211 protein-coding genes, 3 tRNA genes and 1 other RNA gene (2 of these 215 only partly in view) are annotated in these 230,686 nt (G+C 54.9%); 96 read left to right on the top strand and 119 right to left on the bottom strand.

All coding sequences use genetic code 11. The features are described from left to right. The 3 genes from ABTW00_RS01345 to ABTW00_RS01335 form a co-directional block, all read left to right on the top strand. On the top strand, positions 1 to 447 hold the end of the coding sequence (locus ABTW00_RS01345) for a LysR family transcriptional regulator (RefSeq protein WP_433638354.1). Its footprint begins 453 nt before the window's first position; only the last 447 of its 900 coding nucleotides appear in the window; its start codon lies off the left edge, out of view; it ends in the stop codon at positions 445 to 447. An 87-nt stretch (positions 448 to 534) separates the two neighbouring features. Beyond that, on the top strand, positions 535 to 1,497 hold the full coding sequence (gene yhjD / locus ABTW00_RS01340; RefSeq protein ID WP_223803729.1) for an inner membrane protein YhjD: 963 nt from the start codon (positions 535 to 537) through the stop codon (positions 1,495 to 1,497). 263 nt (positions 1,498 to 1,760) lie between these two features. Further along, positions 1,761 to 3,077, top strand: a complete 1,317-nt coding sequence (locus ABTW00_RS01335) for an MFS transporter (RefSeq protein WP_433638352.1) — start codon at positions 1,761 to 1,763, stop codon at positions 3,075 to 3,077. Positions 3,078 to 3,213: 136 nt separating this feature from the next. Here the strand turns inward: ABTW00_RS01335 and ABTW00_RS01330 are convergent, their stop codons facing one another. Together ABTW00_RS01330 and pdeH are read right to left on the bottom strand one after the other, a co-directional pair. Further along, positions 3,214 to 5,274 carry an AsmA family protein gene (locus ABTW00_RS01330; RefSeq protein WP_433638350.1) on the bottom strand — a complete coding sequence of 687 codons (2,061 nt, stop codon included), beginning with the start codon at positions 5,272 to 5,274 and terminating at the stop codon, positions 3,214 to 3,216. A gap of 76 nt (positions 5,275 to 5,350) precedes the next feature. After that, positions 5,351 to 6,121 (bottom strand): cyclic-guanylate-specific phosphodiesterase, encoded by a 771-nt coding sequence (pdeH, locus tag ABTW00_RS01325; RefSeq protein WP_064541229.1) that lies wholly within the window; start codon positions 6,119 to 6,121, stop codon positions 5,351 to 5,353. A gap of 227 nt (positions 6,122 to 6,348) precedes the next feature. Between pdeH and ABTW00_RS01320 the strand changes: the two genes are divergently transcribed. Next, a complete protein-coding gene (locus ABTW00_RS01320) occupies positions 6,349 to 7,278 on the top strand; it encodes a sugar kinase (RefSeq protein WP_433638347.1) in 930 nt (309 codons plus the stop codon). Between the two features lie 251 nt (positions 7,279 to 7,529). Here the strand turns inward: ABTW00_RS01320 and ABTW00_RS01315 are convergent, their stop codons facing one another. From ABTW00_RS01315 to bcsR, 9 genes are all read right to left on the bottom strand, one after another. Beyond that, a complete protein-coding gene (locus tag ABTW00_RS01315; protein WP_433638345.1) occupies positions 7,530 to 9,017 on the bottom strand; it encodes a M16 family metallopeptidase in 1,488 nt (495 codons plus the stop codon). A gap of 228 nt (positions 9,018 to 9,245) precedes the next feature. Continuing rightward, positions 9,246 to 10,532, bottom strand: coding sequence for a dicarboxylate/amino acid:cation symporter (locus tag ABTW00_RS01310; protein ID WP_064541219.1), 1,287 nt, complete (start codon positions 10,530 to 10,532; stop codon positions 9,246 to 9,248). A 145-nt stretch (positions 10,533 to 10,677) separates the two neighbouring features. Beyond that, positions 10,678 to 12,693, bottom strand: coding sequence for a biofilm formation regulator HmsP (gene hmsP / locus ABTW00_RS01305; RefSeq protein WP_433638343.1), 2,016 nt, complete (start codon positions 12,691 to 12,693; stop codon positions 10,678 to 10,680). Between the two features lie 148 nt (positions 12,694 to 12,841). Beyond that, complete coding sequence (gene bcsC / locus ABTW00_RS01300; protein ID WP_433638341.1) at positions 12,842 to 16,138, bottom strand: cellulose synthase complex outer membrane protein BcsC; 3,297 nt, start codon at positions 16,136 to 16,138, stop codon at positions 12,842 to 12,844. Further along, the gene (gene bcsZ, locus ABTW00_RS01295; RefSeq protein ID WP_433638338.1) at positions 16,120 to 17,217 is read right to left on the bottom strand and encodes a cellulose synthase complex periplasmic endoglucanase BcsZ; all 1,098 of its coding nucleotides are present in this window, start codon (positions 17,215 to 17,217) and stop codon (positions 16,120 to 16,122) included. The genes bcsC and bcsZ overlap by 19 nt, the downstream gene beginning before the upstream one ends. A 6-nt stretch (positions 17,218 to 17,223) precedes the next feature. Beyond that, on the bottom strand, positions 17,224 to 19,527 hold the full coding sequence (gene bcsB / locus ABTW00_RS01290) for a cellulose biosynthesis cyclic di-GMP-binding regulatory protein BcsB (RefSeq protein WP_433638336.1): 2,304 nt from the start codon (positions 19,525 to 19,527) through the stop codon (positions 17,224 to 17,226). A 13-nt stretch (positions 19,528 to 19,540) separates the two neighbouring features. Next, a complete protein-coding gene (bcsA, locus tag ABTW00_RS01285; RefSeq protein ID WP_433638332.1) occupies positions 19,541 to 22,159 on the bottom strand; it encodes a UDP-forming cellulose synthase catalytic subunit in 2,619 nt (872 codons plus the stop codon). Then, complete coding sequence (bcsQ, locus tag ABTW00_RS01280) at positions 22,156 to 22,908, bottom strand: cellulose biosynthesis protein BcsQ (RefSeq protein ID WP_433638329.1); 753 nt, start codon at positions 22,906 to 22,908, stop codon at positions 22,156 to 22,158. The genes bcsA and bcsQ overlap by 4 nt, the downstream gene beginning before the upstream one ends. A 9-nt stretch (positions 22,909 to 22,917) precedes the next feature. Then, positions 22,918 to 23,118 carry a cellulose biosynthesis protein BcsR gene (bcsR, locus tag ABTW00_RS01275; RefSeq protein WP_064541198.1) on the bottom strand — a complete coding sequence of 67 codons (201 nt, stop codon included), beginning with the start codon at positions 23,116 to 23,118 and terminating at the stop codon, positions 22,918 to 22,920. 300 nt (positions 23,119 to 23,418) lie between these two features. Here bcsR and bcsE point away from each other — a divergent pair, with 300 nt between their 5' ends. From bcsE to bcsG, 3 genes are read left to right on the top strand one after another with little or no spacing between them, the layout of a single operon-like run. Beyond that, complete coding sequence (gene bcsE / locus ABTW00_RS01270) at positions 23,419 to 24,978, top strand: cellulose biosynthesis protein BcsE (RefSeq protein WP_433638326.1); 1,560 nt, start codon at positions 23,419 to 23,421, stop codon at positions 24,976 to 24,978. Continuing rightward, positions 24,975 to 25,172 (top strand): cellulose biosynthesis protein BcsF, encoded by a 198-nt coding sequence (bcsF, locus tag ABTW00_RS01265; RefSeq protein WP_064541193.1) that lies wholly within the window; start codon positions 24,975 to 24,977, stop codon positions 25,170 to 25,172. The genes bcsE and bcsF overlap by 4 nt, the downstream gene beginning before the upstream one ends. Further along, positions 25,165 to 26,841 carry a cellulose biosynthesis protein BcsG gene (bcsG, locus tag ABTW00_RS01260; RefSeq protein ID WP_433638322.1) on the top strand — a complete coding sequence of 559 codons (1,677 nt, stop codon included), beginning with the start codon at positions 25,165 to 25,167 and terminating at the stop codon, positions 26,839 to 26,841. Before bcsF ends, bcsG begins: the two co-directional genes overlap by 8 nt. 491 nt (positions 26,842 to 27,332) lie before the next feature. On the opposite strand, the gene dppF is transcribed toward bcsG, so the two are convergent. The 7 genes from dppF to ABTW00_RS01225 form a co-directional block, all read right to left on the bottom strand. Further along, positions 27,333 to 28,343 carry a dipeptide ABC transporter ATP-binding subunit DppF gene (dppF, locus tag ABTW00_RS01255; protein ID WP_433638320.1) on the bottom strand — a complete coding sequence of 337 codons (1,011 nt, stop codon included), beginning with the start codon at positions 28,341 to 28,343 and terminating at the stop codon, positions 27,333 to 27,335. Continuing rightward, positions 28,340 to 29,323, bottom strand: coding sequence for a dipeptide ABC transporter ATP-binding protein (gene dppD / locus ABTW00_RS01250; protein ID WP_271446726.1), 984 nt, complete (start codon positions 29,321 to 29,323; stop codon positions 28,340 to 28,342). The genes dppF and dppD overlap by 4 nt, the downstream gene beginning before the upstream one ends. A 10-nt stretch (positions 29,324 to 29,333) precedes the next feature. After that, complete coding sequence (dppC, locus tag ABTW00_RS01245) at positions 29,334 to 30,227, bottom strand: dipeptide ABC transporter permease DppC (RefSeq protein WP_064541183.1); 894 nt, start codon at positions 30,225 to 30,227, stop codon at positions 29,334 to 29,336. Positions 30,228 to 30,236: 9 nt separating this feature from the next. Continuing rightward, positions 30,237 to 31,256 carry a dipeptide ABC transporter permease DppB gene (dppB, locus tag ABTW00_RS01240; protein ID WP_064541180.1) on the bottom strand — a complete coding sequence of 340 codons (1,020 nt, stop codon included), beginning with the start codon at positions 31,254 to 31,256 and terminating at the stop codon, positions 30,237 to 30,239. 159 nt (positions 31,257 to 31,415) lie between these two features. Then, entirely contained in the window at positions 31,416 to 33,023 is a 1,608-nt protein-coding gene (gene dppA, locus ABTW00_RS01235; RefSeq protein WP_433638317.1) for a dipeptide ABC transporter periplasmic-binding protein DppA, read from the bottom strand. 582 nt (positions 33,024 to 33,605) lie between these two features. Then, the gene (locus ABTW00_RS01230; protein ID WP_065358436.1) at positions 33,606 to 34,931 is read right to left on the bottom strand and encodes a uracil-xanthine permease family protein; all 1,326 of its coding nucleotides are present in this window, start codon (positions 34,929 to 34,931) and stop codon (positions 33,606 to 33,608) included. A 57-nt stretch (positions 34,932 to 34,988) separates the two neighbouring features. Beyond that, positions 34,989 to 36,113 (bottom strand): aryl-sulfate sulfotransferase, encoded by a 1,125-nt coding sequence (locus ABTW00_RS01225; protein WP_433638314.1) that lies wholly within the window; start codon positions 36,111 to 36,113, stop codon positions 34,989 to 34,991. Between the two features lie 162 nt (positions 36,114 to 36,275). On the opposite strand from ABTW00_RS01225, the gene ABTW00_RS01220 reads away from it, so the two are divergent. After that, a complete protein-coding gene (locus ABTW00_RS01220; protein WP_433638312.1) occupies positions 36,276 to 37,283 on the top strand; it encodes a LacI family DNA-binding transcriptional regulator in 1,008 nt (335 codons plus the stop codon). Between the two features lie 65 nt (positions 37,284 to 37,348). On the opposite strand, the gene ABTW00_RS01215 is transcribed toward ABTW00_RS01220, so the two are convergent. From ABTW00_RS01215 to ABTW00_RS01195, 5 genes are all read right to left on the bottom strand, one after another. Further along, a non-coding RNA gene (locus ABTW00_RS01215) (RtT sRNA) lies at positions 37,349 to 37,482 on the bottom strand. A 35-nt stretch (positions 37,483 to 37,517) separates the two neighbouring features. Beyond that, a tRNA-Pro gene (locus ABTW00_RS01210) sits at positions 37,518 to 37,594 on the bottom strand. 80 nt (positions 37,595 to 37,674) lie between these two features. After that, positions 37,675 to 39,366, bottom strand: coding sequence for a kdo(2)-lipid A phosphoethanolamine 7''-transferase (eptB, locus tag ABTW00_RS01205; RefSeq protein ID WP_433638308.1), 1,692 nt, complete (start codon positions 39,364 to 39,366; stop codon positions 37,675 to 37,677). A gap of 214 nt (positions 39,367 to 39,580) precedes the next feature. Next, positions 39,581 to 40,783: an L-lactate MFS transporter gene (locus ABTW00_RS01200; protein WP_064541165.1), complete on the bottom strand. Its 1,203-nt coding sequence runs from the start codon at positions 40,781 to 40,783 to the stop codon at positions 39,581 to 39,583. A 161-nt stretch (positions 40,784 to 40,944) separates the two neighbouring features. Further along, a complete protein-coding gene (locus ABTW00_RS01195) occupies positions 40,945 to 41,652 on the bottom strand; it encodes an autotransporter outer membrane beta-barrel domain-containing protein (RefSeq protein ID WP_433638305.1) in 708 nt (235 codons plus the stop codon). 156 nt (positions 41,653 to 41,808) lie between these two features. On the opposite strand from ABTW00_RS01195, the gene tag reads away from it, so the two are divergent. Beyond that, complete coding sequence (tag, locus tag ABTW00_RS01190) at positions 41,809 to 42,390, top strand: DNA-3-methyladenine glycosylase I (RefSeq protein WP_065358346.1); 582 nt, start codon at positions 41,809 to 41,811, stop codon at positions 42,388 to 42,390. Further along, a complete protein-coding gene (locus ABTW00_RS01185) occupies positions 42,368 to 42,814 on the top strand; it encodes an N-acetyltransferase (protein WP_065358347.1) in 447 nt (148 codons plus the stop codon). The genes tag and ABTW00_RS01185 overlap by 23 nt, the downstream gene beginning before the upstream one ends. Here ABTW00_RS01185 and ABTW00_RS01180 read toward each other — a convergent pair. After that, complete coding sequence (locus ABTW00_RS01180) at positions 42,777 to 45,110, bottom strand: molybdopterin guanine dinucleotide-containing S/N-oxide reductase (protein WP_433638302.1); 2,334 nt, start codon at positions 45,108 to 45,110, stop codon at positions 42,777 to 42,779. The genes ABTW00_RS01185 and ABTW00_RS01180 overlap by 38 nt on opposite strands. Positions 45,111 to 45,267: 157 nt before the next feature. On the opposite strand from ABTW00_RS01180, the gene ABTW00_RS01175 reads away from it, so the two are divergent. From ABTW00_RS01175 to ghrB, 6 genes are all read left to right on the top strand, one after another. Then, complete coding sequence (locus tag ABTW00_RS01175; protein WP_064541153.1) at positions 45,268 to 45,930, top strand: OmpA family lipoprotein; 663 nt, start codon at positions 45,268 to 45,270, stop codon at positions 45,928 to 45,930. 94 nt (positions 45,931 to 46,024) lie between these two features. Next, positions 46,025 to 47,041, top strand: a complete 1,017-nt coding sequence (locus ABTW00_RS01170; protein ID WP_065358349.1) for a LacI family DNA-binding transcriptional regulator — start codon at positions 46,025 to 46,027, stop codon at positions 47,039 to 47,041. Between the two features lie 100 nt (positions 47,042 to 47,141). After that, positions 47,142 to 47,891, top strand: coding sequence for a sugar phosphate isomerase/epimerase family protein (locus ABTW00_RS01165; RefSeq protein WP_433638298.1), 750 nt, complete (start codon positions 47,142 to 47,144; stop codon positions 47,889 to 47,891). A gap of 3 nt (positions 47,892 to 47,894) precedes the next feature. Further along, positions 47,895 to 48,833, top strand: a complete 939-nt coding sequence (locus ABTW00_RS01160) for a sugar kinase (RefSeq protein WP_271446718.1) — start codon at positions 47,895 to 47,897, stop codon at positions 48,831 to 48,833. Between the two features lie 70 nt (positions 48,834 to 48,903). Next, positions 48,904 to 50,184 carry an MFS transporter gene (locus ABTW00_RS01155; RefSeq protein ID WP_433638295.1) on the top strand — a complete coding sequence of 427 codons (1,281 nt, stop codon included), beginning with the start codon at positions 48,904 to 48,906 and terminating at the stop codon, positions 50,182 to 50,184. A gap of 22 nt (positions 50,185 to 50,206) precedes the next feature. Further along, on the top strand, positions 50,207 to 51,181 hold the full coding sequence (ghrB, locus tag ABTW00_RS01150) for a glyoxylate/hydroxypyruvate reductase GhrB (RefSeq protein WP_065358353.1): 975 nt from the start codon (positions 50,207 to 50,209) through the stop codon (positions 51,179 to 51,181). Positions 51,182 to 51,219: 38 nt separating this feature from the next. Here the strand turns inward: ghrB and ABTW00_RS01145 are convergent, their stop codons facing one another. After that, complete coding sequence (locus ABTW00_RS01145) at positions 51,220 to 51,930, bottom strand: DUF3053 domain-containing protein (protein ID WP_064541137.1); 711 nt, start codon at positions 51,928 to 51,930, stop codon at positions 51,220 to 51,222. A 417-nt stretch (positions 51,931 to 52,347) separates the two neighbouring features. Here ABTW00_RS01145 and ABTW00_RS01140 point away from each other — a divergent pair, with 417 nt between their 5' ends. Next, positions 52,348 to 53,721 (top strand): MFS transporter, encoded by a 1,374-nt coding sequence (locus ABTW00_RS01140; RefSeq protein WP_433638293.1) that lies wholly within the window; start codon positions 52,348 to 52,350, stop codon positions 53,719 to 53,721. Positions 53,722 to 54,062: 341 nt separating this feature from the next. After that, positions 54,063 to 54,275: a transcription antiterminator/RNA stability regulator CspE gene (cspE, locus tag ABTW00_RS01135; RefSeq protein ID WP_035893107.1), complete on the top strand. Its 213-nt coding sequence runs from the start codon at positions 54,063 to 54,065 to the stop codon at positions 54,273 to 54,275. A gap of 53 nt (positions 54,276 to 54,328) precedes the next feature. Here the strand turns inward: cspE and ABTW00_RS01130 are convergent, their stop codons facing one another. From ABTW00_RS01130 to ABTW00_RS01110, 5 genes are all read right to left on the bottom strand, one after another. Next, positions 54,329 to 55,948 (bottom strand): ABC-F family ATP-binding cassette domain-containing protein, encoded by a 1,620-nt coding sequence (locus tag ABTW00_RS01130; protein ID WP_433638290.1) that lies wholly within the window; start codon positions 55,946 to 55,948, stop codon positions 54,329 to 54,331. A 302-nt stretch (positions 55,949 to 56,250) separates the two neighbouring features. Beyond that, complete coding sequence (gene hokA / locus ABTW00_RS01125) at positions 56,251 to 56,403, bottom strand: type I toxin-antitoxin system toxin HokA (protein WP_122983161.1); 153 nt, start codon at positions 56,401 to 56,403, stop codon at positions 56,251 to 56,253. A 327-nt stretch (positions 56,404 to 56,730) separates the two neighbouring features. Then, on the bottom strand, positions 56,731 to 58,800 hold the full coding sequence (gene glyS, locus ABTW00_RS01120; RefSeq protein WP_064541128.1) for a glycine--tRNA ligase subunit beta: 2,070 nt from the start codon (positions 58,798 to 58,800) through the stop codon (positions 56,731 to 56,733). Between the two features lie 9 nt (positions 58,801 to 58,809). After that, on the bottom strand, positions 58,810 to 59,721 hold the full coding sequence (gene glyQ, locus ABTW00_RS01115; RefSeq protein WP_004106786.1) for a glycine--tRNA ligase subunit alpha: 912 nt from the start codon (positions 59,719 to 59,721) through the stop codon (positions 58,810 to 58,812). Between the two features lie 138 nt (positions 59,722 to 59,859). Beyond that, positions 59,860 to 60,165, bottom strand: a complete 306-nt coding sequence (locus ABTW00_RS01110; RefSeq protein ID WP_064541125.1) for a YsaB family lipoprotein — start codon at positions 60,163 to 60,165, stop codon at positions 59,860 to 59,862. A 169-nt stretch (positions 60,166 to 60,334) separates the two neighbouring features. On the opposite strand from ABTW00_RS01110, the gene ABTW00_RS01105 reads away from it, so the two are divergent. After that, positions 60,335 to 61,330 carry an acyltransferase gene (locus tag ABTW00_RS01105; RefSeq protein WP_433638285.1) on the top strand — a complete coding sequence of 332 codons (996 nt, stop codon included), beginning with the start codon at positions 60,335 to 60,337 and terminating at the stop codon, positions 61,328 to 61,330. On the opposite strand, the gene ABTW00_RS01100 is transcribed toward ABTW00_RS01105, so the two are convergent. The 3 genes from ABTW00_RS01100 to xylA form a co-directional block, all read right to left on the bottom strand. Then, on the bottom strand, positions 61,323 to 61,658 hold the full coding sequence (locus ABTW00_RS01100) for a YiaA/YiaB family inner membrane protein (protein ID WP_065357198.1): 336 nt from the start codon (positions 61,656 to 61,658) through the stop codon (positions 61,323 to 61,325). The genes ABTW00_RS01105 and ABTW00_RS01100 overlap by 8 nt on opposite strands. Positions 61,659 to 61,810: 152 nt before the next feature. Beyond that, on the bottom strand, positions 61,811 to 63,265 hold the full coding sequence (gene xylB, locus ABTW00_RS01095; RefSeq protein ID WP_433638282.1) for a xylulokinase: 1,455 nt from the start codon (positions 63,263 to 63,265) through the stop codon (positions 61,811 to 61,813). Positions 63,266 to 63,338: 73 nt separating this feature from the next. Beyond that, a complete protein-coding gene (xylA, locus tag ABTW00_RS01090) occupies positions 63,339 to 64,661 on the bottom strand; it encodes a xylose isomerase (RefSeq protein WP_064541113.1) in 1,323 nt (440 codons plus the stop codon). A gap of 359 nt (positions 64,662 to 65,020) precedes the next feature. Between xylA and xylF the strand changes: the two genes are divergently transcribed. The 4 genes from xylF (at position 65,021) to xylR (ending at position 70,052) form a co-directional block, all read left to right on the top strand. Beyond that, positions 65,021 to 66,013, top strand: a complete 993-nt coding sequence (gene xylF, locus ABTW00_RS01085) for a D-xylose ABC transporter substrate-binding protein (RefSeq protein ID WP_065357200.1) — start codon at positions 65,021 to 65,023, stop codon at positions 66,011 to 66,013. 83 nt (positions 66,014 to 66,096) lie between these two features. Further along, on the top strand, positions 66,097 to 67,638 hold the full coding sequence (locus ABTW00_RS01080) for a xylose ABC transporter ATP-binding protein (protein ID WP_065357201.1): 1,542 nt from the start codon (positions 66,097 to 66,099) through the stop codon (positions 67,636 to 67,638). Next, on the top strand, positions 67,616 to 68,797 hold the full coding sequence (gene xylH / locus ABTW00_RS01075) for a xylose ABC transporter permease XylH (RefSeq protein ID WP_433638278.1): 1,182 nt from the start codon (positions 67,616 to 67,618) through the stop codon (positions 68,795 to 68,797). The genes ABTW00_RS01080 and xylH overlap by 23 nt, the downstream gene beginning before the upstream one ends. A gap of 70 nt (positions 68,798 to 68,867) precedes the next feature. After that, positions 68,868 to 70,052, top strand: a complete 1,185-nt coding sequence (gene xylR, locus ABTW00_RS01070) for a D-xylose utilization transcriptional activator XylR (protein WP_271446707.1) — start codon at positions 68,868 to 68,870, stop codon at positions 70,050 to 70,052. A gap of 56 nt (positions 70,053 to 70,108) precedes the next feature. Here xylR and ABTW00_RS01065 read toward each other — a convergent pair whose 3' ends face one another. Continuing rightward, the gene (locus ABTW00_RS01065) at positions 70,109 to 70,930 is read right to left on the bottom strand and encodes a protein bax (protein ID WP_433638276.1); all 822 of its coding nucleotides are present in this window, start codon (positions 70,928 to 70,930) and stop codon (positions 70,109 to 70,111) included. Positions 70,931 to 71,238: 308 nt separating this feature from the next. Here ABTW00_RS01065 and ABTW00_RS01060 point away from each other — a divergent pair, with 308 nt between their 5' ends. The 4 genes from ABTW00_RS01060 to ABTW00_RS01045 all read left to right on the top strand — a co-directional run bounded on the left by ABTW00_RS01060 (position 71,239) and on the right by ABTW00_RS01045 (position 77,948). Further along, on the top strand, positions 71,239 to 73,275 hold the full coding sequence (locus ABTW00_RS01060; RefSeq protein ID WP_433638274.1) for an alpha-amylase: 2,037 nt from the start codon (positions 71,239 to 71,241) through the stop codon (positions 73,273 to 73,275). A 173-nt stretch (positions 73,276 to 73,448) separates the two neighbouring features. After that, positions 73,449 to 74,699: a valine--pyruvate transaminase gene (gene avtA, locus ABTW00_RS01055; protein ID WP_433638272.1), complete on the top strand. Its 1,251-nt coding sequence runs from the start codon at positions 73,449 to 73,451 to the stop codon at positions 74,697 to 74,699. A 364-nt stretch (positions 74,700 to 75,063) separates the two neighbouring features. After that, the gene (locus ABTW00_RS01050) at positions 75,064 to 76,128 is read left to right on the top strand and encodes a collagen-like triple helix repeat-containing protein (RefSeq protein ID WP_064541087.1); all 1,065 of its coding nucleotides are present in this window, start codon (positions 75,064 to 75,066) and stop codon (positions 76,126 to 76,128) included. Between the two features lie 104 nt (positions 76,129 to 76,232). Continuing rightward, positions 76,233 to 77,948 (top strand): ShlB/FhaC/HecB family hemolysin secretion/activation protein, encoded by a 1,716-nt coding sequence (locus ABTW00_RS01045; RefSeq protein WP_433638268.1) that lies wholly within the window; start codon positions 76,233 to 76,235, stop codon positions 77,946 to 77,948. On the opposite strand, the gene ABTW00_RS01040 is transcribed toward ABTW00_RS01045, so the two are convergent. From ABTW00_RS01040 to ABTW00_RS01005, 8 genes are all read right to left on the bottom strand, one after another. After that, the gene (locus ABTW00_RS01040; RefSeq protein WP_433638266.1) at positions 77,940 to 78,401 is read right to left on the bottom strand and encodes a 4Fe-4S binding protein; all 462 of its coding nucleotides are present in this window, start codon (positions 78,399 to 78,401) and stop codon (positions 77,940 to 77,942) included. The genes ABTW00_RS01045 and ABTW00_RS01040 overlap by 9 nt on opposite strands. A 263-nt stretch (positions 78,402 to 78,664) precedes the next feature. Further along, positions 78,665 to 79,816, bottom strand: a complete 1,152-nt coding sequence (gene yiaY, locus ABTW00_RS01035) for an L-threonine dehydrogenase (RefSeq protein ID WP_433638264.1) — start codon at positions 79,814 to 79,816, stop codon at positions 78,665 to 78,667. 184 nt (positions 79,817 to 80,000) lie between these two features. Continuing rightward, positions 80,001 to 81,851 (bottom strand): selenocysteine-specific translation elongation factor, encoded by a 1,851-nt coding sequence (gene selB, locus ABTW00_RS01030; RefSeq protein WP_433638262.1) that lies wholly within the window; start codon positions 81,849 to 81,851, stop codon positions 80,001 to 80,003. Beyond that, positions 81,848 to 83,239 carry an L-seryl-tRNA(Sec) selenium transferase gene (selA, locus tag ABTW00_RS01025; protein WP_433638260.1) on the bottom strand — a complete coding sequence of 464 codons (1,392 nt, stop codon included), beginning with the start codon at positions 83,237 to 83,239 and terminating at the stop codon, positions 81,848 to 81,850. The genes selB and selA overlap by 4 nt, the downstream gene beginning before the upstream one ends. Positions 83,240 to 83,338: 99 nt before the next feature. Continuing rightward, the gene (locus ABTW00_RS01020) at positions 83,339 to 83,947 is read right to left on the bottom strand and encodes a glutathione S-transferase (RefSeq protein WP_065357210.1); all 609 of its coding nucleotides are present in this window, start codon (positions 83,945 to 83,947) and stop codon (positions 83,339 to 83,341) included. Between the two features lie 74 nt (positions 83,948 to 84,021). Continuing rightward, positions 84,022 to 85,158, bottom strand: coding sequence for an HlyD family secretion protein (locus ABTW00_RS01015; RefSeq protein WP_064541068.1), 1,137 nt, complete (start codon positions 85,156 to 85,158; stop codon positions 84,022 to 84,024). A 2-nt stretch (positions 85,159 to 85,160) separates the two neighbouring features. After that, positions 85,161 to 85,529: a DUF3302 domain-containing protein gene (locus ABTW00_RS01010; RefSeq protein WP_065357259.1), complete on the bottom strand. Its 369-nt coding sequence runs from the start codon at positions 85,527 to 85,529 to the stop codon at positions 85,161 to 85,163. Between the two features lie 217 nt (positions 85,530 to 85,746). Then, entirely contained in the window at positions 85,747 to 85,956 is a 210-nt protein-coding gene (locus tag ABTW00_RS01005) for a hypothetical protein (protein ID WP_064541061.1), read from the bottom strand. A 273-nt stretch (positions 85,957 to 86,229) separates the two neighbouring features. Here ABTW00_RS01005 and ABTW00_RS01000 point away from each other — a divergent pair, with 273 nt between their 5' ends. The 5 genes from ABTW00_RS01000 (at position 86,230) to trmL (ending at position 91,072) form a co-directional block, all read left to right on the top strand. Then, a complete protein-coding gene (locus ABTW00_RS01000; protein WP_064541058.1) occupies positions 86,230 to 86,592 on the top strand; it encodes a YibL family ribosome-associated protein in 363 nt (120 codons plus the stop codon). A 279-nt stretch (positions 86,593 to 86,871) separates the two neighbouring features. Continuing rightward, a complete protein-coding gene (lldP, locus tag ABTW00_RS00995; RefSeq protein ID WP_433638256.1) occupies positions 86,872 to 88,527 on the top strand; it encodes an L-lactate permease in 1,656 nt (551 codons plus the stop codon). Next, positions 88,524 to 89,300: a transcriptional regulator LldR gene (lldR, locus tag ABTW00_RS00990; RefSeq protein WP_271446699.1), complete on the top strand. Its 777-nt coding sequence runs from the start codon at positions 88,524 to 88,526 to the stop codon at positions 89,298 to 89,300. Before lldP ends, lldR begins: the two co-directional genes overlap by 4 nt. Beyond that, positions 89,297 to 90,481, top strand: coding sequence for an FMN-dependent L-lactate dehydrogenase LldD (gene lldD, locus ABTW00_RS00985; RefSeq protein WP_433638252.1), 1,185 nt, complete (start codon positions 89,297 to 89,299; stop codon positions 90,479 to 90,481). Before lldR ends, lldD begins: the two co-directional genes overlap by 4 nt. A gap of 117 nt (positions 90,482 to 90,598) precedes the next feature. After that, positions 90,599 to 91,072, top strand: a complete 474-nt coding sequence (gene trmL / locus ABTW00_RS00980; RefSeq protein ID WP_064541047.1) for a tRNA (uridine(34)/cytosine(34)/5-carboxymethylaminomethyluridine(34)-2'-O)-methyltransferase TrmL — start codon at positions 90,599 to 90,601, stop codon at positions 91,070 to 91,072. A 79-nt stretch (positions 91,073 to 91,151) separates the two neighbouring features. Here the strand turns inward: trmL and cysE are convergent, their stop codons facing one another. The 5 genes from cysE to ABTW00_RS00955 all read right to left on the bottom strand — a co-directional run bounded on the left by cysE (position 91,152) and on the right by ABTW00_RS00955 (position 94,339). Then, complete coding sequence (gene cysE, locus ABTW00_RS00975; RefSeq protein WP_433638248.1) at positions 91,152 to 91,973, bottom strand: serine O-acetyltransferase; 822 nt, start codon at positions 91,971 to 91,973, stop codon at positions 91,152 to 91,154. Between the two features lie 77 nt (positions 91,974 to 92,050). Next, on the bottom strand, positions 92,051 to 93,070 hold the full coding sequence (gpsA, locus tag ABTW00_RS00970) for an NAD(P)H-dependent glycerol-3-phosphate dehydrogenase (RefSeq protein WP_064541044.1): 1,020 nt from the start codon (positions 93,068 to 93,070) through the stop codon (positions 92,051 to 92,053). Next, positions 93,070 to 93,537 (bottom strand): protein-export chaperone SecB, encoded by a 468-nt coding sequence (secB, locus tag ABTW00_RS00965; RefSeq protein WP_064541041.1) that lies wholly within the window; start codon positions 93,535 to 93,537, stop codon positions 93,070 to 93,072. Before secB ends, gpsA begins: the two co-directional genes overlap by 1 nt. A 79-nt stretch (positions 93,538 to 93,616) precedes the next feature. Further along, a complete protein-coding gene (gene grxC, locus ABTW00_RS00960; protein ID WP_064541038.1) occupies positions 93,617 to 93,868 on the bottom strand; it encodes a glutaredoxin 3 in 252 nt (83 codons plus the stop codon). Positions 93,869 to 93,907: 39 nt separating this feature from the next. Next, the gene (locus ABTW00_RS00955) at positions 93,908 to 94,339 is read right to left on the bottom strand and encodes a rhodanese-like domain-containing protein (protein WP_064541035.1); all 432 of its coding nucleotides are present in this window, start codon (positions 94,337 to 94,339) and stop codon (positions 93,908 to 93,910) included. 248 nt (positions 94,340 to 94,587) lie between these two features. Here ABTW00_RS00955 and gpmM point away from each other — a divergent pair, with 248 nt between their 5' ends. From gpmM to ABTW00_RS00940, 3 genes are read left to right on the top strand one after another with little or no spacing between them, the layout of a single operon-like run. Continuing rightward, a complete protein-coding gene (gene gpmM, locus ABTW00_RS00950) occupies positions 94,588 to 96,135 on the top strand; it encodes a 2,3-bisphosphoglycerate-independent phosphoglycerate mutase (RefSeq protein WP_064541032.1) in 1,548 nt (515 codons plus the stop codon). 9 nt (positions 96,136 to 96,144) lie between these two features. Then, entirely contained in the window at positions 96,145 to 97,416 is a 1,272-nt protein-coding gene (gene envC, locus ABTW00_RS00945; protein ID WP_065357216.1) for a murein hydrolase activator EnvC, read from the top strand. Between the two features lie 3 nt (positions 97,417 to 97,419). Next, entirely contained in the window at positions 97,420 to 98,352 is a 933-nt protein-coding gene (locus ABTW00_RS00940; RefSeq protein ID WP_433638242.1) for a divergent polysaccharide deacetylase family protein, read from the top strand. On the opposite strand, the gene ABTW00_RS00935 is transcribed toward ABTW00_RS00940, so the two are convergent. From ABTW00_RS00935 to kbl, 3 genes are all read right to left on the bottom strand, one after another. After that, positions 98,349 to 99,386, bottom strand: coding sequence for a glycosyltransferase (locus tag ABTW00_RS00935; RefSeq protein ID WP_064541024.1), 1,038 nt, complete (start codon positions 99,384 to 99,386; stop codon positions 98,349 to 98,351). The genes ABTW00_RS00940 and ABTW00_RS00935 overlap by 4 nt on opposite strands. Positions 99,387 to 99,543: 157 nt before the next feature. Then, a complete protein-coding gene (gene tdh, locus ABTW00_RS00930; protein ID WP_064541020.1) occupies positions 99,544 to 100,569 on the bottom strand; it encodes an L-threonine 3-dehydrogenase in 1,026 nt (341 codons plus the stop codon). A gap of 9 nt (positions 100,570 to 100,578) precedes the next feature. Next, positions 100,579 to 101,775, bottom strand: a complete 1,197-nt coding sequence (gene kbl, locus ABTW00_RS00925; protein WP_433638239.1) for a glycine C-acetyltransferase — start codon at positions 101,773 to 101,775, stop codon at positions 100,579 to 100,581. A 217-nt stretch (positions 101,776 to 101,992) separates the two neighbouring features. Here kbl and rfaD point away from each other — a divergent pair, with 217 nt between their 5' ends. Genes rfaD through rfaL form a run of 4 tightly spaced genes read left to right on the top strand, consistent with a single transcriptional unit; the run spans position 101,993 to position 106,181 of the window. Continuing rightward, on the top strand, positions 101,993 to 102,925 hold the full coding sequence (gene rfaD / locus ABTW00_RS00920; protein ID WP_064541014.1) for an ADP-glyceromanno-heptose 6-epimerase: 933 nt from the start codon (positions 101,993 to 101,995) through the stop codon (positions 102,923 to 102,925). A 9-nt stretch (positions 102,926 to 102,934) separates the two neighbouring features. Next, positions 102,935 to 103,981 carry an ADP-heptose--LPS heptosyltransferase RfaF gene (gene rfaF, locus ABTW00_RS00915; RefSeq protein WP_064541011.1) on the top strand — a complete coding sequence of 349 codons (1,047 nt, stop codon included), beginning with the start codon at positions 102,935 to 102,937 and terminating at the stop codon, positions 103,979 to 103,981. A gap of 3 nt (positions 103,982 to 103,984) precedes the next feature. Next, positions 103,985 to 104,965, top strand: a complete 981-nt coding sequence (gene rfaC / locus ABTW00_RS00910; RefSeq protein ID WP_433638234.1) for a lipopolysaccharide heptosyltransferase RfaC — start codon at positions 103,985 to 103,987, stop codon at positions 104,963 to 104,965. Further along, entirely contained in the window at positions 104,952 to 106,181 is a 1,230-nt protein-coding gene (gene rfaL, locus ABTW00_RS00905) for an O-antigen ligase RfaL (RefSeq protein WP_433638232.1), read from the top strand. The genes rfaC and rfaL overlap by 14 nt, the downstream gene beginning before the upstream one ends. A gap of 64 nt (positions 106,182 to 106,245) precedes the next feature. On the opposite strand, the gene ABTW00_RS00900 is transcribed toward rfaL, so the two are convergent. From ABTW00_RS00900 to rfaQ, 6 genes are all read right to left on the bottom strand, one after another. Next, a complete protein-coding gene (locus tag ABTW00_RS00900; RefSeq protein WP_433638230.1) occupies positions 106,246 to 106,959 on the bottom strand; it encodes a glycosyltransferase family 25 protein in 714 nt (237 codons plus the stop codon). Positions 106,960 to 107,107: 148 nt separating this feature from the next. Then, a complete protein-coding gene (locus tag ABTW00_RS00895) occupies positions 107,108 to 108,301 on the bottom strand; it encodes a hypothetical protein (protein WP_433638228.1) in 1,194 nt (397 codons plus the stop codon). 94 nt (positions 108,302 to 108,395) lie between these two features. After that, a complete protein-coding gene (locus ABTW00_RS00890; protein WP_433638225.1) occupies positions 108,396 to 109,388 on the bottom strand; it encodes a glycosyltransferase family 8 protein in 993 nt (330 codons plus the stop codon). A 31-nt stretch (positions 109,389 to 109,419) separates the two neighbouring features. Beyond that, positions 109,420 to 110,217 (bottom strand): lipopolysaccharide core heptose(I) kinase RfaP, encoded by a 798-nt coding sequence (gene rfaP / locus ABTW00_RS00885; protein ID WP_433638223.1) that lies wholly within the window; start codon positions 110,215 to 110,217, stop codon positions 109,420 to 109,422. Then, on the bottom strand, positions 110,210 to 111,334 hold the full coding sequence (locus ABTW00_RS00880) for a glycosyltransferase family 4 protein (protein ID WP_433641130.1): 1,125 nt from the start codon (positions 111,332 to 111,334) through the stop codon (positions 110,210 to 110,212). Before ABTW00_RS00880 ends, rfaP begins: the two co-directional genes overlap by 8 nt. Next, positions 111,334 to 112,401: a lipopolysaccharide core heptosyltransferase RfaQ gene (rfaQ, locus tag ABTW00_RS00875; protein WP_433638221.1), complete on the bottom strand. Its 1,068-nt coding sequence runs from the start codon at positions 112,399 to 112,401 to the stop codon at positions 111,334 to 111,336. Before rfaQ ends, ABTW00_RS00880 begins: the two co-directional genes overlap by 1 nt. Positions 112,402 to 112,806: 405 nt before the next feature. Here rfaQ and waaA point away from each other — a divergent pair, with 405 nt between their 5' ends. Together waaA and coaD are read left to right on the top strand one after the other, a co-directional pair. Beyond that, entirely contained in the window at positions 112,807 to 114,084 is a 1,278-nt protein-coding gene (gene waaA / locus ABTW00_RS00870) for a lipid IV(A) 3-deoxy-D-manno-octulosonic acid transferase (protein WP_064540971.1), read from the top strand. A gap of 8 nt (positions 114,085 to 114,092) precedes the next feature. Then, positions 114,093 to 114,572, top strand: a complete 480-nt coding sequence (gene coaD / locus ABTW00_RS00865; RefSeq protein WP_064540999.1) for a pantetheine-phosphate adenylyltransferase — start codon at positions 114,093 to 114,095, stop codon at positions 114,570 to 114,572. A 46-nt stretch (positions 114,573 to 114,618) separates the two neighbouring features. On the opposite strand, the gene mutM is transcribed toward coaD, so the two are convergent. From mutM to radC, 4 genes are all read right to left on the bottom strand, one after another. After that, positions 114,619 to 115,428 carry a bifunctional DNA-formamidopyrimidine glycosylase/DNA-(apurinic or apyrimidinic site) lyase gene (gene mutM / locus ABTW00_RS00860; RefSeq protein ID WP_065357226.1) on the bottom strand — a complete coding sequence of 270 codons (810 nt, stop codon included), beginning with the start codon at positions 115,426 to 115,428 and terminating at the stop codon, positions 114,619 to 114,621. A 98-nt stretch (positions 115,429 to 115,526) separates the two neighbouring features. Continuing rightward, positions 115,527 to 115,694 (bottom strand): 50S ribosomal protein L33, encoded by a 168-nt coding sequence (gene rpmG / locus ABTW00_RS00855; RefSeq protein WP_003024094.1) that lies wholly within the window; start codon positions 115,692 to 115,694, stop codon positions 115,527 to 115,529. A 22-nt stretch (positions 115,695 to 115,716) separates the two neighbouring features. Further along, positions 115,717 to 115,953 (bottom strand): 50S ribosomal protein L28, encoded by a 237-nt coding sequence (gene rpmB, locus ABTW00_RS00850; protein WP_002436699.1) that lies wholly within the window; start codon positions 115,951 to 115,953, stop codon positions 115,717 to 115,719. A gap of 219 nt (positions 115,954 to 116,172) precedes the next feature. Continuing rightward, positions 116,173 to 116,838 carry a RadC family protein gene (radC, locus tag ABTW00_RS00845; RefSeq protein ID WP_065357227.1) on the bottom strand — a complete coding sequence of 222 codons (666 nt, stop codon included), beginning with the start codon at positions 116,836 to 116,838 and terminating at the stop codon, positions 116,173 to 116,175. 174 nt (positions 116,839 to 117,012) lie between these two features. Here radC and coaBC point away from each other — a divergent pair, with 174 nt between their 5' ends. From coaBC to slmA, 3 genes are all read left to right on the top strand, one after another. Further along, positions 117,013 to 118,233 (top strand): bifunctional phosphopantothenoylcysteine decarboxylase/phosphopantothenate--cysteine ligase CoaBC, encoded by a 1,221-nt coding sequence (coaBC, locus tag ABTW00_RS00840; RefSeq protein ID WP_065357262.1) that lies wholly within the window; start codon positions 117,013 to 117,015, stop codon positions 118,231 to 118,233. Then, positions 118,211 to 118,669 carry a dUTP diphosphatase gene (gene dut / locus ABTW00_RS00835; protein WP_035895829.1) on the top strand — a complete coding sequence of 153 codons (459 nt, stop codon included), beginning with the start codon at positions 118,211 to 118,213 and terminating at the stop codon, positions 118,667 to 118,669. The genes coaBC and dut overlap by 23 nt, the downstream gene beginning before the upstream one ends. Before the next feature lie 153 nt (positions 118,670 to 118,822). Further along, positions 118,823 to 119,419: a nucleoid occlusion factor SlmA gene (gene slmA / locus ABTW00_RS00830; RefSeq protein ID WP_064540962.1), complete on the top strand. Its 597-nt coding sequence runs from the start codon at positions 118,823 to 118,825 to the stop codon at positions 119,417 to 119,419. Positions 119,420 to 119,493: 74 nt separating this feature from the next. Here the strand turns inward: slmA and pyrE are convergent, their stop codons facing one another. Continuing rightward, positions 119,494 to 120,135: an orotate phosphoribosyltransferase gene (gene pyrE / locus ABTW00_RS00825; protein ID WP_064540959.1), complete on the bottom strand. Its 642-nt coding sequence runs from the start codon at positions 120,133 to 120,135 to the stop codon at positions 119,494 to 119,496. Between the two features lie 64 nt (positions 120,136 to 120,199). After that, positions 120,200 to 120,916 carry a ribonuclease PH gene (gene rph / locus ABTW00_RS00820; RefSeq protein ID WP_064540993.1) on the bottom strand — a complete coding sequence of 239 codons (717 nt, stop codon included), beginning with the start codon at positions 120,914 to 120,916 and terminating at the stop codon, positions 120,200 to 120,202. A gap of 250 nt (positions 120,917 to 121,166) precedes the next feature. On the opposite strand from rph, the gene ABTW00_RS00815 reads away from it, so the two are divergent. From ABTW00_RS00815 to ABTW00_RS00805, 3 genes are all read left to right on the top strand, one after another. Beyond that, entirely contained in the window at positions 121,167 to 122,030 is an 864-nt protein-coding gene (locus ABTW00_RS00815) for a YicC/YloC family endoribonuclease (RefSeq protein ID WP_064540957.1), read from the top strand. A 286-nt stretch (positions 122,031 to 122,316) separates the two neighbouring features. Next, positions 122,317 to 124,050: a phosphoethanolamine transferase CptA gene (locus ABTW00_RS00810; RefSeq protein ID WP_433638216.1), complete on the top strand. Its 1,734-nt coding sequence runs from the start codon at positions 122,317 to 122,319 to the stop codon at positions 124,048 to 124,050. A gap of 235 nt (positions 124,051 to 124,285) precedes the next feature. Continuing rightward, positions 124,286 to 124,903 carry a trimeric intracellular cation channel family protein gene (locus ABTW00_RS00805; protein ID WP_064540952.1) on the top strand — a complete coding sequence of 206 codons (618 nt, stop codon included), beginning with the start codon at positions 124,286 to 124,288 and terminating at the stop codon, positions 124,901 to 124,903. Here the strand turns inward: ABTW00_RS00805 and ligB are convergent. Next, a complete protein-coding gene (ligB, locus tag ABTW00_RS00800) occupies positions 124,900 to 126,576 on the bottom strand; it encodes an NAD-dependent DNA ligase LigB (protein ID WP_433638214.1) in 1,677 nt (558 codons plus the stop codon). The two genes, ABTW00_RS00805 and ligB, sit on opposite strands and share 4 nt — an antisense overlap. Before the next feature lie 257 nt (positions 126,577 to 126,833). On the opposite strand from ligB, the gene gmk reads away from it, so the two are divergent. The 7 genes from gmk to fpr all read left to right on the top strand — a co-directional run bounded on the left by gmk (position 126,834) and on the right by fpr (position 134,746). Continuing rightward, positions 126,834 to 127,457 (top strand): guanylate kinase, encoded by a 624-nt coding sequence (gene gmk / locus ABTW00_RS00795; protein ID WP_064540946.1) that lies wholly within the window; start codon positions 126,834 to 126,836, stop codon positions 127,455 to 127,457. A 53-nt stretch (positions 127,458 to 127,510) separates the two neighbouring features. Beyond that, positions 127,511 to 127,786 carry a DNA-directed RNA polymerase subunit omega gene (gene rpoZ, locus ABTW00_RS00790; protein WP_000135058.1) on the top strand — a complete coding sequence of 92 codons (276 nt, stop codon included), beginning with the start codon at positions 127,511 to 127,513 and terminating at the stop codon, positions 127,784 to 127,786. Positions 127,787 to 127,804: 18 nt separating this feature from the next. Further along, positions 127,805 to 129,919 carry a bifunctional GTP diphosphokinase/guanosine-3',5'-bis pyrophosphate 3'-pyrophosphohydrolase gene (gene spoT, locus ABTW00_RS00785; protein ID WP_064540943.1) on the top strand — a complete coding sequence of 705 codons (2,115 nt, stop codon included), beginning with the start codon at positions 127,805 to 127,807 and terminating at the stop codon, positions 129,917 to 129,919. A 129-nt stretch (positions 129,920 to 130,048) separates the two neighbouring features. Continuing rightward, positions 130,049 to 130,738 (top strand): tRNA (guanosine(18)-2'-O)-methyltransferase TrmH, encoded by a 690-nt coding sequence (gene trmH, locus ABTW00_RS00780; protein ID WP_064540940.1) that lies wholly within the window; start codon positions 130,049 to 130,051, stop codon positions 130,736 to 130,738. 5 nt (positions 130,739 to 130,743) lie between these two features. Beyond that, positions 130,744 to 132,825, top strand: a complete 2,082-nt coding sequence (gene recG / locus ABTW00_RS00775) for an ATP-dependent DNA helicase RecG (protein WP_433638210.1) — start codon at positions 130,744 to 130,746, stop codon at positions 132,823 to 132,825. Between the two features lie 68 nt (positions 132,826 to 132,893). Beyond that, the gene (glpX, locus tag ABTW00_RS00770; protein WP_433638208.1) at positions 132,894 to 133,904 is read left to right on the top strand and encodes a class II fructose-bisphosphatase; all 1,011 of its coding nucleotides are present in this window, start codon (positions 132,894 to 132,896) and stop codon (positions 133,902 to 133,904) included. A 95-nt stretch (positions 133,905 to 133,999) separates the two neighbouring features. Next, positions 134,000 to 134,746 (top strand): ferredoxin--NADP(+) reductase, encoded by a 747-nt coding sequence (gene fpr / locus ABTW00_RS00765; RefSeq protein ID WP_064540931.1) that lies wholly within the window; start codon positions 134,000 to 134,002, stop codon positions 134,744 to 134,746. On the opposite strand, the gene ABTW00_RS00760 is transcribed toward fpr, so the two are convergent. After that, a complete protein-coding gene (locus ABTW00_RS00760) occupies positions 134,737 to 135,168 on the bottom strand; it encodes a DUF805 domain-containing protein (protein WP_064540928.1) in 432 nt (143 codons plus the stop codon). The genes fpr and ABTW00_RS00760 overlap by 10 nt on opposite strands. 111 nt (positions 135,169 to 135,279) lie before the next feature. On the opposite strand from ABTW00_RS00760, the gene ABTW00_RS00755 reads away from it, so the two are divergent. Both ABTW00_RS00755 and tpiA read left to right on the top strand, forming a co-directional pair. Further along, positions 135,280 to 135,876 (top strand): DUF1454 family protein, encoded by a 597-nt coding sequence (locus tag ABTW00_RS00755; RefSeq protein ID WP_433638205.1) that lies wholly within the window; start codon positions 135,280 to 135,282, stop codon positions 135,874 to 135,876. Between the two features lie 108 nt (positions 135,877 to 135,984). Then, positions 135,985 to 136,752: a triose-phosphate isomerase gene (gene tpiA, locus ABTW00_RS00750; RefSeq protein WP_064540923.1), complete on the top strand. Its 768-nt coding sequence runs from the start codon at positions 135,985 to 135,987 to the stop codon at positions 136,750 to 136,752. Between the two features lie 147 nt (positions 136,753 to 136,899). Here tpiA and ABTW00_RS00745 read toward each other — a convergent pair whose 3' ends face one another. The 4 genes from ABTW00_RS00745 to zapB form a co-directional block, all read right to left on the bottom strand. Further along, a complete protein-coding gene (locus ABTW00_RS00745; RefSeq protein ID WP_433638202.1) occupies positions 136,900 to 138,204 on the bottom strand; it encodes an SLC13 family permease in 1,305 nt (434 codons plus the stop codon). A gap of 73 nt (positions 138,205 to 138,277) precedes the next feature. Then, positions 138,278 to 139,033, bottom strand: a complete 756-nt coding sequence (locus tag ABTW00_RS00740) for a CDP-diacylglycerol diphosphatase (RefSeq protein WP_433638200.1) — start codon at positions 139,031 to 139,033, stop codon at positions 138,278 to 138,280. Positions 139,034 to 139,125: 92 nt separating this feature from the next. Continuing rightward, entirely contained in the window at positions 139,126 to 140,133 is a 1,008-nt protein-coding gene (locus tag ABTW00_RS00735) for a sulfate ABC transporter substrate-binding protein (RefSeq protein WP_433638198.1), read from the bottom strand. A gap of 207 nt (positions 140,134 to 140,340) precedes the next feature. Further along, positions 140,341 to 140,586: a septal ring assembly protein ZapB gene (gene zapB, locus ABTW00_RS00730; protein ID WP_100249963.1), complete on the bottom strand. Its 246-nt coding sequence runs from the start codon at positions 140,584 to 140,586 to the stop codon at positions 140,341 to 140,343. Positions 140,587 to 141,006: 420 nt separating this feature from the next. Between zapB and ABTW00_RS00725 the strand changes: the two genes are divergently transcribed. Together ABTW00_RS00725 and glpK are read left to right on the top strand one after the other, a co-directional pair. Next, the gene (locus ABTW00_RS00725) at positions 141,007 to 141,855 is read left to right on the top strand and encodes an MIP/aquaporin family protein (protein WP_064540911.1); all 849 of its coding nucleotides are present in this window, start codon (positions 141,007 to 141,009) and stop codon (positions 141,853 to 141,855) included. A 21-nt stretch (positions 141,856 to 141,876) separates the two neighbouring features. Beyond that, positions 141,877 to 143,385, top strand: coding sequence for a glycerol kinase GlpK (gene glpK / locus ABTW00_RS00720; RefSeq protein ID WP_064540909.1), 1,509 nt, complete (start codon positions 141,877 to 141,879; stop codon positions 143,383 to 143,385). Between the two features lie 133 nt (positions 143,386 to 143,518). Here glpK and gltS read toward each other — a convergent pair whose 3' ends face one another. Continuing rightward, complete coding sequence (gene gltS / locus ABTW00_RS00715) at positions 143,519 to 144,721, bottom strand: sodium/glutamate symporter (RefSeq protein ID WP_064540907.1); 1,203 nt, start codon at positions 144,719 to 144,721, stop codon at positions 143,519 to 143,521. 283 nt (positions 144,722 to 145,004) lie between these two features. Between gltS and ABTW00_RS00710 the strand changes: the two genes are divergently transcribed. From ABTW00_RS00710 to ABTW00_RS00695, 4 genes are all read left to right on the top strand, one after another. Beyond that, the gene (locus ABTW00_RS00710) at positions 145,005 to 146,396 is read left to right on the top strand and encodes a nucleobase:cation symporter-2 family protein (RefSeq protein WP_433638193.1); all 1,392 of its coding nucleotides are present in this window, start codon (positions 145,005 to 145,007) and stop codon (positions 146,394 to 146,396) included. A 123-nt stretch (positions 146,397 to 146,519) separates the two neighbouring features. Next, positions 146,520 to 148,196 carry an AsmA family protein gene (locus ABTW00_RS00705; protein WP_065357237.1) on the top strand — a complete coding sequence of 559 codons (1,677 nt, stop codon included), beginning with the start codon at positions 146,520 to 146,522 and terminating at the stop codon, positions 148,194 to 148,196. Between the two features lie 279 nt (positions 148,197 to 148,475). Beyond that, positions 148,476 to 150,047: a PTS transporter subunit EIIC gene (locus ABTW00_RS00700; protein WP_433638189.1), complete on the top strand. Its 1,572-nt coding sequence runs from the start codon at positions 148,476 to 148,478 to the stop codon at positions 150,045 to 150,047. A gap of 14 nt (positions 150,048 to 150,061) precedes the next feature. Continuing rightward, positions 150,062 to 151,441 carry a glycoside hydrolase gene (locus ABTW00_RS00695; protein ID WP_433638187.1) on the top strand — a complete coding sequence of 460 codons (1,380 nt, stop codon included), beginning with the start codon at positions 150,062 to 150,064 and terminating at the stop codon, positions 151,439 to 151,441. Here the strand turns inward: ABTW00_RS00695 and ABTW00_RS00690 are convergent, their stop codons facing one another. Next, positions 151,442 to 152,188 (bottom strand): MurR/RpiR family transcriptional regulator, encoded by a 747-nt coding sequence (locus tag ABTW00_RS00690; protein WP_433638185.1) that lies wholly within the window; start codon positions 152,186 to 152,188, stop codon positions 151,442 to 151,444. It abuts the gene before it with no gap. 88 nt (positions 152,189 to 152,276) lie between these two features. Here ABTW00_RS00690 and ABTW00_RS00685 point away from each other — a divergent pair, with 88 nt between their 5' ends. Next, a complete protein-coding gene (locus ABTW00_RS00685) occupies positions 152,277 to 153,479 on the top strand; it encodes an MFS transporter (protein ID WP_433638183.1) in 1,203 nt (400 codons plus the stop codon). Here ABTW00_RS00685 and yicI read toward each other — a convergent pair. Both yicI and ABTW00_RS00675 read right to left on the bottom strand, forming a co-directional pair. After that, on the bottom strand, positions 153,476 to 155,794 hold the full coding sequence (yicI, locus tag ABTW00_RS00680) for an alpha-xylosidase (RefSeq protein ID WP_065357242.1): 2,319 nt from the start codon (positions 155,792 to 155,794) through the stop codon (positions 153,476 to 153,478). The two genes, ABTW00_RS00685 and yicI, sit on opposite strands and share 4 nt — an antisense overlap. 11 nt (positions 155,795 to 155,805) lie before the next feature. Then, the gene (locus tag ABTW00_RS00675) at positions 155,806 to 157,200 is read right to left on the bottom strand and encodes a glycoside-pentoside-hexuronide family transporter (RefSeq protein WP_433638179.1); all 1,395 of its coding nucleotides are present in this window, start codon (positions 157,198 to 157,200) and stop codon (positions 155,806 to 155,808) included. Positions 157,201 to 157,490: 290 nt separating this feature from the next. Here ABTW00_RS00675 and ABTW00_RS00670 point away from each other — a divergent pair. The 3 genes from ABTW00_RS00670 (at position 157,491) to ABTW00_RS00660 (ending at position 158,410) form a co-directional block, all read left to right on the top strand. Continuing rightward, positions 157,491 to 157,584, top strand: a tRNA-Sec gene (locus ABTW00_RS00670). A 385-nt stretch (positions 157,585 to 157,969) separates the two neighbouring features. Next, positions 157,970 to 158,064, top strand: a tRNA-Sec gene (locus ABTW00_RS00665). A gap of 118 nt (positions 158,065 to 158,182) precedes the next feature. Continuing rightward, complete coding sequence (locus ABTW00_RS00660) at positions 158,183 to 158,410, top strand: hypothetical protein (protein WP_433638177.1); 228 nt, start codon at positions 158,183 to 158,185, stop codon at positions 158,408 to 158,410. A gap of 23 nt (positions 158,411 to 158,433) precedes the next feature. On the opposite strand, the gene ABTW00_RS00655 is transcribed toward ABTW00_RS00660, so the two are convergent. Continuing rightward, positions 158,434 to 158,625: a toxin-antitoxin system HicB family antitoxin gene (locus tag ABTW00_RS00655; protein ID WP_028028019.1), complete on the bottom strand. Its 192-nt coding sequence runs from the start codon at positions 158,623 to 158,625 to the stop codon at positions 158,434 to 158,436. Positions 158,626 to 158,751: 126 nt separating this feature from the next. Here ABTW00_RS00655 and ABTW00_RS00650 point away from each other — a divergent pair, with 126 nt between their 5' ends. From ABTW00_RS00650 to ABTW00_RS00630, 5 genes are all read left to right on the top strand, one after another. Further along, on the top strand, positions 158,752 to 159,042 hold the full coding sequence (locus ABTW00_RS00650; protein ID WP_433638175.1) for a SymE family type I addiction module toxin: 291 nt from the start codon (positions 158,752 to 158,754) through the stop codon (positions 159,040 to 159,042). 608 nt (positions 159,043 to 159,650) lie between these two features. Beyond that, entirely contained in the window at positions 159,651 to 160,025 is a 375-nt protein-coding gene (locus tag ABTW00_RS00645) for a spore coat protein U domain-containing protein (protein WP_240492991.1), read from the top strand. Positions 160,026 to 160,039: 14 nt separating this feature from the next. Then, positions 160,040 to 160,735, top strand: coding sequence for a fimbrial biogenesis chaperone (locus ABTW00_RS00640; RefSeq protein WP_433638172.1), 696 nt, complete (start codon positions 160,040 to 160,042; stop codon positions 160,733 to 160,735). A 70-nt stretch (positions 160,736 to 160,805) separates the two neighbouring features. Further along, the gene (locus tag ABTW00_RS00635) at positions 160,806 to 163,076 is read left to right on the top strand and encodes a fimbria/pilus outer membrane usher protein (RefSeq protein ID WP_433638170.1); all 2,271 of its coding nucleotides are present in this window, start codon (positions 160,806 to 160,808) and stop codon (positions 163,074 to 163,076) included. 12 nt (positions 163,077 to 163,088) lie between these two features. After that, complete coding sequence (locus ABTW00_RS00630) at positions 163,089 to 164,060, top strand: Csu type fimbrial protein (RefSeq protein WP_433638167.1); 972 nt, start codon at positions 163,089 to 163,091, stop codon at positions 164,058 to 164,060. An 81-nt stretch (positions 164,061 to 164,141) separates the two neighbouring features. Here ABTW00_RS00630 and ABTW00_RS00625 read toward each other — a convergent pair whose 3' ends face one another. The 17 genes from ABTW00_RS00625 to ABTW00_RS00545 form a co-directional block, all read right to left on the bottom strand. After that, positions 164,142 to 165,242 (bottom strand): alkene reductase, encoded by a 1,101-nt coding sequence (locus tag ABTW00_RS00625; RefSeq protein ID WP_433638165.1) that lies wholly within the window; start codon positions 165,240 to 165,242, stop codon positions 164,142 to 164,144. A 15-nt stretch (positions 165,243 to 165,257) separates the two neighbouring features. After that, on the bottom strand, positions 165,258 to 165,470 hold the full coding sequence (locus ABTW00_RS00620) for a DUF1471 domain-containing protein (RefSeq protein WP_433638163.1): 213 nt from the start codon (positions 165,468 to 165,470) through the stop codon (positions 165,258 to 165,260). 134 nt (positions 165,471 to 165,604) lie between these two features. After that, entirely contained in the window at positions 165,605 to 166,120 is a 516-nt protein-coding gene (locus tag ABTW00_RS00615; RefSeq protein WP_433638160.1) for a protein disulfide oxidoreductase, read from the bottom strand. Between the two features lie 46 nt (positions 166,121 to 166,166). Then, the gene (locus tag ABTW00_RS00610) at positions 166,167 to 167,750 is read right to left on the bottom strand and encodes an EAL domain-containing protein (RefSeq protein WP_433638158.1); all 1,584 of its coding nucleotides are present in this window, start codon (positions 167,748 to 167,750) and stop codon (positions 166,167 to 166,169) included. Between the two features lie 30 nt (positions 167,751 to 167,780). Then, entirely contained in the window at positions 167,781 to 168,572 is a 792-nt protein-coding gene (locus ABTW00_RS00605; RefSeq protein WP_433638155.1) for an EAL domain-containing protein, read from the bottom strand. A 70-nt stretch (positions 168,573 to 168,642) separates the two neighbouring features. Beyond that, the gene (locus ABTW00_RS00600; protein ID WP_433638153.1) at positions 168,643 to 169,308 is read right to left on the bottom strand and encodes a hypothetical protein; all 666 of its coding nucleotides are present in this window, start codon (positions 169,306 to 169,308) and stop codon (positions 168,643 to 168,645) included. After that, positions 169,301 to 170,335 carry a plasmid segregation protein ParM domain-containing protein gene (parM, locus tag ABTW00_RS00595; RefSeq protein WP_433641128.1) on the bottom strand — a complete coding sequence of 345 codons (1,035 nt, stop codon included), beginning with the start codon at positions 170,333 to 170,335 and terminating at the stop codon, positions 169,301 to 169,303. The genes ABTW00_RS00600 and parM overlap by 8 nt, the downstream gene beginning before the upstream one ends. Before the next feature lie 55 nt (positions 170,336 to 170,390). Next, positions 170,391 to 171,185: a C40 family peptidase gene (locus tag ABTW00_RS00590; RefSeq protein ID WP_433638151.1), complete on the bottom strand. Its 795-nt coding sequence runs from the start codon at positions 171,183 to 171,185 to the stop codon at positions 170,391 to 170,393. A 13-nt stretch (positions 171,186 to 171,198) separates the two neighbouring features. After that, positions 171,199 to 172,128 (bottom strand): putative lateral flagellar export/assembly protein LafU, encoded by a 930-nt coding sequence (gene lafU / locus ABTW00_RS00585; protein WP_433638149.1) that lies wholly within the window; start codon positions 172,126 to 172,128, stop codon positions 171,199 to 171,201. Further along, entirely contained in the window at positions 172,128 to 172,991 is an 864-nt protein-coding gene (gene motA / locus ABTW00_RS00580; protein ID WP_271458353.1) for a flagellar motor stator protein MotA, read from the bottom strand. The genes lafU and motA overlap by 1 nt, the downstream gene beginning before the upstream one ends. 7 nt (positions 172,992 to 172,998) lie before the next feature. Beyond that, complete coding sequence (locus tag ABTW00_RS00575; RefSeq protein ID WP_191091017.1) at positions 172,999 to 173,700, bottom strand: FliA/WhiG family RNA polymerase sigma factor; 702 nt, start codon at positions 173,698 to 173,700, stop codon at positions 172,999 to 173,001. Positions 173,701 to 173,713: 13 nt separating this feature from the next. After that, entirely contained in the window at positions 173,714 to 174,184 is a 471-nt protein-coding gene (locus tag ABTW00_RS00570) for a flagellar basal body-associated FliL family protein (protein WP_433638145.1), read from the bottom strand. Positions 174,185 to 174,197: 13 nt separating this feature from the next. Further along, on the bottom strand, positions 174,198 to 175,250 hold the full coding sequence (locus ABTW00_RS00565; protein WP_433638142.1) for a flagellar hook-length control protein FliK: 1,053 nt from the start codon (positions 175,248 to 175,250) through the stop codon (positions 174,198 to 174,200). Beyond that, the gene (locus tag ABTW00_RS00560) at positions 175,250 to 175,549 is read right to left on the bottom strand and encodes a hypothetical protein (protein ID WP_433638140.1); all 300 of its coding nucleotides are present in this window, start codon (positions 175,547 to 175,549) and stop codon (positions 175,250 to 175,252) included. The genes ABTW00_RS00565 and ABTW00_RS00560 overlap by 1 nt, the downstream gene beginning before the upstream one ends. A 2-nt stretch (positions 175,550 to 175,551) precedes the next feature. Further along, complete coding sequence (fliS, locus tag ABTW00_RS00555; RefSeq protein WP_167574765.1) at positions 175,552 to 175,944, bottom strand: flagellar export chaperone FliS; 393 nt, start codon at positions 175,942 to 175,944, stop codon at positions 175,552 to 175,554. A 21-nt stretch (positions 175,945 to 175,965) separates the two neighbouring features. Then, a complete protein-coding gene (gene fliD / locus ABTW00_RS00550; RefSeq protein ID WP_433638137.1) occupies positions 175,966 to 177,300 on the bottom strand; it encodes a flagellar filament capping protein FliD in 1,335 nt (444 codons plus the stop codon). Between the two features lie 204 nt (positions 177,301 to 177,504). After that, positions 177,505 to 178,431 (bottom strand): flagellin, encoded by a 927-nt coding sequence (locus ABTW00_RS00545; RefSeq protein ID WP_433638134.1) that lies wholly within the window; start codon positions 178,429 to 178,431, stop codon positions 177,505 to 177,507. Positions 178,432 to 179,298: 867 nt separating this feature from the next. On the opposite strand from ABTW00_RS00545, the gene ABTW00_RS00540 reads away from it, so the two are divergent. Beyond that, a complete protein-coding gene (locus tag ABTW00_RS00540; RefSeq protein WP_433638132.1) occupies positions 179,299 to 180,237 on the top strand; it encodes a winged helix-turn-helix domain-containing protein in 939 nt (312 codons plus the stop codon). Next, on the top strand, positions 180,209 to 180,682 hold the full coding sequence (locus tag ABTW00_RS00535; protein WP_433638130.1) for a hypothetical protein: 474 nt from the start codon (positions 180,209 to 180,211) through the stop codon (positions 180,680 to 180,682). Before ABTW00_RS00540 ends, ABTW00_RS00535 begins: the two co-directional genes overlap by 29 nt. Positions 180,683 to 180,750: 68 nt before the next feature. Here the strand turns inward: ABTW00_RS00535 and ABTW00_RS00530 are convergent, their stop codons facing one another. The 12 genes from ABTW00_RS00530 to flgB are packed head-to-tail and all read right to left on the bottom strand — an operon-like array spanning position 180,751 to position 190,511. Continuing rightward, the gene (locus ABTW00_RS00530) at positions 180,751 to 181,761 is read right to left on the bottom strand and encodes a hypothetical protein (RefSeq protein WP_433638127.1); all 1,011 of its coding nucleotides are present in this window, start codon (positions 181,759 to 181,761) and stop codon (positions 180,751 to 180,753) included. A gap of 6 nt (positions 181,762 to 181,767) precedes the next feature. Next, complete coding sequence (gene flgL / locus ABTW00_RS00525) at positions 181,768 to 182,679, bottom strand: flagellar hook-associated protein FlgL (protein ID WP_433638125.1); 912 nt, start codon at positions 182,677 to 182,679, stop codon at positions 181,768 to 181,770. Between the two features lie 22 nt (positions 182,680 to 182,701). After that, entirely contained in the window at positions 182,702 to 184,069 is a 1,368-nt protein-coding gene (flgK, locus tag ABTW00_RS00520; protein WP_433638122.1) for a flagellar hook-associated protein FlgK, read from the bottom strand. Next, positions 184,056 to 184,463, bottom strand: coding sequence for a rod-binding protein (locus ABTW00_RS00515; protein ID WP_433638120.1), 408 nt, complete (start codon positions 184,461 to 184,463; stop codon positions 184,056 to 184,058). The genes flgK and ABTW00_RS00515 overlap by 14 nt, the downstream gene beginning before the upstream one ends. After that, positions 184,463 to 185,566 carry a flagellar basal body P-ring protein FlgI gene (locus ABTW00_RS00510; protein ID WP_433641126.1) on the bottom strand — a complete coding sequence of 368 codons (1,104 nt, stop codon included), beginning with the start codon at positions 185,564 to 185,566 and terminating at the stop codon, positions 184,463 to 184,465. Before ABTW00_RS00510 ends, ABTW00_RS00515 begins: the two co-directional genes overlap by 1 nt. Then, positions 185,566 to 186,231, bottom strand: coding sequence for a flagellar basal body L-ring protein FlgH (flgH, locus tag ABTW00_RS00505; protein ID WP_167574756.1), 666 nt, complete (start codon positions 186,229 to 186,231; stop codon positions 185,566 to 185,568). The genes ABTW00_RS00510 and flgH overlap by 1 nt, the downstream gene beginning before the upstream one ends. Before the next feature lie 24 nt (positions 186,232 to 186,255). Further along, complete coding sequence (gene flgG / locus ABTW00_RS00500; protein WP_433638116.1) at positions 186,256 to 187,041, bottom strand: flagellar basal-body rod protein FlgG; 786 nt, start codon at positions 187,039 to 187,041, stop codon at positions 186,256 to 186,258. A gap of 21 nt (positions 187,042 to 187,062) precedes the next feature. After that, positions 187,063 to 187,794: a flagellar basal body rod protein FlgF gene (locus tag ABTW00_RS00495; protein WP_433638113.1), complete on the bottom strand. Its 732-nt coding sequence runs from the start codon at positions 187,792 to 187,794 to the stop codon at positions 187,063 to 187,065. Positions 187,795 to 187,797: 3 nt separating this feature from the next. Then, the gene (flgE, locus tag ABTW00_RS00490; RefSeq protein ID WP_433638111.1) at positions 187,798 to 189,000 is read right to left on the bottom strand and encodes a flagellar hook protein FlgE; all 1,203 of its coding nucleotides are present in this window, start codon (positions 188,998 to 189,000) and stop codon (positions 187,798 to 187,800) included. 34 nt (positions 189,001 to 189,034) lie between these two features. Next, positions 189,035 to 189,709, bottom strand: a complete 675-nt coding sequence (flgD, locus tag ABTW00_RS00485; protein ID WP_433638108.1) for a flagellar hook assembly protein FlgD — start codon at positions 189,707 to 189,709, stop codon at positions 189,035 to 189,037. Between the two features lie 2 nt (positions 189,710 to 189,711). Further along, positions 189,712 to 190,137, bottom strand: coding sequence for a flagellar basal body rod protein FlgC (flgC, locus tag ABTW00_RS00480; RefSeq protein WP_433638105.1), 426 nt, complete (start codon positions 190,135 to 190,137; stop codon positions 189,712 to 189,714). A gap of 23 nt (positions 190,138 to 190,160) precedes the next feature. Further along, on the bottom strand, positions 190,161 to 190,511 hold the full coding sequence (gene flgB / locus ABTW00_RS00475; RefSeq protein WP_416870137.1) for a flagellar basal body rod protein FlgB: 351 nt from the start codon (positions 190,509 to 190,511) through the stop codon (positions 190,161 to 190,163). A gap of 78 nt (positions 190,512 to 190,589) precedes the next feature. Here flgB and flgA point away from each other — a divergent pair, with 78 nt between their 5' ends. From flgA to ABTW00_RS00445, 6 genes are all read left to right on the top strand, one after another. Next, a complete protein-coding gene (flgA, locus tag ABTW00_RS00470; protein WP_433638102.1) occupies positions 190,590 to 191,384 on the top strand; it encodes a flagellar basal body P-ring formation chaperone FlgA in 795 nt (264 codons plus the stop codon). A gap of 129 nt (positions 191,385 to 191,513) precedes the next feature. Continuing rightward, positions 191,514 to 191,786, top strand: coding sequence for a flagellar biosynthesis anti-sigma factor FlgM (gene flgM, locus ABTW00_RS00465; protein WP_433638099.1), 273 nt, complete (start codon positions 191,514 to 191,516; stop codon positions 191,784 to 191,786). Positions 191,787 to 191,789: 3 nt separating this feature from the next. Beyond that, on the top strand, positions 191,790 to 192,227 hold the full coding sequence (locus ABTW00_RS00460) for a flagellar protein FlgN (protein WP_433638097.1): 438 nt from the start codon (positions 191,790 to 191,792) through the stop codon (positions 192,225 to 192,227). Between the two features lie 110 nt (positions 192,228 to 192,337). Beyond that, a complete protein-coding gene (locus ABTW00_RS00455; protein WP_433638094.1) occupies positions 192,338 to 193,510 on the top strand; it encodes a hypothetical protein in 1,173 nt (390 codons plus the stop codon). A 69-nt stretch (positions 193,511 to 193,579) separates the two neighbouring features. Next, positions 193,580 to 195,691: a glycosyltransferase family 9 protein gene (locus ABTW00_RS00450; RefSeq protein ID WP_433638092.1), complete on the top strand. Its 2,112-nt coding sequence runs from the start codon at positions 193,580 to 193,582 to the stop codon at positions 195,689 to 195,691. Positions 195,692 to 195,840: 149 nt separating this feature from the next. Continuing rightward, on the top strand, positions 195,841 to 196,905 hold the full coding sequence (locus ABTW00_RS00445; protein ID WP_433638089.1) for a CDP-glycerol glycerophosphotransferase family protein: 1,065 nt from the start codon (positions 195,841 to 195,843) through the stop codon (positions 196,903 to 196,905). A gap of 96 nt (positions 196,906 to 197,001) precedes the next feature. Here the strand turns inward: ABTW00_RS00445 and ABTW00_RS00440 are convergent, their stop codons facing one another. Genes ABTW00_RS00440 through ABTW00_RS00395 form a run of 10 tightly spaced genes read right to left on the bottom strand, consistent with a single transcriptional unit; the run spans position 197,002 to position 206,439 of the window. Next, on the bottom strand, positions 197,002 to 197,394 hold the full coding sequence (locus ABTW00_RS00440; protein WP_433638086.1) for an adenylyltransferase/cytidyltransferase family protein: 393 nt from the start codon (positions 197,392 to 197,394) through the stop codon (positions 197,002 to 197,004). Positions 197,395 to 197,423: 29 nt separating this feature from the next. Beyond that, positions 197,424 to 198,365: a hypothetical protein gene (locus tag ABTW00_RS00435; protein WP_433638083.1), complete on the bottom strand. Its 942-nt coding sequence runs from the start codon at positions 198,363 to 198,365 to the stop codon at positions 197,424 to 197,426. Between the two features lie 25 nt (positions 198,366 to 198,390). Next, positions 198,391 to 199,800, bottom strand: coding sequence for a glycosyltransferase family 2 protein (locus tag ABTW00_RS00430; protein ID WP_433638080.1), 1,410 nt, complete (start codon positions 199,798 to 199,800; stop codon positions 198,391 to 198,393). Between the two features lie 5 nt (positions 199,801 to 199,805). Beyond that, positions 199,806 to 200,252 (bottom strand): flagellar export protein FliJ, encoded by a 447-nt coding sequence (gene fliJ, locus ABTW00_RS00425; RefSeq protein ID WP_433638078.1) that lies wholly within the window; start codon positions 200,250 to 200,252, stop codon positions 199,806 to 199,808. 6 nt (positions 200,253 to 200,258) lie between these two features. Continuing rightward, a complete protein-coding gene (gene fliI / locus ABTW00_RS00420) occupies positions 200,259 to 201,578 on the bottom strand; it encodes a flagellar protein export ATPase FliI (protein WP_433638075.1) in 1,320 nt (439 codons plus the stop codon). Next, positions 201,565 to 202,317 carry a flagellar assembly protein FliH gene (gene fliH, locus ABTW00_RS00415; RefSeq protein ID WP_433638072.1) on the bottom strand — a complete coding sequence of 251 codons (753 nt, stop codon included), beginning with the start codon at positions 202,315 to 202,317 and terminating at the stop codon, positions 201,565 to 201,567. The genes fliI and fliH overlap by 14 nt, the downstream gene beginning before the upstream one ends. A 3-nt stretch (positions 202,318 to 202,320) precedes the next feature. Next, positions 202,321 to 203,346, bottom strand: a complete 1,026-nt coding sequence (locus tag ABTW00_RS00410) for a flagellar motor switch protein FliG (RefSeq protein ID WP_433638069.1) — start codon at positions 203,344 to 203,346, stop codon at positions 202,321 to 202,323. Further along, entirely contained in the window at positions 203,318 to 205,009 is a 1,692-nt protein-coding gene (gene fliF, locus ABTW00_RS00405) for a flagellar basal-body MS-ring/collar protein FliF (RefSeq protein WP_433638066.1), read from the bottom strand. Before fliF ends, ABTW00_RS00410 begins: the two co-directional genes overlap by 29 nt. A gap of 10 nt (positions 205,010 to 205,019) precedes the next feature. After that, entirely contained in the window at positions 205,020 to 205,388 is a 369-nt protein-coding gene (gene fliE / locus ABTW00_RS00400; RefSeq protein WP_433638063.1) for a flagellar hook-basal body complex protein FliE, read from the bottom strand. Positions 205,389 to 205,407: 19 nt separating this feature from the next. Next, positions 205,408 to 206,439, bottom strand: coding sequence for a sigma-54 interaction domain-containing protein (locus ABTW00_RS00395; RefSeq protein WP_433638060.1), 1,032 nt, complete (start codon positions 206,437 to 206,439; stop codon positions 205,408 to 205,410). A 784-nt stretch (positions 206,440 to 207,223) separates the two neighbouring features. On the opposite strand from ABTW00_RS00395, the gene ABTW00_RS00390 reads away from it, so the two are divergent. From ABTW00_RS00390 to ABTW00_RS00360, 7 genes are read left to right on the top strand one after another with little or no spacing between them, the layout of a single operon-like run. Then, positions 207,224 to 207,841, top strand: coding sequence for a FliM/FliN family flagellar motor switch protein (locus tag ABTW00_RS00390; protein WP_433638057.1), 618 nt, complete (start codon positions 207,224 to 207,226; stop codon positions 207,839 to 207,841). Further along, a complete protein-coding gene (gene fliN, locus ABTW00_RS00385) occupies positions 207,834 to 208,232 on the top strand; it encodes a flagellar motor switch protein FliN (RefSeq protein WP_433638055.1) in 399 nt (132 codons plus the stop codon). Before ABTW00_RS00390 ends, fliN begins: the two co-directional genes overlap by 8 nt. After that, positions 208,229 to 208,984 (top strand): flagellar type III secretion system pore protein FliP, encoded by a 756-nt coding sequence (gene fliP, locus ABTW00_RS00380; RefSeq protein WP_433638052.1) that lies wholly within the window; start codon positions 208,229 to 208,231, stop codon positions 208,982 to 208,984. Before fliN ends, fliP begins: the two co-directional genes overlap by 4 nt. 2 nt (positions 208,985 to 208,986) lie before the next feature. Next, positions 208,987 to 209,259, top strand: a complete 273-nt coding sequence (fliQ, locus tag ABTW00_RS00375; RefSeq protein ID WP_061280600.1) for a flagellar biosynthesis protein FliQ — start codon at positions 208,987 to 208,989, stop codon at positions 209,257 to 209,259. A 6-nt stretch (positions 209,260 to 209,265) separates the two neighbouring features. Beyond that, entirely contained in the window at positions 209,266 to 210,039 is a 774-nt protein-coding gene (fliR, locus tag ABTW00_RS00370; RefSeq protein WP_433638049.1) for a flagellar biosynthetic protein FliR, read from the top strand. Continuing rightward, complete coding sequence (flhB, locus tag ABTW00_RS00365; protein ID WP_433638047.1) at positions 210,039 to 211,172, top strand: flagellar biosynthesis protein FlhB; 1,134 nt, start codon at positions 210,039 to 210,041, stop codon at positions 211,170 to 211,172. Before fliR ends, flhB begins: the two co-directional genes overlap by 1 nt. Next, positions 211,159 to 213,255, top strand: coding sequence for a flagellar biosynthesis protein FlhA (locus ABTW00_RS00360; protein WP_167574728.1), 2,097 nt, complete (start codon positions 211,159 to 211,161; stop codon positions 213,253 to 213,255). Before flhB ends, ABTW00_RS00360 begins: the two co-directional genes overlap by 14 nt. A 55-nt stretch (positions 213,256 to 213,310) precedes the next feature. On the opposite strand, the gene ABTW00_RS00355 is transcribed toward ABTW00_RS00360, so the two are convergent. Then, positions 213,311 to 214,300: a lysozyme inhibitor LprI family protein gene (locus tag ABTW00_RS00355; RefSeq protein ID WP_433638042.1), complete on the bottom strand. Its 990-nt coding sequence runs from the start codon at positions 214,298 to 214,300 to the stop codon at positions 213,311 to 213,313. A 167-nt stretch (positions 214,301 to 214,467) separates the two neighbouring features. Between ABTW00_RS00355 and ABTW00_RS00350 the strand changes: the two genes are divergently transcribed. Next, positions 214,468 to 214,725 (top strand): hypothetical protein, encoded by a 258-nt coding sequence (locus tag ABTW00_RS00350; RefSeq protein ID WP_164092425.1) that lies wholly within the window; start codon positions 214,468 to 214,470, stop codon positions 214,723 to 214,725. A gap of 101 nt (positions 214,726 to 214,826) precedes the next feature. On the opposite strand, the gene ABTW00_RS00345 is transcribed toward ABTW00_RS00350, so the two are convergent. The 4 genes from ABTW00_RS00345 to ABTW00_RS00330 form a co-directional block, all read right to left on the bottom strand. Continuing rightward, positions 214,827 to 215,789 (bottom strand): LacI family DNA-binding transcriptional regulator, encoded by a 963-nt coding sequence (locus ABTW00_RS00345; protein WP_064540878.1) that lies wholly within the window; start codon positions 215,787 to 215,789, stop codon positions 214,827 to 214,829. A gap of 96 nt (positions 215,790 to 215,885) precedes the next feature. Beyond that, on the bottom strand, positions 215,886 to 216,191 hold the full coding sequence (gene chbA / locus ABTW00_RS00340) for a PTS N,N'-diacetylchitobiose transporter subunit IIA (protein ID WP_064540875.1): 306 nt from the start codon (positions 216,189 to 216,191) through the stop codon (positions 215,886 to 215,888). Between the two features lie 22 nt (positions 216,192 to 216,213). After that, positions 216,214 to 217,539 (bottom strand): PTS sugar transporter subunit IIC, encoded by a 1,326-nt coding sequence (locus ABTW00_RS00335; protein WP_064540872.1) that lies wholly within the window; start codon positions 217,537 to 217,539, stop codon positions 216,214 to 216,216. Positions 217,540 to 217,549: 10 nt separating this feature from the next. Continuing rightward, positions 217,550 to 217,864 carry a PTS sugar transporter subunit IIB gene (locus ABTW00_RS00330; protein ID WP_065358389.1) on the bottom strand — a complete coding sequence of 105 codons (315 nt, stop codon included), beginning with the start codon at positions 217,862 to 217,864 and terminating at the stop codon, positions 217,550 to 217,552. 176 nt (positions 217,865 to 218,040) lie between these two features. Here ABTW00_RS00330 and ABTW00_RS00325 point away from each other — a divergent pair, with 176 nt between their 5' ends. The 4 genes from ABTW00_RS00325 to ABTW00_RS00310 all read left to right on the top strand — a co-directional run bounded on the left by ABTW00_RS00325 (position 218,041) and on the right by ABTW00_RS00310 (position 224,536). After that, positions 218,041 to 219,300: a PTS sugar transporter subunit IIC gene (locus tag ABTW00_RS00325; RefSeq protein WP_064540863.1), complete on the top strand. Its 1,260-nt coding sequence runs from the start codon at positions 218,041 to 218,043 to the stop codon at positions 219,298 to 219,300. Positions 219,301 to 219,546: 246 nt separating this feature from the next. Further along, a complete protein-coding gene (locus ABTW00_RS00320; protein ID WP_065358388.1) occupies positions 219,547 to 220,881 on the top strand; it encodes a maltoporin in 1,335 nt (444 codons plus the stop codon). Between the two features lie 11 nt (positions 220,882 to 220,892). Continuing rightward, complete coding sequence (locus ABTW00_RS00315) at positions 220,893 to 223,085, top strand: CBM35 domain-containing protein (protein WP_433638036.1); 2,193 nt, start codon at positions 220,893 to 220,895, stop codon at positions 223,083 to 223,085. Positions 223,086 to 223,138: 53 nt separating this feature from the next. Beyond that, entirely contained in the window at positions 223,139 to 224,536 is a 1,398-nt protein-coding gene (locus tag ABTW00_RS00310) for a glycoside hydrolase family 1 protein (protein ID WP_433638033.1), read from the top strand. Positions 224,537 to 224,631: 95 nt separating this feature from the next. On the opposite strand, the gene ABTW00_RS00305 is transcribed toward ABTW00_RS00310, so the two are convergent. Continuing rightward, positions 224,632 to 225,282: a TetR/AcrR family transcriptional regulator gene (locus tag ABTW00_RS00305; protein ID WP_064540852.1), complete on the bottom strand. Its 651-nt coding sequence runs from the start codon at positions 225,280 to 225,282 to the stop codon at positions 224,632 to 224,634. A gap of 91 nt (positions 225,283 to 225,373) precedes the next feature. Here ABTW00_RS00305 and ABTW00_RS00300 point away from each other — a divergent pair, with 91 nt between their 5' ends. Further along, positions 225,374 to 226,873: a DHA2 family efflux MFS transporter permease subunit gene (locus ABTW00_RS00300; protein WP_433638030.1), complete on the top strand. Its 1,500-nt coding sequence runs from the start codon at positions 225,374 to 225,376 to the stop codon at positions 226,871 to 226,873. A 114-nt stretch (positions 226,874 to 226,987) separates the two neighbouring features. On the opposite strand, the gene ABTW00_RS00295 is transcribed toward ABTW00_RS00300, so the two are convergent. Next, on the bottom strand, positions 226,988 to 227,404 hold the full coding sequence (locus ABTW00_RS00295) for a GNAT family N-acetyltransferase (RefSeq protein ID WP_065358383.1): 417 nt from the start codon (positions 227,402 to 227,404) through the stop codon (positions 226,988 to 226,990). Positions 227,405 to 227,594: 190 nt separating this feature from the next. Between ABTW00_RS00295 and ABTW00_RS00290 the strand changes: the two genes are divergently transcribed. From ABTW00_RS00290 to murP, 4 genes are all read left to right on the top strand, one after another. Continuing rightward, positions 227,595 to 228,161 (top strand): TetR/AcrR family transcriptional regulator, encoded by a 567-nt coding sequence (locus ABTW00_RS00290; protein ID WP_065358382.1) that lies wholly within the window; start codon positions 227,595 to 227,597, stop codon positions 228,159 to 228,161. Between the two features lie 142 nt (positions 228,162 to 228,303). Beyond that, a complete protein-coding gene (locus tag ABTW00_RS00285) occupies positions 228,304 to 229,467 on the top strand; it encodes a multidrug effflux MFS transporter (protein WP_065358381.1) in 1,164 nt (387 codons plus the stop codon). 161 nt (positions 229,468 to 229,628) lie between these two features. Continuing rightward, a complete protein-coding gene (gene murQ / locus ABTW00_RS00280; RefSeq protein ID WP_065358380.1) occupies positions 229,629 to 230,528 on the top strand; it encodes an N-acetylmuramic acid 6-phosphate etherase in 900 nt (299 codons plus the stop codon). 25 nt (positions 230,529 to 230,553) lie between these two features. After that, positions 230,554 to 230,686, top strand: partial view of a PTS N-acetylmuramic acid transporter subunit IIBC gene (murP, locus tag ABTW00_RS00275; RefSeq protein WP_433638025.1) — the 5' portion only. 1,322 nt of this gene lie beyond the right edge of the window; 133 of the gene's 1,455 nt are visible here — the first part of the coding sequence; its start codon is at positions 230,554 to 230,556; its stop codon lies off the right edge, out of view.

Raw genomic sequence — 230,686 nt, 5'->3', positions numbered from 1 at the left:
GGGTTGATTGCCCGTCCGCTCGGCAAGCTCACCATTATCAACTGCGCCAGCCCGGCGTATCTCGCCCGCTTCGGCTATCCGGAATCACTGGAAGATCTCAGCAGCCATGCGCTGGTACACTATGCGGTGAACCTCGGTGTGCGTCCGCAAGGGTTTGAAGTGGCAAGGGATAACGGAACGCAGTGGATGAAAACCGGCGGCGTACTGACGGTCAACAGTACCGAAACCTACCACGCCGCCTGCCTGGCGGGGCTGGGGATCATTCAGGCACCGCGCGTCGGCGTTCGCGATGCGCTGCGCGGCGGCACGCTGGTAGAAATTCTGCCGCAGTATCGGGCGGAACCGATGCCGGTATCGCTGATTTACCCTCACCGCCGTAACCTGTCGCGCCGAGTACATGTGTTGATGGAGTGGTTAACCGAGGTGCTGCGCGACTATGTCGATTGAATCTGGCACCCCGGTCGGGGCAAACCGCACCGCCTCCTGATAACCCTCTATACTTAAGTAAAAGCAATAAAAAGGAAATTTCCCCTGATGACGTCGGAAAACAACGACAAACGTCTACAGCAAAAGGCCAGCAAAGCGCTGGATACCGTCACCAGCACGGCGCAGAAGATTCAGCGCCGCCCGGTCATCGCCCACCTGATTCGCGCCGCCGAACGCTTCAATGACCGAATGGGTAACCAGTTCGGTGCGGCGATTACCTACTTCTCATTTTTATCGATGATTCCGATCCTGATGGTGTCGTTTGCCGCCGCCGGTTTTATCCTCGCGTCACATCCGACGCTACTGCAGGATATCTTCAATAAAATCCTCAACAACGTCAGCGACCCCACGCTGGCCGCGACCTTAAAAAGCACCATTAATACCGCCGTCCAGCAGCGTACCACCGTCGGCCTGGTGGGTTTGGGGATTGCCCTTTACTCCGGCGTGAACTGGATGGGCAACCTACGCGAAGCGATTCGCGCACAGTCGCGCGACGTCTGGGAGCGCACGCCGCAGGACCAGGAGGCCATCTGGGTAAAATACCTGCGTGACTTCGTGTCGCTGATTGGCCTGCTGGTTGCGCTGATTGTCACGCTGTCCATCACCTCGGTGGCCGGTTCCGCCCAGCAGATGATTATCTCCGCGCTGTACCTCGACAGCATCGAGTGGCTGAAACCCGCCTGGCGACTGATTGGCCTGGCGATCTCTATCTTCGCCAACTACCTGCTGTTCTTCTGGATTTTCTGGCGCCTGCCTCGCCATCGTCCGCGTAAGAAAGCATTAATTCGCGGCACCTTTATTGCCGCCATCGGTTTTGAAGTGATCAAAATTATCATGACCTGGACGCTGCCAACGCTGGTGAAATCACCTTCCGGCGCGGCGTTTGGTTCGGTGCTTGGCCTGATGGCTTTCTTCTACTTCTTCGCCCGCCTGACCCTGTTCTGCGCCGCATGGATTGCCACCGCAGAGTACAAAGATGACCCGCGCATGCCGGGCAAAACCCACCGTTAAGCCTACCGCTGGGCTGAAAACTTCAGCCCAGCCCATCGTTTCAGCATATAAATCCAGCCTGTAACTTTTATTTAACCAAAAAGCAGTTTTATCCTCTAAGCTTTAAAAAATGTGAAGCATTTCATGGATGCCAATTTCCTGGTATAAAAATTATCCACTTTTTCCCCTTCCTTGCGTCATTTTACAATCCTGTTACAGATTGAAATGTCGCTTTTGCTATGTCTAATATGGCCTTTCGTTCGCTATACATATTAGAAAAGACTATGACCAGCACAACACTCGACAACGACCAGGCAACCGCTCCGGTTAACTCGCGTAACAAAGTCGTCGTGGCTTCGCTTATCGGCACCGCCATTGAGTTTTTCGACTTCTATATTTACGCCACCGCGGCGGTGATCGTCTTCCCGCACATCTTCTTCCCGCAGGGCGATCCGACAGCGGCCACGCTACAGTCGCTGGCAACGTTCGCGATTGCATTTGTTGCGCGCCCTATCGGTTCCGCGCTATTTGGTCACTTCGGCGACCGCGTTGGCCGTAAGGTGACGCTGGTTGCTTCACTGCTCACCATGGGGATTTCAACCGTGGTGATCGGTCTGCTGCCGAGTTACGAATCCATTGGCATTCTGGCACCGATGCTGCTGGCGCTGGCGCGTTTTGGCCAGGGCCTGGGGCTAGGCGGTGAATGGGGCGGCGCGGCGCTGCTGGCGACCGAGAACGCCCCGCCGCGCAAGCGCGCGCTGTACGGCTCGTTCCCGCAGCTGGGCGCACCGATTGGCTTCTTCTTTGCGAACGGCACCTTCCTGCTGCTCTCCTGGCTGCTGACCGACGAGCAGTTCATGACCTGGGGCTGGCGCGTGCCGTTTATATTCTCGGCGGTGCTGGTCATCATCGGCCTGTACGTTCGCGTGTCGCTGCATGAAACGCCGGTATTCGCCAAAGTGGCCGCCGCGAAGAAACAGGTCAAAGTGCCGATGGGCACGCTGCTCAGCAAACACGTGCGCGTGACGGTACTCGGTACCTTTATCATGCTGGCAACCTATACGCTGTTCTACATCATGACCGTCTACTCGATGACCTACAGTACCGCCGCCATGCCACACGGTCTGGGTTTGCCGCGTAACGAAGTGCTGTGGATGCTGATGCTGGCGGTGATTGGCTTTGGCGTAATGGTGCCAATCGCGGGCCTGCTGGCGGACCGTTTTGGTCGCCGCCCAAGCATGATCGTCATTACCAGCCTGATTATTATTTTCGCGCTGTTCTTCTTCCAGCTGCTGCTGGGCTCCGGGAACCCGGCGCTGATTATGCTGTATCTGCTGGTCGGCCTGAGCCTGATGGGGCTAACCTTTGGCCCAATGGGGGCGCTGCTGCCGGAGCTGTTCCCGACGGAAGTCCGCTATACCGGAGCCTCCTTCTCCTACAACGTGTCGTCGATTCTGGGCGCATCGGTCGCGCCGTATATCGCGGCATGGCTGCAGTCGAACTACGGGCTGGCCGCCGTTGGCATCTATCTGGCTTGTATGGCGGCGCTCACGCTGATTGCGCTGCTGTTAACCCATGAGACGCGCCATCAGTCACTGTAGTGTATTTGCCGGATGGCGGCGCTCAAGCGCCTTATCCGGCCTACATCCTGCTGTTAACCCATGAGACACGCCATTAGTCACTGTCATGGATTTGCCGGATAGCGGCGCAACAGCGCCCTATCCGGCCTGCTCCTTCTTACTTCTTCATCTGGGTCAGAATCGTTCGGCACTGGTTTGCCTCGCCTTCGGAGGGGGAAATCAGCGCCAGCAGCGCGGCGGCCGGCGTGACCAGCGTCGCCAGCGCGGCGGCGACGGCGCCGCGGGCGATAAGCGGCCCCGCCTTCACTCCAGCCTGCGGATTCTTGAAAGTACCGCGCACGTACAGCGGCGAGCGCAGGGTAATAATGCGTATGCCTTTGCTTTCCGGGTCGATCGTTAAATCCAGCTGCTCAGAGGCAAAGCTCGCCGTGCCACTAATGCTGATCAGCGCGTTTTCGGTATCAAAGGCGAAAATCTGCGGGCGCGCCACGCCGTTAACGATATCAAGATTAGCCGCCGCACAGTTCACCCGCACTTCATCGTCGCCAAAAATCTGCCCGACAATGTAGTTACCAACGTTCAGCCCCACAATCTCCATCAGGTTACGGCTGATTAAACCGTCGTTCATCAGCAGCTTCAGATTGCCGTTGCTGTTGCCGAGCAACGCCGCCACGGAGTTACCGGTGCCCCGGAGCTCGGCGTCGCCACTCATCTCACCAAGCGTTTTCTGCATCAGTTCAACGTCCGGCATCAGCGCTTTTAGCTTCAGACGGCGGGCCTGAATATCCGCCCGCCCCTGCATCGGCTTTTTGTCCCCTTCCAGATGAATGTTGGCGTTGACGCTACCGCCCGCCAGGCCAAGCTTCAGCGGCTGCAGACGCAGGTCGGCATTTTTCAGCACGATGTGAGTCGAGAGATCGCTAATCGGCAGGCTGCTGCCGTGCTCAATACGCCGTCCCTTAAAGCGGACGTCGGCATCCATCACGTTCCATTTATCGGTTTCAAAGCGGTCATACGGCAGCACTTTGTCGGCTGGCTGAATGCTTTTCTCGCCCTTTTTCTGCTCTGCACGCTTCGACTGTTCTGCTCCTTTGCCAGAATCGACGCCAATCAGCGGGCCTAAATCCGCCAGCCGCAGCTGGCGCGACTCCAGATCGCCCTCCAGCTTCGGACGCGGCTTACCGGTGGTGTAACTAAGCGAACCGTGAATATCGCTGTCGCCAATCCGTCCGTTAAAGCCGCGGTAGTCAAAGACCGATGACTTTTCAGTATCAATTTTCGCCACCAGCCGACCGTCGGTCTCAAACGGCGGCGTATCGGGCAGCAGCACGCCGGTCAGGTCATACAGATCCGCCAGCGAATCGCCGGAGAATTTCAGCTGCAGGTCGACGCCGCCCATCTTCATCGGGTCGTTCACCACCCCGGCAAACGCTACCCGGGTATTCCCGGAGCGGAAATCGGCCTGCACCGGGAACGAGGCATCCGCGCCGCGCAACGCCAGCATGCCGCCAATTTTCCCCGTGCCGCTCAGCGGTTCGCCGTTATAGCGCCCTTTCGCCTTCAGACCAAAAACGTAATCTTCAACGCTGGATTTTTCGTTTTTACCTTTATCGCCCGTCACCTCACTAAACGGCAGCGGCTTGCCCAGCGGATCGACGAGGATCTCAATGTCCGCCTTGCTAACCTTGTCATCAATCGCAATCCGCCCCTGGTCGAAGAGAATATTGTCGAGGCGGAAAGACCAACTGGAGGGCTGTGCGTTGGGGTCTGTCTGTTTGTCCCCGGCGAGATTAAAGGTCCAGTTATTGTTTTTTTCTGACAGGCGAATCAGCCGCGCGTCGGGTTTCACCAGCTTAAGCCACGGTAGCCAGACGGTTTTGGTCAGCAGCGCCAGCGGCGCGAGCGTGGCTTCCACGCGGGGGAGATGGACCATCGTGTCACCGGGGATATCCGGCGGATTGCCAAGCGTAATATCTTCTGCATGGACGTGCGGCCACGGCACCCAGCTTCGCCAGCCGGTTTCCTGCTTCTGGCGCTCCCACACCACGCCTAAATCACCGTGGATAGCGAACGGACGGTTAAGTTCGGTAGAGACTTTCTGGTTGATGGTCGGTTTGAGTCGGTTCCAGTCAAAGGTCGCTATCACCACGATGAGTACGACGATCAACAACAAGAAAGTCCCTGCTACTGTGGCGGTAATTTTGCCTGCTCTGGTCATATTCTGCTTCCTCGCTTCTTCCCTTGCCTGTCCTAAAGATAGACCAGACAGATGGATTTACCGGAAACAGCCTGATTCAGAGGGACAAAAATACCTCTTCAAGATGGGCAAAGGGTATTGGACGAGAAAGAAAATAGCCCTGCGCCGCATGCGCTGGCGACTGCTGCACTTCACGCCACTCTTCCAGCGTCTCAACGCCTTCCACGATCACCCCTTCACAGTAGCGGTTCATCAGCTCCAGAAGCAGGATGAAGAGCTTACGGCCTTCCGGAGTTTTGCGCAGCATTATGAACAGGTCGCGCGCCACCTTGATGTAGTCATAGCGCACTTCGTTCAGCGCCGAGAAGTTGGCCATCCCGGTACCAAAATCATCCAGCCACAGCGGGCCGAATTCACACAGCGAGGCCACCGAAGAGTCCTGCGGCAGCGGCATATGTTCTACCAGTTCGAAGCGCAGCCACGGCAGCGTTTCAATCATCGTTCTCAATATCCGGTCCTGGCGCATTTCCAGCAGCGTAGGCGCATCGACGTTAACCGACGCCAGCACCTTATTCTGTTCAAAAAATTGTTTCTTTTTTGCCAGCATCGCCACCTGTTCTTTGATGACGTGGATCCGCTGGCCGATAGAGACTGCGGCGAAGTAACGATCCGGGGCAATACGTTTTTGCGGTTGAGAGGGATGGGTCACTATCGTTAGCACTTCGATCGCCATCAGGCGGCCTTGCGTGGTGTAGATAGGCTGGTAGGTATAGACGCGCTCACACTCTTGCCAATAACGCAGCTGCTGTAGGCTTTCTAGCTCCGTATCAGGAACTCTCGCCCGCTGGCTCACCTGCTTTAACGTCATTTAAGCTTCCTGTGAATAGAGGGTCTGAGGGTCTGGTGTTAAGGTTATCGGCGTAGCCATTGAGAACTTTATGTCCAACGTGGGCATTTTATTTTTCCGTATTGACGACAAATACGTCGTAACACGCGCTAGCTCAAAAAAAATAATGGAACGTTGTTTTAATATAGTTGACCATCGATTAGCCACAGCGCACACTACGAAAAATTTACCGAATCAGGTTGATGACTATGTCCAAAAAAATTGCCGTGATTGGCGAATGCATGATTGAACTGTCCGAGAAGGGCGCACAAGTTAACCGCGGCTTTGGCGGCGACACCTTAAATACGTCCGTCTATATCGCGCGTCAGGTCTCCCCTGCAGAACTCAGCGTCAACTACGTGACCGCGCTGGGTACCGACACCTTCAGCCAGCAGATGATGGACGCCTGGCAGGCAGAGAACGTCAAAACCGACCTGATTCAACGCATGAGCGACCGTATGCCGGGCCTGTACTACATCGAAACCGATGACACCGGCGAGCGTACCTTCTACTACTGGCGTAACGAAGCCGCCGCTAAATTCTGGCTGGAGAGTGAGCAGTCCGCCGCTATCTGCGAACAGCTGGCGAGCTTTGACTACCTCTATCTGAGCGGTATCAGCCTGGCGATTTTAAGCCCGGCCAGCCGCGAGAAACTGCTGGCGCTGCTGAAGCAGTGTCGCGCGAACGGCGGTAAGGTCATTTTTGACAACAACTATCGTCCGCGCCTGTGGGCCAGCAAAGAAGAGACGCAGCAGGTTTATCAGCAGATGCTGCAATGCACCGATATCGCGTTCCTGACGCTCGACGACGAAGACGCGCTGTGGGGCGAGAAGCCGGTTGAAGAAGTCATTGCCCGCACTCAGGCCGCTGGTGTGAGCGAAGTGGTGGTGAAACGCGGCGCAGACTCCTGCCTGGTGGCTATCTCCGGTGAAGCACTGGTTGACGTGCCGGCGGTTAAACTGCCGAAAGAGAAAGTGGTTGATACCACCGCCGCTGGCGACTCTTTCAGCGCGGGCTACCTGTCCGTGCGCCTGACCGGCGGCGATGCGGCGGCAGCGGCGAAACGCGGCCACCTGACGGCGAGCACCGTGATTCAGCATCGTGGGGCGATTATTCCGCGCGAGGCCATGCCGGCGTAAGGCAGCAGAGACAAAAAAACCTCTTCCGGTTGGGAGAGGTTTTTTTTCGTCTGGAGGCTGGGAGCGGAGTTTTCCCCTCACCCCGGCCCTCTCCCCAAAGGGGCGAGGGGGAAAGCAGACGTCAACATTTGCACGATCGGCCCACTCTCCCCAAAGAGGCGAGGGAGAAAGGCGGGCATCAGCATTTGCACGATCGGTCCCCTCTCCCCATTGGGGAGAGGGTTAGGGTGAGGGGGCTCGCACCGGGCAAATCACTGCGCCGGTGGAATATCCGTCACATCCTGATGACTGTCATCCACTGCCGCTGCTTCTGGCTTCGACGCCAACATGATCTTACTCCATGTATCCTGGAGATCCTTCATATTGAACTCGGGCTCGCCGGTTGGCTGCTGTAAAATCAGCGCCATATCCTGCGACAGCTGCTGGCGCAGATCCTGATTCAGCATCTCCACCGTCAGCGAATCGAGGAAGCTCTGACGTAATTTCTGGTACTGCTCTGGCGCAATATCCACCACCTGATTTTGCAGCGAACGCATACGCTGGCTAATCAGCACGTCGGTATCCATGCGCGCGTAGGTCGCAAACAGCTTTTGCAGCTCCAGCTTTTTCTGCGCGACCAGCGCATCGAACTCATCCTGCGGTAGCCCATTATCACGAACGTTAGCCAACTCTCGCGCCACCAGCCCCAGATTGCTCTCCAGCTTTTCACCCGGCGAATCAAGATTGATGCCGCACTGCGCACGCAGGTACAGCACCCGGCAGTCGAAGCCCAGCCCGATATCTTTGGTGTTGGTTCGGCTCAGCTTCTGTTGAACATGCCAGAACAGCGCCTCGCGGGAGAGATCGGCGCGCCAGTATCGCAGCAGCGCTGCCGACTCACGGATAGGCGTCCACGGCGCGTCCCACATGATGGATAAACGATCCTGACGGACCGCGTTGGTCATAATGCTGACCGCCTCCGGGCGCAGCGGCGACAGCGTCGGCAGCGCTGCCGGCGTCTCACGTTTGCCCTTCAGTTCGCCAAAGGTTTTGCTAATCTGTTCAATCGTTGCACGACTGTCGACGTTGCCTACCACAATCAGCGTCATCGCGTCCGGGGTGTACCATTTCTGATAGAACTCGGCGACCTGTTTGGCGTCTACCGGCATTTTCAGCGGTTCCGCCGGGTCGTGGCCCAGCATCGTCGACCCCTTAAGACGATAGCGCCACCAGCCTTCTTTGGTATCCTGCGGCCAGGTCGCGACCATATCCTGCACGCCTAACGCGTAATTGACGCTTTCCTGGGTGATGTTCGGTTTGCCCAACGAGCTGGCCAGCCAGTTCAGCGCCTCTTTTTGCAGATCGCTACGGTTGTTCGGCAGACTCAGGTTAAAACGGGTGTAATCATACGAGACGACCGCGGGAGGCTGCGGGCGCTTTGGGTCAATACCCTGCTGCCACATCGAGCGCGCCTGCATGGTTGGCAGACTGCCGCTTTGGGTCAGCGCGATACGAGGAATAAGGTGGCTGAAGCCGGTCTGCTGAGCGCTTTCATTCAGCGAACCAATATCAATAGAGAGCCGGATTTCTACACGGTCACTCGGGCGCTGCGGCGTGGCAAGTACCTGCCACTGGAAGCCATTAGACAGCGTACCTTGTTGCCAGGCCGGGTCCGGCTGGAGCGCTTCTGCCTGCACATAGCTGGCCGCTGCCATCATCAGCAAACCACCGGCTAAAAGTCGAATTGTTGTGCCCTGCATGTGAACCCCTGATGAACGTTCCTGGTTACAAAGACAACCGCCATCGGGCGATCGCCTAAAATAATGAAGTAAATACGTCAGTTAGACCACACGATCGCAAAAACGTCACATGGCTCGGAAAAATAAAATACACGACAGCCATAGGCTAGCATAGCCCATTCATGACGCCGCCTAATTATGCGCAGGAGCCCGCACTCCAGCAAGGGAGTACGGGCGTAAGTGGGAGGATTAAGAGGATAATTCGTGCGGTTTTTTCGCAGTCGGACGGTTATTGAGCACGTCGTCCAACTGTTGAGCGTCCAGCTGTTTCACCCGTTTCGCGACCACGATAGTCGCCACGCCGTTACCAATCAGGTTGGTCAGCGCGCGCGCTTCGGACATAAAGCGGTCAATACCCAGAATCAAAGCCAGACCGGCAACCGGTAAATGGCCCACCGCAGAGATAGTCGCCGCCAGCACGATAAATCCACTGCCAGTCACTCCCGCCGCCCCTTTCGAGGAGAGCAGCAGCACCACCAGCAACGTCACCTGATGGAAGATATCCATATGGCTGTTGGTCGCCTGGGCGATAAACACCGCCGCCATCGTCAGGTAAATCGAGGTGCCGTCGAGGTTAAATGAGTAACCGGTAGGAATAACCAGACCCACCACCGATTTACGGCACCCCAGTTTCTCCATTTTATCGAGCATACGCGGCAGCGCGGACTCCGACGAAGAGGTGCCCAGCACAATCAGCAGTTCTTCTTTGATATAGCGGATAAATTTGAAAATGCTGAAGCCGGTCGCGCGGGCGATAGAACCCAGCACCACCACCACGAACAGAATACAGGTGATATAGAAGCAGATGATGAGCTGACCGAGCTGCACCAGCGTGCCTACACCGTATTTACCAATGGTGAAGGCCATGGCGCCGAAAGCACCGATAGGCGCGAGGCGCATAATCATGTTGATGATGCCGAAGATGACCTGCGAGAAGCTTTCAATAACGTTGAAAATCAGCTGGCCCTTGTTACCCAGACGGTGCAGCGCAAAGCCAAACATCACCGCAAACAACAGCACCTGCAGGATGTTGCCGCTGGCAAAGGCACCAATCACGCTCGATGGAATGATATCCATCAGGAAAGGGATAATCCCTTGATCTTTGGCCTGTTCCGCGTACATGGCGACCGCTTTGGCATCCAGCGTCGCCGGGTCAACGTTCATCCCTGCGCCGGGTTGAACCACGTTCACAATGATCAGGCCGATAATCAGGGCGAGAGTACTGACCACTTCAAAGTACAGCAACGCCACTGCGCCAGTGCGGCCAACCGCTTTCATGCTTTCCATGCCAGCGATCCCTGTTACTACGGTACAAAAGATAACCGGCGCGATAATCATTTTAATCAGTTTGACGAAGGCATCGCCGAGCGGTTTCATTTGTGCGCCCAATTCCGGGTAATAGTGACCGAGCAACACGCCGATCACTATCGCCGTTAACACCTGGAAATAGAGGCTTTTGAAGAAAGAGGTTTTCATAGGATGTCCTTAAGCTATAGCCACAGGAAAAGTAGGGTTTATTTTCACCTGTGAGCACAAAATAACATCCAAGAAACATAATCGAAATATTTGTACGTTGATTTGATATTTAATTGTTAAATCTTTGAGCTGACACGCACAATCGCTATGTTCTGTCACTCGGTAGCAGCGATTTCTCCTGGCCGAGATAATCCTGCTCGAACACCTCCGATGGCACCGCACGGGCGAAGAGAAAACCCTGCAACACATCGACGTTCGCCGCGCGTAGCCATTCATATTGTTGTTGATTTTCAACGCCTTCAGCCACGACCTTCAGATTGAGACTGCGCCCAAGCTGAATAATGGCCGATACCATGCTGGCGTCTTCTGGCAAGGTGTCGATAAAGATTTTATCAATCTTCAGGATGTCGACCGGTACGGACTTCATATGTTGCAACTGGCGCAGCCCGGCATAGCCCATGCCGAAGTCATCCAGCGCGATACGCACCCCGGCGTTCCGCAGCGGACGCAGGATCGCCACGGCAGCTTTCGGGTCGTCGATACGGCGGCTTTCGGTCACTTCCAGCACCAGCGTGCCGGGCGCAATGCGGTAGCGGTTAAGCAGTTCCAGCATGTCGGAGACCATATCGTGGTGTAGCAGCTGCAACGCAGAGATATTTACCGACAGCGGCAGCATAATGCCGCGCGACTGCCACACCGCCAGCTGACGGCAGGCTTCTTCCAGCACCCAATGGCCGACGGTGACCATCAGGCCACAGGACTCGATGCTGTCGATCAAATCATTGGGTAACGCCCAGCTACCGTCCGGCTGGCGCTGGCGTAGCAGCACCTCGGCGCTACACACCTTACCGGTGGCGGTATCCACCTGCGGCTGAAGCCAGATGGAAAACTGTTGCGTATCGAGCGCCGTCAGAATATCGCTCTCTTCAGTCAACCGTTTCTGCGCCTTGATCATCTGTTCAGGGTCGAAGAACTCAATCTGGTTTTTGCCCTTACGACGTGCGGTAAAAGCAGCAGAGAGTGAACGCCGGTAAAGTTGCTCCGCCGTCAGGCCTTCGTTGGACATGGCGATGCCGATGCTGGCGCTCGGGCGCAGTTGGATGCCCTGTAACGGCAAACGCTCATTCATGATAGTAAGTACTTGCTGACTTAATGTGATCGCGTGCCACGGTTCTTTGACGCCATACGCCAGAATGGCGAAGTCATAGCCGCTGACCTGCGCCAGTACCATACGCGGGGAGATCACCTGCTTAATCTTCTCGGCTAACGTCAGCAGCAGCATTTCACGCTGCGCCTCTTTCAGTACGCCCGCGGTGTCCTGCAGGGTTTCGCAGGCAATCGCCAACAGCGCCACCGGCGTTTTGCGCGCCAGACTTTGCTCCAGCAACCCCAGCAAGAACGCTTTGTTTGGCAGGTCAGAAACCGGGAAACGCGTTGATTGGCTGCTGAGTTCATCGTACTGGCGTAATAAGGCCTGCTGGTTACGGTTATAGCTGCGGACCAGCGTGCCGATTTCATCATCGTGGTGCAGGCGCGGCAGCGCCAGCTGATGCCCGATGCGGTCTGCGCCCGGTAGGTCGTGAATCTCATAGGCGATGCTGCGCAGCGGCCTGACAATCAGCCGGTTAATACACCACGTGAGGGCAACGGTCAGTATCAGCACCAAAAGAAAGTAAGCGGTCACTATCGTTGCCAGCGCGCTCATCACGAACTTATACATGCGCCAGGAGTCGGCCTGAAGCACCAGATAGGCCAACGGCTGCGGGTTTGCCGGACGTTCAAGCGAATAGAGCGGCAGCGATATCTGCACCGGCAGCTCGAAAATACGGGTGATGTTCACCGGAACGGGGCGTTCCGGGATAAAGCTCATGCGCAGCGCCTGAAACTGATTTGGCAGCACCACATCGGCACGGCTAACAATGCCCGATGGCTGAATACGTCCAAGAATGGACTCCGCTTCCGGGATATCCGCTTTGAGGATGGCGGCAGAAAGGGGTTGACGTACAGAGCGCGCGATACTCTCTAATTGTGCAGCCGTGTTATAGCGATCCTGCTGCACGAAATGGAACAGCAAAATAAAGCAAAAGATGAACAAAAACAACATGGTAACAACAGCAACCATTGCCATTTGTTTTATAGTAAGTGAACGGCTGACGCGCAAAAGAGCTCTCCACAGATACGAACGTATTGCTCAGGCATTGAGAATAACGAGGCTGGCGACAAAGTCAAAACGGACTCTGGCGCGATAATTATAACCCGGCATCAAGCCGGGTTATATAAGACGAATACCTATAACAGGATAGATGAAGTTACCAGTCGGCGTACGGCACCAGCGGCTGCGGCGGCATGTCGAGGTCGCCCTGCCACCCGGCGGCGGAATAACGCACGTACAACAGCGCATGGCTTGGGGTGTAATCTTTCGCCTGCTGAATATCAACGCCAGCACCGATAAACCAGTTGGATGTGACCCGGCGTTCGACGATGGCTCGCGCGGTGTAGCCGAAGCCCTGGCTGCTACCGCCGCCGTTGCTATCCTCGCTCGCGTCCTGTTTCCATTGCGACGGAATCAGGTTCATCAGCGGGTAACGTGGCTCGGTTTTCGTACGCGAATGCGACCAGGAGACAGAGCCCCCCAGCTCCCACGACCAGTTTTCCGTGCGTTGACGCCAGTTCACCGGCACGGCGAAGGAAACGTACTCCTGCGGGCTGTAATAGCCGCCCTGACCTAACGTATAGCCGCTCAAATCCTTCTGGTAATGCCAGATCATGTTATTCAGCCCGACGGTCACCCGGCGGTTGTTCTCGTTGATGACCTTGTAGTAATAGCCGGTCATCCAACGCACACGCCAGTTATCAGCGACGTTTTTGCCGGTCAGCTGATCGCCGCTCAACGAGGCCCATACGCCGTTGGCTTCACCTTTGTCATAACTCAGGCTCAGACCACCGCCGTTGGCGCGCACACCGCCCCAGGTCGTACCGGGATGTGCGCCGCTGCTGTTGTCTTTCTGTCCGCCGAACGCCAGCAGCGAGCTGGAGATAGGCCGACGGTGCGCGTTGAGCGTGTAGCCCAACGGGCCGAGGTCGTTGCTGTAGCTCAGGCTACCGACCACATCAACAACGTTAAAGCCAATCGGCGTGGTACCGATATCGGCGTTCCAGGTATCGTTCTTCCAGCCCACGGCCACGCTAGCACCGCTATCGCTCTGATTCGCAGAGCCATTACAACGGGCTAAATCACAGGTTCCCCACTGCTCTTTATGGTAGCCATTTTTGTCGGTGGAGAAACTCCCGACATCCATATTGACCAGATCGGAACGGAAGAACATCCGCCCATCGGCGAGCGGCGCATCCACCTGCAGCATGGTGGTGTGCGCTTTCAGATCCGAATAGCCACCCGTACCGTTCGAGCCCCAGAAATCATGCTCCAGCGTGACGTTCAAATCTTGCTGACGATAGAGGTCGGCGGCATCACTGCGCACGCCGCGCTTGAGCCAATCATCTTTTTCATCGTTGCGCGTCAGGCGGGTAAAGGTATCGTTATCCTGTGGCCGCGTCGGGGTAACCTGCGCCGCCACCATGGCATCTTTGTAGGTTTCCAGCGCCTGCTGCGGGTTACCGTCCTGCGCCTGATAACGCGCCGCGTCACGCAGCACCATCGCGCTTTCCATTGACGGCGGCTGCGCTTTCGCTTGCGGCACCAGAGCTGTCAACATCTTCTGAGCCGTATCCGTCTCGCCCAGCTGCGCGCTGACCAACGCAATACGGCGCTGGGTACTGAGCGAACGTTCACCCTCTGTCGGCAGTTCAGCCAACTGCTGGCGCGCCGCCAACGCGTTGCCGTCAGCAGCATAGACCTCCGCGAGCCCCAGGTGGGCATCCTCATCATGAGGGTCTTTCGCCAACACCGCGTTGTATTCGGCCAACGCAGCGGCGCTATCGCCCCGCTGCTGCGCCCAATCGGCAAGCGTTGAATGAATACGCGCAGACTCCGGCTGCTGTTTCAGCAACGCAATGGCCTGCGGCTCCTGTCCTGCGTCGCGCAGACGGTTTGCCTGGGCGATCAGCTGGTCGCTACGCAGACGCTGGTCCAGCTCGCGAATGTTGTCCGTCCACTGCGATGACGGCAGCGCGGCCAGATGCGTCAGCGCCGCCTGGTCCTGACCGTTACCGGAGAGATACAGCCCGTAGGCGTACACCTGCTCGGCGTCGGTCGGTTTCTTATGCGCCAGATTGAGCATCAGACGGTCGGCTTCGCCGCGCTGCCCGGCGCTCACCAGGTCGCGGGAGAGGCGATAGGTGATCCACACATCGTCCGGCGACAGCGCCAGACGCTGGCGCTGAAGCGCCGCTGCCTGCGCCCACTCACCGCGGTTTTCCAGGGCTTCCGCCTGCTGTGAAAGCCGATCGTTGGTCAGGCTACGTTCAATATCATCAATACTGCGGCGCTGGCTGGCCGAGAGGCTGTTAATAAAAGCGGTCGCTTTTTCCGGCGACTCGGCGCGATAGATATTGGCCAGCCCGCGCACCGCGCCGCTGTTGCCACGGTCAAGGCGCAGCGCCTGTTGGTAGTAGCGCGCGGCGGCGGCGCTATCTTTACGCGCTATCGCCACGTCGCCCAGACCTTGTACCGCATAGCTGTCGGTGGCATCCAGCTTACGCGCCTGCTGGTAGAAGCTCTCCGCCTGCGCCAGATTATTGGCTTTCAGCGCCGCGTCGCCTTTGCGGATCAGCGGCCAGTACAGTTCCCAGGTCTGCGGTTTATTCGCCTCAGCTTCGGCCTCTTTCGCCTTCGCAAGGAACACCGGATCCGCCAGCTGTTTTTGCTGCTCGGCCAGCAGCGCACGCGCGCTGTCCGCCGATTCACCGCTGGTGAAAATTAACAGATAACGCTGTAGCGCCTGCACGCTGGAGGGACTGGCTGGCTGGTTTTTAATGGCCTTAAACCAGAGGTCGGCTGCCGGTCCGCGACCGCCCGCCGATTTCGCCATCTGCTCGAGTACCGCAAATGCCGCATCGCGCTGGTTGTCGGCCAGGAGCGTATTCGCCAGCGTCATTTGCAGGCCAACGTTGCCGGGGTTTTTCTGGTTCAGCGATTGCAGTTGTTTGAGCGCTTCGTTGTGCCGGGCGGGCAATTTCGCCACCGCCGTCCAGTACTCTACGGCATAGTCGCCATCTGGCGGCGGGCCGTTAAACGCTTTTTCGTATTCCACCAGCGCTTCCGGCACGTGACCGGTGGTGGCGAGCAGGCGCGCCTGCTGTAGCGCCTGACGCCCGGCATCGGTATTCAGGCCAATTTCCGCGCGCGAAGCGTTGTACTCCGCGGAATTCGGCGCGACCTGCGCCAGTTTTTTCAGCTGCTGCTGCGCACCCGCGGTATCCCCCTGACGCAGCATGTAGCGCAGGCGAGCCGCCAGTACCTTCGGGTTATTGGGATTAATCAGCTCCAACCGATACAGCGACTGCTGCACCAGATCCTCACGTTTGCTGGCCTCGCCAAGACGCACCTGGTTGAGCAACTGCTCTTCCGCCGAGGTGTCCGCGAAGACCGGCTGTACCAACGACAGCCCCAGAGAGAGGGTGAGTAAACTTAGTGTGAACTTGCGCATTCCTGGCCCCAGTCAGGTAGTAATTCGCCGCGGGCGCTGAAGCGAAAACGGTGTTGATCCCAGCCCTGACCAAAGAGGGTCAGAACATAACTATAATAAGCATCCGCGCCGGGAAAATGGTCGGTAACACGCTGGCGCTGAACGGCCTGAGCATCACGATCCTGTAAGAACGGCAGCAGTGCAGCCGAAAAGCCAACCGGGCCATCACCGGTCACTTTCCCCGTGGCGATCGCCACTTTCTCCGGGGGAAGGCCCTGCCGGGCGGTCTGCGCCGCCATTGGGTTAAAGCGTTTAAGCAGACGCGCTTTTTGCGGGTCTGCATCGTTCATCATTCCCACCCACAAGTAGACGCGAATCGCATCATAACCGCCGATGACATTCGCCTCTTTTAGCTGCCAGCCCTTCGCTTTTTCGTAGCTCACCCAGTCCGGCGAAAAGCCTTTCGGGGCAGTGTCGAGCAACAGTTTGAGGTTGGTATCGCGCAGCGTGGTCCACGGTGCGCCGAAGCGGCTGAAATACTGCGCCACCTGCGGAGGGAAATAGCTGGGGTTAAAACGCCAGCGCGTCTCTTCGGCAAAACCGACGCGTCCCGGCAGGAGCATCACCCCCAGTCCCGGTACGTTCACCACTTCATCGTCGGCAATCTTCGCCAGCATCGCTTTGCCGGTGGCGGTATAGTCGTCGTTTTTCCACAGTCGACCGGCCTCCAGCAACGCCCAGGCAATCCAGATATCGGAGTCAGAGGCGGAATTGCTGTCCAGTACCGTCCACGCGTCTTCGCTCTTTTTACCCCATAACCAGGCCGGAAGATGCTCGCGCAGCGAGCCCTGCGCCAGATTGTTCTGCGTCCAGTTAAACAGAGTGGCGAACATCTGACGATCGTTGGCCGCGAGGGCAAAGAACAATCCGTAGCTTTGCCCCTCTGAGGTAGTGATTTTGCGAGAGTCACTGGGATCGATCACGCGCCCTTCTGCGCTCACGTAATCCTTTTTAAACTGCTCCCAGGCCGGCCAGTCACAGGCAGCCTGTACCTGGCCGCCAAGGGCGCACAGCAGAACGATCCAGCTCAGTATCTTCATCGCGGCTTACTCGTCTTCCGGATCCAGACGACGACGGCTGAGGATACGCAGCAGACGCCACAGAACCCAGGCCAGCAGCACGATGCTGATCGCCGCAAAGATAGCCAGCAGCACCGGATGGTTGGAGAGCGCAAACCAAACGCGTTCAAACCACGGCAGATGGCCGACGTAGTAGATGTCCCCCACGCGCAGGCTGCTGACGCCAGATTCACGAATTACCGATACCGAACCAAACATCGCCGCGCGCTTACCGCTGTCATTCAGCGCACCGTTCAGCAGGTCATAGCCGCTGGCGCTATCCGCCAACAGGGCGATCACGCTACGCTGTTTGTAATAAGGCGATTCAAAGCCCACCACCGCGGCCATCGGCCCTGAGGAGGTAATGCCCGTTTGCACGCTGGCCTGACGATCATCCTCGTCCATATAAATGCTCGGCAGGTCGTGGTGGCGCACCGGCGTTTTCACCCAGCTTTGGGCCGCATTGACCAGCAGGTCGATATGCTTATCGTCTTTGAGCTGCTGCGGAATAGAACCAATCAGCAGCAGATCGGCATCTTTACTCTTAATCTGGCTACCATCATCGATAATGGTCATGCTGGTGCCCGCCAGACCGGTTTGTCCGCCCACCACGCCCACGGTATTCAGCAGCGTACTAACCTGTGCTTCAGACGGCGTCTTCGGCATCACGATAACCGTATCAGACAGATCCGCCATACGGGTGAACGGGAAGCCCGCGTTAGCAAAGGTACGCAGATCCGGCATCGGCAAGAAGTGATAATAGTCTGAGAAGTCGATCGTCGAGTCATCGCCAATCACCACGTGGTTTTGTACCGGCTGGAAGGTAATACAGTTTTCCAGCGTACCGCCCGGCATCGGGTTCATATACTGGAAGTCAAAGCGCAGCTGGTTCATCGCCCCCAGGCGCAGCGCTGGGATGCTAATGTCATTCTTGCCATCCAGCAGGCCCTGCAGCACCGGCAGGCGCAGCATCAGCTTGTTAACGTCCTGAGTACTCTCCAGATTAAATGACTGCAGGAACTGGTTGTTGAGGCTGATGTCCATGCGCGAGCTGTCTTTCACCGGCGGCATGGTGTAGCGATATTTCAGGTCCATATCGATGCCGGTGCTGCGCATCAGGTACAGATCCGGCGGCAGATTCAGCGACAGGTTGATGGAGGCAGGCTCCAACCCGGTAGACTGTAGCTGCTGTTCGTAGGTTTTCAGCTCACCGAAGGTGACCGGGCGGTCGGTACGTACCCAGTTCGGCGCATCGTACGGCACGCGTGGCCGCAACGGCTTCACTTCATCCACGGTGACGCTATCACCACGGAACAGAATGTTGCCCGAGGCAATGCCCTGCGCCGCTTTCAGCAAATCTTTATCGTCACGGCCAAACACCACCAGCAGCTTCATATACGGGTTGCTCGGGTGGTCGATCATTTCGATCGTCGGCGCGTTGACCGCCGGATGCTCGCGCAGGAAGTCCGGACGACGATCGTTGGTGGCAAAGACGATCGCGTTACGCTCCGGCAGCGTGTTAAACAGCACCGGGAAATTCTGTCCGCGCCAGCCCGCTTTCGCGCCAAACCATGAGGCGATAATTCCCGCCGCCTGCTGCTGTTGCAGATCTGGCGACGCGGCAAAGACCATCGGCAGTTCCAGCGTGCGGTTGTCGCGCGTGTCAAAGAACGGCACCGGGAAGTGCGAAAGATCGTTACGCACCTTCAGCGAACGGTAGGTCAAATCCAGGGAGCTGTTACGCGCCACGTCCAGCCAGACGGTATTGTTGGCCGGGTTTTCGCACACGTCACGGTAGTGGCCGATAAACTCCAGGCGAACGCGGTTAAAATCGGTGATGTACAGCGGATCGACCGCGATCTGCGCCGTCACTTTTTTACCTAGCTGCTCTTTGGTCACCGGCAGGACGTCCATCAGTTCATCATTCAGATAAACCTTCAGCTGCGAGGTGATCGGCAGCAGGGACGGCGACGGGGTGTAGGTCAGATTAAGCTGCGCCTTCGACACCACTTCGTCGCTGCGCATGCCAAACTCCACGCCACCGTCCGGATTCGAACCGCGCAGCACCATGCTGCCCGGCGGGGGCGCAATCTGGGCGAAAGAAAGCTTTACGTCGCGGCTTGGCGCGTCTTCCACGACCACCGGCGCGGCGTCGGGCGTAGGCGCCGTAGCGTCCTGCTGAACGGTGGGCGTCACCGACACCTCTGGCGTCGTTTCTGAATGCGTCGTGAGCGGCAGTAAACTGCCCATGCCCACCGCCACTGCACAAATCCAGGAAAGGTTTCTTTTCATCGCATAATCATCATTATTGTTGAGCCAAAGCCGATAGCGGATGCTCGACCACCGCGTCACGTTCCGGACGGCGCGGTACAAACGAGGCCACCCACGCCACCAACAAGGTGAGCGACCGGAAAATTTCCTTTGCCACCGGCGGCGCAAACTCGGCCAGGTGACGATAACCACGGAACCCTAACTTCAGAATATCGAACAAACTTTCCAGCGGTTTATCTTCCGGGAAGCTGTCCTGCCACAGCGCCCACGTATCCGCGCGCGCAAACGTACACTGTACGAAATCGATATGCTGACGCGTGCTCATCGGCAGCAGCTTGAGACCGACTTCGCTGCCCAGCACGCGCACCACCTGGGTCGGGAAGACATATTCCTGCTGGCCGCGTTTTAGCAGCAGATTCACCTTCTGCTCTTCCAGCACCTGAGCGTCGCCGTTGATACGAATGCCGACGCCGCCGTCGGAGAAGTCATGTACCGTACAGGAGAACAGGTGACCGTCTTCACGGGAAATCGCCCCCGGCATTTTGATTTCTACACGATGCGAGCGGCGCACCTGTTTGCTCTCGACCGACACGGCAACCGCGCCGCCGAGAATAATCAGGTTATAGAACACCCATACCAGACTGATCCACACGGTGAGAATTTCGTTCTCCGGGCCGTACATATAGCGCCAGATACCGAACGCCACGCCAACCAGGTTCAGCAGCACCAGGAAGATATACGGTCTTGAGATCACCCAATCGACGTACTCTTCCTCCACCAGGCCACCCTTGGCGGTCACGTTGAATTTGCCCTTATGCGGGTTAAAAAGCGCCACCATGGTCGGCGGCGCGATATACCATGCCAGCACCGTTTCATAGATTTCACTCCAGAAGGAGTGACGATATTTGCCCTGAATCTTTGAGTTGGTGAGGCTGGCGTGAATCATGTGCGGCAACACGAACAGTGCAATCATCAGCGCCGGGGCGTAGATGATGTAAGCGTGTAGCAACAGGAAGGCCAGCGGCGCGGTCAGGAAGATCAGCCGTGGCACGCCCGATAAGAAGTGGAACATGGCGTTGAGGTAGCAGAGACGCTGCGGCAACTTCAACCCTTTGCCAAACAGAGGGTTATCAAGGCGGAATATCTGCACCATGCCGCGCGCCCAGCGGATACGCTGGCCAATGTGCGCCGATAGGCTTTCCGTCGCCAGCCCCGCCGCCTGCGGCAGACGCATATAGGCGGAGGTGTAACCGCGACGGTGCAAACGCAACGAGGTGTGCGCATCTTCGGTCACCGTTTCCACGGCGATACCGCCAATTTCATCCAGCGGCTTACGCCGGATGACCGCACACGACCCACAGAAGAAGGTCGCATCCCACATATCGTTGCCGTCCTGCACCAGGCCGTAGAACAGCGTACCTTCGTTCGGCGTTTTACGGAAACGCCCCAGGTTACGTTCAAACGGGTCTGGAGAGAAGAAGTGGTGCGGCGTCTGCATCATCGCCAGCTTTTTATCCTTCAGGAACCAGCCCATGGTCATTTGCAGGAACGAGCGTGTCGGCACGTGGTCGCAGTCGAAAATTGACACAAACTCGCCTTTTGCCAGCTTCAGCGCATTGTTGATGTTCCCTGCTTTTGCATGTTCATGCGTGACACGCGCCACGTACTCAACGCCGACGTCTTTTGCAAACTGACGAAACTCTTCACGACCACCGTCATCAAGGATCCACACTTTCACCTTATCTTTCGGCCAATCGATGCCGAGTGAAGCATAAACGGTATTTTTCACCACGTTCAGATCTTCGTTGTAAGTCGGCACAAAGATATCGACCGTCGGCCATTCGTTCATGTCTTTCGGCAGCGGTACCGGATGACGATTCAGCGGCCAGACCACCTGGAAGTAACCCAGGACCAGTACTATCCAGGCATAGGTTTCTGCAAACAGCAGAATCAGCCCGCATACCAGGCTGACGGGGTCGTTCCAGTTCAGCGTTGAGGTATAGCGCCACCAGATGTAGCGACAGGATACCGTCAATGACAGGACGATCAGCATCAGCGCGGAGAAACGACCGGGAATACGGCGCACCAGCAGGGCCACGCCCCACAACAGCATCAGGAAAATAAACTGTGAAATCGGGTTAAACGGCTGCGTGATACACACCAGCGCCAGCAGCAGCGATAACACCACGGCAACGCCAAGCACAAACCGCCGCAGTTTTGGGTTCAGGTGCGCCAGCTCTTTTTTGTGGTCGAGATGACCGGTTTGCGCATTCACGCGGCCAGGCAGCGATTCTGCCCACTGATTATAACGCTCACGAAGCCGATCGACGCCGGCTAAAGGCCGCCAGGCGACGGCACGTCGCGTTTCCGGCGGCTTGCTGATGATAAGCCACAGCGCCTGCAGCAGGTAACGTAGCGGATCTAACGGTCGAGGACGGGCAAAACGAATATGCGGAAACAGCTCATCCTGACGTGCTTGCAGCGCCTGCCAGCGCGGGTTTTCTAGCGGTAAAAACATCCACGCCAGCCCGACCCACAGGCAGGCCAGCGTCGCGGCGAGCCAGGAAGAGCCGGCACGCCGATAGCCGATATAGCGCGCGCGCAGCTGCGCATACACCGACGGGGCGAATATCCAGCTACTGAGGCGAATCATGTTTCGCGCTCCTCCGCCGGGTGGTGACCGGCATAATGCATCAGGCACCAGTTTGCGAGGGTAATCATCTCTTCCGCGGCCAGCGAGTCATGGCGATATTCGCCCAACGGCTGCTTGCTGGCCAGGCTTTCGGCCATCGCCTCATCGCGATGGACCACCACCGGTAACAGATGTCGCTGCGTTTGCAGCCAAATCTGATACAGATCTTCCTGCAGCGGGCTACTCATGCACAGTCCGTTAAGCAGAATATGGGTATTGGCAGGCAGCGGCTGCTGATGCAAACGAATATGGCAGTTGGCGTCAGGCTTCACGATGGTCAACGTGTAGTGGCAAGCCTCAATAAGCGCAGGCGTCCACGGATAGAAACCGTGCGGCACGTCGATGAGTATCCACTGATAGCGCCCCTCACGCTCCAGCGTCTGAACAATGTCGGTGATGATCGACAGCGTGTCGCTGAGTACGGCCACATTCTGTCGATCGCCGGGTTGCAGTTTGCCGAACGGCAGCACGTCGATCTGCGCAGTATAACGGAGCGCGCTATCGCGCCAGTCATTACCGTCCCGCACCGCGCGCGCCCAGCCGCTTTCACGAGCGATATCATCGTTAAATGACAGGCGCAGCATATTGTCGGGGCTGGCATCGATGACCAACACCGACTCCCCGAGCAGTTGCAATGACCACGCGAGGGCCGCCGTGATTGACGTTGTGCCCACGCCACCGCGCACGCCCTGTAATCCCAGAATAGCCATTCGGCTTCCTTATTTTTGTTCGGCTTTTTGTTCTGCAAACTCTGATAGCAGCGGCCAGCGCTTAAACGCCGCAGCTAATTTTTCACGCTGGGAAATATCAGTGTAATCTATATTGGGTAGAGAGAAAGCTCGGCTCAATGCGAGAAAGTCATTCTGGAAAGTGTAGCCGAGTTGCGAATCAACCGATGTCATAGGTTCGTTATCTGGCATTTCTTTACTCCCTCTGAAATCAAAGTACGAATGCGCCACCTCTTTCGAATGGCAACCTTTCCATGAAATTCGTTTATACTCATCATACTTCAGATGGCAATGAGCACATCCACTTCTACTCATTCCAGCCACATAGTTATGCAATTTTCAGGGGATTCACTCACTTATCGCCTGACGATAACTCGAATTATTCAGAGTATACATGCTAAATCTGATGCTATTTAATTTCAATATTAGGTTTATTCTGACGTTGACACTAGTAAACTTATACGCAGGATTTTCGTCGATAAGAGGGACACGATGAACCCCATATTTTCGCTAGGTATTCAGTCGCTGTGGGATGAAGTGAGCCATATGCCCACAGGCGGCGTGTGGTGGATCAATACTGACCGCCACGAGGATGCCGTTAGCCTGCTAAACCAGACGCTTGCCGCGCAGCCAGATTCGGCGAATGTTGCCGTCGTCAGCATGGGTGAAAACCCCAATAACCTCATAGAGTTAAAGGACAACTCAGGTCCAAAAAAAATTGCGCTGTTTGCCATGCAGGATAGCCAGAATGGTCTACACTTTATGCGCCGCGATTTACTCTGCACGCTAGAACCGAAGGATTATTTCGTTATCCTTTTATGTTCGCACAATGCTTGGGGAAATATATCCAGTAAGAAACTTCTCGATTGGGTAAACAAGTCTCAACAATGGGCGAAATACTACCATTGCACTCTTTTAGTTCTTAGCCCTGGCAACAACGCTGATGCCTTAACGTCGCTTCTGCTAGGTGAATATCGTTCGCTTTCCGGCCTCGCGAGTTTACGTTACCAGGGTGATAGTCAACTGCTGGATATATCTTACTGGGCTAATGAAAAAGGCGTTAGCGCACGTCAACAGCTTTTAATTAAACAAAACGACAACGGCTGGCATTTAGCACAGGAAGAAGTTGCCAACGTGCAACCGCGCAGTGATGAAAAAGAGGTGCTGAGTAATATCAATATTCTTGAAGGTGCACCGCCTCTTTCAGAACACTGGACGTTATTCGAAACTAACGACGCCGTATTTAATGCCGCGCGTACCGCCCAGGCCGCAACGGTCATATTCTCACTCAGCCAGAATAGCCAGGTCGAACAGCTGGCCCGCTATATTCATACCCTGCGTCGCCAGCGCGGAAGCGCATTAAAAATCATCGTTCGCGAGACGACGCCAAGCTTGCGCGCCACCGATGAACGCTTGCTGCTCAGCTGCGGCGCCAACCTGGTGATTTCGGCAAATGCGCCGCTGTCTCGCAGCCTGACGTTGATTGAAAGTGTGCAAACGCAGCAGTTCAATCGCCACGTCCCTGAAGATCTCACCACCTTGCTGGCCAATACCGAGCCGTTGAAGCTGAAGGGCTATCAGAAGTGGGATGTATTCTGCGACTCGGTGCAAAAAGTGATTAATAACACCCTGCTCCCCGCAGACAGTAAAGGGGTGATGGTCGCTTTGCGCCCGGCGCCAGGGCTGCGCGTCGAGCAAGCGCTCACGCTATGTCGCCCTCACCGTATGGGCGACATTGTCACTATTGCCGACCAACGTCTGGTGTTGTTCCTGCCGTTCTGCCGGGTCAACGATCTGGACAAAGCGCTGAACCATATTTTTCCGCTACCTACCGGCGATATTTTCTCTAACCGCATGATTTGGTTCGAAGATAAGCAAATTTCCTCCGAACTGTTGATCATGCGTGACGTGAAGCCAGAACTCTGGACCAAACCACTGCAGATGGCGCCAAAACCGACAAACGTGATTAACGCCACTTACGAGGGCAATGGCTGGCGTCGTTATCCCGAACCTCTGCGTTTGTCCGCCGATACCGAAGAGAAATCGTCATGATGTCAATAAGCGATATAATTCAACTTGTTGTACTGTGCGCGTTCATTTTTTTCCCGCTGGGGTATCTGGCGCGCCATCATCAACGCCGGATTGAAAACGCCTTCCGCTTGATGTTTCTTAAACCCCGTTATGTTAAGCCAGTAGGCGTGTTGCGCCGGGATCTGGCCGTCAGGGCAAAATCAAAAAATGACTAATTCGACGCAAAACGCCACCGCGACGCCTTCTTCTTCCTGGCATTACTGGCGAGGCCTATCCGGCTGGAACTTCTATTTCCTGGTCAAATTTGGCCTGCTGTGGGCCGGATATCTGAATTTCCACGCCATGCAGAACCTGGTGTTTATGGCCTTCCTGCTGTTCCCATTGCCTAACAGTCGTCTACACCGCTGGCGGCACTGGATTGCGATACCTATCGGCTTTGCACTGTTCTGGCACGATACCTGGCTGCCGGGACCGGAAAGCATTATGAGCCAGGGCTCGCAAATTGCAGGGTTTAGCGCCGACTACATTTGGGACCTGATCACTCGCTTTATCAACTGGCAGATGGTTGGCGTATTCTTCGTACTGCTGGTCGCCTGGCTGTTCCTGAACCAGTGGATTCGCATTACGGTGTTTGTTGTCATCGCCATGGTATGGATTAACCTGAGCGCGCTGGTTGGCCCCTCCTTTAGCCTGTGGCCAACCGGGCAAAATGCGACGGCGACAACCGCCAACACGGCAGCGCCAACCGCAACAACGGGCACAAGCGCAGCAGCAAGCGGCGATATTCCGGCACAAACTGCCCCGCCGACATCAGATAACCTGAACGCCTGGCTGAACAGCTTCTACGCCTCGGAAAGTAAGCGCGTCACCACTTTCCCAACGGAGCTGCCGGCTGACGCTCAGCCCTTTGATCTACTGGTCATCAACATCTGCTCGCTGGCAAACTCCGATCTCGAAGCCGCCGCGTTGATGCAGCACCCGCTGTGGTCGCATTTTGATATTCGCTTTAGCAACTTCAACTCAGCCACCTCTTACAGCGGCCCGGCGGCGATCCGTCTACTGCGCGCCAGCTGCGGTCAGCCATCCCACACTAGCCTGTATCAGCCTGCGGGTAACCAGTGCTATCTGTTCGACAATCTGTCGAAGCTGGGCTTTAAGCAGAACCTGATGCTCGACCACAACGGTGTTTTCGGCGATTTCCTGAAAGAAGTGCGTGAAAACGGCGGTATGCAGAGTCCGCTGATGGATCAGAGCAAACTGCCGGTCAACCTGCTCTCATTCGACGGTTCGCCGGTCTATGACGACCTCGCCACGCTAAATCGCTGGATGCAGTCTCCGGATATTCCTGCGGGTGGCCGCTCAGCGACCTTCTACAATATTTTGCCTCTGCACGACGGTAACCATTATCCGGGTCAGAGTAAGACTGCGGACTATAAAGCCCGTGGACAGAAGCTGTTTGATCAACTGGACGCCTTCTTTACCGAGCTGGAAAAATCGGGTCGTAAAGTGATGGTAGTTGTTGTGCCTGAGCATGGCGCAGCGCTGCAGGGCGATAAGATGCAAGTTTCCGGTCTGCGCGATATCCCAAGCCCATCAATTACCCACGTTCCGGCAGCCATCAAGTTCTTTGGCATGAAAGCGCCTCACCAGGGGGCGGCGATTGATATCAGCCAGCCGAGCAGCTATCTCGCCATCTCTGAGCTGGTTGCCCGCGCGGTGGACGGCAAGCTGTTCACTGAAGACAGCGTCGATTGGTCCGCACTGACCAGCAACCTCCCGCAGACCGCCGCCGTGTCGGAAAACTCCAACGCGGTGGTCGTGCAATACCAGGGCAAACCGTACGTTCGCCTGAACGGCGGCGCCTGGGTGCCGTATCCGCAATAACGGTTAGTTGAGGCTAACGAAAAAGGCCGCAGAGTTTCCTCTGCGGCCCGGTTCGGGCGCATGTGCCATTGCGGCAGTCACGACGCCCCGTCAGCTTAGAACCTGAAGAAGTGACGTACCAGCGCGACCACCAGTGGGCCGACGATGGAGGTTACAACCGCAAGCACTAATGCCTCGTTGAGCGTCATATAACCGCCTGTGTTGCAATAGCAACGATTCGCGGCTATCCTCTTGTTGTCTAGCAAGTGAATGGCCCTCGTTATGTTGCCGGTTTATACCAAACAACGTGCGGGGGCTTTCTCTTTCCTGCAACTCATGCCGCCGGGGATCAAGCCCCCGCAACATTGCGCCTCACCGGGAAACCCGGCTTGCCATCAATAATACGGCAATCGACCTTTCAACTCGCCGGAAGAGACCCTTTTTCAGAATTGCGCCCGAAAACAAAAAGGCCGCAGAGTTTAACCTCTGCGGCCTTTAAGATAGTGCGTACGTTACACGCTCTTTTCTGGATTCTCATCCTGGTCAACGGCAAAGCATGCCACCAGCTGACCACCATAATCTTTAAGCTGCGGCTGAAGCTGCGTACACGGCCCGAAGCGTCGACGGCAACGCGCGTTGAAAGCGCAACCCGGCGGCGGATTCAGCGGGCTCGGCAGCTCACCGGTCAGCTTAATACGCTCACGGCGATCGTCCGGATTCAGACGTGGTGTCGCGGAGAGCAGCGCCTGGGTATACGGATGACGCGGGTTGTTGAAGATCTGGTCTTTGCTCCCTTTCTCCACGCAACGGCCTAAGTACATCACCATCACTTCGTCGGCGATGTGCTCCACCACCGACAGATCGTGGGAGATAAAGACGTAAGACAGCCCCAACTCCTGCTGCAAATCCATCATCAGGTTCAGCACCTGCGCACGTACGGAAACATCGAGCGCGGAGACCGGTTCATCGGCAATTACCACGTCCGGATCCAGCATCAGACCACGGGCGATAGCAATACGCTGGCGCTGACCACCGGAGAACATGTGCGGATAACGATCGTAGTGCTCGGTCTTTAAGCCTACCTTCGCCATCATCGCCAACGCTTTTTCACGGCGCTGCTCTTTGCTGAGCGAGGTGTTAATCAGCAGCGGCTCTTCCAGAATCTGCCCTACCTTCTTACGCGGGTTCAGTGAACCGTACGGGTTCTGGAACACAATCTGGATTTTCTGCCGACGCAGCTTCTGCGCATGCGGATCGCGCTTGAGCAGATCCTGACCCTGGTAGTACAGCTCGCCGCCGGTTGGCACTTCAATCATCGTCAACAGGCGACCCAGAGTCGATTTGCCGCAGCCGGACTCGCCCACCACGGCAAGCGTTTTGCCGCGCTCGAGAGTAAAGGAAACGCCGTCCAGCGCCTTCACCAGGCGCTCAGGGGCAAACATCCCCTTCTTCACCGGGTAGTGTTTTTTCAGGTCAATTGCCTGCAGCAGCGGCTGCTGCGAGGTGGCCTCGTGCGTACTCATAGTGTGGGCCTCCCGGCATCATCGAGTGGGTAGTGACATTTCGACTGGCGAGCACCGTCAACGGTATTCAGCTCAGGCTCTACGCTGCGGCATTTATCCGTCGCATAGGGGCAACGCGGGTTCAGCAGACAGCCGTTCGGGCGGTCGTATTTACCCGGCACGACTCCCGGCAGCGAAGCCAGACGCGCTTTATCCTGAGCAAATTCGGGTAACGCGCGCAGCAGCGCCTGGGTATAGGGATGGCGCGGCGCGCGGAAAATTTCGCTGGCCGCCCCTGTCTCCACCACCTGACCGGCGTACATCACGATGATTTTGTGCGCGGCTTCAGCGACGAGCGCAAGATCGTGAGTAATCAGGATCAGCGCCATATTCTCTTGCTGCTGTAATTCCAGCAGCAGCTCGATAATCTGCGCCTGAATGGTTACATCCAGCGCGGTGGTCGGTTCATCGGCAATCAGCAGCTTAGGACGGCAGGCGATCGCCATGGCGATCATCACGCGCTGGCTCATCCCACCGGAAAGCTGGTGCGGATAAACGTCCAGACGTGATGCCGGATCTGGAATTCCCACCTGGTTCAGCAGATCGATTGCCCGCTGACGGCGCGTCTGCTTGTTGCCGCCCTGGTGCACTTTAATCGCTTCCATTATCTGGAAGCCAACGGTGTAGCACGGGTTAAGGCTGGTCATCGGATCCTGGAAGATCATCGCCACTTCGGCGCCCACCAGGTTGCGACGCTCCTTCTCGGAGATACGTTTCAGATCCTGACCGTTAAACATCAGGCTTTCAGCCATCACGCGGCCGGGATAATCAATCAGCCCCATAATCGCCAGCGAGCTGACCGATTTTCCTGAACCGGATTCCCCGACAATACCGACAACCTCACCCTGGCTCACGCTATAGCTCACGCGGTCTACAGCTTTAAACGGTGTGCCTTCGTCGCCGAAGTGCACCGATAATTTATCTACATTTAATAACGCCATCTCGAACCTCTTACTGCTTCAGTTTGGGATCGAGCGCGTCACGCAGACCGTCACCCATCAGGTTAAATGCCAGCACCGTCAGCAGGATCGCCAGCCCCGGGAAGGTCACGACCCACCAGGCGCTTTGGGCAAACTGCAGAACGTCAGAGAGCATGGTGCCCCATTCCGGCGTAGGCGGCTGCGCGCCCATCCCCAGGAAGCCGAGGGCAGCCATATCGAGAATGGCGTTAGAGAAACCAAGCGATGCCTGAACAATCAGCGGCGCAAGGCAGTTTGGGAAAATATTGACGAACATCTGGCGCATCGCCCCGGCACCCGCCACGCGAGAAGCGGTCACGTAGTCGCGGTTTACCTCCACCAGTACGGCAGCGCGGGTTAAACGGACGTAGTGCGGCAAGGCGACAAAGGTTAACGCCAGCGCGGCGTTACCAATCGACGGCCCGAAGATAGCCACCAGCACCAGCGCCAACAGTAAGCTCGGCAGCGCCAGCATAATATCAACGACGCGCATGATGATGTTGTCGACGAGGCCACCGAAGTAGCCCGCCACCAGGCCAAGGATGATCCCCAGCACCAGCGACAGCACCACCACCAGACAGCCAACCAGCAAAGACAGACGCGCGCCGTACATCAGGCGCGACAGCACATCGCGGCCAACGTCATCGGTGCCCAGCAGATGCGCCAGACTGCCGCCGTCCTGCCACGCAGGCGGAGCCAGCAGCGAATCACGGAACTGATCCGCCGGGTTATACGGTGCAATCCAGTTGGCGAAGATGGCAATAAACAGCACGATGACCACGTACACCAGGCCAACCACCGCGCCTTTGTTGCGTTTAAAGTAGTGCCAGAATTCCTGTAGCGGGGTCATCGGCACCGGTGCTTTGTTCTCAGTAACTTGTGACATGACGGCCCCTTACTTCTTATGACGAATGCGCGGGTTCACCACGCCATACAGCAGGTCTACCAGCAGGTTGACGAGAATAATCATCGTCGCCACCAGCAGCACGCCGCCCTGCACTACCGGATAGTCTCGGCGTTGCAGCGCATCAATCAGCCAGCGCCCCAGGCCTGGCCAGGAGAAGATGGTTTCCGTCAGAATCGCCCCCGCCAGCAGCGTACCGACCTGCAGGCCGATAACCGTTACCACCGGCAGCATGGCGTTACGCAGCGCGTGCACGATAATCACGCGCATGCGGGTCAGCCCCTTAGCGCGCGCGGTACGAATGTAGTCTTCGCCCAGCACTTCCAGCATGGAGGATCGCGTCATACGCACAATCACCGCCAGCGGAATAGTACCCAGCACGATAGCGGGCAGAATCATATGCGCCAGCGCATCGATAAAGTTTCCTTCTTCGCCCCAGATAGCGGTATCAATCAGCATAAAGCCGGTCAATGGGTTGGAGTCGTCAAGGAACACCATATCGCTGACGCGCCCGGAAACGGGGGTCAGGTTCCAGTGCACAGAGACCAGCATAATCAGCATCATGCCCCACCAGAAAATCGGCATGGAATAGCCGGTCAGGGCCAGACCTACTGCGGTGTGATCGAAGATAGAACCGCGCTTCACCGCGGCCAGCACGCCTACCGGAATCCCCACGGCGACGGCAAAAATCATGGCGCAGATACCGAGTTCCAATGTCGCTTTAAAGCGCGGCACAAACTCGTCCCACACCGGGAGACGACTCTTTAATGAAATCCCTAAGTCACCGTGCAGCACGCCCCAGATATAGTGGAGGTACTGCTGCCACATTGGCTTATCCAGGCCGAGTTCAGCCAGCAGCTGAGCATGGCGCTCAGGGGAAATACCACGCTCACCCGCCATAATCATCACCGGATCGCCGGGGATCATATGCACGAAGGCAAACGTGAGGAGGGTGATACCGATAAACGTCGGGATCACCAGACCCAACCGTTTGAGGATGAACTGCAACATAACCCTGATTCTCTCTAATGACGGCCCGCCTGGTCACAGGTCGTCTGTATTGCTCACAAATCTGCCGCCTTTCATAAACGCGAGAGGCGCAGATACGGCGCGGCTTCCCGCCCCAAAGGGGGCAGGAAGCATGCGCAGCCTGTTAAGGCGTCGTCTTTATTATTCGATCGATACGTTGTCGAAGTGGTGCTTGCCTAATGGGTCAACCACGTAGCCTTTGACTTCTTTACGCACCGGCTCGTATACGGTGGAGTGAGCGATGATCAGCGCCGGAGCCTGATCGTGCATCACCACCTGCGCCTGTTTGTAAAGCTCAACGCGCTTGTCGTGGTTGTCGGTGGCACGCGCCGGTTGAATCAGGTCTTCAAACGGTTTGTAGCACCAGCGAGAGTAGTTAGAACCGTCTTTCGCCGCTGCGCAGCTGAACAGGGTCGCGAAGAAGTTATCCGGATCCCCGTTGTCGCCGGTCCAGCCCATCATCACGGCCTGGTGTTCGCCCGCTTTCGCACGCTTGAGGTACTCGCCCCACTCGTAGGTCACGATCTTGGCCTGTACGCCGATCTTCGCCCAGTCAGCCTGAATCATCTCAGCCATACGGCGAGCGTTCGGGTTGTACGGACGCTGTACCGGCATCGCCCACAGCTCAACGGTGAAGCCTTTATCCTGGCCCGCTTCTTTCAGCAGCGCCTTGGCTTTTTCCGGATCGTAGCTGTAGTCTTTGACGTCGTCGTTATAGCCCCACATCGTTGGCGGGATCAGGTTCTTCGCGGCTACGCCAGCGCCCTGATAAACGGCTTTGATGATCGCTTCTTTGTTAACTGCGTAGGTCAGCGCCTGGCGCACTTTCACGTCATCAAACGGTTTTTTCTCGGTGTTGAAGGAGAGGTAGCCCACGTTCAGGCCAGCCTGTTCCATCAGGTTGATGCTCTTGTCTTCTTTCATGCGCGCGATGTCGGCCGGGTTCGGGTACGGCATCACCTGGCACTCGTTTTTCTGCAGCTTGGCGTAACGCACGGAAGCATCAGGCGTGATGGAGAAGACCAGGCGATCGATCTGTGGCTTGGTGCCCCAGTAGCCCGGAAAGGCTTTGTACAGAATACGGGAGTCTTTCTGGTACTGCACCAGCTGGAATGGGCCGGTACCGATTGGGTTCAGGTCCACTTTCTCCGGCGTACCGGCTTTCAGCATGTTGTCAGCATATTCTTTTGACAGAATAGAGGCGAAGTCCATCGCCAGGTCGGCCAGGAACGGCGCTTCCGGGCGGGTCAGCACGAACTGAACGGTATGATCGTCGACTTTTTTCACTTCGCTAATCAGGTCTTGCAGACCCATGCCTTCAAAGTATTCATAGCTGCCGCCAGAGACTTTGTGGTACGGGTTCTGTGGGTTCTTCTGACGGTCGAAGGAGAAGACGATATCGTCGGCGTTTACGCCACGAGTCGGTTTAAACTCTTTGTTATCCTGCCACTTCACGCCCTGACGCAGATGGAAGGTGTAGGTTTTACCGTCCGGGCTGATGTCCCACTTCTCGGCCAGACCCGGAATCACTTCCGTGGTACCGGTTTTGAATTCAACCAGGCGGTTATAGATAGGTACGGAGCTGGCATCATAGGTGGTACCAGACGTAAAGAGCTGTGGGTTAAAGCCTTCCGGCGAGCCTTCTGAACAATAAACCAGGGTTTTGGCCTGTACGCTGGCAGCAACGGTCATCGCGACCAGGCTGAGGCCCAGCTTCAGCATCCCTGACTTCTTCAAGGAAATACTCATTATTCTGCTCCAATGTGATATGTGTTGTTTTTACCCTTTGCATTGGGTTACACCGCCTGACCTTATTTTTTATTTAACCGGCTGGGTCGATGCATATAGAGGCGAGGGATTCCTTTCACTGGAACATCTGAGTTGCAGTGCGGATTCTCCATGAAATGCCCCTCATGCCGTACAATCTGTCAATAGAATGTGAAAACGTCAATACAGTTAACCGGGATTTGTATTGAAGGTGAGAATGGATGGGCAAAGATTAAAAAAACCCCGAAGCACTATTTTCAGCAGAGAAATTTATGCTATGGGCATCAAGGCAGAGTTATTCACTTAATACTTTGCAACATTCAGTGATTAACAATTAGTCATTATATGAAAAATTTCTTTCGATATGCTGATTATCTGAGCGATTAATGCCGCGAACGTTAAAACGCACAGCTGAAAATGCTGAGGTTACCCATAAGTAGCGCGAAAAAAGATTCGTCTATGCATATAAAAATACAATGGAATATGTCACATAATTGTGAACAAGCAGTGAAAACATAGTTCTTTGCGTGGATAAGAGCAGGCCAGCGGCCCGCTCTCAGAAACCTATGGTTTTACACGAGCCTGACTTCGCTTTTCACTCCAGTTAAACAGCGAGTTGACCAGAATCGCCGTCAACGTCCCCGCCGCCATGCCGTTACCAAACACCATCTGAACGCCTGACGGGAAATTTTGATAAAGCCCCGGCACCAGAATAGGCAGCATGCCCATCGCCAGCCCCATTGCCAGCGCGTAGGTTTTGCCCGGTGTGTGCAATGGTTCACGAGCGATCATATCGATACCAATCACCCCGATAATGCTGAACACAATCACCGCCGTACCGCAAACCACCGGCCCTGGCAGGCAGGTCGCAAGACGAACCAGCGGCGAGAACAGCGCAATAAGAATCAACAGCAGCCCTGCTGCGGCGGTGACATAACGTGATTTGACATTGGTGGTGCGCACCACGCCGATATTTTCGCCGGAGGTAATAATCAGCGATGTTCCGAAGATCCCACCCAGCAGCGACATAACCGCATCGCCGCGAATCGTACGCGGAATCGCTTCACGGACATTTTGCGTAGAATTGACAATCTCCGCCGTAGCAATCGTTTGCCCAGTGGCTTCAGCCATAGAAATTACCGCGTAAATCAGCAACGGCAACGAAGCAGAAAGGTTGAAAATAGGCCAGCCGAAGGGAAACAATTGCGGAACGCTGAACAGCGGGCCGTGGCTGACGCCGCTAAAATCGGAGCTGCCCAGCATCATGCCCAACAGCGTACCGGCAAGCAGACCAAACATCACGGCAAGCTGGCGCAGAATTCCGGTAAAAACCAGCGCGAAAACCAGCGTTATCAGGATTGTTCCCAGCGATAAAATAATGCTGGTCGGGTGAGCGAAATCGGTGCTTCCCGGTTGGCCAATAATCAATCCGCCGTAGAGACGAATCAGGTTTATCGACACCATCAGCAGCATAATGCCGATAATAAAGGGCGGGAAATGGTGCAGACAGCGGCGGAAAATAGGCAACGCCAGAAAGTAGAACAATGACGTTAAGATAACCGCGCCAACGGCCGTCTGGATATTGGTTTGCAGAGCGATTGCGACAAAAATCGCGATCGGCGCGCCGCCGGGCACCATGATAAACGGCAGGCGTGCGCCTACTCCCTTCACGCCCAGGCTTTGCAGAATAGCGCCCAGCCCGCACATCAGAAACGTAGCGCTCAGCACCGAAGCGGTCACCGCATCGGTAAAGTGCAGCGCTTTGGCGATCAGAAAAACGGAAGTGATGGGGGTCGCGGCGACGACCAGTACATGCTGAAGCGCCAGAAGAAAGGTCGTTTGCCAGGGTAATGCGTCGTTGTCCGGCGTGGTAAGGCCAGGTTGCGGCATGATTGCCTCCCGTTAAACATCAAAAAAATGACCGCCAGCACGCGCTGGCGGCAGAGATTATTTCAACCAGGCAATCGCGTCGGCGGCATAGCGATGCGCGCGGAATGCACTGTTCTGTTTTCCGGGAATAATGCCTTTGCTCAGGTGCTCCGGATACTCATTGAAGAACGGAATGATATATTCCCAAACCGTTTCCCCTTCCGGCGTCACTTCAAACAGACGACCAAATGCGGATTCACAGATAAAGGTGTTGCCGTTCGCCAGACGCTGCGCGCTGCCCATATAGGGTGAGAAGAAGGCAGGCGGGAAGATATCGCGATACTGCCAGGTAATGGCATGGGTTTGCGGATTGAACTCCAGCACCGTGGAATGCGGGGAGGTCACACCCGGACGCAGGTTGCCATTGTCAAAAACAAGAATCGACCCATTCTCCATTTCAACCGGGGTATGCTGCTGCGCCACCACTTCCGGCCCCGCGTGCCAGACAACCTTGCCGCTCTCTTTAGAGACGGCAATCACGCCAGATGTCGTACGCAGGCTCATCAGCACCAGGCCATCACGGGTTACCGACAGGCCGTTAATCATCGGCCAGTGGCGACGGTCAAAGATGTCATGAATCGGGAAATCTTCCGGATTCAAATGCTCCCAGGCGCGCCATTCCCAGACCACTTCACCGTCGCGATTGACCTCTTTGACGACGTCGCTCTGAATCACGCCGTCCGGCGCATCACGTCGTGGGTCGCCGCCGGTCACACGGGCAGCGATATCGGCAGGCAGCGGCGACGCGGCGGTATACAGCAGATTACCGTTCGGCAACCACTGCGCATCATGGTGATGGAAGATGTCTTCATAGTGCCAGACGATTTCGTTATCCGGCGTCACTTCGTAGAAATCACCGCCATGCCAGAGATCCCACGCGGGATAGAGATTCGCGGAGGTACGGTGGCTACCGTTATATCCCAGGTTACCGTTAGGCAGCAGCACCGCATCGCGCCCTGCACGTACCGGCAGCTGCCACTGATGCGCCACCTCGCCCTGTTCATCAACCAGATAAACCCGCCCTTCTGCTGTTTGCGGGGCAAAGAGGGTATACCCGCCGAAACTCTTCTCTTTATCGATAAAGGTGAGCCCGGATGGACGGCGTCCAAGCGTAAAAGTCGGATCCTGAGTTAAGTGTGCCACGTAGCCTCCAGATGGATAAATTTGCGTAAAAATACTCCATTAAAACGTTTTAATGAAGAATTTTTTCTGAAAATGCTTATTCATCAGCTGGCAAAGCAACGCAAAAGGTCAGCACAAAAAAGTGTGTTAATCTGTGCAAAAGATTTTGGAGGCTGCAAGCAAATGCCTGCTCAAGAAAAAAAACGCGCAAAGTTGATTGATGTCGCCCGCCATGCCGGCGTGTCGCCAGGGACAGTATCCAATGCGTTGCATAACACGCGCTTTGTCGAACCGGAGACGCGGCGGCGTATTGAAGAGGCGATTGTCGCGCTGAACTACACGCCCAATATCCGCGCCCGACAGCTACGCACCGGCAAAACCAATACCATCGCGCTGCTCTCATCGGTACCGTTAACCATTGCTTCCGGCGCCTCCCGGCTGGGATTTATGATGGAAGTTGCGCTTACTTCCGCCATGATGGCGCTCGAAAAACAGCATGCCTTGATTCTGGTACCACCGGGCGCCAATCCGCTGGATGCGGTCGGCTTCGACGCGGCGATTCTGATTGAGCCGGCGGAAAACGATCCCCAACTACAGGCGCTGGCGCAGGCTGGTATCCCTTGCGTGACCATTGGCCGCACGCCGGGGACCGATACGCCTGTACCATGGGTTGAACTGCATTCGGCGGCTACGGCGCAGATTCTGCTCACACACCTTACGGCTTCCGGCGCCCGTAAATGTGCGCTATTTGTCGGCAACACACGGCGCACATCAACGCTGGAAACTGAAGCGGCTTACCAGCGCTGGTGTGAAGGACGGCAGTCCCCCGTCGTCTACTCACTCAATGAAAGCGACGGTGAAAATGCCGGCTACCGCGCGGCACATCAGCTATTACAGGAACACCCTGACGTTGATGGCGTGCTGGTGCTGATCGATACCTTTGCCAGCGGTGCTGTACGCGCTTTTCAGGAACAGGGCATCGCCATACCGGATCACATGCGCGTGGTTACCCGCTATGACGGCATCCGCGCGCGCGAATCCACGCCGCCACTGACGGCGGTGAATATGCATCTTGATGAGGTGGCGCGCCAGGCCATCACGCTCCTGTTTGCCGTTCTGGCGGGTGAGAAGGTCAGCTACAGTAAGGGCAAAGCGCCGGATCTGGTCGTGCGGGCGTCTACTTCGCGATAAAACACGTAGAAGAGAGCTGAGCTACAGATGCAAAAAAGCCGCTCAGAGAGCGGCTTTTTCTAATTTGGTCGGTGATAGAGGATAACTCGCCACTTCGTGGCTCGCCCTGCGGGCCGTTGCTGAGGCAACGTTCTCTCGCTACGCTCGGGTCGAACCTCTTGCCCCCGGAGGTTCTCATCCTCTTTGCGGACTACAGATGCAAAAAAGCCGCTCATAGAGCGGCTTTTTCTAATTTGGTCGGTGATAGAGGATTCGAACCTCCGACCCCTTCGTCCCGAACGAAGTGCGCTACCAGGCTGCGCCAATCACCGAATGCGGCGCATCTTACTGCTGCGCCCCGCCCTCGTCAATCCCTTATTTAACAAAAGCCCCTTGTTCGGCCAGAAAGCCATCACTGCGCCGATTTTTTCGCCTCGGGGATATGGCACCAGTTGTTGTACTCGTTGATCCCACCGTCCGGAGAAGTGTAACCCAAACAGCCCATAATGGTGTCATAAAGCTCCACGTGGCGTTTCGGCTGCTTCATCGCCGCCTGCTGTTGTAGGTATGCGAACGACTTCGCGTGGTCCGGATTTTCCAGATACTTATCCGACATCCAGACCATCATCGGCACGCGGAACTGCTCCGGCGGCGCCATCTTGCGCGGCGTACCGTGCAGACGTTCGTGATCGTTGATCGACTCGCCATGGTCCGCCGCATAGAAGACGATGGCCTTCTTATCACGTAACTGATCAAAGATGTTGACCAGGAAGTGGTCAACGTAGGTGATCGAGTTATCGTACGAGTTAATCAGCTCCGCTTTGCTGCATTTATCATCCACATTTACGCACTCCGGCGTCCAGCGGGCAAAGCTGCGCGGATAGCGCTGCGTGTAGTTAAAGTGCGAGCCTTTGGTGTGAATGATGATCAGGTGTTTACCGTTAACGCCGGTTCGCGCCAACACGTTTTTCATTTCATCCGCCAGCAGCATATCGTCCACGCTCTTGCCACGGTTACGCGGCTCGGCGCCAATCTGCTCGCGATAGGCAATGTTGTTAGCCATGGTGTTACTGTAGAACCACAGTTCGCTCTGCATCGCCAGCAGGTCACCGGTAAAGCCGAGCTGATGCAGCACCGCAAACACGTTTTGTTCCTTTAGCGTGCGCTGCGGGTTATCGCTCGCCCCGCCCTGCCGGACAAACATGCAGCGTAACGAAAGCTTCGTCGCGGTATCACAGGAATAGCCGCGGAACGCCACCAGATTTTTCTCTTTCTCCAGCTCCGGCGTGGTGTTGCGCGCATAGCCGAACAGTCCCATGTGATCCCAGCGGGTCGTTTCGCCGATGATAAACACCAGGTAGGTGTCATCAATGTCTTTAGGCGCAACGTAGGTAAACTTCTTCGCCGGATCGATCAGATCGCTGGTATCCAGCGATTCATCAACCTGCGTCCAGCCGTACAGGCTTAGCGCAGAGACCCAGTTGCTCGGCAGGTAAGAGTTGGCCAGTACACCGCCATAGCTCGGCAGATCGACCTTTGAAAGGCGTTCGCTCTCTTTCAGGTGGGCTTCCATCAGACGAATGGGCCCCCACACCAGCAGCGCGCAGAGCAGCACAATACCGATACCACGCAGGCGCTGCCCTGACGTCAGCAGTTGATTAAGCAACGTATCCCGCGCCTGGTTAAACCAGATAAAGACCAGCGGGATAATGCTGGTCAGCACCAGCCAGGAAATAAAATGCCAGCCCACCACCTCTTTGGAGAGATCGACATCGGTTGTCATCACCGATGCGATAATCCCGTAGCCAATGACCACATTCAGGTTGGTCATATAATAGCTGGCACCCGCGGAAATCAGCACCACGGCCGTTGCCAGCACCTTCCAAACCGTACGACCTCCCAACGACAGCAGACGCAACAGGAAAAACGTCACCAGCAGCGAACTCACCAGCTCAATGCCGATAAACATCCCTTTCTCGACGCTGAAGTCCGACAAATACCCCTCGAACCGACGAACCAACACGGAATAATTCATAAACCAGCCGATGTATACCGCCAGCAAAAGACTGAGCTTTTGCAGGGACATCGCTTTGATATATCTCATTCGAAAAACCCTGGAAAAAGGGAAAATAAAAAACCAGTTACAAATCACAGCATGAGTAGACTAGTTAATTTATGCGGTATGCCCATGGGGCCGCATTTGCAAGCGCGGTAAGTAGACAACAAGAAAGGGGAAAAGTATTCGCTACGGATGTGATCAGGCCAAATATTTACAAAAATATTTGGCCTGAATCATCTTATTGAGGAGAGTGATAATATTAAGCGTGCGCTTCGTGCAGAATTTCCGTTTTCGGCTGGCGAATGGTGGTAGACAGCGCCAGTGAGATAATCAGCAGGGCGAAGATAACGCAGAAGGTGACGTAGAAGCCGCCAAACAGGGAGGCGATCAGCGAACCGCAGATGCTGCCGATACCAAATCCTAAGTAAATGACGCCGTAGTTTTTCGCCAGGTTGTTCAGGCCGAAGAATTCACTCACCAGCGATGGGAACACGGTGATGGTGCCGCCGAAGTTAAAGGCCACACAGGCAATCGCGGCGAAGAAGGTCATTTCGTTCAGCGGAGCAAACAGCAGCGCAGCCATACCCACCAGCGAGATAATCTGACCAATGGTAATCACGCGGATACGGGCGATTTTGTCAGACAGGATACCCAGCACCAGACGGCCGCTCAGGTTGGCAATCGAGATAACGGTGACGGCGTTTGCCGCAGTCGCCAGATCCAGATGCACCATCCCCTGTGCGATGTCTTTGGCAACACCAATCACATACAGGCCGCTCATGCAGGCGGTCAGGAACATCACGGCCAGCATCCAGTACTGCGGTTTACGCATCGATTCCGCCAGCGTGAAGTCATTTTCCATCACGCCGTTATGTTTCTGGACTTCCTGATTCGGCGCATCTTTCATCAGCATCGCGCCGAAGACGATCATCACCAGCACGATCGCGCCCCAAATCATAAAGGTTTTTTCCAGCCCGACGCTCGCCAGCAGCTGGCTGTCGATAAATTTGAAGCCAAGGCTGCCCAAACCGTAGGAGCCGATGGCAAAGGCGGAAATCAGCCCCTTACGTTCCGGGAACCATTTCACGCAGTTGGAGAGCGTCAACAGATAGCCAGCGCCATCGGCCAGACCGACGATGATACCGGCGCTCAGCCACAACATCATCAGGCTGTTCGCATGCGCGGTCAGGAGGAAACCCAGCCCCAGCATCACGCCGGAAGCGATGGTCACGCGTTTAACGCCAAAGCGTTCCTGCAGTTTACCCGCCACGGAAGAAGAGAGCGCCAGACCCAGGCTGAGTAGACCAAAGGAGAACGCTACCTGGCTGACCGTCGCGTCCAGTTTGCTGGACAGCGCGCTGTTGAACAGGCTCCAGGTGTAAACAGAACCTAAGGCGAACTGGGTAATAATGGTGCCGAACAATGTCAGCCAGCGGGTGTGATTTTTAGTTGCAGCGTTCATGATGAAGATGCCTTCTTGAATTAACTGCTGCCAACGATAACGAAGTTAACATTTTCGTTGGTTCAAAAAGGCATGAAATGCATTGAGGATGGAATGAAATGCATCAGCGGTGGAATGAATGACATTGAAAAAATGATTCCGCCGCTGAATATATTGCATGATTAGAAGCGCGCGCTGACGCCCATGGTATACAGATAGTTTGCGCCAGCCGCCATATTATCCGCCTGCGAGAGCGCGGCGTAAGCCGCCAGATGTGAATTCAGTAACATATCTGCGCCCACGGTCACATCCACCCAGTTGCCGTCCTGCGTCGTGGTCGGCATCCGATTCAGGCCAGATTGCGCTTTCCACTGATTCTCGCCGAACTGCTGGTTATAGCTGACCTGCGCCCACGGGCGAATGCCCAACCACAGATGCGAATCCACGCGCCACCCGAGCGTGCTCACGCTCGCATGCCAGAGCGGGTCGGTTTGCGCACCGGCGCTGGCGGTATCGCCAAATTCATTCCACATAAAGCCCGGAGAGCCATCATAGTGCCACGTCGCTACCGGCCCGGTGGTCATGCTCTCCGTCAGCGGGAAATTCCAGCCAACGCTCATTGTTTTGCTCACATCCAGCGGCGTCGCGTCCGGGACATTCATATTCAATCCCACGCCAATTTGCATGGCGTCGATACGTTCCGCCAGAATGTCATTGTACCGCGGTTGGTGATCGCTATCCCATGTATAGCGCTCGGCAGTATTACTTTGTGAGTCAGTCACGATATATTCCTGTTGCCAGGCATTCGCGTGTGGCGATACTAACATCCACACAAAAACCGACGCTGGCGCAACACATCGCCAAAGGCCATTGCATTTCTTATTATTCATTAAGTGACTCCAGAAAGAGCCAATTTTGGCAGTTATTGTTATGTTTTTAGGGATAAAGATCCCTGTATTAACTATTGTCTCTTTATGACAGGCGTCAAGCGAAGTGCAGGGTTTTATTATTATGCGTGCGTGATCGACAAAAACAGGGAGAAACAAATGCAGCGCTGTGGTTGGGTAAGCCAGGATCCGCTTTACATTGAGTATCACGATACCGAATGGGGCGTCCCCCAAAGAGATAACCAGAAACTGTTCGAGATGATCTGCCTCGAAGGCCAGCAGGCCGGACTGTCCTGGATAACCGTGCTGAAAAAACGTGAAAACTATCGTCGAGCCTTCCACCATTTCGACCCGGTAAAGGTCGCCGCCATGACCGAAGAAGACGTCGAGCGGCTGGTGCTGGACGCCGGGATCATCCGCCACCGGGGTAAAATTCAGGCCATTATTGGCAACGCCCGCGCCTACCTGGCGATGGAGGCCAACGGTGAATCATTCAATGACTTCGTGTGGTCGTTTGTGAATCACACACCGATCGTGACTCAGGCCACGACGCTTGGCGAAATCGCGACGTCAACGCCCGCTTCCGACGCGCTGTCAAAAGCGCTGAAAAAACGGGGTTTTAAATTCGTGGGCACCACCATCTGTTATTCCTTCATGCAAGCCTGCGGGCTGGTCAACGACCACGTAACCACCTGCTTCTGCCATCCTGGAGTTAAGCATGATCAGAAAATGGAACACTAAGCAATTCGACCCTTTACTTGAACTGTGGCTAGAAAGCACCACCTTTGCGCATCCGTTTATTAACGCCCAGTACTGGCAGGAGAGCTTAAGCATTGTGCGCGATACCTACCTTCCCGCCGCCGAAACATGGGTGTGGGAAGACGAGCAGCGGCTGCAAGGATTCGTCAGCGTCATTGAATCGCGCTTTGTCGGCGCGCTATTCGTTGCACCAGAGGCCATCCATCAAGGCATCGGTCGTTCGCTGATCAACGTGGTGAAGCAGCACTTTTCCGACCTCAGCCTCGAGGTGTATCAGAAAAACAGCCGGGCGGTGAATTTCTACCACGCGCAGGGTTTTCGTATTGAAGACAGCGCGTGGCAGGAGGAGACCCGGCATCCCACGTGGATTATGCGTTGGCAGGCGGATCAAACGCCGTTAGCGTAAGCGCCGGTCCATCATATTTCTCGACCCATGCCAGCGCCGTATTACCGGCGCAGCCATTCCCCAGCCGCGAGCTGGGGATATCTTTGGTCAGTACGTTCACCGCACCGTTTTTGCAAATTCCGCCTTTCTCGTGTGCGAAATCAGGCCACGCACCTTCGTGCAGGCACATCACGCCGGGCTTAATACCGTCACTGACTACCGCACCAGCCAGCACCTGCCCCCGGTGGTTCCAGACGCGGACCAGGTCGCCATCGGCAATCTGGCGCATCTTCGCATCCTGCGGATGAAGGGTAATTGGTTCACATCCCGCCACCGCATAACGTTCACGCAGAGAAGTATGGTTAAGCTGACTGTGCAGACGATGCGCCGGATGCGCAGACAGTAGTTGGAGCTGACCAGGCTGCGCGTTGCCATGCCACTCATCCGGCGCCAGCCACATCGGGTGCGGCGGACAGTCGGCATACTGGAAGCTGGCAATACGCTCGGAGTAAATTTCGATTTTGCCGCTCGGCGTTTTCAGCGGATTGGCCTGCGGATCGGCGCGGAAGGCAGCAAAGCGAACAAAATCCGCGTTCTGCTCGCTTTCCGGCATTTCAATCAGCGCGTTATCCTGCCAGAAACGCTCAAACGGCGGCAGCGTCACCTGCTGGCTCGCGCCGCGTTGAGCGGCGATTCGGTAGAAGGTCTCCAGCCACTCCAGCTCGCTTTTCCCTTCGGTAAAGCGCGCCCGACCGCCCTGCTCCCACCGCTCTGACAGGTCGGCAAACACCGTAAAGTCGTCACGGGCTTCATCGCGTGGCGGCACAACCTGCTTCATCGGCACCAGGTGCTGGTTGCTGTAGTCGCCGGTCATGGTCAGATCGTTGCGCTCAAACGAGGTGGTGGCGGGCAGAACGATATCCGCGTGCCGCGCCGCTGCCGTCCAGTTGCATTCAGAAATCACGACCAATTCTGGCTTTTGCCAGGCGCGAATCAAGCGGTTGGTATCCTGATGATGGGTAAAGTTGGCGCCGCCCGCCCACCAGACAAAGCGAATGTCTGGAAAGTGGCGATCCATACCATTGTGCTGATACGGCGCACCGGGGTTTTCCAGCGCTTCGACAATGCGTGCGACCGGGATTTTATCGACCGCATCGACGCCGCCCGGTACCGTGCCCTGCATCGAAGCCAGTACCGCCGCGCGCCGCGTCGGGTTGCCGCCGTTGGCGAAATGATAAGACAGCCCAAAGCCGCCGCCCGGCGTACCAATCTGCCCTAGCATTGCCGCCAGCGTAACCAGCATCCAGTGCTTTTGCTCGCCGTACTGCTGACGCTGCATTCCCCAGCCAGACATCAACATAGTGGTATTTTTATGGAACAATTCTGCCAGTTCGCGAATTTTATCGGCATGAACACCACAAATTTTTGCTGCCCACTCGGCAGTTTTTGCTTCGCCATCGCTTTCGCCCAACAGATATTGGGCAAATCTCGGGAAACCTACGGTATATCGCGATAAAAAGTCGCTATCGTGCCAGTTATTGATCAGCAGCGTGTGGGCGATGCCGAGCATCAACGCCACGTCGGTGCCCATATGCGGCGCTATCCACTCCATCGACTCGCCAAAGAAGTCGACGGTTTCCGAACGCATGGGATCGATACAGATCAGTCGTTTACCGCTCTGGCGCAGCTGTTCAAAATAAGGCAACCCCTGCTCGTCGGAAGCATTCCAGGCTATTTTCAGCGTATTCAGTGGGTTAGCACTCCATAGCACCACCACGTCGGTGTGCTCCAGCACCATTGGCCAGCTGGTTTGCTGCTGATACACCTCATTCCCACCCACCACATGCGGCATGATTGCCTGCGCGGCCCCGGTCGAATAATCCCCCAGATGGCCGGTGTAGCCGCCCGCCAGGCTCATATAGCGCTGTAGCAACGTCGCCGCCTTGTGCAATACGCCGTTAGAACGCCAGCCGTAGGAGCCGGCAAAAATCGATGCCGGGCCATAGGTTTCACGAATACGCCGATGCTGGCGATCGATTAGCGTGAGCGCTTCATCCCAGCTTACCCGCACAAATTCATCCTGCCCGCGTGTGCCTTGAGGGCTATCCGGCGATGCCAGGAAGCCTTTTCGCACCATGGGGTAACGCACACGGGTTTTGCTGTGTACCTGATCGCGCACCACGCTTTGCAGCGAATTGGTAAACGACGTCTGTAGCGCCCCGCGTGAAGAGAGCACCTGCTCGCCGTCGGTCTCGACAAGCATGGGGCCCCAGTGGGCTGCGGTTAAAACGGTATAGGGAGAAGATGACGTAGACAAATGGGCGCTCCTGCAGGTGGTGTCGGTTATGTTTTGCGCCATTCAATGTTACTTACAAATTTCAGAGAGTTCCCAAGAATTTTCAGCTATTTCGCCAGTCATAATGACGCGCCACGGTCGCTGTGGCGAAAAATAAGAATGTCATTAAGGAATTAAGATGAAAAAACGTGTATTTGCGATTGCTGCCATCGTCAGCGGCGCGCTGGCGATATCAGGCTGCACCACAAACCCTTACACCGGCGAGCGCGAAGTGGGTAAATCCGGCATCGGCGCGGGCATTGGCTCTCTGGTGGGCGCGGGCGTTGGCGCGCTCTCGTCTTCCAAGAAAGATCGCGGTAAAGGCGCGCTGATCGGTGCAGCCGCAGGTGCGGCGCTCGGCGGCGGCGTTGGTTACTACATGGATGTGCAGGAAGCGAAACTGCGCCAAAAAATGCAGGGAACCGGCGTCAGCGTCACCCGTAACGGTGACAATATCGTGCTGAATATGCCAAATAACGTCACTTTCGACAGCTCCTCTGCCACCCTGAAACCGGCAGGCGCCAACACCTTAACCGGCGTAGCCATGGTACTGAAAGAGTATGAAAAAACGGCGGTGAACGTTGTCGGCTATACCGACAGCACCGGTAGCCAGCAGCTCAACATGAAGCTGTCTCAGCAGCGCGCCGACTCGGTAGCCAGTTCGCTGATCACCCAGGGTGTCGCCGCTGCACGCGTGCGTACCACCGGTATGGGACCAGCGAATCCTATCGCCAGCAACAGCACCGAAGAAGGCAAAGCGCAGAACCGTCGCGTAGAAATTACCTTAAGCCCGATGCAGTAATCTCATCGCCGGGTGGCCTCTCCACCCGGCAAAATACTTGATTAGACAGATTTTCGCGCTAAGGTGTTGTCACTTTCAGGCGAGAGACCTTCCCATGGCAAAATCAGCGCGCCCCACCATCAGCGATGTGGCAAAAGCGGCGAAAACCGGCAAAACCAGCATTTCCCGTTACCTTAACGGCGAGAAGCATCTGCTCTCCGACGCGCTGCTGGCCCGCATTGAAGCCGCCATTGCCGAGCTCGACTATCGCCCAAGCCTGATGGCCCGCAGCCTGAAGCGCGGTCGTACCCGCCTGATAGGCCTGATCATTGCCGATATCACCAACCCCTACTCCGTCAACGTGCTCAGCGGCATTGAAGCCGCCTGCCGCGAAAAAGGCTTCACCCCGCTGGTGTGTAACACCAATAACGAGGTGGACCAGGAGCTGCACTATCTTGATCTGCTGCGTAGCTATCAGGTCGAAGGGATTGTCGTCAACGCCGTCGGCATGCGTGAAGAGGGGCTGCAACGTTTGCAGCAGTCCGCGCTACCGATGGTGCTAATCGACCGTAAAATTCCGGACTTCGCCTGCGACGTGGTCGGGCTGGATAACACTCAGGCCGCTACCACCGCCACTGAACACCTGATTGAGCAAGGATTTGAGGCGCTGCTGTTCCTCAGCGAACCGCTAGGCACCGTTAACACCCGGCGCGAACGCCTGAGCGCCTTCCGCGCCACGCTGGCCCGCTATCCCGGCGTCGTCGCCGAAAATGCCGAAGTGCCGCTGGCAGAAAACGCTCAGCTTGATAACACGCTGCGCCAGTTCCACCAGCAGCACCGCGGAATGCGTAAAGCGGTGATCTCCGCCAACGGCGCGCTGACCCTTCAGGTTGCACGTTCGCTCAAACGCATCGGCTTGAATTGGGGTAGCGACATCGGCCTGCTGGGGTTTGACGAACTGGAATGGGCCGAACTGGCGGGCGTGGGCATTACCACTCTCAAGCAGCCGACCTGGCAGATTGGCTACGCCGCCGTAGAGCAGGTGGTGCGCCGCATTGAAGGAGCGGCGGATGCCATTCATGAGCAGGTCTTTTCCGGCGAGCTGATCGTGCGTGGTTCCACGGCCCGTTAATCTTCCTTCGTGATGGCGATCATAAATTCAGCACGGTGAGATTTTCTTTGGAACCGATTCCATCTAGCGTATTAGACATAGCGTTAGATTCGGAGTCCCTATGCAAAGAAAAATTATGGTGGTCACCGCCGCTTATGGCCACGACGCAGTACGCAGCGCAGGCGGGCAAGCCGCCATGTTGCCCATCATCGCCGCTGCCGGGGCTGATGGCGTAGAAATCCGCCGCGAGATGTTTACCTCCGCAGAGCTTCAGGCGCTGCCCGCGCTGGCATCAGCGATTCAATCATCCGGCCTGCAGGCCTGTTACTCCGCGCCTGAAGCGCTGTTTATGGCCGATGGTTCTCTTAATCCTCAGCTCCCCGCTTTGCTTCAGGAAGCCGCCACGCTGCGTGCGCTGTGGCTGAAAGTGTCGCTGGGCCACTTTCACCATACCGAGTCGTTCAACACGCTACGCGACTGGCTGGCAAGCAGCGGCATGAAGCTGGTGGTCGAGAACGATCAAACGGCCTGTGGACGCCTGCCGCCAATGCAACGTTTCAACGCCGCCTGCCATATGCAGAAACTTCCCGTACAGCTCACGTTCGATATGGGCAACTGGCTGTGGGTCGGCGATACGCCGGAAAATGCGGCGGAGCAGTTGGCGCCGTCCGTTGGTTATATTCACGTTAAAGCCGCCGTGCCGCATCACGACAGCTACCGCGCGGTTCCGCCTGATGAGGCCGATGCCCGCTGGCTGGCGCTGCTAAACCAGCTACCGATTGATGTGCCGCGTGGCATTGAGTTTCCGCTGGAAGGGGCCGACCTGGCTGCGGTTACCCGCCGCTACGTCGAACTATTACGTAAGGAGTAAGCGATGAAACATTCCCTGGATGTCATCACCATCGGCGAAGCGATGGCGATGTTTGTGGCGACGCAGACCGGCGACGTGGCCGACGTGGAGCATTTTATCAAGCGCGTGGCGGGAGCAGAGCTGAACGTGGCCACCGGTCTGGCGCGCCTGGGGCTGAAGGTGGGCTGGGTCAGCCGCGTGGGTAACGATAGCTTTGGCCGCTTTGTCCTTAACTCGCTGAAAAAAGAGGGTATTGATGCTTGCGGCGTCACCATCGATCCACAGCATGCAACCGGCTTTCAGCTAAAATCTAAAGTCGAAAATGGAACCGATCCCATTGTGGAATACTTCCGCAAAGGCTCCGCAGCCAGCCATCTCTCCGTTGCCGATTATCACGATGATTACTTCGCCAGCGCCCGCCATCTGCACTTAAGCGGCGTGGCGGCAGCGCTCTCCGCCAGCTCTTATGCGCTGCTGGACCACACGGCCCGCACGATGAAAGCGCAGGGTAAAACCCTCTCTTTCGACCCGAACCTGCGTCCGGTGCTGTGGAAAAGCGAAGCGGAAATGGTGGAGAAACTCAACCAGCTTGCGTTCCAGGCTGACTGGGTTTTACCCGGCTTGAAAGAAGGCATGATTTTAACCGGACAGCAGACGCCGGAAGGCATCGCCGATTTCTATCTCAATCAGGGGGTGAAAGCGGTGGTGCTGAAAACGGGCGCTGACGGTGCCTGGTACAAAACAGCCTCCGGTGAACAGGGCAACGTTGCCCCGGTAAAAGTGGATAACGTGGTCGACACCGTCGGTGCCGGGGACGGTTTTGCCGTCGGCGTCATCAGCGCGCTGCTGGAAGGCCGTTCGCTGCATCAGGCCGTCACCCGAGGCAATAAAATTGGCGCGCTGGCCATTCAGGTCCAGGGCGACAGTGAAGGTTTACCCACGCGTGAAGCGTTAGGCGAATAACGTCACGTTACGATAGTGCCACCCTGTACCCTACATACAGCGGCGGCGAAGCGACAATAGAGGCAGGCCTATGAACAGCTCAACAAACGCAGCAAAACGTTGGTGGTACATCATGCCGATCGTGTTTATCACGTACAGCCTGGCGTACCTTGACCGCGCGAACTTTAGTTTCGCCTCCGCCGCCGGGATCACCGAAGATCTGGGTATTACCAAAGGGATCTCCTCCCTGCTGGGCGCCCTGTTCTTCCTCGGCTACTTCTTCTTTCAGATTCCCGGCGCTATCTACGCCGAGCGTCGCAGCGTACGTAAGCTCATCTTTACCTGCCTGGTGCTGTGGGGCATCTGTGCCTCGCTGACCGGGATGGTCACCAATATTCCGGCGCTGGCGGCAATTCGCTTTATTCTCGGCGTCGTCGAGGCCGCCGTCATGCCTGCCATGCTGATTTACATCAGCAACTGGTTTACAAAGTCGGAACGCTCACGCGCCAACACGTTTCTCATCCTCGGCAACCCGGTTACGGTACTGTGGATGTCGGTAGTGTCGGGTTACCTGATTCAGGCGCTCGGCTGGCGCGAGATGTTTATTATTGAAGGCTTCCCGGCGGTTATCTGGGCCTTCTGTTGGTGGGTGCTGGTAAAAGATAAGCCCTCACAGGTCGGCTGGTTGAACGAATCGGAAAAAGCCGCGCTTCAGGCGCAACTGGAACGCGAACAGCAGGGAATTAAGGCCGTTCGCAACTACGGTGAGGCCTTCCGTTCGCGTAACGTGATTCTGCTGTGCATGCAGTATTTTGCCTGGAGCATCGGGGTCTACGGTTTCGTTCTGTGGCTGCCATCGATCATCCGCAGCGGCGGCGCGAACTTAGGGATGGTCGAAGTGGGCTGGCTCTCTTCCGTGCCGTATCTGGCCGCCACGGTGGCGATGATCGTGGTGTCCTGGGCTTCTGATAAATTGCAGAACCGCCGCCTGTTCGTCTGGCCGCTGCTGCTACTTGCCGGTTTTGCCTTTATCGGCTCCTGGGCCGTCGGGGCCGATCACTTCTGGCTTTCTTATATTCTGCTGGTGATTGCCGGTGCCGCAATGTACGCCCCTTACGGCCCGTTCTTCGCCATCATTCCTGAGATGCTGCCGCGCAACGTCGCAGGCGGTGCAATGGCGCTGATTAACAGCATGGGCGCACTGGGTTCATTCTTCGGCTCGTGGTTCGTTGGCTATCTCAACGGCGCTACCGGCAGCCCGTCGGCATCATACATTTTTATGGGGATAGCGCTTTTTGCCTCAGTATGGCTAACTTTGATTGTTAAGCCTGCTCATAATCAACCGCTACCCGTTGGCGCACGCCACGCTTAAATTTTAACTCACGGAGATTCGCATGAAGCCGTCCATTATTCTCTATAAAGCGTTACCTGACGATTTGCTACGTCGCCTGGAAGAACATTTTTCCGTTACCCAGGTACCTAACCTACGCCCGGAGACGGTGGCGCAACACGCTCAGGCATTCGCCAACGCGGAAGGCCTGCTGGGCTCAAGCGAAGCCGTCAATACCGCCCTGCTGGAGAAGATGCCGAAGCTTCGCGCGACGTCCACCATCTCCGTGGGCTACGATAATTTTGACGTCGAGGCGCTTAACGCCCGTCGCGTGCTGCTGATGCACACGCCGACGGTGCTGACCGAAACGGTCGCCGACACGGTAATGGCGCTGGTACTCAGCTCCGCTCGTCGTGTGGTCGAAGTGGCCGAGCGCGTGAAAGGCGGTGAGTGGACGAAGAGCATCGGTCCGGACTGGTTTGGCATCGATGTGCACCATAAAACGCTGGGGATTGTCGGCATGGGCCGCATCGGGATGGCGCTGGCACAGCGTGCCCATTTCGGCTTCAATATGCCGATTCTTTACAACGCACGCCGTCGCCACGAGCAGGCAGAGGAGCGTTTCAACGCTCGCTACTGCGACCTCAACACGCTGCTGGATGAAGCCGATTTTGTCTGCCTGATCCTGCCGCTGACCGATGAAACGTACCATCTGTTCGGCGCCGAGCAGTTTGCGCGCATGAAGTCCTCCGCTATCTTTATCAACGCGGGGCGTGGCCCGGTGGTCGACGAGAAGGCGCTGATCTCCGCGCTGCGTAACGGCGATATCCACGCCGCAGGGCTGGACGTCTTCGAGCAGGAACCGCTGCCGGCCAGCTCCCCGCTGCTGAAGATGCCCAACGTCGTCGCCCTGCCGCATATTGGCTCCGCAACGCACGAAACCCGCTACAACATGGCGGCCTGCGCGGTCGATAACTTGATTGATGCGCTGCAAGGGAAGGTAGAGAAGAACTGCGTGAACCCGCAGGTTGCGGGATAAAACGACACAGCCCGGCGGGTGCCGGGCTGTCATTATGCTTATTTCGTGGCGTTTACTGCTGCCGTCCATGCCTGGCTAAAGGCCTGGTGCTGCGCGGCTAGCGGGCCAATCAGCGCGTTATACTGGCTTGCCTGCTGTGACGTCGGGAACTGAATACCGTTCGCCACAAAACTCACCTGCGTACCTTGCTGAGCAACAAAGTCGCCAACCTGCACCAGCTGCTGGGTGAAGACCTGCGCGGCAGGGATCAGCGGCTCCAGCGCTTGCGACGGGGCGGTAACCACTTTGCTATAGACCTGATCGAAGACCGGCTTCAGATCGTCCGCCTGCTTCAGCGCAGCGTGTGCGGCATCGGCCTGCATTTTGGCGTTTTGCAGCTGCTGGCTCAGTACGCCCAGCGAACCATTTGCCTGACGCAGCGGCTCGCGCTGGGTCATGTAATCCTGCGGTACGCGAATAGCGTTCACGCTGTCAACAACCGGGCGCAGACCCGCGTCCATCGCCTGACTTACCTGCTGTGAATAGCCATAAATGACGGCGTAGTCGGACACAAACGGACCGAATTGTTTTTTCTGGTCAGCGGTCAGCGTTGGCAGGCGTTCACCGCCACGCATTACTGTATTCTGCAGGAAATCGACGAATGCTTTACGCTGATCGCCTTCCTTATCAAAACACCCACTCAGGCTAACAACCATCAACAACGCCGCAACAGGCGCAAACCAGCGAGAGCAGGACTTTCCTGTCGCCATTTTCTTACTCCTTCAGCCAAAAAAAGCGCAAACCGGCACACGCGTGCCTAACGGTGACAAGGATAGTCCAGAGCCGCGTCGCAAGATACCTTTTTCATACGTTCCCCCGCCGTTCTGTAGAAATGTTAACAACCTGTTGCATCCATCACATTTATGACAATGAAATCAGATAAGAGAAAGCACTCTAATATAATGATATTAAATCATTTTTTGTTAAATCAGCGTTTCCTCGAGAGCATAGGGAACGATAATCGCACACTTCCGCCGGGCGGTACGTTGTGGGAAGGCCGGGTAAGTGATTTGATTAAATGAACGATTAACGACAATACGTTCGATAATCGCCCAAACACCTCATTACCCGTGAGAGAGACAAGAGGATAAACCCGCTCTCTGACAACGCTTAGCAGGAATTACCGCATGACAACACAGACAACAACGGATATTCAGGCTTTTATCAACCGCCATCCTTTCTCAAAGTATCAGTGGATGATTCTGGTGCTGTGCTTTGTGACCGTCGCCATGGATGGGTTTGATACCGCCATTATCGGCTTTATTGCCTCTGACCTGGTACAAGAATGGGGCGTGCAGAAGTCCGATCTCGGCCCCGTGATGAGTGCCGCGCTGGTTGGTCTCGCCGTGGGCGCATTAACCGCAGGCCCAATGGCTGACCGTATCGGCCGTAAAAAAGTGCTGGTCCTGTCCATTCTGGTTTTTGGCGGCTTCAGTTTGATTACCGCGTTCGCCACCTCGCTGACGCAGCTGACCATCCTGCGTTTCTTAACCGGCCTGGGGCTGGGGGCGGCAATGCCTAACGCCGCGACGCTGATGAGCGAATACGCACCCGAACGCCGTCGCGCGCTGCTGGTGAACCTGATGTTCGTCGGTTTCCCGATTGGCTCCTCAATGGGCGGCTTTATCTCCGCATGGTTGATCCCACACTATGGCTGGCAGAGCGTGCTGATTCTCGGTGGCATGATGCCGCTGGCGCTGGCCGTAGCGCTTATTTTCCTGCTGCCGGAGTCCGCGCGTTATCTGGCGGTAAAAAATCAGCCTCAACAGCAGATTGCCCGCATTTTGCGCCGCATCGCGCCGCTGCCTGACAACACGTACTTTGTGTTACAGGAGGTCGGCCAGGTGAAAGAGCAGTCCGCGCTGGGCGTGATTTTCTCCCCACGCTACCTCGTAGGCACCATCATGCTGTGTCTGACCTACTTCATGGGGCTGCTGATTTTCTATCTGCTGACCAGCTGGCTGCCGCTGCTGATCCGCGAAACCGGCGCGACCCTGAGTCAGGCTTCGGTCATTACCGCTCTGTTCCCGCTGGGTGGCGGTATTGGCGTGCTGGTACTGGGCGCGCTGATGGACAAAATTAACCCCAATAAGGTGGTGGCAGTAGGGTATCTGCTGACCGGCGTTTTTGTCTGCCTGGTGGGTTTCTCAACCAGCAGCCTGGTCCTGATGGGCGTGATGGTGTTTATCGCTGGCACCATCATGAACGGCGCGCAGTCGTCAATGCCCGCGCTTGCCGCCGGGTTCTACCCAACGCAGGGGCGCGCTACCGGCGTCGCCTGGATGCTGGGGCTGGGTCGCTTCGGGGGGATTCTTGGCGCCTTCAGCGGCGCATTCCTGATGCAGGCCGAGCTGTCCTTTAAAACCATTTTCGCCCTGCTGGCTATCCCGGCGGTGCTGTCCGCGATTGCGCTGATGATCAAACACGTAGCCAGTAAACATCAGCAGAATCAAGGTGCCAGCGGCCCGGCATCGCTGCCGAAGTCGGCGCAAAAAGCCTAATTCTTGCCCCGGCAGCCAGCCTGCCGGGGTCTCATGACGTTTTTTTACAAACGCTCATATAAGCCTAAGTCTACCTATTTATCAGTATATTAGCGTGAACTCGATCGCCGAACATTCCCGGTCCGTTGAAAAATATGGGCAGATAACGTTTGCTTTTGAGGTCTGAAGTATGCGTTAATGCCTCCACGGTTTGACATACAGACCACAAAGCAGTTGAGTAAAGCAGTTCCCTTCAAGGTTATCCATTGGTACCCCTCGTAGCGACATTTCCTTTACGCTTTAAATTCTGTAAAGCATGCCATATCGCCGTAAGGCTCAATTAATTTCTAAAGGTAATTTCTATGTCCGGTAAAATGACTGGTATCGTAAAATGGTTCAACGCTGACAAAGGTTTCGGCTTCATCACTCCTGACGATGGTTCTAAAGACGTGTTCGTACACTTCTCTGCTATCCAGAACGATGGCTACAAATCCCTGGACGAAGGTCAGAAAGTTTCCTTCACCATCGAAAACGGCGCTAAAGGCCCGGCAGCTGGCAACGTAACTTCTCTGTAAGTTCACGCCGCTAAGAATTATAAATCCCTGCCTTATGGCGGGGATTTTTTTATTTATAACGTCGTAAAAACCCAGCCGCTCTCTTGCCACGTCAGGCTGTGTGTCAGCCGCAACCCCTGTAAAAACGCTTCATCGTGCGACGCCACAATCATCGCGCCGGGAAACCCCGCTAACGCCGCCTCAATCGCCTGCACCGATGCCAGATCGAGATGGTTGGTGGGCTCATCCAACAGCAAAAGCTGCGTCGATGCCCGACGCCACAACACACAAGCCAGCGCCGCCTTTAAGCGTTCGCCGCCGCTCAGCGTCGCCAGCGGCAGATTAACCTTATCTGCGCCCAGTTGAAGCTGTGCCAGCCGGGTCCGCAGCGCGCCCTCCTCTAATGGCGTCTCCCCCGCCCGCAGATGGGCCATAACCGACAAAGAGAGATCCAGTTGAGTAAGATGTTGATCCAGCCAGGCGGCGTTGACCGATAGCTGATAACACCCGCTCAGCGGTGACGCCAGCCCCATCAGCGTTTTCAGCAACGTCGTTTTTCCACAACCGTTGGGGCCACGAAGCGCCACACGCATCGGGCCGTCCAGCCGCCAGTTGAGAGGCGGAGTCGACGAATGAGCCAACTGCATCGACTCCAGCACCAACACCTGCTTGCTCGCCGCCACCTGACTTCCAGGTAGGGTAAACATGACCGGGGCGTCGTCTTCCACACGCTCTCGCGCCTGTGTCACCGCATCATTAAGCGCCACATGTTGCTGCCGATGCTGATTGAGCAACGTGCCTGGCCTTTCGCGTGCCGCGCCTTTGTACTTTACGCGTTCAAAAGAAGCGATATTCAGGCTATCTACGGTACGCAGGGTTTTCGCCGAACGCCGCTGGCAATCATCATGCTCCTTTTGCAAACGCGCCCGAACGCGACGCCGTTCGGTCCGGGCATGATCCAGCGCCGCACTCGCCGCCGCCTGTTCAGTATCACGCTGTTGCTGATAATCCGCATAGTTGCCGCCGTAGCTGCGTAGGGCCGAAGCCGTCAACTCAAGGATACGCGGCATTCGTGCCAGCAGTTCGCGATCGTGACTGGCGATAAGCGCACCGCCTCGCCACTCATCAAGCTGGCGGTAAAACCACTCGCGCCCGGAGCGATCGAGGTGGTTGGTCGGTTCATCGAGGAGTAAAGAGTCCGCCCCCGAGGTAAACGCCGCACAAAGCAGCGCTTTCACCCGTTCGCCGCCGCTGAGCGAAATCGCAGGACGCATCGGGTCAAAGCCGCCCAGCCCCGCCGCCTGAAACGCGGTGTTCAGGCGGTCGGACAGATCCCAATAGCCATCGAGTAGCTCAACATCTTCGGCCTGCCCGTTGCCGCTCGCCATACGCTGCAACGCGGCAAAGTGCATGTCATAGCCGAGCAGCGTAGACAGCGTCGTCTCAGCGGTTATGACATGTTGCTGCGCCACATATGCCCATGAAGAGAGCGACTCAATATGTCCCTCAGAAGGGAGTTCTTTACCCGCCAGCAGGCGCAGTAAACGGGTTTTACCCACGCCGTTACGCCCGACCAAGCCGCACCGCGACCGCTCCAGCGACAGATTCAGCGGGCCAAAAAGAGTATCGCCCGTCGCTAACTGACAGGTGACTTGATGCAAAATAAAAGAAGGGGATTGCGCACAATGGGCCATAAGCACTCCTGAGTGAAATCAATAACCCCCCTGCCCGCAGCATGTGCCCGGCAAGGATTCGAATTCAGCAGGTGTGTTTGTCCATTTTCAGTGTGCCTCAGTGAGACGAGGGATTCGTCGCGGCAAAGGATAAACGTATTGCCCGGTGGATTTCAAGACTATTTTTTACTCAGCATGCGACGCCGAAAGAAAAAAGCCTCCCGCATGCAGGAGGCTTTTATATTATTTAGCTCAATCTAATCGGGTACATTGAGAATGCATCACACCGTCAGAATGGCGGGGATAATCCCCGCCATAAGCCCTTACTGTTTAATATCGCAGGCTAAAGATGCCGCTAATTCAGTATGGCCTTGCTTAATATGCAATTCACATAATGAATCACGAACCATCCAGGTAAATAATAGAATAGTGAGACATATCACTATTAAACTATACAACATAGATTTTTGCGGCATCCATCGCCTCCTGTGTTGATTTTCAACAAGTAAGAGGCTACCCTTATGGTGTCTATGCATAGAGGCGGCCTCATTCTGATTTAGAGTCAGGTGGGGCTTTTCTCTGTTTGCCTTTCGATGAATACCTGAGACAAACAGTCTCAAGCACCCACCGGTATTTTACCTTAAAATAAGCGCTGACTTATTTTTATGTATTCCTAAAATATTTCCCATTTATCAATGTAATAATATTTAATATAGACCAGACCATTATTAATGGTTCACGCAATAAAACAGCAGATATAAAAAAACCTGCCGTCTGGCAGGTTTTTATTTAACGCTTTCGTGTTACTGGAGCAGCGAAATATCCGCTACCTGCAGGAACAATTCGCGCAGTTTGGAGAGCAACGTCAGACGGTTGATACGCACGTCTTTGTCGTCGGCGTTGACCATCACGTTCTCGAAGAAGGTGTCTACCGGCTCACGCAATGACGCCAGTTCAATCAACGCTTCCTGATAGCGACCTTCGGCAAAATACGGCTGAAGCTTGTCGCGCAGCACCACCAGGTGGCCCGCCAGCTTAATTTCCGCCGCATCTTTCAGTACGGAGGCGTGAACGATATCGTTCAGCGTCTCGTCAGATTTCGCCAGAATGTTCGATACGCGCTTGTTGGCCGCAGCCAGCGCAGAAGACTCTTCCAGAGTACGGAAGTGAGACACCGCCTTCATACGCGCATCAAAGTCTGCCGGACGAGTCGGACGACGCGCCAGCACGGCCTGAATGGTGTCAACGCTATAGCCTTCATCCTGATACCAGGCGCGGAAACGACCGAGCATAAAGTCGATAACCTCATCGACGACTTTCGCGTTGGTCAGCTTGTCACCATACAGACGTACCGCTTCTTCGGTGAGGGTCTGCAGATCCAGATTGAGGTTCTTCTCAACGATAATACGCAGCACGCCCAGCGCGGCACGACGCAGCGCAAACGGGTCTTTGTCGCCTTTCGGATGCTGGCCGATACCGAAGATACCCGCGAGGGTGTCCATCTTATCGGCGATCGCCAGCGCGCAGGCTACCGGGTTAGACGGCAGATCATCACCGGCAAAGCGCGGCTGATACTGCTCGTTAAGCGCCACCGCCACATCTTCCGCTTCGCCATCGTGACGCGCGTAGTGCATGCCCATCACGCCCTGAGTATCGGTGAACTCGAAGACCATGTTGGTCATCAGGTCACACTTAGACAGCAGGCCCGCACGGGTAGCGTGGTTCACATCAGCACCAATCTGGCCGGCAATCCAACCCGCCAGCGCCTGAATGCGGTCAGTCTTGTCGCGCAGGGTACCCAGCTGTTGCTGGAACAGCACGGTTTGCAGACGCGGCAGATTATCTTCCAGACGCTTTTTACGGTCGGTATTAAAGAAGAATTCGGCATCCGCCAGACGCGGACGAACGACCTTCTCGTTACCGGAGATAATCTGGGTCGGATCTTTCGATTCGATGTTCGCGACGAAGATGAAGTTTGGCAGCAGCTTGCCCGCGTTGTCGTAAACCGGGAAGTACTTCTGGTCGCCCTTCATGGTGTACACCAGCGCTTCCGCCGGTACCGCGAGGAATTTCTCTTCAAACTTCGCCGTCAGCACCACCGGCCATTCCACCAGCGAGGTGACTTCTTCCAGCAGGCTTTCACTCAGGTCAGCAACACCGCCAATCTTACGAGCCGCTTCTTCGGCGTCCGCTTTGATTTTAGCTTTACGCGCTTCGTAGTCAGCCATCACCATGCCGCGCTCCAGCAGAATCTGCGGATACTGGTCAGCATTGTCGATAGTGAACTCAGGCTCACCCATAAAGCGGTGACCGCGAATGATGCGGTCAGACTGAATGCCCAGAATGGTAGCCGGAACGACTTTATCGCCCAGCAGCAGAGTCACGGTGTGCACTGGACGCACGAAGTGCACATCGTTAGCACCCCAGCGCATCAGTTTCGGAATCGGCAGCTTAGCCAGCGAGGTGGCAATCATGTTCGGCAGCAGCGCTTCGGTGCTTTCACCTTTAACGTGTGCGCGATACAGCAGCCATTCGCCTTTGTCGGTGGTCAGACGCTCGGCCTGATCGACGGTGATACCGCAGCCGCGCGCCCAACCTTCAGCCGCTTTGCTCGGTTTACCTTCCGCGTCGAACGCCTGGGCAATCGCCGGGCCACGCTTTTCGACTTCGCGATCCGCCTGTGCGGCCGCCAGATTTGCCACTTTCAGCGCCAGACGGCGCGGGGCAGCAAACCATTCAACTTTACCGTGCGCGAGGCCCGCGTTATCCAGCTCTGCGGTTACATTTGCCGCAAAAGATTCCGCCAGGTTGCGCAGCGCTTTCGGTGGCAGCTCTTCAGTGCCGATTTCCACCAGAAAAGTATTCTCAGACATGGCCGCCTCTTATTTATTCTTGTTGCACATCGGGAAGCCAAGGGCTTCACGGGAAGCGTAGTAAGCTTCTGCCACTGCTTTGGTCAGGGTGCGAATGCGCAGGATATAGCGCTGACGCTCGGTGACGGAGATGGCTTTACGCGCATCCAGCAGGTTAAAGCTATGGGCAGCCTTAAGAATACGCTCGTAGGCAGGCAGCGGCAGCGGGTTTTCCAGCGCCAGCAGCTGCTGGGCTTCTTTCTCATACTGCTCAAAGCAGGAGAACAGGAAGTCGACGTCGGCGTATTCGAAGTTATAGGTGGATTGCTCCACTTCGTTCTGATGGAACACGTCGCCGTAGGTGGTTTTACCCAGCGGGCCGTCGCTCCATACCAGATCGTAAACGCTGTCTACGCCCTGAATGTACATGGCCAGACGCTCCAGACCGTAGGTGATTTCACCGGTCACCGGCTTACACTCCAGGCCGCCGACCTGCTGGAAGTAGGTGAACTGCGTCACTTCCATGCCGTTCAGCCACACTTCCCAACCCAGACCCCAGGCCCCCAGCGTCGGGTTTTCCCAGTTGTCTTCCACGAAACGAATATCGTGAATGGTCGGATCCATACCCAGCTCTTTCAGAGACCCAAGGTACAGCTCCTGAATATTTTCCGGAGACGGCTTAATCACCACCTGGAACTGGTAGTAGTGCTGTAAACGGTTCGGGTTTTCGCCATAACGGCCATCGGTGGGACGGCGGGACGGCTGCACGTAGGCAGTTGCCATCGGTTCTGGCCCCAACGCACGCAGGCAGGTCATGGGGTGAGAGGTGCCCGCGCCAACTTCCATGTCCAGTGGTTGAACAATGGTGCAGCCCTGACGAGCCCAGTAATCCTGTAAGGTCAGGATCAGGCCCTGGAAGGTCCTGGTATCAAACTTTTGCATATGATTTCGTGCTGGATACGTGTGGATTTAAAGGAAGGAGTCAGTATACCCGCTGGCTGCGAGATATACAGTATGAAACGGGGTTGTTTAGGGAAAATTGGGAAAAACAGGCCGGATTTTGCTGCTACCGGGCCTGTTTTAACGCATTGAGAGGTGTAAAAAGCCGCCGTCCGCGTCGAATGAACAGACAAAACTCTCATTACGTGACGTATAGCCACGCAGCTCGTAGCTGCCCTGGAAACGTTCAAATCCGGTTACGTCTATCTTCTGCACTGCCGTATTATAACGTGCCGCCGCATTGTCTTTGCAGAGCTGCTCCATGCTCAACGAGCGCGCAGGATTCATTTTTGCGCTTTGCGTTTTTTGCACCACCGGCTGTTCAGCCGACGAGCATCCAGCCAGCAGAATTAACACCAGCAAGGGAGAGAGAGACTTCATCATCATTATTTATCTTACCGGGCTGTTATTTTAGGCTGTACCCTTTCACACTTCGCATTGTGCGAATCTCACCACAGCTCCACAAGCACAGAGTGCAAAACTCAGAATTATCCAGTGAAATAGCGCCCACGGCAGCGTGGTCTGAATACATTTATAGCGGAGATTAGGGTATCTGATGCAAGAAAAAATTAGCTGGATTGATAACTTACGCGGTATTGCCTGCCTGATGGTAGTGATGATCCATACCACAACCTGGTTTGTGACCCACCCGCACGACATCAGCCCGCTCAGTTGGGATCTGGCGAATGTTCTGAACTCTGCATCGCGCGTTAGCGTACCGCTGTTTTTTATGATCTCCGGCTACCTGTTTTTTGGCCCTCGCAGCGCGCAGCCGCGTCATTTCCTGCGCATTGCGCTATGCCTGCTGTTCTACAGCGCTCTCGCGCTACTCTTCATTGCCGCCTTTACCCATATCAATCTGGAGACGTCGCTGAAGAACCTGCTGCAAAAGCCAGTTTTCTACCATCTGTGGTTTTTCTTCGCCATCATGGTGATTTATCTGGTTTCACCGTTAATTGAGGTCAAGGCCGTCAGCGGCAAAATGCTGTTAGCGCTGATGGTGGTCATCGGTATTGTTGCTAACCCAAACACACCGCCACTCAAAACCGACGGCGCAACCTGGCTGCCGGTGAACCTGTACATCAATGGAGATACCTTTTACTACGTACTTTACGGCCTGCTTGGCCGGGCATTGGGCACGATGGCGACGGACCGCAGGGGGCTGACGTGGATCTGCGGGTTAGTGTTTGTCGCTGGCGTCAGCATTATTTCGCGCGGCACGCTGCATGAGTTGCAATGGCGCGGTAACTTTGGCGACACCTGGTACGTCTACTGTGGTCCCATGGTTTTTCTCTGTGCGACATCGCTATTCATCGTGATTAAAAACACGCTCAATCAACGCGTTCTGCCGGGATTAGGCTTCATTTCTCGCCATTCTCTGGGTATCTATGGGTTTCACGCCTTTATCATTTACCTTCTGCGCAGCTGGAATATCGATCTCAAAAACTGGCCCGCGCTGGATATCCTGTGGGTCTTCGCGATAACCCTTGCGGGCAGCCTCCTGCTCTCAATCGCACTCCAGCGCGTGGATAAGCGTAAGCTGGTCAGCTAGCGTACTCTCGCTGCGGCCACAGCGCCGCCCCGTACATACAGGCAAACCATGCCGCGACGACGATACCTTTCTGGGGCAACGCCAGCGGCATATTCCATACCCCCACCAGCAGCAGTCCGGACGCCAGCAATAAAACCAGACGGCATAACTGAGCAAATTGTATCTTCGCAGGCTGTCGGTAAGCCACGATCGTGAATATTCCCAGTACCAACATCGCCAGAAAATAGGCTTTATCTTCCAGCTGCGAGCAACCAGACCAGATGCTCATCAAATAGAGCGCGATGCCGACAATAAAGACCACACGCGGTGATTTAACGATAGTTCCCATAACGTACCTCTCTTACTGACAACGTCGTCATTATCGCTCACGATGATTTCTTAACATTGGGGCAACACAATAAAAGCGGCAGTTTCGGAATACATAAAGACAAGACAGAGGGGAAAATGCCCGCTCCTCAACGGAGCGGGGTGTGAAGCTTATCAGGACATTAATGGCTGCAGATGTTGATAAATCTGGCGGAACGTCTCGCGCTGCGGCGCATAATGCGCAACGCGCTCTGCATCCGGCCGATGCTCCTGCTCCAGCGCCAGCTGCGGCAACAGGTCAGCATAAGGACGATCGTTATGGATAGCCAGTTGCGCCAGACGTGCTGCGCCCAGCGCCGGACCGACGTCACCACCCGTGCGGTAATCCAGTTGCTTACCGCAAATATCCGCCAGCATCTGCCGCCAGTAGGCGCTGCGCGCGCCGCCGCCGATAAGGGTAATGCTTTTCGGTTCCACGCCGCAGGCGTGCACCACGTCCATACCGTCAGCCAGCGCAAAGCCTACGCCCTCCAGCACCGCACGTGCCAGCTCGGCCGGGCCATGTTGGTGGGTTAACCCAAAGAACACGCCCTTTGCCTGCGGATTATTGTGCGGCGTACGCTCCCCGGAGAGATACGGTAGGAACCACACCGGCCCCGCGTTAACATCGGCCTTCTCCGCCGCGGCAATCAGCGCGGGAACCGTCCCCAGACCGGTTAACTTCGCCGCCCAGTCAAGACAGGATGCCGCACTCAGCATCACCGACATCAGATGCCAGCGCCCCGGCAGCGCATGGCAGAAACTGTGTACCGCGCTTTCCGGTTTACTGAGGAAACCTTCGCTTACGGCGAAGTAAACTCCTGAAGTGCCTAAGGAAAGCATCGCCTGGCCCGCATCCGCCATGCCGACGCCCACGGCTCCTGCTGCATTATCACCACCGCCGGCCACTACCGGCACAGCAGGCATATCCCACGCGCTGGCGACTGACGCCAGCAAGTGTCCGGTTACGCCGCAGCCTTCAAACAGGGCGGGCATGTTATCGCGGGTCAACTGGCAAGCCGCGAGCATCTCATCGCTCCAGTCGCGTTTCGCCACGTCCATCCACATCGTACCTGCCGCATCCGACATATCGCTGGCGAAATCGCCGGTCATACGCAGACGCAGATAATCTTTCGGCAGCAGCACTTTATCGACCTGACGGAAAACCTCCGCTTCGTGGCGCTGAACCCACAGCAGCTTCGGCGCGGTGAAACCAGGCATCATCAGGTTGCCGGTAATGTTACGTGAGGCTTTAACCTGCGCTTCCAGCAGTTGGCACTCCTGCGCGCAACGACCATCGTTCCACAAAATTGCCGGTCGCAATACGCGCTGTTGCTTATCCAGCAGCGTGGCGCCGTGCATCTGCCCGGCAATCCCCAGGGCTTTCACCCCGCGCAGGCTATGCTGTTGCCCAAGCCCCTTCATCGCACGATCCGTCGCCTGCCACCAGTGCTCAGGATCCTGCTCGGACCACAGTGGATGCGGACGGGAAACCGTCAGTTTTTCCGTTTGCGAGGCCAGCACGGTGCCCTGCTCATCAAGTAGAATGGCCTTAACGCCAGACGTGCCTAGATCTATGCCGATATACATCGCAACTGCTCCTTTAGGTGGTACGATGCCCGGAAGCTTACGCCCCGGGCATGGTGTACGGCAAAAACCGAGATTACTTGTCGAACAGGTAGTGATTGACCAGCCCTTCCAGCAGCTCCTGATGCCCGCTCTGGTGCTGTGGCGCCAGCTGATTCTGCTCAGCATATTTCGCCAGATCCTGCAGCGACATCTGGCCTTTAAGAATCTGCTGACCCAGCTCGCCGTTCCAGCCGGCATAGCGTTTCGCAACGCGTTTATCCAGCTCGCCGCCTTCAATCATGCGTGCCGCGACTTTCAGCGACAGCGCCATGGTATCCATCGCGCCAATATGGCCATAGAACAGGTCATATTTGTCGGTGCTCTGGCGACGGACTTTGGCGTCAAAGTTCAGGCCGCCGGTGGTAAACCCACCCGCTTTCAAAATTTCATACATCACCAGCGCGTTTTCTTCCACGCTGTTCGGGAACTGGTCGGTATCCCAACCCAGCTGCGCATCGCCGCGGTTCGCGTCAACCGAACCAAACAGGCCCAGCGCGATGGCGGTGGCGATTTCGTGATGGAACGAGTGGCCCGCCAGCGTCGCATGGTTCGCTTCGATATTCAGCTTGATCTCTTTCTCCAGACCGAACTGTTTCAGGAAGCCATACACGGTTGACGCATCGTAATCGTACTGGTGTTTGGTCGGTTCCTGCGGTTTTGGCTCAATCAACAGCGTACCCTGGAAGCCGATTTTGTGTTTGTGCTCAACAACCATCTGCATAAAGCGGCCAATCTGCTCGCGCTCCTGACGCAGATCGGTATTCAGCAGGGTTTCATAACCTTCACGGCCGCCCCACAGCACGTAGTTTTCGCCGCCCAGTTTATGGGTTGCGTTCATCGCGGTGAACACCTGCGTCGCCGCCCAGCTAAACACTTCCGGATCCGGGTTCGTCGCCGCACCTGCGCCGTAGCGCGGGTTGGTAAAGCAGTTCGCGGTGCCCCACAGCAGCTTCACGCCGCTCTGCTGCTGTTTCTCCGCCAGCACATCAACCATCTGAGCAAAGTTGTTCAGGTATTCTTTCAGGCTAGCGCCTTCCGGGGAGACGTCTACGTCATGGAAGCAGTAGTAAGGTACGTTCAGCTTGTGGAAGAATTCAAAAGCGACATCGGCTTTGCGTTTTGCAAGCTCGATGGCTTCACCTGGCTGCTGCCATGGACGATTAAAGGAGCCGACCCCGAACATGTCCGCGCCGTTCCAGCAGAAGGTATGCCAGTAGCAGGCGGCGAAGCGCAGGTGATCTTCCATACGTTTGCCCAGCACCAGTTCGTCCGGGTTGTAGTGGCGGAACGCCAGCGGGTTTTCGGTTTTTGGGCCTTCGAAACGAACGCGATCCAGTTGGTCGAAATATGCTTGCATAATGAACTCCATAATCTGACAGGCGGCGAGGAATAATTCGTTTGGTCATAGTGAATTCTGAATGGCGGCCGCTCAATTACGTTATTTCACACTGCTATTAAGAGAATCCACAAATGTGCGCTAGCTCGCAAAATAAAATGGAATCAACCTCATTTTATGTACGCAAATTTTTCAGTCTCTATTTTGAAAATCAGATCGCGGTCATAAATCAGCAATTAAACGAAATATCGTAATAGGAAGATAAAAATCTGTAATTGCCAGCCGCCGCCTGCATGTTAAAAAATTGCTGCGAGTTAAGTCATCTCCGTTTCTTTTATCGCCAATCTCATCACCTTATCCCTACAAAAGGCATTACGATTATGAAGATAAAGAACCTTTGCCTCACTCTCTGCGCCTCACTGCTCCTCACCAGCATGGCGAGCAGCGCCAAAGAAGTTAAAATCGGTATGGCCATTGATGACCTACGCCTCGAACGCTGGCAAAAAGACCGCGATATTTTTGTTAATAAAGCCGAACAGCTTGGCGCACAGGTTTTTGTGCAGTCAGCCAACGGCAATGAAGAAACGCAAATGTCGCAGATCGAAAATATGATCAACCGTGGCGTAGACGTCCTTGTCATTATTCCTTATAACGGCCAGGTACTTAGCAACGTCATTAAAGAAGCGAAACAGGAAGGCATTAAAGTATTAGCTTATGATCGCATGATAAATAATGCTGATATTGATTTTTATATTTCCTTCGATAACGAAAAAGTCGGCGAAATGCAGGCACAGAGCCTGGTCAACCAGGTTCCTCAGGGGAATTATTTCCTGATGGGCGGCTCGCCGGTTGATAATAATGCCAAGCTGTTCCGCGCCGGTCAGATGAAAGTCTTAAAACCGTACATTGATGATGGCAAAATTAAAGTCGTCGGCGATCAATGGGTTGACGGTTGGTTGCCGGAAAACGCGCTCAAGATTATGGAAAATGCCCTCACCGCCAATAACAACAAAATTGACGCGGTTGTCGCGTCTAACGACGCGACGGCAGGCGGTGCCATTCAGGCGTTAAGCGCGCAAGGCCTGGCGGGCAAGGTGGCTATTTCCGGCCAGGACGCTGACCTGGCGGGGGTGAAACGAATCCTCAATGGCACCCAAACAATGACCGTGTATAAACCGATTACCCTGCTGGCAAACAGCGCCGCTGAAATTGCCGTCGAGTTAGGTAATGGCCAGCAGCCAAAATCGGATGCCACGCTCAATAACGGGCTGAAAGATGTTCCATCGCGCCTGTTAACCCCTATCGAAGTCAATAAAACCAACATTGACGATACCGTTGTGAAAGATGGTTTTCATAAGAAGAGTGAACTCTGAATAGTATGCCCCGGCCATCAGGCCGGGGCAGCGTAGCCACCGGGTATATCCGGTAGCCAGGCTTACGTGGAGCACAAGTACTTATGTCATATTTACTTGAAATGAAGAACATTACCAAAACCTTCGGGGTGGTTAAGGCTATCGATAATGTCAGCCTGAGATTAAACCCAGGCGAAGTTGTTTCGCTGTGTGGCGAAAACGGCTCCGGCAAATCGACCTTAATGAAGGTGCTTTGCGGTATTTATCCGCATGGTAGCTATGACGGAGAAATTATTTTTGCCGGCGAAACGCTACAGCCGACACACATTCGCGACACCGAACGTAAAGGTATTGCTATTATTCACCAGGAGCTGGCGCTGGTTAAACATTTGACCGTGCTGGAAAATATTTTTCTTGGTGCGGAAATCAGCCGCCATGGCGTGCTCGATTACGACACCATGACCCTGCGCTGCGAAAAGCTGCTGACTCAGGTCAATCTCGCGATTTCGCCCGATACCCGCGTCGGTGATTTGGGTCTTGGACAGCAGCAGCTGGTTGAAATTGCCAAAGCGCTCAATAAACAGGTGCGCCTGCTGATCCTCGATGAACCCACCGCATCGCTGACCGAGCAGGAGACCGCCGTCCTGCTGGATATCATCCGCGACCTACAAAACCACGGCATCGCCTGTATCTATATTTCGCACAAGCTGAATGAAGTCAAAGCCATATCCGACACGATCTGCGTGATCCGCGACGGTCAGCATATCGGCACCCGCGACGCCAGCAACATGACGGAAGATGACATCATCACCATGATGGTTGGCCGCGAGCTGACGGCGCTCTACCCCAGCGAACCGCATACCGCAGGCGAGGAGATCCTGCGCGTCGAACACCTGACCGCATGGCATCCGGTTAATCGTCATATCAAACGCGTTAACGACATTTCCTTCAGTCTCAAACGTGGCGAGATTCTCGGCATTGCCGGATTGGTCGGCGCAGGCCGTACTGAGGCGGTACAGTGTCTGTTTGGCGTCTGGCGAGGCCGCTGGGAGGGACGTGTTTTTATCGACGGTAAACAGGTCGATATCCGTAACTGCCAGCAGGCGATAGGCCACGGCATTGCGATGGTGCCAGAGGACCGCAAAAAAGACGGCATCGTGCCGGTCATGGCGGTAGGCAAGAATATCACGCTGGCTGCGCTCAACGACTTCAGCGGAACATTGAGCAGCCTCGACGATGCCAAAGAACAGCAGTGCATCCTGCAATCGATACAACGGCTGAAGGTGAAAACCTCTTCGCCGGATCTGGCCATCGGGCGGCTGAGTGGCGGCAACCAGCAGAAGGCGATACTGGCCCGCTGTCTGCTGCTCAACCCGCGCATCCTGATTCTTGATGAACCCACTCGCGGTATCGACATCGGCGCGAAATATGAAATCTACAAGCTTATCAATCAATTGGTGCAGCAAGGCATTGCCGTCATCGTTATCTCGTCGGAGCTACCAGAAGTGCTGGGGCTCAGCGACCGGGTGCTGGTCATGCACGAAGGGAAACTCAAAGCTAACCTGGTGAACCATAACCTGACTCAGGAAAATGTGATGGAAGCCGCCTTAAGGAGCGAACGCCATGTCGAAAAACAATCCGTCTGAAATGAAACTGGCAGCCCCAGCGACATCCCCGGCGCTGCGGCTAAAATCCCTGAACTTACAGGTTTTCGTCATGATCGCGGCCATTATTGTGATCATGCTGTTTTTCACCTGGACCACCGACGGCGCTTACCTGAGCGCACGTAACGTCTCCAACCTCCTGCGCCAGACCGCCATTACCGGCATTCTGGCCGTGGGTATGGTGTTTGTGATTATCTCGGCTGAGATAGACCTTTCCGTCGGCTCGATGATGGGCCTGTTGGGGGGAGCGGCGGCGATTTTCGACGTCTGGCTCGGCTGGCCGCTACCGATCACCATTATCGTGACGCTGGCGATGGGGCTGGTACTTGGCGCATGGAACGGATGGTGGGTGGCCTATCGTAAGGTGCCGTCGTTTATCGTCACCCTCGCCGGGATGCTGGCATTTCGCGGCATTTTGATTGGCATCACCAACGGTACCACCGTGTCGCCTACCAGCGCAGCGATGTCGCAAATAGGTCAGAGCTATCTGCCGGACGGCATCGGTTTTACCTTTGGCGCCGTGGGGCTGATGGCATTCATCGCCTGGCAATGGCGTGGCAGAGTCCGCCGCCAGTCGATGGGGCTGTCAACGCCTGCCTCCACCGGCGTAGTGGGTCGTCAGGCCCTGACGGCAGTGATCGTGCTGGGGGCTATCTGGCTGTTGAATGATTATCGCGGCGTTCCGACGCCGGTGCTGCTGCTTACGCTGCTGCTGCTCGGTGGCATGTTTATGGCTACCCGTACCGCCTTTGGCCGCCGTATCTACGCTATCGGCGGCAACATTGAAGCCGCTCGTCTCTCCGGTATTAACGTTGAGCGTAACAAACTGGCGGTATTCGCCATTAATGGTCTGATGGTGGCAATTGCCGGGCTGATCCTGAGCTCACGTCTCGGGGCCGGTTCACCGTCGGCAGGGAACATCGCCGAGCTGGATGCCATCGCAGCCTGCGTGATCGGCGGGACCAGCCTCGCTGGCGGCGTGGGCAGCGTTGCCGGTGCGGTCATGGGGGCATTTATTATGGCGTCCCTCGACAACGGAATGAGCATGATGGACGTCCCCACTTTCTGGCAATATATCGTGAAAGGTGCGATTTTATTGCTTGCCGTATGGATGGACTCAGCGACCAAACGGCGTGCGTAATTGCCTGTCCGTGGTGTTGCCGAATCAGTAATCGGCAACACCTCTCATGATTCGCGAGGAACCCTGAACCATGTTTGGAAAACGTCACCGCGTGACGCTGTTATTCAACGCCAACAAAGCCTTTGACCGTCAGGTGGTTGAAGGTGTCGGCGAATATTTGCAGGCGTCGCAGTCAGAGTGGGATATCTTCATTGAAGAAGATTTCCGCGCACGAATCGAAAATATCAAAGAGTGGCTGGGTGACGGCGTTATCGCCGACTATGACGACCCTACTATTGAAGCGCTGCTCACCGATGTAGACGTCCCCATCGTTGGCGTTGGCGGCTCCTATCACCGCCAGGAGCAGTACCCGCCCGTTCACTACATCGCGACCGACAACTACGCGCTGGTAGAAAGCGCATTTTTGCATCTTAAAGAAAAAGGCGTCCACCGTTTCGCCTTCTACGGTCTACCCACCGCCAGCGGTAAGCGCTGGGCCGAGGAGCGTGAATACGCTTTCAGCCAGATTGTCGCCAAAGAAAAATACCGCGGCGTCATCTATCAGGGCCAGGAAACCGCGCCGGAGAACTGGCAGCATGCACAAAATCGTTTGGCCGATTGGCTGCAAACCCTGCCGCCGCAAACCGGCATTATTGCCGTCACCGATGCCCGCGCCCGTCATATTCTGCAGGCTTGCGAACATCTGCATATTCCGGTGCCAGAAAAGCTGTGCGTCATCGGTATTGATAACGAAGAATTAACCCGCTACCTCTCCCGCGTGGCGCTCTCGTCAGTGGCACAGGGGGCAAGGCAGATGGGATACCAGGCAGCCAAGCTGATGCAGCGCCTGCTCGATAACGAGGTTCTGCCGCTCCAGCGGGTGCTGGTGCCGCCGATGCGGGTGATGGAACGACGTTCAACCGACTACCGTTCCCTAAACGACCCGGCCGTCATTCAGGCCATGCACTACATTCGCAATAACGCCTGCAAGGGAATTAAGGTTGAACAGGTGCTGGACGCCGTCGGCATCTCACGATCGAATCTGGAGAAGCGCTTTAAAGAGGAAGTGGGTGAGACCATTCACGCCGTGATCCACAGCGAGAAGCTGGAAAAGGCGCGCAGCCTGCTGGTTTCGACATCGCTGTCGATTAACGAGATTTCGCAGATGTGCGGCTATCCGTCGCTACAGTATTTCTATTCGGTATTCAAAAAAGAGTACGACACCACGCCTAAAGAGTATCGCGAGCAGCACAGCGAGGCGCTGATTCAAGCCTGACCCCCGCCCACAAAAAAGGCCTTCCGATGGAAGGCCTTTTTGATATTCAGCAGCGATTACATATGTGCCGCAATCAGACGCTGGTTATCCTGATACATCGCGAACAGATAGTCGTTATAGCTCGAACCTTTGGTCGAATACCCTTTCAGCTTATGGATCATCGCGGTTGCGGTGACTTCCTGATCCGTTTTACGCAGCTGAGCGCGCGACTTACGGAACGAGGCATAGGCCGGATGCGTATTCAGGTTGGTTGCATACGCCTGCACCGACTCTTTTACGGAGCCGAACTTGGTGTAGCCGTTGACGGAACCTGCGCCATTTTTACAGCCTCTGCCGCACTTCATGCCGAACAGGTTGTTATTTGCGCGGGCCAGCTTAGACGTACCCCAGCCGCTTTCGGCTGCGGCCATCGTAGCCACCATGCTGCCCGGGATAATATCGACGCGCTCAAGCAGCGAATTCCACGGCACCTTACGGGTGTTGCCGTTCCAGCTGACTTTGTAGCGTGCGGCGATATCTTTCAGGCGCGCACGTTCAGACGGCGACCAACGGCCTTCGTACTGCTTGGAAATCAACCAGTTACGATCCGCCGTGATGGCAGTATTTTGACTTGTGATATAAGGCATTACCGTCCGGAGAAACGCTCTTTTCCTTGGGGTTCCGGAAGGGTATTTTCGCAAATCAGGAAGTGAACTACTCTTTACACTATTGCGAGAATACTCTTGTTTACTGCTGGCCTTATTAAAACTTGTCTTTGTTACCGAGGCTTTCTGATGCTTTGTTACCGTGTGTGTTTTTGCGAACACCCCACCTGAAAATGTGCAGATGAGTAACATTAGTATCGCGGCCCCATATCGTCGAATGGGAGTCGATATCATTAGGTCTCCTGGTCGGATGCAATCATTCCAACGCCTTCTTATTTCATAAAATTGAGAGCTGAATCTCAAATTATAACAAAAATAGCCCTTCAACGCACGCTTAAGAAATAGTCCGATTCCGAAACGAGCAAACGGACGCGATTCAGCATAGGACAAATTGCGCAGACAAAATGCCGGGCATATCTCATTTTAGCTCATTTTTTGAGCTCCATCACTCAGCCCTTTTCCTCCTCCTTCGCGAAGGAGGAGTACAGTGGGGTAACCTGCTGGCACACTGGGAAAAACACGTTCTGGCACAGGATAACGCTATGAAGCTTGCCGCCCTTGTACCGCTACTGCTCCCCGCTTTTGCCAATGCCGCCAGCTGGACCGCGCAGGATTTTCCCGCCTTCTCTGCCGATGGAACGGGGAAGTTCACCAGTCAAAAAATGCTCACAAAGGGTACCCGTCCTTTGAGGGTGAATCTTGAGCAACAGTGCTGGCAACCCTCTGGCGCCATTCGTCTTAACCAGATGCTGTCGCTCGAACCTTGCCAGGGCGATGCGCCGCAGTGGCGCCTGTTTCGCGACGGCAGCTATACGCTGGAGATTGATACCCGCTCCGGCACGCCCACGCTGACTATCTCCGTGCAAAGCGCGGCACAGGACAGCAGCGCACAGGCGAACATTCGCCAGTGCCCGCGCTGGGACGGTAAGCCACTGACGCTGGATGTCGGTCAGACCTTTGCAGAAGGCAGCACTGTGCGCGATTTTTATAGCGGGAAGACCGCCATCGTCACCCAGAGCAAAATTACGCTACAGCCCGCAGAAAACAGCAATGGCCTACTGCTGCTGGAAAACGCCGACGTCATCACAACTGCACCGTTCAGTTGGCATAACGCGACCGTTTATTTCGTGCTTACGGACCGTTTTGTCAACGGCGATCCCAGCAATGACAACAGCTATGGGCGCCATAAAGACGGCATGCAGGAGATCGGCACCTTCCACGGCGGCGATCTAAAAGGATTAACGAGCAAGCTCGACTATCTGCAAGCACTCGGCGTCAATGCGCTGTGGATCAGCTCACCGCTCGAGCAAATTCACGGCTGGGTTGGCGGCGGCACCAAAGGGGATTTCCCGCACTATGCCTATCACGGCTACTACACTCAGGACTGGACCCGCCTCGACGCCAATATGGGGACCGAAGATGACCTGCGCGCGCTGGTTGATGGTGCGCACCAGCGCGGCATCCGTATCCTTTTTGACGTGGTCATGAACCATACTGGCTATGCCACGCTGGCGGATATGCAGGAATATCAATTTGGCGCGCTATACCTCAAAGGTGACGAGATCGCGAAAACGCTGGGCCAGCGCTGGACAGACTGGAAGCCCGGCCCGGGGCAAAGCTGGCACAGCTTTAACGACTACATCAACTTCAGCGACAAAGCCGCATGGGAGAAATGGTGGGGCAAGGCGTGGATCCGCACCGATATTGGCGACTACGACAACCCAGGTTTTGATGATTTGACCATGTCGCTCGCATTTCTGCCCGATCTGAAAACAGAATCGACGACCCCGAGCGGGCTGCCAAATTTCTATCAACACAAAGCGGATACCCACGCCCGCGCTGTCGACGGTTTTACACCGCGTGACTACCTCACCCACTGGCTCAGCCAATGGGTACGCGATTATGGTATTGACGGCTTCCGCGTCGATACGGCTAAGCACGTTGAGCTGGCGGCCTGGCAGCAGCTCAAATCGCAGTCGGTTGATGCACTGGCAGCCTGGAAAAAAGCTAATCCGCAAAAGGCCATGGACGATGCGCCATTCTGGATGACGGGTGAAGCCTGGGGCCACGGCGTGATGCAAAGTGATTACTACCGACACGGCTTTGACGCGATGATTAACTTTGATTATCAGGATCAGGCCGCCAGGGCCAGCGACTGCCTGGCCAACATCGACCCGATCTGGCAGCAAATGACCGATAAGCTGCAAAGCTTTAACGTCCTGAGCTACCTTTCATCGCATGATACGCGACTGTTCCGCGAGCAAGGCGGCAACGCCGCCGAACTCCTGCTGCTCGCGCCGGGCGCAGTGCAAATCTTTTACGGCGATGAGTCTAATCGCCCGTTTGGCCCAACGGGTTCTGATCCGCTGCAAGGCACGCGTTCATCAATGAACTGGCAGGATGTCGCCGGAAAATCCGCCGCCACGCTGGCGCACTGGCAAAAACTGGGGCAGTTCCGCGCACGTCATCCGGCGATTGGTGAAGGGAAACAAACCACGCTGTCGCTCTCTCAGGGCTACGGGTTTGTACGAGACTACGGTGAGGACAAAGTCATGGTGGTCTGGGCCGGCAAGCGCTGATTTACACTCCTCCAGGCCCGCGGCATAATTGCGGGCCTTTTTAGAATAAATAACTTAAAATTTTACAATTAACAATTTTATTCACTGCGGACTCTGCATTAGTGCCATTTGCACCACATCGTGAGTGGCGTTATCGTTACCCACTTCACAGAACAAGCAATAGAAATCCGGCTATGACATTTTCACTTTTCGGCGACAAATTCACCCGCCATTCAGGCATTACCCGCCTGATGGAAGACCTCAACGACGGTTTACGCACCCCTGGCGCCATCATGCTTGGCGGCGGTAACCCGGCCCAGATTCCAGAGATGAATAGCTATTTTAAGCATCTACTGGCGGAGATGCTGGAAAGCGGCAAAGTCTCTGAAGCGCTGTGCAATTACGACGGTCCGCAGGGGAAAAACGAACTGCTGGTCGCGTTGGCCGATATGCTGCGTAATGAATTAGGTTGGGATATTGCACCACAGAATATTGCACTAACAAACGGCAGCCAAAGCGCGTTTTTCTACTTGTTCAACCTGTTTGCTGGCCGTCGTGCCGACGGTACCACTCGTAAGGTCCTGTTCCCACTCACACCCGAGTATATTGGCTATGCCGACTCGGGGTTAGAAGACGACCTTTTCGTTTCAACTCGCCCCCATATTGAGCTGCTACCGGAGGGCCAGTTTAAGTATCACGTCGATTTCGAAAATCTGCCGATCGGCAAAGATACCGGGATGATCTGCGTGTCACGCCCGACCAACCCGACGGGGAACGTCATCACCGATGATGAACTGAAACAGTTGGATGCGCTTGCGCATCAGCACGGCGTGCCGCTGGTTATCGATAATGCCTACGGGGTCCCCTTCCCGGGCATTATTTTCAGCGAAGCGACACCGCTGTGGAATCCGAATATCGTGCTGTGCATGAGCCTGTCTAAACTTGGCCTGCCGGGTAGCCGCTGCGGCATCATCATCGCCGATGAAAAAATTATCACTGCCATCAGCAACATGAACGGCATTATCAGCCTCGCTCCTGGCGGGATTGGCCCAGCGATCATGTGCGAGATGATCAAGCGCCGCGATCTGCTGCGCCTGTCGAATACCGTTATCAAGCCGTTTTACTACCAGCGCGTGCAGGAAACCATCGCCACTATTCGCCGCTATTTGCCGGAAGAGCGTTGCCTGATCCACAAACCGGAAGGCGCGATTTTCCTGTGGCTATGGTTTAAAGATCTGCCGATCACCACCGAGACACTCTACCAGCGCCTGAAAAAACGCGGCGTGCTGATGGTGCCTGGGGATTTCTTCTTCCCGGGTCTGGATAAGCCATGGGAACACACTCACCAATGCATGCGTATGAACTATGTGCCGGATCCAGACAAAATTGAAGCCGGGGTGAAAATCCTTGCTGAAGAAATTGATTTAGCCTGGCGCGAACATTAATAATATACAATATATCGGCCTCTAGTATTAGAGGCCGATATATTCTGTGAACTCAGTTGTTATTTTAAAAACGAACACCAAAAAGTTTTACCCCCTTCCTCGCTCAGATTACTCCCAATTTAAAGCGCCATTTCATTACGACTAAACATTCAACACTAATATTCACTCCGGCTTAACGTGTTAAAAAACAAGTAACAGCATGTTTCATAAGCGCATATTATTTTACATAGCAGACTTTGTTTATCCCTAAATAAAATCGGATTTATTCAGCCTTTCGTATGAAAAGAAACGCACCATGCAAGGCTTTATTTTCTACTTACACTGATTAATACGCACTCGGCGTTTTAACTGGTGGAGTATGGTTATGAACTCTAAAAACGTTAGCCATTTAAGCATTATTGCTATGGCGGTTCTTATTGCATTCTCACTCTCCGCCTGTAGCGGTAGCGGCGGGGGCTCTCATTCAACGGCTAAAAACGGCAGCACCCAGGGCAGCGGCTCTGGCGGCGGTGATGGTGGTGGGGATGGTGGTGGTGATGGCGGCGGCGATGGCGGCAGCAACGGTGGTGGCACGACGGCAAATAACTCGGTGAGCAGCATCGTTGGCGATACTGGCAAAGCGGTTTCCGGCGTAGGCGATACCTTAAGCGGCCTGGGAAGCCAACTGACTACCACAACCGGCAATAATCCGGTGACCTCAACGATTTCGACCACGGTGAGCGGCGTGGGTAACGCTGTCGATACGCTAGGAACCGGCGTCACTAATGGTATAGGTAATTCCTCAAATACTAACGGCGTGGGAACCACATTGCAGGGTACAACAAGCACTGTCACCGTGCTGGGTAACACGGTATCCAACGTAGGTACCGGCCTGTCATCAAGCACCTCCGGGACGCCGGTCGCGGGCGTGACCGGCGTGGTAGGCAACGTCGTCAACAGCGCAGGACAGATCGTGAGCGGCACGGGGACCGGGTTGACGAGTACACTGCAAAGCCCGGGCGTAACCGCCACAACCACCGGCGTGACCTCGGTGGTGAATAATACACTGTCCGGTGTACAGGGCGTAACCCAAGGTGTGGGGACCGCTACAGGTTTGGGCACCCCGGTTAACGGGTTACTGACTCAAGTCGGGACGACAGTGAGCGGTGTGGGAAGCCAGGTTGGCACCACCTCTCCAACGCTGAGCGGCGTAGGCCAGGTTGTCTCCAGCGTCGGTAATATCGTGACCGATGCCGGTGGTCTGGTAAAACCAACCGGCACCAGTACCGGAACCAGCGGCGGCCTGCTGGCTAATGTCACGGGTAGTCTGAACGTGAGCACAACCACCAATGCAGGTTCAACAAGCGGTAGCACAACCAGCACAGGAACCAGCAGCGGTACTTTAGGTGGTTTAAGCGGCCTACTCAGCGGGTTAACGACAAAAAAATAAGCTATATATTTATTAATGCCTTCCGTGCCCCCGCAATGGGGGCACGTTTTTCAGCAGAATAACAAGAATCATCCTTGCACAATAAAATACACAAGGAATGCGTCATGAAAACTACCCTGGTTTATGCGCTATCGGGGGTCGTTCTGCTTAATATTGCCAGAGCAGACACATTACCCGCATTGATTGACCCGAATAACCCGGCCAAAGCAGAACAAAACAGCACACCGCAGGCCCCCGCAGCCGCCGCGCCAGGTTTAAGCGTTAGCGTGCCCAAAAATAAATTAACGCCTGAAACACTGATTAAAGTCGATCATATTCAATTTATTGGCGGTACAGTATATCCATTAAAAGAGTTATTACGTCCTTTTGTCCCCTACGCACATAAACAAGTTCCGCTAAAAACGCTGATTGGTCTGGTTAACGATATTACGCTGCGCTATCGCGCCGACGGTTACCCACTCTCTTATGCCTGGCTTCCGGATGACAACTTCCAGGACGGTACGCTCAAGATTGTTCTTGTCGAAGGCTACGTCGCCCACAGCGATATTAAGAGTAATAACCCCAATATCGCCGAACGCCTGAAACGTCTGGCGGCAAAAATCATGGCGGAAAAACCGCTGACCCAGGCCACCTTCGACCGCTATACCCAACTGATGACACGCACGCCGGGCGTGACCGTCGACGCGAATGCTCAGCTGCCGCAGAATATCTACGGCGCAGCGGCGATGCAGGCCGTCAGTATGCAGCCGCATATCTGGGACATATCTTCAACCATCGACACCCGTCGCAGCCAGAATATGGCGTTCGTGAACGGCTCACTCAGCAATTTAACCAGCTACGGCGATCAATTGGGGGTCGCCACGTTGATTCCGCTCGATAGCTCAACGCGCAAATCCTATCTTGGGTTGAACTATCAACAGTTCCTGACGGACGAAGGGCTGATGATGCAGCTCAAGGGCAGCTTTTATCGCGAGGATCCTCGCGACTACTCGCGCCTGCTGAACTTCTCCGATGGCTATTTAGAATCGCGCCAGAAAACCACCCAATACAACGGTGGCGCGATGTTCAGCTATCCGGTGATCTTAACCGGCAAACGGCAGTTCAATATTAACGGCGGGGTGGATTACACCGACCGCCGTAACGACAACCACATCCTCGCCGTCGTCAACGATCAAGCGTTGGGCAGCGTGACGCAAAAATCACATGTGCGCTACCCGGCCCTCGAACTCGGAATGAACGGCTTTCAGGCCTTCGACCGTGCCAGCATCAACGGCAAGCTGACGTTGCGCCAGGGGATTAATGCCTCTTCGCTTGCCGACGCCGCGCCGGTGCAAGGCAACGACCTTTCGTTTACGCTATGGAAAAGCAATATCGATGCGGCGTGGATGATCACGGATACATGGCGTCTCTCCACCTCACTGGAAGGCGATTGGTCAGATAACGATTTGCCCGAGCCCGAACGTATCAGCTTTGGTGCCCAGCGCTTTGGCCGCGGCTACCAGGACGGCGAAGCCAGCGGTGACTACGGTTATGGCGGCCAGCTTGAGTTGCGTTATCTGCATCAACGTAAGGAGAGCACGTGGATTGCCACCGTACAGCCTTACGTACTGGCCGATACCGCGCAAACCTGGTTCAACGCGCCGGGGTTACCGCATCAGCGGCTGGCATCGGTAGCAACCGGGGTGATGGTTGGCGACAACAAACACTACAGCGTCACGGTCGAAGCTGCGCGACCGGTCGGTGATATGCCAACCGACACGCGCAGCCGTGAATGGCGCTATAGCCTGACCTTCAGCTGGAACTTCAATAACCTACATTAAACGCGATGCGGCAAGCTGGCCAACATCAATACAGGCCAGCGCCCCCGTCGGGCAGGCGGCCACACAGGCTGGCCCCTCTTCGCGATGGCGGCACAAATCGCACTTAATCGCCTGTGGCCGTGCCTGCTGGACGGCCACGGTCATTGCCCCAAACGGACACGCCAGCATGCAGCTCTTGCAGCCAATACAGCGCGCCTGATCGACCCGAATCATATCCTTTTCACGGGTTATCGCTCCCGTAGGGCAAACATTACCGCACGGTGCGTCTTCGCACTGATGACACGCCACCGCCGTTGAGAAAGCGTCACCCTTCACCACGCAAATACGGGGTAAAAAGGCCTCACGCGAAACGGTCGCACAGGCCTGCTGCTCCTGATGCGCCACCACGCAGGCCACTTCGCAGGTCCGGCAGCCAATACACTTTAAGGAATCAGCGACAATAAACGGGTTCATACCCCTCTCCGTGACGGTTGGTAAACCTTAAGAGTGCCAGAGCGGCATACGGTTACGCTTTGATCAGACAAGGGAGATATGCCGTTTTTGTCATCTGCCTGAGGCAATTTAGCCGTTTGCCTCAGGCGGCATTGAATGCGCTCCTGGTGGGTTTACGGGCTGTTTCGCGAGCTGACGCTACGCGTCGCCCCCTTTCAGGGCGAGTCACAAGCATAAAAAAAGCAGAACGCAAGCGTTCTGCTTTTTTCACCGCCAAAGCGGAATTACATGGCCGCGCGGAAAATCGCCATAATCTCTTCGTGCGTCGCCTGGATCGGGTTGGTGAAACCGCACGCGTCTTTCAGCGCATTGGTCGCCAGAACCGGGATATCTTCTTCTTTCACGTTCAGGTCACGCAGCCCCGCCGGGATGTTCACCTGACGCGCCAGTTTACGAATCGCGTCGATACACGCATTCGCGCCCTGTTCATCGCTCATCGCGCTGACGTCGATACGCATAGCCTGCGCACAGTCACGCAGACGTGCGGCCGCGACTTTGCTGTTGAACACCTGCACGTGCGGCAGCAGGACCGCGTTGCACACACCGTGCGGCAGATCGTAGAAACCGCCCAACTGGTGCGCCATCGCGTGGACGTAACCCAGTGAGGCGTTGTTGAACGCCATACCCGCCAGGAACTGGGCGTAGGCCATCGCTTCACGCGCTTCGCTGTTGCTGCCGTTTTCAACCGCGGTCGGCAGGTTATCGATAATCATGGTGATCGCTTTTAACGCACAGGCGTCGGTAATCGGCGTGGCCGCGATAGACACATAGGCTTCGATCGCGTGGGTCAGCGCATCCATACCGGTCGCAGCGGTCAGTCCCTTCGGCATGCCTTCCATCAGGGAAGAGTCGTTGACGGACAGTACCGGGGTCACGTGCTTGTCGACGATCGCCATTTTAATATGACGCGTGACGTCGGTGATGATGCAGAAACGGGTCATTTCAGACGCTGTGCCCGCCGTAGTGTTGATAGCGATCATCGGCAGCTGCGGTTTAGCAGAACGGTCAACGCCTTCATAGTCACGAATATCGCCGCCGTTGGACGCAACCAGCGCGATCCCCTTCGCGCAGTCGTGCGGGGAGCCGCCGCCCAGAGAAATGACGCAGTCGCAGTCATTAGCGCGCAGCATTTCCAGGCCTTCTTCCACGTTAACGGTCGTCGGGTTCGGATGCGTACCGTCGAATACCACGCTCAGAATGTCATATTCCTGCAGGCGTTTTTGGATGTCCGCCGCCACATCCAGCTTGTTCAGAACTGCATCAGTGACAATCAGAGCACGGCGATAGCCATAGTCTTTCATGGTATTCATCGCGTCTTTTAAGGCGCCGTTACCAATCACGTTCACTGAAGGGATGAAGAAAGTTGATGCAGTCATGATAGTTCCTTTATTTAATAAGCAGGCTCACGAGGCTATAGCATTACCCACCCTTAAAACACGATCCAGATAGCACTTTCATCCGCATAAAAAATAAAAATCGCGTCATTTTGTTGTCAATGTCGCGATTTATAGTGATAAATATATTTAATTGTTTAATTAAATATGTTTTCTCAATCAATTGTTAATTTTTATTGTCTGGAAACAGCAACGCATCGCGCAATAAGTGGTCATTACCGCGGCGGCGCGTAAAGCCTATGCGATTGAAATATTCCAGAATTTGAATTGCCAGCTTGCGGCCAACGTTCAATTTGTCGCGGAAATCCGCCGCGCAGGTGGATCCTTTTTCCAGATCGAGTTCGCGAATCATGCTGGCGAACGCCACGATGCGGTCGTTACGATAATAGCGGTCCTTCACAATGGCGGTAATCATTCCCTGCTGTGCCGCCAGTCGTAAAACGCCGCGCATCATATTCTCATCCGTCCCGGTTTGCGTCGCCAGATCGCGCACCCACCACGGCTCATCGGCAAACAGTGGAGCAACTTTCTGCCAGATAGCCAACTGTTCATCCGTGAACCCAGCCTTATGGTCCGGCAGGTGCAGCCAGCCGTGGTGGCTGGCGATAACGCCGCTTTCGCGCATTTGCTCAATTAAAGTGAGTACCAGCGCTTCATCTTCCATTGGCAGTGCAATACGACGCAGGCGTTCACGCCCCGGTCCGGGCTCATCTTTATGCTGCTCGTGATAAAGCGCCAGCGCGTCGAGCAGTTTACGCTGCCAGCGTGCCGCCAGCGGCGCATCCAGCAGGCAGTCGCCAGCGAGGATAAAGCCCGGTTGGGCAATCAGTTGTTCCAGCCCCTGCGTGCTCAGCTGGCGCGCCCAACCAAAGTCTCGTAGCTTCACCGCGTCGCGAGAGAGATGTACCGCCAGCGCCTGAGCGTCTGTTTTCGCCAGCGCCAGCGCGGCAATCCACGCCAGATACTCCGGCTTACGCTTACCGCGACGCGGCGAGTTCAGCGTCACCACGCGCGCGCCGGCCAGGGTGACCTTTGCGGAGATATCGCGCAGCACCAGCCGATCGTTATCCGCCAGCCACAGCGGCGTGTCGAGGACCAGTTCCGCAAGATTATTTTCCAGCAGCGACACGCGGCCAGTGATATGGCTGGCAGCATGGTGTATATGCAGCGGCTGCCACTGGGCAAGCGGAATATGGCTGTGTAGCTCAACAATGACTCGCTCAACGGCCTCCGGCGGTGCTTCTGTCAGCAGCCAGTCGCCGCGGCTGATATCGCCCTTTTCCGCTGCGCCAACGATATTTAACGCAATACGCTGCCCGCCGTGCGCCCGCTCAACCGGCTGATTCTGCGCATGCAGCCCGCGCACGCGCATCGGTGTGCCTATCCCCGTCAACCACAGGGTGTCCCCAACCCGCACGTCGCCCGAGAGCGCCGTCCCGGTCACCACCAGGCCCGCGCCCTTCACGGTAAAGGCGCGGTCGATAGCCAGACGAAAACGCTGATGTTGCGGGTGCTCGCGGGCAGCCAGCTGGCGCAGATGGTCGCGCAGCGCTTCAATACCGATATCCGCCGTCGCCGCCGTTTCAAATAAGGTAGCCTGCTCAAAACCATACTCACGCAGAACGTTAAGGATTTCGCGACGAACGTCGTCGATTCGTGCCGCATCGACGCGATCGACTTTGGTTAATGCCACCGTCAGCGTCGGGTTACCCGTTAACTGGAGAATCGCCAGATGCTCGCGGGTCTGCGCCATCACGCCGTCATCGCACGCCACCACCAGCAGCGCATGGTCGATGCCGCCCACGCCCGCCAGCATATTGGAGAGGAATTTTTCATGCCCCGGTACGTCGATAAAGCCCAGCACGCGACCGTCCGGCTGCGGCCAGTAGGCGTAGCCCAGATCGATAGTCATACCGCGGGATTTTTCTTCCGGCAGGCGGTCGGCATTGATGCCGGTAATCGCCTGTAGCAGCGTGGTTTTGCCGTGGTCGACGTGACCGGCGGTGGCAATAATCATTTCAGCAACATCTCCAGGAAACGGGATTCATCTTCAAGGCAGCGTAGATCCAGCCACAAACGCCCATCATAAATTCGGCCAATGATCGGAACGGGCAGGCTGCGCCAGCGGTTAGCCAGCGCATCAAGGCGGCTGCCGCGACCATCGAGTGGTGTAAATGCAATAGCCGCGCTGGGCAGGCTTTCCGAAGGTAGCGATCCGCTGCCGATTTGCGACGCGCATGGCATGACCTGAACGGCAAACTCGTCGTCGTAGCGCGCGGCCAGCGGTTCGCAAAGACGCAGCGCCTGCTGGTTAATGTCTTGTGCGCTGCGGCTCAGCAGGCGCAGCGTGGGCAGCTCTGCCGCCAGTTTTTCCGGATGCAGGTACAACCGCAGCGTTGCTTCCAGCGCCGCCAGCGTCATTTTATCGGCGCGCAGCGCGCGCTTCAGCGGATGCTGCTGAAGCTGGGCGACTAGCGCTTTGGTGCCGACAATGATCCCGGCCTGCGGGCCGCCCAACAGTTTGTCGCCGGAGAAACTCACCAGGCTGACGCCTGCGGCAATCATCTCCTGCGGCATCGGTTCTTTCGGCAGCCCGTAACGGCTGAGATCCACCAGCGAACCGCTGCCGAGATCCGCCACCACCGGTACACCCAGCTCGCGGCCAATTTCCGCCAGCTCGGCCTCCTCCACCGACTTCGTAAAGCCTTCAATACTGTAGTTACTGGTGTGCACCTTCATCAGCAGCGCGGTGTTATCGTTCACCGCCTGACGATAGTCTTTGGCATGTGTGCGGTTGGTGGTGCCGACTTCATGCAGCACGCAGCCCGCCTGACGCATCACGTCGGGAATGCGGAACGCCCCGCCAATCTCCACCAGCTCGCCCCGCGATACCACCACTTCTTTGCCCGCCGCCGTCGCCGCCAGCATCAGCAGCACCGCCGCGGCATTGTTATTCACGATACAGGCATCTTCCGCGCCGGTTAAGCGGCACAGCAGGTCGGCCAACGCCCGGTCGCGGTGCCCGCGCGCGGCACCATCCAGGTCGTACTCCAGCGTCACCGGATCGCGCATCGCCTGGCTCACCGCATCAATCGCCGACTGCGCCTGCTGCGCGCGCCCCAGATTGGTATGCAGCACGGTGCCCGTCAGGTTAATCACCGGGCGCAGCGCGCTCTGCGCGTCGAGACTCAAACGTCGCGCCGTCTCCTGCGCCCAGTTGTCGCTCCACTGGGGCAGCGCCTGCTGTTCGCGAATGTTTAGCCGCGCCTCATCCTGCATCTGGCGGAGCTGTTCCACCACCTGCGAATGGCCATGGACATCAAGTAAACGGGCGAATGCAGGATCGCGAAGCAGGCGATCGGTTGCTGGAAGCTGGCTGTAGAGCGAACGGGTATCGGTAGTCATGAATAGGCCTGACGGTTAAATGTTACCCCTCCCGACGGGAGAGGGAGTTCATAGGAAGGGATTGTACAATGGACTGCGCCGCTGCGTTATAGCGTTCAATCAAGCCTTTGGCGGTTCGGTACGGGCAAAGCTTTCGCGCAGGAACAACGTTTCGGCCAGTTTCACCAGCTGCGGACGGTCGACACACCAGCCCGGCGCAATGCGGCGGAAGTTGAGGTAGCCGATAGCACAGGCGATGGCGATGGTCGCCAGGTTGAGTTCATCCGTCTTCAGCGTACCGTCGTTGAGGTAGCCTTCCAGCGCATCAAGACTGCGGCTGATTTTTTCACGCTGACGCAGCACTTCCTCTTCCGACTGCTGCGCCGCCGGACGCGCCTGCTCGCGCACCGAAGCCAGCCCGGCGTCCATAATGCCGTCCGCCAGCGCTTCCAGCTGACGGATTCTCAACGCCTGCTGCGGATCGGACGGCACCATCTGCGGCGCGACGCCCAGCAGCTCAATGTACTGCGCGATAATCGGCGAGTCGTACCAGCATTCGCCGTCGTCGGTGACCAGCGCGGGCACTTTTCCCAGCGGCGTGTACTGCGCCACGCCGGTGTCGGCGCTATATGGCTGCTCGTTGATAAAGTCGAAGGCGATCCCCTTTTCCAGTAACAGGACCGATATCTTGCGGACAAATGGGCTCGTGTAGCTGCCGACCAGTTTCATTCTCATCTCCTTTGCGCCAACAAAACTATCAGTATGGCTCAGGCAGCGACATTCGCCCTCTGGATTTTGTCGTCCTAGTGATCCAGGTAGAGATAATGCATCCAGCTGGTCATGCGCAGCAGCACTTTACGCATCACCGACACGTGGGCGAAATGGTCGGAATAGACCGCCACCTGGGCATAAATACCGTCGGGCAGGGAATCCACATCGGCGTTCGGATCGAGATCAATCAACGCCATCACGCCGTCCGTTCCCGGCACCACGCTCAGCGACTGTAGCGCGCCCTGCGCCTGATATGAGCCGCCGGGCACCACGGGTAAAATGCTCGCCAGCTTGCCGTGGAACACCTGCCCCGGCAGCGCGTTAAACACCACTTCCGCATCATCACCCGCCTCCAGGCGCAGCAGCGAGTTCTGACGGAATTGAGCAACAATCTGCCGTTTCTGTTCAGGGATAAACACCATGACCGGACGCAGCGGCAGCGCGGCAGCATAGGTGCCAGGACGAATGAGCACCTGAGTGGCGTATCCGTCGCTTGGCGCGCGGACGATGGTCTGGTCGAGGTTATATTTGGCCTCCGACAGCTGTGCGCGCAGGCTGACAATTTGCGACTGTTCGCCGTTGACCATGCTGTCTAACTGGCTCTGAATCTGCGACTGCTCGGCAATCGACCCTTTAACCATCGCATCCTGCGCCAGATAGTTCTGCCGGGCATTATCGATATCGCTTTCCGAGAAGGGGTTTACCCGCGCCTGACTGCCTTTCAGATAGCGTTGGTAATCCTTATACAACCGATCCCGCTCGGCGGAAACGCGGGTGGTATTGGCCTGCGCTTCGGACAGTTGAGCTTTCAGCGTCTGGACGCTATGTGTGGCTGTCACCAGATCGGCCTGTAGTCGGTCGACTCGCGCCTGATAACGCGTCGGGTCAATCTTAAACAGCACCTCACCCTTTTTAATCAGTTGGTTATTTTTATCCGTCACTTCACTGACCACGCCGGTGACCTGCGGCGTAATCGGAATTGAGATCACCGCCTTTTGCGCGGTATAGGTATACGGGTGGTTATAGTTCATTAATAAAATAAGCCCGCTAACCAAAAATATACCGCCCAGCGCGGCGGTGGCTAACGTCCATTGGTTAACGGGAATACGGAAGATTTTAAATACCGCCCACGCAAGCGCCACGTAAGTTAATACAATCAACAGATCCATGATTATTGCTCCGGCGTTGTCGTGTCGACTGAGGGGGATATTTCCGCCAGTTTTTGCTCCAGCTCAGCGACCCGGCGAGAAAGCTGTACGAGCGTGTCATCCGCTGCTGGCGCGGGTTCTGAAGATTTTATATGTGACTGCATGCCCCAGCCGCGTTCGGGCTGGTAGAGGGTGGCCCAGATCCATAAAAACGGCCAGATAACATGCAGCGTAAACAGACTGACCCAGCCGGCAGTATGAATAGCATCGGCGTGGGGATGATGACGTTTTTTCGCAATGGTATAGGGAATATCATGAATCATGATGATCCCGTAAAACAGGACCAGGAAAACAAAGATCAGCACGCCCAACGCAAAATAGTTTAGAAACATATCTGCCCCAGATTCACGCTTAGTTGGTTTTTTTTAATTGCAGGCAGCCGAGACGCTTATGGCTGATAATATGAAAATAATGCGCAATGGCCGTTTTCGCCATCCTGCGGCGGGGAATTTTTACCAGGAGAGACAGGCAGCAAAAAACGCTGGTTGTACACAATGTATCACCAGCAGGGGAAGTCGTTAAATTGGCGTCACTACGCCGATTTTTATGTTACTTTTTCGGCGTATCCACCGGGCGATAAAGGTTACGATAATGGGCTAATCGCACCCGGAACATCTCGGCTTTATCCTCGGGAATATCGGCGGGAACCCGGTCTGAATACGGTCGCTTTTGCAGATACTCCATAAACGCCTGGCTGGAGGCCATAAAGTCTACCGCCTTATCAATGATTTGCGGTACGTTCTCTCCCATTTTGCTCATCGTCGCTCTCCCTCGTTAAGACCTTTCTCTAAGCATGGATAATCCTGGCGCGAAGGGTTGAGGAAAATGTGCGGTTCTTCGCCACTCATTTTCAAAAAAGCGATCAACTTAACTATTTTATGAAATAACAATACTATTCATAACGTTACATTAATTAGCTACTTATAATCGCCCGAAGAAACTACCTTATTTTGTATAATTAACTACCAGAAATGAGCGACAACGCGCATACTAAGCGCTATTACGTCTATTTTGTTATCAGATATCAGCAAGATGAAAGAAATCGAGAAAAATGAAATCAAACGTCTGAGCGATCTGCTCGACGCCATCCGCCACCAGCAGGCAGGTCTGTCTCTGGTCGAGAGCGCAGAAAAATATGCCGAGCTGGAAGAAGAAAAAACCAAGCTCGAAACCGAAATCGCTCGCCTGCGTGAAGTGCATACGCAGAAGCTGAGCAAAGAGGCGCAGAAGCTGGCCAAAATGGGCTTCAGCCGTCCAATCACCAAAAAAGAACAGGCCGACATGGGTAAGCTGAAGAAAAGCGTCCGCGGCCTGGTGGTGGTTCACCCAATGACGGCGCTTGGCCGTGAAATGGGCCTGCAGGTGATGACCGGATTCGCAAAGAGCGAGTTCTGATACCCCGCCTTGAACCTTCTCCCGCCCGGGAGAAGGTTTTGCTTATCTTCTCCCTCCCCCTCAAATTGGCCCAACCAATTTCACAACCAAAGCTCTGGTAATTCACAATTCCATCATTTAACGTCACAAACACATTGCTACGCAGTAACATTTGATTAACCATTCATTGTCATTATCCCTACACCACCCTATTGGCAGGGCCAATTTTACACAAACTGTGACGCAGAGATGAGCACAGACTCACCGCCGACCGGTACGTGTGGCCCCCTGGAGACCTGCATGAGCCTCTGGCAACAAAACTACGATCCGGCCGGGAATATCTGGCTTTCAAGCCTGATTGCCTCACTCCCTATCCTGTTCTTCTTCTTCGCGCTGATTAAGCTCAAGTTGAAGGGCTACGTCGCGGCCAGTTGGACGGTATTCATCGCCCTTGCCGTCGCGTTGCTGTTCTACAAAATGCCGGTCGACCGAGCGCTGGCGTCAGTGGTGTACGGCTTCTTCTACGGTCTGTGGCCTATCGCCTGGATTATTATCGCCGCCGTTTTTGTCTACAAAATTTCGGTGAGGACCGGGCAATTCGACATTATTCGCTCGTCGATTCTTTCCATTACCCCGGACCAACGTTTACAGATGCTGATTGTCGGCTTCTCCTTCGGCGCCTTTCTCGAAGGGGCCGCTGGCTTTGGCGCACCGGTAGCGATTACCGCCGCGCTGCTGGTGGGTCTGGGCTTTAACCCTCTCTACGCCGCGGGTCTGTGCCTGATCGTCAATACTGCACCGGTGGCGTTTGGCGCGATGGGCATTCCGATTCTGGTGGCCGGGCAGGTGACCGGGCTGGATAGCTTTGAAATCGGCCAGATGGTTGGCCGTCAGCTGCCGTTCCTGACCATTATCGTGCTGTTCTGGATCATGGCGATTATGGACGGCTGGCGCGGTATCAAGGAGACCTGGCCCGCAGTCATGGTGGCTGGCGGTTCGTTTGCTATCGCCCAGTACCTGAGCTCTAACTTCCTGGGCCCTGAGCTACCGGACATCATCTCCTCACTGGTGTCGCTGGTGTGCCTGACGCTGTTCCTCAAGCGCTGGCAGCCGGTACGTATTTTCCGCTTTGCCGATATGGGCGCGTCCCAGGTTGATATGAACCTGGCGCGTACCGGCTACACTGCCGGGCAGATCGTTCGCGCCTGGTCACCGTTCCTGTTCCTGACCGCCACCGTCACCCTGTGGAGTATTCCACCGTTTAAGGCGCTGTTCGCCCCGGGCGGCGCGCTGTACGATCTGGTGATTAACGTTTCGGTTCCGTATCTCGACAAGCTGGTTGCCCGTATGCCGCCGGTAGTGAGTCAGGCCACGGCCTACGCGGCGGTCTATAAGTTCGACTGGCTGTCGGCAACCGGCACCGCGATCCTCTTTGCCGCCCTGCTCTCTATCGTCTGGCTGCGCATGAAGCCAAAAGATGCCATCAGCACCTTCGGCTCTACGCTGAAAGAGCTGGCGTTACCGATTTACTCCATCGGCATGGTGCTGGCATTCGCCTTTATCTCGAACTACTCCGGCCTGTCGTCAACGCTGGCACTGGCGCTGGCGCATACCGGTCACGCGTTCACCTTCTTCTCGCCGTTCCTCGGTTGGCTCGGCGTGTTCCTGACCGGTTCAGACACCTCCTCCAACGCGCTGTTCGCTGCGCTTCAGGCTACCGCCGCGCAGCAGATTGGCGTGTCGGACGTGCTGCTGGTTGCCGCTAACACCACCGGTGGCGTGACCGGGAAGATGATTTCACCGCAGTCCATCGCCATTGCCTGCGCGGCGGTGGGCCTGGTGGGCAAAGAGTCCGACCTGTTCCGCTTTACCGTGAAACACAGCCTGATCTTCACCTGCATGGTGGGCGTCATCACTACGCTGCAGGCTTACGTCTTAACCTGGATGATTCCGTGATAACACTGCCCAAACGTCTGTCAGACGATGTCGCCTGCCGCGTGCGGGCATTGATTGAAGAACAACAGCTGGAGGCGGGCATGCGTTTGCCCGCCGAAAGAAAGCTGGCAGCCCAGCTTGGCGTCTCGCGCAACTCGCTGCGCGAAGCGCTGGCGAAGCTGGTGAGCGAAGGATTGCTGCTTAGCCGTCGCGGCGGCGGCACCTTCGTGCGCTGGCAGCATGAAGGTTGGTCTGAGCAGAATATTGTGCAGCCGCTGAAAACGCTGCTGGCCGATGATCCGGACTACAGCTTTGATATCCTCGAAGCTCGCCACGCCATTGAAGCCAGCACCGCCTGGTATGCCGCGATGCGCGCGACCGATGCCGATAAAGAAAAAATCCGCCTGTGCTTTGAAGCCACCCAGAGCGATGACCCGGACCTCGCCTCGCAGGCCGACGTTCGTTTCCATCTGGCCATCGCCGAAGCATCTCATAACGTGGTGCTGCTACAAACCATGCGCGGTTTTTTTGATCTGTTGCAATCGTCGGTGATCCAAAGCCGCGAACGTATGTATCTGGTGCCGCCGGTCTTTGCGAAGCTGACCGAGCAGCATCTGGCCATTCTCGATGCCATTACCGCCGGTGATGCCGAAGGCGCACGTCAGGCGATGATGGCACACCTCGGTTTCGTTCACACCACCATTAAACGTTTTGATGAAGACCTGGCCCGCCAGGCGCGGAGCACCCGCCTGCCCGACGACCACACTGATATTTCCAGGGAGAAAAAAGCATGATTATTTCCGCCGCAAGCGATTATCGCGCCGCCGCCCAGCGCATTCTGCCGCCGTTCTTGTTCCACTATATTGACGGTGGCGCGTATGCGGAACACACCCTGCGCCGCAACGTGGAAGACCTGTCAGATGTGGCGCTGCGCCAGCGCATCCTAAGAAACATGTCCGATCTGAGCCTCGAAACCACGCTGTTTAAAGAGCAGCTTTCTATGCCGGTGGCCCTGGCGCCGGTTGGCCTGTGCGGCATGTATGCTCGTCGCGGTGAAGTGCAGGCCGCCGCTGCTGCCGATGCCAAAGGTATTCCGTTTACCCTTTCCACCGTGTCGGTCTGCCCGATTGAAGAAGTGGCACCAACCATCAAACGCCCGATGTGGTTTCAGCTGTACGTGCTGCGCGATCGCGGCTTTATGCGTAATGCGCTGGAGCGCGCCAAAGCGGCGGGCTGCTCAACGCTAGTCTTTACCGTTGATATGCCCACTCCCGGCGCGCGCTACCGCGATGCCCACTCCGGCATGAGCGGCCCAAATGCCGCCGTGCGTCGCTACTGGCAAGCAGCCACCCATCCGCAGTGGGCGTGGGACGTGGGCCTGAACGGTCGCCCGCACGACTTAGGCAATATCTCAACCTACCTTGGCAAACCAACCGGTCTGGAAGATTACATCGGCTGGCTGGCGAATAACTTCGATCCGTCCATCTCGTGGAAAGACCTGGAGTGGATCCGCGAATTCTGGGATGGCCCGATGGTGATCAAAGGGATCCTCGACCCGGAAGATGCCCGAGATGCGGTACGCTTCGGTGCTGACGGGATCGTCGTCTCCAACCACGGCGGCCGCCAGCTCGACGGCGTGCTATCCTCCGCCCGCGCGCTGCCGGCGATTGCCGACGCGGTGAAAGGTGATATCACGATCCTGGCCGATAGCGGTATCCGTAACGGCCTCGACGTGGTGCGGATGATTGCACTGGGGGCAGACAGCGTACTGTTAGGCCGCGCGTATCTGTATGCGCTCGCCACGCACGGCCAGGCTGGCGTGGCTAACCTGCTGAATCTGGTTGAGAAAGAGATGAAGGTGGCGATGACGCTGACCGGGGCGAAGTCGATTAAAGAGATTAGCCGTGATTCTCTGGTGCAAAGTGCGGAAGTGACGCAGGCGTTTCAGGTAGTTAAGCAGGGGAGCGCGGCGTAAGTCCGTGCAGTTTTTCCCCTCACCCTAACCCTCTCCCCGTACGAAACGCCGTACGCTGTTCGGGTGAGGGTTTTCGCAAATTCTGCTATCCTGCCCCCCGCAATCCAAGGGGGCAGCATGCTTAACATCGTTTTATTCGAACCTGAAATCCCGCCCAATACCGGGAACATCATCCGTCTGTGCGCCAACACCGGCTTCCGTCTGCATATCATCGAACCGATGGGCTTTGCCTGGGACGATAAACGCCTGCGCCGCGCCGGACTGGACTACCACGAGTTCACCGCCGTCACGCGCCATGCCAATTACGCCGCCTTTGTTGAGAGCGAAAACCCGCAGCGCCTGTTTGCCCTGACCACCAAAGGGACGCCCGCACATAGCGCGGTGAGCTATCAGGACGGTGACTATCTGATGTTTGGGCCGGAAACCCGTGGACTGCCCGCGACCATTCTGGACGCCCTGCCGCCGGAGCAAAAAATTCGTATTCCAATGATGCCGGACAGCCGCAGCATGAACCTGTCGAACGCGGTGTCGGTGGTGGTGTATGAGGCGTGGCGCCAGCTGGGGTATCCGGGCGCCGTATTGCGTAGCTGATATTTGCCGGATGGCGGCTACGCCTTATCCGGCCTACGGTTTGGTAGGCCCGGTAAGCGCAGCGCCACCGGGCAAGGCCCTAAATCCCGTCGCCGTATTCAAAGCCGTGGTTAATACCGTTGAAGTGCTGGTCCATATCCATCGCCGGTTTATCCGACTCCGGCTTGCCGACGATACGCGCCGGGACACCTGCGGCGGTAGTGTGCGGCGGAACCGGCTGCAGGACCACTGAGCCCGCGCCGATCTTCGCGCCGCGCCCCACTTCAATATTGCCGAGGATCTTCGCTCCGGCGCCAATCATCACGCCTTCGCGAATTTTCGGGTGACGGTCACCGCTGGTTTTCCCGGTACCGCCGAGAGTGACGGACTGCAGGATAGAGACGTCGTTTTCAATCACCGCCGTTTCCCCCACCACGATTCCGGTCGCGTGGTCGAGCATGATGCCGCGGCCAATTTTGGCCGCCGGGTGAATATCCACCTGGAAAGATACGGATACCTGATTTTGCAGGAAAATCGCCAATGCGCGACGCCCCTGCCCCCACAGCCAGTGGCCAATACGATAAGCCTGTAGAGCGTGGAAGCCCTTCAGGTACAGCAGCGGGGTTGAATATTTGTCGACCGCCGGGTCACGCGTACGCACGGCCTGAATATCGCAGGCGGCGGAGGAGATCATTTCCGGGTCGGCGGCGTAGGCCTCTTCCACCACTTCGCGAATCGCGATAGCAGGCATAATCGGAGAAGCCAGCTTGTTGGCAAGCATGTAGCTTAAAGCACTGCCGAGGTTTTCGTGTTTGAGTAAGGTCGCATGATAAAAACTGGCGAGCATAGGCTCACAGTCCGCCAGAGCCCTGGCTTCCGCTTTAATATTGTTCCAGACAATTTCCAGTTCTTCACACGACATTGCTTACTCCAGACATATTGGAACGATCGGCAAGTCTGCGCTTGCCGGATCGTCGGGATGACAAAGGTTTCCTGCGATTAATTGCCGCTATGCTCATCCTTGCGTGCACGACCTAATAAGGTCAATGCTGCCTCGCGCGCGTTTTTTCCGCAATATAATACCTGATAAATTTCCTCGGTTATTGGCATTTCGACACCTACACGGTGCGCCAACTCGCGGACTTCTTTGGTATTACGGTAACCTTCGACCACCTGGCCAATACTGTCCTGCGCTTCCTGAACCTGCGCCCCTTTGCCCAGCGCCATGCCGAAACGACGGTTGCGCGACTGGTTGTCGGTACAGGTCAGCACTAAATCACCAAGCCCCGCCATGCCCATAAAGGTCACCGGATCAGCGCCCAGCGCCACGCCCAGGCGCGACATTTCGGTCAGGCCACGGGTGATCAGCGCCGTACGCGCGTTGGCACCAAAGCCAATGCCGTCGGAGATGCCCGCGCCAATCGCAATCACGTTTTTCACCGCACCGCCCAGCTGGACGCCGATGAAATCCGGGTTGCTGTAGACGCGGAAGCTTTTGCCGCAGTGCAACAGCTGCTGCAAATCGTCGGCAAAGACCGGGTCCGTCGCCGCCAGCGAAATCGCCGTCGGCAAACCAGCCGCCAGCTCTTTGGCAAACGTTGGGCCAGAAATCACCGCCAGCGGGATCTCGTCACCCAGCGCTTCGCGCGCCACATCCTGCAGCAGGCGGCCGGTTTCAGCCTCCAGCCCTTTCGTCGCCCATAAAAGGCGCGCATCGGGACGCAGCAGCGGTTTCATCTGACGCAGTACGTCGCCGAACACGTGACTTGGCACCACCACCAGAATATCGCGGCTGGCGGCCAGCGCGGTCGCTAAGTCGCTTTCCAGGTGGAGCGAATCCGGGAACGGAACGTCGGGAAGGAATGCCGCGTTGCAGCGATCGTGCTGTAGCGTCGCGACATGTTTGGGATCGTGGCCCCAGAGTACGACCTGGTGGCCGTTTCTTGCCACGGTGATGGCAAGAGCGGTGCCGTAAGAGCCGGCACCGATCACAGTCATTGAAGCATTAAGTGCGTTCATCAGGCATCCTGATGTTGTTCTGCACCTTCGCCAGCCTGCTGCTGCAGATAGTTCATGAACAGCGCATCAAAGTTAACCGGCGCAAGGTTCAGCTGTGGGAAAGTCCCACGGGAAACCAGGCTGGTGATGCATTCACGCGCATACGGGAACAGGATGTTCGGGCAGTATGCACCCAGGCAATGAGCCATCTGAGTCCCTTCGATACCTTCGATGGAGAAGATACCCGCCTGCTGAGTTTCACACAGGAATGCGGTCTCTTCGCCCAGCGTCGCCGTTACGGTGACACGCAGCACCACTTCATACACACCTTCAGCCAGTTGGTTGGAAGCGGTATCAAGATCAAGTTTAACCTCTGGCTGCCAATCTTTCTGGAAAACATGCGGTGCATTCGGCGCTTCAAAGGAAACGTCTTTGGTATAGATGCGCTGAATCTGGAAAGCCATTTCTGCGTTGTTTTGTTCTGACATGTGTAAAAAACCCTTTCGTGTTGTCCTTAAAAAAAGCGGTACGCTTCACGCCTGCCTCTGCAGGCGTGAACGCGAAGCATTAGCGCAGCAGGGGATCAAGTCCACCACGCGCATCAAGCGCATACAAGTCGTCGCAGCCGCCAATGTGCTGTGCATCAATAAAAATCTGCGGAACCGTCGTGCGGCCGCTGCGCTGAATCATCTCTTCGCGCTTCTCAGCGTTACCGTCGATAGGCAGTTCCTCAAAGGCGACGCCTTTTTCAGACAGCAGCGCTTTTGCACGATGGCAATAAGGGCATGTTGCTTTGGTATAGATTTCAATCTTCGCCATGACAGCTCTCCTGACTTCACCCGATGAACGAGCAGGGAATTATTTGCCGCGAACCAGAGGCAGGTTTTCACCGCTCCAGCCAGCAATACCTTCTTTCAGTACGAATACTTTTTCAAAACCGGCTTTCAGCAGCGCGGTGGCGGAATCCGTCGCCTGCATACCCGTGCCGTCGGTCACAATCACCGGTTTGTCTTTGTGTTTTTCCAGTTCGCCGACGTTGTTGGCTTTGATTTCGTTCGGCAGCAGGTTCAGGGAACCGGCAATGTGGCCTTTACGGAAATCATCGCGCTGGCGCAGGTCAACGACAATCGCGTCTTCTTTGTTGATCAGGCGCGTCGCTTCGCCGCGGTTGATGACCTTAACTTTAGACATCAGCCCTTTAAAAGTGGTGAACAGCACGGCCGCCAGCAGCGCGATCCACGCGATGCTCAGGACAGGGTGACGACCTACAAATTGCATAATTTCTTGCATGGGGGGTAACAGCTCCCGACGTGTAATGTTTAAAAACCAGGGAAGGAGTATACCTGCGGCGTGGCGCAAATACAGCCAGCGCGCGCGATGTAATGCGTTTTCTGCGGAGTGCTACGGAAAAAAGGAGGAAAATGTGCGTTTTTCCTCGTGCATCTCCCCGCTTTCTTTGATCTCTCATTGTTATTTTATCGATTCAGCTGTAGTAAAATTACGCAAATTTTCTGTCTTTAGAGCATGAGGTTGTCGCAATGTCGGTTTCTAAAAAACCTATGGTACTGGTGATTCTGGATGGCTACGGCTACCGTGAAGAGCATCAGGATAACGCTATCTACAGCGCTAAAACGCCGGTAATGGACGCGCTGTGGGCAAAACGTCCGCATACCCTGATCCACGCCTCTGGCCTGGAAGTGGGTCTGCCAGACGGTCAGATGGGTAACTCCGAAGTCGGTCACGTTAACCTGGGCGCGGGCCGTATCGTCTATCAGGATCTGACCCGTCTTGACGTAGAAATTAAAGATCGTCAGTTCTTCGCTAACCCGGTGCTGTGCGGTGCGGTAGACAAAGCGGTGGCTGCGGGTAAAGCGGTACACATCATGGGTCTGCTGTCCGCCGGTGGCGTTCACAGCCATGAAGATCACATCATGGCGATGGTAGAACTGGCCGCTGAACGTGGCGCAGAAAAAATCTACCTGCACGCGTTCCTCGACGGTCGCGACACCCCGCCGCGTAGCGCCAACGGTTCCCTGCAGAAATTTGAAGAGAAATTTGCCGCGCTGGGCAAAGGCCGCGTAGCCTCCATCATTGGCCGTTACTATGCAATGGACCGTGACAACCGTTGGGATCGCGTTGAACAAGCTTACAACCTGCTGGTTGAAGCCAAAGGCGAATTCCAGGCTGACACCGCGGTTGCCGCGCTGGAAGCTGCCTACGCTCGCGATGAAAACGACGAATTCGTGAAAGCCACCGTTATCCGTGCAGCCGGCCAGGCCGATGCGGCAATGGAAGACGGCGACGCGCTGGTCTTCATGAACTTCCGTGCTGACCGCGCGCGTGAAATCACCCGTGCTTTCGTTAACGCTGACTTCGACGGCTTCAAGCGCCGCAAAGAAGTGAAGCTGGGCGATTTCATCATGCTGACCGAATATGCGGCAGACATCAAAGCACCGTGCGCCTACCCACCAGCGTCTCTGGAAAATACCTTTGGCGAGTGGATGGCGAAGCATGAGAAAACCCAGCTGCGCATCTCCGAAACCGAGAAATACGCGCACGTGACCTTCTTCTTCAACGGCGGCGTTGAAGAGCCGTTCAAAGGCGAAGATCGCATCCTGATCAACTCCCCGAAAGTCGCGACCTACGACCTGCAGCCGGAAATGAGCTCCGCCGAGCTGACCGAGAAGCTGGTTGCGGCCATCGAAAGCGGCAAGTACGACACCATCATCTGTAACTACCCGAACGGCGATATGGTTGGCCATACCGGCGTCATGGAAGCCGCAGTGAAGGCCGTTGAAGCGCTGGATCACTGCCTGGATGAAGTCACTCATGCGGTCGAGAAAGTGGGCGGCCAACTGCTGGTGACCGCAGACCACGGTAACGCCGAGCAGATGCGTGACCCGGCTACCGGCCAGGCGCACACGGCCCACACCAGCCTGCCGGTTCCGCTGATTTACGTTGGCGACAAAACCGTCAAAGCGGTGGAAGGCGGCAAGCTCTCCGACATCGCGCCGACCATGCTGGCGCTGATGGGGATGGAAATCCCGCAACAGATGACTGGTAAGCCGCTGTTCATCGTGGAATAATCCTTCCCCATGAGGGGAAAGGCGATCTATTCCATTAAATGGGCCGAGGCAGCGCTTCGGTCTACGTTTTACGCCAGCGTGCTCAGCGCTGGCGTATTGCTGTGCGCCACGCCCGCCCACGCGGACGACCGCTCGCAGCTCCAGTCTATTCAGGCCGATATCGCCGCCAAAGAGCGCGCGGTACGCCAACAGCAGCAACAACGCGCCACCCTTCTCGCCCAGCTGAAAGCGCAGGAACAGGCCATCGCCGCCGCCGCGCGTCAACTGCGTGAAACGCAAAACTCGCTGGCGCAGCTCAATGCGCAAATCACCGAGATGAATGCCAACATTGCGAAGCTGGAAAAACAGCGCGCGATGCAGGAGCGCAACCTCGCCGCGCAGCTTGATGCCGCGTTCCGTCAGGGCGAACATACCGGTATTCAACTGATTCTCAGCGGTGAAGAGAGCCAACGCGGGCAGCGCCTTCAGGCCTATTTTGGCTACCTGAACCAGGCGCGGCAGGAAACCATCGCCGAGCTCAAGCAAACCCGCGAAGACGTAGCGGCGCAAAAAACCGAGCTGGAAGAGAAGCAGAGCGAACAGCAAACGCTGCTGTACGAGCAGAAGGCCCAACAGGCCAAACTCGAAGCGGCGCGTAACGAGCGCCAGAAGACGATTTCCGGGCTGGAATCCTCCATTCAGCAGGGCCAGCAACAGCTTGGCGAGCTACGGGCGAACGAATCTCGCCTGCGCAATAGCATTGCGCGTGCCGAAGCGGCGGCAAAAGCCCGCGCCGAGCGCGAAGCCAAAGAGGCCGAGGCGGTACGTAACCGTCAGCAAGAGGCCACCCGCAAAGGCACTACCTACAAACCTTCCGAAAGTGAGCGTTCACTGATGGCGCGAACCGGCGGCCTGGGCGCTCCTCGCGGTCAGGCCTACTGGCCGGTTCGCGGGACAACGCTGCATCGCTATGGCGAACAGCTACAAGGTGAGCTACGTTGGAAGGGGATGGTCATCAGCGCATCGGAAGGCACCGAAGTCAAAGCCATTGCCGATGGGCGCGTCATCCTTGCCGACTGGCTACAGGGCTATGGCCTTGTCGTGGTAGTCGAGCACGGTAAAGGCGATATGAGCCTCTACGGGTATAACCAGAGCGCGCTGGTCAGCGTTGGCACACAGGTCCGTGCCGGGCAGCCGATCGCCCTGGTGGGCAACAGCGGGGGTCAGGGTAGACCGTCGCTCTATTTCGAAATTCGCCGCCAGGGTCAGGCGGTCAATCCACTGCCGTGGTTGGGAAGATAAGTTTTGCTTCAATTTCGTCGAGTCGTACTTCTCAGTGCGCTGGCATTCGCCGCGCCGGGCTATGCCGGTAAGCTCTCTATCGTTATCGATGACTTTGGTTATCGTCCACAGCAGGAAAATCAGGTGCTGGCGATGCCGTCCACCATTTCCGTTGCGGTTCTCCCTAACGCCCCTCATGCGCGTGAAATGGCCACCAGGGCCCATAACGCCGGGCACGAAGTGCTGATTCACCTGCCGATGGCGCCGCTCAGCAAGCAGCCGCTGGAAAAAGATACCCTACGCCCGGACATGAGCAGCGATGAGATCGAACGGATTATTCGCGAAGCGGTCGATAAAGTGCCCTACGCCGTGGGTCTGAACAACCACATGGGCAGTGCAATGACCTCCAGTCTGTTTGGCATGCAGAAAGTGATGCAGACCCTCAGCCGCTATAATCTCTACTTCCTCGACAGCATGACCATCGGCAATAGCCAGGCCATGCGGGCCGCTAACGGTACCGGAGTGAAGGTCATTAAGCGCCGGGTGTTCCTCGACGATACCCAGAACGAAGCGGATATTCGTCGCCAGTTTAATCGCGCAGTCGACCTCGCGCGCCGCAACGGTTCGGCAATCGCTATTGGTCACCCGCATCCGGCCACCGTGCGCGTATTGCAGCAAATGGTCTACAACCTGCCGTCAGATATTACTCTGGTGCGCCCGAGCAGCCTGCTCAACGAGCCGCAGATTGACACCTCAACCCCGAATCGTGGCATGCCGCCTTCCCTTCAACCGATGGAGCCGCGTAATCCGTTCCGCGGCGTGAGGCTCTGCAAGCCGAAGAAACCGCTGGAGCCGGTCTATGCCAGCCGCTTCTTCAACGTGTTAAGCGAGAGCATCACCCACAGCACGCTGGTGCAGTATATGCAGCTGCAGTGGCAAGGGTGGCAGAGCAGTTAGTCTTTCAGATCCAGCGTGAGATGGGCCAGACGTCGCGGCGTGAGTGATTTATCGCGCCACTTGTTAAAACGAATAGCCCACAGCATCACCTGATACGCCAGCTTCACGCTGCAAATGTTACTCACCATCCGTTTGAACATGCCGGAGACTTCCGCTTCGGCAATCATCCGCTCGCGAATCTTCTGGTCTGGCTCTTTACGAATGCAGTGGCAGACGCGCAACGCTTCGTAAATAACCTGCTGTTTAAACTCCGGATAAATCGGAATCCGCCCGGCATAGTCGTGGTTCATCTTGTCGAGCAGGCGGGTAATTTTGATGTAATGGCGCTGGTAGGCGAGGTTCTTGAGGCCGGTGCGCGGCAGGCGGCTAACGGATGCGCCATGCAGGAAATATTTATACAGCGGTACTTCAGTGTAACGCGCGCGTTTGGCGTTAAACATAAATTCGGTCGACCAGATAATATCCTGGTGGTGCAGGCCGGGAATAAAGCTCAGCCCCGCGTCGCGGATAGTCTGGTGGCGATAGACGCCCATCCATACTACGTGACGCCAGCGGCGGCTCGCCAGCCCTTTGCGCAGCCAGTCCGGCCCGGTCATCACCTCGGTAGAACGAATACGTTCTGGCGGAATAGAGGCCCAGGTCTTACCCGTCTCGGCGATACACCAGTCGGCGTTACACTGCGCGACGTCCAGGTTGTCCTTCAGCGCCATGGTCATCAGCGTTTCGTACATCTGCGGGTAGGCGATATCGTCACCGTCGACATAAGCGATGTACTCCCCTTTTGCCACTTCCATTCCGGTATTACGCGCCGCCGAGACGCCCGCATTACGCTGGTGTAACAGATGAACGTGCGGGAAGCGGTCCACGTAAGATTGCGCCAGATCGGCTGAATTATCCGTCGAACCATCGTTCACAATGATGATCTCGATATTCTTCCAGGTTTGCGCAATCAGCGAATCCATACAGGCGATGAACGGCTCACCCGTGTTGTAAAGCGGCATGATGACGCTCAGGAGACCGGGGGTGTAGGTCATATAAAATCCTGCCAAACAGTGTAATTAACGGCAATTTTTAACATAGATAGCCGTACAAGGTCAGCGAAAGTTGTTGCTGCCTGTTATCCGAGCGGGCAAAAAAATCCCCGGGTATTTAACGCTAATAAATACCCGGGGACAACTAAGACGAAGACGATTAATCCCAGCTCAGTACCACTTTACCGGATTGGCCGGAACGCATCGCGTCAAAGCCTTTCTGGAAATCATCGATGCCGAAGCGATGGGTGATAATCGGCGACAGATCGAGACCAGACTGGATCAATGCCGCCATCTTGTACCAGGTTTCGAACATTTCGCGACCGTAGATACCTTTAATAAACAGCCCCTTAAAGATAACCTTGGTCCAGTCGATAGACATATCGGACGGTGGAATCCCCAGCATAGCAATGCGCCCGCCGTGGTTCATGGTATCCAGCATGGAGCGGAACGCCGGTGGCGCGCCGGACATCTCCAGGCCCACATCGAAGCCTTCGGTCATGCCCAGTTCAGCCATCACATCGTTGAGGTTCTCTTTGGCGACGTTGACCGCGCGTGTCACGCCCATCTTGCGCGCTAGCTCCAGGCGGTATTCGTTCACATCGGTAATCACCACGTTACGCGCGCCAACGTGCTTAGCAACCGCAGCCGCCATCACGCCAATCGGGCCCGCGCCGGAGACCAGCACATCTTCACCCACCAGGTCGAAAGAAAGCGCCGTGTGCACCGCGTTGCCAAACGGGTCAAAGATAGAAGCCAGATCGTCAGAGATATTGTCCGGGATTTTGAAGGCGTTAAACGCCGGGATCACCAGATATTCAGCGAAGCAGCCCGGGCGGTTTACGCCCACACCGATGGTATTGCGGCACAGGTGCGTACGACCGGCGCGGCAGTTACGGCAGTGGCCACAGGTGATGTGACCTTCACCGGAGACGCGGTCGCCGACCTTAAAACCACGCACTTCCTGGCCGATACCGACCACTTCGCCCACATATTCATGACCCACAACCATCGGTACCGGGATCGTTTTCTGCGACCATTCGTCCCAGTTGTAGATATGCACGTCGGTGCCGCAAATCGCGGTTTTGCGAATTTTAATCAGCAGATCGTTGTGGCCGAGTTCCGGTTCCGGAACGTCGGTCATCCAGATCCCTTCTTCCGCTTTCAGTTTAGATAACGCTTTCATCTGACACCCTCAGGCAATCACGCCCAGTTGTTTACCGATGCGGGTAAAGGCTTCCACCGCACGTTCAATTTGTGCCGTCGTATGCGCCGCTGACATCTGAGTGCGGATACGCGCCTGGCCTTTTGGTACCACCGGGAAGAAGAATCCGGTGACGTAAATCCCTTCTTTTTGCAGCTCACGCGCGAAATTCTGCGCCACCACGGCATCACCCAGCATCACCGGGATAATGGCGTGGTCCGCGCCCGCAAGCGTAAAGCCCGCGGCGGTCATTTTTTCGCGGAACAGACGGGCGTTAGCCCATAGCTGGTCGCGCAGCTCAGCGCCGGATTCAACCATCTCCAGCACTTTAATAGAGGCTGCAACGATAGCCGGCGCCAGGGAGTTAGAAAACAGATACGGACGTGAACGCTGACGCAGCCACTCCACGACTTCCTTACGCGCCGCGGTATAGCCGCCGGACGCGCCGCCCAGCGCTTTGCCCAGCGTGCCGGTGATAATGTCGACACGGCCCATCACATCACAATATTCATGGGAGCCACGGCCATTTTCGCCAACGAAGCCGACCGCGTGGGAATCATCAACCATCACCAGCGCATCGTATTTGTCCGCCAGGTCGCAGACGCCTTTCAGGTTGGCAATCACACCGTCCATCGAGAACACGCCGTCGGTGGCAATCAGCACGTGACGCGCGCCGGCTGCACGCGCTTCTTTCAGGCGCTCTTCCAGCTCAACCATGTCGTTGTTGGCATAGCGGAAACGCTTCGCTTTACACAGGCGCACACCGTCGATGATCGAGGCATGGTTCAGCGCGTCGGAGATGATGGCGTCTTCTGCGCCCAGCAGCGTTTCAAACAGGCCGCCGTTGGCATCGAAGCAGGAGGAATACAGAATGGCGTCTTCCATACCGAGGAAGTTTGCCAGCTTCTGCTCCAGCGCTTTGTGGCTATCCTGGGTGCCGCAGATGAAGCGCACCGACGCCATACCGAAACCATGGCTGTCCATACCGGCTTTCGCGGCATTGATCAGCTCAGGGTGGTTGGCCAGGCCAAGGTAGTTGTTGGCGCAGAAGTTAATAACGTGGCTGCCGTCGCCCACGGTGATATCCGCTTGCTGGGCGGAGGTGATGATACGTTCTTCTTTAAACAACCCTTCCGCACGAGCGGTGTCGAGGTCCTGAGTTAACTGTTTGTAAAAATCACCACGCATTGCAACTCTCCAGATTCGGTAAAATTTGGCACATATTACCCAAAGCTATACGCTGATACGAGATGATGCATGTCTGAATGAATTATTTGCAGCATAAATCACGCGTCCCACATCCAGCCGAACGGTGAAAGGCTGAAGGCGGGCTAATGTGATGGTATGATTAGAAGCATTCGTGCCCGGGATACGCCCTGGCCCACCAATATCAAAGGTTACAGTTATGATTATCGTTACCGGCGGCGCTGGCTTCATTGGCAGCAACATCGTGAAAGCGCTGAATGACAAAGGCATTACCGATATTCTGGTCGTCGACAACCTGAAAGACGGCACCAAGTTCGTAAACCTGGTTGACCTGGACATCACCGACTACATGGATAAAGAAGATTTTCTGATCCAGATTATGGCCGGTGAAGAATTTGGCGACATCGAAGCCGTGTTCCACGAAGGCGCTTGCTCTTCCACCACCGAGTGGGACGGTAAGTATGTGATGGATAACAACTATCAGTACTCCAAAGAGCTGCTGCACTACTGCCTTGAGCGTGAGATTCCGTTCCTGTACGCCTCTTCCGCAGCCACCTACGGCGGCCGCACCAGCGACTTCATTGAGTCCCGCGAGTTTGAAAAACCGCTGAACGTGTACGGTTACTCTAAATTCCTGTTCGACGAGTACGTACGCCGCATCATGCCGGAAGCGAACTCGCCGATCGTGGGCTTCCGCTACTTTAACGTCTATGGCCCACGCGAAGGTCACAAGGGCAGCATGGCGAGCGTTGCCTTCCATCTGAACACCCAGTTGAACAACGGCGAAAGCCCGAAACTGTTTGAAGGCAGCGATGGCTTCAAGCGCGACTTCGTTTACGTCGGCGACGTGGCGGCGGTAAACCTGTGGTTCTGGGAAAACGGCAAATCCGGCATCTTCAACCTCGGTACCGGGCGTGCGGAATCCTTCCAGGCAGTGGCAGACGCCACCCTGGCGTTCCACAAAAAAGGCAGCATTGAATACATCCCGTTCCCGGATAAGCTGAAAGGCCGCTACCAGGCGTTCACTCAGGCCGATCTGACCAATCTGCGCGCTGCCGGCTACGATAAGCCGTTCAAGACCGTCGCCGAAGGCGTAACGGAATACATGGCCTGGTTGAACCGCGACGCGTAAGAACTCAGCATGAAAATACTGGTGATCGGCCCATCATGGGTGGGCGACATGATGATGTCGCAAAGTCTCTATCGCACGCTCAAGGCGCGCTATCCCCAGGCGATAATCGACGTGATGGCACCTGCGTGGTGCCGTCCGCTGTTATCGCGGATGCCGGAAGTCAATGAAGCGATTGCCATGCCGCTCGGGCATGGCGCGCTGGAAATTGGCGAACGGCGCAAACTCGGTCATAGCCTGCGCGAGCGGCGCTATGACCGCGCTTATGTCCTGCCTAATTCCTTTAAATCCGCGTTGGTGCCCTTCTTTGCGGGTATCCCACTGCGTACCGGGTGGCGCGGCGAGATGCGTTACGGTCTGCTGAATGATGCGCGAGTGCTGGATAAAGCGGCCTGGCCACTGATGGTCGAACGCTACGTGGCGCTGGCCTACGATAAAGGCGTGATGCGCTGTGCAAAAGACCTGCCGCAGCCGCTGCTGTGGCCGCAGTTGCAGGTGAACGAAGGCGAGAAATCGCTGGCCTGTAACGCGTTTTCACTCTCCAGCGACCGCCCGATGATCGGCTTTTGCCCAGGCGCGGAGTTTGGTCCGGCAAAACGCTGGCCACACTACCACTACGCCACACTCGCGAAACAACTGATCGACCAGGGTAACCAGATTGTTCTTTTCGGTTCTGCAAAGGACAACGAGGCAGGCAATGAAATTATCGCCGCTCTCAGCGACGAGCAAAAAGGCTGGTGCCGCAACCTGGCCGGGGAAACCCAGCTGGAGCAGGCGGTGGTGCTGATTGCCGCCTGTAAGGCGATCGTCACCAACGATTCCGGCCTGATGCACGTGGCTGCCGCGCTAAATCGCCCGCTGGTAGCACTCTACGGGCCAAGCAGCCCGGACTTCACGCCGCCGCTGTCAAACAAAGCGCGCGTGATTCGATTGATTACCGGCTACCACAAGGTACGTAAAGGCGACTCCGCACAGGGCTACCATCAGAGTCTGATCGATATCACCCCGGCGCGCGTCCTGGAAGAGCTCAACGCGCTGCTGTCGAGCGAGGAAGCCTGACGCATGCGAGTGTTGATCGTCAAAACCTCTTCAATGGGCGACGTCCTGCACACGCTGCCGGCATTAACCGATGCGATGCGTGCTATTCCCGGCATCCACTTTGACTGGGTGGTAGAAGAAGGCTTCGCGCAGATCCCTTCCTGGCACGAGGCCGTAGATCGCGTGATTCCGGTCGCGATTCGCCGCTGGCGCAAAGCGTGGTTCTCCGCTCCGATCAAAGCTGAGCGTAAAGCCTTTCGCGATGCCGTTCAGGCGGTGAAATATGATGCGATCGTTGATGCCCAAGGGCTGGTAAAAAGTGCCGCGTTGGTCACCCGGCTGGCACATGGCGTCAAGCATGGCATGGACTGGAGTAGCGCCCGCGAACCGCTGGCCAGCCTGTTCTACAACCGTCGCCACCATATTCCTAAGCAGCAACACGCCGTAGAGCGCACCCGCGAGCTGTTTGCCAAAAGTCTCGGTTACACCAAGCCCGATACGCAGGGCGACTACGCCATTGCCCAACATTTTCTGAGCGAACATACGCCTGCTGCAGCCCCCTACTGCGTCTTCCTGCATGCCACGACGCGCGATGATAAGCATTGGCCGGAAGAAAACTGGCGTGAGCTGATTCGCCTGCTGGGCGAGCGCGGTCTACGCATCAAATTGCCATGGGGTGCGCCGCATGAAGAAGCCCGCGCGAAGCGCCTGGCTGAAGGGTTTGATTACGTGGAAGTTCTGCCGCGTCTCAGCCTTGAAGCCGTAGCGCATGAACTGGCGGGGGCGGAATTTATTGTTTCAGTGGATACCGGATTGAGCCACTTAACTGCGGCGTTGGATCGCCCAAATATCACACTTTATGGTCCAACGGATCCAGGATTAATTGGAGGATATGGAAAGAATCAAGTGGTATGCCGTTCTGAAAATACTTCCATGGAAACCTTATCTGCAACCATGGTGAAAAAATATCTACAGTCCTTAGGAATAAAAGATGTTTCTCTGTGAGAATAATCCACAAGTAAATTGGCAATCGTTCTGGAATAGATCTCTTGTCGCGCTCTATATTTTCATTTATTTTCTGGAAGGTGTTACGCGATTCAAACATGCACTAACACTGCTAATGCTAATTACCGCAGTAAGTTATTGTTATCAATTAAGAACAAAAGTGTTTGTTTTTTTCAAAAACAATATTAGTATCACTTTTTTCCTCTTTATCATTGGTATCATTTATTCAACATTAATATCTGTAGATACTAGTATCAGTATAAAAGCGGCTGAGAAAGACATTCTCGAAAAGATCATAGTCATCATACTATCTATGGTCATAGTACTACATAAAGAAAAAAAGGAAGATATCGCAAAACTTTTAATATATTCATTAAGCGCATCAATTATCCCCATGGCTATCGCCGATGGAATCCAATATTATCATGAATATAAAGATGGAATCCTTCCATTTACACAGTTTGAACACAGATATAAATCGGATGCTTTTATATTCATGGCCATCGGACTGATGGGTCTACGGTCATTGAAACAAAAATACACCACCGCCGCTTTCTACGTTCTTCTCCCAATTTTATCAATAATGATCCTGGGAACACTTCAACGTGGAACATGGCTTGCAGTACTGATCCCCGGGCTAGTCTGGACTATTCTTCGTAAAGAATGGCGGCTGATACTCTGTGTGGCAATAATTGCAGCTCTTCCATTAGGATATGCATACTTAAAAAATGACCATCAGTTTTCTACTCTTTTCCATAAAATGCAACAGACCAATAGTAGTGAAAGGTATGGAAATGGTACACAAGGAGCCGCTCTTGACCTTATTCTTGATAATCCAATTAAAGGGTATGGTTACGGGAAAGAGTTATATCTTGATGTCTATGCAAAGAACATTGAAGCCCATCCTCAATGGTTTTTCCAGAGGCCAATTGGCCCACATAATCTGTCCTTATCAATGTGGTTTGCTGGCGGAATTTTTGGATTAATTAGCTTATGGATTTTACTTTTAGCATTAGTACAAAAATCAGTAAGCCAATATATTAAAAGTTCGGGCGTCACACAAATAGGATGGTTAACAGTTTTCTTAATTGTTCTGGGTGATTTTTTAATTAGGGGTTTGTTTGAAACAATAAACCTACAGCACTTTTCTATCGTTATTGGTATAGCCATATCTATGATAGTGACTAACGCCACCAATAAAAAAGAAGTGTTCTAAAGGTAGAGTGCCGGACACAGGGATGATGTCCGGACAACGCCAGAATAACGTAATGGTAAGACTTTTATTTCCACCAACAAAAACCAAGTATATAACGTCTTGTAATCCAGTAACAATATGATATTTTCTTTCTTAAATAAGATTTCTTCTTTTTAATTTTCTTTTCTTTGTTATTTTCTTTACGTTCTTTATCTAACCAGCTATTAGACAGATCTTCTGGGTGATGGACAAAATCAGCTAAATATATGTTTGAGAAATGACCTTCTCTCATAAGATAGGCCCATTCATCAATAATAAAGAAACCTTCATTAAATCGCTTTATTAAGCGAGAGGCAGTACTTAAACTAACCAAATAACCACACGATCTTAAAACATAACCATGACCAGATATTACCTTATAGAAAACTTGTCCACCGATTGTTTCCTTATCAAAATGACTCAGTACCACTTTATTCCTATAGACCAAACCATCTTGACCACCCAATATATACTGGGTATCATCGACAAGTTTTTTCTCATCCAATTTTGATATAAAACTTCTGAACGACTCATCGATGATCGCGTCATCTTCAAGGACACATGCCCATTTCATATCATCACGAACCATTTTTTCAAATAGTCGAATATGACTCAATGTACAGCCAAGCTCACCATCAATAGGTTCCTTTTTCGAACGCCGTTTGAAATCATCTGTAGATATCTTTTCTTTTTCTTCTAATGATAAATCCTTGCCATATACTGCATCGAAAAATGAATATTCAATATTCAGTTCATTCATTTTCCTCCCAATTTCACTGCGTCGAGCCATATCAAAAGGAAGTGATATTATGAAAACATGCATTTACGTATACCTTTAAAAATAATTAACGCGCACAGAGATAGAAATGTAGTGCTGAAAATGGGGTAATCAATGTTACTAAGATTAATTATTTATCATTCAATGTATTTATGTGCCTATTTTTTCGACCTGACAAAGACAGAATAACCTTGAACGGGAAAAATAGAACAAATCTACTGATAAAAGAAAAAAGTTCATAATCTTTTTTGTATTTTTTCTGTTTCCTTTTCATTATTGCAATCTCTCTTTGAGCATCCAGGAAATTCTTGACGTATTTGCTATCACTTACCTCATCATGACAAAAATCATCACCATAGTTAGGTTCATATAGATCAACACATTGCTTTATTTTTGCTTGGATTTTTTCAACTTTATCAAAAGAGACCCAATATTCAGAAAGTAAGTAGGCAATTATCTTTTCCTGAAACTCTGACATTCCGCTATGTTTATCCTGGAAAAAAACAAAATCAAGATCTTGTAATTTTTCTATTTTATGGCTAGCTTCATACCATTCACTTTTACCAAAACAGAAGACTGGTTTACCCGATATTAGTGCTTCAATACTTACGCCAGAGTTACATGCAATAACGGCACTACATCTATCAATTAAATCATGAATATTTGCGTCCACCGATAATACTCTATTGTTCGTAGCCAGTAGATGCTCAAGTTTAAGACTGATTCCTCTGGACTTACAAAGTGGGTGTCGCTTAATAATGACATATCGATTCGTCTTCAATGCTAAATCTGCAATATAGTCCAAAACATCTATTGCGCTGATATTTTCATGATCTGTAACCGAGTCAGAATTTATTTGCATGGGGAAGAATATATAATCTCCAGGCAGTTCAATCTTAGAGTCAGATTGCGCATGCTTTGATATTTTTGTTTTTGCGAAAAAGTCTTTTTTCTCTTTTATTATTTCCTTCGCAGTGAACGCATTTATTTTATTTATTTCATCAAAATAAGACTCAAAATTCACGCATATATCGGCCCAACCGGAATAACCATTTTTATCAATAGAGTACAAGCCATAAATAGGAGATTCCTTTATTGAAAATACATTTTTATCATTGTTATAAGAATGGAATGCAAAAGTAATCCCACCTTTTATTGCTGGCCTTTCGAGGCCATAACATGGAAATTTTACTGGTGTCACTATTACTTTTAATTGTTCACCATGAAGACATGAAATGAAATTCCCAATAAACTGACGATGAATATTATCTCGTTCACCAAGCCATTCAGGTAAATCGAAATAAAAGCGATTCAGGTCACTCATAAATGCCTCTCATAACAAAAATAAAGTCTAAACTTCCATAGGAATTAATCATTAAGCACAGGGAAACAATCTTATATCATCACCATGAACCATACTAACATTTATACTGGCTTAAAAATGTCATGATGCTCTTTAAATAATGACCTTGTCTTTTTTCATGTTTAGATTTTCGTTTAATCAATTTGACACTACTAGCTTTAACTAACGAACTATTTCCCCATGGTGATTCCAAAAATGCTCTTTTGAATGGCTGTGCAGACTCATAATCAATGGCCCATTCATGCCATGGTTTTGTTAAACCGACATAATGAATTAACACCGTAGATTTTCTAATATAGTCGCGATAAGTCTCTTTTTTAATTAACTCACGGTCCATTCCATAGATACAATTGAAATCTCTTTCCATTATTACGGTATCACCACGGAAAATAAGATTTAACACATCTTGATCCAAGAAAGCCAGGTTGTATTTACTATCGCGTAGTATACTGAGTGCTTGCTCAAAGCATGATTTACTTTTCCACAAAGCTAAATTTAAAAGAATAACTCCAGCATTAAAATAACTATCAGCAAAATCAGTTATTGAAAAGCGCTCGGCAGCTTTAATTCTATTCCTCTCTACATCAGGAATAACAGCAGCTATGACATTATTAATATCTTCGTAGTAAAATTTATCAATGCTATTGTTACAAATAACATCAGCATCAATGTACATAACCTTATCAATAAACTCAGATAAATATTCAAACGCAGCAAATCTAAAATAAGTAGCTCGAGACCAGGCATTGGCCGATGGAAATTGTGAAAAAACATCACCATCCAATGTGTAGAGCGTTATTTTCGATTGATACTTTTTCGCAATAACTCTTAAAGCATCTCTATATTCATCTGAAACTGAATCAGTAAATATGTGAAATGAAAAATGTCTTGATATATTGTTGATAAGTAATGAAACTATAGATACAGACGCCCCGAATTGAAAATTAACATCGACGCCATAAGCAACATTAATTATGTCTAAAGATTTTTCCTCATGCGGAAAAAAATCAAAACATTCACTATTTTTAATAGATTCTTTGATATGCATAGATAACTCTTATAGTATAATTAATTATCAACTACAAATTTTTTCTCAATGTTCTCTCTTTTACACGTTCAGCCTTCGCTTCAATCTTATTTATAAGCATGGCTTCTTTGATAAACACATCTTTCAAACGCCCCCCAAAATATACCTTCACAAAACGAAGATAATCTCGAGTTTTCAACCCGATATCCATTGAAGAAAAATACAGGCCAGTCAAATCCTTATCACGCCATCGCAGTGGAACCTTGCGGCGAAGCTGAGCTCGATGCAGATCGATAACCGAAATTTTTAGCGTCCCTTCCTGATCACTGAATGGCAAATGCAGCAAGAAATGGCAGATATAACAGTCGCGGTGGTTAATACCCGCTTCGTGCATCTTGCGTACCATCGTGGCAACGCGTTTAATCAGCATGCGTTTCACTGCGGGGGCGGGGGGATTCACAGCCCAATCCGCGCAGTAGTCTTCAAGACTGATGGTTGGCGTGAGATCTTCGGTAATAATAAATGACGTGCGGGTTAACGGGTTCAGCCCCTTCTCGCCGAAGCCCACGCCGTGCATAGTATCGACACCCACATCATGCAGGCGGTGGATCGCATTCCACTCACGATCGGCGCCCAATACCGGCATACGCAGGGAAATCAGGTTTTTGACGATCTCTTTAAGTGAAGTGCCACGGTGCCATTTCAGAAAATAGCTGCCGCCCGCCAGCTCGAAGCGCAGCGTACGACGGGTTTCCAGCTCACGAAATACCTCGCCTTCCAGATGTTTCACTTCCTCAAAGGCATCTTTCCCGCGCCACAGCGTGGCCAGCGGTTCTTTCAGCTCAACCATCCAAATCACCTATAATGATATCTGCCGCTCTGTCCGCCAGACTGTATAAGTCTTGTGTATCGGCATAGTTGCGCGCATTTTCCGCCCAAGCCGCGCGCAGCGCTGGCTGGGTTAATGCCTTAAGAAGGAGCTCATTCAAGGCTTCCTGGCGGAAAGGTTCCTCAATCACCGCGCCACAGTTTGCATCCGCAATATAGTGCGCATATCCGCATACGGCGGTTGTTAACACCGGTAGCCCCGCCGTTACCGCTTCCAGCAGCACGATGCCTGCCGCCTCCTGATAGGCCGGGTGCAGCAGTAAATCCGCCGCCGCCATCAGTTCCGCCACGTCATTGCGCCCGGAGAAAAAGTGGACGTTGCGTTGAATGCCGTATTTCTCAGCCAGCGCGGCGAATTTCCCCGGCTTATCCTGGCCTACGATAAACAGCTGCGTATTATGACGCAGGCTTTCCGGCAGTGAAGCTATCGCGGACAAAGTGCGATCCACGCCTTTGCGCGTAAAGTCGGATCCCACCTGCAGCAATACATTCTGCGATTCAGTCAAACCGTTCTTCTGTCGATAAACCTGACGGGCGTTCGGAATCTGCTGACTGTATTTTCTATCCGGATAAATCCCCGGCGGCAAAATATGAAAACGTTCAGGCTCGGTCTGATAGTGCTTCTGGAAATCCGCAATTTGCTTGTCCGTCAGCATCAGCAACTGCGTCGGCTTACCGTGTTCAAACGTGGCGCGCTCGAACGCCGCATAGTGGCGATAACGTGACGTCAGGCGATAAAAGAAGCCTTTCTCCTGCGCCACTTTCTCGGCGTAACACACGTCGGCGGCGTAATAGACATCCAGCCCAGGCATCTTATTAAAGCCCACGACCCTGGCGACCGGATGCTCGTGCAGGTGGTTTTGCACCCACGTATAATATTCCGCGTTGCGACCGTGGTTGGTATGGGATTTCACCGGAACCAGAATTAACTCAAAAGCATCGGGGCACTCCCCCTCCCAGACTTGCGTATAAACGCGCACCTGATGGCCGCGATCCGCAACGGTCTGAGCAATGCGCATAAAGTCGCGCTGCAGACCACCGAAGGGAAAGTACTTATACAGACAGAATGCAACGATCATCATGCTTCACCTGTTGCAGATTCGGCCTCGTGAACAGGCAGAATTTTGTCGATAGCTGCAATGACGTCCTCGGCCGGAATAACCGCAAGATACATTTCATTGCGGTTACGCTGCTCGCGCGGCGGCATCGGCCGATAGTCACCGGCCCAGAACTGAATCATATTGTCCGACCACGGGCGCCAGAAAATATGGTCCGTCGCACCAAATAGCGCAATCAGCGGCGTTTTGACCGCAGCCGCAATATGTCCCGGCGCGGAGTCGACGCCGATAAACAACGCGGCGTGGTCAATCAATGCCCCCAGTTCCGGGAAGCTAACTTTACCGGCCAGCGCCGTCACTGGCGGCTGCTGACAGCCTTGAGCAATCGCGTTCACGCAGGCCAGATCGTCCGCACCCGGCCCGGAAGTCAGCACCACCTCTATCCCGCGATCGTGCAGAGCATCAATCACCCGGGAGAATTTCTCGTTCTCCCAGCACTTAAATATCTGCCGCGCCGTCGGCTGGATCACCACGTAGCGCTCGCCAACGCCAGCTTTATCAAGCTCGGCGCGCACACGCTGCCAGCAGACTGGGTTATAGCTCATGGTCGTCTCGGCCACATGCGAATCAAGCCCCAGAGGGGCCAGCACCGAGAGATTGCTCTCAACGACGTTACTGCCTGTCAGAGGTGCAAGATGTGTGAAACTGTTGCGCCAAAAGGCCGACTGCCGGTGCTGATAGTCCTGCGAGATACTCATTGGCGCGTTCAACAGGCGTACCAGCACCGCCGCCATCCACTGGTCTGCCATATTGATGACGAGATCGTATTTATTGGCGCGCAATACCCTAATGAGACTGACGAAATTGGTTATTTTCTCTGCCGTTTTGGCTTTTTTATTTTTAATACCATACAGCGCGTTGATTGCAGGATTCTCAGACAAAATAGGGATCGTGTCCTGGTACAGCAGGACATCAACCTTCGCCTCAGGATAATGGCGTTTCAGCGTGCTAATAACGGGAGTAGTGAGCAACATATCCCCGTGAAAACGCATTTTAATGACCAGAATTTTTCGAAATGGCTTTTCCACAAGCGACTCTTTGGTTGAGATTTTCCGGTAAAAGTAGGAAAAAAGCACGCTACCGCCCCAGGCTCAACAGCTACCTGATTACTGATATTGCACTTATTTTGATGCGCTAGTGTACCACTTCTTGAGCCGCAATCCGAACCGGATAGCTTTCGCGCAAATAAAGTTTTTTTCACTTATAAATCATTTAATTAAAATCATTATCCTTGCCGTAACGCCGGCTTTGCCAGCCCCCAAATATCCATGGGTGTTAACCGCAATGAACAGTATAAAAAAGGGGGTTCGGCAGTGATATCCACGGCCAGCCCCTGTGCTGTGGATAATTTAGACCAAAAACAGCAAAAGTAATGGTAAAGCCTTAGCTAAATACTTAGAATCCACAGCACATTCATAACTCAGCTATTTATTATGCTTGAATTGCTTTACACCGCCCTTCTTTACCTTATCCAGCCTCTCATCTGGATACGGCTTTGGGTGCGCGGACGTAAGGCTCCGGCCTACCGAAAACGCTGGGGTGAACGCTACGGTTTTTATCGCCAGCCGCTGAAGCCCGGCGGAATCATGCTGCATTCGGTGTCCGTTGGCGAAACGCTGGCGGCGATCCCATTAGTTCGCGCGCTGCGTCATCGTTACCCCGATTTGCCGATTACTGTGACCACGATGACCCCAACCGGTTCCGAGCGTGTGCAGTCGGCGTTTGGCAAAGACGTTCAGCACGTCTATCTGCCGTATGATTTACCCGATGCCCTCAACCGTTTTCTCGATAAAATCGACCCTAAACTGGTGTTGATTATGGAAACGGAGCTGTGGCCGAACCTGATTGCCGCTCTGCATCGTCGCCATATTCCGCTGGTGATTGCCAACGCACGCTTGTCCGAGCGCTCAGCCGCCGGATACGCCAAACTGGGCTCATTCGTACGCACGCTGCTGCAGCGTATTACGCTGATTGCCGCGCAAAATGAAGAAGATGGCCAACGTTTTGTCGCGCTCGGTGCCAAAAATAATCAGGTAACCATTACCGGCAGCCTGAAGTTCGATATTTCCGTTACGCCACAGCTGGCTGCCAAAGCGGTCACGCTTCGTCGCCAATGGGCGCCGCGCCGCCCGGTATGGATAGCCACCAGCACCCACGAGGGCGAAGAGAGTATCGTTATTGCCGCCCACAAGGCACTGCTACAACACTATCCAGACTTACTGCTGATTCTGGTGCCACGTCACCCGGAACGCTTCCCGGACGCTATCAACCTCACGCGTCAGGCTGGCTTGAGCTTTATCACCCGTTCCTCCGGTGAAGTCCCCTCCGCCACAACACAGGTGGTCATTGGCGACACCATGGGTGAGCTGATGCTGCTGTATGGCATTGCCGACCTGGCGTTTGTCGGCGGCTCGTTGGTTGAACGTGGTGGGCATAACCCGCTGGAAGCCGCAGCGCATGCTATTCCCGTACTGATGGGCCCGCACACCTTCAACTTCAAAGATATCTGCGCCCGTCTGGAACAGGCGAGCGGTCTTATCACCGTGACCGATGCCGCAAGCCTCGAAAAAGAGGTATCCTCACTGCTGGGCGATGCAGATTACCGTAGCTTCTACGGTCGACACGCCGTTGAGGTCTTGTATCAGAACCAGGGCGCGCTACAACGCCTGTTACAACTCCTGGAACCGTACCTGCCACCGAAAACGCATTGAGGATGATTATGCAAAAACGGGCGATTTATCCGGGCACTTTCGATCCCATCACCAACGGTCATCTTGATATCGTGACCCGCGCGGCCTGCATGTTCGATCAGGTCATCCTCGCTATTGCGGCCAGCCCAAGTAAAAAGCCGATGTTTGACCTGAGCGAGCGCGTGGCGCTGGCCCAGCAGGCAACGGCGCACCTTGGCAACGTGGAAGTGATGGGTTTTAGCGATCTGATGGCTAACTTCGCCCGTACCCAGCAGGCCAATATCCTGATTCGCGGCCTGCGCGCGGTGGCGGATTTCGAATATGAAATGCAGCTTGCGCATATGAACCGCCACCTGATGCCGGAGCTGGAAAGCGTCTTTCTGATGCCGTCGAAGGAGTGGTCGTTTATCTCATCATCGCTGGTAAAAGAGGTCGCACGTCATGATGGCGATGTGACCCATTTTCTACCCGTGAATGTGCATCAGGCGCTGATGGAGAAGTTGAAGTAAGCCTCTGTGCGTTTCCCGGCGGCGCTAGCCTGGCCGGGCAACGTGGTTACTTCTGGCACTGCCGGCAATAAAATGTTGCTCTCTGTGCATGTTTGCTGGCGATAATCGGCGTCCCGCATACCCGACAGGCTTCCCCTTTCCGCCCGTACACCTGTAGCTCCTGCGCAAAGTAGCCCGGCTTGCCGTCGCTTTGCAGGAAATCTTTTAGCGTGGTTCCACCCTGCTCAATCGATCGTTGCAGCACCGCTTTGATCGCCGCAACCAGTCGTTCGCACTCTTCTGCCGATAGCGACGACGCCAGCCGATCCGGATGGATCCGCGCGGAAAACAGCGACTCGCTGGCATAGATATTGCCGACGCCCACCACCAGCTTATTATCCATCAGCCAGGGTTTAATCGCCGTTTTTTTCTTCGCACATCTCGCCTGCAGATAATCCGCGCTAAATTCCGCGCTCAACGGCTCAGGGCCGAGATGAGCAAGCACACTGTGTCCTTCCAGTACCGGCGTCCACAGCCAGGCACCAAAGCGCCTTGGGTCGGTGTAGCGCAGCACTTTACCGTTACTCATCACCAGGTCCACGTGATCGTGTTTTTCCGCCGGCAGTTCTTCCGCCAGAATGCGTAAACTTCCCGACATACCCAGATGGATGATGATCCAGCCGTCAGGCAGTTCAAGCAGCAGGTATTTGGCGCGTCGTTGGACGCTCAGCACCGGTTTGTCACTCAGACGGTAGATTTCATCAGAGACGGGCCAGCGTAGGCGTCCGTTGCGAATCACGGCGTACTGAATGGTAGCTCCGACCAGATGGGGTTCAATGCCGCGGCGGCTGGTTTCAACTTCGGGTAATTCAGGCATAACGTCTCCGGCTCGAATACTGATGTCTCTATTATAGGGACGCGCAGAAAACAAAAAACCCCGCCGAGGCGAGGTTTTTTGCTACATCGAAACTAAAATTATTTGATTTTAGCTTCTTTGTACAGAACGTGCTGACGGACAACTGGATCGAACTTTTTCAGTTCCAGTTTTTCCGGCTTAGTACGTTTGTTCTTCGTGGTGGTGTAGAAGTGACCTGTACCAGCAGAAGAAACCAGCTTGATTTTCTCGCGAATACCTTTAGCCATGATTTATTTCCTCGTTAAGTACTTAGTACTTTTCGCCACGGGCACGCAGTTCGGACAGAACTGTATCGATGCCTTTCTTATCGATTACACGCATACCTTTAGCAGATACGCGCAGGGTGACAAAACGCTTCTCGCTCTCAACCCAGAAACGGTGAGAGTGCAGGTTCGGCAGGAAACGGCGTTTAGTCGCGTTCAGTGCGTGGGAACGGTTGTTACCGGTCACCGGACGCTTGCCAGTAACTTGGCAGACTCGGGACATGTCTATTCTCCAAAAATCAAATTAGCTCGAGCTTCGTATGGGGTATCGGCGCCTCGTCAGGCTTTACAGCCCGGTCATCGCGTAGTTCTAAGTGAACTCTCGATTGCCAGGCCCAAATGCCAAACCCGAGATTCTCAAAGGTGGCGTAGTATACGCTGACCCGGCGTTATGCTCAAGTCCCGAACAGACAAAGATCCCGGTGGATCGCGTAATAAACCGCTAAATCCAACCGCGTTCGGCAAAAGAAACGTACTCACCGCGGCCAATAACCAGATGGTCAAGCACACGTACATCCATGAATTGGCAACATTTTACCACCCTTTCGGTAATAAGTCTGTCTGATTTACTCGGCTCCGCATGACCCGATGGATGATTATGTGCCAGGATCACCGCAGCAGCATTTACTTTGATGGCTTCTCGTACAATTTCGCGCGGATGCACTTCAACGTGGCTGAGGGTGCCGGAAAAAAGTCGACTGTGTTTGAGTACCCGATGTTGATTATCGAGAAAGATCACCACAAAGATTTCCCGCTCCTCGTCGGCGAGCTGGCTTTGCAGAAACTCACGCGTCATCTCCGGGCTCAGCAGGGAATCTTCAGACAGCACCCGCAGGCTAAAGTAGCGACGCGCCAGCTCGGCAATGCCCTTAAGCTGGGCATATTTGGCAATACCTATACCGTCGATCTGGGTTATTGCTTTTTCGGTCGCCGAAAGCAGGCCATACAGCGAACCAAAATGACGCAACAGATCCTGCGAGTAACGTAAAACGGTTTTTTCCCGCGTACCGGTGCGCAAAAATAGCGCCAGTAGCTCAACATCCGTGAGCGACTCAATCCCGTACCGCTGCATCTTTTCACGCGGCATGAGGGCTTCTGGACTCTCCATGATGGCCTCCTCTTATGGCTGCCGCTAGGATGTCACAGTGCCATCCCCCCTGCACGACACAGATATCACCCTTGCGTAGCGGCTCGCAAAGTGTCGCTGTCGTAAGCGCACGACCCTGTCAGGATTGTGATAAAATGCGCGAATTCTGGTGTCCCCCTAACAGGAAAAATCATGATGAGCCTGGCCGGTAAGAAAATTGTTCTTGGCGTCAGCGGCGGTATCGCTGCCTACAAAACGCCGGAGCTGGTGCGTCGCCTGCGCGAGCGCGGCGCTGACGTGCGCGTCGCGATGACCGACGCAGCAAAAGCCTTCATCACCCCGCTGAGCCTGCAGGCCGTATCCGGCTATCCGGTCTCCGACAGCCTGCTCGATACCGCTGCCGAAGCGGCGATGGGCCACATTGAGCTGGGCAAATGGGCTGACCTCGTTATCCTTGCGCCGGCCACCGCCGACTTAATTGCCCGCGTGGCCGCCGGGATGGCAAACGACCTGGTGTCGACTATCTGTCTTGCCACCCCGTCGCCGGTTGCCGTTGTTCCCGCGATGAACCAGCAGATGTATCGTGCCGCTGCCACGCAGCACAATCTTGAGGTACTCGCCTCACGCAATATGTTGATCTGGGGCCCGGACAGCGGCAGCCAGGCCTGCGGCGACGTTGGGCCGGGTCGTATGCTCGACCCGTTAGCGATTGTCGACATGGCCGCAGCACATTTTTCCCCCGTCAACGATCTGCAACATCTGCACATCATGATTACCGCAGGCCCGACCCGCGAACCACTGGACCCGGTGCGTTACATCACCAACCACAGCTCGGGCAAAATGGGTTTTGCTATCGCCGAAGCCGCCGCGCGCCGTGGAGCAAACGTCACGCTGGTCAGCGGCCCGGTGTCCCTGCCGACGCCCGCCTTTGTGCAACGTATTGACGTCACCACAGCTGAAGAGATGAACGCCGCCGTTCAGGCCAGCATCACACAACAGCAGATTTTTATCGGCTGCGCCGCGGTCGCCGACTATCGCGCAGCGGTTATTGCCGAAGAAAAAATTAAGAAGCAGGACACCCAGGGCAATGAATTCACAATAAAAATGGTGAAAAACCCGGATATCGTCGCAGGCGTTGCCGCACTGAAAGAGCACCGTCCCTACGTCGTAGGGTTTGCCGCCGAAACGAATAATGTGGAAGAATATGCGCGGCAAAAGCGTAGCCGCAAGAACCTTGATCTGATTTGCGCCAATGATGTATCGCAATCAAATCAAGGCTTTAATAGCGATAACAATGCATTGCACCTTTTCTGGCAGGACGGCGAGAAGCGTTTACCGCTCGCCAGTAAGTCACTCCTGGGCCAACTATTATTGGACGAGATCGTTACCCGTTATGATGAAAAAAATCGACGTTAAGATTCTGGACTCGCGTATTGGCCAGCAGTTCCCGCTGCCGACCTATGCCACCGCTGGCTCTGCAGGCCTTGATCTGCGCGCCTGTCTTGATGACGCCGTGGAACTGGCGCCAGGGGAAACCACCTTACTGCCGACCGGCCTGGCGATTCACATTGCCGATCCGTCTCTGGCGGCGGTGATGCTGCCACGCTCTGGTCTCGGCCATAAACACGGTATCGTGCTGGGTAACCTGGTGGGACTTATCGACTCTGACTACCAGGGGCAACTGATGGTCTCCATCTGGAATCGTGGGCAAACCACCTTCACTATCGAGCCAGGCGAACGCGTCGCGCAGATGGTGTTTGTTCCTGTCGTACAGGCCGAGTTTAATCTGGTCGAATCGTTTGAAGCCACCGATCGTGGCGAAGGTGGCTTCGGCCACTCCGGGCGTCAATAACTCGCCCTCAGGCACATCATGCAGGATGTGATGTGCCCGTTTTTTACGCATCTCACGGCGTCATAATGCAAAAAGATCACTGCAATTTATGGTTGCGGTCACCGTGTGGATGCTCGCCTGACAAGTGTTTTATTTTCAGGGGTATTTTAGAACATGGCAGAAAAGCAAACTGCGAAAAGGAATCGTCGCGAGGAAATACTTCAATCCCTGGCGTTGATGCTTGAATCCAGCGATGGCAGCCAGCGAATCACGACGGCAAAACTGGCCGCGTCCGTTGGCGTGTCCGAAGCGGCGCTGTACCGGCATTTCCCAAGCAAGACCCGCATGTTCGATAGCCTTATCGAGTTTATCGAAGATAGCCTGATTACCCGTATCAACCTGATTCTGAAAGACGAAAAGGATACGACCGCGCGTTTACGTCTGATTGTGCTGCTGATTCTGGGCTTCGGCGAACGCAATCCAGGCCTGACCCGTATCCTCACCGGTCACGCGCTGATGTTTGAGCAAGACCGCCTGCAGGGCCGCATTAACCAGCTGTTTGAGCGCATTGAGGCTCAACTGCGTCAGGTACTGCGCGAGCGCAAAATGCGTGAAGGGGAAGGCTACGAAACCGATGAGACGCTGCTGGCAAGTCAGCTACTCGCGTTCTGCGAAGGCATGCTCTCGCGCTTTGTTCGCAGCGAATTTAAGTATCGCCCGACAGACGATTTTGACGCCCGCTGGCCGCTGATTGTCGCCCAACTGCAGTAAACACCGTTGGCGCTACGCTTACGGGCCTACAAACGTTCTGTAGGCCGGATAAGCGCAGCGCCATCCGGCAATTTTTACACGCCGTACGCTTCGCGATATGCGCGTACCGAGGCTAAATGCTCAGCCATCTCCGGTTTTTCTTCCAGATAAGCGATCAGATCTTTAAGGGTAATGATCGAGATAACGTCACAGCCGTAATCGCGTTCCACTTCCTGGATCGCCGAGATTTCACCGCGACCACGTTCCTGACGATCTAAAGAGATCAGCACGCCAGCCAGCTGCGCGCCGTTGGCCTGGATGATCTCCATGGACTCACGAATTGCCGTTCCCGCTGTGATAACGTCATCCACCAGCATCACGCGCCCGGTCAGCGCGCTGCCAACCAGATTACCGCCCTCGCCGTGATCTTTGGCTTCTTTACGGTTAAAGCAGTACGGGTAGTCTTTGTCGTGATGTTCTGCCAGCGCCACAGCGGTGGTGGTCGCAATCGGAATACCTTTGTACGCAGGGCCAAACAGCAGATCGAACTCGATGCCGGAATCCACCAGCGCTTCAGCATAAAAACGGCCTAACAGTGCCAGATCGCGCCCGGTATTAAACAGCCCGGCGTTGAAGAAATAGGGGCTTTTTCGCCCGGATTTCAGCGTAAACTCGCCAAACTTAAGTACCTGCTTGTTAAGCGCAAACTCAATAAACTGGCGCTGATACGGTTTCATGGATTCGCTCCTCATCTCACTTTATTACGGACAAAAAAAAGGGCGACCACGTCGCCCTTAAAAATCAGTTTTCTAACGCCGCCTTCTGCGTCGCTACAATAGATTCGATTCCCCCTCGGGCTAGCGCCAGCAGGGTGAGTAACTCTTCGTGGGTGAACGGCTCGCCTTCCGCCGTGCCCTGAACCTCAATGATGCGACCGTCTTCGGTCATCACCACGTTCATGTCGGTTTCCGCCGCCGAGTCTTCAACGTACTCCAGGTCGCACAGCGCTTCACCGTTGACAATACCGACGGAAACCGCGGCGACCATCCCTTTCATCGGGTTGGTTTTCAGCTTACCTGCGGCAACCAGTTTGCCCAGCGCATCGGCCAGCGCCACACAGGCACCGGTAATAGACGCGGTACGCGTGCCGCCATCGGCCTGGATAACGTCACAGTCCAGCGTGATAGTGAACTCGCCGAGCGCTTTCAGATCTACCGCTGCACGCAGCGCGCGAGCAATCAGACGCTGAATCTCCATAGTACGACCGCCCTGTTTGCCCTTCGCCGCTTCACGGGCGTTACGGGTATGGGTAGCACGCGGCAGCATGCCGTACTCAGCGGTGATCCAGCCCTGACCCTGACCTTTCAGAAAACGCGGCACGCCTTCATCAATAGAGGCGGTGCAGAGCACTTTAGTATCGCCAAATTCGACCAGCACGGAGCCTTCTGCGTGTTTTGTATAATTACGGGTCAGGGTGACGGGACGCACCTGGTTGGCACTACGACCTGCTGGACGCATGATAGAAATCTCCGGCTTGAAACGAATGTGGCTGCGCATTATACACAAAATCATTCCAGCTGTATCAAGGCGACAAAGGCGCGCATCCCCAGGAGCGTACATAAGTACCTGACTGGGGTAAGCGACGGCAGCCAACACAGAGACAGCTTGAAGGATGAAGTGTTATACGGATTAACGGTGCTTATTCCTATCCTCATAAGCCCCCGAGGGCTATAATCCCCCCATCTCTCCTTTAAAAACAGGAACGTCTATGATCCGCAGCATGACCGCCTATGCCCGCCGCGAAATTAAGGGCAGTTGGGGCAGCGCCGCCTGGGAACTGCGCTCTGTTAACCAGCGTTATCTCGAAACCTATTTCCGTCTGCCGGAGCAGTTCCGCAGCCTCGAACCCGTTGTTCGTGAACGTCTACGTACCCGCTTAACGCGCGGGAAAGTAGAGTGCACTCTGCGTTTTGAGCCGGATGCCAGTGCGCAAGGCGAACTTATTCTTAACGAAAACCTGGCAAAGCAGCTGGTTAACGCCGCGAACTGGGTCAAAATGCAGAGCGACGAAGGGGAAATTAACCCGGTCGATATTCTGCGCTGGCCGGGCGTGATGGCGGCACAAGAGCAGGATCTGGACGCTATCGCCGCCGAGATCCTGAATGCGCTGGACGGTACGCTGGACGACTTCATCGTCGCTCGCGAAACCGAAGGTCAGGCGCTGAAAGCGCTGATTGAACAACGCCTGGAAGGTGTTAGCAGCGAAGTGACCAAAGTACGTGCCCATATGCCGGAAATTCTGCAGTGGCAGCGCGATCGCCTGGTGGCGAAGCTGGAAGACGCGGAAGTGCAGTTGGAAAACAACCGCCTGGAGCAGGAACTGGTGTTGATGGCCCAGCGTATTGATGTGGCCGAAGAGCTGGATCGCCTGGAAGCCCACGTCAAAGAGACCTATAACATCCTGAAGAAAAAAGAGGCCGTTGGCCGCCGCCTGGACTTCATGATGCAGGAATTCAACCGTGAGTCGAATACCCTGGCATCGAAGTCAATTAATGCCGACGTCACAAATTCCGCTATCGAGCTGAAGGTTCTCATTGAACAGATGCGCGAGCAGATTCAAAATATCGAGTAACACCAAAGCGTTATATTAAAAATCAATGCCCGCCATGCTGCGGGCATTTTTAATTCAGGTAGTTTATTTTTCTGCCGTATCGCTGCATGATGAGCCACCCCTTCATGAAAGGGTGATTATGGAAGAGATACGGTATTTCAGAACGTTATTGCTCAGATATTTCACGCCATCCTTTTATCCCTGCAGATAATAGGCCTATCTGTTTTTACGCCCTGATATCGATCTAATTATATCTTAAGCATTGGTAGCTAGACTGGCCGCCTTCACCGTAAATAAAGTTAATCACATGCAATTCACGACTACTCTGAGTACGCCAGCCTTCAGCTGGAAAGCCCTTGGCTGGGCCGTATTGTATTTTTGCTTCTTTTCAACAGCATTGCAGATTGTTATCTATGCCACAGGTTACAGCGGCTCGACTGGCCTAAGAGATTCCATTCTCTTTAGCCTGTTATGGCTGGTGCCCGTATTTCTCTTTCCCCGGAAAACCCGCATTATCGGCGCCTTAATTGGCATCATTCTCTGGGCTGCCTCGCTCGCGGCAATTAGCTATTACGTAATTTACGGGCAAGAGTTCTCGCAAAGCGTTCTATTCGTGATGTTCGAAACCAACACCAACGAAGCGGGCGAGTTCTTCAGCCAGTACTTTAGCCTCAAAATAGTGCTGGTCGCGCTGGTCTATACGGCGATCGCTATCCTCCTGTGGACACGTCTGCGTCCTGTGTATATCCCAACGCCCTGGCGCTGGCTGGTATCATTCGCCCTGCTGTACGGGCTGATCCTGCATCCGATCGTCACTGGGGTAGTGATGAAGGACAAACCGGTTGCCGATGTGCTGGATGGCGTATCAACCCGCCTTGCTCCTGCCGCACCATGGCAGTTCATTACCGGCTACTACCAGTATCGTCATCAGCTCAATAGCCTGACGCGACTGCTCAACGACAACCACGCTCTGCCGCCGCTGGCGAATTTAAAAGACAGCACCGGTAATGCGCCGCGTACACTGGTGCTGGTTATCGGTGAGTCAACGCAGCGTGGGCATATGAGCCTGTACGGCTATCCACGTGAAACCACGCCAGAACTGGATGCGCTGCGTAAGTCCGATCCTAACTTTACCGTATTCAATGATGTGGTTACGTCTCGTCCCTACACCATTGAGATTCTGCAGCAGGCGCTGACCTTCGCGAATGAGCAGAACCCGGACCTGTATCTGACCAAACCCTCGCTAATGAACCTGATGAAGCAGGCGGGTTATAAAACCTTCTGGATAACCAACCAGCAGACGATGACGTCGCGCAACACGATGTTGACGGTGTTCTCGAAGCAGACCGACCAGCAGTTCTACATGAACCAGCAGCGCACCCAAAGCGCCCGCGAATACGATGCCAACGTGCTGGCACCGTTTAAGCAGGTGCTGGCCGATCCTGCGCCGAAAAAGTTCATTATCGTTCACCTGCTGGGTACGCATATTAACTACCAGTACCGCTATCCTGAGAACTGGAACAAATTCTCCGGTAAAACCGACAGCATGCCGGCTGGTTTAAGTAAGGATCAGCAGGACACGTACAACAACTATGACAACGCCAACCTGTATAACGACTATATCGTTTCTACGCTGATTAAAGACTACAAGGCGACGGATCCTAACGGCTTCTTGCTGTACTTCTCTGACCATGGGGAAGAAGTCTACGATACGCCGCCGCATCAGACTCAGGGGCGTAATGAGCAAGAACCGACGCGTCACATGTACACCATCCCGTTCCTGCTGTGGACCTCGGAGAAGTGGCATGAGGCGCATCCGCGCGATTTCTCGCAGGACGTGAACCGCAAATACAGCAGTTCCGAGCTTATTCATACCTGGTCAGATTTGGCAGGCTTGAGCTATGACGGTTTCGACCCAACGCGTGCGCTGACCAACCCTCAGTTTGAGGAAAGTACGCGCTGGATTGGCAACCCGTACAACAAGAAATCACTGAGAGATTACGATACGCTGCCGTACGGCGAGCTAACGGGTAATCAGTAAGCGATCTTCCGGCCACTTCATCATGAAGTGGCCGTTTTAGGCTGTTAGCATAAGTTTTTAATTAGATTTCTTAATGCGTTAATTAATCATAAAAATCAACACATCCCAATATCACTGCGATAAGCACAGCAATTAAAATTAGTTTTAGTAATTAAAATCCACTCTCCTTAGAAAATCTCAATCGTGATCCCACGCACAAATCGCTACCCTTCTGCCATTCATTCCGGGAGCAAACATGTTACTGCACATCCTCTACCTGATTGGCATTACCGCTGAAGCCATGACTGGCGCGCTGGCCGCCGGGCGTCGCCGCATGGATACCTTTGGCGTGATTATTATCGCCACCGCCACCGCACTGGGCGGCGGTTCCGTACGCGATATGTTGCTTGGCCACTATCCGTTAGGCTGGGTACAGCATCCGGAATACATCATCACCGTTGCCGTTGCGGCAGTGCTGACGACCATTGTCGCGCCGGTAATGCCGTATCTGCGCCGCCTGTTTCTGGTGCTGGACGCCGTAGGGCTTATCGTTTTCTCTATCATCGGCGCACAGATTGCACTGGATATGGGTGAAGGCCCGATCATCGCCGTCATTGCTGCGGTGATTACCGGTGTCTTTGGCGGCGTGTTGCGCGACATGTTCTGCAAGCGCATTCCGCTGGTATTCCAGAAAGAACTTTACGCCGGCATCTCTTTTGCCGCCGCCGTGCTTTACGTCGCGCTACAGCACTACGTCAGCAATCACGATGTGGTGGTGATTTCAACGCTGCTGTTCGGCTTTACCGCCCGCATGCTGGCGCTGAGATTGCGGCTCGGTCTACCGGTATTTCACTACCGTCACGAAACACACTAATCAAATCCCGCCACGCCCAGCGTATGTAGCTTGTCGGCAAGCGCAACGATCGTGGGGTGGTGGAGAAAGATCACCAGGCGGTGGGCCCTCTCCGGCCCAATCCCCGGTAGCCTTTGCCAGGCCAGCTCATCTCGCGCTGAAATCTGTTGCCATGAGGTATCGCCGGATGCCTTGAGCGTGGCTTCGGGCAACGGCGTCCCCAGCGCCTTGACCCACAGCCGAAAAGGCTGGCGACGCGTCATCTCAAAACGGTGCCATAGCTGTTCGGCGCGTTCTGGCGCGATTCCCGGTATCTCTTTTAGCTGGGCCGCCCGCAGTTCAAGCCAGGAAAAAAGGTGGTCGAACGGTAACGCCATCATCAGCCTGTTCCAGCCTGCTTCTCCCAAACCTTCCAGATTAAAAACCTGCGGTGAAGACAGCCAGTTCAGGCGAGATAAGAACTGTGCCCGACAGCCATCCGTCAGAAAAAAGCAGGTTAGCGAATGGTATTCTCCCACCGGAGGATTAGGTTTTGTTCGATCCAGCCCGCGCCAGATAACGCTATCCAGCCGGGGAATCCCCTGGCCTGCCAGGCTCACCAGCAGTTGATCGCCCACGGTGAAATCCAGACGCCGCCAGCGCGCAACGGACCCCACATTAACCCGCCTGACCTGCTTGTCATCCAGCTTTACCGGCTCAAGCTCTGCGACAACCGAGACCTTGCCGCTACGCCCTATCGAGAAGTGAATACCGTTCACCTGCGCGACCTGTGCCACCGGCTCGTATTTCCATGCAGCCACCCAGGTTCCCTGCTTCGGCAGCCAGTACGCGCCCGCGGGTTCTTTCGCTTCCCGAATCACAATGCCATCGGTCGCAAACGGTAAGGGCGTGGTTAACCAGCGTTCGCGCCAGTTCGCCACCTCCTGAACGCGGGAAACCCGATGAGAATAATGCTGGGCAAGCTCAAATCCAGCCGCAGACAGCTGCGCCAGCCGTTCAGACATCGCCGCCGGACCATCCGGCCATGCCCAGATAAACAGCGACAATGCCGATAGCGGCTCGCGTTCACCTCGCCGCATTAACATACCCGCCACCTTTGCACGGGCGTTCATGCCGCCCATTTTGCGCTGCACATGCCCCTCTGCGCGTAAAAAGATCTCACCTTGTAAAACGCTGTTTGCCAGAGCACCCTGTACCGCCTTCGGCAACGACGGTATCTGCCTGACTTTATCCGTCCAGTCTTCCCCCACCAGGCCATCCCCTCGGCTAATCGCCTGATAAAATTGCCCGTGGCGATAAACCAGCGTTACCGCAACGCCATCGACTTTTGGCTGCACCCATAGCTCACCTTTGTCTTGCATCCACTGCCCCACAGCCCGTGCATCCGCCAGTTTTCGCACTCCGGTATGGGCGACAGGATGCTTAAGCGCGTCGTGTAACGGCGGCAAACTCGTGCTCTCTACTGATTTCGCACCAAAACAATGCTGCCACCGTGTAAGCCGAGCAGTGAGTTGGTCATAGACGCCGTCGCTCACCCCGCTGACGCCTTGTCGCCAGTAATCGGCGTTCCACTTTGCTATTTGCCCCTGTAGCTGCGCAATCTCTTGCTCGGCCCGCGCGGCAGACCAGACTGGACAGCTGGCTTGCGCCTGCATAGCCAGCAGCCACCCCAGCCCCATCATCCATGCCTTCATATGCTTTCCCCGTCAGTACGCTGGCTCTGTTTGTAATGCAGCCGTTTTCTGCACGCGAGGGCGATCGTATCGTTTCCCGAGCAGGCTTCAGGGAAAACGCATTCGTTGCAGCAACATGGGGATAATTCAGGAAAGCGACTCGCAAAATGAAAGAAACTGGCGCAAAAAGTGTGACAAAGGCTACGTCGCGCAGCGCCGCCGTGTATAATAGGCTCGTATGTAAGTTCTCTTTCGATCATCACATACAAAAGACACTCATGGCTCAAGGCACGCTCTATATTGTTTCCGCCCCTAGTGGCGCGGGTAAATCCAGCCTGATTCAGGCTTTATTAAAAACCCAACCGTTGTACGACTCCCAGGTCTCTGTTTCACATACCACGCGCTCGCCGCGTCCGGGTGAAGTGCACGGTGAACACTATTTCTTCGTGAATCACGACGAATTCCGTTCGATGATTGGCGAAGGTGCGTTTCTGGAACACGCTGAAGTCTTTGGCAACTATTACGGCACCTCGCGTCAGGCTATCGAGCAGGTCCTGGCGACCGGCGTTGATGTCTTCCTGGACATCGACTGGCAGGGCGCACAGCAAATCCGTAAAAGCATGCCGGGCGCGCGCAGCATCTTCATTCTGCCGCCGTCTAAAATTGAACTGGACCGCCGCCTGCGTGGCCGTGGCCAGGACAGCGAGGAAGTCATCGCTAAACGAATGGCTCAGGCAGTTGCAGAAATGAGTCATTACGCGGAATATGATTACCTTATCGTCAATGATGATTTCGATACCGCGCTGAGTGATTTTAAGACCATCCTCCGCGCTGAACGTCTGCGTATGAGCCGCCAAAAGCAGCGACATGACGCTTTAATCAGCAAATTATTGGCAGACTGAACCCACTTTCAGTATCATGCCCAGTCATTTCTTCACCTGTGGAGCATTAAAGTATGGCACGCGTAACTGTTCAGGACGCTGTAGAGAAAATTGGTAACCGTTTTGACCTGGTACTGGTCGCCGCGCGTCGCGCTCGTCAGATGCAGGTAGGCGGCAAGGATCCGCTGGTACCGGAAGAAAACGATAAAACCACCGTGATCGCGCTGCGCGAAATCGAAGAAGGTCTGATCAACAACCAGATCCTCGACGTGCGCGAGCGCCAGGAACAGCAAGAGCAGGAAGCCGCTGAATTACAAGCTGTTACCGCTATTGCTGAAGGTCGTCGTTAATTAGATAGCGGGTCGCCCTTGTATCTGTTTGAGAGCCTGAATCAGCTGATTCAAAATTACCTGCCGGAAGACCAGATTAAGCGTCTTCGGCAGGCCTATCTCGTTGCACGTGACGCTCACGAGGGGCAAACACGTTCAAGCGGTGAACCCTATATCACGCACCCGGTAGCGGTAGCCTGCATTCTGGCCGAGATGAAACTCGACTATGAAACGCTGATGGCCGCCCTGCTGCATGACGTGATTGAGGATACCCCTGCCACCTACCAGGACATGGAGCAGCTCTTTGGCAAAAGCGTTGCTGAACTGGTAGAGGGGGTCTCTAAACTTGATAAACTCAAGTTCCGCGATAAGAAAGAGGCGCAGGCCGAAAACTTTCGCAAAATGATTATGGCGATGGTGCAGGATATCCGCGTCATCCTCATCAAGCTTGCCGACCGCACCCACAACATGCGCACGCTGGGCTCATTACGCCCGGACAAACGTCGCCGCATCGCCCGTGAAACGCTCGAAATTTACAGCCCGCTGGCGCACCGTTTAGGTATCCATCACATCAAGACCGAGCTCGAAGAGCTGGGCTTTGAAGCGCTGTACCCTAACCGCTATCGCGTCATTAAAGAGGTGGTGAAAGCCGCGCGCGGTAACCGTAAAGAGATGATTCAGAAGATTCTTTCTGAAATTGAAGGGCGTTTGCAGGAAGCGGGAATTCCGTGTCGCGTCAGCGGCCGCGAGAAACATCTGTACTCTATCTACTGCAAAATGGTGCTGAAAGAGCAGCGTTTTCACTCGATCATGGATATCTACGCCTTCCGCGTTATTGTCCACGATCTGGATACCTGCTACCGCGTACTGGGCCAGATGCACAGCCTGTACAAGCCGCGCCCGGGTCGCGTAAAAGACTACATCGCGATTCCAAAGGCCAACGGATATCAGTCCCTGCACACCTCGATGATTGGGCCACACGGTGTCCCGGTCGAAGTCCAGATCCGTACCGAAGATATGGATCAAATGGCAGAGATGGGTGTTGCCGCACACTGGGCTTACAAAGAGCACGGTGGCGAAAGCAGTACTACCGCACAAATCCGCGCCCAACGCTGGATGCAAAGCCTGCTGGAACTGCAGCAGAGCGCCGGTAGTTCGTTTGAATTTATCGAGAGCGTTAAATCCGATCTCTTCCCGGATGAGATTTACGTTTTCACCCCGGAAGGCCGCATCGTCGAACTGCCCGCTGGCGCGACGCCGGTGGACTTCGCCTACGCCGTGCATACCGACATCGGTCATGCCTGCGTCGGCGCGCGCGTCGACAGGCAGCCTTACCCGCTGTCGCAGCCGCTCTCCAGCGGCCAGACGGTAGAAATCATCACCGCGCCGGGCGCACGCCCGAACGCCGCATGGCTCAACTTTGTCGTCAGTTCGAAAGCGCGCGCAAAAATTCGCCAGATGCTGAAAAACCTCAAGCGCGACGACTCCGTCAGCCTGGGTCGCCGTCTGCTGAACCACGCGCTGGGCGGTAGCCGCAAGCTCGCGGAAATCCCGCCGGATCATGTTCAGCGCGAACTTGACCGTATGCGTCTTGCCACCCTTGACGATCTGCTGGCCGAAATTGGCCTCGGCAACGCCATGAGCGTGGTGGTGGCGAAAAACCTCCAGCAGGGCGAAGCTATCCCGTCTGCACCGGGTGCCTCCGGGCATACCCATCTGCCGATTAAAGGCGCAGACGGCGTACTGATCACCTTCGCGAAATGCTGTCGTCCAATCCCTGGCGACCCGATCATCGCCCACGTCAGCCCGGGTAAAGGGCTGGTTATCCACCATGAATCCTGCCGCAACATTCGCGGCTATCAGAAAGAACCTGAGAAGTTCATGGCGGTTGAGTGGGACAAAGAAACGGCGCAGGAATTTATCACCGAGATTAAGGTTGATATGTTCAACCATCAGGGGGCGCTGGCCAACCTGACGGCAGCCATCAATACCGCGACGTCCAATATTCAAAGCCTGAATACGGAAGAGAAAGACGGCCGCGTATATAGCGCCTTTATCCGCCTGACCGCCCGCGACCGCGTGCATCTTGCGAATATCATGCGCAAAATCCGCGTGATGCCGGACGTCATCAAAGTCACCCGTAACCGAAACTAGCTTTTTACACAAAATCATTCGAATTGCATCAAGGAGGCAAGCGAATGAGTCCCCAGGAGCGTACAACAGTACGTGACTGGGGTGAATGAGTGCGGCCAACGCCGAGGCAATTGGAAGGATGAAGTGTAAATGAACTTACAGCGTTATGCGCGTATCCGTGAGATGCTCGCCAGGCGTCAGCCTGACCTGACGGTCTGCATGGAAGAGGTCCACAAACCTCATAATGTTTCGGCGATCGTTCGCACCGCCGATGCTGTAGGCGTTCACGAAGTTCACGCTGTGTGGCCGGGTAACCGCATGCGCACGATGGCCTCGGCGGCAGCGGGCAGCAACAGTTGGGTGCAGGTAAAGACCCACCGGACCATCGGTGACGCGGTAGGCCATCTGAAAAGCCAGGGCATGCAGATTCTGGCGACACATCTGTCCGACAAAGCCGTCGACTTCCGTGAAATCGATTATACCCGCCCGACCTGTATCCTGATGGGCCAGGAAAAAACCGGTATCACCCAGGAAGCATTAGCCCTCGCGGATCGGGACATCATCATCCCGATGATTGGCATGGTGCAGTCGCTCAACGTCTCCGTCGCCTCAGCCTTGATTCTCTACGAAGCGCAGCGCCAGCGGCAGAACGCCGGCATGTATCGTCGGGAAAACAGTATGCTACCGGACGAAGAACAGCAGCGTCTGTTGTTTGAAGGCGGCTACCCGGTGCTGGCAAACGTCGCTAAACGCAAAGGGCTTCCTTATCCCCACGTCAACGAGCAGGGCGAAATTGAAGCCGATGCCGCGTGGTGGTCCACTATGCAGGCCTCGGAGTAACTGTTATGCAAAGCCGTCTGCTGGATGCCGTTCCGCTCAACACGTTGACCGGCGTAGGCGCCGCGCAGAGCAGCCGGCTGGCAAAAATTGGTCTGCACACGGTGCAGGATCTACTTCTGCACCTGCCGCTGCGCTACGAAGACCGCACCCAACTTTATCCCATTGGTGAACTGCTTCCCGGCATCTACGTGACCGTGGAAGGCGAAGTCCTGAACTGCAATATCACCTTCGGCGGCCGCCGGATGATGACCTGCCAGATTAGCGACGGCACCGGCATCCTGACGATGCGCTTTTTCAACTTCAACGCGGCGATGAAAAACAGCCTCGCCACCGGGCGGCGGGTGCTGGCCTATGGCGAAGCTAAACGCGGCAAGTACGGTGCGGAGATGATCCACCCGGAATACCGCGTACAGGGTGACCTCAGCACACCGGATTTGCAGGAGACCTTAACGCCGGTCTACCCCACCACCGAAGGCATTAAACAGGCCACGTTACGCAAACTCACCGACCAGGCGCTGGATTTACTTGATACCTGCGCCATCAGCGAACTGCTGCCGCCAGAGCTGGCACAGGGAATGATGAGCCTGCCGGAAGCGCTGCGTACGCTGCATCGCCCGCCGCCGACGCTGCAGCTTGCCGATTTAGAAACCGGTAAGCACCCGGCGCAGCAGCGCCTAATCCTTGAAGAGCTGCTGGCGCACAACCTGAGTATGCTGGCCCTGCGCGCGGGCGCACAGCGTTTCCACGCCCAGCCGCTCAGCGCCAACGATGCGCTGAAAGATAAGCTGCTGGCGGCGCTGCCGTTTAAGCCCACCGGAGCACAGGCGCGCGTTACCGCGGAAATTGAACACGATATGGCGCTGGATGTGCCGATGATGCGTCTGGTACAGGGCGATGTTGGCTCCGGGAAAACGCTGGTTGCCGCACTGGCTGCGCTTCGCGCCATCGCCCATGGCAAGCAGGTGGCGCTGATGGCGCCAACCGAACTGCTCGCCGAACAGCACGCCAACAACTTCCGCAGCTGGTTTGAGCCGCTGGGCGTTGAAGTCGGCTGGTTAGCCGGTAAGCAGAAAGGCAAAGCCCGTCAGGCGCAGCAGGAGGCCATTGCCAGCGGTCAGGTGCAGATGATTGTCGGTACCCACGCGATCTTCCAGGAACAGGTGCAGTTTAACGGGCTGGCGCTGGTGATCATCGACGAACAGCACCGCTTCGGCGTGCATCAACGACTGGCGCTGTGGGAAAAAGGCCAGCAGCAGGGCTTCCACCCGCATCAGCTGATCATGACAGCCACCCCAATCCCCCGCACCCTGGCGATGACCGCCTATGCCGACCTGGATACCTCGGTGATTGACGAACTGCCGCCGGGCCGCACCCCGGTGACAACGGTAGCGATCCCCGATACCCGTCGCCATGAGATCATCGACCGCGTGCGCAACGCCTGCACCACCGAAGGCCGCCAGGCCTACTGGGTCTGTACGCTGATTGAAGAATCAGACTTGCTGGAAGCGCAGGCGGCGGAAGCTACCTGCGAAGAGCTGAAGCTGGCGCTGCCGGAACTGAATATCGGCCTCGTACATGGCCGCATGAAGCCTGCTGAGAAACAAGCCGTTATGCAGGCGTTCAAACAGGGCGAACTGCATTTGCTGATTGCCACCACGGTGATTGAAGTCGGCGTCGATGTGCCCAATGCCAGCCTGATGATTATCGAAAACCCGGAGCGTCTGGGGCTGGCGCAACTGCATCAGCTCAGAGGCCGCGTAGGCCGTGGCGCGGTGGCCTCACACTGCGTGCTGCTGTACAAAGCGCCGCTGTCGAAAACCGCGCAGATGCGCCTGCAGGTGCTGCGCGACAGCAACGACGGCTTCGTGATTGCTCAGAAAGATCTCGAGATTCGCGGCCCCGGCGAACTGCTCGGTACTCGCCAGACCGGCAACGCCGAATTTAAAGTCGCCGACCTGCTGCGCGATCAGGCAATGATCCCAGAAGTTCAGCGCCTGGCGCGCCATATTCATGACCGTTACCCGCAGCAGGCCAATGCGCTGATCGAGCGCTGGATGCCGGAAACCGAACGTTATTCCAACGCGTAGCCATACCCACAGCCCGAAAAGGGCTGTGCTAAACTTCGCACAATTTTACTTCCCTGGACGAGTTTGTAATGAGACGAGAACTGGCAATCGAATTTTCGCGCGTCACCGAAGCGGCGGCGCTGGCAGGCTACAAATGGCTGGGCCGTGGCGATAAGAACACCGCCGACGGCGCAGCGGTCAATGCCATGCGTATTATGCTCAACAAGGTCAACATTGACGGCACCATCGTCATTGGCGAAGGCGAAATCGATGAAGCGCCAATGCTCTACATCGGTGAGTCCGTCGGCACCGGTAACGGCGACGCGGTGGATATCGCCGTCGACCCGATTGAAGGCACCCGCATGACGGCGATGGGCCAGGCAAACGCCCTGGCAGTGCTGGCCGTTGGCGACAAAGGCTGCTTCCTCAACGCTCCTGATATGTATATGGAAAAACTGATTGTCGGCCCAGGCGCCAAAGGTTCCATCGACCTCAACAAACCGCTGGAAGAAAACCTGCGCAACATTGCCCGCGCGCTGGACAAGCCGCTTTCCGAATTAACCGTCACCATTCTTGCCAAGCCGCGTCACGACCAGGTGATTGTCGAGCTGCAAAAGCTGGGCGTGCGCGTATTTGCGATTCCCGACGGCGACGTTGCCGCCTCTATCCTGACCTGCATGCCGGATAGCGAAGTCGACGTGATGTACGGCATCGGCGGTGCGCCGGAAGGGGTGGTCTCCGCGGCGGTGATTCGCGCGCTGGATGGCGATATGCATGGCCGTCTGTTGGCCCGTCATCACGTGAAGGGCGATAGCGAAGAGAACCGTCGTATCGGTGAAAATGAGCTGGAACGCTGCAAGGCGATGGGCATTGAAGCGGGTATCGTGCTGACGCTGGACGACATGGCGCGCAGCGATAACGTTATCTTCTCCGCCACCGGCATCACCAAAGGCGATCTGCTCGACGGTATTACCCGTAAAGGAAATATCGCCACCACCGAGACGCTGCTGATCCGCGGTAAATCACGCACCATTCGCCGCATTCAGTCTATTCACTACCTCGATCGCAAAGACGCTGAAATCCAGCGCCACATTCTTTAAATCATTTGATCAATCGAGCTTTCCAGCCCTTTCGGGCTGGAAATCTTTTCTCGTCGCGGTGAAGATAAGATAACGCGAATGAGAGGAGATACGCCATGGCAGACTGGGTTACAGGCAAAGTAGTCAAAGTGCAGAACTGGACCGATGCACTGTTTAGCCTTACCGTCCACGCGCCGGTTCATCCGTTTACCGCCGGGCAGTTCGCCAAGCTGGGGCTGGATATCGACGGTGAGCGAGTACAGCGCGCCTACTCTTACGTTAACGCCCCCAGCAATCCCGACCTCGAGTTCTATCTGGTGACCGTTCCGGAGGGCAAGCTCAGCCCACGGCTCGCGGCGCTAAAACCGGGTGATGATGTCCAAATCGTCAGCGAGGCAGCCGGCTTCTTTGTGCTGGATGAAATCCCTGACTGCGAGACGTTGTGGATGGTGGCAACCGGCACGGCAATTGGCCCGTACCTGTCGATTCTGGAAGAAGGCAAAGATCTCGATCGCTTTAAAAATCTGGTGCTGGTACATGCCGCGCGTTACGCCGCCGATTTAAGCTATCTGCCGCAAATGCAGTCATTAGCCGCACGTTATAACGGCAAGCTGCGTATTCAGACCGTTGTCAGCCGGGAAAACGTACCGGGGATGCTGAATGGGCGCATTCCGCCACTGATTGAAGGCGGCGCGCTGGAAGCCTCGGTAGGGTTACCGCTCAACGCGGAAACCAGCCATATCATGCTGTGCGGCAACCCGCAGATGGTGCGCGACACCCAGCAGTTGTTGAAAGAGACCCGGCAGATGACCAAACACCTGCGCCGTCGTCCGGGCCACATGACCGCCGAACACTACTGGTGATCGGCGCGGTACTTCACGGCCTGGGTATCTTTACCGTATTTGTTTTCGCCCTGGGTGCCGACAAACGCGCCCAGGTCGATCAGCATCATGACGATAATCAGCGTCGGAACAAAACGCCCAACGCCCCACTGCCATACGCCGGGCAGCATGGACCAGTTGCCCGCCAGCAGCATCCACGCCAGCACCATCAGCAACGCCCAGAGGCCAGATTTACCCCGGTCATGCAGACGCTTAATGGTCACTGCTGCCGTTGGCCATAGCAGACACACCAACATAAATGCCGCCGTTTGTAAGTCGACGAGCCCGCCGCCCGCAAGGCTGAACAGCGCGACCATCGTCACGGCCCAGATGGCAATCCAGATCCAGAAGTCACGGCGTCCAATGCGCCCTTTAATGGAAAATAACCATTGCTGTAGAGTCATGTACCCTTTCCTTTGTCGTTGTGCCGCGTAGTTTACCCTGAAGTGGGCACATTTTGACAAGCGAGGCGGTTCCCGTTTTAATCGTCATCTGAAAAGAGGAGGACGATTGGCATGAAACAATGGATAACGCTCTGTCTGGCAGGACTCATCTCGCTGAGTTTTAGTCAGACCGTACTGTCAGCGGAAACGCCTGCAGCCGTTGCCCCATACCTGCTCACGGGCGCCCCGGCGTTCGATCTCTCCATCAGCCAGTTCCGGGAAAAGTTTAATACCGAAAACCCCAGCCTGCCGCTCGGCGAGTTCCGCTCGATTACCTCCAGCCGCGATCAGCTCACCATTACCCGTGCCGCCAGTAAGATAAATGAAAACCTCTACGCCTCGACGGCGCTGGAGCGCGGCACGCTGAAGATTAAGTCGATTCAGATTACCTGGCTGCCGATTCAGGGGCCGGAGCAGAAGGCGGCAAAAGCCAAAGCGCAGGAGTACATGAGCGCCCTGATGCGTGCGGTCATTCCCACGCTAACCAAACAGCAAAGCCAGCAGAAATTACAGAAGCTGCTGACACAAGGGAAAGGCAAACATTACTTTGCCAGTACCGAAGGCGCAGTGCGCTATGTTGTCGCAGATAACGGCGAAAAAGGGCTGACCTTCGCCGTTGAACCGATTAAGCTGGCGCTATCTGAAAATCTTGAAGGGGAGAATAAATGATAAAAAGCAAAGCCTTCATGCCTTTCAATCTCTATACTGTTTCACAGACCATGCTGCCCTGACGGGCGGCCATATTCCTTAATTCGCTGACAAGCGTGGAGAATCGAAATGCGACATCCTTTAGTGATGGGTAACTGGAAACTGAACGGCAGCCGCCACATGGTAAACGAGCTGATTGCTAACCTGCGTAAAGAGCTGGCTGGCGTGGCTGGCTGCGGCGTGGCTATCGCTCCGCCGGAAATGTATATCGATATGGCTAAACACGCCGCGGCGGGCAGCCACATCCACCTGGGCGCGCAGAACGTTGACCTGAACCTGTCTGGCGCCTTCACCGGTGAAACCTCCGCTGAAATGCTGAAAGATGTTGGCGCAACCTACATCATCATCGGCCACTCCGAGCGTCGTACCTACCACAAAGAATCTGACGAGCTGATCGCCAAGAAATTCGCCGTGCTGAAAGAACAGGGTCTGATTCCGGTTCTGTGCATCGGTGAAACCGAAGCAGAAAACGAAGCGGGCAAAACTGAAGAAGTATGTGCACGCCAGATCGACGCCGTTCTGAAAACTCAGGGCGCGGCGGCCTTCGAAGGCGCGGTTATCGCTTACGAACCAGTATGGGCGATCGGTACCGGTAAATCAGCAACTCCTGCGCAGGCTCAGGCGGTGCACAAATTCATCCGTGACCACATTGCTAAAGCTGACGCGAAAATCGCTGAACAGGTTATCATCCAGTACGGCGGTTCCGTAAACGCAGGCAACGCAGCAGAGCTGTTCACCCAGCCGGACATCGACGGCGCGCTGGTTGGCGGCGCATCCCTGAAAGCTGACGCTTTCGCGGTGATCGTTAAAGCAGCGGAAGCAGCTAAAAACGCGTAAGACATTGACGCGGCATTCGTGACGGATGGCGGCGTAAACGCCTTATCCGGCCTACGAGTTACGCAATCAATGCCTGGTTAAACCGGCCCTACGGCCGGTTTTATTATTTTGTAGGCCGGATAAGCGCAGCGCCATCCGCGCAAGTTATTATAATTTCCCCAGCACCTGATACCACGCATAGTCCAGCGGCAACAGCAGCAGATAACTCACCGCCGCCAGCGCCAGGCACAGCAGCATGCCCGCGCGCGCAGGCACCTTCCCTAACGCCATCGCCACCACGATCGGCGAGGCCTGATACGGCAGCAGCGGCGTGGAATAGCCCAGCACCTGAATCATAATCACGCTCAGCAGCGGGAAACCGGTCGCATCGGAGAAGCTCTGGGCAAAAGTGGTATACAGCGCCGGAACGCCGTTGGCGGTCATGATGAAATTCAACGCGCTGGTAATGCCGGTCAAGGCGAGGAAGCTGGTAAACGGCGCGTCTTCATTCAGCGGCATGATGTGCAACAGCGCGTTGCCCACCACCGCACCGATGCCCGTCTGGGTAACGGTAATCGCCAGCCCGAGGATCCCCGCAACATAGATGCAGGTACGAATATTTACCCCGCTGGCAAACTCTTCACCGGTAATAAACCCAACGCGCGGCAGCAGCGTGACGACCGCGGCGACCAGCCCCGTCCAGGCCGGCCCGATACCGTGCCAGCTCTCGGTCACCCACAGCGTGAGCACTACCGCCAGCAGCCACGCCAGGCGCTTCTCATCACGACTCATCGGCGGCAATGGCTCAAGTTCGCGCGGCGGATGCGGTTTGCCAGGGAACAGCCAGCAGATAAGCACAATCAGCGCGGCACCCTTCAGCCAACCCAGCACCGGTGTGTGCAGCAGCAGATACGGGACATAGTTCAGATGAACGCCGTAAGCCCCTTCTGCGGCCCCGCTCATGACCAGATTGGGCACGTTGGCGGGCAAAATGGTGGCGGAAAGCTGGAAGGTGCCGAAACCCACCGCCAGTGCCAGGCCGTACCAGCCACGGCTACCGTCCTCGATGCCCGCGCGTTTCGCCATCGCCGCCACAATCGGCATCAGCAGCGCAATACGCCCCATGTTGGAGGGCATCACGAACGCCAGCGCATAGCTCAGAAGTACCACGCTGGCGACCATCAACGGCCAGGAGTCCGTCAGCCTTGCCGACAGCGCTCGCGCGGCCCGGTCGGCCAATCCCGTCTTGCGAATAGCCACCCCGAGCACAAAACCGCTGAATACCAGCCAGAACGCCGACGAGGCAAAACCGCCGAAAATGACGTCCGGCGGCGCGATTTTCGCCGTCATCGCCGCCGCAAAGAACAGCAGCGCGGTAATAAACTCCGGCAGCAGAGAGGTGGCCCATAGCAGGATGGTGACGCCAACAATGAGTGAGGGAAGGAACAGAGGATGAGAAAACCAGAGCGACATACCTGTCTCCTGTCGTTTTTTTCAGCAAGAATACGACGACAGGCCAGACAGGTAAACGCCAGATTAGGTAGGGTTATTGCAGTATCTCGCAGCGATGATCCTGAATTTCCTCGGCAGAAGCTCGGTTCAGCGTCAGCAGGTTACGCTCGGTCGCCAGCAGCAGCAGCGAGTCATCGCTTTGCTTCACCAGCGCCAGCGCAAAGCGCCCCATATGGTCGCGTGCTTCCGGCACTTCTTCCGCCAGCATCAGGAACGGGCTGCGCTGCGCCAGCTCATTTTCAGTGACGCGACGCGCCAGATATTGATGCCCCATCAGACCACCCGGCAGCGGGAGCCAGCGGCTGCTAATGGCGGCGATATCGCCGTCCAACTGCTCGCGAACGTCTTTGCGCAGGCAGGAAATATGGATATGGAAATGGTTTTGCGTCCGCCCGGTACGGGAGTTGATGGTCAGGGAGATGGCGCTATCCGGCACCTCTGAACCCCGTTTATCGCTCATGATCATGCGACGCTGCCACGCCTGCCAGAAAAAGTTTGGCGTCAGTGGGTCTAGCAGCAGTGGGCTTTCAGTCCCATTGATACGGTAGGTTGGCATCAGCAAGTATTGCAGCGGGCCGTTGCGGTCCTTAAACAGCACGTAGCCGCCTGTCGGGTTCACGTCGGCGCACGGCGCAGGGGTCCGATGCTGCAATTGGTTCGGCACGCACTGCTTTAGCACAATCTGACGCAGGGCATCCGGGTTGCCGGAATGCAGCCAGTACCAGCCGCCAGCACTCGCCGCTATCACCATCACCAGCAGCGCGACCAGCAGGTATTTTAACCTTGTCATGTTGTCTCCCCAGAAAAAACCAGGGGGAAGAGTAGCGTACTTTGATGACTAAAAGAAAACGCCCGACAAATTTGCCGGGCGTCAGAGGGAGATTAACGCTTACTAATCTGATCGAAGGTGCCGCCGTTGGAGAAGTGTTCTTTCTGGGCTTTTGTCCAGCCGCCGAACTCATCATCAATGGTGAACAGCTTCAGTTTCGGGAACGCATTTTCATACTTCTTCGCTACATCCGGGTCACGCGGACGATAGAAGTTCTTCGCCGCAATTTCCTGGCCTTCCGGCGAGTAGAGGTACTTCAGGTAGGCTTCCGCCACCGCGGTGGTGCCTTTTTTCTCAGCCACTTTGTCAACCACGGAGACGGTCGGCTCGGCGAGAATAGATTCGCTCGGGGTGACGATTTCAAACTTGTCTTTCCCCAGTTCGTTCGCCGCCAGCAGCGCTTCGTTTTCCCACGCAATCAGCACATCGCCAATGCCGCGTTCTACAAAGGTGTTAGTGGATCCGCGGGCGCCGGAGTCCAGAACTTCGACGTTTTTATACAGCGCTTTCACGAAATCTTGTGCTTTGGCCTGATCGTTGTTGTTGTGGTGCAGCGCGTAGCCCCAGGCAGCCAGGTAGTTCCAGCGTGCGCCGCCGGAGCTTTTCGGGTTCGGAGTAATGACGGAAACGCCCGGTTTCACCAGATCGTTCCAGTCTTTAATCTGTTTCGGGTTGCCTTTGCGGACCAGGAACACGATGGTAGAAGTGTACGGCGCGGAGTTATCCGGCAGGCGTTTGATCCAGTTTTTGTCGATACGGCCACGCTCGGCAATCGCATCAACATCGTAGGCCAGCGCCAGCGTCACGACGTCAGCTTCAATACCGTTGATCACGGAAGTGGCCTGCTTGCCAGAGCCGCCGTGTGACTGACGAATCACCACGTTATCACCGGTCTCTTTTTTCCAGTGCGCGCTGAACGCCTTGTTGTATTGTTCGTACAGTTCACGCGTCGGATCGTAAGACACGTTCAGTAATTGGATATCCTTAGCCAGTACGCTGGTGGAAGCCAGTACGCTGGTGGAAGCCAGCAAAAGAGTTAACCCTACGCCCCACTTGTTCATCGCCCGCTCTCTTATCTGTTGTGTTGTAATGAGGCTAGCCTGCCAGAAATCGAAACGATGATTAAAGAATAAAAAAAGATTGATTATGCCGTTTTGAAATATACGGAAACGAGCAATGCGCGGATGCGCGAATTCACTCAACAGGGAAAATCAGCGAGGAGGGGAAAACTTCCCCAGGCGATAATGACTGCCCGGGGAGAGGTGGAATCAGACTTCTTCCATGCGGCCCAGCAGCGCCTGCAGACGATCCTGCCAGCCGCTCTGCTGTTCTTTCAGCTGGTTGTTTTCACGCTCCAGCTCTTCGCGGCTCTGCTGTGCAGACTGTACATCCTGCGCCAGCGTGTTGTTCTTTTCTTTCAGCTCTTCGATTTCCATCTGCAACAGCGTGATGGTATCAATCGCCTGCTGAACTTTCGCTTCCAGTTTCTCAAACACTTCTAATGACATCGTCATACCTCTCCTGATCTTGCAAGGCGTTGATATCGTCCCGGAACCCCGGTGACGCCTTAACGTAAATAAGCGCACGGCTTGTGGTCGATTGTATGAAGCCCCGCCGCCCCTGTCCAGCGCCAGAGCCTGTAGATTGCGGTTCTCCGCAATTTTCGGCATAGACCTGGAGCGTTAGCGTCAATATGCAATAAATTGTTAACGCTTTAGCGTGCGGAATGTTTCTCTCCTCACATTTTTTGCGGCGAAATCGTTCGCTTTTTGGCGCGAAAACGCTCATTTCTTGACGAGCAACACACATTTTGATTTCGATATTTCTCGTTTACGCTCGTTAACGATAAATTAACACTATACCTACAAGGTAACATGAGCGTCATGAATGCTCATGAACACAATAATCATCAATTAGTCTTCAGGATTCCGATTATGAGCCAGTCATCAACGTTAAAAGGCCAGTGCATCGCAGAGTTTCTTGGTACCGGGTTGTTGATATTTTTCGGCGTGGGGTGTGTTGCGGCGCTGAAAGTCGCGGGTGCGAGCTTTGGCCAGTGGGAAATCAGCATCATCTGGGGTCTGGGGGTGGCGATGGCCATCTATCTGACCGCCGGGGTTTCCGGCGCACATCTTAACCCGGCAGTCACCATCGCGCTGTGGCTGTTTGCCTGCTTTGATGGCCGTAAGGTCATCCCGTTCATCGTTGCGCAGTTTGCCGGGGCGTTCTGCGCCGCCGCGCTGGTCTACGGGCTTTACTACAATCTTTTCATCGACTTCGAACACACGCACAATATGGTGCGCGGCAGCGTCGAAAGTCTTGAGCTGGCGGGTATTTTCTCTACTTATCCAAACCCGCATATCAATTTTGTGCAGGCATTCGCGGTAGAAATGGTGATTACCGCTATCCTGATGGGCGTGATTCTGGCGCTGACCGACGATGGTAACGGCATTCCGCGCGGGCCGCTGGCGCCGCTGCTGATTGGCCTGCTGATCGCCGTTATTGGCGCCTCAATGGGCCCGCTGACCGGGTTTGCGATGAACCCGGCGCGTGATATCGGGCCGAAAGCGTTCGCCTGGTTGGCAGGCTGGGGAGACGTAGCCTTCACCGGCGGCAAAGATATCCCGTATTTCCTGGTGCCGCTGTGCGCGCCTATCGTCGGTGCAGCACTGGGTGCGTTCAGCTATCGCAAGCTGATCGGTCGCCACCTGCCCTGCGACACCTGCGAGGTTGAAGAGCCGAAAGCGGTCTCCAGCCAAAATCAACACAATGCTTCGCTGTAATCTGACTACGGAACGTTCATTATGACTGACAAAAAATACATCGTTGCGCTCGACCAGGGCACGACCAGCTCCCGCGCCGTCGTTATGGATCATGACGCCAACATCATCAGCGTGTCGCAGCGTGAGTTTGAACAAATTTATCCGAAGCCAGGCTGGGTAGAACACGACCCAATGGAAATTTGGGCGACCCAAAGCTCCACGCTGGTTGAAGTGCTGGCAAAAGCCGACATTAACTCCGATCAGATTGCCGCTATTGGTATTACCAACCAACGTGAAACCACCGTGGTGTGGGAGCGTGAAACCGGGAAACCGATTTATAACGCCATCGTCTGGCAGTGCCGTCGTACGGCGGATATCTGCGAGCAGCTCAAGCGTGACGGGATGGAAGAGTACGTGCGTAAAGCGACCGGCCTGGTGGTGGACCCGTACTTCTCCGGCACCAAGGTGAAGTGGATCCTCGACCACGTGGAAGGTTCCCGTGAGCGTGCGAAGCGCGGCGAACTGCTGTTCGGCACCGTCGACACCTGGCTTATCTGGAAAATGACCCAGGGCCGCGTCCACGTAACCGACTACACCAACGCCTCGCGCACTATGTTGTTCAACATCAACACCCTGGAATGGGATGACAAGATGCTGGACGCGCTGGACATCCCGCGCGCCATGCTGCCGGAAGTGCGCAAGTCTTCCGAAGTGTACGGCCAGACCAACATTGGCGGTAAAGGCGGGACGCGTATTCCTATCGCCGGGATTGCCGGTGACCAGCAGGCGGCACTGTTCGGCCAGCTGTGCGTGAAAGAAGGGATGGCGAAAAACACCTACGGTACCGGCTGCTTTATGCTGATGAACACCGGGGAGAAAGCGGTGGCCTCCAGCCACGGGTTGCTGACCACCATCGCCTGCGGCCCGCGCGGCGAGGTGAACTACGCGCTGGAAGGCGCGGTGTTTATGGCAGGCGCGTCCATTCAGTGGCTGCGTGACGAAATGAAGCTGATTAGCGACGCATTCGACTCTGAATACTTCGCCACCAAAGTGAAAGACACCAACGGCGTGTACGTGGTGCCTGCCTTTACCGGCCTGGGCGCGCCGTACTGGGATCCGTATGCGCGCGGCGCGATTTTCGGCCTGACGCGCGGCGTGAATTCAAACCACATTATTCGCGCCACCCTGGAATCCATCGCCTACCAGACCCGTGACGTGCTGGAAGCGATGCAGGCAGACTCCGGCATTCGTCTACACGCCCTGCGCGTAGACGGCGGCGCGGTGGCCAACAACTTCCTGATGCAGTTCCAGTCCGACATTCTGGGTACTCGAGTTGAGCGTCCGGAAGTGCGCGAAGTGACGGCGCTCGGCGCGGCCTACCTGGCCGGTCTGGCGGTGGGCTTCTGGCAGAATCTGGATGAGCTGCAGGAGAAAGCGGTGATTGAGCGCGAGTTCCGTCCGGGGATTGAGACCACCGAGCGTAACTTCCGCTATAGCGGCTGGAAGAAAGCGGTGAAACGCGCGTTAGCGTGGGAAGAACACGACGAGTAAGCACCGAGCGGGGATACCGGATGGCGGCGCGAACACGCCTTATCCGGTCTACGGTGAGATACCGCCTGTAGGCCTGATAAGCGTAGCGCCATCAGGCAAAAAAATGCCGGAGATAAGCTCCGGCATTTTTATTTCAACCAAACATCGGTAGCAGCAGGAACAGCTTAATCACCAGCGCGTTGACGATATCAATAAAGAACGCCCCCACCATCGGCACCACCAGGAACGCCATATGAGATGGCCCAAAACGCTCGGTAATCGCCTGCATGTTGGCAATCGCCGTCGGCGTCGCGCCAAGACCAAAACCGCAGTGGCCCGCCGCCAGCACCGCCGCGTCATAGTTTTTGCCCATCAGGCGGTAGGTGACGAAAATAGCATACAGCCCCATCGCCAGCGCCTGCACCGACAGAATAATCAGCATCGGCAACGCCAACGACGCCAGTTCCCACAGCTTGAGACTCATCAGCGCCATGGCTAAAAACAGCGACAGGCTGACGTTGCCCAATACGGAAACCGCTCGCTCGAAAACACGATAAAAACCCAGTAATGCCAGACCGTTGCTGACAATGACGCCGACAAACAGCACGCAAACAAACGTTGGCAGCTCCAGTACGGTTCCCACTAGCAGTTGCGCAATAATTTTGCCGATGGTCAGGCAAATGGCGATCAACGCAATGGTCTCAATCAGCACCAGCGAGGTAATCATGCGGCCAACGTCCGGCTTTTCGAACGCGGTCGGCACCGCCTGGTCATCCGGCGTGCCTTCCGGCGACGAGGAGTGTTTGACCAGAAAACGCGCAACCGGGCCGCCAATCAATCCACCGAGCACCAGCCCGAAGGTTGCGCAAGCCATCGCCACTTCGGTTGCGTTCTCAAAACCATAGCGCTCAATAAACAGCTTGCTCCACGCCGCGCCGGTACCGTGACCGCCCGACAGCGTAATCGAGCCCGCCAGCAGCCCCATTAAGGGATCCAGCCCCAGCAGCTTCGCCATCCCAATACCCAGCGAGTTTTGCAGCAGCAGCAGGCCGACCACCACAATCAGGAATGTGCCCACCACTTTTCCGCCCGCGCGCAGGCTGGCGATATTCGCGTTCAGACCAATGGTCGCGAAGAAAGCCAGCATCAGCGGATCTTTCAGGCTCATATCAAAGTCGATTTCCCAACCCAGGCTTTTTTTCAGCACCAGCAGCGCAAGCGCCACCAGCAGGCCGCCCGCGACGGGCTCGGGAATGGTGTATTTCTTGAGAAGGGAAACGCTCTGGACCAGCTTTCGTCCCAGCAGCAATACGAGCGTTGCGGCAACGAGCGTCGATAAGGTATCGAGATGAAACATAATTACAGCTCCTGACTAAACGCATGATCCATTCACACGCGACAATTTTCCGATGTCGAGATCGCCTCTTCTTGAGGCATCGGCCCAAAGTGTAATCATGAAAAGCGCTAAAGTGATAGAAAAAGGTATTATTTGTCAGCATTTTCGTTAACGCACGCGGTTAAACACGCGCACCTGGCATGGTTATTTTCCGCAATAATTTACCGCGCACGAAAGCAACCGTTTGCTTTTACCAACCAGTCCGCTAAAATCGCCACTTTTCCACCACGAGATTGCCTCTGAGATGTCCTCTAACACACTCGAACAAGCCAATGCGCAACCGATTGCGCATAAGCAAACCAGCGAATTGATTTACCGCCTGGAAGACCGTCCGCCGCTTCCGCAGACCCTCTTCGCCGCACTCCAGCACCTGCTGGCGATGTTTGTCGCGGTGATCACCCCAGCGCTGCTGATCTGTCAGGCCCTTGGCCTGCCGGCTGAAGATACTCAGCACATTATCAGCATGTCGTTATTCGCTTCCGGTGTGGCATCGATCATTCAGATTAAAGCCTGGGGCCCGGTAGGCTCTGGTCTGTTGTCGATTCAGGGCACCAGCTTTAACTTCGTGGCTCCGCTGATTATGGGCGGCACGGCGTTGAAAACCGGCGGCGCGGACGTGCCGACGATGATGGCAGCGCTGTTTGGCACCCTGATGCTGGCAAGCTGCACCGAGATGGTCTTATCTCGCGTGCTGCACCTGGCGCGCCGCGTGATTACGCCGCTGGTCTCCGGTGTGGTGGTGATGATTATCGGCCTGTCGTTGATTCAGGTCGGCCTGACCTCCATCGGCGGCGGCTATGCGGCCATGGCCGACAATACCTTCGGCGCACCGAAAAACCTGCTGCTGGCAGGCGTAGTGCTGGCCATTATTATTCTGCTTAACCGCCAGCGTAACCCGTACTTGCGCATCGCTTCGCTGGTGATCGCGATGGCAGCGGGCTATCTGATTGCCTGGTTCCTCGGCATGCTGCCGGAAAACGCGGCCCCGACCAATAGCAGCCTGATTATGATCCCCACCCCGCTGTACTACGGCCTCGGCATCGACTGGAATCTGCTGCTGCCGCTGATGCTGGTGTTTATGATCACCTCGCTGGAAACCATCGGCGACATTACCGCCACTTCTGACGTTTCCGAGCAGCCGGTTTCCGGCCCGGTGTATATGAAGCGCCTGAAGGGCGGCGTGCTGGCAAACGGCCTCAACTCCTGCGTCTCCGCGGTGTTCAACACCTTCCCGAACTCCTGCTTCGGCCAGAACAACGGCGTTATTCAGCTGACCGGCGTCGCCAGCCGCTACGTTGGCTTTGTGGTAGCGCTGATGCTGATCGTGCTTGGCCTGTTCCCGGCGGTAAGCGGCTTCGTACAGCACATTCCGGAACCTGTCCTCGGCGGCGCAACGCTGGTGATGTTCGGCACCATCGCTGCCTCCGGCGTGCGCATCGTTTCCCGCGAGCCGCTGAACCGCCGCGCCATTCTGATTATCGCGCTGTCGCTGGCCGTTGGCCTGGGCGTTTCCCAGCAGCCGCAGATTCTGCAGTTTGCCCCAGATTGGCTGAAAAACCTGCTCTCTTCCGGCATCGCCGCGGGCGGCATCACCGCCATCATTCTGAACCTGGTTTTCCCGCCAGAGAAAGAGTAATTCACCTCGCGGCAGTGGCGCGTTAGCCACTGCCGCTGACATCGAATAAAACGATTCCCGCCTTGAGGATTGCGCATAAATCATGCATAACAGGTTTATGTGCCATTCTCAGGACGGAAGATCATGAAATTTCTTGGAAAGCTCATTATCTGGCTGCTGATCGCCCTGCTGCTGGTGATTCTGGCCTTTTACTTTCTACTGCAAACGCGCTGGGGCGCGCGCCACATCAGCCAGTGGCTCAGCGACAACACCACCTGGCAGGTGAAGTTCGATGCGATGGATCACCGCTTCTCGTCCCCGTCGCATATCCTGCTGCAAAACGTCACTTTTGGCCGCGATGGCAAGCCCGCGACGCTGGTCGCGAAAACCGTAGATATTGGTCTAAGCTCGCGGCAAATTACCGATCCGCTGCATGTTGATACCATTCTTTTACAGGACGGTACCCTTAACCTGTCGCCATCCACCGCGCCGCTGCCGTTTGTCGCCGACCGCCTACAGCTGAGCAATATGGCGCTCAACAGCCCGGAAACCGGCTGGGAGCTGAGCGCGCAGCGTGTCTCCGGCGGCGTGATGCCGTGGGCGCCGGAAGCCGGCAACGTGCTGGGCAAAAAAGCGCGTATTCAAATGAGCGCAGGCTCGCTGGCGCTGAACGGCGTACCGGCCACCAACGTGTTGATTGAGGGCGATATCAATAACGATGAAGTTACCCTGACCACCGTCGGTGCGGATATGGCGCGTGGCTCGCTGACGGGCAATGCCCGCCGCAACGCGGACGGCAGCTGGGTGGTTGATAATCTGCGCCTCAACGATATCCGCATGCAAAGCGATAAATCGCTGCTCGACTTCCTTGCCCCGCTGACCACCGTACCGTCATTACAGATTGGCCGGCTCGACGTGACCGATGCGCGCTTGCAGGGGCCAGACTGGGCGGTCACCGATCTGGACCTGAACTTGCGCAACCTGACGCTGAGCCAGGGCGGCTGGCAGAGCAGCGATGGAAAATTGTCGCTCAACGCCAGCGAATTTATCTACGGTTCTCTGCACCTGCTCGACCCGATTCTCAACGCGGAATTCTCGCCGCAGGGCATCGCGCTGCGGCAGTTCACCTCACGTTGGGAAGGGGGGATGGTGCGCAGCTCCGGCAACTGGTTGCGCGACGCTAACGCCCTGGTGCTGGACGATGCGGTCTTCGCCGGGCTGGAGTATACGCTGCCGGAGAACTGGAAAACGCTGTGGATGGAGCAACTGCCGCCGTGGCTACAAAGCGTAACGCTGAAGAAATTCGGCGCCAGCCGTAACCTGATTATCGATATCGACCCGGCCTTCCCGTGGCAGATCACCGCGCTGGACGGCTACGGCGCCAACCTGCAACTGGTTAAAAACCGCCAGTGGGGCGTGTGGGGCGGCAGCGCGACGCTGAACGGTGCGGCGGCGACCTTTAACCGCGTTGACGTCCGCCGCCCGTCCATGACGCTGAACGCTGATGCCTCTCAGGTCAACATCAGCGAACTGAGCGCCTTTACCGAGAAAGGGATTCTGGAAGCCACCGCCACGGTCTCACAGCAGCCGCAGCGCCAGACCCGCGTCACGCTTAACGGTCGCGGCGTGCCGCTGAACGTGCTCCAGCAGTGGGGCTGGCCCGCATTGCCGATCGACGGCGATGGCAATGTTCAGCTTACGGCCAGCGGCAATGTACAAGCGGATGCACCGCTAAAACCGACGGTGAATGGACAGCTGCATGCGGTGAATATGGATAAGAAGGAAGTCACGCAGCAGATGCTGGGGGGCGTGGTGAAGTAGCCCGGCCAGGCGAGATTGTGCAAGTGTTTCCCCTCACCCGGCCCTCTCCCCAAAGGGGCGAGGGAGACAACCAAACATGCTAGCCGCACAATCGGTCCCCTCTCCCCCTCGGGGAGAGGGTTAAGGTGAGGGGGCTCCCCCGAAACCTGTTTTCATTTCCTGCCAGTTTGTGCCTATTCTTCGCAACAGGTTCCGCACGTCATCCATCCTTGCTATAACTCACTCACTGGAAGTGCATATCAATAATTAAAAACGCCCTACATTTAAGGAACCTCTATTATGTCTGGAATACGCCAACGTGTTCTGGAGAATATGCAAAAGTTCTCCAGAGCGATGATAGGAGCAGTATTATTTCTTCCTGTTATCGGTTTGATCCTGGCTTTAAGTTCAGTTCTGACTAACCCGACTTTATTTTCGGAAACCGGTTTTCTCCACCAACTTGGCCAACTATTAGGGGATACGTTCTGGCCGTTATTCGGTAATTTGGGTTTATTATTCTGCGTGGGCATTAGCTATGGCCTGGCAAAAGATAAAAAAACCGAAGTCGCACTGGTTTCAGTGATGTGCTTCATTATGTTCCTTGGCGCTAACCACTCATGGCTGGAATTTACCGGTGGGATTGCCGAAAAAATTAACGGCGAATATTACGGCACCGGGCAAACGCAGCTCCTGGGTTTTGTCGTCGTTGATATGGGGATATTTTTAGGGATTATTCTCGGCTGTACTATCGCCTGGGTGCACAACAAGGTCTCCGCCATTGAACTGCCCGGCGCGCTTTCGATGTACGGTGGCGCAAAGCTCACGCTTATCGCGATGACGCCCGTTGTCATCGCTTACGCTATTGCTTTTACCTGGTTTTGGCCGTTCATGACCCATGGTATCGCCGCCCTGACCGGCTTTATGAAAAATGCGGGCGTGGCCGGGGTCTTCGTTTACGGTTTCTTTGAGAAATTCCTGATTCCAACCGGTCTGCACCACTTCGTCTGGTCGCCGTTCCAGCTGACGCAGATTGGCGGTACGCTCAGCGTCGATGGACAAACCGTCTCCGGCACCCAGGCCATTTTTCTCGCCTATATGCGTCACCCGGACCTCACTCCGGTGATGAACGACGCACTGCGTTTTTCACAGCAGGGAATGACTACCATCTTTGGCCTTGCGGGCGCTTCACTGGCTTTCTACCACACGGCGAAGCCGGAGAAAAAAGCGCTGGCGAAAGCCATTCTGCTGCCCGCTATCATTACCTCGATGCTCACCGGGATCACCGAGCCGATTGAGTTCACCTTCTTATTTGTCTCACCGCTGCTGTGGGTCATTCACGCTACGCTGACCGCCGCTTCGCAGGCTATCTGCGATATCTTCACCGTCAGACCGTGGGGAGCGTCAGGGCTGATTGAATTTATTATCTATAACCTGCCGTTACCCGCGTCATTAACGCGCTGGCCGGGTTACATCCTGATTGGCTGTGGGCAGTTCGCGGTCTATTACCTGATATTCCGTACCCTGGTCCTGAAACTGAATCTTAAAACACCGGGACGTGAGGACGATGATGACGTCAAACTTTATAGCAAAGCTGAATATCGTGAAAAAATAAAAGCCACCGCCAAAACGGGAAATAGCACTACGGACGATATTATCCAGGGGCTTGGCGGTAAAGAAAATATTATTTCAGTAGATAACTGTTTTACCCGACTTCGCGTGGCGATTCATGACCTCGATAAGATCGATGAGGCGCTATTAAAAACCACGGGGGCTAACGGAGTCGTCAGAAATAAAAACGAAGTACAGGTTATATACGGTGTCAAAGTAGGACAAATTCGGACGCACGTTGATAACTGGCTCACTACGCATTAATTGAGGAAAATAAGATGAAATTAACCGTTTTAGGTGGCGGCGGCGTCCGCTCGGCTTTTCTGGCAAAATCTCTGGCCTGGAATGCGTATCGTATTGGTTTAAAGGAGGTCGTTTTTCTCGATAACTCCACGGAAAATCTGGCCATCTTTGGTGAAATTGCGCGCTATGTTTTTAATACGCTGCGTCCGGACATTCACTTCTCACTGACCACCGATCCCGTCGAGGCGCTGAAAGACGCCAACTACGTGATTACCACGCTGCGCGTGGGCGGCGATGACAGCCGAATTCGCGACGAACGTATCGCGTTACGGCACAACACCCTGGGGCAAGAGACTACCGGCGCAGGCGGCTTCGCGATGGCCATGCGCTCTATTCCGGCGATCCTCAACTATTGTCGGCTGATCGAAGAACATGCCGCGCCGGATGCCATCCTGTTTAACTTCACCAACCCATCGGGTCTGGTCACCGAAGCTATCATCAAATCTGGCTTTAAGCGCCAGGTCTACGGCATCTGCGATGCGCCATCAGAACTGATCCGCGAGCTGCCGACCATTCTTAACTGTGATGAAGAAGATCTGAAGGTAGAGTGCTACGGGCTCAACCACTTCTCCTGGTTCACCCACTTCACGGTGAAAGGCGAAGACGTCACTGAGCGGCTGGTGAATCTTCCGGCACTCTATGAGCACACGGCGATGCAATACTTCTCTCCTGAATTAGTGCGCCTGTGTGATAACCAGCTACTGAATGAATATCTCTATTACTACTACTACCGCGAAGTGGCGCTGGCCGCGATTCAGAACGCGTCGGAAACGCGTGGCGAGCAGATTGCCCGTATCAACCGCGATATGCGTCAGGAGCTGGCTGCGGTAGATGTGAAAGCCAACCCGGGCCAGGCCTTTGATATCTGGATGAAGCATTACCTGCGCCGCGAAAACAGCTACATGCAAAGCGAATCGCAGCAGGAGAAATTCAATACGCGCGATGCGCTGACGCTGCAGCAATTTATTGATGAACCTGATAGCGGCGGCTACGCGGGCGTCGCGCTGGATATCCTGGATGCCGTCAACAGCACGACCACCAAGCGCATCGTGGTGTCAATGTCCAACAACGGTACGCTGGACTTCCTGAAGCCAGACGATGTTATTGAAATTAGCTGCGATTTGAGCAAAAACGGGCTGCAGCCGGTCACCCCGCATCACGTACCGGACGCACAAAAGAATATGATTTCGTGCGTTAAAGAGTACGAGCGGCTGGCCGTCGCGGCGATCCTCAACCGCGACAGAGAGTTAGCCGTCCGCGCCCTGATGGCGCATCCACTGGTCGGTTCATGGTCGTTGGCCACCGCGCTGGTGAACGACTACCTCAGCGACACCCAATGTGAAGGCTGGCAGTAATCACGCTCCGGCAAGGGAACGGCCCGTTCCCTTGCCCTGTTCCTGATCGAACCACAGTTTAAGCAGGCGTTCAAAACCCAAAATACAGTACCCAAAGAAGGGATTGCTCCAGTAAATATCATCATCATATTTCTGAGGATCATGAATAATAAATGACGTATTCGCGGCTTGTGATAATGGGCTCTGATAATCGCCGGTAAAACAGACGAGATCGATATCCTTACCTTCTAATGCTTTCACCCAGCTTAAGGATGAACTACTGCGACCCGATTTAGAAATAATCCAGATTGCGTCAAATTTCGTCGCGGCTTTTTGCTCCAGAATTTCATAATCTGGCCATAGCGCCAGGCTGGCGTTCACCCCCGTTACCAGGAACTTATTATAGATATACTGGGCAATCAGCTGCGAAAAGCCGCTGCCATGAATAAGAATGCGCTGCTGGCGAAGATTCTGCAATAACTGCGGCAGTTGCTCAGGCGGCTGAATATGCATGAAGTTGATATCATTGGTTACATCAAGCCGCGGCAACGTAATATTAAACTTAATGAAATAAACCATTTCAAGCCAGCCGCTGAAGTTAAGCTTTTTTGATAATCTGACCAATGAAGATGGATTACTGTAGCAACGCGCCGCGACCGAACGAATCCCCTCCCGCAAACACTGTTCGGGATCGTTCTGAATATAACGCAGCACCGTTAATTCCGTTTTATTGAAGGAGACATCACGGAAGATATTTTCCAGTTCCATACCCACTCCGGCATTAAATAAAAATAGCATATCTGATATGCCCTTTACTGTCTGTGTATCAGGTCACTCATTCGGAATGAATATAAATATGAATAGACACTTTACCCTACTGGCAATGGTCTTTTTTTTATGGGGCATTATCACCTCGATAAATAGCGCCATTATTCTTTTTTTTAGCCAATACTTTGCCGTGAGCTGGCAGCAGGCAATTCTGGTGACGGTGATTTTCTACGTTGCACCGTTCGCGGTATGCCTACCCTGCGCGCGCCTGATGGCCCGTCTGGGATATCGCCGGGTACTGCAGGGGGCATTGCTTCTGAGCACAACCGGGTCGCTGATTCTGGCGCAGGCGGTGGTGAACGCCACTTTTTTCGGCGCGCTGTTCGGTATGTTTGTGATTGCCTCCGGGGTGTCGGTACTCCAGGTTGTCGCTAACCCTTACCTGACGGCACTCAGCACGCCTGCGCGTCAGATTGGTAACCTTAGCCTGGCCTCAGCGGTAAACTCACTCGGCACCACGCTGGCACCGGCGGGGATCGCGCTGCTGTTTCGCTTATCGCCAGAACAACAGCCGGTGAGCGGCCTGTTTAGCGCGCTGGCGGTTGTCACGCTCGCCCTGATGGCGGGTACCATGTTGCTTAAACTGCCGGATGTCCGCATCAATCATGTCCGCACACCGCCGGTCGCCAGCCTGTGGCGGGTGAAGGAGATTCGGTTGACCATCCTTGCCATTTTCCTTTATGTCGGCACAGAGGTTTCGCTGGCCGCGAATCTGCCCCCCTACCTGATAGCCACAGGCGCCTGGAGTGCGGACACCGCGCTGTCGCTACTCTCCTTCTACTGGGGAGGGGCGCTGGTCGGGCGTCTGCTGTTTGGCTTTATCGCTCATCCCTCACGTCATGCCACCATCTTTCGCACCGCCACCCTGAGCGGCTTTATATTGCTCTTATTTGCCGTAGTGATGAACAGCGCCGCTGGAGGGATTGCGTTACTGATGGTGGGGCTGGCGAACTCGGTGATTTACCCCATGATTTTCGGCCACGCGCTGAGCCGCTGGCCCGCTCTCGCGAGTCTGCTGGCTGGCGCCATGGTAATGGCAGGAATTGGCGGTGCCGCGCTGCCATGGGCGCAGGCCTGGCTTGTCGAGGCAACCAGTTTGCGTCTGAGTTTTTTACTGCCGATGAGTCTGTATCTTTTGCTGATGCTATGGGGAGAATATGTGATGAAACGAGAAAGACTCACCCTCTCCACATCTGGAAAGGGTGAGTGTGAAACGACAGCGAAGGTTTAGAGCGTAATCACCAGCTCATTACCCTGCGCCGTCACCACCACGCCGAGCTCGCTCCCCGCCTGCGCCCCGCCCTGCACGCCAGCAATCTGCTGGATATTGCGCAGGCACAGCGTCCAGCCGCTGGCTTTGCCGTTGCCCGTCACGGTAATCACGTTACCCTGACGTTTCGCGGTCAGCGTATAGATAACGGAGCCGTCCTGCGCCGGCACTTCGCAGACAGCCTGACGCCCATCTTCCAGATGGAACAGCTGGAACGCGGTGCCTTCATGCCAGGCGTAGTTCGGCACCTGGTTGTTGTTGCCCAGCGCCAGAAGGGTGTTGTCGCGCACATACACCGGCAGGCTCATAAAGTCGTGCTGCTGTTTATGCCAGCGGCTGCCCTGCACCTCGTCGTTATGCCACAGGTGGGTCCAGCGGCCTTCCGGCAGGTAGAACTGCACGTCGCCCGCTTCGGTGAACACCGGCGCCACCGCAAGGGAATCACCGAGCATGTACTGGCGGTCGAGGTAGTCGCACGCCGGGTCGTCCGGGAACTCCAGCATCATGGCGCGCAGCATCGGCGTGCCCTGCTCGTTCGCCAGCGCCGCCTGACGATACAGGTACGGCATCATGCGGCACTTCATTTCGGTGAAGTAGCGCACCACGTCGCAGGACTCTTCGTCGTACGCCCATGGCACACGATAAGATTTACTGCCGTGCAGGCGGCTGTGGCTGGAGAACAGGCCAAAGGCGCACCAGCGCTTGTAGACGTCCGCCGGCGCCGTGTTTTCGAAGCCGCCGATATCGTGGCTCCAGAAACCGAAGCCGGACAGGCCGATAGACAAGCCGCCGCGCAGGCTTTCCGCCATGGATTCATAGTTGGCATAGCAGTCGCCGCCCCAGTGCACCGGGAACTGTTGCGCGCCCACGGAGGCGGAACGGGCAAACAGCACCGCTTCTTCAACGCCGACGGTCTCTTTCAGCACGTTCCACACCAGCTCGTTATAGATATAGGCGTAGTGGTTATGCATTTTCTGCGGGTCGGCATCGTCGAACCAGCGAACGTCGGTCGGAATACGCTCGCCAAAGTCGGTTTTGAAGCAGTCGACGCCCATCTCCACCAGGCCTTTCAGCTTGTCGGCGTACCACTGGCAGGCTTCCGGGTTGGTGAAGTCGTAAATTGCCAGACCCGGCTGCCATTTATCCCACTGCCAGACAGAACCGTCCGGTCGTTTGAGCAGGTAGCCTTTCTCTTTCAGCTCCTGGAAGACCGGGGATTTCTGGCCGATGTAGGGGTTGATCCATACGCAGACCTTCAGCCCTTTCTCTTTCAGGCGCTGGATCATGCCTTTCGGGTCCGGGAAGGTCACCGGATCCCACTCGAAGTCGCACCACTGGAAGGCTTTCATCCAGAAGCAGTCGAAGTGGAAGACGTGCAGCGGCAGATTGCGCTCGGCCATACCGTCGATAAAGCTGTTAACGGTCGCTTCGTCGTAGTTGGTGGTGAATGAGGTGGTCAGCCACAGGCCGAAGGACCAGGCCGGTGGCAGCGCCGGACGCCCGGTGAATTGGGTATAGCGGTTCAGCACCTCTTTCGGAGTTGGGCCGTCGATAACGAAATATTCCAGATGCTCGCCTTCAACGCTGAACTGCACCTTGGAGACTTTCTCCGAGCCAATCTCGAAGGAGACGTTTTGCGGGTGATTGACCAGCACGCCGTAGCCGCGGTTGGTCAGGTAGAACGGAATGTTCTTGTAAGACTGCTCGGTGCTGGTGCCGCCGTCGCGGTTCCAGGTCTCGACGTTCTGTCCGTTGCGCACCAGCGCGGTAAAGCGCTCGCCCAGGCCGTACACGGTTTCACCCACGCCGAGGTCCAGACGCTCAAACATATAGTTGCGGTTGTCGTTGCTGTCCTGCACGTAGCCGTTGTTTTTCAACTGGCTACCGGTAATGCGAACGCCGTTGCGCAGGAAATCCAGCGACCAGAATTCGCCTTTGGTGACGCGCACGCTCAGGTTGCCGCTTTTCAGCTCGGCAAATTCGGCGGTGTTCTGGATTTGCACCTTCACGTCTTTCAGCACGTTCAGCGGGTAGTGCGGGCCTTTCTCCAGCGCGCCCTGGAAGTGCTCAATACGCACGCCGACCACGCCTTCCTGAGGAGAGAAAAAGCGAATAGTGAACATCGGCGTGTCCAGCTGCCACGTACGTTCCCGTACATCGCGCGGAGCCACGTACACCACTAGCTCATTGCCATGCTGTTCAACATCAAACACCTGGACAGGATGAATTAAGTTGAGACCCGGCTGGGTCATCCAGTTTCCATCACTGATCTTCATAGCTCGTCCTTTTAATTCTCAAGAGATTGTTTCATAGATACGTTTTCAAAATCCTGCTGAGTACGGTGCGCACCGCTCGCCAGTTCGGCCATCATCTTGACCAGGAACGGCGTTTTCAGGGTGTAGAAGCGCTTCGCCACAATGGCGCTCAGCAGGTAGCAAATTGCCGGTACGATAGTGAACAGGGCAATAATGATGCTGATGGTGGTGGGGTTTTGCACTTTCGCCGCGGCGTCATAACCGCCGCCGGCCAGCATCCAGCCAATCATCGCACCGCCCAACGCCAGGCCGAGCTTCAGCACGAACAGCGTGCCCGCGAAGCTAATGCCGGTGAGACGTTTACCGTTACGCCATTCGCCGTAATCCACGGTGTCGGACATCATCACCCACTGAATCGGGGTTACCAGCTGGTGCAGCACGCCAATCACGAAGATAAAGGCGAACATCACGACGCTGGCGTTCATCGGCACGAAGAACATCGCCAGGCTCAGCACCGCCAGAATGGCGTTGGTCCACCAGAAGACGCTGACTTTGCATTTCCAGTCGGTTAGCGGTTTAGCCAGCGCGGAGCCAATCAGGTTACCCACGCAGTAGGTGGTGAGGAAGGCGGTAAACAGCGCCGGAGACCCCATAATCCAGGTGACGTAATACATCATCGCGCCGCCGCGAACGCAGACCGCCATTATGTTGAGAATGGTCAGCAGGCCGACGATGCGCCACTGGTCGTTTTGCCAGATGTCGCGCAGGTCTTCACGCATTGACGTTTGCGTTGGCGGCGCTTCCACGCGCTCTTTGGTGGTAAAGAAACAGAACGCCAGCATCAGGAATGCCACCACGGAGAGCACGGCGATACCGCCCTGGAAGCCCAGCGCTTTGTTGTCGCCGCCAATCAGATTCACCAGCGGCATCATCAGCACGGTAGAGAGCATGCCGCCCGCCGTCGCCAGCACGAAGCGCCAGGACTGCAACGAGATGCGCTGCGTGGGGTTATTGGTGATCACACCGCCCAGCGCGCAGTAAGGAATGTTGACCACCGTGTAGAACAGGGTCAGCAGCGTGTAGGTAATCGCCGCATAAATCAGTTTGCCGTTATGGCTGAAGTCCGGGGTGCTGTAGGCCAGCACGCAGACCACGCCGAACGGCAGCGCGCCGAACAGCACCCACGGGCGGAATTTGCCCCAGCGGCTGCGGGTACGGTCTGCCAGCAGCCCCATGCACGGGTCGGAGATGGCATCCAGCGCGCGCGCCAGAAGAAACATGGTGCCAACAAAACCTGCGGGTATACCGAAGATATCGGTATAGAAGAACATCATGTACAGCATGACGTTATCGAAAATGATATGGCTGGCAGCATCGCCCATGCCATAACCAATCTTCTCTTTGACAGACAATACTTCACTCTTCATCTTTCAAACCCTTTTCGCACCGAAGCCGAAGTGGTACCGGTTACATGTTTTGTAAACCATTAGTCTGATAAGGTGTATTGCGATATCTCGTTATCAAATTACGTTTCTTTATTTATGTGATCTGTATTGGCAGGTAGAGTGTGACTAAGTGTAAATGATGGATTTTTAAGAAATTTCTAATCATGCCGTGCGGAGGAAGTAAAAAAAGTGCTGAAAAATGTAAGTAAAGATGTGGCAACGGATTGAAAGTGGCTATAATGCGCCCCGCCTCCATGTAGCAATGCAGGCGCGGAAGATCGTCGTCTCCGGTGAGACGATTGGACTTCATTTCCAGTGGTAGCCGCCTGCGGCTCCCGGCAGGTTCGACTCCTGCGATCTCCGCCAAAATTCGCTCACTTTTTCCGCTAAAGCCATTCCCTGTTTTTCCCGTACTTCCCCTCAGCAGCGCTTGCGATTGTCCTGATACTGTCCCGGTTCGTTTACGCCGTACGCCTGGGCGGCCAAAGATGCATAAACGCGAGGCTAAATGGCCGGAAAACGGTCAACTATTCGCGTACACCGCTGGTTTTTGCGCCATCGATCGCGCAAGAAGTGCGGTAAATAAAGTGCAGCGTGAGAGCCAGAAAATGTAACCCTAAGAAAAAGCAGGGTTTTATCTGAAGTGCCCGAAAATGCTGGGGCGACGGGGCGAAAAATGTGCCCTGGGGGGATGTGGTAAATGATTGAAAGTAGCTATAATGCGCCCGCCTCCATGTAGCAATGCAGGCGCGGAAGATCGTCGTCTCCGGTGAGGCGGCTGGACTTCAAATCCAGTTGGGGCCGCCAGCGGTCCCGGGCAGGTTCGACTCCTGTGATCTTCCGCCAAAATTACATTCAGCTCACCTATAAATATCTGGCCCTTTTACCGAATTAACATGCTCATACCTTACGCTCATAATAAAGCCTCCAATTAATTAGTTTATTAATAAGATAGAGGTAAAGAATGACTGTTTATCAAAATAGAGGTCATAATTCAGGAATCACACAATTCGAGACAGGCACAAACTCAATTACTGTTTATTTTTCAGATGGTTCTGCATATTTATATAATGCAACTGCACCTGGTGTACAAATGGTCGCAGAAATGACCCAACTTGCTCACTCAGGTGAAGGTTTAAATAGCTATATTAACCGTTACGTCCGTGCTAATTACGCAGCAAAAATTAGATAACGCACCCAACAGTAGAAAATAATTTATCCTTTTGGCTCTAGCCCCTTTCTCCTCAATGCCTCTCTCGCTAACTCCTTCAACCAACTGGCGAGACTCACCCCCTCTTCCGCCGCCACAGCATCCAACTGCTCCTTCAATGCCGGATCAATACGCATTTTAAACTGCGGTGATTGCCCACCACCCTTTGGTTTTTTTTCGCGCGATATGATTGACATGAGGCCACCTATCCATCTACTCTGACACATATAGGAGGCCACCTAAACCTCCTTATCTGGACAACGCTCTGATGTGCAGGAGCACAGCCAGAGCGTCTAACCTCACCAACTATCAAGGAGTTGATTATGGCTACCCCGCATTCTACCCCAGACTTACCCCCAGCAAAAACCGCGCGCACGTTAATTGTGGGATATCGCCCGCAGGGTGCAAACAAAAACACGCCTAGCCTTACCCTTTCCGGGAAATGGCTGCGCGAGGCCGGGTTCGAAACCGGACAGCAGGTTAGCGTAAAAGTAATGGAAGGCTGCATCGTCCTGATGGCCTATGGCGAACAGGAACAGAAGCTGCTGGCGGAGTTGAAGGAGACGCAGCTGAAGCTGAGAGGAATTGAAGCGGCGGTATCAGCGGTACATTAAGGCTCTCAGGAATATCCGTACCGTGCTCATGACGGGTATTGCCGGATGGCGCTACGCTTATCGGGCCTACGGGCACGGTGCCCGTTGTAGGCCGGGTAAGCAGCGCGCCACCCGGCAATAGAGCGGCACACGAGCCCTACTATTTTTGGGGAAAGATCCGAAAAATTGCGGGTTGATTTCAGCATTTAATTTAATTAATGCTACACATAATTTCATCTTTAATAAACAAACATCATCTTATCTTCTGCGTTAATATCTTTTATTCTATTTCCAATAATCACTTAGCCTTTAAATATATTCTATATTTTATATTATTATTTCCACCTCAAATAAAGTGAGGTGCATTCTATTTTAATAAAAATCCTTAAGGCAAATTGGCAGAATAATGTTATCTGCTCTACTTTTATAGAAGGGAAATAGCTTCATACGTCATTGTTTTACTAGGGAAAAATAATACCTATGTAGAGGTCAATACGATGAACACGTCTTTTAAGTTCATACTGTTCGCTCCGATGTTCATATTTTTTATGCCATCGGCCTATGCCGCGTTGGATACCCCCATAACAAGTTCCCTTCAGGTTCAGATAACTATTACAAAAACCTGCACCATGACCTCAGGTTCCCCGGTTTCCTTTGGATCCGTCGTCGCGAATGTCGTCCCTGCGAAGGCCACCGCTAACCTGACCGTAACCTGTTCTAAAGGTACGCCCTTTACGATTGGTCTGCAGCCTTCTAATGGCAACACGTCTGGCGCAGGCAGTATGTCCGGTACTGGCGCGAACCCGGACAAAGTGTCTTATCAGCTCTATACCGACGCCACCGGCTCAACTGTCTGGGGAAGTAATTCCGGTACCGGCTCTAATATTTTAGCGGGTACCGGGCAGGGGATATCTCAGGCCGTCCCCGTCTACGCAGGGGTTACGAATACTAACGTCATGCCCGATAACTATTCCGACACCGTGACGGTAACATTCACCTATTGATTCAAGGAAGGCCTATGCTCCGACTCTCGCCTGCGCTTGCCTGCATTGCGCTCGCTCTTTTTAGCGGCTATAGCGCCGCCAGCGGCCTGCAGGTCACTCCTGTCAGCTTGACTCTGCAACAAAACCAGCGCGCCGAGGCTCTCTGGTTGAGCAATGCCGGTGATACCCCGATAAACGCACAGGTACGCGTTTATCGCTGGAGCCAGAGTGGCTATAACGACCAACTTTCAGCTTCGCAAGGGTTGGTTATCAGCCCACCCATGCTGAACATTCCGCCCGGCGGTAGACAGCTTATCCGTGTGATTCGCACCGGCCCGACGATGAAAGTGGAAGATGCCTATCGGCTGTCGATTAACGAGCTGCCGCCTACCACCACGAAGAAAAACAGCCTGCAGTTTGTTATGCACTACTCCGTTCCGGTGTTTATCCAGCCGACGGGCGCCGCCGAAACGCTCGCCAAACTGCAGTGGCAGGTGGCGCACAGTGAAGGTCACGCCTGGCTACAGGTAAGTAACCAGGGAGACGGGCATGCCCAACTCGCAGAGGTCACACTCATTACGGCATCCGGCAGCCGAAAAAATATTACGCCTGGACTATTGGGCTATGTACTGCCCGGCTCAACGATGCGCTGGCCTCTTCCTGCCAGCGCCGGTCAAGGAGAAAAGCTTGAAGTAACGGTCAATGGCCAAAAAACGGTACAAGCGCTATAGCGGACGGAGCAGTCTATTAATTATCTTACTATTCAACGTGTTATTTATAGCGAGGAGCACGTCTGCGGAAATGAAAAACATGGAGGGGGTCATTGCCGATAACACGCCACTGTCCGGGACGGAGCTCTATCTCGACGTCACCCTGAATCAGAATCCCATTGGCCTGGCACGATTTAGCTACGATCGCGACAAGCTTTATGCCAGCGCCGATAGCCTGCGTAAAATCGGCCTGCGAATACCCGCGGATACCCCTAATCCGGTCTGTCTTAACGACCTCCCCCAGTTGCGGGTGCAGTACGACGTAAATCAGCAGACGCTGGCGCTGATGGCGCCACTACAGCAGCTGGATATGGGCATCACCCAGGTGAACCCGGAAGAGGTACCCAACCCCGAAGCCGCCACCTCGCGCGGGCTATTGATGAATTACGATCTCTACGCCTCTCAGGGGGAAAAAGCGCAAAGCAATGCCAGCGCGTTTACCGAACTTCGCGCCTTCAACACATTAGGCGTATTGAGTTCCACGCAGATCTCGCGCTACACCGGCAAGAGCAATAACGTCAGCCAGAATAACGGTACGGTCCGGCTGGACACCAGCTGGCGTACCTCGTTTCCCAGACAAGCCATCGCGCTTAACGTGGGTGACATGCTCACCAGCTCAGTCAACTGGTCGCGCCCCACGCGTATCGCAGGCCTTCAAATAGGCACCGACTACAGCCTTCAGCCCTATACTCAAACCACGCCGCTGCCCTCGTTCTTCGGCTCCGCGACGTTACCTTCCAGCGTCGAGCTGTATATGAACGGCGTGAAATATTACAACGGCGAAGTGCCGGCGGGTAACTTTGAGCTGAATACGCTTCCCAATATCAACGGTTCAGGCGAAGCGCAGGTCACAATGACCGATGCGCTGGGCAAAACCACCGTGCAGAGCTTCTCATTTTATAACGACCAGTCGCTACTGCGTCAGGGGCTCTCTGAATGGTCGGCAGAAGTGGGCTTTGTGCGTAATAACTACGGCTATGAGTCCTTTGACTACGCCAGCACGCCGGCCTTCAGCGGCACCTGGCGGCACGGCTTCAGCAACAGCCTTACCGTCGGCGGGCACGCCGAAGCCACCGAAAGCCTGATTAATGCCGGGTTCAGCAACGACTGGATCCCCGGCCGCAACAGCGGGACGATTTCCACCGCGCTAGCGGCAAGCACCGACGCGGGTAAAAACGGTTTCCTGTACAGCATCGGCTATCGCTGGAGCAACAGCCGCTTTAACTTCAGCACCACGACGATTGCCACGGCCAGAGACTACCATGATGTCGCCACCCGCTACGGAGGGGCACCACCATCGCTTAATCAAAGTACCGTGATCGGGTATAACACGGAATCCTACGGTAGCTTCAGCATCGGTTATTTACAGTACCGCTCCCCCGGCCAGCCAACACAGCGCTACACCAACGCTAACTGGTATCAGTCAGTGTCCAACCGCGTGTACCTCACCGCCGGGCTGAACCAGAACGTTGACCACAGCCGCGACCGCAACCTGTATCTGGTGCTCAACGTCTCGTTTGATAACAACATCAATACCAGCGCCACCGTACAGCGTAGCAATAATGACCAGATGAGCTACTCGCTCAACGCCAGCAAAACCCAACCGTCCGAGGGGGGGCTGGGCTGGAATATGGTGCTCAACCAGCAGGACGCTCAGCAAAGCGGCCAGGGCGAGCTAGGCTATCTCGGGCGATACGGCAAAGTTTACGGCGGCTACAGCAATATATCAGGCAATCAGTCCGGGTATGCCGGTGCTGACGGCGCACTCGTGCTGATGGGCGGCGGCCTGTTTGCATCGCAGACCATCAACAATGGCTTCGCAGTAGTCTCTACAGATGGTGTTCCTGACGTGCCGGTGCTGCTGCAAAACAACCCTATTGGTACCAGCAACGACAGCGGGTTGTTGCTGGTGACACCGCTCAACAGCTATCAAAAAAATGAGATCAGCATTAACCCGATGGATCTTCCGGCCAATATGCGCATCGATCCGGTAAACGCCGTGGCGATCCCCGCCGATCGTTCCGGTGCAATGGTGAACTTTACGGTTAAAACGGTGCGTTCAGCGCTGATCGTGCTGAAAGATGTGAAGGGCGAGGTGATCCCTGAAGGGTCATCTGTGACGCTAAACAACGTACGAGGCCAAAGCGCGGTGGTCGGCTTTGACGGAATGGTCTATTTCGACACTCTGGAAGCGCATAACACGCTCAGCGTTGCCACCCGCACGGGCCGCTGTACGGCACAGTTCAATTACCCGGAAAAAGCACAAGACATTCCACAGATTGGGCCATTAACGTGCCAATAAGGAGCTGCGATCATGGGGTTAAGAATACTAATTTTACTGGCAGGACTCTGCTTTTTTCCGCTTAAAAGCTTTGCTCTGAGTTGTACCGTTTCCGCCGCACCTAATGTCACGTTCACCAGCGCAGTGGCCCCATTCAACAATGCAGACACCACCGCTATCGGCGTGACCGTCAATTACACCTGCACGAGAGGTCTCACCACGCTCACGGGGGCCACCATCTGTTTCAATATTGGTGCATCCGCAAACGGCTCAACGATTCCTCGGCAAATGACCTCAGGCGCGGCAAAAATTAACTATCAGCTCTACCAGGACAGTGGGTTAACCACCGTGTGGGGTAATCAGGACAGCAACGCCAGCTTTGCTCCCAAGAGGGTCTCCTGGAGCCTGCTTGATTTCAGTGAATTAACCGGCTCCTTTACCATCTACGCCCTCATACCTAAAGGGCAAAACATGGCCGTACCAGGAAACTATACGGATAACTTTTCCGCCAGCACGGCGTCGATCACGGCCGTGATTAACCCACTCAACCTGGGCACAAGTTGTGGCAGTTTAGTCGTCGGTAACTTTACTTTTTCCGTCACTGCCACCGTTAACAAACAGTGCAATTTCATCGCCACTAACCCCCTTTCGCTGGGTTCAGTTACGTACAATCAAACCAATATTACCGGCAATAGCAACTTCACCATCGCGTGCACAAACGGTACGGCCTACACCATCGGGCTCAGGCCCTCAAACGGTGACACTACCGGGAATGGCGTCATGAAAAGCACCGCCACGAACTCAAGCAATCCAGACCTGGTTCCCTACCAACTGAAATCAACGTCCGGCGTCTCCGGTATAACATGGGGCAACACGTCTCCCAACCTGGTTGCAGATACCGGCACCGGAGGCTCTGTCAACAAAACGGTCTACGCTGTGGTTCCCAGTGCAAACTATCGTGCAGATAGCTATGCCGATACGGTCACCATTACCGTGACCTACTAAGAAAATATTCACTAATACCGGGATTCAACCGCCCTAACCCTCTCCGTTTTGAGGAGAGGGTTAGGGCGCGGGCCGCATTAATCACCCTGCCGTCGGATAATCCACATACCCGGCCTTACCGCCGCCAAAGAACTGCTCTTTCACCGGCGCATTCAGCGGCAAATCATTTTCCAGACGATGCGGCAGATCCGGGTTAGCGATAAACGGACGGCCAAAACCAATCAAATCCGCCCAGCCTTTGGTCAGCGCCTCTTCCGCACGCGCTTTGGTGTATTTACCGGAGTAAATCAGCGTGCCGTGGAAGATAATGCGCAGCGCTTCTTTGAAGGCCGCAGGCATCACCGGCGCATCTTCCCAGTCGGCTTCAGCGATATGAATATAGGCAATACCCAGTTCATTCAGCACGCTGGCCGCCGCCAGATAGGTGGCTTCCGGCGTGTCATCGCGCGACCCCATCAGCGTGGTCAGCGGCGCCAGGCGAATCCCTACACGCTCTTTACCAATCGCCTCAGACACCGCGGTCACCACCTCTTTCATAAAGCGCAGGCGATTTTGCAGCGAGCCGCCGTATTCGTCGTCGCGCAGGTTAGCCTGCGAATCAATAAACTGGTTGATCAGATAGCCGTTGGCACCGTGCAGCTCAATGCCGTCGAAACCGGCGGCAATGGCGTTGCGCGCGGCCTGGGCATAGTCGTTAACGATAGCCGGGATCTCATCGGTGCGCAGCGCGCGCGGCATATCGTGCTGCACCATCGCGCCGACGCCGCTCTCCGGGCCGCGGCCTTCCACGTCCACAAACACCTTCACGCCTTCGGCCTGAATGGCGGAAGAGGAGACCGGCTGCGCGCCGTTCGGTTGCAATACCGTGTGGGAAACGCGGCCCACGTGCCAGAGCTGGGCGAAGATTTTACCGCCCGCCTGATGCACCGCAGTGGTCACTTTTTTCCAGCCAGCAATCTGCGCTTCCGTGTACATACCTGGCGTCCAGGCATAGCCCTGGCCCTGCTGGCTGATCTGAGTACCTTCGCTCACAATCAGCCCCGCGCTGGCACGCTGCGCATAGTAGTCAGCCATCATCTCGGTCGCGACATCACCGGCACCGGCGCGAGAACGCGTCATCGGCGGCATCACGATACGGTTGGTCAGCGGCAGTCCGTTCAGAGTGTATTTGTCGAATAACATGCTGTGTTCCCCCGCTTATTGGTACAGTTCGGCGCTCATGGTTACGGTGTTGCCCATGCGTGCGCTGGTGATTTTGTAGTCAGAGGCGTTCATCTCTTTGGCCTTCTGGGCAATCGCCGCTTCGGCGGTGTCCAGCGTAGAGCCGGTCGCCGTCACGCTTTGCGCAGCGGCGCTAAAGGCAGCAACAGAGAGAAGGGAAGCAGCAAAAATCGCGGTAAAGTTTTTCATGGTCGTATCCTGTTCGGTTTAGGGCGTTACGCTCGGTAACGTGATGCGAAGAAGGATACGACCGCCGACTCATTACATAAATGGTATAAATAGCAATAGACTATTATCAATAAAGCAATAATATCCGGGCTCGTTTATCGGTTTGCCCACAGGCGCGCCTTCATACCCCAGTAGCTGGTCCAGCCGGTGGTAACCGAGACCGGCTGCCCTTGAGAGACGATAATGATCGTCGGCGTGACGCTCACCTGCCAGCGCTGCGCCAGCGTGCCGCGCGCGTCGTTGACCACCGGCATGGTGAGCTGCTTTTTCTGCATCCACTGCGCCAGCCGGGTATCGTCGCCGGAACGCAGCGCGATGCTCACCACGTTTTCCCCCTGCGCCGCCAGTTTCTCTACCGATGGCGTGGTATAACGGCACACGCTGCACCAGGTCGCCCAGACGTAAATCAGCAGTGGCCGCGTGTCGCTGAGCGCAGCTAAGTCGATATTTTGTCCATCAAGGGTTTGTACGGCCATACCGGAAAAGGAGTCCGGTAGCGTCGGGCTGCGAAAGCGATCAACGCCCCACATCAGTACTGCGGCCAGCACCAGCAGGACCGCTATCTCGCGTTGCCAGCGGTACACGCGGCGGCGTTGGAAAAATTCGCTCATGATCACCTCGTAAGAATACGCGGTTTATCTTAGCGGGACGCCTGACCTAGTGCTGTAAAGAAGTGTCTTTCGGCAGCGGCGGCATTTTCAGGTGCTGCGTCATGACATTGTGACGAAAATAGTCGATAAATGCGGCGAAAGGGAGAGGTTTTGAATAGAAGTATCCCTGGAAAAAGTCGATCTCATTTTCCTGTAGCCAGGCCACCTGATAGTCGTGTTCTACCCCCTCGGCGACCGTCTGAATGCCCATCTGCCTCGCCATATCGATGACGCAGTTAATGAGCGGCGTAGAGGCATCAGGAGAAATCTGGTTGATGAACATACGATCAATCTTAATGCTGTCCGGGCTCAGGCTGGATATCCACGACAGGTTGGAGAAGCCGGTACCAAAGTCATCCAACGAGATAGCGATGCCACTGTCACGAACTACCTTGATTTTATTGAGAATATCATCATTGAAATTGATCTGTTCGTTCTCAGTAAATTCGAAGGTCAGGCGCTGACGCAGTCGTTTAAACCGGGCGGCGAATTCGCTGGTAAAGGCGTTGAAATCTTCCGCAACCAGGTGCGCGTGGCTGATGTTAACGTTGAAGGTAAAGCCGTCCGGTAGCACACAGTCCGGCCGTTGGCAGTCGGCAAGCACGCGTTTGAGCAGGTTCTCCGTCATCAGGCCAATGGTGTTCGTTTTCTCCGCCACCGGGATAAAAATATCCGGCGGTACGAAACCAATCTCCGGATGTTCCCAGCGGGCGAGGATTTCCGCGCCGATCACCCGGTTGCTGTGGGCGCAAATAATCGGCTGATAGTAGGGCGTAATGCGGTCTTCATGTACCGCATTCACCAGGTGCTGATAGAGCGAGCGACGGCGCGTCAGCAGTGACCAGGCCAGCGTCGTCAGCAGCAGCGGCGGGACAAGGATAACCAGGATATACAGCCAGGAGCCCAGAATCTCCTGCCAGATATCGGCAGTATCCGGCGAGCGCCAGGCCAGCGTATACAGCCCGCCAGGCTGACGTTGCTGGTAGTCTTGCGCGCCAAGTTTTGCCTGCTCACCGACCAGAATACCGTTCTGTGTCAGCAGTTTGTTATTCACCAGCAGCGCGAAACGTTCGTCGCGGTTGCTGTTGCCCATAATGCCCCACAGGTAGCGCAGGTCAGCCGACACCACGATGCCGCCGTTAGCGAGGCGCTGATAGAGAGAAAAGACCGGAATGCCCGCCGACGCCACGGAATCATCAATTTTCACACCCTGCGCGCTAAAGCCGCTCAGATCGACCCGCGCGCCCTGGTTGGCCAGCAGGGAGGAGCAAGTGATGCGATCGCCATCCAGCAGGTTGATGACCAGCATGCGCATTTCACGCGTAGGCAACGCGTTCAGGCGGCTTTCCAACTGGCGGTTACAGGTTTTTCCCACCCAGCCCTGCGCTTCTCGAGCGACGCTGCGCGTTTCTTCCAGCAGGTTTTCCACCGCATTGCGAATAGGTATCGCCTGATGAGCCAACTGAACATTCAGCTGTCGCTGCGCAATGTAGAACGTGAGCCAGAGCGCCAGCGCGACCGAGCCTAAAAAAACCAAACCAACTAGCGCATAGTTTTTGCGATCGGCTTTACTGGCGTATTTTTTGTACATCGCTCATTCATTCCATCTGGAAGGCCACACTTACCGCAGCGCGTGAGAGGTTCGCGTTTGCGCCTGTTGGTGCTGCATGTATTCGCGCTGAAAACTCTCTTTGCTGATCGGGCGGGAAAACAGGTAGCCCTGTCCGAACTTCACGCCCTGCTTCAGCATGTTGGAAGTTTGCGTATAGTTTTCAACACCTTCAATGATGACATCAATGTCGTGCTGGGCAATCAGCTGGAGGATCTGCTCGGTTTCGTCCTGCTGGCTGCATGTAAGACAGCTGCGATCGAGCTTGATGTAATCCGGAACCCAGTAGGCCAGCCGCTCCTGTAGCGCCGCCAGCGTGCCGATGCCGTCCCAGGCGATATTGATGCCTTCATCCTGTAACGTCTGCAGATTCTGACGTGCAACCTCGGTCAGCGCGACCTGTCCGGAGGTCATTTCAAATACCAACTGCGCCGTCCGCAGATGCCGGGTCTCGACAATCCCCAGCGCATGGTCGGCAAACTCCGGGTCGTTCAGCTGTACGGCAGAAATATTCAGCGTGTACATGAATTCTTCCTGGTCATCGGCACGCTTTTGCGCAATAAACGACAGCGATTTTTCCATCACATAGTAGCCCATCTCCACGATGGTGCCATTCTCTTCAAGGTGCTGGATAAACTCGACCGGCGGTACAACGTTACGCCGATGGGTGCCTCGCACCAGCACTTCACCGCCGATACAGGCAAAACGGGATAAATCGAAGATAGGCTGAATAACGAAATCGATACCTACATCGAATTTAGCGTTCTCTACGCAGCGAACGACATAATGCGCACTTTTGTCCATACCAGCCTCATCTCTCATTATTGTGCGGAAAAAGCGACGTAAAGCGGCGGCAACTTAAACCGCCCGTCACTTAAAAAATACCTTTCTGGCGGATCTGCTTCATTTTTTGCGCGGGGGCGCCAAGGGTGCTCAGATCGACCTCTTCCGCCGCACCGTTTTTACTGCCTTCAGCAGCAGGCGAAGCGGCGCGGCCAGACAGCCTTAATTGTTGCAGCAGCAGGTTTTGCTGATTAAGCAAGGTTTTCAACTGCGCGACTTCGCTGCGCAGCTGGCTCAGCTCCTCGCGCGCACCGTCGTCCGGCGCGGCTGGCGCAGGTTGGCGCTGGAGCGCTTCGGACATCAGCGCGCGCATCTGCCGCAGCTGCTGCTTGCTAAAATCCGCGCTTGGCGCGACCTGCTCGGCCGCAGGTGCCGTCGCCGGGCTGGCCGACACGGGCAGCAGCGAGGCGGCGGACAGCTCGCTGCACAGCGCATCCAGCGTCAGCTTTTCCCGGCCCATTGACTCAGCAACATGGCTACACAACTGCGGGTTCAGTAGCTGCAGCTGCAGCCCGGCAAGGTAGACGTTGCGGTGGAAACGACGCATTTCCATATTGGCATCGCCAGAGTTGCTGCCCGCCTGGCTCAGCTCCTGATGCCACTTCTTAAGTTGCAGCATCGCGCGCAGGTCCGCGCGCGAGTGTTCCGGCGACAAATGCAGCGAGAGATTAACGCGGCGAATGTGCCTGTTACTCATCGTCACCCACCTCGGCCATATGCGGCGCGGCGACGGTTTCGACGCTGGAATCCGCATGGTACAGACAGATTTCGCGCGACAGCGCGCTCTGCGGGTTATCGATGGTGATCACGCGCTCGCCCAGCGTGGCGTAGGTTTCACGCACCGCTTTCTCAATCAGGTGCGCGCCGCCGCCCACCAGGTAAACGCGGTTGGGGTTTTTGGCGAATTTCTTCGCTTCATAGGCCACCTGATCGCCGAGTTCCTGAATTTTAATCTCGATACGCTCAAGGATTTCCGCAATACGCGATTCGTCGTTGATGACGCTCTTCACAAACGCCATATCGTGACGGCGCTTGATAAGCTCATTCGCCACCAGGTAGCTGGAGTCGCTGTCGGCCGCCGCCAGCAGCTTACGGGTGGCGTCAGTGACCATCGCCACGCCGATTTCGTTGTTGCCATAAATCGCGGAGACATCATCAAATTCGCCGACGATCACTCCCATATCCAGCGTGGTACCGCCGCAGTCGACCACCAGCGATTTGGTGAACTCCGTGACGTTGGAGTTCAGCAGATGAGACAGCGCCGCCGGTAGGCTTTCCGGCATCACCTGGACATCCACAATACGGAACAGCTCACCCTTGTTGAGGGAGATATCGCGCATCAGATTGCGGCGCTTCGCTTCGATACGGCTTTCGTTACGCTGGCAGTCGTCCGGGTTGTAGTACTGGGTGATCGGCAGCGTCACAATCACTTCGACATCGCACGGCGTCATGCCGGTCTGCAACAGCGCATGATGCACCGCCAACAGGTTGAGATCGTCATACTGGTAGTCGATGTGCGTGGTGGATAACGCTTTGTCCGACGTCGCATCGTAGGTGTATTTAGTGGTGCCGATGGTGTAGTTGTACACCGACTGCCCACGCAGCAGCGCCGCGCTTTTCCAGTCTTTACGGAAGGAGTTCGGCGAGACCACGGTCTTCAGCGTGCCGTTCTCAATCCAGCTAATTTTTACGTTGGTCGAGCCATCATCAATGGCGAATTTCATACGGGTCATGGTCACGTTCTCAATACTAAAGGTGTTTTAACAGCGTCACGCCGCCCTACAGGACGCGGCGTGCGCCAAGGTAATGTGATTGCCAGAAATCATCGGACAACCGGCTGATACGAATTTTTAACCCGGTACGCGGGGCTTCAATAAAGCGCCCATCGCCCAGGTATACGCCAACGTGATCCGCGCCGGGACGCTGGTTAATGTTGAAAAAGACCAGGTCGCCCTGCTTCAGGCTGTTCTGGCGAATCGACTTCAGGCCGTTATCCCGATACATGCCGTTGGCGGTGCGCGGTAGCTTGCGGTCCAGCACATGATTGAAGGCGTAGAACACCAGCCCGCTACAGTCGAAGCCGTCGGTCGGGCTGTTGCCGCCCCACAGGTAAGGCTTCCCGAGCTGGCTTTCCAGCCGATGGATCACCGTACGCAGCTTCGCGGTGTTCTTCGGTGCCCGACGTTTCGCCGCGGCCGCCCCGTCCTGGACTTCATCCCACAGCGCTTCTGAACCGCCCAACGCTCCGGGCTGCCAGCGGGTGTGCATCGCCAGAATTTCACGGTTTTTCGCCCGTTCGGCCTGCTTATTCGCCAGTTCGCGGCGTTTCTGCTCCGGCGTGGGCGGGACCACAACGGCGCGTTTCTTCGCTTTCGCCATCAGGCGGGCGCGGTTCTGTTTGCGCTTTTGCGCTTCACTGTCGGTTTTGGCCGCTGGCGCGTTCACCGGCTGCGGCTTTGCGCTGACGTACCCTGCGGACATCAGCAGCATCGAAAAGAGGAAAAAAAAGAGTACCTGACGGGCAAAGGCGGCCCGAACAGGTACAAAAGGGATGGTAAAAATAAAACTCTTCACAACGTTAATCAGGCTATGGGTTTTGAGTGAGCTTGTCGGCTAACGGCTTGATCACCTTCTCGCCGTGCTGGCCAAAGAATTGATACAGCGATTCACTGGCCGAGTGCGTCAGCACCATGATTTCGATGCGGCGGTTAGCCGAACTGAGCGGATGTTCCGGGTCCAGCAGCATCTGGTCGGCCATGCCGCTTACCTGCAAAATTTTGCCAGGTTCAAGGCCGCTGCGGGTCAGTACCGATCGCGCCTGCATCGCACGCTCGCCGGAGAGGTTCCAGTTGTTGTAGAGCACCTGGTCGCGGAAACGGGTGGCGTCGGTATGCCCGGTAATAATGATTTTGTTGTCTATCTTGTTCAGCTCGGGGGCAAATTCGGTCAACAGCCGCTTAAAGAACGGTGTCAGGATAGCGCTGCTGCGCTGGAACATTTCGCGCTTCTGGTCGTCAGTCACCAGGATGCGCAGCCCCTGCGGCACAATCTCCATTTTCAGGTTGGCCTGCGCGTCGTAGGCCGAGGTGATTTTCATAATGATGCGCGCGAGATCTTCAATCTCATTTTTGGAGCGCGCGTTCACGTCACCGAGGCTTTCAGTGCCCTTAAGCTGCTTCGCCAACTCGGCGTCTTTCTTCGCCTGCTCTTTGAGCAGCTCTTTTTGCTTCGCGTGATGGCTATCGAGCAGCGCGATCTGTCCACCGTTACCCTCTTTTTGAGTCACCGGGGTGATATTGTTGCCCTCAAAAATGGACTCGCCGTTGAGCAGCGAGACGATCTCTTTACGCTCTTCTTCCGTCACCGCGCCCATAATCCACAGCACCATAAACAGCGCCATCATCGCCAGCGTAAAGTCGGCGAACGCGACCTTCCACGCGCCGCCATGAAAAGCATCATGGCTTTTGCGCGAGGAGCGTTTAATGATGGTGGTATGTTCTTTGTTGCGCCCGCGCATCAGGCTTCACCAATCATCTGGTTCACCCAACCATCGAGCGTCGCGAAGGTCGGCTTGGTGTCCATCGGCAGCATCTTACGGCCCGCATCCACCGCCAGCAGCGTCGGCTTACCGGCAACGTGGTTGACCAACACCGTACGCACGCACTCCAGCACCGCCAGCTGTTTTTTGGTGCGCTGTTCCATGGCGTTCGCCACCGGATCCATTAAGCAGTAACAGAAGAAAACGCCGAGGAAGGTACCGACCAGCGCGGCGGCAACCTTCACGCCGATCACCGCGATAGAGCCGTCGATCGACTGCATAGTGATGATGATCCCCAGTACCGCCGCACAGATCCCGAAGCCCGGCATCGCTTCTGCGGTACGCTGCAACGAACGTGACGGCTGCAGCAGGTTCTCTTCCATCGCCACCAGCTCCTGCTCGAGGATGCCTTCCAGCTCGTGTTCGTTGATCTTGCCCATCGCCATCAGGCGGAAGTTATCGGAGATAAACGTCACCAGCGCTTTGTCACGCAGCATCAGCGGGTACTTCTGGAACAGCGGGCTGTTTTCCGGCGCTTCAATGTGCTCATCCAGCACCTTCAGGCCGCCGTCCTGCACCAGTTCAAGCAGTTCGTACAGCAGCATCAGCAGCTGGCGCTGATACTCGTTGGTGTATTCGTTTTTGCGCATAATGCCGCGGAACTGGCGGTACATTTCCGCCAGTACGGCACGAGGGTTAGCGAGGACCATAGCCCCCATACCGGCGCCCAGAATGATGATAATTTCACCCGGTTGCCAGAACGATGCGAGGTGACCGCCGGACATAAGAAAGCCGCCAACCACACATCCCATGATGATTACGATACCGAAGAATTTCTGCATAAACCTTTCACTTCTGGAAAAAAGACTGAATTTTTTGGGCGATTTTTTTATTGAGCTGGCAGACCCTGGCCTCGGTTAAATCAAGGACGAGGGCAATCTCTTTCAGACTCATTTCATGCTGGTAATAAAGCGTCAGGATCAGCTGTTCACGCTCATCAAGCGCCGCCAGCGCGCTGCGTAGCGTCCGGCTGACGACGACTTCGTCTTCCAGCGGTCGGCTATCCAGCGCCCCGGCGTGAACGTCATTCCCTAACAGCTCATCCAGGCTCTCTATCGTTTTGGCGCAATCCAGCAATAAATATTCCTGGTACTCTTCCGCCGTGATCGACAGGTGGCGGTTAATATCCTCGAAGCTGGGCGTCCGCCCGAGTTGGCGCGCAATTTCGCGGATACCGTCATTCAGTTTGTGGGTCTTCTGCCGCAGGCGGCGAGGACGCCAGTCCAGCAGCCGCAGTTCGTCCAGCACCGCGCCGCGAATACGCTGTACGGCGTAAGCGGCAAACTGCTCGTCCGGGTGCCCGTAGCGGCGCAGCGACGTGAGCAGACCCATCAGGGCAATCTGCTCCATATCTTCGCGGTCGATGACGCTGCTGGTCTGGTATGAGAGCTGTTTAACCACCCGATTAACCAGCGGCAGATACGCGCTGACATAGCGCGCCTCGTCTGCCGGCGTCAGGGTGTCACTCGCAATAAAGTCCATCATTTCCATTGCGGCGTATCTATCACTGGAAGACCATTTTGCTGATGATGACGTCGTCAAACGGCACGTCCATCTTCAGGCTGCTAAAGCGCGCCGCGTAGGCAGCCTGCAGCTTGTCGTGCAGGACGTTAACGCTCATGCTGCGCACTTCGTCATAGTCCAGATCGGAGAGCAGGCTCACCGTCGCACCGCGCACCGCCGGGATCATGTCCTGCGCTTTACGGGTATTTTCCGGGCCGTTGGTCGCCAGGTTCAGCTCCAGCAGCAGATAGCGCTCGGATTCCCCTTTGCCTTTCAGAGTGATCACCACGTTTTTAATTTCCACGAACTCCACGGACCCTTTATCAGAGCTGGAGAACATGCCCGACAGGAAGCTACTGCCAGTGGCTTCATCCATGCGCAGCAAATGCGTGCCAACTACCGTCATGCCTGCCGCCAGCATGGCGGTGACGAGCGCGATAATGAGACCGAAAGAGAGAGTTTTTGCGTTCATATTTTTCTTTGTCTTAAACCGTCATGAGTACCGAGTCATCGCTGCGGGAATCCTGAGTAGCCGATACGTTGGCTGCCAGCTCCGCGCCCGCCTGAATGGCGTTGTGCTGCTCGGCGAAATGTTGACCTCTGCCCTGCTGCTGCCCCCCGGATTGGGAAGACACCTGCACGTTCACCTGCACGAAGTTTTGCTCTGTCAGGCTCTGGCGAAGGTCGTTACTGGTCTGCTGTAGCGCACGATAAACTTCGGCGTGGCTGGCGTTGATCTGTACCTGTACGCGGCCATTGTCGACCTGCATCGAGATATCGATTTTGCCCATATCCGGCGGATCGAGACGGATAGTGGCGTGCTGAATCTGCTGCTTTACCTGCACCTGCAAACGATCGCCAAGCGCGCTTTGCAACTGCTCGCTCCAGCGGGAAGGCTCGGGATCCATCTTCAGCGTAGCGGTGACCGGTGCGGCGGTGGAGAGCGTCGCCGGAGAGACGTTGGGCGTGCTGTCTACCGGTGGCGTCGTCATTGTGGTAACGGGCGTCATCGCCGTCATCAGCAGGGGTGAAACCGACTGAGCGCTCGGCTGAACGACGGTCGCCGTCTCCGTAGCGGAAAAATTCGGCGCGGTCACCGTCTGCTGCTGCAGCGATGGCGCAAGGCCCATCGTCAGCGCCTGCGGCGCCATCATCGTCTGCGCATTTGCCATCAGCGCATCATCAACGGGCGGCGCCACGTTGACATAGTTGGCGGCCTGCACCGGCATCTGACTGGTCATCAACAGCGTTTCGAGCAGCTGCTGCTGAGAGTCGTCTTTCAATAACGCGCCGCTCAACTGCTGCGGGTCAGCATCATCGTTGTCGTCATCAACGGAGACCGGATGCGCGCTTACGGCCAGCGAGCTCGGGAGCGTTTGCCCGGTCATCATTGAGTCGATCACGTTTAGCAGCGCGTCACTAAAGGCCGTTGGGGTCTGTGCTGCACCGTTTTCCGCCACCTGCCCGGCTATCGCTTCAGCCTGCAGAGGCAGACCTGAGCCGTTCAACGCGCCCTGTGAAAGGTTCAGAATATCCATCAGCGCATCCCCTCATCATCCATAAACTGGGCATATGCCGTCGCCCCTTCGCGGTTACGCGCCACCAGACTCATTTTGGCGGCCAGCATATCGCTCAGGCCCTGGCAGTAATCGCGCGCCTGCTGATGCACCTTTTTGAGGTTATCCAGCGCCTGACGCTCGGCCACCGACAGATTTTTTCCCTGAATCACGGTCAGCAGTTCGGCGATTTTAGCGTCGACGTTAACGACGGAAGGCCAGTTGTGGTCTTCCGTTGCCTGACGTAGCGCCTGAGTCAGCGTCTGAATTGCATGTTGCATACTCATGCCGCCTGACCCATTTTTTCCCAGCCGTCCTGCAGGTTGCCGAGGATCGCTTCCACTTCTTCGATCTGCTCGATGGAGAGGTTGTTGCTGGCGTCGTACAGACGATAAACGCAGTAGTCGTAAAGATTCGCCAGGCTCAGCGCCAGCTCGCCGCCTTTGTCAAAATCAAGCGAGCTGGTCAGCGCATTAAGGATATCGATGCACTTGTTGATGCTCTGCGCCTTACGCTCATAGCGACGCGCCGCAATGTGGCTTTTGGCGCGTACCAGCTCATCCATCATGCCGCGGAACAGCATCAGCACCAGCTGGTGCGGGTTGGCTGCCGCCGCCTGAATCGCCAGATCGGATTGTTGATACAGGCCGTAGCCTTCCTGCTCATTACCGTACATTGAAGATGGGTTCCCTTAGAATTAGCTAAACATACTCATGGTGTTGTTCATCTGCGTCATGAGCGACTGTAGCTGCGTAAACTGCTTGAGATAGCGGTTGTAAGAAGACTCATAACGCGTGTTCATTTTTTCGGTTTTGGTGTCAATTTCCGTCTGCTGGCGATCCAGCGTCTCCTGACGCCCTTTCAGCAGGCCGCTGCTGGTGCTGAGATATTTATCCAGCGATTTATCCATCTTTTTGATCAGGCCGTCGTTGCCGTTAAAGAACTGCGCCACGGTTTGCGGGTCGTTTTTAAGCTGTTTTTCCAGCACGTCGGAATCAATGCTGAGCTTGCCGTCTTTATCGGCGGAGATACCGAACTTACTCATGTTCTGATCGCCAAAGGTGCCGCGCAGCAGGTTGCTGAGCTCACTGGTCAGCGAGGAGATGCCGGCATCGCCTGCAAACGCGCCGCGCGAATCAGCGTTGGTGCCGGTTGCGGTCAGATCGGAAATCGAGCTGCGCAACGTGTTGTACGCATCAAGGAAGGCCTGAATCTGGTTTTTCGTTTCAGTACTATCGGTGTCAACCGTGATCACCAGAGGTTTGCCGCTCTCGGTGGTGCTGGTCAGCTTAATCGAGACGCCGTCGACCAGCTGGTCGAGGGTGTTGGAGCTGCTGGAGTACTCTTTATCGGAATCGCCCAGTTTGAAAATCGCGTCTTTACCGTCGGTGATGGTTGTTTCACCGGCGAAGATATCCTGACCGTTGGTCATACCGCTGGTATCCAACTGGATATCGTACTTTTTACCGCTCTGATCGCTGCTCAGCATCAGTGAGACTTCGCCGTTCACGCGCATCAGCGAGGCGGTAACGCCGTTTTGCTCGCTGGTCGCCGTGGTGGAAGTATTATCTTTAACGCTCGGAAATTCCGCTTTGTTCACCGCATCGGCAAAATCAGCGAGGCTATTAAGGCCATCCATTTCGACCTCAATGCTTTCGCCATTGAGATTGATTTTCAGGGTACCGCTGGCATTTTTAATGTCATCGTCGGTCATCCCTTCAAAGCTTTTCTGCTGGGCAGAGGCCAGTTGGGTGACGTTAATGCTATAGGTTCCTTTGCGCGCGCTGGCGCTGGCGGTAATCGTCGCGATCCCTTCCTGGTTCATGGTCGCGGAATTCTTTAGCACGCTGGCGCTGGATGAGTTCAGCGCGGTGATGGACGTGCGGAAGGTTGTCAGCGCGGTGCGGAGCGAATCTAACGCTTTGGTTTGCGCTTGCAGCGTACTTTTCTGCTTAGTAATTGAGGTTTGCAGCGCAAGAATGTCATAGTTTGCCAGCTGGGAGGCCAGGGTTGTGGGGTCAAAATCAGACATAATAGGTTCTCCAGGCACGCAAGCCACGATCAATATGCAGTATCTCAAGCAACTATCGTGCCAATATTTAAATCTTTATTTATTAGAAACTTAAGCGGGAGCGGGAATCGGTATTTCCGCTTTTTCCGGCAGGTGGAAGGGGGCGCGGATACAAAAACACCGCTATACAGCGGTGTTTTATTTCCTGCATTAATCCACGAAGGATTAGCCCAGCAGAGACATCACCATGCTGGACATGCTATTGGAGGTTTTCAGCATGGACATGCTGGTCTGCGCCAGCAGCTGGTTGCGGGTCATGGAAGACGCTTCGGTCGCGTAGTCAGCATCCTGGATGTTGCTCAGCGCCAGGTCGGTGTTGTCTTTCATGTTCGCCAGGTTCGCCGCGGTGTGGCTCAGACGGTTAATGCTCGCACCCATTTTGGAACGTACGGAGCCAACTTCATTCAGCGTAGACTCCAGGTTGTCCATCAGAGACTTAGCGCCTTCTGCAGTAGTGATTTCAATCTTATCAGACTTCATGTAGCCACCGCTCGCGCCAGTCAGAGTTGCGCCAGATGCGTTGCTGATACCGTTGAAAACGCCTTTTGAATCAACCAGAGCGCCAGAAGCAGTTGTTCCGCCTTTCAGCTCTTTAGACAGATCGATCTGCATAGTTTCGTCGGTGCTGGAACCAATTTGGAAATTCAGCGCGTTAGCAAATTTGCTATCGGAACCCGTGAACAGCTTGTCACCTGCATAAGAGGTGTTTTTCATGATGTTGGTCAACTCGGAGTTCAGGTCGTTCAGCTCGGAGTTGATCGCATCACGGTCTTTCTGCGTGTTGGTGTCGTTCGCTGCCTGAGTTGCGAGGTCTTTCATGCGGTACATGATGTTGCTCACTTCATCGAACGCGCCTTCTGCGGTCTGCAGCATGGCAGTTGCGTCGGAGATGTTGCGCTGAGCAACGGTCATGCCGTTGGTCTGGCCCTGCAGACGGGTTGCAATCTGCAGACCGGCAGCATCGTCAGCTGCGGAGTTAATACGTTTACCGGTACCCAGGCGTTCCATTGCGGTGGACAGCAGGTTGTTGGATTTGTTCATCGCATTGGTGGATGCCATGGAGGAAGCATTGGTAAAGATAGAAAGAGACATAGTGATTCCTTTTTCGTCCTGGTGATTCAGATGTTGTAATAACTCAAGACGACACGGCAGAAACAAAGATTAAATCGATAAACATCAACTGCTCAATTTCTCACCAAAAAAAATCATAACCCAATGATTTAAATGATTATTAAAAATACATAAAAAATGAAATAACGCTTCCATTCATCCCTCATCCGTTGCGCAAACAGCAGACTCCCCCATTTTGAAGTTCGTTTTTTGTGCACCTGTAGCCTATTTTTAGAGATATCCTAATTTTATTTTCAACCCTGACTTTTCTTTACACTCAACATATTTAATTAGTAATATTAATTCTTAGCATATTATATCTAAACCATCATTCGTATTTCCGATAAATAAAAACAAACTTGATTTAAAGCGACACAATAAAATAAAAAATTAAATCCATTTTTTCTCCTACCACATCACATCCCGCAAATAATACTCACAAGCATTTAGATCACACCACTAACACATTTAATTCACCAAGAGATCACCTAATTAACATAAGTTTTATTTAACGATGGCTGTTAACTTTCAGCAAAATCAGCCCCCTTTTAGCCGCCACTATTGCTAAAAAGCCTGTTGCGCATCACACTTTTATCGCGTAAAAAGGGCGCAGGAAAAAATGATTCCTTCCCGTTGAGGTGTATTACAGACAAAAACGTTTCCGTTGTTTCTTCAAATTCACGCCTCTTACGGAAGAACATAACGTCCGCTTTTTATTTCCCGCAGGCACGCGGCATTCATTAAGAATTCTAAATGGAGTTATCAACTCAATCAGATAATCGCTGAGGTCTTCGGGTACTCGCACGGTTGTCACGATATTACTGGGGTGGTTGAATCCATAACGCATAAATGAATAAACGCTATTGCTCCGTAAACAACTGGCTGGTTGATGTCGCCTCAGGCTCTATTCTCCATTTAACCACCGGGGAACGAAAACGCCTCGGAGAGTATCAGCTCAAGCTGCTGGATATCCTGGTACAGGATGCGGGAAAAATCTTCACCCGCGAAGAGTTAACCAACCTGGTGTGGGAACGCCGGGTGATCGGCAACAACAGCCTGCCAAACGCTATCCACGCGCTGCGTACCGCGCTGGAAGATGATGGCAAAAACCAGCGAATTATTAAAACCATCCCGCGCAAAGGCTACCTTCTGGAGGCCGAATACTGCTGCGTGGTGGAAAAAGACGAGGATGAGGTCAACGATCCGGAGGAGGATCGTGACGTCCAGGAAACCTGGCTGCTCTCACAGCAGCCAGAGCCTGACGCCACGGCTGAAGTGGCCGAAAAAGCGACCAACATCGAACCGGCAGTAGAATACGCGGCTGTCGTCGCGCCAAAGCCGCGCCGCTCGGGCATACTCGCGTTTATTCTGGTCATCTTATTGACCGCCAGCGCCACCGCAGGTGCCTGCTGGTATTTGTTCGGCGGGCGCGAAGAACATCTGGTCGCGCGTGAGGTGCAGCCCGGCGTCTACAGCAATATCCACCTCTACGCGGTAGAAGCGACGGGAGATCCGGCCTATATGTCCGCCAATCTCTACGGCAAGTTAAAAGATTCGCTGTATGCGCTGAACCAGCAAATCAAAATGCAGTCCGCCTCGATGAACGTCTACTTCCACAGCAACAACTCATCGATGAACTACAGCTTTATGCTGAGCAACCAGTGCGACAAGAAGCAGCTGGCGATGGCGATTTACCACTGGCGTACCGATACGGTGCAGCTGAATAACCTAATCCTGCGAGAGACCCGGAGAAAGCTCAATGAACTGGCGACATGCAAAGCCAATTAATCTGCTGATCGCGCTGGTCGTCGTGCTGGCGCTGTTGGGCGGGCTGCTGGCGGCGAAGCTGATGCCGTCAGCATCTGCGTTGCCAACTGGCCCGGTAACGGGCGGCTTCCAGATGGGGTTTTACGATCTGATGTCGCAGCGTAAAGAGATTTACAACGTCAACCTGCATACCGTTCGCAACGTTCTGATGGCAAACATCACCAACCCTGACGACAACCGCTTTGTGCTGAAAGGGAAGTTTACCCCGACGCAGAAAAAGCAGGGACGGATTTACTTTAACCTGACGCCTATCTACTACAGCTCAGAGCAAAGAGGGTTAATGATTGAAGGGCTTGTGGATCAGTTGATGTACTCTAACTACTGGATGGAGCCGATCTCATTGAGCAACCAATCGCTGGTTGTCGGGCAGAATGGTTCGATTTTCCTGTATCCAATGCCGAAATAGCGCCATCTGCCTGATGGCGCTGCGCTTATCAGGCCTACGTTCATCACGATTGTAGGCCTTGGTATTCACTAGCCCAGCAGGTTTTTCACCGTGCTCAGATGCACATTGGCCTGGGTACCCAGCGCCTGGGAAAGCGCGCTATAGCTGCTGCCGCTGCGTGCCAGCGCTTCGCTCAGACCGCGCGAGGTCTCCAGCGCCTGCTGTGGACTGTACACCGTCGCCATATCGTTGATGCGCGAACTCACTCGCTCCTGCTGCTGACGCAGCCGGCTACGCTGGCTGGTGATGTGATCGAGAGTGGTTTGCAGCTTCATCTGCCCTTCTCGTTCCCGACGCGTCGACAGCGCCAACACTTCATCACTGCTGGCGCTTTCCGCCTGCGGCGCCAGCAACGTAAAAGCGTCAGCGGGATAATGCTGGCCTTCACCGCGTACGGTAAGCTGTTGGCTCACACGATCCCAGCGGCTTTCGTCGACGCTAAAGATGAGCTTTCCGCCGCCCGCCTGCGCGGCATGAATCCCTAAACGCCCTAAGCCCACGTTCAGCTTCACCAGCGTCTGACGCGGCGTCGCCTCTTCCGGTAACACCACTGCCGCCATCTCGCGCTGGCGACCGCCCAGCGAGAAGACCAGCGTTTCGCCCCCCGGCTGGCTCAGCAATTTCTCGCTGCCCGGCAGGGTAAAATTCACCGTACTTTTTTGTTCCAGCGACGCCGTCAGATGACGATCGACCGTCCCGCCGGAGAGCTGCGTGCGGCGCGCGAGATGTTTTTGCAGCGCCTGCGTTTGTGCGCTGGCATCACCGCCGCGAGCGGTGGACTGACGCAGCTGTAGCAGCTGCGTTTCTGTTTTCGCCAGGTAGCTGTCAGCCTGCTGCACCGCGGTCAGCTGCTGATTGAGCTGCACGTTATAGCGCATCGGACGACGCGAAAGCAGCGCCGCTTCCGGAAACGCGCTGCGGTTGGTGACCGTATCGGGGGCGTTAACGCGCCCCACGGTCTGAGGAGCGCCAATGGTACCGCGCCCGGCGTTTGCCGGGGCGGAGGTGGTCAGAGAACCTGTTTTTAAACCAACTTGCATAACCAATTACAACATACTGAAGAGATTGAGCTGACTGACCATGCTGTAGGCCTTATTGGTGATCTGCATTGAGGTCATGTACAGCTGTAAATTAATGGTGGTGGTCGCCGAGTCCGCCGCGTTGAGGTCGGTTTCCACCTCCGCGTTCGACAAGCTCACGTCGGTATGCGCATCATCGATTAGCGTCAGGCGATTCTGACGGCCACCGAGGTCGGTCAACAGCGCGCCCAGGTTATCACTGGTCGACTGGTTCATGTCGATCATCGCGGCGATGTCATCCTGATAATCCGCATAGTTCAGATTCGGATCCTGCATCTTTTCGCTCAGTTCTTTCAGCTTGTTCAGCATTTCAAGATCGTTGCCCGAGCCAGAGAACGCATGCGCGACATTGGTGTTTTCGGTAATCGCCACGCCGTTAGCCACGATGGTTTCACGCGAGTTATCGTTACCGCCATACACATACTTACCGTCCACCAGCTCGACCGCTTTGCTGTTGGTCTTGGTACCGGAAAACAGATAGCTGCCGTTCTCATTCTTGCTGTTCATCGTCGCCACCAGCGAGTCCAGCATCGACTCCAGTTCCGCACCGTAGCCCGCCAGGTCTTTCTCACTCAGCGTGCTATTGTTGGCCAGCTTAAGCTTATCGCTCACCGCCAGCACCTGGTTGCTCATCGCCGTAATATGTGACTCCTGCACCGACAGCTTACCGCTCAGGCTGGTGATGTTGCTTTGATACTGTTTAATCGCCGCCTGTTCACGGCCCAGTTGCACCAGACGGCTGGCCGCCACCGGGTCATCGGACGGCACGTTGACGCGCTTTTGCGTCGACAGCTGTTCCATCAACTTCGCGACGCGATTGCCGTTCACGCCGAGCTGCGCCAGCATGGCGTTTGAATTATTCAGACCACTAACACGCATAGGTTAAGACTCCTGATCGCGCTTAAAAAATATTCAGTAAATCGCTAAAGACCTGATTACCGGCGGCAATCACCTTCATGTTCGCCTGATACGACTGCATGTAGACCTGCAGGTTAAGGGCTTCTTCATCCTGATTCACCGCGCTGAGGTTATCGCGCTGCTCTTGCGCCTTCTCGCTGACGGCAACCGCCGCGTCCATTTCGGTTTTACTCTGCTTACTGGCAATGCCGATGGTGGAAATAATCGCCGCCGCCCCTTCGTTCAGGCTCATGTTGCCAAGGCCCGGGATATCGACTTTTTGGTTTTTCAGCTCGATCAGGATATTGAGGTTGTTACCGTTACCCGGCTCATCGGGGTTGTCGGACAACGCCAGTTCCTCGGGCTCGAGATCGTTAACCTGCAGCATACCTGCCGGGTTAGACGGGTCGAAGGTAAAGAGCGGTTTGCCCGGCTGCCGGTTCAGATCAAAGCCTTTCGCCAGCTGGTTGTTGAACTGGGTCGCGATGGCTTCAGCCATGCCTTTTATGGCGTCGCCCATCTGCTGGAGCGTACCGGTTTCATAATCGTACAACGCGCCCAACTGACCGCCGGCTGACGGATTGAGCGAAAACTCACTGGTGGAGAACTTCAGGGTTAACGTCGAATTCCCGTTGCCGTCCGTGCCTACGCTCAGCTGGCCGGCGGTTTTACCGCTGACTAACGGCTGGCCGTTAGTCAGCGAAACGGTATAGCCGCTGCTGTCATCGCTAACCTTGACCTCCGCCAGTGAACTCAGCTGCTTCACCAGCTCGTCGCGCTGATCACGGAGCGTGCTGCTGTTGCCACCGGTGGCGTCCATCTCAACAATTTTCTTGTTGTAGTCGGCAATGCCGCCGCTCAGGGTGTTGATCTGATCGACCATCGCCCCGCGCTGAGTCGTAATGGACTCTTTCTGGCTGGTGACAAAGTTGTTCATGCTGTTGAAGCGGGTAGCCAGCGTGTTGGCCTGGTTCAACAGCTGCTGACGCCGCGCCTGCGACTCCGGCTCCTGAGTCAACTCGCTCAGGGCGCTGACAAAATCATCAAGCCCGGTACCGATGCTGGTTGAGTCGGTGCCGATCACCTTCTCCAGCGCGCTGATGTACTGGTTGCCCATGCTGTAGTAGTTGGACTTGGTGTTGGTCTGCCACACCTGATTCACCAGATACTGACTGGAGATACGGCGGATGCTATCCACCTGCACACCGCTGCCCGGCGAAATCCCGGCTTCGCCCATCGGGCCAACGGCGCTCTGGATGATCCCCTGACGGCTGTAGCCGGAGGTCAGGTAGTTGGCCGTATTCATCGACGTGACGTTCATGCCCAGCTGGGCTGCCTGCAGACCACTGAAGGCGATATTAATCATACTCATGGCTTACTCCTGCCCTTCGGGTTACGGGAACGACGGGCGTTTTAAGTTCTTGCGGTTGTCCATGTAAAGCGGCCGCTTCCGCCTCATTCTTAAGCGCTGCCGTCGTCTGAGGCGACAGCTGGTTGATGATCATCTGCGCGATACCGGTGCTGCGCTGCGAAGCCAGCTCGGACGCCATCTTGTCATCATAAAAATCACGCATCATGCGCTGCTGCTTGCTGTTGAACGGGTTATCTTCCCCCAGCACATCCGACGCTTTACGCATCTGCGACAGCATCGATTTCAGCATCAGCGCCTCAAACTGCTCGGCGGCCTGTTCCAGATTCTGCGGTTTGGCCTGCCCGGTAATGTCGCCGGGTAACACGGTTGTCTGTCGATTAATGGCATTCAGCATTACATCACCACCAGTTCAGCATCCAGCGCGCCCGCTTCGTGCAGCGCCTGAAGAATGGCCATGGTATCGTCCGGTGCGGCGCCCAGGCTGTTCAGGGTATTCACGATGCTACGCAGGCTGGTACCCGCGGCAATTGTCACCATCTGACCGCGACCGCGGTTCACGCTGACGTCGCTCTGTGGCGTCACCACCGTCTGGCCCTGGCCGAAGGCATTCGGCTGGCTGACGTTGGACGACTCGCGAATGGTCACGGTCAGGTTGCCGTGGGAGACCGCCGCGGCGCGCACAATCACGCCATCGCCAATCACTACGGTGCCGGTGCGGGCGTTAAACACCACGCGCGGCGGCTGCTTGCCGGCGTTAATCTGCACGTCTTCCAGCGCCGACATAAAGGCCACGCGCGCCCCCGCGCCCATCGGCGCACGCACCGACACGTTGGTGGCACTCTGCGCTGTCGCCGTCCCCGCGCCAAAGGCGTTGTTCAGCGCCACGGCGACGGTATTGGCGGTTTTAAAGCTTGGCCGTTTGAGGTTAAGCATCACCATCGGTTCCTGCTGGAAGTCGCTAGCGATCTCGCGCTCGACGGAGCCGCCGTTCGGTACACGACCGACGGTCGGGGTATTGATGGTCACGCTTGAACCACTGTTCCCTTCGGCCTTCACGCCGCCAACCACCACGTTGCCCTGCGCCAGCGCATAGACTTCACCGTCAGCACCGCGCAGTTGAGTCAGCAGTAGCGTGCCGCCACGCAGGCTTTTGGCATCGCCAATGGACGACACGGTGACGTCAATGCTTTGCCCAAGGGAGTAGCCCGGCGGCAGCGTGGCGCTGATCGCCACCGCCGCCACGTTTTTGACCTTCGGGTCGATTTTGGCCGGCAGCTGCACGCCAAACTGGCGCAGCATATTGGTGACCGATTGGCTGGTGAACTTCACCTGGTTTTTATCACCGGTGCCGTCAAGGCCGACCACCAGGCTGTAGCCAATCAGCTGGTTACCACGCACCCCTTGAATATCCACCACGTCGCGCAGCGGCTGGGCCACCGCCGAGACGCTGAAGAGGCACAGGAAAAAGAGTATCCGTTTAAGCATCATGGCCTCCATCACATCGGGAACAGCGGGTGGTTAAAGAAGCGAACCAGCCAGCCCGCGGCGTTCGAATCGCTGAGCGCGCCGCGCCCGGCGTAAGAGATGCGGGCGTTGGCAATACGCTGTGACGATACGGAGTTATCGCGCTCGATATCATCGGCACGCACCAGCCCGGTCACGCGCATATACTCATCGCCCTGGTTGAGAGTGAGCCATTTCTCGCCGCGAATCGCCAGCACGCCGTTAGGCAGCACCTTAAATACCGCGACGGTGATTGCCCCGCGCAGGCTGTTTTGCTGTTGCGACGTGGCGCTGCCGTTGAAGTTACGGCTGCCGTCAACCGAGCCGGACAGCTTATCGACCGAGTGCCCAAAGGCTTCAGGGATGCCCAACGAGACATCGTTCTTCTTGCCGAAATTGGTCCGCGCCTGCTTGCTGGCCTGCGTGGATTCATCCAGCTTGACGGTCAGAATATCGCCCACGCGGTAGGCGCGACGGTCCTGAATCAGCGACCAGTTATAGCCGCTGTTGTACACTCCACCGCCGCGTACCGGGGTTTCCGGCATGGCGAAATCTTCCGGCGGCGCATACGCCGCGTCGTCTTTTTGCACCAGCAGCGCCGGGCTTTCACAGCCCGACAGCATCAGCGCCAGCAAAACGACTGCTACCTGCTTTTTCATCTCTTTCACTTCACTGCCCTACCGTTACATCGACTGCGTGACAAACTTCAGCATGTCGTCGGCGGCAGAGACCATTTTGGCGTTCATTTCATAGGCGCGCTGAACGGTGATCATATCGACCATCTCCTCAACGACCTGCACGTTAGAGCCTTCGAGCGACCCTTGTTCCAGCTGACCAAACGCCTCTTCGCCCGGTACGCCCTCTACCGCTTCGCCGCTGGCCGCGGTTTCGAGGTACAGGTTGCCGCCGATGGCTTCCAGACCGGCCGGATTGACGAAGTTCACCAGCGTCAGCTGACCCAGCTCAACCGGATCGGCCTCGCCCGCCACGGTGGCGGTAATAGTGCCGTCTTTACCAATCTGCAGGTCTTTGACGTTGTCCGGCAGTTCAATCTGCGGGATCAGCGGCAGGCCCTGGGCATTGGTCAGCACGCCTTCCGGCGTTTTCTGCAGGTTGCCGGCGCGGGTGTAGGCAATATCGCCGTTGGCGGTTTCGACCTGGAAGAAACCCTGGCCGGAGATCGCCACATCAAGGCTTTGTCCGGTGTTCTGGATGCTGCCGACGGTAAACTCTTTCTGCGTTCCAACGACCTTAACGCCGGTCCCGTACTGAATGCCGGTCGGTGAGACGTTGTTCTGGTCCAGCTGGCCGCCCGGCGTGCGCTGATTCTGATAGAACAGATCGGCAAACATCGCGCGGTCGCGTTTAAAACTGGTGGTGTTAACGTTCGCCAGGTTGTTCGAAATGGTGGTCATGCGGGCGTCTTGCGCCGCTAAACCCGTTTTGCTGATCCATAAAGCAGGATTCATTGGTATTCCTTAATCGTATTCTTAAGTGCCGCGAATCAGGCGGTTGCCTGCGGTGGCGAGATCTTCTGCGGCTTTCATCATCTTGATCTGCGCTTCAAACTGACGGTTGAGCGCAATACTGGAGACCATTTCGCCGATGGCCGACACGTTGGCCGTTTCCAGATGCCCGGCGGCCACCGTCACGTCTTCATCACGTGGGGTAAACGCCGCGTTGCTCACCAGGAAACCTGCGTCGTTTTTGCTCAGCGCACTGGCCGGAATGTTCACCAGCTTCACGCGGTCGATATCCATCGGCGCGGCAATGTCGCCGTCATCCGGCACGATGGTGATCACCCCATCTTCAGCAATGGAGACGGAGGCATACGGCGGCAGCACGATGGGGCCGTTATCGCCTTCCAGCGGCAGCCCGTTAATCGACAGCTCCCCTTCGGCGTTGATGTCAATCTGGCCGTTGCGGGTATAGACCTCACGGTTGCCGCTGCGCAGTGCAATCAGGCCATCGCCCTTCACGGCGATGTCCAGATCGCGGCCGGTTTCCCGTACCGCGCCCGGCGCTAAATCGACACCGCCCTGAGTGGGCTGCGCCAGGTAGCGGGAGGCATAGCCCTCGCCGCTCACCTGTTGGGTCAACGCGTTGTCGAGGTCGCTGCGGAAGCCCTGGGTGTTGACGTTGGCCAGGTTGTTCGCGTGGATCTCTTGCTGCGACAGGCTGCGCGACGCGCCGCTCACCGCGGTGAAAAGTAAGCGATCCATCGATTACACCGCCTGGAACAGCGCACTCATCATGCTGTCGTTGGTACTGATGACTTTGGTGTTCGCCTGGTAGTTACGCTGTGCGGTCATCAGGCCCACCAGCTCGGAGGTCAGATCGACGTTAGACGACTCAAGCGCACCGGAAACGATAGAACCCAGCAGGCCAGAACCCGGCGTGCCGGTCAGCGGCGCGCCGGAGCTAGCGGTTTGCGCCCAGGTGGTGCCATCCTGCGACTGCAGGCCGTTCGGGTTGGTAAAGTTCGCCAGCACCAGTTGACCCTGCAGCAGGCGCTCACCGTTAGAGAAGGTGGCGTACACGCTGCCGTCTTCGTCGATCGCCTGGCCGGTACGCTCACCGGAGGCATAGCCGTCGCCTTTGTTTTTGCTGACGGAAAAGTCGGAACCGTACTGGGAGGTGCCGGTATAGCTCAGCTTGAGTTCCAGTGGCAGGGCACCATCAATGGAGGCATTTACCGGAACTACTGCGCTAGGGCTAGTCAGAATACCCTGGCTATTGAAGGAGAGCTTTTGTACCTGTGCATTAGTACCATCAGTAACCGGCTTATCGTCCATGTAGTAATGCACTTCCCACTCGTTTTCACCGGTCTTCACAAAATACTGGTTCAGCGTATGCTCACGGCCCAGCGAGTCATAAACCTGAGTGGTGTAAGAGTTGTTGTAAGAGGTGTTGTCTTTCGGGTCGAATGGCGAGGTCGCCGGCACTTCCGCACGCGCGTCCAGGTTCGCGGTAAAGTCGATGCTCTCGGTCGCTTTCGCCGGAATCGAGCCGCTGCTGATGGTCAGGTTGCTGATGGTCCCTACCTGTAGCGTACCGTTGGCATCAACCGGATACCCTTGCAGGTACATGCCCAGATTGTTCACCAGATTGCCGTGGCTGTCGGTGCCGAAGTAACCCGCACGGGTGTAAGCAGTGGTACCGGCGCTATCACGAACCATAAAGAAACCGTTGCCGTTAATCGCCAGATCCAGCGCGGTGCCGGTGGAAGAGATGCTTCCCCCTTTGGTGATGCTCTGGGTTACCGCCGACACGCCGACGCCCAGCGGCTGGCTTTCCGCATACAGCGCGGAGAACTCAGCGCGGCCGGACTTGAAGCCCACGGTGCCGGAGTTAGCAATGTTGTTCGAGATAGCGTTCAGCTGTTCGGTAACGGCATTCAGACCGGAAGTTGCAATACTAAAGCTCATAATCGTTCCTGTTTAATTAACGGCCTGATTCACTTCAGGCTTTGTTCTTAGAGGTGGTACCAAACTGGGTAATATTGTTGTAGGCAATTTCGCCCAGACCGTTGATGTTCAGTACGGTCGAGCTGCCGTCGAGCGGGATGCGCACGTTGCTCACCACGCCGCCGATTTCAATCGGCACGTTCTCTTCACCGGTGTCGGTCACCACGCTCAGGGTATATTTCCCTTCGCTCAGGCCGAGTTCTTCCGGGTCGATACTGAAATCCACCTGCCCGGCTTCCTGCTTGCCCAGCTCGATTTTGTGCTCGACGCCAGCGGAGTCTTTGACAATCACCGTCACCACGTTTGCCGCGTGGTCCAGCGTCAGGCGGCCATCGAGCACGGTTTCACCGTCGGTCTCGATAGCGTTGGTCTGCACCATCACATGCTGACCAACCAAATTGCCGGTGGTGAGGGTTTGCAGGTTATCCATCAGCACCGAGCTGTTCGCCATCAGCTGCGACATGGTTTCCATCGACTGTACCTGCGTCAGCTGCGCCAGCTGGCTGACGTACTCGGTCCCGTCGGTGGGGTTGAGCGGATCCTGGTTCTGAATCTGCGCCACCAGCAGCTGCATAAACATGGTGTTCATGCCGGAGGCGGTGCTGTTGCTGGTAATGCCGTCCGTGGAGCTGGAAGCCCGGCTATTGGCGTAAGAGTTATCAACGTTCATGCTTATGCTTCCCCAAGTCGCAGCAGGCTTTGCTGCATGCTTTTTACGCTGTTAAGTACGTCGACGTTGGTTTCAAACCCACGCGACGCTGACATCATGTCCGCCATCTCTTCCACCACGTTGACGTCCGGGTAGTAGACGTAGCCGTCGTCGCTTGCCATCGGGTTGTGCGGCTCATAGCGCTGCACCGCGTTACCCGTTTCAATAACGTCCATCACCTGCACGCGCGCGCCGGTGAGCGCACGGCTGTGCATCAACTCATCGTTTTTATAAACCGCAGCAAACACCGGACGACGCGCTTTATAGGTGCCGTCTTCGGTGGCGGAGGCGGTTTCCGCGTTGGCGAGGTTACTGGCGATAGTGTTAAGACGAACGGTTTGCGCCGTCATCGCCGACCCCGAAACGCGATAGATATCCGAAAAAGCCATATTGCGTGGTTACCTGCGTTGAATTACTTGCCTTCAATGGCCTGCTTGAGGCCAGTGAACTTCATGTTTAAAAAGGCCAGGCTCATTTGGTAGTCCTGGGTGTTTTTCGCAAACTCGGCCTGCTCAACGTTCAACGAGACGGTGTTACCGTCCGAAGAGGGTTGATATGGCACGCGATACATCTCCTGCGCTGACGTCTGCATGGAAAAACTCGACCGTGAGCGTTGCATCTCGGAGGCAAAATCAATATCTTTAGCCTGGAAGTTGGGGGTATCAACGTTTGCCAGATTGGCTGAAAGCAGCTCTGCTCGGGAAAGTCGAAGTGCTACAGCCTGTGGATGAACGCCCAATGCTTTGTCAAAAGTAATACTCACAATTCACACCCTCGTGATGCTAAAACCTGCATGATCTGCTCATTCGTATAGCAATATTCATGCCAAGGTTTTAATTACATGATTTATAATGTTTTTATTCATTTTTTTAGCGCCAGTGTGAAACGGAATTTCCGCTTCCTTGCCGGTTTTTTCCTGCTCGTGCTCTCCGCGGCGATCCCCGCGTCCGCCGCAGCCGCAGAACGCCCGACCAGCGCGCGTAAGCAAATCTATGTTGCCGTGCAGCTCCATGCGGCTGACATCGTTCGCCAGGAAGCGAAACGCCGTCGGTGGCCGGAATATCAGGCGAAAATGAACCTGTTTATTCCCTCCGAGGCCTCGCAGTACGCTACCTGTCGCCAGGAACCCGCCGTATCGATCCCCGGCGGCGACCGTCTCGATCTCAACCGTCTGCGTTTTGATGTGCGCTGTGCGGATGCCAACGGCTGGGATATTGCGGTCACCGTCAAACCGGATATCTATCTGCCGGTCGTCGTGGCTGACAACACCCTCGAACGCGGCCAGCAGATTTCCGCCGACAACATCACGATTAAAAAACTCAACATCAGCAACGCGCGCGGCGACTACCTGAACGATCCGGCAGAGGTCATCGGTTTGACCGTGAAGCGCCGCGTGCGCGACCGCCAGCCGATTACGCTCAACCAGCTGGAGTCACCGCTGTTGGTTGAACGTGGCCAGCGGGTGCTGATGGTGGCGGAACAAAATGGCGTTGAGGCCCGGACCATGGGCGAAGCGATGAAGAAGGGGCGTAAAGGCGAGATTATTAAGGTGAAAAACGAGAGCAGCGGTCGCGTGGTGAGCGCCATTGTCGCCGACATCGGCGTGGTAAACATGGTGTACGCCAGTGGGAATTAAAAAACTTCCCGCGACGTTTAAGTTATTTCCCGTAGCTGCCGCTCTTTACTGACAACGGCACAGGAAGTCTGACTTCCTCAGGGCAAGGTTCATACGCCACCACCAAACAATGAGAACGAGGGCGCAGCGATGAAAGTAACCGCACCACAGTACAACCTGACCACCGCAATCAACACAGCCAGCAGCGCGGAGCAGACCCGCACCGTGGCTCAGGAAGGCACCAGCGTGACGCGCAGCGCCGCGATTGATCCGGTTCTTGGCGATGCGCAAACGCAGCTGAGCACGCTGCCAGAAGTCGACATGGCGCGCGTCGCCGAAATGAAAGAAGCCATCAGCAGCGGCAAAATCAGCGTCAATATTGATTCGCTGACCGATGCGATGCAGAAGTATTTCCAGAGGTAATTTATGACTAACGCAGCCCAACGCGTTAAAGCACTGATTCAGGACATGACCGAAGATCGTAAACGCTATCATGCCCTGACCACACTACTCGAAAAGCAGCGTCATCATATCGTCGCCCGCGACGCCACCGCGTTAGATAGCGTGAACGAGCAGATTATGGCGCTGTACCAGCAGCTGTCGCAAAGCAGCCAGCAGCGCTACCAGATTCTCGGCCAGTTAGGGATTGACCCGAGCACCGAAGGCCTGAAAAAGCTGATCGCCCGCCTGCCCGCCGCCCACCAGCCTTCTGTTTCCGCCCTCTGGCAAAACCTTCAGCAGCAGGCTGCTGATTGTCGGATTGCCAACGACTACAACGGGGCGCTGATGAGTATGCAACAAGAGATTCTGGGGAATTTGCTGAATGCCAGCGCGCCGGAGAATTGGTTGTATCAGCAGGGGTAAAATCCCTGACAATTAAAACGACGGCACATACCACTGCGGCTAAATATAAATCATTATCTGTTTTCAGAAAATTAGTGTATCTGACATCATTTTCCAACCTATAAGTAATCATGACAATCAAAACGTTAAAAATTTATATAGAACCAGCATCACTACCTCTTACTTATGAACTAATTGATTATGTAAACAACATTGAAAATGAAAGTGTTTATAGCATTATATTATTTCAAAGATTAAAAATAGACATGACCAATATACAGAATGGCAGGACTGTATTTATTGATAATGTCAATGACAGATTAACACTAAAACTCGACAGTCTGGCTAAATTCATCCTTGGCAAACCCGATGCAAATATAGAGATACATACTAATATATATAGAGAATATGATATTCTCTATCCGCTAATGAAACGGATTACACCTGAAACACCATTTAAAAAAATTAAACTCCATCTTTACGATGATGGCACTGGCACGATGCTACAAAGAATGGCTATGGGTCAAGTTGACGAAGCTATCATTAAGAATTCGATGCCTGGCAGAGCGAAACTTTTACAACAACATTTAACCTCTAATGATAACGCCAGAGTATGGAAATGGCATTATATAGATAATTACACATGGCATTATTTCATGGATACAAAGTACTATCTCATCCAACCTAAAAATAATACCATGGTAAAAAACTCGTTTATTACCAACTTACATAAGCATACAGTACCAATGGATTTCAACCCTCAAGAAAATATAGAAATAGCAATGCCGGAAGTATGGAGCCATCTATTCAACACTTCTAATGATCTTCTCATTAAATTACAGAAACATGCCGCAGAAGAACAATCATTCCTCCTTTTAACCAGTAATTACATGGATCGTGAATATAAAGAGCAATATAAAAAATCATTAATATCTAATATTATTCTCTTGCAGGATTCTGGAAAGTTACCATGCGCCAGCAAAATTGTTTACAAAGGACATTCAGAAAATGTAGATTTAAATCAGGAAATTTGTCAAATTCTTGGTGATAACATCACCATTATTCCCGAAGGTGCCCCAATGGAATATTTCCAGATGGTTGGTTTACTGCCTAAAAATGTAGGCGGATGTTTCAGCACCTCAATGTTTAGTCTATATAACAAAGACATAAAATTCGTCTTCTTTAATGGAACTGAGTCAGATGAAACTAATAAACTCTTCCTCAGCTTAAACGATATTTATGATTGTTTTTCCACGGAAAGAATTATTTACCTTGATGAAAAAAAGCCAGCAACTCAATTTTAAGTATTAAAAAAGATAATCTTTGCCAGCTTGTAAATATAATTCTGATGATATACCTTATCGGGAAAATATATGAACATAAAACTATACATCGATACTAACAGCAATACATTCCCATATCAGATCGCAAATTTTATAAATAAAAAAGATCTTAATGATAGTAAAATTATTTTTATTCTTGGGGAGACGATATTAAATGAAGAGAGAACTAATTCTCATAACATATCCATCGTCCGCTATCAGCAAGGTGCATTGCAGAAAACCCTGGTATCATTAGCAAAATTTCTTTCTGAGATTAATTTATCTTCTCTCGAATGCCATCTGGAATCAGATGCCTGCAGCAAAATACTACTAATTCTATTAAGTGAATTAAAAATAGATCTTAACATACTTAAACTCTATATTTATGAATCTAGCATCACCAGTTTTGCACTACGCGATAAATTTTCATATGACAATGGTGAAATTTTAAAAAATAACTTAAATGTCTTGCTTCATAATATTAAAGAAACATTAAAATGTCATAAACCTTTTCAGGGAAATGATAATGAATTGATATTTTCCAGCTGTATCTGGCATCATTTGGCAGATACAACTTATTATGCAATGAATAATATAAGAGGGTTTTCCTCTCTTCCAGTCAACGAGAAAGTGCATCTCGACAACGAAGGTAAGGTTATCTTCTCAGAAATTTATAACATCCCTTTAGAGGTCTCAGAACTTGCCAGAGAATATTTTCAGCAAGAAACCGTCTTCTACTGTGATAAACTTTCAACAAGTCACCCCACCCTTAAACAGCTTTATGAAGAGTTAGTAAGAGAGCATATTTCTCAAATAATCAATGATACAAACAATAAAAACACTGCACTCCTTCTTCATCATGATAACAATCCAAAAATTTTCAATGGGATATGCAAAAGCATCCTTCAACTACCTTTATCAATGAATATGGTGGCAATGAATCTGATAGATATCCACCCTAAAAACATTATTACAAAATTTAATAACATTATTCCAAATAGCGACAAAAAGAGTCATTATATTATATTTTCAAGCACCGATAATGAAGAAACAACAAGGCATCAGGCATTACTTAGAAAGTACTTTGACATAATTCCACAAAATATACTCTACACTAACGAAATACTACAACACCAGAAACAAGGGAACTCAAAGAGAATATTCTACTCATCGGCCTCCATGGGCGACATCATCTATGGAATTGGTGCAATTAATGCATTGCGACACCACTATCCATCAGACAACTTTGTCTTTGTCACGAATAAACTTTATGCTGACTTAATTGATAACTGCCCATCAAAAATAGAGTTTTGGGACATTAATTGTTTGAGCCCTGATCAATTAGCCGAAATAAAAATTTCAGCCGAACTTTCACAACTTCACTTTTTTGAACGGTGGGAGCAAATTGTTTCAGAGATGCACATGACAGATGCCTTTATCAGTGAGGTCACCAACGAGATTCCAGATAGTCATAAAAATGCTTTGTTAGATTTTCAAAATATCGATAAATTACCCGTAGATAAATTTATTGCTGATAATAATCTAACGAGTGAAAAAATTGTTCTGCTTCATCCCAACATAGGCTCACCAAACAGAACATGGACACAACATGGTTGGGAAGCATTAGCACAAACTTTTATCACCCATGGCTGGCAAGTTATATTTATTGGTAGTGACAACAATAAATATCAGAACAAAAAAGCAATGCTCATCGATTGCCCTCACGTCTATAATGCTATCAATAAATTTTCTATTACCCAGACAGTATATCTGATGAGCCAATGTCAACTGTTGGTAGCCTGTGATTCTGGCCCAGTTGCACTTGCTGGATATACTGATATCGCAATATCAGCATTGTATTCCATTATTCCGTCAAATCGACGACTCCCTTATCGCCATGGAAAACTTGGGTGGAATGCACAGGGAATAGATGTTTCCTGTCAATATGGTCAATGCGGGCATTTAATCATGGATGAAAGATTCTATCATAACACTCTACGAAAAAAATGGATTCGGCCAGATGGAAAGCGCTTTGCCGAATGGTGCCCCAATAAGAAAAAATACTCATGTCTTACTCACTTCTCTCATGCGCAATGGTGGGCCGAAATTAATAAATTCATAGAATCCGATAATTTTATCTTAAATACAAGAGCATCTGTTTGACTTTCCTCCCCCTCGTACAGGAAGTATATCTTCCCGTATGGGGGCATTCGCTCCCTCATAGCTTTCAATATGTCTACACATCCACCAAAACCAACTGGTGGCATGAATATTGCATATAAAATATTTTGTAACTTTAATGGAAATAGATAATGGTTAAACATTTAAATATGACAGATGATTGCGTTGGTTTTTTTATGGAAACGTCATTTCACTATGAGGTTTACCGAAACATTATTAAATCATTGCTTGAGAATAAAATCCCATGTGAACTAATCATTAATGACTTAATTGAACCAAGTTTTGTCAATGACATGCTGTCATCATTGAATAAAATTAACGTACAGGGACTTAGCTGCACATTAATATCAAATGTATTAAATACATCAAAGAAATATAAATGCATTGTTAGCCCTTATTATATAAATTATTTGGACAATATAACTAAAATACATATCAGAACATTTTATGGACTGGCAAAAAACAAATGGAATCATGCCGACTGGAACTCTAAATATAGTACTATTTTATGCTATAGCAACTACACCAAAGCATCACTATCGCTAGATGACAAAACCCATATCGTCGGTAACCCTCGATTTGATGACTGGCATAATGACTCTTATAACAAAGTGGTACCATCAAATCTGAAACTGGATGCTAAAAAACCAACCATTCTTTATGCCCCAACATATGGTGAATTGGGCTCACTAATACACTGGGCGGAAAAACTTGGACGATTAAGTCGCGAATACAACCTGGTTACAAAACTACATCATGGAACTCTTTATAAGAAATCAGAGACTAATGCTTTGAAAATAGCAAAACGCTATCTGAAGAACCTCGTTTGTGATAGTGATATCACCTTTGCACTGCTTGATCGAGCTGACTACGTAATCACAGACAATAGCGGATTTATTTTTGATGCTATTAATACAGATAAGAAAGTGATTTTACTCAACTGGGAAGGGATGGATACATTGTTAGCTGATAATAAATCATTTAGTACGGCCGATAGCCCTGAACAACAGGTTAGAGCATTCCTTCCTGTGGCCCAGGATATGGTTGACATACGTCAGTATCTCTCTGAAGATTATCTCTGGCAGCAGCACGATGAGCAGTTCCAGCATCTTAAGACTGAGTATTGTGATGCCTTTAATGATGGCATGGCAGGTAAACGTGCAGCTCAAGTAATCATCAATACTGTATATCGATAGCGCGTTCTGATAATGATGTATGGTAAATCAATCACCACCTCCTCAGGAGGTGGTTTAGGTGTGCTAATAAAGACGCTGGGTATTTTTAGTGCTGTTTTAAACATTCTTGATAACTTCAATCACTGAAGTTGTTGACACTGACGGTGTGCGTTCAAGATAAACGATATCGATTAGGGGAGAGAGATAATCAAACTTTCCCTGCCAGTCATCCCCCATCACTAACACATCAGCAGAATATCTTTTGATATAATCTTCCTTCAACTCCAATGACTCTTCCAAAAACACGCTATCGACATACCTGATCCCCTGGATAATAGAAAGCCGATCCTGCTCGGCATAAATCGGATAGCGGCCTTTTTTCTTAAGATTTAGCGCATCAGATGATACGCCCACAATCAGTCTGTCACCGAACGATTTTGCCCGCCGCAGAATATTTAAATGACCAACATGAAAAACATCAAACGTGCCAAAGGTAATTATATTTTTCACTTTTCAGTCCATTTCCAGGCATGTGCCTATTACAGCAGCGACAATCCACACAACAAGCTGTAATCCGATGTCTTATCAGCTTCGGCAGCAAACGGATTCTGCTGCTGCCAACCACGCAGCGCACTTACCAGCATTACTACGTCTTCCTGGGTCAGCTCACTTTGCTCGGCACGGATGGTAAACAGCATTTTGAGGTGGAAGAACTGGCGAGCAAGTCCGAGCAGCGCTTCGCCGTAGTTGGAACATTCAATCCCCGGGAACACATCGCTGTACAATTTATAAATCAAAATGTTGCGCAATGCGTACGGATGGTCATCAAACAGAGTGATTGCAGACCACTCCGAATCCAGAATCAGCTGACGCTCCGCCAGACGGGCTGGCTGCATAATCGACAGTTCGCTCAGTTTCAGTGCCATCCCCATCTTCTCAACCATCGGCAGGTTCAGATTCAGGCGCATCTGGCCCATCTCTTTCAGCGTGGCAATACGGTTCTCAGCAATTGGCGGCAGCATCGTGAACTGCTGTGTCAGGATGCCTTGCTCAGCCAACGCAGCCAATTGCTCACCCATACTGACCAGCAACGCAGGATCGTTCTCACCATTATCCAGATGTTGCTGCGCCTTGCTTAACAGCACACCGATGGCATACATGCTCACTTCCAGCGTCAGCGCCGGATGCACCGCCAGATTGATACACTGTTGGTTCAGCGCTTCACTCCACGCAGAGAACAGTTCATCACTCTGCGGGCCAGCCTGCGTGGTGTGCAGGATGAATGCCTCCTGGTTGAACAACATCTCTTTTGCCGCCGTCTCGCAGCCAATATCTAAGGTCTCGCGCTGCTGATTTTTCAGCTTCACGCTAACATGCGGCCATGCCTCTTTACCCTGCTGACACGCAGGGCAAGTGCAGGGCGTTTCTCGCGCATTAAAACGCGAAACAAATTCAGGTTGGTAATGTTCAATCAGTTCCATGTTGTTCTCTTTTTGATGTCGCGAATTATTGGTGTTTACGAAAGAACCAGTGCGTACAGTCAATCATCTCGCCGGTTTGCGGATGCAGAAGGTGTTGCAGGAAAGCGAAGCTCGGGCTAAAACCCAGCCACATCCCTTGCAGTTTCATTAGAGCCGTCCAGCAGCGGTCGATGCCGACGTCAAGTTCAGCCGCCTGGCGATAGGCATCCAGCAGCGCATCGTAATAGCCGCTGTTTACCGCATAGGCGCACGCGCAGCCCGCGTTAAAGATACGTGCGACGCCGGGCAGCAAGCGGGTAGGGATGAAATCCTCATAGCGGCCGCCCAACAGCAGCATTTGCCAGTCCACCTGGTCCAGCCCGTTGAGCAGCTTGTTGATGTTGTTCACCACGTTCTCTTTACGCACGAAACGCAGCCCGGCATCCAGCAGCAGCACGTTTTTCCAGCCCTGCTGTTTCGCCTGATCCACGATCTGCGAGTGGGTCTGAAGTTCGCTCACCTCGCTGGCGTCAGCCTTTGCCACCGGCCAGAGCTGACCAGCCTGCACGCCGAGCGCCAGCAGCGCTTCACAGCGCTCGGCCAGCGTCGCCTCCTGTTCAGGGCTGTAGATGACCGCGACCTTCTCAAACACCGACCAGTTCACCTGCGTATTCATCGGTGCAGTGCTTAGACGACGATAGTGGGCCAGTAAATTCGGGTCGCTGACAAAATCCTCCAGCGTCAGCTCCACCGGCGTGGAGCTGCTGAGGATAAAGTCTTTGTCGTAGGTGTTGCTGCTGTGCGAAATACACAGGATGGCCCGCCGCGGGTCGATCTGCTGCACCGGGGTGGTGAATTTATTGAGGAAGCCTTCTTCTTCCGCCTTCATGGCCTCATCTTCGTAACGGTGCTTTTTCAGCAGGTTACGGTGATAGCCGAAGGTGCCGTTCAGCGCATGATTAGCGCCGAAAGGATGCGTCAGGTAGATTTTGTCCAGGTGGCTGTACCAGATATAGATCTGGTCGCTACCGGAGAAGAGCGCATTGTTGAGCTGCATCTGCGCCACCTGATAAGAAATTTTGTCCGGCGCGTAGTAGTCGTCATCATCCAGACAAATAATGTACTCGCCCTTCGCCAGCGCGTTGAGCCGGTTACGTTTATGGCCCAGCGCCAGCCGCTCCGGGCTATGAATGTAGCGCACGTTCGAGGTTGCCGGGTCGGTCATCATCTCGATAAGGTCGGCGTTACTGGTCGGAGAATCGTCGAGAATAATCAGCTCACGCTTGTCCGCCGGGTAGTCCTGGTACTGCCAGATATAGAGCAGATAGGGCAAAAACTCGCGGCGATTGTAGGTCGGGCAGATAGCGCTGACGAACGGCGTGGACTGCGCGCGTTTCTGGCGAGCCAGCAGCGTGGACATCAGGTTGGGCTGAGCGGTTTTGTTTGCGGTCTTCATCACAATTATCGTTGGCGCGCGGCGGCCAGCTGCTGACGCAGCCAGCACTGGGCAGAAACAGAATCAGTCATTTTTTGCTCCCGACGGTTCATTTCCATGCGTCGGTCGTTACGTTTGGCGTCCAGTACCAGCTCCAGGCTCTTTTCGCGCTTCGCCTCGGACAGCAGATGGCCCTGAATTTTTTGCGCTTCGAGGTTAGCCAGCGCCTGCTCTTGCTTTTGCCAGTCGATAACACGTTGAATATTGTGCTTATATTTCGACTGGTTAATCATCATCACGGCGCTATTCACGCTCTGTTCAGCCAGCCCGGAGGCCAGCGTGGTCAGCGCATCAATATTCTTCTCGAAGCGCTGGCAGACCTGCTTTTGCGAGGCCAGCTTCGAACTGAGATCATCAACCGCGCGCGTGCGCATCAGATGAAGCTGTTCCAGCGTAGAAATCAGTTTATTCATCGTGCATTACCCTGCTTGCGCCAGCGTACGCAGATCGTTAACGGTCGAATCCATTAACGCCGCGTCCTGAACTTCCTGTTGTAAGAACTGCGTGATAGCCGGAGAGAGGCGAACGGCTTTATCGGCCAGCGGGTCTGCGCCCGCAACGTAACCTCCCAGCGGGATCAACGGCTTAATACTCTGGTATTCGGCGTACAGCTGCTTGAGCGTCCGCGCAGCGAGCTGATGTTCACGGGCGGTGACCTGGCTCATACAGCGGCTGATCGACTGGCCGATATCGATGGCCGGATAGTGCCCCGCCTCCGCCAGATGGCGCGACAGCACGATGTGGCCGTCGAGCACCGCACGGGCGCAGTCGACGATCGGATCCTGCTGATCGTCGCCCTCCGCCAGAACGGTGTAGATCGCGGTCATCGATCCGCAGCTTTCGCTGTTGCCGGCGCTCTCCACCAGGCGGGGGATCATACTGAACGCCGACGGCGGATAGCCTTTGGTCGCGGGGGGTTCGCCGAGCGACAGCGCAATCTCACGCTGCGCCATGGCGTAGCGGGTCAGCGAGTCGACCAGCAGCAGCACGTCTTTGCCTTTATCGCGGTAATAGCTGGCGATGGTGTGGCACAGCTCGGTGGCCTTGATACGCATCAGCGGCGACTCGTCCGCCGGTGCGGCGACAATCACCGACTTTGCCAGCCCTTCGGCCTGTAGCGAGTTCTCGATAAACTCTTTCACCTCGCGGCCACGTTCGCCGATCAGCCCCACCACCACCACTTCGGCCTGGGTGTAGCGGGTAATCATGCCGAGCAGCACGCTTTTGCCCACGCCGCTGCCCGCCATCAGGCCCACGCGCTGGCCTTTGCCGATGGTCAGCAGGCCGTTAATGGCGCGGACGCCAACGTCCAGCGGCGCTTCCACCGGCTGGCGTTTCAGCGGGTGAACCTGCGGTAGCTGCTGCGGCAGCAGCGTGTCGCCGCCGAGTTTGCCTTTGTCGTCCAGCGGTTCGCCAAGGCCGTTAACCACCCGCCCCAGCCACTGGTCGCCAATCATCACGCCTTCGCTTTTCCCAGCGGGAAACACGCGCGCGCCGGCAATCAGGCCGGAAGGCTGCTTGAACGGCATCAGGTAGGTGACTTCGCGGTCAAAGCCCACCACCTGCGCTTCCATCATCTCGTGCTCGATGCTTTCGACGTGGCACAGCTGGCCAATCGCCAGACGACAGCCGACGCACTCCAGCAGAATGCCGTTGACGCGTACCAGCCGCCCAGCAACGCGTGCCAGGTCGATCTGTTCAATGGAGCGCAGCGCCTGTTCGAAATCAAGGCTGCTCATGCGCGGCTTCCGGCAGCAGGTTGTCCTTCAGCACCGAGACGCACTGGTCGAGGCGGTGCTGACAGCCAACGTCCATCTCGGTGGTATCGGTGATTACGCGGCATTCGCCCAGCTCCAGCGCCGGATCGGCAACCAGCCCCCATTCGCGGGCCTTTTCCGGTTCCGCTTCGCTGATGCGGCGGAATTCTTCGCTATTCAGCATCACGCGGATCTGCTCCGGCGGCTGCGGCAGGCTAGTCACCGCCTCTTCCACCAGCGCCAGCAGCTGCGTCGGGTGCAATGCCAGTTCGCAGCGAATCACCTGACGGGTGACTTTCTCCACCAGCTGTAACAGCTCTTCGCGACGCCGCTGTTCATAGCCGTCGAGGAAACGCTGCACATCCGCGGTGATGCGTTCAAACGGCGCCGCCGCGTCCAGGAACTGCTGGCGGGCCTGCTGTTTACCTTCGGTCAATCCTTTACGCATCCCGTCGTCGAAGCCAAGACGCATACCTTCCTGATAACCTTCTTCTTTGCCCTCTGCCATCCCCTGAGCGAAGCCCTGAGTGACGCCCTCGCGGAAGCCTTCCTCCAGCTGCTGCTGATACGCAGCCGGATCCGGCGCAGCAGCCGTCTGGTCGTCCATCGGCGCGTCAGGCGTCGCCCAGCGTTTACGCAGCGGCGGGAATTTATGCAGCTGCGGTTTCGCGGTGGCGGCATGGCGGTTGGCGCTCAGCGATAAACTGCGTTTTTTGAACATGGTTTATTCCACCGTCTGTTCTGCGAACAGCTGTACCTGAATCTCACCCTCTTCCACCAGCTGGCGCAGGGTCTGCATTATCTCTTTACGCACCTGCTCGATACGGCTGACCGGCACCGGTCCCAGACGGGTGGTAGTGCTTTGCAGCAGTGTCACCTGGCGCTTCGGCATCACGTTGAAGATCGCCTGACGCAGCACCGGCTCAGTGCCCTTCAGCGCCACAGCCCATTCATCGATCGGCACTTCATCCATCAGGCGTTGCAGGGTCATCGGGGTCTGGCGGCTGAGGATGTAGAACTCATACATCTCATCCTGCAGATCGTCGACCACGCTCTCATCACGCTCACGCAGCTGCTCCAGCAGCTCCTGCTGGTTACTCGGAATACGGTTAACGATATTTGCGGCGTGTTTGATACCGGCGACCTTCGAGCCGTGCTCGGAGAGCACCGCGATGCCGCGGTCAATCAGGCGATCCAGCTCGTCGATCACGTCGCGGTTAACGTCATCCAGACGCGCAATGCGGTAGATGATTTCGTCCTGACGTTCGCTCGGCAGCACGCTAAGCACGCTGGCCGCAATATCCGGCGGCAAGAAGGCGAGGAACACGGCCTGCAGTTGCAGGTGCTCCTGCTCAATCAGCGCCGCCAGCTGTGGAATATCCACCCATTGCAGGCGCGCCATGCGATAGCGGATCTCATCCCCGTAGATGCCGTTAATCACGCTGCGGGCAATTTCGCCGCCCAGCGCTTTTTCCAGAATGCTCCGCAGGTAATAGCGCGACGCGCCGTTGATACCACTCTGCTCACGGTAGTCGGAGAAGAAGTTGTTCATCGCCTGACGCGCGTGGTTAACCTTCACATCATGCAGACGCGCCATGGTTTCACTCAGCAGCACGACTTCTTCACGGTTCAACTTCTGCATCACCTGCGCCGCGGCTTCTTCTCCCACGCTCATCAGCAGGATGGCCGCCTGTTCCAGACGGCTGCGGCTACCTGAATTATTATTCCGATTTGCTGTTGCTTCGGTCATTGCTGTTAATCCACTGTTTCAGAACTTCCGCTACGCGCTCCGTCTCGCTCTGGGCCAGAACCTGGAGATACTCCACTTTGGTTTCCAGGCCGGAGCTTTGCGGCGGCAGCAGATCGTCGTTGTTGTTAAAAGCGGTGCTCGGCAGCGCGGTGAGGTTGTCACCCTGTACTTCGGACTCATCGGTCAACAGGTCGCGTTCATTCTGCTCAACCTCGTTAACCAGACGCTCGCGGCGTCCCAGGCGCTGGGCCAGCGGACGGACGCCAAACAGCAGCGTCAGCAGGGCCAGCAGGCCAATACCGCCGTTTTGTCCCCAGTACTGCATATCCGGGTCTTTCCACCATTTCTGATTCAGCATGCTGTCGGCTGCCGGCGCGGTGAAGGCCAGCACGTCCAGCGTCAGCGCATCGCCACGCGCTTTATCAATACCGGCGGCGCTCTCCACCAGACGGGTGATCGACGTCAGCTGCGTGGGGGTGATATTCGCCAACGCTGGCGCGGTCTGATTCAGCGCCACGGCCACGCTCAGCTTCTCCAGCTTGTAGCCGGGATGGCGGATATGACGGATATCGCGATCGAACGCATACTTGCGCTGTTCCTGGCTACGGCTGCTGAGGGAGCGAGGGTCGCTGGTATTGTTAGCGGCGGTGTTCGTCGCCGCAGCCGGAGCCGCATTGCCCGCCGCCTGTGCGGCAGCGGCCTGCGGGTTCTGGTTCACCGGGCGATTGCTCAGCGAGCCGGGAATACCGAACGCCATTTCGTTGGTGGTGTTCTCCTGGCTTAGCTGTTCATCGCTGACGCGCGGATCTTTGCCCAGACGTTCCTGAGTCTCTTCCACACGGCTTAAGTCCACGGTTGGCGCAACGCTGATGCGGTAGTTGCCCGCACCCACCAGAGAGGTCAGCAGGCTGGCGATATTCTTGCTGGTATCTTCGCGGATACGCTGCATGACATCGTCGCCCAGGCGTTTACCGGCGATGCTGCCGTCCGGCCCGGCCACGCCGTCAGACAGCAGATTGCCCGCCTGATCGACCACGCGTACGCTCTCGGCGGACATGCCCGGTACGGAACCGGACACCAGCTGTACAATCGAGGCCACCTGCTGTTCATCCAGCTGTCTGCCGTAGCGCAGCTGCACCACAACCGAGGCGCTGCTGTTTGGTTTATTGGTCAGCACAAACGAGCTGGACTCGCTCAGCCCAAGATGAACGCGCGCGGTTTCTACCGGGTCCAGCGCCATGATGCTTTTCGCTAACTCGCCTTCCAGACTGCGTTTGTAGCGCACGTTCTGGATAAACTGGCTGCTACCGAGCATCTCTTCTTTATCCATCAGCTCATAGCCGTCCGGCGTTGCCGCGCTGATGCCTTTGGCCGCCAGCGCCATACGCGCCTGCGACAGTTTGTTTTCGGTCACCAGCACCTGGCCGTTATCCGGATTAATGCGGTAGGCAATATTTTCCGCGCCCAGCACGTCCACGACCTGCGCGACCGGCACCTGCTCCTGCGCGCCGTACAGCGCGACGTAGCCCTGGTTGTGGTTCCACAGCGACGCAATGATGGCGATCGCCAGCACCACACCACCGCCAATCACCAGCAGTTTCGGATTATTGATGCCAGCGGGGAGGGAGACGGCAGGGAGACGATCTTTGATTTTGTTTAACACGGTACAGACCTTACAGCGAAATATTCATCACTTCGTCGAGCGCGCTGTTGAGCTTGTTGCGCACCTGCATCATCGCCGAGAAGGCCACGCTGGCTTTCTGGCTCTCAATCATCGCGCCGGCTAAGTCGTCGCTCTGACCCATATCAATTGCGGTCTGTTTGGCGCTGGCGCTGTGCTGCAGCGCGTCCACGTTGTCGATGGCGTTATTTAACACGCGGGAAAAAGAGACCGAGTCGGTGCTGGCAAACGCGCTGTTCGCCGGGGCAATCGTCTGTGTGGTATTGACCGAGCCGGCGGAAGCCAGCATGGCCGTTTGCTGCATACGGTCCAGCAGCGCCTGGTGCGCGGTGTTAATACCTGCGGCGGCAATCTTGTCCATTATTTCTTCCTTCCTGGCCTCAGGAATAACATTCAATATCAATGCCTTCGTCGCGCATTGACGCAAGGCGGTAACGCAGAGCGCGTGGGGTAATGCCTAAAAACTCCGCGGTCTTGGATTTATTGCCTTTATGGCGTTTGAGTAGATCGATGATGTACTGATACTCCGCCAGACGTCCGTGCAGCTTCACGTCACGGATGGCCGAGCTGCCGGCATCCTGCTCGCGGTAAGCAGGCATGACGCCCACTGACGGGGTTTCCGGCAGCGGCACGCGGGCCACCAGACCAAAGTCGGCGGCTTTAATCTCATCGCCGTTACCCAGAATCATGCCGCGCTGGATAACGTTCTCCAGCTCACGCACATTGCCCGGCCAGTCATAGCCGAGCAGCGCGTTGCGCGCATCGTCGCTCAGGCGCACGTCGCCCTTGTGGAAGGCGCGGTATTTGGCAATAAAGCGCTGCACCAGCGGCAGGATGTCCTGCTTGCGCTCGCGCAGCGGCGTGATGTGAATAGGCACCACGGAAATACGGTAAAACAGATCCTGACGGAAACGGCCTTCGGCGATTTCCTGTTGTAAGTCTTTATTGGTGGAGGCAATCAGTCGAATATCCAGCGGAATACGTTTATGGCTACCCAGGCGTTCAACTTCCTGCTCCTGTAATACCCGTAATAATTTCGCCTGTAACGACAGCGGCATATCGCCAATTTCATCCAGCAGCAGCGTACCGCCGTTTGCCTGCTCGAATTTACCGGCCACACTCGCCACCGCGCCGGTGAATGCACCTTTCTCATAACCAAATAAAACCGCTTCCAGCATACTTTCTGGAATAGCGGCGCAGTTAACCCCGACGTACGGGGCTTCACTGCCGCAGGCATGTTCGTGAATATATTTAGCGACACATTCCTTGCCCGTTCCTGTCTCACCAGTCACCAGGACTGATACATTATATTTAGCAACGCGGCGAGCTAATGAGATTACGCCCACGCTGGCAGGAGAAACGGCGACAAAACCTTCCCCGTGACGATCTTCACGTTCAATGATAATGCTCATTTTGGATTACCAGTAAAAAAGAACAAATAAGGATAATGCGCTAAACCTTTATTAAACGTGCGCTGCAATCACCTTGCTACATAGAAGATTAAAAGCGTTTTTATAATGTTAATAAAGATTAAAGACTGCGGTATTTTCATGGGGAAAAAATCCTTCCGTGAAAATATGCTGCCTAGTATACGCATGGAGTAGGAATTGTCTTATTTTTAATGAATATTAAAACATTAATCTATTTTTTTCATGCACTTACAGAAGTTATTAATCAACAAGCACGCGGAAAAATAATGGATTAATAACCGCCACCCACTTGCAATAAATGATTCAGAAAGGTCTAATTTGCATCCTGAATAAAAGGCAGTTGAGTCATCGTCTGGCGACGAACCTTTGATGTTGACCTAAAGCGTCACAACATTTTAAAAACTCAAATGCTTCCAGGAAAAATTTTCGCGACCGTTATCGATAATCGTTAACGGCGCCTTATTGTCTCATCAGGACACGTTATCAAACCGGAATAATCATGTACCCTGCTTCACAGCGAATCAGAATCCATCAGCAGGATAATCTTCCTGAACTGGTAAAACTGGATGTCAGCAAACTCGGTCGCCCATGGCATAAGCTACCTAAGGTAATGAACGATAGCTTTGACATTCTTGACGCGCGCCTGAGTATTTATTTTCTGAAGAAGCTTCGGGTTAATGCCGCGTTAGAATCGATGACTTTCGCAATCGATCAGAATTATAAAAATGCGCAAATATTCTCAACACCTTATGGGAATGTTGCATTTGTGATCGATCGTATATTATTACTAAACATCCTCCATGATTATTATGGACTGAGTAAAGACAGCAGCCATATTGAACCGGATGAGTCACTCCCGATCACCAAAACGGAAGAACGCCTGAAAAGCAAGCTGGGTCAGGAACTGACCTCATTGGTTATTTGCAAAGAGACGTTTGGCGAAGACCTGGAAATTAAAGTCGATTATTCCACGGTAATTAATCAATGGGCCTGGTGCATCACTTTCACCCTCGAAGGTTACAGCCACGGTAGCTTTACCGTCCTGCTGGACAATCCACATATTGACCAGATGCTGGCGGCGCTGCGCTCTCCGGATAACAGCACCAGCGGCGTGGAGAAGAGCGTCAGCCTGAGTCCCGCGCAGATCGAACGCCTGTTCGATAGTCTGCCGCTGAAGCTGGATGGTCGTCTGGCCAGCCTGAACCTGACCGTTGCCCAAATTGCCGACATCAAACCAGGCGATATCATCCCGATCGCGATCAATGACCCTTTGCCGGTGTTTATCGGTAAAGAACAGATTTTTGAAGCCACTATTGCCGAAGATCGCAGCAAGCTTTTCTTATGCGATATCCACGACAAGACAACCGAGAAGCCTTATGAGTGATTTACAACAAGAGCTGAGCCAGTCTCTGGATCTGGACGACCTGAACCTCAGCGACATGACCCATGATGAAACCGTTGAAGGGAATATCCGCCTCGATTTACAGCCGGAAACGCGTAATGCGCCACTGACCGACGTGCGCCGCATGGCGCTGTTCAGCCGCATTCCGGTAACGCTGACGCTGGAAGTGTCCTCGGTGAACATCTCGCTGGCTGAACTGATGGCAGTGAACTGCGACTCGGTGATTGAGCTGGACAAAATGGCGGGTGAACCGCTGGATATTAAGGTCAATGGTATTGCGTTCGGCAAGGCCGAAGTCGTGGTGCTTAATGATAAATATGGCCTGCGCATCATCGAATTTAATGCCAAAGAACTGGGTGAGCTGACCCGATGAACCGCGCGTTTTACCGCGGCTGCGTCCCGCTGCTGCTGCTCATTGGTTTGCTGTTCGCCCAGCCCGTTCTGGCGGCGAACGGCGACATCACGCTCTTTAGCACGACCGCTAACGGCGCGGGTCAGGATTACAACGTCAAAATTGAAATCCTGATCCTGATGACCCTGCTCGGCCTGCTGCCGATCATGGTGCTGATGATGACCTGCTTCACCCGCTTCATTATCGTGCTGGCGATACTGCGCCAGGCGCTTGGGTTACAGCAGAGTCCGCCAAACAAAATCCTTACCGGCATCGCGCTGGCGCTCACCCTGCTGGTGATGCGACCGGTATGGACCACCGTGTATACCGACGCGATTGAGCCCTTCCAGAACGACCAGATCACCCTCAAGCAGGCGCTGGTGAATGCTGAAGCGCCGCTGAAAAAATACATGCTGGCGCAGACCAACAATAAAGCGATGGCGCAAATCATGACCATCGCCGGCATTGAAGGCGACGCCCGCGAGCAGGATCTGACCATCGTCACCCCGGCGTATCTGCTGAGCGAGCTGAAAACCGCCTTCCAGATAGGCTTTATGATTTACATCCCGTTCCTGGTCATCGACCTGATTGTCGCCAGTATTCTGATGGCAATGGGGATGATGATGCTGTCGCCGCTGATCGTCTCGCTGCCGTTTAAGCTCATGCTGTTCGTGCTGTGCGACGGCTGGACGCTGATTGTCGGCACCCTAACCGCCAGCGTGCAAGGACTGTAGCGATGATGAACATGGACACCGCCGGTGACATCATGGCCTCCGGCATTCACCTCGTCCTGCTGATTTCCGCCGTGGCGATTATCCCCAGCCTGCTGGTCGGCCTGTGCGTGAGTATTTTCCAGGCCACCACCCAGATTAACGAACAGACCCTCAGCTTCCTGCCACGTCTGGTCGTCACGCTCGGGGTATTGATTTTCGCCGGGAAGTGGATGCTGACGCAGCTGGTCGATTTTACCGTCCAGATTTTCCATCAGGCGGCGGCGCTGGTGGGTTAAACCATTATGGGAATCGATATTCAGGCGCTGTGGACGCCAATCATGGCCCTGGTGCTGCCCTTCTTTCGCATCCTCGCCTTTTTACATTTCGCGCCGGTGATCGATAACCGCGTCTTCTCACGCCGCATCAAGATCGGTACCGCGCTGGCGTTGACCATCATCATTACCCCGATGCTGCCCAACAACGTGGTGCTTCACGAACTGTTTTCGCTGCGCGCCATCGTGCTGATTGGCGAACAGCTGCTGTGGGGGTTCTTCTTCGCGATGGCGCTGCAGCTGGTGTTTGTCGCCCTACAAACGGCGGGGCATATTCTGTCGATGAATATGGGGCTGGGGATGGCGATGATGAACGACCCGGTGAACGGCAGCTCTACCACGGTGATTTCGCAGATTATCTACGTTTTCTGCGCCCTGCTGTTTTTCATTATGGACGGGCATCTGCTGTTGGTGACCATCCTGTTTAAAGGCTTTAGCTACTGGCCCATCGGCCAGGCCATCAACCAGCCGACGCTGACGCTCATCGCTCAGGGGCTGGGCTGGATTATGGCCTCGGCGACGCTAATTGCGCTCCCCACAACCTTCGTCATGCTGATTGTGCAGGGCGGCTTCGGCCTGCTCAACCGCGTTTCGCCGACGCTAAACCTGTTCTCGCTTGGCTTTCCCATCAGCATGCTGTTTGGCCTGCTGTGTATTTCGATGCTGGTCACCAACATTCCTGACCACTATCTCAACCTGACTAACGAAATTCTGGCGAAACTCGACGCCATAAGGGTGCAGTAATGGCCTCCAGCGGAGATAAAAGCGAAAAACCCACAGCCGGGAAGCTGCGCAAAGCGCGGCAAAAAGGGGATATTCCCCGTTCAAAAGATTTAACCATGGCGGTAGGCCTGCTGGCTTCGTTCTTCACCCTGGCGACCTTCCTGCCGTACTACCGTTTGTTGATCGGTGAGTCGTTTGCCGCCGTCGGCACCATGGCGAAGGACCTCGATAACCCGAACGTCCTCAACCAGTTTCTGCTGCTGAATCTGTGGGTGCTGCTACGCTTTATCGCCACGCTGGTCCCCATTCCGCTGGCCTGCATCATCGCCAGCCTGGTACCGGGCGGCTGGATTTTTACCCCGTCGAAGCTCAAACCCGATTTTAAAAAGCTCAGCCCCATCAGCGGCGTTAAACGTATGTTTTCCGCCAGCCACTATACGGAAGTGGGCAAGATGATGCTGAAATGCGCGACGATCCTTGCCGTTGTCTACACGATGGTGCATGACCAGATGGATAGCCTGCTGCATCTCCAGCGGCTGTATCTGTATCAGGCCATCGGCCAGGGTTTTGGCATTTTTCATCACGTTGTCAGCTATTTCATCGCCGTTATCGTGATTTTTGCCCTACTTGATGTGCCGTTGAGCAAATTCATGTTCACCAAAAAGATGCGCATGACCAAGCAGGAAGTGAAGGAAGAGTACAAAAACAACGACGGTAACCCGCAGATCAAAGGCCGCATCCGCCAGCTGCAGCGCCAGATGGCGATGGGACAAATCTCGCGCACCGTGCCCGAAGCGGACGTGATTATCACTAACCCGACCCACTACGCCGTGGCGTTGAAATACGACCCGCAGAAAGCGGAAGCGCCGTACATCGTTGCCAAAGGCATTGACGACGTGGCGCTGTGGATACGTGAAGTGGGCGCCAGTCATAAGGTTGAGGTGGTGGAGTTTCCGCCGCTGGCGCGCGCGGTGTACTACACCACTCGCGTGAACCAACAAATTCCGGCGCAGCTGTTCCGCGCTATCGCTCACGTGCTGACCTATGTGATGCAGCTGAAGTCCTGGCGCGAAGGTCGTGCTGAGCAAAAACCCCGCCTGAACAGGCACATAGACATTCCTCAAGAGGTATTAAAAGCCAATGGCGAACAGTAAGATGCAAAACATGTTCGGCATGCTCCGCAAGGCGCAGATTGCCGTGCCTATCCTGCTTCTCTGCGTACTGGCGATGGTCATCCTACCGCTGTCACCGCTGATGCTGGATATCCTGTTTACATTCAACATTGTGCTGGCGGTCATCGTACTGCTGGTCGCGGTGAATATGCAGCGTCCGCTGGACTTTGCTATCTTCCCGACGCTGTTGTTAATCACCACGTTAATGCGTCTGACGCTGAACGTGGCGTCGACCCGCGTGGTATTACTGAATGGCCATCAGGGGGAAGGCGCGGCCGGTAAGGTGATTGAAGCCTTCGGCCAGGTGGTGATTGGCGGCGACTTCGTTGTCGGCTTCGTGGTGTTTATCATTCTGATGATCATCAACTTTGTGGTCGTCACCAAGGGTGCCGAGCGTATCTCCGAGGTTTCCGCGCGCTTTACGCTGGATGCGTTGCCGGGTAAACAGATGGCCATCGACGCCGACCTGAATGCCGGGCTTATCAACCAGCAGCAGGCGCGAAGCCGCCGTCAGGAAGTGGCGAAAGAAGCCGACTTCTATGGCGCGATGGACGGGGCATCCAAGTTTGTGCGCGGCGATGCCGTTGCCGGGATTATGGTACTGATCATCAACGTGATCGGCGGTATCTGTATCGGGATCTTCAAATACGATCTTGATGCCAGCCACGCATTCCGTCAGTACGTTCTACTGACCATCGGTGACGGTCTGGTCGCCCAGATTCCGTCCCTGCTGCTGGCGACCGCCGCGGCGATCATCGTGACCCGCGTCAGCGAAGGTAACGACGTCAGCGACGAAATCAAAACCCAGCTGCTCTCCAAGCCAAAGGTGCTGTACACCGCGGCATTCGTGATGTTCATTCTGGCCGTTGTGCCGGGTATGCCGCATATCGCCTTCCTGAGCTTTACCGCCCTGCTGGTGTTCGCCGCCTGGCGACAAAGCAAGGTGGTGCAGCCCGCGCCGCAAGAGACGGACATGGAGGCCATCAGTGAAGCGCTGGCCCCCGATACCAACCCGGCGATTACCTGGGACAGCATTCCGCTGGTCGAGCCGATTGGCCTGAACCTTGGCTACAAGCTGGTCACCATGGTGGACGAATCGAAAGGCAGCCCGCTGTCGCTACGCGTGCGTGGGGTGCGGCAGGTGATCTCTGAACTGTGCGGCGTGCTGCTGCCGGAAATTCGCATTCGCGAGAACTTCCGCCTCAAGCCCGCGCAGTACGCCATTCACATCAACGGCATCCGCACCGCGCTGGGCGAAGTGAACGCCGAGAAGCTGATGGCCATACCCGGCACCGAACTGTACGGCGAAATCGACGGCGTGCTGGATACCGACCCGGCCTACGGTATGGCGATTGTGTGGATTGACCCGGAACAGAAGGCCAAGGCGTTGAACCTCGGCTACCAGGTCGTCGACTGCGCCAGCGTGGTGGCGACGCACGTCAACAAGGTCGCCCGCGAGCATCTGCCGGAGCTGTTTAACTACGACGATATCACCCATCTGCACGCCCGTCTGGCGCAACAGGCGCCGAAACTGGCGGAGGATTTGAACGCCGCGCTCAACTACAGCCAGCTGCTGCGCATTTATCGCCAACTGCTGCTGGAACAGGTGTCGCTGAAAGATATCGTCACCATCGCCTCGACGCTGCTGGAAAGCGCGGCGGTGACCAAAGATCCGGTGCTGCTCACCGCCGATGTACGCTACGCCCTGCGCCGCGCTATCGTGCATAACATTAACGGCGATCGCCCGCAGCTGGCAGCCTACACCATGGATAATCAGCTGGAAAATATGCTGCTGGGCGCGCTGAATCAGGCACAGCAGGCCGGTAAGGTGGCGCTGGACAGCTTCCCGGTTGACCCGAACATTCTGACCCAGCTGCAAAATACGATGCCGATGATTTATGAGCAGATGAAAGCGAAGAGCTTGCCGCCGCTGCTGCTGGTCACGCCACAGCTGCGCCCGGTGATTTCACGCTATGGCCGCCTGTTTGCCAGCGGGCTGCACGTGCTGTCGTACAATGAAGTGCCGGACGACGCCGACCTGAACGTGGTGGGAACGCTGGCGTAGCCTGGCGCCTGAGATGCCCCTCTCCCTTTTCACGGGAGAGGGGACGGGCCGAAACTTACTGATCGAGATAGCGCAGCTTCCATTCCGCTATCGTGCGCGGCATTTTGGCCTGATTGTTGCCCTGGGTGCTGAAGTACGAGAACGCCAGTTTCCCTTTATCATCCGGCTCAACCCGCGCCGCCCAAATATTGCTGGCCGTGTACATGACGATAGCCGTGCGGGTATTGGCCGCACCGCGGACCCACATCGACACCGCCGTAGCGCCGATATTGTCTATATCTTCATGATAGATATAGATATTCGCTGTATCGACGAACTTCTGATAGTCGTCGCCAACCAGCGTGCGGAAGCGCTCATCCATTTTAGGATCGGTGAAAATCTCCAGCGACAGCAGCGTTGCCTTTGGCCGCGGATCCTGCTCTGACTTCAGGTAGCGCCCATCAATAAACGCGCCGTTAGGCATTGATAGACGGCAGCCCCAGTCGGCATTGCTGTAGGCCTGAATAGCCCCGCTTTTACGGGGGATAAACAACACCTTGCACTGTTTGCTGTCGACCATATCGTCGATAAGCACCATGCCGTTAATCTTGCGCGCTTCCGCGGTAAACTCATCCTTATTCATACCCGCCCAGATACGAATATCGGCGGTAATAGACCAGTCCGCGCTGTGGCTGAATTGGATCACCCCGCCGCTCATATTGGCTGCGCTGGTATTCCACCAACGACCTTCCCACGCAAAGCCCGGCTGCGCTTCGGCAATTTTACTGATCCCGGAATAGTAAGCGCGCTCAATACAGCTGTCCGATGCACAGCTTTCCAGAGATTTCTCCCAGGCCTCATACTCCTGATGCACCTGGCGCGCATCACGATACACCAGCATCGCACGGTAAACGCTCGACAGGGTGTTATCCAGCCAGCTTAGGTTATCGTTATTACAGATAGTATTTTCCAGCGGCGTCGAGGCGCGCTGACAGTTCACCGCAAAAGCGCTGGAGGCATAACATGCCGTAATAAGAATGAGTAAATTAATCAGGCGCTTAATCATTTAGGATACTTTTTAACCAATAGTGGCGCTTATTCTGGCGAAAACAAACTTTTATTGCAATAAAACAGCATGAATTATTCACCATTCAAATAATTAATCCATGCTTAAGTTGTAGCAATAAGCTGTCGCTTGTTTATTACGTGTGTTCTTTTTTGGATTATCACGTTATGAAGATAGACAGTAGTAATTACACGCTCTCGGTACTTTCTTCTTATTCTTCAACGGAAAACACCGAACGCAAGCCGCTTGGTATCCTGCGCCACAGCGGCCAGTACTCCCCACAAGCGGGCAACTGGAAGATTTCCGACCCCACGCTTTCCACCGTCGTCAGCCTACGTAGAGGCGATGTTATGCCCTATTACCAGGGTAAATCGGTAGCATGGGCATTAATTGAATATGATTTCACAGAACTGACGGAGAACTAATATTTAACTAACGTTTCACTTATTAAATATTTTAGATTTATTTCTGTAACCCGATGTTTTTTACGCGGTGAAAATAAGCGATTCACCGCGTATCGATCATATTAACTAATATCCGCAACCGAGGACCGCGCCACCAGACGCCCGGTAAATGCCCGCCCTTCTGGCACAAACAGGGAATGGCCGTCAATTAATGCGCGAATACGCTGCACGCAATGTTCGAGCAGTTGTTCAACGGGATAAGCAATGCAGGTTAGCGGTGGATAAACCAGCGACGCCAGCGGAGAATCTTCCAGGCTCACCAGCGACACTTCCTGCGGGATCGCAATATTGAATTCACGCAGCAGGCGCATCGCCTCAGCGGCGTAACAATCACGTTTGGCGATGATCGCCGTATATTTCGTGAAGCTGTTGATCAAGGTCAGCAGCGCCTGTTCAATATTGTTGTCGGCCATCACCAACAGCTGACGATTAAACGGCAGAGAGTAGTTTTGCAGGACGCTGCGATAGCCATCAAGCATCTGCTTGCTGGCGACGTCGTGTTCGTTGTCCATCAGCAGCGCGATATTACGGTGGCCTTTGCCCAGCACGTAGCGACATGCGCTTTCGGTGGCAAAGGCGTAGTTATAGCCCTGGCTGGCGCTGCCTTTTGCGGAGAACTCATCAAATGCGATGACATTGCTGGCCACGTCACCGCTGTTACGGCCCAACGTCACCACGGCAACACACTGATGCTGCAGGCTTTCAACCGCAGCCTGCTGTTCAGCAGCATCATTAACATACTGAATCATTAGCGATTTATTCAGCGATTTAATCGCCTGCGACAGCTGCGGCAATAGCGTCGCGCTAAACTCCGCTTCATGCGCGGGCAGCACCATACCAACGTAGCTGGAAGTGTTGCTCGCCAGATTCTGCGCCGCAAAACTTGGGCGGTAGTTTAGCTCTTCTACCGCGCGTAATACGGCCTCACGGCTCTCTTCACGAACGCCACGCGTCCCCGTCAACACGCGCGAAACGGTGGCACGGGAAACGTTGGCTAACTTTGAAACATCATCAATAGTAGGCATGGTGTCGTCTGTATTACGGTTTTCTCCCTATAGTAACATAAATACGTACAGGTATTCGCCAACTCCCCGCCGCCCAGGCGCCGGGGAGTATGGGGTTTAGTGGCGAGTGCGATAAAGCTCAATCAACTCCCCCACCAGCTCTTTCGCAAGGATTGAGGTCATTAAATGATCCTGGGCGTGCACCATCACCAGCGTCATTTTGGTTTTCCCCTCGCCTTCATCGGCTTCAATCAGCTGAGTCTGCACCCGATGCGCTTCACGCGCATAATGCTGCGCCTGCTCCATCTTCTCATCGGCGTCGGCAAAATCGCCGGTTTTGGCGCTGTTCAACGCTTCATAGCACAGGCTACGTGACTGACCGGCGTTGATAATAATCCCCATGACTTGTTCTTCTAAATCCATAACATCCTCTCAATACAACACATTACGCGGTCTCAGATTGCCCAACGCGGCTTTCGGCCCCGGCGTCGCCGGTTTCCTGCGATAGCAATTGTTTCTCGTACGCCTTCAGGAACGGGTAGTACATGACGGCGGCAGTCACCATACAGATCAGGCACATAACGATCGGGCTGAATGACCAGTTTGCCGCCCACGATGCGCCGATAGGCGCTGGCGTGGTCCACGGCGTCATCGACACCACGCGGGAAACCAGGCCGAAGTCGAGGGCAAAGTAAGCCAGCGTGGCATTGACCATCGGTATCAGCACAAACGGAATAAAGAACAGCGGGTTCATAATGATTGGCGCACCGAACAGGATCGGTTCGTTGATATTAAACAGCCCCGGCACCACCCCCATACGACCAATCGTCCGCAGGTGTACCGCCTTGCTGCGCATCAGCAAAATCGCCAGCGGAAGCGTGGAACCCACCCCGCCAATCAACAAATAGTGGTCCCAGAATCCCTGAACGTAGATGTGGGGAATCGCAGTGCCGGCAGCCATCGCGGCCTGGTTAACCGACAGGTTTGCCATCCAGAACGGGTTCATAATGCCGGTCACAATCAGCGCGCCGTGAATCCCGGCAAACCACAAAATCTGGCACACCATGACTGACAGCAAAATGGCTGGCAGCGTGTCGGAGGCCGCCACCAGCGGTTTAACCAGCGACATGATCGCTTCCGGAATAATCATCCCCAGCTGCGCTTCAATAAACAGGTTCAGCGGATGCAGCGTCAGCGCTACCGCCAGAACGGGAATCAGGATCTCAAAAGAGCGCGCCACGCCGGTTGGGACTTCCGGTGGCAGACGAATGGTGATGTTGTGACGACGCAGGAAGGCGTACAGCTCGGTGGTGTAAATCGCCACCAGCAGCGCGGTAAAAATACCCTGACCGGAGAAGTAAGCGACAGAAATCTGCCCATCCTTCAGCGGCGCGGCCACCAACAGAAAGCCCATCAGCGACAGCATGCCAGACGTTAGCGGGTCCAGTTCATGATGACGCGCCAGGCTTGCCGCCACCCCGACGGAGATAAACAACGTCATGATGCCCATACTGAAGTTAAACGGCAGCATCAGGCTTTCGCGGTGATCCAGGGAGAACTGCAGCCATGCACGCGCAAAGCCCCAACTGGTATCCGGCGAAAACGGCGGAAAGATAAACACCAGCATGAAGGAGCCGACGATCATAAATGGCAGCGCGAGAATAAAACCGTCGCGAATAGAAGTAACGTACTTTTGCTGGCCAATTGCTCCAGCCATTGGCGTGATTTTCTGTTCTATCACGCTGATTAATTTAGCGTACAGAGAGCTCATGCTTTATCCCTTAGTTATTGTTATCAATTAAGGACAGGGCAAAATCTAACACCGCGCCGCCTTTTTGCATGCCGTAATCCATCATATTGATCGGCTCAACCTTGATGCCGTAAGGGCTGGCTTTCTGCTGCAAATCTTTCTGCATGTATTTGACCTGCGGCCCCAACAGCACCACCTGATAGTGGCCCACCTGCTGTTCAAATTCGGCGACGCCAAACGCTTTGATATCGACCTCCAGACCGCGTTTTTGCGCCTCTTCCACCATCTTTTTCACCAGCAGACTGGTGGACATCCCAGCGGAACAACAAAGCATAATTTTCTTCATGGAACACTCCTGACTGAGTAGTAACGATGAGCGGACTATAATCAGGAGGAAACAAAACGGAAAGCGCTTTCCGTATGTGAATCCGTTAAATGTGAGCACGATCACCGGTTGCAGGCTTTCACTTTGTTGGGATGTAGGCGATGATCCAGGCTTCTCCGTCCGATATAAGGTTCGCCATGAACATTCAGTTTATGAATGTTGCTGTGACGCTGATTGAGCAGCGCGTTACGCCTTTCGCTAATCTTCTGACCCGCAGCCAACACATCACCGCCATGCGCGACAGTTTTGCGTTGGCCATGCCGTTCGTCATCGTTGGCAGCCTGATGGTGCCGTTCATTTTTCCGCCGTTTACCATCAACGGCGCGTGGTATCAGGCAATTCGCCCCATGCTGCTACCGACCTTTGAGCTGACGATCGGCCTCATCGCACTGATCATCGCCTTCGGCGCCAGCGCCAGTTTAGGTAAGCAGTATCAGCTACCCGAACGTCTTTCCGGGCTGACGGGGTGCCTAGCCTTTCTGGTGTTCATTGGCTTCAAGGAAAACGGAGGAAGCAATCTTTTCCTTGGCGGAATGGGGATATTTAGTGCTTTGGTTTCAAGTTTTTATTCTGTTGAAATCATCCGAATTTTTTACCGAAAAGGCTGGTGCATTCGTCTACCCGACGAAGTACCGATCATGACCCGTAACGGCTTTCAGCTGCTGGCACCGCTGCTGGTGATTATGCTTTCGATTACGGTCGTCAATGCCGGATTGAAGCTACATACCGGGATGATCCTGCCGGAATTAATCAGCGAAGCGCTACGGCCGCTTATCATTGCTTCCGATACGCTAACGGCCTTACTGATATCCCTGCTTATCTGCAATTTGCTTTGGTTTATTGGCATTCATGGCGCGCTGATTATTACCGGCATCATGAATCCATTCTGGATGACCTATCTCTTTGAAAACCAGCAGGCATTAGCAAACAGCATCACGCCGCTGCCCCATATTTACCTGCAAGGATTCTGGGATTTCTACCTGCTGATCGGAGGGATTGGTTCTACGCTCCCGTTGGTTTTTATGGCGCTGCGTAGCCGATCCCGGCAGCTAAAAAGTGTGGGCAAAATCGGCCTGATCCCTTCACTCTTTAACATCAACGAACCGATACTTTTTGGTTTCCCAATTATACTTAACCCATTATTCTTAATACCTTTTATTGGCGTCCCCATGATTAACGCCTGCATTGCATGGTATCTCACCCACCTCGGCGTGCTTGACCGCGCCGTGGCGATGCTCCCCTGGTCTATGCCAGCGCCACTGGGTGCTGCATGGACGGCAAACGGGAGCTGGAAAAACATGTTCATGTGCCTGTTCGCCTTCTTCAATGCCTGGATGATCTATCGCCCATTCTTCAAAGTCTACGAGCGGCAATTAGCGGAATCTGAAGCCCGCTAATCGATTCCCTTCACAGTTTTTTTCTTGCCAGCGCCATACCGGCGCTGGTTTTTTTATCTCCTTCGAATAGAAAGTCGATCTACATCACGATTTCAAGTGAACAATCTCTGGATCTGTGATTTGATCCGGCAATTATGGAAAGCGCTTTCCGTATATGGATGTACATTTCCATTTTTGATCCGTAAATTTCCCATCGCATTAACAAAAGCGCTATTGCGTACAAAAAATAAAAGGGAAAAGTGAAAGATGAAACAACTTAACCGATTGATACCTCTGGCAATACTTATCAGCGCTGCCGCAAGCGGCCTGGCCCACGCAGAAAAATATGACTTCCAGCTACATGGCTACATGCGCTCAGGGATCCTGGCGAACTCGGACGGCAACCGCGTGGATTCCGTCGGGTTGATGCCAGACGGTAAATGGCGCCTGGGCAACGAAGAAGACACCAAAATCGAGCTTATTCCTACCGTTACGCTGAAATCCGACTCCGGCGCCGTGGCGAAAGTTCAGGCCAACATCACCCACCAGAGCAAATGTACCTCAGACTGGAACTGTCAGGACGATGACGGGCACGACGTACAGTTCCGCGAGGGCTACGCCGAACTCACCAATCTCGACTTTGCCCCAGAGATGACCTTCTGGGGCGGTAAGCGTTACAGCAGCTCCAACACCTCCAGCCACCAGTTTGACTGGGAGTACATTCAATACAACGGCACCGGCGGCGGCTTCGATAACATGGATCTGGGCTTCGCCCGCTTCGACGCCGGGGTTTACGCCTTCTCCCCCACAGATGAAACCAAAGCCTATCCGGTCGACAAAGGCGATCAGGGCTACCCGGATGACTACTCGCTTAACCTGTGGTTGAAAAAGATCGCCGGTACCGGGCTGGATCTGGAGCTGATCGGCCACCGCATGAATCGCAACGAAAACCACCCTACCTCCGCAGAGAAAGGCTACGGTGTGACCGGTGTATATAATTTTGACGGCTTTTGGGGCCTGACGGGCGGCTATTCCAAACTGGTCATGCAGTATGGGCGGGGCCTTGCGGCTGGCGATTCGCTGGGTAAAAACGGTTGGGGCTGGGCAAACCTTGAGGATACTCAGTCCTGGCGCATCGTTCTCGACAGCATGGCCTCAATGGGCGATATCGACATTTCCACCTTCGCCTACTTCCAGAAAGACAAAAACTACCGTTGGTGGAGCAGCGACGATAACGGCTGGGGCCGCACCAGCTGGGTCGCGGGTATCCGTCCTTATCACCAGATCACCAAAAACTTCGCCATGCAGTATGAGCTGGGCTACGAATACCTCGATGACGATAACTACAAAGGGGTTAACGGCAAAGGCAAAGGCGGGCTGACGAAAGTCACTATAGCGCCGACGCTGACCTTCGACTCTGGCTTCTGGAGCCGCCCGCAGCTGCGTTTCTTCGTGACTTACGCCAAATGGGATAAAGGCGTCTCTGATGCCCTCGACGGCAACTACAACTGGAGCACCAACACCATCGACGCCGGTGGCTACAGCCGCAGCGGCGACACCGATACGGTCAACTTTGGCGTACAGGCGGAAGTCTGGTTCTAAGGAGAGAAGCAATGAAACGAGCCGCAAAAAAATCCCTGTTCCTCGCCGTACTGGCAGCGCTGACCAGCGCTGGCGCGCTCGCGGCGGAACCGTCTCACTTCGATAACTTCATTACCCGCCAGGGCGCGCAGCTGATGGACGGTAACCAGGAATTTCGCTTCGCTGGGATCCACGCCCCTGAGCTGCATCGGATTGAAAACGATGCGCGCGGCGTCTGTAAAGCCGACCCGCGCGGCTGGGGTCAATATTTCAAATGGCCCACCCCGGAAGAACAAGAAAACTGGATTAAAGCCATCGTGCAAACCGGAGCCAGGGCCCAGCGCGTCTACGTGCTTTCAGTGCAACAGGAGAACGACGAAGCCTGTGAACGAGAAACGCATATCCTGGCTCCCGCTACGCCAGGCGGCATGCCGCGCCTGAACGAAAAGGCGATGGTGGTTTACGACAACATGATTGCCGAGGCCGATAAACAGGGCCTGCGCCTGATTCTGCCGTTTATCGATCACTGGTGGTGGTGGGGTGGTCGCGAACAGCTCGCGGCTTTTTACCATGAAAAACCTGAAGATTTTTACAACACGCGCAGTAAAACCTACCAGGCGTATCTCGATATCATTCGCCAGGTGATCACCCGCACGAATACGCTTACCGGACGTACCTACTCCGAGGAAAAAGCCATTATGGCCTGGGAGACCGGCAATGAACTGGAAGACACAAATGCGGAATTCCTGAAGCAGACGGCAGCGTGGATTAAGAAAATGGCTCCGCACCAACTGGTGGTTGACGGTACCTATAAAAAAATCAACGACTTCTCTGTGAACGATCCCAACGTGGATATCGTCAGCAACCATTACTACACCAACGCCGGAAACAATCACCCGGAACAGGTGAAAAAGGATCTGGAGGCCATCGGCGGTAAGAAAGTGTACCTGGTGGGTGAGTTCGGGTTGCTTGATAGCAACGCGTTGAACAACATCATGCAATCGATCGTTCATACCGACGTTAACGGCGCAAAAGCCGCAGGGGGGTTCATCTGGGGTTTTCGTGGACACCGTCACGACGGCGGTTTCTATTGGCATAAAGAGTACACCGGCCACTACAGCTACCATCTGCCGGGCTTCCCGGAAGGGGATGCCAATCAGGAAACGGAGATCGTCAACCTGGTGCGCAAAGCGGCCGCGCAGATCGCGGGGCAGGAAAAAATGGCCCCGCTCCCCGTACCGGATGCGCCGAAACTACGTGAAACCACTTCGCCGTTCGCCATCAACTGGATGGGTGCCGCTGTTGGTCGCAGTTACGACGTTGAACGTGCGGAGTCGAAAGACGGCCCGTGGCAAGTCGTAGGACATAATATTTCCGACGGTGTTCAGGAATGGAATCCAGAAACGATGGATCTCTTCCGCGACGACTACACGTCGTTGACGTTGGGCAAAACTTACTTCTACCGCGTCATTGCTAAAAATGAAACCGGGCAATCGGCACCGTCTAACGTTATCAGCGTCACCCATACGCAGAAAAACAAGGCGCCGGTCATTACGCTTGAGGAAACTGCCACCGCCGCACAGCACAGCGGGCTTAGCCTCAATGCGCGCTGGCAGGACGACAATCTGCCGTCACGAAAAGTGAGCGAAAAGTGGACCAGCACGGGCAAAAAACAGGCGCATTTTTGCGATGCCAACAAGGCCTCCACCCGCGCCTGGTTCCCAACACCCGGTACCTACCAGCTGACCTTCACTGCCGACGATGGCCTACTGAAAAGCAGCAAAACGTTGACCGTCAACGTCACCGAAGCCACCGCGAAAGCACCTGCCGATTTCTGCCGCTTTGACAGTCAGCTACAGGGTCTGGAGCAAAGCCAGAAAACGGTGATCAAGAGCGCGGACAATGAATTGGCAACCGGCGAAGATGGTTTCCTGGGACCGTTTGCCAATGATGGCGATAAAGCGAGCTGGAAGATTGCGGCACCGTGGGACGGCAACTACCTACTTCACCTCGATTTCAATGCTAAATGGGGTGGAAAGAAGAACTCGGTGCAGATTAACGGCGATAAACCTATCCAGATTGAATTTCCGCAAACTGACGAGCACGGCCAGCGGATGACGATTCCGGTCTATCTCAAGCAGGGTGAAAACACCATCAGCGTGGGGAAATACGCCGGTGACTGGGGCTATATCTTTATCAAGTCCATTCAGGTGAATGCAGAGTAGTGCTTTTCTGCGCCGCTAACGGCGCAGTTTTTTGTTTTTATTCAGGAGATTAAATGACCACGTACGCGTTTCCAAACCATTTCCTCTGGGGCGCCGCCGCCTCTGGCCCGCAAACCGAAGGCGCAGAGGGTAAACCTCACCGTTCCATCTGGGACAGCTGGCACGCCGCGCAGCCGGAGCGCTTTTACCGGGGAATCGGCCCTGAGACGGTCTGCAATACGCTGCACCGTTACAAAGAAGATGTCGCCCTGATGAAGCACATCGGCTTTAACTCATTCCGCACCTCTATTCAGTGGTCGCGGCTGATCGACGATCTGGAAACCGGCGAGCCGAACGCCGAGGCCGTCCGCTTCTATAACGACTATTTTGACGAAATGATCGCTAACGGCATCGAACCGATGGTTAACCTCTACCATTTTGATATGCCGGAAGAGTTGCAAAATCGCTACGGCGGCTTCGAGTCAAAACACGTGACCGATCTGTTCGCCCGTTTTGCCGCCACGGCGTTTCGCCTGTTCGGCCATAAAATCAAATACTGGATAACCTTCAACGAGCCGATTGTGCCGGTGGAAGGCGGCTATCTGTATGACTTCCACTATCCGTGCAAAAAAGACGGCAAGCTGGCGGCGCAGGTGGCGTTTAACATTATGCTGGCGCACGCCAAAGCGGTGCAGTGCTATCGTGAGCAGGCGCTGACGGGCGAGATTGGCGTGGTGCTCAACCTGACGCCGTCCTATACCCGCAACGACTCGGCGGAAGATAAAAAAGCGGCGTGGTACGCCGACCTGCTGTTTAACCGCAGCTTCCTCGACCCGCTGGTGAAGCACCAGTTTCCGAAAGAGCTGTGCGAGCTGCTGGCGCTGCATCAGTGCCTGCCGGAGACCACCAAAGAAGAGGTCTCGTTGATTACCGGCTCGCATATAGACTTCCTCGGCGTGAACTACTACGTGCCGCGCCGCGTGCAGGCGCGCGAAACGCCGTACACCCTCGACTACTTCACACCGGAGTTCTACTTCGAAAACTACGTTGACCCGAACGGCCGCTTTAACCCGTATCGCGACAACAACGAAATTCATCCGCAGGCGATCTACGACATTGCCACCAATATTCGCGATAATTACGGCAATATTAAGTGGTATCTCGCCGAAATTGGCATCGCGATGGATCTGCAATCCGAAGGCCCGGTCCAGGAGGATGGTGTGATTGACGATGGCTTCCGCATCGCGTTAATGGAAGAGCATTTGGTGCAGCTACACCGCGCGATCGCCGACGGCGCAAACTGCTTCGGCGTACATCAGTGGACGTTTATCGACAACTGGTCGTGGCTCAACTCGTTCAAACGCCGCTACGGGTTCTACCGCCTCGACCTTGAAACCGGCGAGCGGCAGATTAAGCGCAACGGGCTGTGGTTTAAAGCGCTGGCGCAGAGTAATCAGTTTACCCTCGAATAACGCCGTTTACCCGGTAGGCCGGATAAGGCGTTTACGCCGCCATCCGGCAATGTGCCGCATCGTGCCCGATGGCGCTACGCTTATCGGGCCTACGCTTATACCGGGCCAATCCCCTGCAACAGCACCGCCAGCGCGTTGCCGACGATCAGCTCCGGCGTCAGCATCGCCAGCCGCTCGTCTTTACGCATCCGAGAAAACGGCACCAGCACCAGACTTAACAGGGTGGTAAACAACAGCTCCGCCGAAAGATGCGGGTTGACCTTCCCTTCCTCCTGCCAGCGTTTCACCATCGCTAACGTCGCCTGATACTTCTCATCGCCAAAACGCGCGTGAAGATGCTGGCGCAATACCGGCATCTCGCCGATCACTTCCTGCATCCACAGCGGGGCGAACCACTCGTACTGCGCTGCAAGTGTCGCCAGTTTCTTGACCATTTCAGTCAACGCTTGCACCGGTTCGTCAGGATAATCGCCAAACACACCGCCAATTTCGGCACGCAGCGGTAAAAATCGCTCTTCGATCATCACATCAAGCAGTTGCTCTCGTGAATTAAAGTAGTAGTGCAGCATCGCTGGCGTGACCCCCGCTTCGCGGGCGATCGCATTGAGCGACGTGCGCGCAACACCTTGCTGGGAAAACAGCTGCAAAGCAATATCTATCAGCTGTTCACGCTTGTCGGCATCAGGCTTGCTGCCGCGCGGACGACCCGGTCTACGCGGTTTAAGGTTATCTTTTTGTGCTGGCATAGAAACGGGATCCCTTGACCTCTTCACGATCTTCAATAAATATTAATTATGCATTTAATTAATTTCAAGTGAGAACAGGATGGCGTCCGATATGACGACAAATACGCAGCCACAGCAGGCTGGCGTGACCTCAATTCGTCTGCTGTTCAGCGCACTGCTGCTGGTCATGCTGCTTTCTGCGCTCGACCAGACCATCGTCTCAACCGCGCTACCGACCATTGTCGGCGAGCTGGGTGGCCTCGACAAGCTCTCGTGGGTCGTGACGGCCTATATCCTCACCTCCACCATCGTGGTGCCGCTGTACGGCAAATTCGGCGATCTGTTTGGCCGCAAGCGGATGCTGCAAATCTCGATTCTGCTGTTCCTCGCCGGCTCGGCGCTGTGCGGTCTGGCGCAGAACATGACCCAACTGGTGCTAATGCGGGCGCTGCAAGGGCTTGGCGGCGGCGGGCTGATGGTGATCAGCATGGCGGCGGTGGCCGATGTTATTCCTCCCGCCGAACGTGGCCGCTACCAGGGGTTATTCGGCGGCGTATTTGGTCTGGCGACGGTGATTGGCCCGCTGATCGGCGGCTTTATCGTGCAACACGCTTCCTGGCGCTGGATCTTCTACATCAACCTGCCGCTGGGGCTCTTTGCGCTGTTTGTCATCGGCGCGGTATTCCACGCCAGCAACACACGCCGCCAGCACCAGATTGACTGGCTGGGGGCGATTTACCTGACCCTGGCGCTGGTGTGCATCATTCTGTTCACCACCGAAGGCGGCACGGTACGCGAATGGAGCGACCCGCAGCTGTGGTGCATTCTGGCCTTTGGTCTGGTGGGTATCGCCGGGTTTATCTATGAGGAGCGGCTGGCGTTTGAGCCGATTATTCCGCTTTCGTTGTTCCGCAACCGTAGCTTCCTGCTGTGCAGCCTGATCGGGTTTATCATCGGTATGTCGCTGTTCGGCTCAGTGACCTTTCTGCCTCTATATCTACAGGTGGTGAAAAACGCCACGCCGACGGAGGCCGGGCTACAGCTGATTCCCCTGATGGGCGGGCTGCTGCTGACTTCGATCATCAGCGGACGCGCCATTAGCCGCACCGGGAAATACCGCATCTACCCGATTGTCGGGACGCTGATGGGCTTTGTCGGGATGGTGCTGCTGACGCGCATTACCATTACCTCGCCAACCTGGCAGCTGTATCTGTTTACCGGCGTGCTGGGGATGGGGCTTGGGATGGTGATGCAGGTGCTGGTGCTGGCGGTGCAGAACACCGTGGCGGCGAACCTTTATGGCGTGGCGACCTCCGGGGTGACGCTGTTCCGCTCCATTGGTGGCTCCATCGGCGTGGCGCTGTTTGGCGCGGTGTTTACCTCGGTGCTGCAATCACGGCTGACCAGCCTGTTACCGGAAGGGGCGACGATTCCGCAGGGGATGAACCCGGTGGCGATTCATAAGCTTCCCGAGGCCATTCGCAGCGATTATCTCATCGCCTTTGGCTCGGCAATTCACGCGGCGTTCATTATGGCGGCCTGCATTATGGTGGTGGCGTTTGTGCTGTCGTGGCTGCTGAAAGAAGCGCCGCTGAAAACGCGACACGCGTAGAACCGTGCCGGATGGCGCTGCGCTTATCCGGCCTACTCCAATCTGGAGCCGCCATTCGGCAACTCTTACTCCAATCTGTAGGCCGGATAAGGCGGAGCCGCCATCCGGCATCCCTTAAAGCGCCTTCGTCAAATAGTGGCGCGCCATCCCCGCCAGCGGGAAATCTTCCAGCGTCTTCACCAGTTGGTAGCCCTGTTTTTGATAAAACGGCAGCGCCTGGAAGCTGATGGTGTCGACCAACGCATGCAAACAGCCTTTCTCCCGGGCAAGCGCCTCCGCACGTCTGATAAGCTCACTGCCCACACCGTCACCGCGCGTCGTTTCACACACCCACAGATAGTCGATGCTGAGCCAGTCGCCTTTGCGCTGGCCAATCAGGCCGCCGCGCATCACATCCTGCTCGTCGCGCAGATAAACGCAAATATCGCCCCACCCGGAGGCATCAATAAACTGGCGGTTGTACGCCCGCAGCCCGGTAAGCAATTCTTCTTTATCTTCCTGCGTAATAATTTCTTTAATCACAAAAGGCATATTTATTCCTTATTTTTATTGGCCGACCTGATTAATTTCACAAAAAAACCTTTTTTTCTCCATTCTTTTTTGCACAACGTAAAAAGAAAAAATCCGTATTAGAAAATGCTTTTCATCGGACGCTTGCGACGTATAATGAGCGAAAAATGAGAACGATCATTCTCACTATCAAATTTTTTCGGAGACATGCATGACCAGCAAGCTGGAGGCCAGGCAAAAAGCCCGCCAGGATGAGATCATCGCCGCTGCCCGCCGCTGCTTTCGCAACAGCGGCTTTCACGCAGCCAGCATGTCGCAAATTGCCGCCGAAGCGAAGCTGAGCGTCGGTCAAATCTACCGTTATTTCAGTAACAAAGATGCCATTATTGAACAGATGATCCGCCGGATTATCGACCATCGTATCGCCGAGATGGAAGGCAAAACCCAAACTCATCTGATGCCACACATGCTGGCCTGGCGCATGACGCTGAGCGAAGATGACGATGCGTTAATGCTGGAAATGGCCGCTGAAGCGACCCGTAACCCGCAGGTGGCGGTCTGGCTGAAAGAGGCCGATGCGCGCATGTTCAATACCGCCTGCGAACACCTGCGTCAGACCTACCCGCACCTCAGCGAAAGCCGTATTCGCTGCTGCGTCGAGGTGATGGCGGTGATGGTGGAAGGGACGATTTACCGTCGTCAAATTCCCCAACAGGCCGCCGCAGAGGAAATGGAAATAACGTATCAGAACATTATCAGGATGCTCGTATCGGTTTAGCCATTCTCTTTCTAAACGTCAGGATATTTATTTCATCGTCGCCGTAATCCGGCGGCGTAGGCTTTTTTAGCCACAATGACTCTCTTATTTACCGAACGGGGTTAACACCATTCCCCTCCCGAAAATTGCAAAAGGAGCTTTCATGCCGCGTGTTTCCCTTTCATGGGTCGTGGTGCTGGGCCTGCTTTCCGCCATTGGCCCACTCTGTACCGATTTTTACCTCCCGGCGCTGCCGGAAATCACCGAGCAGCTCAGCGCGACCGGCACGCAAACCCAGCTGTCCCTCACCGCTGCGCTGCTCGGTCTTGGCCTCGGCCAGATGTTCTTTGGCCCGCTGAGCGACCGGATCGGCCGCCGCAAACCGCTGGCATTGTCGCTGCTGCTGTTTATCTTCTCTTCCGCGATGTGCGCCGTCACTCAGGATATCCACCTGTTGATCGCCTGGCGTTTCCTGCAAGGTTTCGCCGGGGCTGGCGGCTCGGTGCTATCGCGCTCAATCGCCCGTGACCGTTATCAGGGAACCCTGCTCACCCAGTTTTTTGCCCTGTTGATGACCGTCAACGGCATCGCCCCGGTGCTCTCCCCGGTACTCGGCGGCTACATCATTACCGCCTTCGACTGGCGCATTCTGTTCTGGACGATGGCCGCTATTGGCGTCGTGCTGCTGGTGTTAAGCCTGACGGTGCTCCATGAAACGCTGCCGGCCCAAAGCGCCAGCACCGCGCAGCAGCCAAAGGGAACGCCGGTACTGAAGAACCGCCGCTTTATGCGTTACTGCCTGATTCAGGCTTTTATGATGGCCGGGCTGTTCTCCTACATCGGTTCCTCGTCGTTCGTCATTCAGAGCGAGTACGGCATGAGCGCCATGCAGTTCAGTCTGCTGTTTGGCCTGAACGGTATCGGGCTGATCATCGCCGCGCTCATTTTCTCGAAACTGGCACGCCGCGTGGCCGCTGAAACGCTACTCCGCCGCGGCCTGCTGCTGGCGGTGCTGTGCGCGGCGGTGACGCTGCTGTTGGCCTGGTCCCAGCAGCCGATTCTGGCGTTGGTCGGTCTGTTCTTTACGGTATCGTTTATGAGCGGGATCAGTACCGTTTCCGGCGCCGAAGCGATGAGCGCCGTCAGCAGCGCGCAGTCGGGCACCGCGTCGGCGTTAATGGGTACGCTAATGTTCGTCTGCGGCGGCATCGCCGCTCCGTTGTCCGGGTTAGGTGGCGAATCCATGCTGAAAATGAGCCTCGCGATGACCATTTCCTATGCTATTGCCCTGTTTTTCGGTCTGCTTAAGCCGCGCACCGTGCGCTAAAAACCCCTGCGGTAATAAAATATTCCATCTTTATTACCGCACTCCTCCGCGCCACAGCTATAAATACCGCATTACCTCACGCGTCTAATCGTGATAACCTTCACATGAATGGAATAATTAATTCCTTATACTGCTCGCCACTGTGAATGATGAGGTTTCCTATGAATATCGACCTGAGCAAATTGCTGACTGAACGGCGCAACGCGAACAGCGCCAACATTGACACCCTCTCCACCGAAGAGATGCTGACGGTCATTAACAATGAAGATCAGCAGGTTGCTCACGCCATCACGCCGTATATTCCGCAAATTGCACAGCTGGTTGACAGCGTCGCCAACGCGTTCCGTCACGGCGGCCGTCTGATTTACATCGGCGCGGGCACCTCCGGGCGTCTGGGCATTCTCGACGCCAGCGAATGCCCACCCACTTTTGGTACCCGTCCGGAACAAGTTGTCGGCCTGATCGCCGGCGGCCATACCGCCATTCTGAAAGCCGTTGAAAACGTCGAAGACAATGCCGCGCAAGGGGCTGAAGATTTACAGGCGCTGGGCTTTAACCAACATGACGTTCTGGTCGGCATTGCCGCCAGCGGCCGTACGCCTTACGTGCTGGGCGCAATGGCCTACGCCCACCAGCAAAACGCGCTGGTCGCGATCGTCAGCTGCAATCCGCACGGCGAAATGGCGCAGCGCGCCGACATCGCCATTACACCGGTTGTCGGCCCGGAAGTGGTGACCGGCTCTACCCGCCTGAAGGCCGGAACCGCACAGAAGCTGGTGCTGAACATGATCACCACCGGAGCGATGATCCGCAGCGGCAAGGTCTACAGCAACCTGATGGTCGACGTTGAAGCCACCAATGCCAAGCTGATTGAACGGCAGATTTCCATCGTGATGGAAGCCACCGAGTGCGATCGCCCAACCGCACAGGCGGCGCTGGATGCCTGTGGCCGCCACTGTAAAACCGCCATCGTGATGGTGCTGGCTAACCTGAGCGCAGAAGCAGCCAAACAGCTGCTGGCAGACAACGGCGGCTTTATCCGCAAGGCGCTGCAACACTAATCCATCACACTGGGGATTTCATAGAATGGCAAAAATAAATAAAGAGATGATAGCCCGCATTCTTACCCTGGTTGGCGGAGCGCCAAACGTGGTGCAGGCGGGGAACTGTATGACTCGCCTGCGCTTAACGCTGCGCGATGAAGCGCGCGCCGATGTCG

The organism is Kluyvera georgiana (assembly GCF_050990895.1).
Taxonomy (GTDB): domain Bacteria; phylum Pseudomonadota; class Gammaproteobacteria; order Enterobacterales; family Enterobacteriaceae; genus Kluyvera; species Kluyvera georgiana.
The sequence above is the reverse complement of the archived record's forward strand: the minus strand, read 5'-3'. Positions and strand labels throughout refer to the sequence as shown.

Coding starts and splice junctions, on each gene's coding strand:
- yhjD (WP_223803729.1), top strand. CDS start 535: ATGACGTCGGAAAACAACGACAAACGTCTACAGCAAAAGGCCAGCAAA.
- ABTW00_RS01335 (WP_433638352.1), top strand. CDS start 1,761: ATGACCAGCACAACACTCGACAACGACCAGGCAACCGCTCCGGTTAAC.
- ABTW00_RS01330 (WP_433638350.1), bottom strand. CDS start 5,274: ATGACCAGAGCAGGCAAAATTACCGCCACAGTAGCAGGGACTTTCTTG.
- pdeH (WP_064541229.1), bottom strand. CDS start 6,121: ATGACGTTAAAGCAGGTGAGCCAGCGGGCGAGAGTTCCTGATACGGAG.
- ABTW00_RS01320 (WP_433638347.1), top strand. CDS start 6,349: ATGTCCAAAAAAATTGCCGTGATTGGCGAATGCATGATTGAACTGTCC.
- ABTW00_RS01315 (WP_433638345.1), bottom strand. CDS start 9,017: ATGCAGGGCACAACAATTCGACTTTTAGCCGGTGGTTTGCTGATGATG.
- ABTW00_RS01310 (WP_064541219.1), bottom strand. CDS start 10,532: ATGAAAACCTCTTTCTTCAAAAGCCTCTATTTCCAGGTGTTAACGGCG.
- bcsC (WP_433638341.1), bottom strand. CDS start 16,138: ATGCGCAAGTTCACACTAAGTTTACTCACCCTCTCTCTGGGGCTGTCG.
- bcsZ (WP_433638338.1), bottom strand. CDS start 17,217: ATGAAGATACTGAGCTGGATCGTTCTGCTGTGCGCCCTTGGCGGCCAG.
- bcsB (WP_433638336.1), bottom strand. CDS start 19,527: ATGAAAAGAAACCTTTCCTGGATTTGTGCAGTGGCGGTGGGCATGGGC.
- bcsA (WP_433638332.1), bottom strand. CDS start 22,159: ATGATTCGCCTCAGTAGCTGGATATTCGCCCCGTCGGTGTATGCGCAG.
- bcsQ (WP_433638329.1), bottom strand. CDS start 22,908: ATGGCTATTCTGGGATTACAGGGCGTGCGCGGTGGCGTGGGCACAACG.
- bcsR (WP_064541198.1), bottom strand. CDS start 23,118: ATGCCAGATAACGAACCTATGACATCGGTTGATTCGCAACTCGGCTAC.
- bcsE (WP_433638326.1), top strand. CDS start 23,419: ATGAACCCCATATTTTCGCTAGGTATTCAGTCGCTGTGGGATGAAGTG.
- bcsF (WP_064541193.1), top strand. CDS start 24,975: ATGATGTCAATAAGCGATATAATTCAACTTGTTGTACTGTGCGCGTTC.
- bcsG (WP_433638322.1), top strand. CDS start 25,165: ATGACTAATTCGACGCAAAACGCCACCGCGACGCCTTCTTCTTCCTGG.
- dppF (WP_433638320.1), bottom strand. CDS start 28,343: ATGAGTACGCACGAGGCCACCTCGCAGCAGCCGCTGCTGCAGGCAATT.
- dppD (WP_271446726.1), bottom strand. CDS start 29,323: ATGGCGTTATTAAATGTAGATAAATTATCGGTGCACTTCGGCGACGAA.
- dppC (WP_064541183.1), bottom strand. CDS start 30,227: ATGTCACAAGTTACTGAGAACAAAGCACCGGTGCCGATGACCCCGCTA.
- dppB (WP_064541180.1), bottom strand. CDS start 31,256: ATGTTGCAGTTCATCCTCAAACGGTTGGGTCTGGTGATCCCGACGTTT.
- dppA (WP_433638317.1), bottom strand. CDS start 33,023: ATGAGTATTTCCTTGAAGAAGTCAGGGATGCTGAAGCTGGGCCTCAGC.
- ABTW00_RS01230 (WP_065358436.1), bottom strand. CDS start 34,931: ATGCCGCAACCTGGCCTTACCACGCCGGACAACGACGCATTACCCTGG.
- ABTW00_RS01220 (WP_433638312.1), top strand. CDS start 36,276: ATGCCTGCTCAAGAAAAAAAACGCGCAAAGTTGATTGATGTCGCCCGC.
- eptB (WP_433638308.1), bottom strand. CDS start 39,366: ATGAGATATATCAAAGCGATGTCCCTGCAAAAGCTCAGTCTTTTGCTG.
- ABTW00_RS01200 (WP_064541165.1), bottom strand. CDS start 40,783: ATGAACGCTGCAACTAAAAATCACACCCGCTGGCTGACATTGTTCGGC.
- ABTW00_RS01195 (WP_433638305.1), bottom strand. CDS start 41,652: ATGAATAATAAGAAATGCAATGGCCTTTGGCGATGTGTTGCGCCAGCG.
- tag (WP_065358346.1), top strand. CDS start 41,809: ATGCAGCGCTGTGGTTGGGTAAGCCAGGATCCGCTTTACATTGAGTAT.
- ABTW00_RS01185 (WP_065358347.1), top strand. CDS start 42,368: ATGATCAGAAAATGGAACACTAAGCAATTCGACCCTTTACTTGAACTG.
- ABTW00_RS01175 (WP_064541153.1), top strand. CDS start 45,268: ATGAAAAAACGTGTATTTGCGATTGCTGCCATCGTCAGCGGCGCGCTG.
- ABTW00_RS01170 (WP_065358349.1), top strand. CDS start 46,025: ATGGCAAAATCAGCGCGCCCCACCATCAGCGATGTGGCAAAAGCGGCG.
- ABTW00_RS01165 (WP_433638298.1), top strand. CDS start 47,142: ATGCAAAGAAAAATTATGGTGGTCACCGCCGCTTATGGCCACGACGCA.
- ABTW00_RS01160 (WP_271446718.1), top strand. CDS start 47,895: ATGAAACATTCCCTGGATGTCATCACCATCGGCGAAGCGATGGCGATG.
- ABTW00_RS01155 (WP_433638295.1), top strand. CDS start 48,904: ATGAACAGCTCAACAAACGCAGCAAAACGTTGGTGGTACATCATGCCG.
- ghrB (WP_065358353.1), top strand. CDS start 50,207: ATGAAGCCGTCCATTATTCTCTATAAAGCGTTACCTGACGATTTGCTA.
- ABTW00_RS01145 (WP_064541137.1), bottom strand. CDS start 51,930: ATGGCGACAGGAAAGTCCTGCTCTCGCTGGTTTGCGCCTGTTGCGGCG.
- ABTW00_RS01140 (WP_433638293.1), top strand. CDS start 52,348: ATGACAACACAGACAACAACGGATATTCAGGCTTTTATCAACCGCCAT.
- cspE (WP_035893107.1), top strand. CDS start 54,063: ATGTCCGGTAAAATGACTGGTATCGTAAAATGGTTCAACGCTGACAAA.
- ABTW00_RS01130 (WP_433638290.1), bottom strand. CDS start 55,948: ATGGCCCATTGTGCGCAATCCCCTTCTTTTATTTTGCATCAAGTCACC.
- hokA (WP_122983161.1), bottom strand. CDS start 56,403: ATGCCGCAAAAATCTATGTTGTATAGTTTAATAGTGATATGTCTCACT.
- glyS (WP_064541128.1), bottom strand. CDS start 58,800: ATGTCTGAGAATACTTTTCTGGTGGAAATCGGCACTGAAGAGCTGCCA.
- glyQ (WP_004106786.1), bottom strand. CDS start 59,721: ATGCAAAAGTTTGATACCAGGACCTTCCAGGGCCTGATCCTGACCTTA.
- ABTW00_RS01110 (WP_064541125.1), bottom strand. CDS start 60,165: ATGATGATGAAGTCTCTCTCTCCCTTGCTGGTGTTAATTCTGCTGGCT.
- ABTW00_RS01105 (WP_433638285.1), top strand. CDS start 60,335: ATGCAAGAAAAAATTAGCTGGATTGATAACTTACGCGGTATTGCCTGC.
- ABTW00_RS01100 (WP_065357198.1), bottom strand. CDS start 61,658: ATGGGAACTATCGTTAAATCACCGCGTGTGGTCTTTATTGTCGGCATC.
- xylB (WP_433638282.1), bottom strand. CDS start 63,265: ATGTATATCGGCATAGATCTAGGCACGTCTGGCGTTAAGGCCATTCTA.
- xylA (WP_064541113.1), bottom strand. CDS start 64,661: ATGCAAGCATATTTCGACCAACTGGATCGCGTTCGTTTCGAAGGCCCA.
- xylF (WP_065357200.1), top strand. CDS start 65,021: ATGAAGATAAAGAACCTTTGCCTCACTCTCTGCGCCTCACTGCTCCTC.
- ABTW00_RS01080 (WP_065357201.1), top strand. CDS start 66,097: ATGTCATATTTACTTGAAATGAAGAACATTACCAAAACCTTCGGGGTG.
- xylH (WP_433638278.1), top strand. CDS start 67,616: ATGTCGAAAAACAATCCGTCTGAAATGAAACTGGCAGCCCCAGCGACA.
- xylR (WP_271446707.1), top strand. CDS start 68,868: ATGTTTGGAAAACGTCACCGCGTGACGCTGTTATTCAACGCCAACAAA.
- ABTW00_RS01065 (WP_433638276.1), bottom strand. CDS start 70,930: ATGATATCGACTCCCATTCGACGATATGGGGCCGCGATACTAATGTTA.
- ABTW00_RS01060 (WP_433638274.1), top strand. CDS start 71,239: ATGAAGCTTGCCGCCCTTGTACCGCTACTGCTCCCCGCTTTTGCCAAT.
- avtA (WP_433638272.1), top strand. CDS start 73,449: ATGACATTTTCACTTTTCGGCGACAAATTCACCCGCCATTCAGGCATT.
- ABTW00_RS01050 (WP_064541087.1), top strand. CDS start 75,064: ATGAACTCTAAAAACGTTAGCCATTTAAGCATTATTGCTATGGCGGTT.
- ABTW00_RS01045 (WP_433638268.1), top strand. CDS start 76,233: ATGAAAACTACCCTGGTTTATGCGCTATCGGGGGTCGTTCTGCTTAAT.
- ABTW00_RS01040 (WP_433638266.1), bottom strand. CDS start 78,401: ATGAACCCGTTTATTGTCGCTGATTCCTTAAAGTGTATTGGCTGCCGG.
- yiaY (WP_433638264.1), bottom strand. CDS start 79,816: ATGACTGCATCAACTTTCTTCATCCCTTCAGTGAACGTGATTGGTAAC.
- selB (WP_433638262.1), bottom strand. CDS start 81,851: ATGATTATTGCCACCGCCGGTCACGTCGACCACGGCAAAACCACGCTG.
- selA (WP_433638260.1), bottom strand. CDS start 83,239: ATGACTACCGATACCCGTTCGCTCTACAGCCAGCTTCCAGCAACCGAT.
- ABTW00_RS01020 (WP_065357210.1), bottom strand. CDS start 83,947: ATGAAACTGGTCGGCAGCTACACGAGCCCATTTGTCCGCAAGATATCG.
- ABTW00_RS01015 (WP_064541068.1), bottom strand. CDS start 85,158: ATGGATCTGTTGATTGTATTAACTTACGTGGCGCTTGCGTGGGCGGTA.
- ABTW00_RS01010 (WP_065357259.1), bottom strand. CDS start 85,529: ATGTTTCTAAACTATTTTGCGTTGGGCGTGCTGATCTTTGTTTTCCTG.
- ABTW00_RS01005 (WP_064541061.1), bottom strand. CDS start 85,956: ATGAGCAAAATGGGAGAGAACGTACCGCAAATCATTGATAAGGCGGTA.
- ABTW00_RS01000 (WP_064541058.1), top strand. CDS start 86,230: ATGAAAGAAATCGAGAAAAATGAAATCAAACGTCTGAGCGATCTGCTC.
- lldP (WP_433638256.1), top strand. CDS start 86,872: ATGAGCCTCTGGCAACAAAACTACGATCCGGCCGGGAATATCTGGCTT.
- lldD (WP_433638252.1), top strand. CDS start 89,297: ATGATTATTTCCGCCGCAAGCGATTATCGCGCCGCCGCCCAGCGCATT.
- trmL (WP_064541047.1), top strand. CDS start 90,599: ATGCTTAACATCGTTTTATTCGAACCTGAAATCCCGCCCAATACCGGG.
- cysE (WP_433638248.1), bottom strand. CDS start 91,973: ATGTCGTGTGAAGAACTGGAAATTGTCTGGAACAATATTAAAGCGGAA.
- gpsA (WP_064541044.1), bottom strand. CDS start 93,070: ATGAACGCACTTAATGCTTCAATGACTGTGATCGGTGCCGGCTCTTAC.
- secB (WP_064541041.1), bottom strand. CDS start 93,537: ATGTCAGAACAAAACAACGCAGAAATGGCTTTCCAGATTCAGCGCATC.
- grxC (WP_064541038.1), bottom strand. CDS start 93,868: ATGGCGAAGATTGAAATCTATACCAAAGCAACATGCCCTTATTGCCAT.
- ABTW00_RS00955 (WP_064541035.1), bottom strand. CDS start 94,339: ATGCAAGAAATTATGCAATTTGTAGGTCGTCACCCTGTCCTGAGCATC.
- gpmM (WP_064541032.1), top strand. CDS start 94,588: ATGTCGGTTTCTAAAAAACCTATGGTACTGGTGATTCTGGATGGCTAC.
- envC (WP_065357216.1), top strand. CDS start 96,145: ATGAGGGGAAAGGCGATCTATTCCATTAAATGGGCCGAGGCAGCGCTT.
- ABTW00_RS00935 (WP_064541024.1), bottom strand. CDS start 99,386: ATGACCTACACCCCCGGTCTCCTGAGCGTCATCATGCCGCTTTACAAC.
- tdh (WP_064541020.1), bottom strand. CDS start 100,569: ATGAAAGCGTTATCTAAACTGAAAGCGGAAGAAGGGATCTGGATGACC.
- kbl (WP_433638239.1), bottom strand. CDS start 101,775: ATGCGTGGTGATTTTTACAAACAGTTAACTCAGGACCTCGACACCGCT.
- rfaD (WP_064541014.1), top strand. CDS start 101,993: ATGATTATCGTTACCGGCGGCGCTGGCTTCATTGGCAGCAACATCGTG.
- rfaF (WP_064541011.1), top strand. CDS start 102,935: ATGAAAATACTGGTGATCGGCCCATCATGGGTGGGCGACATGATGATG.
- rfaC (WP_433638234.1), top strand. CDS start 103,985: ATGCGAGTGTTGATCGTCAAAACCTCTTCAATGGGCGACGTCCTGCAC.
- rfaL (WP_433638232.1), top strand. CDS start 104,952: ATGTTTCTCTGTGAGAATAATCCACAAGTAAATTGGCAATCGTTCTGG.
- ABTW00_RS00900 (WP_433638230.1), bottom strand. CDS start 106,959: ATGAATGAACTGAATATTGAATATTCATTTTTCGATGCAGTATATGGC.
- ABTW00_RS00895 (WP_433638228.1), bottom strand. CDS start 108,301: ATGAGTGACCTGAATCGCTTTTATTTCGATTTACCTGAATGGCTTGGT.
- ABTW00_RS00890 (WP_433638225.1), bottom strand. CDS start 109,388: ATGCATATCAAAGAATCTATTAAAAATAGTGAATGTTTTGATTTTTTT.
- rfaP (WP_433638223.1), bottom strand. CDS start 110,217: ATGGTTGAGCTGAAAGAACCGCTGGCCACGCTGTGGCGCGGGAAAGAT.
- ABTW00_RS00880 (WP_433641130.1), bottom strand. CDS start 111,334: ATGATCGTTGCATTCTGTCTGTATAAGTACTTTCCCTTCGGTGGTCTG.
- waaA (WP_064540971.1), top strand. CDS start 112,807: ATGCTTGAATTGCTTTACACCGCCCTTCTTTACCTTATCCAGCCTCTC.
- coaD (WP_064540999.1), top strand. CDS start 114,093: ATGCAAAAACGGGCGATTTATCCGGGCACTTTCGATCCCATCACCAAC.
- mutM (WP_065357226.1), bottom strand. CDS start 115,428: ATGCCTGAATTACCCGAAGTTGAAACCAGCCGCCGCGGCATTGAACCC.
- rpmG (WP_003024094.1), bottom strand. CDS start 115,694: ATGGCTAAAGGTATTCGCGAGAAAATCAAGCTGGTTTCTTCTGCTGGT.
- rpmB (WP_002436699.1), bottom strand. CDS start 115,953: ATGTCCCGAGTCTGCCAAGTTACTGGCAAGCGTCCGGTGACCGGTAAC.
- radC (WP_065357227.1), bottom strand. CDS start 116,838: ATGGAGAGTCCAGAAGCCCTCATGCCGCGTGAAAAGATGCAGCGGTAC.
- coaBC (WP_065357262.1), top strand. CDS start 117,013: ATGAGCCTGGCCGGTAAGAAAATTGTTCTTGGCGTCAGCGGCGGTATC.
- dut (WP_035895829.1), top strand. CDS start 118,211: ATGATGAAAAAAATCGACGTTAAGATTCTGGACTCGCGTATTGGCCAG.
- slmA (WP_064540962.1), top strand. CDS start 118,823: ATGGCAGAAAAGCAAACTGCGAAAAGGAATCGTCGCGAGGAAATACTT.
- pyrE (WP_064540959.1), bottom strand. CDS start 120,135: ATGAAACCGTATCAGCGCCAGTTTATTGAGTTTGCGCTTAACAAGCAG.
- rph (WP_064540993.1), bottom strand. CDS start 120,916: ATGCGTCCAGCAGGTCGTAGTGCCAACCAGGTGCGTCCCGTCACCCTG.
- ABTW00_RS00815 (WP_064540957.1), top strand. CDS start 121,167: ATGATCCGCAGCATGACCGCCTATGCCCGCCGCGAAATTAAGGGCAGT.
- ABTW00_RS00810 (WP_433638216.1), top strand. CDS start 122,317: ATGCAATTCACGACTACTCTGAGTACGCCAGCCTTCAGCTGGAAAGCC.
- ABTW00_RS00805 (WP_064540952.1), top strand. CDS start 124,286: ATGTTACTGCACATCCTCTACCTGATTGGCATTACCGCTGAAGCCATG.
- ligB (WP_433638214.1), bottom strand. CDS start 126,576: ATGAAGGCATGGATGATGGGGCTGGGGTGGCTGCTGGCTATGCAGGCG.
- gmk (WP_064540946.1), top strand. CDS start 126,834: ATGGCTCAAGGCACGCTCTATATTGTTTCCGCCCCTAGTGGCGCGGGT.
- rpoZ (WP_000135058.1), top strand. CDS start 127,511: ATGGCACGCGTAACTGTTCAGGACGCTGTAGAGAAAATTGGTAACCGT.
- trmH (WP_064540940.1), top strand. CDS start 130,049: ATGAACTTACAGCGTTATGCGCGTATCCGTGAGATGCTCGCCAGGCGT.
- recG (WP_433638210.1), top strand. CDS start 130,744: ATGCAAAGCCGTCTGCTGGATGCCGTTCCGCTCAACACGTTGACCGGC.
- glpX (WP_433638208.1), top strand. CDS start 132,894: ATGAGACGAGAACTGGCAATCGAATTTTCGCGCGTCACCGAAGCGGCG.
- fpr (WP_064540931.1), top strand. CDS start 134,000: ATGGCAGACTGGGTTACAGGCAAAGTAGTCAAAGTGCAGAACTGGACC.
- ABTW00_RS00760 (WP_064540928.1), bottom strand. CDS start 135,168: ATGACTCTACAGCAATGGTTATTTTCCATTAAAGGGCGCATTGGACGC.
- ABTW00_RS00755 (WP_433638205.1), top strand. CDS start 135,280: ATGAAACAATGGATAACGCTCTGTCTGGCAGGACTCATCTCGCTGAGT.
- tpiA (WP_064540923.1), top strand. CDS start 135,985: ATGCGACATCCTTTAGTGATGGGTAACTGGAAACTGAACGGCAGCCGC.
- ABTW00_RS00745 (WP_433638202.1), bottom strand. CDS start 138,204: ATGTCGCTCTGGTTTTCTCATCCTCTGTTCCTTCCCTCACTCATTGTT.
- ABTW00_RS00740 (WP_433638200.1), bottom strand. CDS start 139,033: ATGACAAGGTTAAAATACCTGCTGGTCGCGCTGCTGGTGATGGTGATA.
- ABTW00_RS00735 (WP_433638198.1), bottom strand. CDS start 140,133: ATGAACAAGTGGGGCGTAGGGTTAACTCTTTTGCTGGCTTCCACCAGC.
- zapB (WP_100249963.1), bottom strand. CDS start 140,586: ATGACGATGTCATTAGAAGTGTTTGAGAAACTGGAAGCGAAAGTTCAG.
- ABTW00_RS00725 (WP_064540911.1), top strand. CDS start 141,007: ATGAGCCAGTCATCAACGTTAAAAGGCCAGTGCATCGCAGAGTTTCTT.
- glpK (WP_064540909.1), top strand. CDS start 141,877: ATGACTGACAAAAAATACATCGTTGCGCTCGACCAGGGCACGACCAGC.
- gltS (WP_064540907.1), bottom strand. CDS start 144,721: ATGTTTCATCTCGATACCTTATCGACGCTCGTTGCCGCAACGCTCGTA.
- ABTW00_RS00710 (WP_433638193.1), top strand. CDS start 145,005: ATGTCCTCTAACACACTCGAACAAGCCAATGCGCAACCGATTGCGCAT.
- ABTW00_RS00705 (WP_065357237.1), top strand. CDS start 146,520: ATGAAATTTCTTGGAAAGCTCATTATCTGGCTGCTGATCGCCCTGCTG.
- ABTW00_RS00700 (WP_433638189.1), top strand. CDS start 148,476: ATGTCTGGAATACGCCAACGTGTTCTGGAGAATATGCAAAAGTTCTCC.
- ABTW00_RS00695 (WP_433638187.1), top strand. CDS start 150,062: ATGAAATTAACCGTTTTAGGTGGCGGCGGCGTCCGCTCGGCTTTTCTG.
- ABTW00_RS00690 (WP_433638185.1), bottom strand. CDS start 152,188: ATGGAACTGGAAAATATCTTCCGTGATGTCTCCTTCAATAAAACGGAA.
- ABTW00_RS00685 (WP_433638183.1), top strand. CDS start 152,277: ATGAATAGACACTTTACCCTACTGGCAATGGTCTTTTTTTTATGGGGC.
- yicI (WP_065357242.1), bottom strand. CDS start 155,794: ATGAAGATCAGTGATGGAAACTGGATGACCCAGCCGGGTCTCAACTTA.
- ABTW00_RS00675 (WP_433638179.1), bottom strand. CDS start 157,200: ATGAAGAGTGAAGTATTGTCTGTCAAAGAGAAGATTGGTTATGGCATG.
- ABTW00_RS00660 (WP_433638177.1), top strand. CDS start 158,183: ATGACTGTTTATCAAAATAGAGGTCATAATTCAGGAATCACACAATTC.
- ABTW00_RS00655 (WP_028028019.1), bottom strand. CDS start 158,625: ATGTCAATCATATCGCGCGAAAAAAAACCAAAGGGTGGTGGGCAATCA.
- ABTW00_RS00650 (WP_433638175.1), top strand. CDS start 158,752: ATGGCTACCCCGCATTCTACCCCAGACTTACCCCCAGCAAAAACCGCG.
- ABTW00_RS00645 (WP_240492991.1), top strand. CDS start 159,651: ATGACCTCAGGTTCCCCGGTTTCCTTTGGATCCGTCGTCGCGAATGTC.
- ABTW00_RS00640 (WP_433638172.1), top strand. CDS start 160,040: ATGCTCCGACTCTCGCCTGCGCTTGCCTGCATTGCGCTCGCTCTTTTT.
- ABTW00_RS00635 (WP_433638170.1), top strand. CDS start 160,806: ATGAAAAACATGGAGGGGGTCATTGCCGATAACACGCCACTGTCCGGG.
- ABTW00_RS00630 (WP_433638167.1), top strand. CDS start 163,089: ATGGGGTTAAGAATACTAATTTTACTGGCAGGACTCTGCTTTTTTCCG.
- ABTW00_RS00625 (WP_433638165.1), bottom strand. CDS start 165,242: ATGTTATTCGACAAATACACTCTGAACGGACTGCCGCTGACCAACCGT.
- ABTW00_RS00620 (WP_433638163.1), bottom strand. CDS start 165,470: ATGAAAAACTTTACCGCGATTTTTGCTGCTTCCCTTCTCTCTGTTGCT.
- ABTW00_RS00615 (WP_433638160.1), bottom strand. CDS start 166,120: ATGAGCGAATTTTTCCAACGCCGCCGCGTGTACCGCTGGCAACGCGAG.
- ABTW00_RS00610 (WP_433638158.1), bottom strand. CDS start 167,750: ATGTACAAAAAATACGCCAGTAAAGCCGATCGCAAAAACTATGCGCTA.
- ABTW00_RS00605 (WP_433638155.1), bottom strand. CDS start 168,572: ATGGACAAAAGTGCGCATTATGTCGTTCGCTGCGTAGAGAACGCTAAA.
- ABTW00_RS00600 (WP_433638153.1), bottom strand. CDS start 169,308: ATGAGTAACAGGCACATTCGCCGCGTTAATCTCTCGCTGCATTTGTCG.
- parM (WP_433641128.1), bottom strand. CDS start 170,335: ATGAAATTCGCCATTGATGATGGCTCGACCAACGTAAAAATTAGCTGG.
- lafU (WP_433638149.1), bottom strand. CDS start 172,128: ATGCGCGGGCGCAACAAAGAACATACCACCATCATTAAACGCTCCTCG.
- motA (WP_271458353.1), bottom strand. CDS start 172,991: ATGCAGAAATTCTTCGGTATCGTAATCATCATGGGATGTGTGGTTGGC.
- ABTW00_RS00575 (WP_191091017.1), bottom strand. CDS start 173,700: ATGGAAATGATGGACTTTATTGCGAGTGACACCCTGACGCCGGCAGAC.
- ABTW00_RS00570 (WP_433638145.1), bottom strand. CDS start 174,184: ATGAACGCAAAAACTCTCTCTTTCGGTCTCATTATCGCGCTCGTCACC.
- ABTW00_RS00565 (WP_433638142.1), bottom strand. CDS start 175,250: ATGGATATTCTGAACCTTTCACAGGGCGCGTTGAACGGCTCAGGTCTG.
- ABTW00_RS00560 (WP_433638140.1), bottom strand. CDS start 175,549: ATGCAACATGCAATTCAGACGCTGACTCAGGCGCTACGTCAGGCAACG.
- fliS (WP_167574765.1), bottom strand. CDS start 175,944: ATGTACGGTAATGAGCAGGAAGGCTACGGCCTGTATCAACAATCCGAT.
- fliD (WP_433638137.1), bottom strand. CDS start 177,300: ATGTCTGATTTTGACCCCACAACCCTGGCCTCCCAGCTGGCAAACTAT.
- ABTW00_RS00545 (WP_433638134.1), bottom strand. CDS start 178,431: ATGTCTCTTTCTATCTTTACCAATGCTTCCTCCATGGCATCCACCAAT.
- ABTW00_RS00540 (WP_433638132.1), top strand. CDS start 179,299: ATGAATAAACGCTATTGCTCCGTAAACAACTGGCTGGTTGATGTCGCC.
- ABTW00_RS00535 (WP_433638130.1), top strand. CDS start 180,209: ATGAACTGGCGACATGCAAAGCCAATTAATCTGCTGATCGCGCTGGTC.
- ABTW00_RS00530 (WP_433638127.1), bottom strand. CDS start 181,761: ATGCAAGTTGGTTTAAAAACAGGTTCTCTGACCACCTCCGCCCCGGCA.
- flgL (WP_433638125.1), bottom strand. CDS start 182,679: ATGCGTGTTAGTGGTCTGAATAATTCAAACGCCATGCTGGCGCAGCTC.
- flgK (WP_433638122.1), bottom strand. CDS start 184,069: ATGAGTATGATTAATATCGCCTTCAGTGGTCTGCAGGCAGCCCAGCTG.
- ABTW00_RS00515 (WP_433638120.1), bottom strand. CDS start 184,463: ATGCTGAATGCCATTAATCGACAGACAACCGTGTTACCCGGCGACATT.
- ABTW00_RS00510 (WP_433641126.1), bottom strand. CDS start 185,566: ATGGAGGCCATGATGCTTAAACGGATACTCTTTTTCCTGTGCCTCTTC.
- flgH (WP_167574756.1), bottom strand. CDS start 186,231: ATGAAAAAGCAGGTAGCAGTCGTTTTGCTGGCGCTGATGCTGTCGGGC.
- flgG (WP_433638116.1), bottom strand. CDS start 187,041: ATGAATCCTGCTTTATGGATCAGCAAAACGGGTTTAGCGGCGCAAGAC.
- ABTW00_RS00495 (WP_433638113.1), bottom strand. CDS start 187,794: ATGGATCGCTTACTTTTCACCGCGGTGAGCGGCGCGTCGCGCAGCCTG.
- flgE (WP_433638111.1), bottom strand. CDS start 189,000: ATGAGCTTTAGTATTGCAACTTCCGGTCTGAATGCCGTTACCGAACAG.
- flgD (WP_433638108.1), bottom strand. CDS start 189,709: ATGAACGTTGATAACTCTTACGCCAATAGCCGGGCTTCCAGCTCCACG.
- flgC (WP_433638105.1), bottom strand. CDS start 190,137: ATGGCTTTTTCGGATATCTATCGCGTTTCGGGGTCGGCGATGACGGCG.
- flgA (WP_433638102.1), top strand. CDS start 190,590: ATGATTTATAATGTTTTTATTCATTTTTTTAGCGCCAGTGTGAAACGG.
- flgM (WP_433638099.1), top strand. CDS start 191,514: ATGAAAGTAACCGCACCACAGTACAACCTGACCACCGCAATCAACACA.
- ABTW00_RS00460 (WP_433638097.1), top strand. CDS start 191,790: ATGACTAACGCAGCCCAACGCGTTAAAGCACTGATTCAGGACATGACC.
- ABTW00_RS00455 (WP_433638094.1), top strand. CDS start 192,338: ATGACAATCAAAACGTTAAAAATTTATATAGAACCAGCATCACTACCT.
- ABTW00_RS00450 (WP_433638092.1), top strand. CDS start 193,580: ATGAACATAAAACTATACATCGATACTAACAGCAATACATTCCCATAT.
- ABTW00_RS00445 (WP_433638089.1), top strand. CDS start 195,841: ATGGTTAAACATTTAAATATGACAGATGATTGCGTTGGTTTTTTTATG.
- ABTW00_RS00435 (WP_433638083.1), bottom strand. CDS start 198,365: ATGGAACTGATTGAACATTACCAACCTGAATTTGTTTCGCGTTTTAAT.
- ABTW00_RS00430 (WP_433638080.1), bottom strand. CDS start 199,800: ATGAAGACCGCAAACAAAACCGCTCAGCCCAACCTGATGTCCACGCTG.
- fliJ (WP_433638078.1), bottom strand. CDS start 200,252: ATGAATAAACTGATTTCTACGCTGGAACAGCTTCATCTGATGCGCACG.
- fliI (WP_433638075.1), bottom strand. CDS start 201,578: ATGAGCAGCCTTGATTTCGAACAGGCGCTGCGCTCCATTGAACAGATC.
- fliH (WP_433638072.1), bottom strand. CDS start 202,317: ATGTTCAAAAAACGCAGTTTATCGCTGAGCGCCAACCGCCATGCCGCC.
- ABTW00_RS00410 (WP_433638069.1), bottom strand. CDS start 203,346: ATGACCGAAGCAACAGCAAATCGGAATAATAATTCAGGTAGCCGCAGC.
- fliE (WP_433638063.1), bottom strand. CDS start 205,388: ATGGACAAGATTGCCGCCGCAGGTATTAACACCGCGCACCAGGCGCTG.
- ABTW00_RS00395 (WP_433638060.1), bottom strand. CDS start 206,439: ATGAGCATTATCATTGAACGTGAAGATCGTCACGGGGAAGGTTTTGTC.
- fliN (WP_433638055.1), top strand. CDS start 207,834: ATGAGTGATTTACAACAAGAGCTGAGCCAGTCTCTGGATCTGGACGAC.
- fliP (WP_433638052.1), top strand. CDS start 208,229: ATGAACCGCGCGTTTTACCGCGGCTGCGTCCCGCTGCTGCTGCTCATT.
- fliQ (WP_061280600.1), top strand. CDS start 208,987: ATGATGAACATGGACACCGCCGGTGACATCATGGCCTCCGGCATTCAC.
- fliR (WP_433638049.1), top strand. CDS start 209,266: ATGGGAATCGATATTCAGGCGCTGTGGACGCCAATCATGGCCCTGGTG.
- flhB (WP_433638047.1), top strand. CDS start 210,039: ATGGCCTCCAGCGGAGATAAAAGCGAAAAACCCACAGCCGGGAAGCTG.
- ABTW00_RS00360 (WP_167574728.1), top strand. CDS start 211,159: ATGGCGAACAGTAAGATGCAAAACATGTTCGGCATGCTCCGCAAGGCG.
- ABTW00_RS00355 (WP_433638042.1), bottom strand. CDS start 214,300: ATGATTAAGCGCCTGATTAATTTACTCATTCTTATTACGGCATGTTAT.
- ABTW00_RS00350 (WP_164092425.1), top strand. CDS start 214,468: ATGAAGATAGACAGTAGTAATTACACGCTCTCGGTACTTTCTTCTTAT.
- ABTW00_RS00345 (WP_064540878.1), bottom strand. CDS start 215,789: ATGCCTACTATTGATGATGTTTCAAAGTTAGCCAACGTTTCCCGTGCC.
- chbA (WP_064540875.1), bottom strand. CDS start 216,191: ATGGATTTAGAAGAACAAGTCATGGGGATTATTATCAACGCCGGTCAG.
- ABTW00_RS00335 (WP_064540872.1), bottom strand. CDS start 217,539: ATGAGCTCTCTGTACGCTAAATTAATCAGCGTGATAGAACAGAAAATC.
- ABTW00_RS00330 (WP_065358389.1), bottom strand. CDS start 217,864: ATGAAGAAAATTATGCTTTGTTGTTCCGCTGGGATGTCCACCAGTCTG.
- ABTW00_RS00325 (WP_064540863.1), top strand. CDS start 218,041: ATGAACATTCAGTTTATGAATGTTGCTGTGACGCTGATTGAGCAGCGC.
- ABTW00_RS00320 (WP_065358388.1), top strand. CDS start 219,547: ATGAAACAACTTAACCGATTGATACCTCTGGCAATACTTATCAGCGCT.
- ABTW00_RS00315 (WP_433638036.1), top strand. CDS start 220,893: ATGAAACGAGCCGCAAAAAAATCCCTGTTCCTCGCCGTACTGGCAGCG.
- ABTW00_RS00310 (WP_433638033.1), top strand. CDS start 223,139: ATGACCACGTACGCGTTTCCAAACCATTTCCTCTGGGGCGCCGCCGCC.
- ABTW00_RS00305 (WP_064540852.1), bottom strand. CDS start 225,282: ATGCCAGCACAAAAAGATAACCTTAAACCGCGTAGACCGGGTCGTCCG.
- ABTW00_RS00300 (WP_433638030.1), top strand. CDS start 225,374: ATGACGACAAATACGCAGCCACAGCAGGCTGGCGTGACCTCAATTCGT.
- ABTW00_RS00295 (WP_065358383.1), bottom strand. CDS start 227,404: ATGCCTTTTGTGATTAAAGAAATTATTACGCAGGAAGATAAAGAAGAA.
- ABTW00_RS00290 (WP_065358382.1), top strand. CDS start 227,595: ATGACCAGCAAGCTGGAGGCCAGGCAAAAAGCCCGCCAGGATGAGATC.
- ABTW00_RS00285 (WP_065358381.1), top strand. CDS start 228,304: ATGCCGCGTGTTTCCCTTTCATGGGTCGTGGTGCTGGGCCTGCTTTCC.
- murQ (WP_065358380.1), top strand. CDS start 229,629: ATGAATATCGACCTGAGCAAATTGCTGACTGAACGGCGCAACGCGAAC.